Source organism: Gilvimarinus algae (assembly GCF_030518215.1).
Lineage (GTDB): Bacteria > Pseudomonadota > Gammaproteobacteria > Pseudomonadales > Cellvibrionaceae > Gilvimarinus > Gilvimarinus algae.
On the sequence record NZ_JAULRT010000047.1, the window covers coordinates 1 to 230,686 of the forward strand.

A 230,686-nucleotide genomic window follows, 5' to 3' on the forward strand; every position below is an offset into this window, starting at 1 on the left:
AGCTTTTACCGGCTCGGGCAGTTTGATGTAAGAGACGTTACCAATGGCAGCGTCTCATACTGGAGCCTAAAAGTGTAACCCATGTATATGGACACATGTGTTACCTATGTATGCGGACTATACAGGGTGTCCTCTTTTGAGTACTTTTCTGGACAAGCAGAAAAGTACTTCGCCCGCCCGGCGATAGAGGGCAAGAATTACGGGAGAGACTAATTTAAAACTGAAATAAGCTAGGAGCCAACCAAACACAGCTCCAAAAGGATGATACAGGCACATCCCTGTGCCCAAAAAGCCATTAATCCGCAGGATTAACACCCAACTCCTGATACACCTTCTCCAGCTTCTTAAGCTGCTTCTTCCCAGGCTCTCCCAACACATTGATCGCCTGACGCAACCGGGCGCGGCTCATATCCGGGCCCAGCAGGGTCATGGAGTCCATCACCGAGAAAGACGCGGTGGTGCCGGCAATGGCGATAAAGATAGGCGCCAAAAAGTCCTTGAGCTTGATATCCATCTGCCCGGCCAGTTCTTTTAGGGTGTTGAAGATGGCGTCGCGCTCCCAGGTGCGCAGGGCCTCTAGGCGCCAGAGGGCAAATTGCAGCAACTGCTTTTGCTCATCCGGCGGGAGTTTGCTCTCGGCAAAACTCGCCTCAGTGAGCGGCAGCTGGCCTGAGGCCAAAAAGGCCACCAGAGGGATAAAGTCCCCCAGGGTTTCCATGCGCTGCTGAGCGTGGGGCAGCACTTTGAGCAGGTTGTCGCGGTTGAGCAGCCATTCGCCCAGGCGGTCGGCCAGTTGCTCGGCGCTCAGGTTTTCGCGAATCCACAGGCCGTTGAGCCAACTGAGTTTTTCCACATCAAAGATGGGCCCGCCGAGGCTGACGCGGGAGATATCAAAGTGTTCCTGCATTTCGGCGAGGGTGAACTTCTCGCGCTCGTCGGGCATGGACCAGCCCATGCGACCCAGGTAGTTGAGCAGCGCTTCGGGCAGGTAACCGGCCTTTTGGTAGTAGAGAATACTGGTGGGATTTTTGCGCTTGCTGAGCTTGGATTTGTCCGGGTTGCGCAGCAACGGCAAGTGGCAAAGCACCGGCGCCTGCCAGCCAAAGTATTCGTAGAGTTTCAGGTGTTTGGGGGCGGAGTTGATCCACTCCTCGCCGCGGATCACGTGGGTGATGCCCATCAGGTGATCGTCCACCACATTGGCCAAGTGGTAGGTCGGCATGCCGTCAGCCTTGAGCAGCACCTGCATGTCCACCTGCGACCAGTCGATTTCAATTTGGCCGCGCAGCATATCGTCGATAACGCAGGCGCCCTCTTCCGGGATTTTCATGCGTACCACATAGGGCTCGCCGGCGGCCAGCTTGGCCTGCACTTCTTCCCCGGAGAGTGTTAAACCCCGGCCGTCATACTTGGGCGTTTCGCCGCGCGCCTGCTGTTCGCGGCGCATTTCGTCCAGCTCCTCGCTGGTGGCAAAGCAGTAAAAGGCGTGGCCTTTTTCAATCAGCTCGTCGGCGTATTGTTTGTAAATATCCATGCGCTCGCTCTGGCGGTAGGGGCCGTGGGGGCCGCCGACATCCGGGCCCTCATCCCACTCAAGCCCCAGCCAGCGCAGGCTGTCCAAAATGGCCTGTTCGGACTCGGCGGTGCTGCGGGTCTGGTCGGTGTCTTCAATGCGCAGCAAAAACTGGCCGCCGTGCTGACGGGCAAAGGCCAGGTTAAACAGGGCGATATAGGCGGTGCCTACGTGGGGGTCGCCGGTGGGTGACGGCGCTATGCGGGTGCGAACGGTCATAAGAGTCTCTTGTGTCAGTTCTGAAGTTGAATCAGTGATTGCCAGAGCTGATCGCCACTGATGGCGCTCAGGGTTCGGGGGCGATTTCCCCCAGTGTCTTGGTGGCGGCACAGGCGCTTGCCGCACTGCTCACACACATAGCCCGGCGCGACAATATGCGCAGAATGCGGGCCGGTGGCGCCAATTAATTTAGGGTCGGTCGGGCCATAGGCCGTCACCGTCGGCTTACCCAGCGCGGCCGATATATGGGCCAGGCCAGTGTCGTTACACACGGCGCCCTGGCTTGTGTGCAGCAAACCGGCAAGCTCAGTGAGCGTCATCCGCTCCAGTACCTTGGCGTTGGCGCGGCCCGAGGCTACAGCCAAAGCGGCGTCTTTTTCCGCCGGTGAGCCCCAGGGCAGCAGCACATCTAACCCCTGCCCGGCGGCGGCATCAATCAGCCCCTGCCAACTGGCTTTGGGCAAACATTTGGTGGGCCAGCTGGCATTGGTAACCGCCACAATATAGGGGTTATTCGTAATAGTTTGCTCGGGCCAACTAATATCCGCCAAGCCAAACTCGGGCGCGGTATTGGGCCGCTCATAACCGAGGCCAGCGGCGAACAAATCCCGCCAGCGGTCCACTGCCAGAATGTCCTGCGCCACGGCAAAGCGGCGCTGATAAAACCAGTGGGCGCCGCGCTCTCGCACCGAGTCGGCGTCCGGCCCGGCGCGCAACCCCCGCGCCAGGCGGGTAACGATCGCACTTTTAAAATTGGTTTGGGCGTCCAGCACCAGATCGTAATGGGTGCGGCGCAGCTCGCGCCAGTAGGCCTTGAGCTCGCCGGAGCGCCAGGCGGCTTTCGGGCTGCGCTTCCAGCGCCGGTGGGCGGAGACTATGGTGCGCTCTACCGCCGGGTGCCAGCGGGGCACCTCGGCAAAGGCTTCATCGACCGCCCAGTCGAAGGAGATGCCGGGAATGGCGCGCACAGCATCGCAAACGGCGGGCAGCGTTTGTACCAAATCTCCCATAGAGCTGAGTTTTACGATCAATACCTTCATGCGCGCCTTGCCCTGCTCAACAAGCGCGCCATTGTAGCGCAAAGCCCCCGGCACTTGGGGGCGGCACCGACAAAAAAGCGCCGGCAGAGCCGGCGCGGAGGGGGAAAGGGTCAGTCGGCGTAGAGCGCTTCGAGCGCGCCGGTCACGTACACCAGTGGCGCGTTCCAGTTGATGGTGACCTCGTTGGTGGAGTAGCTGCACCAATCGTCTAAATAGGCGCGCGCTTTGGCCTCGCTGCCCGCGGGGTAATTGCCGCCACAATCGCTCGGGGCATCGGTGTTCGGGCCGCCGGCGAGAAAGCCCGGCACCGGATCGACAATGCCATCGGCCTCAGACTGGCGGTGATGGATGTGCATGGGAGGGCGCTCGCCAAAGCCGGTGACATAGCTGTAGTCCGTGGGGTTGCGACCCAGGGCGTAATCCAGCAACCCCTGAGCGGCGTTGGCGTAGCTCATGTCATCGCTCAGGCGGTAGGCCTGCATCAGCATCATGGCTTTGTTGAGCGCGCCGCCGTTGCTGCCCCAGTAAAAGTCGCCGTTGGTCATGGCCACACCATAGGCCGAGGCAGTGGCCTGAGCGCGGATGTTATCGGCAAGACTCAGGATGGACGACTCGATCAGCGAGGTGTCGGCCAGCTCGGTCAGCTGGTTGCGGTGATGGGCCAGTGACATCCAGGCCAGGGCCGCGGTGTTGGACCAGCCGGGATTGCTGATGGGTACGGAGGTGGGGTTCATGGCCTGGTAATACTGGTCATCGCCGGTAGTGATATAGAGCTCGGCCGCCGCCCAGGCAAATTCGTCGCTGAAGCTGCCGTCGCCATAGGCGCCAGTGCTGACATCCGACGGCTGGTTGTAGGGGACGTTACTGTTGTTCTGTGCCCACTGCCAGGCGGACTCTGCCGCCGCCAGCATTTCATCGGCCAGGCCCGAGTAGACGGTTTCGTACTCGGCCACCACCCGGCTGGCCGTGGCCATTACCGCGGCAAAATTCAGCGTCGCCGCTGTGCCCTTTTGCACCACGTAGCGCTGGGCTGTGCCCTCGGCGGGCATTACCGCGCCGGCAAAGTTTTTGGTGGTGAGCTTGTGGTAGACACCGCCATCGGCCGGGTCCTGCATATCGAGCATCCACTCGAGATTCCACATGGCTTCATCCAGCAGATCCGGCACGGCATTGCCGCTCTCGGGTATACCGATGTCCTGGGCGGCGTAGAAGCTGCCGTAGTGCTCAAGGGCGGCCAAGAGGGTGTAGGTGGAGATACCGGAGTTGACGATGTATTTGCCAAAGTCGCCAGCGTCGTACCAGCCTTTGGGGGCGGACAGTACCGTGCCCTCGGGGCGCTCGGCACTGGCAGCCGAGGCGTGTACCAGCACATTGGTGTCCGGATGGCCGGCGGCGCGCGCCCAGGTGCCGGCGTGCTCGGGCAAGAGCTCGGTGCTGGCGCGGTTGTAGTAATAGGCTTTAAGGGCGGCGGCGTTGAGCGCCCGGTAGGGCGTCTCGCCAATGGTAAAGGGGTCGGAATCCAGCGCGCCTTGCACTCGCACCACATAGGTGCCGGGGGTTTGCAGCTGGCTGAAATCCGCCAGGGCCACGCTCTGCCCCGCCGGGGCCCAGGTGTTGTAGGCGCCTAGATCGCCGCTCATCACCTCGCTGTCAGTGGCGGTATCGATAATCGCAAAACCGCCGCTGCCGCCGGCGGGCACCACCGCCATCTTGGCCGCCTCGGGGGCAAAGCCGAGTTGGTTGACCTTGATGCGCGCCGCCGCCACCGAGCTTGAACTTTCACTGGAGCTCTCACTGGAACTGACGGAGCTTGAGCTCTCGCTGGAGGTGACCGAGCTGCTGGATGAACTGGAGCTGATAATGGGCGTATCGCTGCTGCCACCACCGCTGCTGCCGCAACCGGCGAGAATAAGGGCGCTGCACAGGGCTGTAGCCGTCAGGTTAAAAGGCTTCATGACTCTTCCTCGTTATTGTGATTTTGTCGGGAGAGTGTAACGCGATTGCGGCTTTGGCCACATCAGGCTTCGCAAAGAATGGTTAACAAGACTATAAGCGCATGGCCCCTGCGAGCACGCTGGAAAAACCGGTCAGGCGTCTTGGCGTTATAGCCCCAGGGTTTTTTTCACAAAGGGAATGGTGAGCTTGCGCTGCTCGGCCAGCGAAGCGTGGTCCAGCCGGTGCAGGTAGCAAAACAGCTGGTTCATATCCCGCGGCACCCGCTGGACGATAAAGGTGGCCACCTCCTGGTTGAGCTCGAGGCCGCGCTCGCGGGCGCGGGTGGTGAGTGCGCGGATCTTTTCCTCGTCGCTCAGCCCCTGCACCTGATAGGTGACGCCCCACTGCAGGCGCGAGCGCAAGTCCGGCAAGTTAACCTCAAGGGCGCGCGGGGTTTGCGGGGCCGCCACCAGCAGCAACCGGCCGGCATCGCGCAGGGCGTTATAGAGGTTAAACAGGGCGCGCTCCCAGTCCGGTTTGCCGGCAATGGCGTTGAGCCCGTCCAGGCAAACCATGTCCAGATGCTCCAGTCCCTCCAGCAGCGCCTCTGGGGCAAAACCGGTGACTTCGCTGAGCGGCAGGTATTGCACCGACAGATTGCGGGATTCGGCGTAGTGGCAGCTGGCCTGCAGCAAGTGGGTCAGCCCGGCGCCGGCGGCGCCCCACAAATAGACAAACTGCTCGCCGGTGCCCTCGACTTGTTGGCACAGCGCAGCCACTACCTGGGCATTGGCGGAGCCGGCCGGTGCGTAGAAGTTGTCGAAGGTGGCATCGTCTTTCAGGCTCACCCCCAGCGATAGCTGCTCGGGTGTTGAGCTCACGGCTGGGCCCCCTCCAACCGATAGCGCAAAGGCCGCAGCAGCGAGCCGCGAATTTGGTAGCGGTTCTCCGATAAGCTGACGCTCTCAGAGGCGGGCAAAAGCGTGCGATCCAGGGCCAGGGTATTTTCCAGCCGGGCGACATCGCCCTCGGTGTAGAGGTTGAGCATCAGCCCGTTGGCGCCGATGGAGTGCAGCTGCACTCGGCGTACCAAGGCCAGGGACGCCAAATAGCGCTCGGCCTTTTTGTAGTCGCCAAAGCTGTGCACGTTATCAATAAGCATGGCGATACTTGCCGCGCCCGACTCGCTGGGGCTGATACCGTAGAGCCCGGCGAAGCGATCGGCCACCGAATCGATGGCGCCACTCAAGAGCTCTTCGGCAGTGGCGCCTGCGCCATCAAAACCAAGGTCGCCCTCACTGTGCAGCAACTGCCAGTTGCCTCGCAGGCTGCCATCGGACAAGGCGCTGTATCGCAGCGTGAGTATGGCATCGGCGCGGTAGCGCTCGGAGGCGTTGCGAATGGCGCTCTCGTCCATGCGCCAGAGGCTTTCGGCGGGCATGGCCAGGTGATCTTCCAGGTCAAACAGTGGCGCCATTAACGGCAGGCCGCGCAGCTCGGCGCGCTCGCGCAGCGCCTGCCAGACTTGCTCGTCGCGCACTACTTCCAGGCCGTCGGCGGAGTTGACCACCACCCAGACCAACAGCGTCGGCCGGTTGGCGGGCCAGAAAGACAAGCCGGTAGCGCGCAACAACTGTTCAACGGAGGCGGGAGAAAATTTAAGGTGCAAGCGCGAGGCCGGGACCGGCTCGCCGTTGGGCCCTTCTAGGGTTTCATCGGTGCTGGCGTAGCTGTATTCGTAGACGTAGTCCTGCGCCCGGGCGAGCGCCTGACGGGCCTGAGGGCTTTCGGCGGCGGCTGTGTTGCCGGAGACCCGAATCAATACCCGCTCCAGGGCGTGCTTGGCTGCCGCCTCGCGCTGGGCCTGAGACTGGGATTTGACCAGCGCATCAGCGCGGTACAACTCCACCACCTGATCGGCCTGGACGGCGGTGGCCATAAGGCTCAGAGCCACCCAGATAAACACACATCGAATAATCAGCGCCACGTCTCCCAATCAACCCCAGCTGACCAAAGGCCGGCATTGTAGCAGGATTACCTGCATCGGGCATTGTGCGGGATTTTCCGGTAGAATACGCGCCTTTCAGATCAACCTGTCCGGCCGATTCCGGGCGCAATTACGGAAGCAGCGAGCGCTATGAGCGAAAACACCCCCACCTCCCTGAGCTATAAAGACGCCGGCGTTGATATCGACGCGGGCAATGCCCTGGTCGAGCGCATTAAAGGCGTGGCCAAGCGCACCCGCCGGCCAGAGGTGTTGGCCGGGCTCGGCGGCTTTGGCGCGCTGTGTGAACTGCCCGCGGGCTACCGCCAGCCGGTGCTGGTGTCGGGTACCGACGGTGTGGGCACCAAGCTGCGTCTGGCAATGGATCTCGGTAAGCACGACACCATCGGTATCGACCTGGTGGGCATGTGCGTCAATGACCTGGTGGTCGCCGGCGCCGAGCCTCTGTTTTTTCTCGACTACTACGCCACCGGCAAGCTGAACGTGGATGTCGCGGCGGATGTGGTCACGGGTATCGGTGAAGGCTGTGCCCAGGCCGGCTGCGCACTGGTGGGCGGTGAGACCGCCGAAATGCCCGGTATGTACGAGGGTGAGGACTACGACCTGGCGGGCTTTTGCGTCGGCGTGGTGGAGAAAAGCGAGATTATCGACGGTAGCAAAGTCGCCGCCGGCGATGCGCTGATTGGCCTTGCCTCCACAGGCCCCCACTCCAACGGCTACTCGCTGATTCGCAAAATCATCGAAGTCTCCGGCGCCGACCTGGCGCAAGACTGCGGCGGCGTCAGCCTGGCCGACGCGCTTATGGCGCCGACCAAAATTTACGTAAAACCCCTGCTGGAGCTGATCAAAACCCTGCCGGTCCACGCGCTGTCGCACATCACCGGTGGCGGCCTTTTGGAAAACATCCCGCGCGTATTGCCTGACAACGCCAAAGCGGTCATCGACACCGGCGCCTGGCAATTGCCGGCGGTGTTCCAGTGGCTCAAGCAAGCGGGCAACGTGCAGGCGCGCGAAATGTACCGCACCTTTAACTGCGGCCTGGGTATGATCATCGCCGTGCCCGCAGAGCGCGCCGACGAGGCGATTGCCCTGCTCAACGCCGCCGGAGAAAACGCCTTTAAAGTGGGCGAGATTGCCACTGCCGCGAGCGGCGAAGAACAAGTTGAATTAAAAGGTCTGAGTGCATGAGCGGTGCGACCCGCGTTGTCGTGTTAATTTCCGGCAGCGGCAGCAACCTTCAGGCACTGATTGACGGCCAAATCGCCGGTGAGCTGCCCATTGATATCGCCTGCGTGATCAGCAACCGCCCGGGTGTGCGCGGCCTGGAGCGCGCCGCCGAGGCCGGCATTGAAGCCCTGACTCTGGACCACAAGGGCTTTGACTCGCGCGAGGCCTTCGACAAGGCGCTGGCCGAAACCATCGACGCCCACCGACCCGACCTGGTGGTATTGGCGGGCTTTATGCGCATCCTCACTCCGGCCTTTACCAGCCGCTATCTCGGCCGCATGCTCAATATTCACCCGTCGCTGCTGCCCAAGTACCAGGGGCTGCACACCCATCAGCGGGCGCTGGATGCCGGCGACAGCGAACATGGCGTGACCGTGCATTTTGTCACCGACGAGCTCGACGGCGGCCCGGCGGCCATTCAGGCGGTGGTGCCCGTTCTGGCCGGCGACGATGCCGCGAGCCTGGCCGCCCGCGTTCAGCAGCAAGAGCACCTGATTTACCCCATGGCCGTGCGCTGGTTTGCCGAAGGCAAGCTGAGCATGCGCGAGAACAAGGCACTGCTCGATGGTGAACCTTTGCCCGCGAGCGGTTACCAAGTAAGGACACAAACAGCCCCATAAGGATTCTATGAGCCGTTTTCTACGCTACACCCTCACCGCCGCTCTGACCCTGTTTGCCGCCTCAGCTCTGGCTGAGCCGGCCGCCAAGCCAGAGCAAGAACAAGAGAAAGAGCAAACGCCGGCTGCGCGCCAGGCGCCCGAGCAGTTTAAAAACATCTACAAGGCCCGTGTCTACGGCATTGGTATTACCGTGACCCACGAGCTGACACCGACCGACAACGGCCACAAACTGCGCTTTTTTGCCGACTCTTTTGTCGCCAGCATTGAAGAGACCAGCCTGTTCGACTGGCCCACACCCGGGCAACTGCGCCCGCTCCAGTACACCTACGAGCGCACCGGGCTCGGCCGCGACCGCACCGCTAAACTCGATTTTGACTGGCAGGCCAAGCGAGTCACCAATAATGTGCAGGACAAGCCCTGGAAGATGAAAATCCACGAGGGCATTCAGGACAAGCTGAGTTTTCAGGTACAGCTGCAGCGGGATTTGGCTGCCGGCAAGACCGAGGATCTGTACTACCAGATCGCCGATGGCGGGCGCATCAAAGAGTACCGCTTTGCCAAAGTGGGGGAGGAAACCCTTGAAACCCCACTCGGCAAAGTGGACACTGTGAAAATAGAGCGCACCCGCAAAGACGACGATCGCGTCACCTACGCGTGGATGGCACCCGAATACGGCTATTTGCTGGTGCGCATGCAGCAGGAAGAAGGCGGCGACGTCTACACGATTTACATCCATGAATCCGAGATCGACGGTGAAACGATCTCGCGCTTTGAGTGATACCACTCGTTCATTTTTGACACTCACCAACCAAAGGCATTCACTATGATTATTTCCGACAACTGCGTCGCCAGTTTTCACTACACCCTGACCGATAAGGAAGGCAAGGTGCTCGACTCCTCAGAAGGTCGGGAGCCTCTGGCCTACCTGCACGGTGCCAGCAACATCATTCCAGGTCTGGAAAAAGAGCTGGCTGGCAAACAGGCCGGCGACAAGTTGCAAGTGGCGGTTCCGGCTGCCGAGGCCTACGGTGAGCGCAATGACGCCATGATGCAGGAGCTGCCGGCCAATATGTTCACCGGCGTGGACAAAATTGAAGTGGGCATGGAGTTTCACGCCCAGACCGAAAACGGCGTGCAGGTTGTCAGCGTTACCGCCGTCGACGGCGACACGGTCACTGTGGATGCCAACCACCCGCTGGCTGGCGTGGACTTGAACTTTGACGTCGAGATCACCGAGGTTCGCAGCGCCACCGAAGAAGAGCAGCAGCACGGCCACGCCCACGGCGCCGGTGGTCACGACCACTAAGGTCCAGTCCCGGAGCTGGCGCCCGCCAGCTCCGTATTCCCCCAGCAGTACACCAAGAGCACGACGGCTTTCCTGAGCCCACCGCCCGACTCATTCGCCTCCCCCTAGCCCGATTGTCCGCACTGCACGGCCGTGTTATGGTCACAAAAACCACAAGACAAGGCTCACCCATGCACCGCCTAGCCGCTCTATTGCTTTTTGCCCTGCTCTGCCCCCTACTCAGCCACGCTCAATCCGACGCCCGAGTCGTCGGCAAACAGGCGATTCAAGACCTGCTCGCGCGCGACGAGTACATGATGTACATCAGCGATCACTTTACCGGCATTCACTACGCCGAGGCCGCGGCGGGTTATGGCGCGCTCAAGTTTGCCCGCGAGGCCGACCAGCAGGCACTGACCGATGCCCTGCTTGGACGCTATCGCGAGGTGCCCGGCACTGACGGGCTGCTGGATGACGATCATGTGGACGCCAACGTCTACGGCATACTGCCCATAGAGCGCTACTTTGCCGGCGACAAGGCGGCCTTGAGCGAGGGTCTGGCCCTGGCCGATGACCAGTGGCAAGACCCGCTGCCCAGCGGCCTGACCCGCCAGGCCCGCTACTGGATAGACGATGTCTGGATGGTCGCCGCCCTGCAGGTGCAGGCCTACCGGGCCACCGGCGAGCCCCTCTATCTACACCACGCCGCCCTGCTGACCCACGACTACCTGCAAAAGCTGCAACAGGCCAACGGGCTGTTTCACCACGGCCCGGAGGCGCCCTTTTACTGGAGCCGGGGCAACGGCTGGGTGGCCGCCGGCCTTGCCGAGTTGCTGTCGGAGCTGCCCGAAACCCACCTGCTCTACCCCGCCATCGCCGAGGGTTATCAATCCATGATGGCCGCGCTGCTCAACTATCAAGCCGAGGACGGCATGTGGCGTCAGCTGATCGATGACCCCGACGCCTGGAAAGAAACCTCGGGCACAGCCATGTTTGGTTTTGCCATGTCGGTGGGCATCAAACGCGGCCTTTTACCCGCCAAGCCCTACCAGGCGGCGGTGGATCGCGCCTGGCAATCACTCGGTGGCTATATCAATGAGCAAGGCCAACTGACCGACGTCTGCGTCGGCACCGGCCAGAGCCGCGATGCTGATTACTACCTCACACGCCCGCGTACCACCGGCGACCTGCATGGCCAAGCGCCTTTGCTGTGGTTTGCCGCCGAGCGCCTCTAATCACGAAGTGACCCCTTAGGCTCAGGGCCTCCCCTGAGCTGGCCTTTGCACCTGCCCGCAGCCCTCTCCCAAGCTGCACGACGTCTTATTCTCGCTCGTTCGACTCTCACCGGCCACCAATCGTCATACATATAAATCACTTATATGGTCAAAATGACCATATAAGTGCAGAAAATCGCCTATTTATCGGTGAATTTGTATTAATTATTAATATTGTATTATTATTAGATAAATAGCCTTGATAGCGACTTTCTCGATAAAAACATAACAGGGGTACACCTATGACCATCCGGCATCTCGCCCTGGCGGCGAGCTTTCTCTCAATTGCGGCCTGTGGCGGCGGTTCTGGCGGGGATTCCAACCGAGCGTCCTCCAGTTCATCCCCCTCCAACTCGTCCTCCTCGGTTTCATCCTCGTCGAGCTCCGAGGCGCTGCAGAGTTTTGACAACCCGACGGTCGAGCCGAGCCTGATCAATTTCAACGACGTGGCCGTTCACGACCCGTCGGTGATCCGCGCCGAAGACGGCACTTTTTATGTGGTGGGTTCGCACCTGGGCTTTGCCAAAAGTGAGGATCTGGTGAGCTGGGAGCTGGTGGCCACAGACGTCAACGACGCCAACCCGCTGTTTAACACCTACGCCACGGAAATTGCCGAGGGTATCGAGTGGACCGGCGGCTATGTGGGCTCCTGGGCCTCTGACATCATTCGCCTGGACGACGGCCGCTACTACTTCTACTACAACCACTGCACTCAACCGGCCACCGGCCAGTGCGATGGCCCCCGCTCTTATCTGGGCGTGGCGGTATCGGACAATGTGGAAGGCCCCTATGTGGATCAGGGCATCTTTCTCTACTCGGGCCAGACGCCCGAGGAAATGGCCGGCGATTACGGCGTGGGCGATCTGACCGCGTTTGACGCCACCATTCACCCCAATGTGATCGATCCTACCGCCTTTTTCGATAAAGACGGCGCTCTGTGGATGGTCTACGGCTCCTACTCGGGTGGTATTTTTATTCTCGCCATGGACGAGGCCACCGGTATGCCCGAGCCCGGCCAGGGCTATGGCACTCACTTAATCGGCGGGGATCACAGCTCGATTGAGGGCAGCTTTGTGCTCTACAGCCCGGAGTCGGATTACTACTACTTGTTTGCCTCCTTTGGTGGCTATGAAGCCAACGATGGCTACAACATTCGCGTCGCCCGCTCGCGCACGCCCGATGGCCCCTACCTCGATGCCCAGGGTCAGGATGTCGCCGCCGCCCGCGGCGGTTGGGACAGCATTGCGCCCTACGGCACCAAGTTGATGGGCGGCTTTAACTTTGCCGCCTACCCCGGCAGCGATGCCGAGGCCTATGGCTACCTCGCTCCGGGGCACAACTCGGCCTACTACGACGAGCAGACCGGCAAGCACTATCTGATCACCCACACCCGCTTTCCCAACCGCGGCGAAGCACACGCCATTCGCGTGCACGAGCTGTGGATCAATGAAGACGGCTGGCTGGTGGCCTCACCCGAGCGCTATGCGCCGATTGAGGGGGAGAACATCGTCGACTATGAAGACATTGTCGGCGACTACCAGATCGTCAATCACCGCAAAGACATCAACCGCAGTGCCCACAACTCGCAATTTGCCAGCCTGCACGCCGATGGCTCCATCACCGGCGAAGTGTCCGGCCACTACACGCTCTACAGCGATAACACGCAGCGCCTTACCATCACCCTGGACGACGGCACGGTGTTTGAGGGCGTGGCCGCCTGGCAGTGGGACCCTCGTTTGCAGAGCCTGATTCCCACCTTCAGCGCCCTGTCCGGCGAGGGCGTCTCACTGTGGGGCCTGCAACTTCCAAGCAAAACCAACGATGAGATTATGGCCGCAATTGAAGCGGACCTAAGTCTGCCGCAAACCTACAAAGGCAACCAACTGAGCCTGCCGACACAGGGCGCGCGCGGCGCCGGTATCGAATGGAGCAGCAGCGACCCCACCGTGATCAGCGACAGCGGAGAGGTTATTCGACCGAATGTCGGCGAAGGCGATGCCAGTGTCGAGCTCACGGCCAGCATTACCCGCCAGGGCGTGGAGTCGCAGCGCAGCTACACCGTCAATGTGCCGGCGCGAATGACCTACAATCGCACCGCGCAATACCGCTTTGACAATGATTTGTCCGACACCCTGGGCAACCGGGCCGATGGTTTGCCGACAGCCGATCGCATTCACAATTCGGGCGCTGTGGACTACGCCGCCGGTCACGAGGGCCAGGCACTGATGCTCGACGGCACCAACGGCGTGCGCCTGCCCGATGGTCTGATCGACAACTACGAATACACCGTCTCGGCCTGGGTAAACCCGACCGTACTCACGCAGTTTTCCACGGTCTTTTTTGGCGCGATCAACGAGCAGACCGACGGGGAAGGTGGCCTTTACTCCGATCAGTGGATCAGCCTCCTGCCCCAGGGCTGGGATGGCAACACCATGCTCTGGAGCGGCAGCCAGGCCTGGGTAGACGCAACCACCGGTGAGCTGATTCCCACCAACCTCTGGACCCATTTGGCCTTTAGCGTCAACCGCGGCACCATCACCGTGATGATCAACGGTCAGGCGGCCTTCACCGGTGGCAACCTCACGGACTTTTTCACCGACAACACCGGTCTGTTCGCCCTCGGCGTCAACTACTGGGACACACCCTACAACGGCCTGATTGACGAGCTGAACATCTACGATGCCGCCCTGAGTCCGGAGGAAATCATCGCCCTGGATATCGATCAGCTGCCCGCCGCGGATCTGCTCGCTTCGGCCGAGGCGATTCTGGATTTGGGCGATGTCTCTGCCGTGCAATCGGACTTTGCGCTGCCCGCCACCGGCCCCTACGCCGCAGCGATCGAGTGGAGCAGCTCTGACCCGAGCCTGATCGCCATCAATGGCAACACGGCAGTGGTGACCCGCCCGCAGTCGGTCGATGCCGAAGTAACACTGACGGCCACACTGACGCTCGACGGCGAAACCGCCCAAAAGGCGTTTAACATCACGATCAACTCCCTGGCACCGGCTGAGCCCATCGCTCACTTTAGTTTCGACGAGCACCTGATGGATGTCACCGGCGGCTTTGGTCCGGGCAGTATCACCGGCAACCGTCTGGACAACACCGGCGGCAACATCGCCTACGCCAGCGGCAAGAGCGCCATGGCACTGAGCCTTGATGGCAGCGGCGGCGTCGCCCTGCCCAGCGGGTTGATCAGCACCAGCCGCTACAGCTTTGCGGTGTGGCTCAACCCCACGGCGCTCAACCAGTTTACCCCGACATTCTTTGGCGCCATGAGCGATGCCAGCTGGATCAGCGTCGTGCCCTTTGGTCCGGGCGCCGGCAATACTATGCTTTGGTCGGGCACCAATTGGTTTGACGGCGATACCGGCACCCAGATCGCCACCAACACCTGGACGCATTTTGCCGCGGTGGTGGACGCAGGCAATATCACCCTCTACCTCGACGGCGAAGCGGTGTTTAGCGGTACGGGCTTCCCCAACGTGTTTACCGGCAGCGACGCCGCCTTCGGCCTGGGCGTCAACTACTGGGATACGCCATACACCGGTTTGATTGATGAGCTTGTGATTTACGATGAAGCGGTCAGCGCCGAGGTAATTCAATCGCTGGCGGCTGAGTAGCCCCTGCGTGCCATTAACCCGGCCATCAAAGCGGCCGGGTTGAGGCGCGGCGCGTAAGAAAAAGGGGAGCGCTTATGCGCTCCCCTTTATGAGTAAATCAATAGGGCTTTACCTCGCCTCGACTTTTTCCTCGCCACAGCGCTTGCACTTGTAGCGCGTCACCAGCCGGCCCTGTTTGACATCGAACTGCTGCTCAGTGACCACTTCCCATTTGTGAAAGCCGCTTCGACACAGGGTTTTTCCCTTGTGTTTTTCCTTGGCGCTGGGGCGCTTAAAGGGGAGGACATTTGACATACAAGGCAGCTGACCAATAAGAATCTGAACGACAGTGTACCCCAAGACAAAGCACCCTAACTACAGTCTGTAGTTGACAACTCACGGTGGGTGCACCACCTTTTGTCTATTCATCTCGTTTGCCGTTCGGCACAGGAAGCGCCCATGCATCAACCCTCGCCCATTGAGCTGCGCCAGCGAAACCTCGACATTGCGGATTTCGATCAGCGCCAGCCGGCCCTGCACAATAAAGCCGAGTACAAGCGGCAACTCAAGCACTGGCAAAAGCGCCTACTGCGGGTACAGCAGGCTTATTACCATCTGGGCAAGCGGGCCATAGTCGTGTTCGAGGGTTGGGACTGTGCCGGCAAAGGCGGCGCCATCAGGCGGATCACGCAAAAGCTGGATCCGCGCGGCTACACCGTTTACCCCATCAGTGCACCGAGCGAGGAAGATCAGGGCAAGCACTATCTGTATCGTTTTTTCACCAAGCTGCCCAAGGCCGGTACAGTCTCCATTTTTGACCGCTCCTATTACGGCCGTGTTCTGGTTGAGCGCGTCGAAGGCTTTGCCGCACAGCACGAGTGGCAGCGCGCCTATCAGGAGATCAACGAATTCGAGCGTCTGCTCATTGACGACGATTTACGGGTGGTGAAACTGTTTATTCACATTGATAAAGACGAACAACTGCAACGTTTTATCCAGCGACTGCAGGACCCGAGCAAACGCTGGAAGCTCACTATGGACGATGTGCGCAACCGACAAAAATGGCCGGAGTATGTGACGGCCATTAATGCCATGCTGCAACACACCGATACCGTGCAGGCGCCCTGGCAGATCATCGCCGGGCACAACAAACCCTACGCGCGGGTGCAAGTGCTGAAAACCCTGGTCGAGTCATTAAGCTGCGGCGTGGACATCGAGCCACCCCCTATCGACCCTGAGGTGGTCAAACTGGCCAAGCAGAAACTGGGGATGGTCATTGAGGATTGAGTAAAACAGCAAGACCAACATGCCGGAAAACCATGCTTTCCCTATAAGGTGATGCTCTTGGCGTTCTCGCCTCTTTCGGTAACCAGCCGAACGGCTTGCCACACGTCCTCCTATCCCTTAAAAGGCTTCCTCCTCGGTTATCGCACGCGGTCTTACCACCAACCGGTTAAGCGTCAAAGCGTCAGCAAAAATCCAGTTGTCAAAATGTTTACTTGCGCGCCAAGCAGTTTTCTGGAAGGATTTAGCCGCCACAGGTTTTGAGGCTCCCTGCCAAAACCGAAAACTACAACTTAGGGATTCATCCTTTGAAATTAACTTTACCCTTGGGGCTTACCGCCCTACTCTACTGCCTAAGTGCCCCGTCACTCGCCTTTGTGCTAACGCCCGCAAATCAAGCACCAGACTTTGCAGAACCCTGGAATCCACCCTGGCCATCGGCCAATATCGCCCTCGAGCCAACAGCAAGTGTTTCAGGCGACGCAATTGGCCTTGGCGTTGAGTCCACGGATACTCCGATTCCTATAGGCGGGCGCATAGTGTTCACGCTGACAGGCGGTGCGACCTTTGCGGACACGGCTTATTCACTGGAGTCGTGGGAGGCTGGAGCTGGCAATGGCAATCTTACCTACGCTACGCTGCTCACGGGCTCGACATCCGGTGCGAGCAGCATTGAGTTTTTGATGGCCGAGCAAACCAACCCTGAGCGCGACACGATGTTTGGCTCGCCGCCTTGGCCCGCGCTCGCGGATGTACCCATTTTTTTGCTCTCTGGAAGCAGCATTGCCGGGCAGAGCATCAACGTCAACTTACCGCAGATACCGGGCCGCGATATTTCTCTCCAAGCCGAAGTGTTTGACGCCTCAGATGCGTCATTGGGCACAGCGTCTATGGTGATGTTCAGCAGTACGCTGGAAGCACCTGCACCGGCCGTAGCCCTGCCAACCAGCAGCCATCTCGGTCAGCTGATTCTGCTGGCCCTATTTAGCTGGCTTGGTGCGCGCGCCATCAGACAGCGTCACCCTTAGCAGTCCCAAGGCCCCCGAAAGGGGCCTTTTTTACAGCAACAGGCAGGTAGCTCCCGCACCGAAAGACAATGCTCACACATCAGCTGCGATTAATCGCGTATGCGCTCGTTTTAAAAGTTCGCTGGAGGCGCCCGCTACTCCTTTGCCAGCCAGCAGCCTGTGGAGTCAATTACTACTCCTCATTGGTATCGGCATTTTTGGCGCGGCGGCAATCGGTCGTCGCGAAGCATCCTAAACCTTACACGCTGAAACAAGAGCCTTGTTGCGCAAGGCTCTACGGATTCCTGCTCTTCTCCAAGTGCTGACACAATAACTGCGCGCCATCGAGTATGCGCAGCGTGTGGCGCTGGATAATATCCGGCGGGACAAAAAATAGGTTTTGTTCGCTCACCGCTTGCAGCGCCGGATAGGCGAGCCACTCGTCCAGCCACTCGGGGCGCTCCTCGCCCATGCCGCTGGCCACTATGGCATCCGGGTCGCGCGCCAACACCGATTCTATGTTGATCTTGGGCGCCAGGGCCGGCGCATCGGCAAAAATATTGCGCCCGCCGCACAGGCGAATGACGTCGCTGACCAGGTGCTCGCCGTTTAGGGTTTGCAGCGGATCATTCCACACCTGGTAGAACACGCTCACCGGTGGCGCTTGCTCGTAGTTAGCCCTCAATCGGGCCAGTCGATCCAGCCATTGGTCCACCCGCTGGTTGGCCCGAGCCGAGGTGCCGGCCAGCGCACCGAGCGTGCGTATTGCGCCAGCGATGTCCTCCATGCTACGCAGCTCATCCACGTACACGGTCAGGCCCAGACGCTCCAGCTGCCGGGCGGCTTCCTCGCCATTGCCCGAGGCCCAGCCGAGCACCAGATCGGGCTTGAGCGCCAATATGGCCTCGTAATTGACCAGCTTGTAACTACCCACCTGGGGCAACTGCGCCGCTTCGGGCGGGTAATCACTGTAACTGACCGCCGCCACCAATGTATCGCCGGCGCCGGCGGAGTAGACGTTTTCCACAATGTGAGGCGCCAGAGCGACAATGCGCTCGGCCGGTTGTTGCAGGCGGATCACTTTGCCTCGGGCGTCAGTGACCTCGATAGGCGCCGCCTGGGCAATGACACTCAGGCACACACCGAGCATTACCCACATGGCTGGTGTCAGTTTTAATCGCATAATACCTCCGTTAATCGTCGACCTTTATCCTCTGGCAGCCCCAGGCGCAACCAGGCAGGTTCAGTGTTAGCCGCGCTGTAGCACCAGCGCGAGAAAATGCCCCCGTGGCCAAGCTTGGTAAACAGTGCCTGCAGATACGGCCTGTCGCCCTGCAAAGTGACAAACAAACCACTGTTAGCGCACTCAACCGACTCAGGCACACAGTTCGCGAGTAACTGCGATAGCGCCTGCGCCGCCTCACTGATGCGCTGGCGCTGCGAGATCTGCCAGTGGCGATCCGCCAGTGCCCGCTCACCCACCCAGAGCGCCGGTGTGTTCACCGCCCAGGGGTCCATACCCGAGTGCAGCTTCGCCACCGCACTTCCCGAGCCCAGTAAAAAGCCCAAGCGCACACCCGCCAGCCCAAAAAACTTACCCACCGAGCGCAGCACATAAAGCCGCGGATTGCTTGACACCGCCGCTGCTACCGAAAGCGACGGCCAGAGATCGGCAAAGGCTTCATCCACCAGCAAAATGCCGGGCAGAGATTGGCTTAGCGCCAGCAGCTCCCGCGCCGCAACACGCTCACCGGTGGGGTTGTTGGGGTTGATCACCACCGCGTGGCAAACGCGTCCTGCCTCCGCCGCCTCTCTGAGCTCGGCTAAGCCGCGATAAAAAATCGGCGTGTGACCGCCTGCCAGCCAGTGACGCGCGTGCTCCTCGTAGCCCGGCCGCGGCAAGGCGACGCTTGCCGACTCAAGCAACGCCGGCAGGCGCGCCAGCGCAAACTGACTGCCCGGCACCGGCAGAATATGCGCAGGGTCAGCGCCATAATAGGCAGCGGCGCTGCGAATCAATCCGCTCTGATCGACCGGCAGTTGCCGCCACACCTGCGCCGGGACCTCGCCCACCGGATAGGCCCAGGGGCTGATGCCCGTGGACAAATCCTGCCAGCCACCAGTCGGTGTGCCGAAACGACGGGTGGCGTAAGCCAAGTCGCCGCCATGGGCCGGATGCTCGCCGCTGTGCGTCACAGGGAAAAGCCCTCAAGCGCCAGTGCCGCCAGGCTTAACATCAGCACTACCAGTAACACCGCGCGACGCGCCAAACGCCTGGCCAGTGTGATGTCCGCCGCCTGGGGTTCGCGCCCGGCGGTGGCCGGCTTGTCCTGCCACACGCCGTGATAGGAGGCGCCGCCACCGAGAGCAAGGCCCAGAGCGCCAGCACCGGCGGCGATCACCACCCCGGCGTTGGGGCTGCTCCAGTGCCGGGCCGAGGCGCGCCACTGCCGTGTGGCCGCGCCGGCATCGCCCGCCGCCGCAAAAGCCAGGGCGCACAAGCGCGCCGGCAAGAGATTTAATAAATCGTCCAGGCGCGCCGCGGCCCAGCCAAAGTAGCGGTAGCGCTGGGTGCGATAGCCCCACATGGCATCCAGGGTGTTGCTCAACCGGTACACCAGGACACCGGGCAAGCCGGCAATGACAAACCAGAACAGTGGGCCGACCACCGCATCGGAGGTGTTTTCCAGCAGCGACTCTATGGCCGCGCGGGCGGTGTCGGACTCACTGAGGTTGTCGCAATCGCGACTGACAATCCGCGCCACGACCTCGCGCGCCGCCGGCAGCCGTTCCGCTTGCAGGGCCTGGGCGATGGGCACCGCATGTGCATTGAGCGAGTGCCAACCCAGGGCAAAATAAAGCCCCAGCGCGCCGGTGAGCAGCGCCGCCAAGGGGTGATCGGCCAGCAGCCACCACCAGAGCATGGCGCTTGCCAGCAGCACCGGTAAGAGCAGCAGGCTCAGGGCCAGCGCCCCCCACCATAAAGCCTTGCCGCTGCCGCGATTCAGCCTCGCCTCCACCTGGCCGGCCAAACGGCCAAACCCCACCAGCGGGTGCCAGCGCCGCGGCTCGCCCAACCAGCTATCCAGAGCAAAGCCGAACCACAGGGCCGCGGCTAGGAGCACAGCGCCACCAATAAAACGAGCACCAGTACTTCGGACAGCTCCACCAGTGCCCCAAGGCAGTCACCGGTGTAACCCCCGATTTGCCCCAACCATAGGCGCCACCAAAACCAGATGAGCAGAGCCAGCGCTGCAAACACCACCGCAGCGGCCACAACGCCAAGACTGACGGCCACCAGGGCGCTGCAGATCAGTGCCACCAGCCAGAGCGCCTGCACGCTGGCCGACGCATTCGCTGGCACCGAGCCGCCGCCTCGGGCGTAATCACCGAGGGCCATAAATGGCAGTATGGCGGTGCGGCCAAGCACCGGGGCCACCACCAGGGCGAGAAGCCAGTGACCGGTTTGCCAAAGGCTCGCCAGAGCTGCGACCTTCACCAACAGCACCAGCACCAGAGACACCAACGCTACCGCGCCGCAGGCCGGGTCGTGCATGACCTCTAAAATCCGGTTGCGTCTCTCGGTCTCATCCGCGAGCTTGTGGCCGGCGTAGTAAGCGTCCATACAATCGGCAAGGCCATCGAGATGCAGCGCCCCGGTGAGCATCACCCACAGCGTCAGTGTCAGGGCCGCCGCCAGCAGCGGACCCAGCCCGGCAAACACACTGCCGGCCAGCGCCAACAATATCCCCATCACCAAACCCACCATTGGGTAGCAATAGACAGCCCGCGCCGCAATCTGGGCATCGGCGCCGTGGACATAGCGACCCACCGGCAGGCGGGTGAGAAACATCAGCGCGTAGAAAAACGCCTCGCGCCACCGCCCGATACTATGGCTGGTAAACATACTCAGACTCTTGTGGGTAGAGAACTCGGAGGTTATCGCCGTCGGTCTGCACAGAGGCGGCGAAACCGTAACCTACGGTAAGCTGCATCATGCCCGCTGGCGGCATCTGCCTGGCCATGGACAGGAGCAGCTTGATCACGCCGCCGTGGGTTATCCAGAGGATTCTATCTGCTCCGGGGATTGCCGCCGACTGCGCCAGCGCGGTTAACACCCGCGCGCGAAAGTCATGGAAAGGCTCGCCGCCGGGCGGGCCGGTTTTGTCGGGTGCCCTTGACCAGGCCAGACACAGCGCCTGTTGCTCACGCCAGACAGCCTCCACGCTCTGCCCCTCCCACTGGCCGTAACCCACTTCTTTGATGGCCGGCTCAATCTCAACGGGCACGCCCGTCTGCGCGGCCAAGGTCTCGGCAAAAGAGCGGCAGCGGACCAGTGGCGAGCTGACAATCCGCTGCCAGGGCCCTGCCAGTTGCGCCACCCCCTCGCGCATCTGCGCTCGGCCGGTAGCGGTTAACGCCACATCGATGTGACCGCGAAATATCCGCCCGCCCTCACACTCGCCATGTCGGAGCACATCAATCTGCATCGCTCACCCCCGCCTCGGTAAAGGTGGCCATGCCGTTGTGCAGTGCCAGCGCATCGCGCACAAGCCCCGCCGCCATGGCCGCACCACTGCCCTCCCCCAAACGCATACCCAGCACCAACAAAGGCTCAGCGCCCAGCTGCTCCAGCGCCAGGCGGTGACCTGCCTCGTCGGATAAGTGCGAATAAATCAACCAGGGGGATATCTCAGGCTGAATCGCCAGGGCCATGGCGGCCGCAGCTGTACTGATAAACCCGTCCACCAGCACGGGCACGCCCTGCTGGGCGCAGGCTATGTAGGCCCCCACCAGCGCGGCAATTTCAAAGCCGCCAAGCGCCTGCAACAGTGCCAGCGGCTGGCCTCGTTTAGCGCGGTGCAATTCAAGGGCCCGCTCGATCACATGGAGTTTTGTAGCCAGGGCCCGATCATCAATACCCGTGCCGCGCCCGGTGATTGCCGCCGCCGGAAGATCAAACAACGCCGCTAGGAGCGCGGCGGCGGCCGTGGTATTGCCGATACCCATCTCGCCGCCAATAAACACATCCGCGGGACCAATTTGCGCGCGCCCGGTGTTTAAGGCCAGCGCCAGTTGCGTGCGACTCATGGCCGGTGCCTGGGTAAAGTCGAGCGTCGCCGGCGCGATGGGTTGGTTTATCAGTATGGGGTGTTCGTTGATCTCGCCGACACAACCGAGATTGACCACTTTAAAGTCGGCGTTCAGTGATTGCGACAGAACACAAATGGCGGCGCCGCCTCGACAAAAGTTGGCGACCATCTGCGCCGTGACCGTTTGCGGAAATGCCGAAATCCCCTGAGCGGCGACACCGTGATCGGCGGCAAACACGCGCACAATAATCCGCTCAAGACGCGGGACAGAACTACGCTGCAAGCCGGCAAAGCGCACGGCCAGTTGTTCGAGCTGGCCGAGTGAACCGGGCGGCTTGGTAAGGTGGCGTTGACGTTCCAGCGCGCTGTGTTCCGACAGCGGATCGGGCGCTTTGACCGCGTCCGACAACCATTGCACACTCATGTAGGCGACCCTTTTAACGACAGAGGTAAACCGGCCACCACCAGGGTGACGCTGTGGCAGCGATCGGCCAGTGCCTGATGCAGCCAACCACTGGCATCGACAAACTCGCGCGACAACTCACCCAGTGGCACCACCCCTGAGCCGACCTCATTGCTGACGAATACCCACTGGCAGGGCTCAGCGGCGGCGAGGCGCCGGTCGATCTCGCTCAGCAGCCGGTCGCGCTCGCGCTCCCAACAACCGGCGTGCAGACAATTGCTGATCCAGAGGGTCAAGCAATCCACCAGCACCCAGGTATCCGCTGCGCTGAGTTGCGCCAGTGTTGATGCCAATGCCAGAGGCTCTTCGCAGCTGCGCCACACGGCCGAGCGCTCGCGTTGATGTTGCTCAATACGCGCACGCATTTCACTGTCGCCGGCCTCGGCCGTTGCCAGATACACGGGCCTGGCGCCGCGCTCACGGCACAACGCTTCAACGCGCTCCTGCGCCAAACGACTTTTACCACTGCGGGCACCGCCTAAAATCAGTTGCATTAGCACCCCACAATCACCGGCTTGCCCGTTTGCGGGTGCGGCACTATCGACACCTGCGTAGCAAACACGTCGTTGATTAATGATTCGGTGAGCACCGCCTCGGGCCGGCCGCTCGCCAGACACCGGCCATAGTTGAGCACCACCACCGTATCGCTGTAGTGGGCGGCGAGGGTCATGTCGTGCACGGTCATCAGCACCGCCACGCCGGTTGCGGCAAACGTTTTAATCGCGCGCATTAACTGATGCTGATGACCAATATCCAAACTGGTGACCGGCTCGTCCAACAGCAGTAGCCGGCCATCGGCATCTTCGGCGCGCCAGATCTGCGCCAGCACACGGGCCAGCTGCAAGCGCTGTTGCTCCCCACCGGAGAGTGTGGGATAGAGCCGCTCGGACAGGTGCGCAACATCCATAGCTTCCATGGCCTCGCGGCAGATACGCCTGTCCATTGCTGCGCCGGTGCTGTGCGGGCCGCGGGCCAGCGACACCACCTCAAAACCGGTAAAGGAAAAATCCAGCGCGTTGTGCTGGGTCAACACCGCCATTTGTCGGGCACGCCGGCGCGGCTCAATGCTTGCGACCACCTGCCCGGCGAGTTCCACCATACCGCAGTGCGGTTGCAGATCGTTGGCAATGGCGCGCAGCAAGGTAGTTTTTCCTGCGCCGTTGGGGCCAATCACAGACACTACTTGACCGCGACCCACGTTCAGGCTCACATTGTTGAGCAAGCTCGTGCCGGCCAGCGCAACGCCTACACCGGTTACCTCGAGCAAACTCATCGAATCAGCTCCCGGTGGCGCGCGAGTAGAAACACAAAAAACGGTGCACCGATCAGCGCGGTGACCAGACCCACCGGCAACTCGGTAGGCGCCATGATCGTGCGGGCAAAGGTGTCAGCGAGCAGTAATAAACTGGCGCCGCCGAGTGCGGACAAAGGCACGAGCGCGCGATGATCCGGGCCCACACACAGGCGAATCATATGGGGGACCACCAGACCGACAAATCCGATGCTGCCAGCCACCGCTACAGAGACGCCCACACCCAGTGCCACGAGAACGATCAACAGATTTTTCAAACGCTCGACATCCACCCCCAAGTGCCGTGCCTGGGACTCGCCCAATAGCAAGGTGTTGAGCCCGCGGGACACGCGCATCATGCTGATTAACAATAAAGCCAGAACCGCAAGCATCACCACCGCGCGAGCACCCGTGGCGCCATCGAGCCCGCCCATGCGCCACAGGCTCATGCGCCGCAAACTCTCGTTGTCGGCAAAATAATCCATTAGCCCGGTGAGACTGGCCGCCAGTGCGGTCACGGCAATCCCCATCAAGAGCATGGTGGCCACTGAGGTGCCATTAATGCCGGTGGCGACGCGATACACCAGCCACACGGCGACCAGCCCGCCCGCAAAGGCACCGAGAGAGACCAAAGATAAATCGCCCACTGCCCCCAGTACCCCGCCACCAAGAACAATGGCCGCACTGGCACCGACAGAGGCGCCCGCCGTCACGCCGATCAGGGAGGGGTCGGCCAGGGGGTTGCGAAACATCCCCTGCAAATAGGCGCCGCACACAGCGAGCACGGCGCCGACACCGGCAGCGAGCAACGCGCGCGGCAGGCGGATTGCACGCACGATATCGCCGCTAAACCCATCCAAGGGAGTACCGATAAGCGCGGCCAAGATATCGCCAAAGGCAATGGGTACCGCGCCCAAGGCAATGGCAGTGACCAGGCTGGCCAGCAGACACAGCGACAGTGCGGCGGCGGTAATAACCCGGGGCCGCAGGCGGCGCAGCGACGCTGTCATGTCGCCCCAAGAGAGTCGAGCCAGCGGGCATCGAGGTGTTCTTGTACCGTGTCGGCCAGTCTTTCGAGCTGGGCCTCGCGGTGCTCTGCCAGATCAAAAGCCGCAAGCGCCTGTGGCTCGCTGCCGGCCCAGATCAACAGCTGCTCGAGCGCGGCGGCCTCATCAAACAAGCCGTGAACATAGGTCGCGAGGATTTGACCATCGCCACTTAAGACCCCATCCCCGCGTTGTTCGCCCTGAGCATCGATCATAAAAGCGGCCGAGGCCAGGTCCGGCCCGCGAGACACGCCGCAGTGAATCTCGTAACCGGCAAAAGGCACCTCGGCGTCGTTGAGCCTGAGCAGGCCTTTGACATTTTTTAGCGTTTTTTCCGCATGCAGCTCGGTGGTGAAATCGCAATAGCCAAACCCCGGTGTCTTGCCCGCGGTGCCTTCAATGGCCAGCGGGTCGGCCACGCTTTTGCCCAGCATTTGCAGGCCGCCGCAAATCCCCAACAGCTTGCCGCCGTAGCGTAAATGGCGATTGAGTTTTTCTTGCCAGCCATTGGCAAGCATGTGCTCAAGGTCGCCGCGCACATTTTTGCTGCCCGGCAAAATCACCAAATCGCAAGGCGGTAAAGGGTCACTGGCCGCAACAAACTGCAAATCCACCTGTGGATGGAGCCGCAGCGGGTCGACATCCGTGTGATTACTGATGCGCGGCAACACCGGCACCACCACCGTCAAACACGTATCGCCCGTGCGCTGTCCGGTGGCAATGGCGTCTTCGGCGTCCAGATGCAAATCGTGCAGGTAGGGCAACACGCCCAGCACCGGCAAACCAGTTCGCGCTTCCAGCCAGTCCAGGCCCGATTGCAACAGCGCCAGATCGCCGCGAAAGCGATTGATGACAAAACCTGCTACCCGCGCCCGCTCGCTCGGCGCGAGCAACTCCAGCGTGCCGACTAAGTGCGCGAAGACGCCGCCGCGATCGATATCGGCGATAAGAATCACCGGGCAGTCCACCGCCTCGGCAAAACCCATGTTGGCAATGTCGTTGTCGCGCAGGTTGATTTCCGCCGGACTGCCGGCGCCTTCGACGAGCACGCAATCGTACTGGCGCTGTAACCGGGCGAAAGCGTCCAGTACCGCCTGTTTGGCCGTGGCTTTGTAAGAGTGATAATCCAGCGCCTGCATAGTGCCAATGGCTCTGCCGTGAATAATCACCTGAGCGCCGGTATCGGAGGAAGGCTTGAGGAGCACCGGATTCATATCCGTGTGGGGCTCCAGACCGCAGGCCATTGCCTGGAGCGCCTGAGCGCGGCCTATCTCCCCACCATTGGCGGTGACCGCGCTGTTCAGCGCCATATTCTGTGGTTTAAACGGTGCCACTTTTACGCCCCGGCGCTTCAACAACCGCGCGAGCGCCGCGACCAGGGTGCTTTTACCCGCATCGGAGGTCGTGCCCTGAACCATCACGCTTTTCACTGGCGCACCTAAAAATCCACGCCTTTGCGGGCTTTTATGCCCGACTTGAACGCGTGCTTGATGTCTTTGACTTCAGAGACAGTGTCCACCACTTCCTGCAGCGCGCTGCCACCACCGCGGCCGGTGACCACAACACTCTGTTCGAACGGACGGTTTTTTATCGCCTGCAGAACCTTGCCTTCATCCAGATATTTGTAGGCAATCATATAGGTGATCTCGTCGAGCACCACCAAGTCATAGCGGTCATCCGCTAACAGTTTTTCCGCCACTGCCCAGGTTTTTTCCGCCTCGCGAATGTCGCCGGTGCGATCCTGTGTATTCCAGGTAAAGCCCGTACCCATTTGGTACAGGGTGACCTGCGGACAGTGATTTTTTAAATACAGTTCTTCACCGGATAACTGCTCGCCCTTGATAAACTGGACCACGCCCACGGTGTGGTCGTAGCCCAGCGCGCGCATCACCATGCCGAAGGCAGAGCTGGACTTGCCCTTGCCATTGCCCGTTAACAGCACCGCAACGCCGCGCTCGGTATCGGCGGCTTCAATGCGCGCGTCCACTTTGGCTTTTTGCTTTTCCATTGCCTTTTTGTGGCGCTCGTTCTTGCTCTGCTCGTCGGTCATGGTATTACCTGTGATGTGAGAGTATGTTGGCTGTTAAAATGTGACCTCGACACCGGCATAACCGGCAGCACCCGCGGTGCGATAATAGGGCACTTCCTGGTAATCTTCGTCGGTGATGTTTTCACCGCGAAGGTAGACCGTCAACGCCGGGCTCAGCGCATAGCGAATGTTGGCGTCCAGCACCTGATAATCGCCAATAGCCTTGTCCGTTCGGCTGCGCGCGCCATCGGCGGTACGCAGATTCACCGAGGCTTGCAAGTCGCTGACCGGGATAAACGTCAGTCCCAGATTCGCCATATTCTCAGGCTGACGCACACGTACAGCGCCCTCGGCAGTTTGGGCATCGGTATAGGTGTAATTGGCGTTGACCACTAGCCAGTCGGCCACCGGCACATCGACTATCAACTCCACACCCTCAGAGGTGCTCTCGCCGCTGCTTTGCACGTAGCCACCGTCCCACTCGATCTCGCGCTCAATGCTCTGGTCAAAAACCACCAGTTCCAGGTGCAAACCGGAATGTGCATAGAACTCGACCCCGGCGTCCCACCCCTGACTCTCTTCGGGTTCCAACGGCGCCAGATCGGGATTGTTTTGCTGGCGATTGTAGTCGATTTCAAACAAGCTGGGCGCGCGGAACCCCGTGCCGTAGCTGGTTTTGAATTTCAGCGAGCCACCGGTGACATCAAGCACATAGGCGCCACTGACCCGGTAGGTGTCAAAATCGCCAAAGTCATCGCTGTCGTCATGGCGCACACCGGCAGTGACATACAGCCCCTCGCCGTAGTGGCCTTGATATTCGGCGTAGGCGCCCCACTGATCGCGGCTCAGCTCAAGCACCGTGTCTTCGCGTTGCTCCAGGCCATAGGCAAGAGTATGCACCTCATTGAATTTTGCGCTGCCCAGCCACTCGAGCTTTTCAATCTCGCCTTCGGTATCGTAAGAGACCGTACCGGCGGCGTAATTTTTCCGCGCCACATCTGTGTTGGAGTACGCCAGTTCGTTGCTGAAACGCTCGGTGGTGTAAGCCGCGCTGACACGGGCGTTGGTTTGCTCAAAATCGCCGATGCAGTCATTGGTCTGCACAGCGCCCCAGCACTGATCAAACTCGTTAGTGGCCTCAGTATCGCGCACGACCGCCTCAAGGCGTAAAGCGTCAGTCACATTCCAACCCACACGACCGTGCAAGGTGGTGTTTTCGTAGCCGTCATTATCTTGCTCTAACTCGGTATCCGTATGGGAATTAAAACCATCCGTCTCGGCGTAAGAGGCACCGAGAAAATAATCCAACACATCGCTGCCGCCACCCACGCTGGCGTTGTAGCGCTGGCTGTCGAAGCTGCCGCCCTCGGCGGCGAGTTTGACCTGCGGATCACCGCTGGCGCTGATGGTGGAAATGTTCAAAACGCCGCCAGCATCGGCGCCGTACATCAAGCCCTGGGGGCCGCGCAGCAGCTCTACCCGGCCCACATCGGCGCTCATAATATGCTGTAATTGAGCGCTTGCCTGGGTACCCGTGGGATCGGTAACGTCTACGCCATCGACTCGCACCATGGTGCGATAGCCCGACTCACCGCGCACGCGAATGGAAGTGGGCTTGCCCATACCGCCGGTATTGGTCACCGACACCGAGGGCATGGAGCGCAGCACATCGGCCAGAGCGGTAAAGCCGCGGGCCTTGATCTGCACCTCATCCATAACCGCTACGGAGGTAGCGACTTGACGCATGGCCTCAGGTTGGCGCGAGCTGACCACCACTATGGTTTCCAGGCTCGGCAAGAGGTCTTTTTGCGGATTATCGGTTTGCGCCATAGCGGGCGTGGCAGCGACTACGGCTGCAGCAAGAAGTGTTTTTTTCACGGTTCAACCCCTAAGAAATCAATGCTTGGGATCGAGGGAGGAATAGCAATGCGGCGCGTGGGCGCGAAAAGTCGTATTGCCAGATGGTAGCCCTCCGCTCCATCACGGTTCGGATGCAAGGCCGGTATCGGGCTGACAGCCGTTGGGGCTGATCACCGTTGCGGGGGCAGCGCCGGATTTCCGGACTTCCCGTTTAACCTACTCAGCACTGGCTTAGCCAGGCAGCAGGCACCTCGTATCGTGGCGCGCAATGTAAGGCGTGACAGGCAATTTGTCAATTTGACCGGAAAGGGTTCACGGCAGCGACCGGGAGGTTTGGTCTTAGCTGATAGGGTTTTGCTTTGCCTGACAGCCCTCCCCTTTTCCTGGTCTGTTCAAAAAGTGTAAAACCCATTGCACTCGCCGGCTCCTCTTGCTGCAATAAAGCCACATCCATTCGGGAGACGTCGTATGAGCACATTGAACACATCACGCCGGCAACTGATCAAACGTGCAGGCCTGGGCGCCGCCTTGCTGAGTACCGGAGCCGGGCAACGACTTTGGGCCAGCACCCCCAAACGCAAGCTGGGTGTGGCCCTGGTGGGTCTTGGCTACTACAGCCGCGATTTACTGGCACCCGCGCTGCAGCTCACTGAGTACTGCGAGCTCACTGGTATTGTCACCGGTAGCCCCGAAAAAATCCCGGTATGGCAGCAAAAGTACGGCATCAAGGACGCCAACGTCTACCACTACGGCAACATGCACACCATAGCCAATAACCCCGACATCGATATTATTTACATCGTTGTGCCCACCGGTCTGCACATGAAATACTCGGTCATTGCCGCCAACGCCGGTAAACATGTCTGGTGTGAAAAGCCCATGGCCATGAACGTGCAGGAGTGCCAGAACATTATCGACGCCTGCCAGAAAAACAAGGTCAAGCTCTCCATCGGCTACCGTATGCAACATGAGCCCAACACCCAGACGGTCATGCAGTACGCCAGCAGCCGTCCCTACGGTGCTATACACCGGGTAGACACCATTGCTGCCTACGCCGGCAATGGTGCACCCGCCGACAACTGGCGCATGCAGGCTCACATGGGTGGTGGCGCTCTCTACGACATGGGCGTTTACGCCATCAATGGCGCGCGCTACGCCACCGGCCTTGAGCCCCTTGCCATTACCGCCAAACGCGATTTCAGCCACCCCAGATTTACCGAAGTGGACAATACCACCAGCTTCACCCTGGAGTTTCCCGAAGGTATCGTCGCCAGCTGCAAGACCTCGGTGGTCGAATCCGGCAACCATTTAAAAGTGGACGCTGAGAATGGCTGGTATAAGCTCGACCCCATGTCGGAATACAATGGAGTGAGCGGCGTTACCAGCGACGGCAAAAAGCTGGACAAGTTTTTGGCCAATCAGCAGGCCAAGCAGATGGATGACGACGCTTTGGCGATTCTCAATAACACGCCGGTGTTGGTACCGGGCGAAGAAGGCATGCGCGATATTGCGATTGTGCGCGCAGCCATTGAATCGTCAGAAAAAGACAAACGCATTGAGCTGTAGCGTTCAACAGACGATCATTATCCGCTCTGGTTAAGCCCCAGCTCGCGCTGCAACTTTTTACTGAGCCCCAGCGAGACAATCCGGTGGGACTCGGTGAGATAGTAAGTCAGAGGTTCATCCAGCGCCGCGCCACCGCCGTACTGCTGAATCCACTTCATGCCGCGCGATGCAAGATAAGGGGCCGGCCGATAGCCTAGCTCGTCTTTTAACAGCTCATAGTGCAAATCTGACACTTTAAACGTGTAGGCTGGACCACTTGATTTCTCCCAGCCGCCAACGGCAAACACCTTGCCGCCGACTTTCCACACATGAGAACCGCCCCACTGGATAACGTGACTGGTTGCCGGCAGCGAGCCACAAAAGGCATTAAACGTGTCGTAATTCATGCGGATCTCCGACCGCCAGGGACAAGTGCACTACGCCCGCTTGTCTTTCTCTCTCTTCAAAGCCCAAGCGCAGGTAGAGGACTAAGGCCGGGTTCTGCTCGTAGACAGCGCAGGAGATAGACCCGACAGCCAGCACCCGTGCCAGCTCAAGATACCACTTAAACAAACACCCACCGATCAACCGGTTTTGATGTTCGGCGGCCACCTGAAACGTATGAATATGGAGCCTGTTCGGATGAACCTCGTAAAACGAAAAAGCAGCCAGCCCACTTTTATGCTCGACAACCGCCCCGCTTAAATCGGCAAAGAAACGGCGAAGAGCCTGTTCGTTCCACGGCTCCTTGCGTTGCTGATAGTAGCCGAGCATATTTTCCTTCATTACCACATAGACGCGATCAAGATCCGCAGATTGAACGGCGCGAACCAACAAGGTCATTCAGCCTTATCAAAAAAAGTATGGACTTTTGCCACAGGCGCGTCGCCAATAAAAAACGGCGAGGGCCTGCTTTTCGCGCCGAGAAACCCCTTGGCCATAAAGGCGAGAATCTTTGGCAAAAAGGTGCGGGGAAAGCGCATATGGGCGTCTTTGGGCATGTCACCGATGGCGTACTTGCCAAAGGCTTTTAAAGTGACCGGCCCCAAGATGTCTATTTTCTGTTGCTCACTGGCGAATTTCATCAGCTTTACCGAAACCCCGACAAAGGGCACCTTTGCCGACCTTAGGGTATTGGCCAGGGGGAGTTTGCAACAATCGCAATACCAGCGATAGATGCCTTTGTGGGTCAGCTGCACGCCGCGAATCTGCTCTTGCCCTTCGGTGATCTCCATATAGGCCGGATAGGTCTGGAACAACTCGGAGCCACCGTGCTCATCCAGAATCTTATCTTTATTCTGCAGATAGCCGGCAAATTTCTGGCAATCGCGACACAGACAGTGAACGTGAAAAAAAGAACCGGGTACAACCTTTAACCTGCCCTTAACGGTGCCGCAGGAACATTCAAGCTCGACGATTTTCACGGCGTAAACCTTTTCTGCAAGTATTGTAAGAGGCCCAGAGTACTACGCCATTGTCACTTCGGATACTTCACCGAGTACTCTTTATGGGCAAGCCGTCACTCCCGATAGAAACTCCCGGCTCCCGCTACTGAGCCCTCGTAATCCCAGGCGGGCAACCACTCGCGCCCTACCATGCCGGGCTCGTCTGGGTCGACATCGCGCAAAAGTAGGTTGATTCGTACACCGTCCCAGTGGCTGCCGTGGTCGGTGTCGAGCAGGGCATAGGGAATGGCGACTTCGGCAGTATAGCCGCTCTCGGTAGTGCGGACGAACTGGCGTATGTCATCCGGCACCTCGGGGTTGGCCCGCAGGGCAGCCTCGAAGCCTTTGGCGGGTGGCTGCAAAACCATATAGCGCTCACCGGGCACGCGGTTGTCATAGGTGGGTTTGAGCAAACGCCGGTGTTTGGCGCGCGCATCCAGAGTGATCAGCAGTGCGTCCTGACTCCAGACATTGTCGCTGGCGTTGCGTAGCAGATGATCGTCGAGCACTTTAATGGCGAGCACCAAATGATCACTCGCGCTTGCCAGGGCAAAGGCCATATCCGCATCGCTGAGCCCCTGCCAGTTCTCGACCTGGAAGTACTGGTTGTCGGCTGCCTTGAAAAACTCGACGCTTTGCCACTCATCGAGTGCTCCATCCAACTCAATGTGGGGCAGCGTGTTGATCGGGCGCTCACGGCTCACCGCCAGCGTGCGTGCGCCCTCGTACTCAATGGTCTCCTCGCCGTGTTGGTAGCGTAGCTGCCACTGCACGTTCACCGCTCCGTGATCGCCCTCGCGCGGCTCCAGACTCTTGATGGGCACGGGCAAGGTGCGAACTTCATTGGGCGGCACCGTGAGCGTTTGTGTCGCCTCGCCGGCAAACGCAAAGCCCTCATTGGCCTGAACCTTAGCGGTCAGGGTGTAGGGGATATCCGCATCGTTCACCAGACGCAGCTCGGCGGTGCCCTCGGTGAAACCGCCACGGTGCAGCAGCGCCGGCGCCGAGAGACGGCCTCTGTCGATCATCCGGTTTTGCAAATCGCGCATCTCGCCAGTGCGCACGTTTTTATCCCAGATGCCGTCCAGCATCAGGTTAGCGATAATCGGGCCCTCATCGCTCATGGTAATCCACACCACGTGATCGAACTCACCAAAGCGGGTGCCGCGCATGCTACTGATACCGCCCGTGGTGGCCAGAGTAAAATACTCACGGCCGTGACGCTGGTTTTTGACATAGCGGTGATGGTGACCGGCAAACACCGTGTACGGGCGTGTATCGAGCAGTTGCTCCACCTCGCCCCAGCGGTCGGTATCGTCGCGGTCCCACAGAGGCGCGTGCGTGAAGACCAGAGTCCATTTGGGTTTTGGATTGTCCTTTAGCACCTGCGCCAGCCAGTCAATTTGCGTTTGCGACATGGTGTGAGTGCTGCCGCCGTCGTTGGAGTTGAGCATCACAAACAGCACATCGCGATAGACAAAGTGGTAGTAGCTGGCGCCGTAGCGCTCGCGCCAGACGTCGGCCATTACCTCATTGGTGTAATCGTGATTGCCGGCAAGATAAAAAAACGGCATGTCGAGACGCTGCACCATTGCGTCGAATTCGTTCCATTCACTCTCCAACTGAGCGCGATTTTCGGTGTAACCTTCAATCAAATCGCCGACGCTGACGACAAACTCGGGTTGCAGCAAATTGAGTTTATCCACCGCCTGGGAGAAAACCCCGGGGCGCAGCCCACCGGTGCGATCGGTAACCACCGCAAACTGAAAGGCCTTTGGGTCGTTGTTGAACTGCAGATGAGTCCAGGGGTTTACCGTGGCGGCGCCATCAATCATGACGCCTTGATGATGCTCTTGTGAATGCGCCTTATCCGAGTGAGCCCACGCCGGCAGCGAGCCGGCAAACGCTAACAGGGCAGCCATACCCCACAAAAAAACCGAATGCATAGTCTTTCCCTTGCCTGATGCTTTGGCCGCAGTGTAGCCAAGGGAATGTGACAGTGTCTATCAAGCTCCGCGGCGAATCGGGCACTCACGCCGACAGCTCCTGACGATGGGTGCGAATCAAGGCCGCGGGGGTCGTGCCATAGGCGCGCTTAAAAGCGCTGACAAAATTGGAGGGATGATCGTAACCGGCGAGATACGCCGCCTCCTGCACACTCATACCGTGCAGTAACATCGCCCGGCGCGCCCGCTCAAGTCGCTGGCTGCGCACATACTCCATGACCGTGACACCGCACAAACGCTTAAAACGCCGCTGCAATGTACTGACACTCATACCGAGCTTGTGAGCAAGGCCTGCCAGGTCGCACTCGCCCTCAAGGTAGGGGGCGAGCAATTGGCGCAGCTCGGCGCCCGAGTGCGCCGGAAGATCTGGCGACACCGGCTGCCCTGCTTCAGAGGCATCCAGAATCCGCCCGATCAGCTCCACCGCCAGGGCCTCTATAGCCAGGACCGAGCAGGCGGGCGCCCGGCTCAGGGCCAGTAATCTGCGCGCCAACCGCACCTGCCCCGCATCGGCCTCCCACAGGCGCACTGAGCGCTGCAGTACCCGGCCGGCCTCCACGTCTCCGAGCCGCTCGCTCAGCCACTGGCGGGAAACACTGACGTTGACTTTGCGCACCCGACTGCCGGCGGATAAAAACCGGGTAAAGGGCTCAGCCTTCCTCAACGCCAGGGCGATGCCGGCCGGTCCCGCTTCGGCACTGCAGCGATAATGCTCAGCCCCTAGGGCAAACCCCACCTGCCCCGCCAGCAGGATATTCACGCTTAGCCCGGCCGGGCACTCGCCACTGCTGCGGCTGTCGGCCAATTCTGTGGCATCTACACAGTGCACCGAGACATCCGCGCCTATGCGGAAAAAGCGCAGGTGGCCATCCAGCAGCGGCTTTTCCGGTGCACCCTCCACCCGGTGATCCGGGCTGCATGGCAGCACCCGCCGGTGCAGGTCGGCGGCGCTCACCGACTCGGGTAGAACGCCTGTGTGCTGATCATTTCTCATAATAGCTTGACGATTTCGCAGGCTGCTTTTGGGGGATGACAACTGTATCATAAATAAAAATGATTCTCATAAAGCATTACCCCGGCAGCGCCATATTTACCCGCGCTCTCCGGGGCTTTTTTAACGGATCTTACAAGGGGACTCGGACGTGAAGATCAAGACATCCTACTGCGCGGCAGCGGTGCTGCTGGGCGCCGTAGCCAACGGTTACGCCCAGAGCGGCGAGCAGCCGGAAATCGAACAAATGGTGGTTTGGGGCACCGAGGTGCGCGCCTCTTCGGTGTATATGGACACCGCTGACATCACCATCCGCCAAGCCGATCACATCAGTGACTTGCTGCGCACCATTCCCGGTGTGGATGTGGGCGGCGCCCACTCCATGAACCAGCGCATCACCATCCGCAGCATGGATGACAAAGACCTGCGCATCAGCATCGACGGCGCCAACCAAAACACCTACATGTACCACCATATGGGCAACCTGCAGATTCACGCGGACATTCTCAAGTCCGTGGACATCGACGTGGGTACCAATTCGGTGATTAACGGCGGCCTGGGCGGCGCGGTGCGCTTTGAAACCAAAGAGGCTAAGGATCTGCTGAGCGGCAACGATCGCTTTGGCGCGCGCCTGGAAGGTACGGTCAGCGACAACTCGGGCGACAGCTACTCGGCAACCGCCTACGCGCAGCTGGGCAGCAAGGTGGACCTGCTGGCCTATTACAACCATGTGGACCGGGATAACTACGAGGTTGGCGGCGGCGAAATCAAGGACGCCAACGGCGATGTTATCCCCGGTACCGATGGCAAGGTGCGCGGGCTTAAAGGTGATCTGGACGACGCCCTGATCAAGGTCGGCATTGATTTTACCCCCAGCCAGCGCCTGGAAATCGGCTACGAGTCCTACAAGGATGAAGGCAACTACAGCTATCGCCCGGACATGGGCCTGGCCACCGACCTGGCCATTACCGAATCCCTCGGTGTGCCCCTGCTCTGGCCCACTGAATTCACCCGCGACACCTACACCCTGAACTACGACGCGAGTATCGGCAGTCACACGCAAATCAAAGCCGCCGTGTTTCGCAATGAGAGCAGCCTCTGGCGCGACGAGCTGGGCTACGCCCAAAACCCCGCCTATGAAACCTGGGCCGCCGTGGTTGAAGGCGATGCCGAAAACACCGGTGTGAACCTGCTGGCGGAAACCCTGATTGGCTCAGGCGTTACCCATACCCTCACCTACGGATTGGAAATCACCGAATACGACACGCAATACACGGCCACTTACTTAAGCGGCGCCGTAGACAGCGCCGGTGAAGAGGCCACCGACTCGGCCGTCTTTATTCAGGATCGTATTGAGCTGGGTCAGTTTGCTCTGATTCCCGGCCTGCGCTACAACGACTACGATCTCAACTCCGCCGTGGTGGACAAGCGCTACGACGATGTGACCGGCGCCCTGGCGCTGGAGTTCCAGCCCACCGACAGTCTGTTGTTCCGCCTGTCAGGCACGGAGCTGTTCAAAGGCCCGGATATCTCCGAGGTATTCGTTGGTGCCGGCTTGTTTGAAGACCCCAACCCGGAGCTTGAGGCCGAGGGGGGACGCAACGACGAATTGTCATTCGCCTACGGCGATGCCGTGCTCGGCGCCGATCAGTTCAGCGTGGGCGCGACCCTTTTCCGCACCGAGATTGAAGGCTATATCTATCAGTACGCCAGCCCGGTAATGGACAACGTGGGCGATATGGAAATCACCGGTGGCGAGGCCTATATCGGCTACGACATCGGCGGGCTGAGCGCGCTGCTGACCTACTCCGACGCCGAGAGTGAACTGGACGCCTACGCCGGCTACGAACAATTCGAGGGCGCGCGCATCGACCGCCAGCAGGGCGATACCTGGAGCTTGAACCTCGGCTATGAATTCGCGAGCATCGACCTCAAGCTACACTACGATGCTCTGCTGGTGGGGGATGTTGCCGCTGGCCCGGATCTCGATGGCGCCACCTTGGAAAACGCCAAAGACGGCTACACCGTGCACAATATCTCCCTCCAGTGGCAACCGCTCGACAGCCTGCAGCTGACCGCCGGGGTGGACAATCTGTTTGACGAGTTTTACGCGTCGCAATCCTCGCGCACAGGTACCAGCTTTCACCCGCGCTTTGGCCAGCTCTACCTAATGGACTACGAGCCGGGCCGCAACATTAAAGCGACTGTGTCCTACCGTTTCTAATTTCGCCGACAAACAGGCCCAGCCGCATTGCACGGATGCGGATGGGCCTGTAGTTTATGGCGCTTGAAAAAGTCTCTGCGAACTCAAGCCCATGACAGCCCTAGCCCGCCAATTGAGTCTCACCGATGCCGTTTTCATCGGCCTGGCCGCCATGCTCGGCGCCGGCATCTTTGCCGCCATAGCTCCGGCGCTGACGGCCGCCGGCAACTGGGTCTGGTTATCGCTGCTATTGGCGGCGGTCGTCGCCTACTGCAACGCGGTGTCATCGGCGCAACTGGCCGCCTGCCACCCCCAGGCCGGCGGTACTTACCTCTACGCACGCGAGCGCTTGCATCCGCTGGCCGGGTTTATCGCCGGGGCCTGCTTTCTCGTAGGTAAAACCGCCAGCGGTGCGGTTATGGCGCTGACCTTCGCCCACTATCTGTTGCCCGCTTATGCCAAACCGGCGGCACTGTTGGCGCTGGCGCTGCTCACGGCTCTCAATCTCCTGGGGATCGCCAAAACCGCGCTGGTCAGCCGGCTGATTGTGGTGATGGTTATCGCCGGGCTCCTCGCCATTGTCGCCCTGTGCCTGAGCGCACCGACCGCAGATTGGCGTCGGCTGCTGCCGAGCGATTCCGTCTCGCCGGCCGGCCTACTACAGGGAGCGGCCATCTGGTTTTTTGCCTTTGCCGGTTACGCGCGCCTGGCCACGCTGGCCGAAGAGGTGCGTGAACCGCGTCGCGTGTTGACCCGCGCTATCCCGCTGTCCCTGACACTGGTACTGGGGTTGTATCTGCTGGTGAGTCTAGCCGCGCTCAGTGCCGCCGGCCCGAGCGCACTGGCAGCGAGCGCCGCCCCCCTGGCCACGGCGGTCGAGGCAGCGGGCTTCGCCGCTCTGGCACCGGCAGTGCGCCTGCTCGCCGCCATCGCCTGCCTGGGCGTTCTGATTGCCTTGATCGCCGGGATCAGCAGGACATTACTCGCCATGAGCCGAAACCGGGATTTACCGGGCTTTTTCGAACATATTGAACCGCGCCGCCAGGTGCCTCGGCGCGCCGAGCTGACCGTGGCGCTGGCCATCGGCATCGCCATTACCTCTCTGGATGTCTACGAGGCCATTGGCTTTAGCGCCTTTTGCGTGCTGCTTTACTACGCCCTGACAAACGCCTCAGCTCTCAAGCTCAGCAAAACCGAGCGGGTCTGGCCCAGAGCCTTGAGCCATATCGGCCTTGTCGGCTGTCTGCTGTTGGCCTTCAGCCTGCCTGACAAGGCGCTGCTTTGGGGCGGGCTCTGCGTCAGCGCCCTGACCGTTTATTATCTGATTCGCAAAAATCGCCATGGCTACTGAGCAGGCGGGCGAGAGACAGCTGTTTATCTACGGTACGCTGCGCGAACCCAATCACCCCATGCACCGCTTTTTACGCCGCCATAGCCAGTGGCTGGGACGCGCAAGTATCAGCGCCAGGCTCTACGAGCTGGGTGACTACCCCGGGGCTATACTCGCGCCAACCGGCATTGACGCCACCGGCGCTCGGGTTTGGGGAGATGTGGTTTGCCTGAGCGATGCCGCCGGGCTTTTACAAAAGCTCGACGACTATGAGGAGTGCACCGCCGCCTATGCCGAGCCGCACGAGTATCGGCGGGAAATCACAAGGGCGAGCATGGATAACGGGAAGAGCCTAAGTTGCTGGGTCTACGCTTACCAACACAAAGTAGATGAGAGCCGCCGGATTGTATCCGGCGACTACCTAGAGCACCTGAAACTCGCTAACAACCCCCGGCGCTGATAACGATAGCGGGTTGATTGTTTACCCCGGTAGCCGAGGTGTAGGAAACGCGGCAGTTGGCATCGATGCTGCCGTTGTCATCCAAATCGTAACCGACCACCCCGTCATTGGTGGTGCCGATATCCGCCAGGTCATCACTTTGTATGCGCAGTAAGGTTTCGATGCTGGCGGTGGTGGGGTAACCATAAGCCACCGCGACGTTATTGCCACTGCCATCGCCACAGGTGGTAGAGGCCGCCTGTTCATTGCCCTCAATCACGCAGCGGGCATAAATCAGGTTGGCCGCACCGATCATAGAGCCCTGCACGCCCTGTAGTACGGCAGCGCGGGCATCGCCCTGAATGCGGACAAAGCGCGGTACGGCAATCGCGGCGAGAATGCCGATAATCGTGATCACGACGACCAATTCAATCAGAGTAAAACCTCGAACCTGTGTTTTCATTGTTCCTCCTCGCAAAGCGATTGTTATTCTATCTTAGCCGATCTTTAGCGCCCTTGCGCCTCGGCGTGAACGGTGCTCACCACTTGCTCGCAAAGGCGGTGACTGTCCAGCACGCCTTGCAGATACCCAGCATCGACGTCGCCTTGTCGCACAGTGGCCAAAAAGCTCTCCAGCATAGCAACAAAGCCGCGCTTGTGCAGGGTATCTTCCCAATCGCCAAAACCGATGGCTTCGGAGCGGTTATCCACACTGTACAAACCCTGACGCAGGTTATCCACCTGCCAGCTCTCATTGAGAGCACTGTATTCGAGCCGCTCGCGAGTGCAGCCGTTCAGGCGATTCATGGCGGCCGTAAAAGACGCTCCGCCGCGGTGCCAGGTGACCTGCACACTGCCGAGCTGCTCAGGACTTGGGCAGTAGGAACTGACGTGCAAATCAGTGGGCATCTCCCCGGCGCAGTGGCGAACAAAATCCAGCACGTGGATAAAATCATCGTAGACAAAGGTGCGGGCATCGCCGGGCAAATTGTGTCGGTGCTTTTGATAGATCACTGAAATCGGCTCGCGCTGAAGCGCCTGCTGGTACAACGGGGCATAGCGCCGGTTAAAGCCGCAAAACAGTGGGACATTTTTCTCTAAAGCCAGATTCACTAAGGCTTCGGACTCGTCCAACTGATCGCTCAGGGGCTTGTCGACGAACACGGCAATGCCGCGACGCAAAGCGGCTTCGGCAATGACGCTGTGGCTATGGGTGCTGGAATGAATCATGACCGCGTCGGGAGCATTGTCGAGCAGCTGAGAGACGTCCGTGTAGGCCTCATCAATGCGATAACGCTCAGACAATTCTCGCAGGGTTTGGCGATTGCGGGTACAGAGAATCGGGGTAATCTCGGGGTGACGGCCGACAACGGGCAAGTAGGCCTTGCGGGCAATATCGCCCAAACCGACGAGGGCTATGCGCATGAAACGGTCTCGCAAAGGGCGCTATGTTACAGCAATGACCAGAGATCGGCGACACCGGCAATCAGCGGTGCCGGCCGCGAGAGTTTGTGCTCATCTCCCAGCCGGTACTTGCCGGTTTGCACCAGTGCCGCCTGCGCACCAGCATTGAGCGCCCCCTCCACATCGCCAAACACATCGTCGCCGATCATCAGGCACTGCTCGGGTGTCAAACCGGTAGAAGCGACCACCTGCGCAAAGAACAGCGCGCTGGGTTTACCCATAATCACAGGTTCGACATCGGCCGCATAAGCCAGCGCATGAATAAATGGCCCGGCGTCCAGACTCAGCCCCTCGGTATCGCGAAAATAGCGGTTGTCGCCGATACCCAACAGCGGACAGCCGTCCATCAACAGGCGAAATGCCGTGTTCATAGTCGCGTAGTTTAGCCCGTCGCGGGCATCACCGAGTACCACGCAGTTGTAATTGGCGGCGTCTGTGCGAAACAGCGGTGCGATGGCCGGGTGCACCAGAGCATAGGGTATTTGCTGGCGCTGAGCGAGATAGGCAACAGCGGCATCGGGCGCGGTGAACAGTTCATCGGGTTTAACCTCTATGCCCAAAGCACCGAGTTTGGCGAGAATCTGTTCGCGAGACTTGGTTGCGGTGTTGGTGACAAAGCGCAGTGTCAGCCCCTGCTCGCGGGCGCGGGCGATGGTATCGACCGCGCCCGGCAGACAGGCATCGCCTTCGTAAAGAACACCGGATAAATCAAACAAAAGCGCGTGGATGCTCATGGTTTTACCTCGCTCGGGCGCGCTTGCCGGCCGCTATTGCATCATAACCGTACCCAGCATGCCCAGCATAAAACCCAGTACCGCTCCCAGTGGCGGCGTCCAGTGACGGCGCATAACCGCCTGGGGCGCGATGTCTTGGAAAATCAGATACAGAATACCGCCCGAGGCGAAGCTCATGATCACCGCGGTCAATGCTTCGCGCTCCTGCAACAAAGTATAGCCAATGACCGCAGCCAGAGGCCCAAGTAAACTGGCAACAAAAATGACGGTGAGTATTCGCCTGGGACGCAGACCGCCAGTGCGCATTTCCCGGTAGGCGTTAAAGCCTTCCGGGAAGTTTTGCAGGCCGATAAAAGCCGCCAATACCATGCCCATTTTGCGGTCCTGGGAGAAGATAGCCCCCAGGGAAATCGCCTCGGGGACGTAATCCATAAGCATGGCGAGAAACTGGGCAAAGCCGCCGCCGCGACGGGCGAGCCAGGCATCCAGCACACAGAACAACACACCACCCATACAAAAACTCAGGGCCAGCCGCCAGGGCGAGAGCTCATCCATGGCGTGCGGCGCCAAGGCAAAAGCCACAGCAGCCAAGAGAGCGCCGCCGCCGAAAGCCACAAGCGCGTGAATCAGCTCGCGCTTGGCTGTCGATTCAGCCGAGCCCTCATAACGCGCCAGCTGGGCACCGATAAAGGCGGTGACGCCGGCCGACCAGGTGATCAGAACAATTTGCCACAGCGCACTCAAAGGTGTTGCTCCACTATCGCCGACTAACGCACCGCATTGAGAAAGTGCATGTGCTTTTCGTACTGATCCAGTACATCGGCAATCACCTGCTCTTCGGTCCAACCCATAATATCGTAATCCTGACCGCCCTCTTTCAGATACACCTCGGCGCGGTAATAGCGCAGCTTGTCGCCGCGCGCTTTACTGGTGTCGCGCATAACAAAGGTTGGCGGGGTGTAGGGGCGCGCATGTACCGAATAGAAAAAATCCATTTCCTCACCGTGATTGACCGACATCCATAGCCGGTCTTTGTCGTCGCGATTGACCACCGCCTCGATGTTTTTTTGTTGTATTTCCCCCGCCACCCGCTGCAGTGCCTGCTGCACGGTGCCGTCGATAAAGGCCAGCACTTCCTCGCGATTGGGCTGGCGAATAATGCGGGACAAACGCTTCTCCCAGGGCACCGGATTGTGTGCCACCCTTGGCGCCAACATGGCATCGCGCAAACTCACCCGTTTGACAATTTCCAGCCGCAGGGCGCGCAGCAAACCCCAGCACATTAGCAACATCACCACGGTAAACGGCAGCGCACTGGCGATAGTGGCGGTCTGCAGGGCGGAGAGCCCGCCGGCCACCAAGAGCGCAGCGGCGATCACCCCTTCGGTCACCGACCAGAAAATACGCTGCCACACAGGGGTATCTTCTTCCGTGCCACCCGAGGTGAGCATGTCCACCACCAAAGAACCAGAATCCGACGAGGTCACGAAAAACGTAATCACGAGCACGGTAGCCACGATGGAGGCGATGGTTGTCAACGGCAGATATTCGAAAAACTGAAACAGTGCCACCGAGGTATCCGCCGCCACCGCATCGGCCAGCTGGGTAATGCCCTGCTCCAACACCATGTGGATTGCGGTATTGCCAAAGAAGGTCATCCACAAGAAGGTAAAACCCACAGGCACCATTAAGACGCCGACGACAAACTCGCGAATGGTGCGCCCGCGCGACACGCGGGCAATGAACATGCCGACGAAGGGCGACCAGGCAATCCACCAGCCCCAGTAAAACAAGGTCCAGCCACCTATCCAGCCCGTGGGCTCGTAAGCGTAAAGTTTGAAGGTGGTGTCAACCAGGCCTGACAAATAATGCCCGACATTCTGGACATAGGTTTGCAACAGATAGACCGTGGGCCCAGCCGCCAGCACAAACAGCAGCAACACCACAGCGAGTATCAGGTTGAGTTCGGAGACGCGGCGAATACCGCCGTCCAGCCCCAATACCACAGACACTGTGGCCAGCACGGTAATACCGGCAATCAGCGCAATCTGCACTCCGGTACCTATTTCAACGTCAAACAAATAGTTGAGCCCGGCGTTCACCTGCATAACACCAAAACCCAGAGAGGTGGCCACCCCGAAGAGTGTGCCGAGCACGGCAAAAATATCCACTGCGTGGCCAATGGGGCCGTAGATCCGCTCACCGATCAGCGGATAAAAGGCCGAGCGAATGGTCAGGGGTAACTTATGCCGAAAGGCAAAGTAAGCCAGCGACAAGGCCACCACGGCGTAGATAGCCCAGGCATGTACACCCCAATGAAAGAAGGTGATACGCATGGCCTCGCGCGCCGCCTCGGCAGTGGCGGGATCACCCACCGGCGGCGTCATGGTGTGCATGACCGGCTCGGCCACACCAAAAAACATCAGGCCTATGCCCATGCCTGCCGAAAAGAGCATGGCAAACCACGAGAGGTAACTGTAATCCGGTTCGCTGTGATCGGGCCCGAGTTTAATACGGCCGTAGTCCGACAGCGCCAGCACCACCACAAAAATCAAAAACAGGGCGACCGCCAACACATAAAACCAGCCTGCCGAATGCACCACCCAGGCCTGAATGCTGCCAAAGAGTGTCTCTGCGGTTTCCGGCATAAGTACGGCGTAGAGCACAAACAGCAAACAAAGGCCCCCGGCGCCAATAAAAACCGGCGGGTTCACTTTGATCCAGCTTGGCTGAGATGGCGTGTTCTGCATGTCACTCATGGAGCCCCCAAGTATTGCAAGTACTTAACGATTACAGATAAAAATCCAGCGAGACGTAGAGCGCTTCGAAGTCGCCCTCCCCTACTTGGCCGTTGCGGTCCACATAGCCGTCCTGGGTCAGGTACTCGATGTAAATCCAACCGGGCCCATAGTTGTAGCGCGCACCGGGCGCAAAAGCCGTCACAGTGCCCGCGCCGGAATCTCGGGTATCCGGCTCGGCGGCCGTGGCATCGAGGTAGAACGCCCAGGGCCCGAGGTTATAGCCCACTTCTACGGCCAAGCGCTGGTTTTTCACTTCGGCCGCTACGCCCGAAGAGGCCACGTAACCGGTGGGCAGGTCCCGCGACTGAGCGATGTAGGAGGCCTTGGAGTAAAAATCGCCCACTTCACCTTCGTAATAGGCGACCGCCGCCTGATGCTCGCCGGAGGTCGGCCGGTCCGGGTCACCGCTTAAATCCTGCAGTTTGCCACTTTGCACCGAGAGCCCCAGGCGGTGATTGGCGAGTGGCGCCCACTGCAGGTTACCCACCAGGGTTTGGACTTTGCGATAGGTGCTTGCACTGCCCCAGTGGCCATTGTCGTCCACGGTATCCGTGCTGGTACTGCCCCAGTCATCCGCGTGGTAATAGGCAAGATCGTAGTTGATGGCAGAGGCGGTACCGCTCCATTTGAGACCGACGTCCATTTGATCGCCGTAACCGGCGAGCAACAGATCGCCGGGCCAGAAATTAACGGTTTTCCAGCCAAAGGGAACCTGAGATTTACCTACCGTCAGCAAACCGGTATCGCCCACTTGCCAGCCAACCCAGGCTTTGTGCAGGGTGTATTCATCACCGGTGGAGTTGTTTTCCGGGTCGGTGAAACTGCCGGGGCCGGCGCGAAACTCCGCCGAGTAAAGCCAGTTGTCCTCGGCTTCACCCGCCCCGTCGAGGTAGAGAATCAAGGCTTCACCGGTGAACTCACCGCCACTGTTCTTGTTGGCTTCGTCGTCGGGCAAATACTGGTAAGTGCCCCAGACGCCGGCGGACAAGCTTGTCTCGCCATAGGCAGGCAGGGTCGCCACTAAGGCAGTGGCAACCAGCAAGCGCGAATAGAGGTTAGTAGCCATCGGCATCCCTTTCGTGGTGTGTGTTTGTGCAGCAGCCAGCGTTTAGCCGACCCTGCAGCGCGTTGACAATCGAGCTCAGCGCTCAATAGAGAGTGGTCTTACGTCCGCCTTTAGACTATAGACCATTGAGGTGACCGGTAAAGTGCAGCCAACCCCAGACATTGACGGTCGTCGCGTCTTTAATCTCACCGTTGACAATCATCTTATGCACATCGGCGAGCGGGAAAGGACGCACGATCAGGTCCTCCTCTTCGGCATCCAGCTCTCGCTCACTCTGGCGTAACTGCTGCGCCAGATAAATGTGATAGCCCTGGTTGCAAAACCCATAGGCGAGATATTGATGGGCAAGATGGGTGAGACTACCGGCTTCGAGCCCGGTCTCCTCTTTAAGCTCGCCTGCGGCGAGCTCGGCGGGGTCGGCATCCGGCCGCTGCTCCCAGGCGCCCTGAGGCATCTCCCAATAACGGCCGCCAACGGTGTAGCGATACTGTTGTACCAGATAAATCTCGCCCGCTTCAATGGCAGCAATAACGGCAAAATCCGGCTTTTCCACCACACCGTAGATGCCCTCGGCACCGCTCGGGCGCACAACGCGATCTTCGCGCACGCGCATCCAGTGATTTTTGTACACTTCTTTAGAGTCCAGCTGAATAATATCGCTCATAGATCCGGTTAATATTTGATAAGAGACTTCTGCACTATTTGACCGCATATCCCCCTGTGTCGCAAACTTTCAGCAAAACAACACTGGAGAGCCTAAAGTGACAGAACAGACCATTCGCTGGGGAATTCTCGGCGCCGGCGTTATCGCCCATCAAATGGCCGACGCCATTGCCCAGGCGCCGGGCAACCAACTGCTGGCGGTGGCTTCGCGCACGCCGGAAAAATCTAAAGCCTTTGCCCAAGTTCATGCCATCGGCGCCGAGAGCTATGAAAGCCTGCTCACACGCCGCGATATCGATGTGGTTTATATCGCCACGACTCACAACCTTCACTGCGACAACGCGCTGCTGGCGCTTGATCATCACAAACACCTGGTGATTGAAAAGCCCTTTACCGTCAACGCGCGGCAAGCCCAGGCCATTGCGGACAAAGCGCGCGAGGTAGGCTGCTTTGTTATGGAGGCCATCTGGACACGCTTTTTACCGAGCATGCAGGCGCTCAAAGAGCATCTCGCCGAGGGCGCCATTGGCGACATCAAGACCGCACACGTCACCTTTGGCGGTATTTCGCCCGAGTGCTATCGCGGCAGACTGTTTGATCCTTCACTGGCCGGTGGTGTCACGCTCGATATGGGTATTTATCCGGTGAGCATGCTCAGTTGTGTGTTGGCAGAGGTACCCGAGGTAATCGGCGCCCACTGCCTGTTCACCGACACCGGCGTCGATGAAGTCGCCAGTTTTCAGTTGCGCTTCGGCAACCGGATTCTCGCGACCGTCAACACCAGTTTTAATCTGATGCTCGGCCAGGAGATGACGCTCTTCGGCAGTGAGGGGACGATTAGCTATCGCAACTTCCAGGGCGAGGGAGAGTACAGCCTGCGCAGCATCGCAGGCGACAAATACACCGAAACCGGTAGCTTCGGCGCCGAGAATGCCGAGAACGGCTTTGTGCATCAGGTGGAGGAGGCCGCCCGCTGTCTGCGCGCCGGCCTGCTGGAAAGCCCCGTGATTCCGCTCGCCGAGTCAGTGGCCATTATGCAGGTACTGGATGCCATTCGCGCCCGGCTGCCATTGAAATACGATTTTGAGTAGCCGCTGGTCATGGCACCAGAAGCCGGCATTGGGTAAAATGCCGGCTTTTTCACCCAGCGAGCGAGATTCATGGAAACCCTGACGCTAAAGCCTATCCGCACTGTAAAAGGCGAAGTTACCCTGCCCGGCTCCAAGAGCCTGTCGAACCGGATATTGCTCCTGGCGGCCCTGGCCAAAGGTGAAACCACCATCACCAACCTGCTCGACAGTGACGATGTGCGCCATATGCTCACAGCGCTGCAGGCGCTTGGTGTGAGCTACCAGCTCTCCGGGGACAAGCGCACCTGTGTGCTCAAGGGCCTGGGCGGGGCGTTCTCGTCCGCCGAGGCGCAAACCCTGTTTCTCGGCAATGCCGGCACCGCTGTGCGCCCACTGACAGCCGCACTGGCCATGAGCGAGGGCACATTCACCATCACCGGCGAGCCGCGCATGTACGAGCGGCCCATCGGTGATCTGATCGATGCACTGCGCCAGCTGGGTGCTGACATTAGCTACAAGCAAGACGAAGGCTTCCCGCCCCTGGAGATTCAGGGTAAACCGCTTGCCGGAGGTGAGGTGTCGATTAAGGGCAATATTTCCAGCCAGTACCTCACCGCCCTGCTGATGGTGGCGCCACTGTTTAGCGGCGATACCCGCATCCGCGTCGACGGCGAGCTCGTCTCCAAACCTTATATCGACATTACCCTGGACACCATGGCCAAGTTCGGCGTAGCCGTAACCAACAATCAGTACCAATCTTTTGATATCAAAGGCGGCCAGACCTATCTGTCGCCAGGAGAGATCATGGTGGAAGGCGACGCTTCCTCTGCTTCGTATTTTCTCGCCGCAGCCGCTATAGGTAAGGGGCCGGTACGAGTGCACGGCACGGGCAGCGCCAGCATTCAGGGTGACGCCCGATTCGCCGAGGTGCTGGAGCAAATGGGCGCGAAGGTCACCTACTCCGATATGTGGATTGAAGTCGAGGGCACAGGTAAGTTAAGCGGCGTAGATGTGGACCTGAACCACATACCCGATGCGGCCATGACCATTGCCACTACGGCACTCTTTGCCAAGGGCCCCACCCGCATCCGTAACATATACAACTGGCGGGTCAAAGAGACGGACCGGTTATCGGCCATGGCGACGGAGCTGCGCAAAGTGGGCGCCACTGTTGAGGAAGGCGACGACTACATTGTGATCGAACCGCCCGCCGAGATACGCAGTGCTGCGATTGATACCTACAACGATCACCGCATGGCCATGTGTTTTTCGCTGGCCAGCTTTGGCGCGGCGGATATTGTCATCAATGACCCCAAATGTACGTCAAAGACTTTCCCCACCTACTTTGACGAATTCGCGCGCATCAGTAAGGCCTGATCGTCATTAAGCCAATCGGGCAAGCGCCGTATAACAGCAGGGGCCGCATAGCGGCCCCTCAGCTCAAAAGCGGGCGGTGAGCCCCAGCGAAAAGCCATCGCCCTGATCCATTCCATAGCGCGAACCGAAATCTGTGTAACTTGCCTCCAAGGCAATAGAGTCGGTCACGAACTTCTTCAATCGAATTTCTGCGGTTTCATCGTCACCATAGCTCGCCCCCAGACTCAGGGTGTTGTTGAAATAATAGTCCGCACCGACCTGCCAATCGTTATAGCCGTTGTCGATAAAGTAAGTCGCCTCCAGATTCAGGGCCCGATTGCCACCAAACTGCCACAGATATTTGCTGCTGACATTGGCCTCGCCTTCAAACAGCGAGCCGTAGCCGCCTTCACCAAACTCCGCCGCCAGCAACCAGCCCTCCAGCGGTGTTATCCCCACCGAGGCTGACCAGTAATCGTGATCGCTGGTGTACTGATAGGAAGTATCCTGGCCATTGACACCCAGCCGGACGTCCGAACTTCTGTCCGAATACTGATAACGACCGGCGAAGTACAACCATGATTCGGGCAGATAGTACTCAAACCCGAGGGTTGCCTGGGTATTATCGGCCGAGCTACCGTAGTGTCTGGCCCGGCAATCCGGCCCCTCGGCACAGGTATAGTCATAGCGAGAGTCAATACTGTAGGAAGCGCGCCCGAGCGCGAGCGAGATATTGCTGGCGCGCGAGAGAAAGGCGGCCTCGGCCAGAGGCCCTTGGTCGGTTGCCACGGGGCTCCAGTAATACTTACCCCAGAGGTTGTACTTATCGGCACTGCTGCTCAGACTGGATGTGCGATCCTCCTTTTGGTATTGACCCTCAACCTCCCACTGATAGGGTTCGGCAAATGCCGGAAGAGAAAAAACAGCACACGCAACCAGAGGCGCTTTGACAAAAGTGGTGCGGGCGAAAGGTGTTGTTATTCGACGCATACTATCTCCTTGATAATAAATCTCCCCAATTAACGGCCGATACATCAGCTCTTCTCGTTACAGCACGTACTTCGCGTACGTGAACGAGCCTTACGACTGGTGCAAAGATGAAAAGTTGCAGAGCCTGACAAATTAAAGGCGCCAGGTAAAACGATGGGAACCGAGTTAAAAAAAGAAACTCTCAGTGCTTGGCCCGAAAGACTAGAGCCCGCGCTCACATTAAGCGCGGGCGGTTCTTCAATCAGGAATCAGGTTTTTGGCAGGGTCACACCGCGCTGGCCCTGGTATTTACCACCGCGGTCTTTGTAGCTGGTTTCACAGACTTCATCGGACTCAAAAAACAACATCTGCGCCACGCCTTCGTTGGCGTAGATTTTTGCCGGCAGCGGAGTGGTGTTGGAAAACTCGAGAGTCACATGCCCCTCCCACTCGGGTTCGAGCGGCGTGACATTGACAATAATACCGCAGCGGGCGTAAGTGGACTTACCCAAACAGACCGTCAGCACCGAGCGGGGTATACGGAAATATTCAACGGTTCGGGCGAGCGCAAAGGAGTTGGGCGGAATAATGCAGACATCGTTTTTGACATCGACAAAACTGTTCTCATCAAAATTTTTCGGGTCTACCACCGAGGAGTAGACGTTAGTAAAAATTTTGAATTCGTCGGCGCAACGGACATCGTACCCGTAACTGGACGTGCCGTAGGAGACGATGCGCTGCTGGTGTTCATCAAATCGCACCTGACCCGGCTCAAACGGCTCGATCATGCCGTGCTCCTCCGCCATGCGGCGCATCCACTTGTCCGATTTGATACTCATTGGAACTCCCGTGAGGCGTATAAAATGTGCGCGCATAATAGCGTTTTTGGCGCTCGCGGGAAACTCTGCGCCCACAAAAAAGCCCCGGCAACCTGAGTTGCCGGGGCCGGTGTGCCTCATAGGCGAGGATTAAGAACCTGAGCAGCTGCCCTGGTTAATCCACACTTCCCACTGGCCATCGTGCTCGGTTGGCGTATCGCCACGAGTCCACCACTTGGCTTCGTAACGGGTGTTGTTGTAACGCACCTGATCGCCTTGAGTGTAAACCGCTGAAGAATCCCAGTTCGCCACACCCACACAGGTGTTGGGATCGGTCGAGCTGCTTGAGCTAGAGCTGGAAGAGCTGGAGCTGCTTGTGCTCGAGGAAGACGACGAGTTAGGTCCGCCGCTGAACATAACGTCCACACAGGCGTAGAAAGCCTCGGGGCTGTCAGAGCGCTGCCATACCGCGTAGACAACATGACGGCCACTGCGTGAAGGCAGGCTAACGGTATGCGAGGGGTAGAACTCGGCCGCTTCTGGAGGCGTTTCGGTCAGCAGTTCCAAATCATCCCAACCGAGCGGTTGCTGCGGATTGTAGCCAGGCTTGGTGATGTAGTAACGGTAGTAAGCCGTCGCGTGAGCGGCTGAGTTGTACCAGGTAAAAGTCTGGTTGCCGTTGACGGGTGTCGCTACCCAGTCATTGCGCGCCAGATCCATACCACCAAAGGTGTTCGGATCGCCACCGGAGCAGAGCTCGCCGTTGGGCACAACAGAGGTGTGGTTGCCGCCGGCATTACCCTGGCGGATACCGTTCCAGTCGTAGAACTGCTGGGTGCCACTTTCGTTTTTCGCGGCGATACACGCAGCAGAGGACAGAGTCTCCGGCCCCTCTTGCTTACAGTTCCAGATACGGCTGGCAGGTGAAGTGATAGTGCCGTGAGCGATAGCGGTGTTGGTCGCCGCAACGCTGGCCAGTGAGAAGCAACCGATCATGGTCGCTTTGAGCGCTTTTTGAGTAAACCACTGAGATTTCATCCTATTAACCCTCTTTTTGCGGATGTTTGCTTTGACAGGTACGTTTATCGCGCCTGACGTTGACAACGTTGTCCCCGAGGCGCGAAATTGCAGAAAAATGACACGCCACAACCAACCCTTTGGTCGGCTCCGGTAGAGTGTTTTTATCTGCCGGGACGGGAAAGATGAAATCACACGTGGTACTTTCTTACAATACACACGCAAAATCGGTGTTACTTAATAACGGCTAGCCCATGCACTTGTTTGTGTCAATGCGTAACATTGTCGCACCCCCTTTGGGCTTATTCCCGCCCAAAAGGGTTTTTCTGTCGCATTATTCATTTTCAATATAGCGTATTGGAATTTTAACACTGTATAAAAATTAGGATTTATTCTTATTAATTTTTTAAATCAGACAATTAAAGCGCGGCAGTTTCCACCGGAAAGTGCGACATTTGTCGCACTTTGTTGCGCAAGAGAGAGGCAGGTGGGCGATAAGCCAGCCAAAACTGCACCCCATAACAGTTCTTTTATCAGGAGAAAACCATGAATACCCTTCCCCGCTCGCTGCTTATTGTCGTCTGTTTCTGCCTGACGCTTGTGTCAGTAAAGGTGGTGGCCGAACCGCTCCGTTTAATTCTAAGGGTGGATGATATTGGCATGACCCACGCGACCAATCAGGGGCTCCGCGATCTGGCAGCGCTGGGTATACCCTTTGCCGCCTCAGTGATGTTTACCACCCCCTGGTACCAGGAAGGGGTGGAGATTCTCAAGCAAAACCCGCAAATCTCCGTTGGCGTCCACCTAACGCTTAACGCCGAGTGGCGCCACTACCGCTGGGGGCCTATCGCCGGACGCAATGAAGTGCCGAGCCTGATCAACGAAACCGGCTACTTCTACCCGTCAACGGCCGAGTTTCTGGCTCAGGACATCAAGCTCGACGAAGTGCGACTCGAGCTTGAGGCGCAAATCCAGCGGGCACTGGCAACCGACCTGGACATCGCCTATGTGGACTACCATATGCGCACCGCCCTGGCGACGCCCGAGCTCGAGCAAGTAGTGACCGAGCTGGCGCAGCAGTATCAGCTGCGTATGTCAATGCGCATGGGCGAGGCTGTAACCACCCTGTTCGATGTACCCATAGAACAAAAGCAGCAGCGGTTTTTACAGCATCTGGATTCGGAGCTGAACGCCGATAAGGTCAACGTGCTGGTTATTCATGCGGCCCGCAATCACCCGGAAATGCAGGCACTGATCGACCTGAACAATCCCATAATGAACACCGAAGACATGGAGCCACTGGTGGCCCGGCACCGGGCCACAGAACTGGAGATGCTGCTGTCACCTGAGGCGCGGCAGCGCTTTCAATCGGGCAAGATGGAGCTGATCAACTACCACCAGACGCCCAACCCGTTTAAGACTCAATAATTGTCACCGGCGCGGCCCGGCGGTTGGCCCGCCAGAGCTCTGCCGCCAGGCGGCGGGCGATGGCCAGGTATTCCTGGCTCTCGGGGCTGTCGGGGTTTGCCACCACGGAGGGCTCACCACCATCGGCCTGACGCCGGATCGCCAGCGACAGGGGCAGCGCACCCAGCAGGCGAGTCTGGTAGTCAGCGGCAATGCGCTCGCCGCCGCCAGCACCAAAGATATGCTCCTTGTGGCCACACTCGCTGCACACGTGAACCGCCATATTCTCAATCACTCCCAGTACTGGCACATTCACCTTGCGAAACATCTCGATGCCTTTTTTGGCATCCAGCAGGGCAATATCCTGTGGCGTGGTCACCACCACAGCGCCCGTGACCGGGACGCTCTGCGAGAGCGTCAGAGCGATGTCGCCGGTCCCGGGCGGCATATCTATGATCAGGTAGTCCAGCTCATCCCAGCGGGTCTGGGTCAGCAACTGTTTTAACGCACCGCTGACCATGGGGCCGCGCCATACCATCGGCGTCTGCTCGCTCACCAGATAGCCCATGGAAATGCTCTGCAGGCCATGAGCTGGAATCGGAATCATTTGTTGAGCCTTGCCCTCACCGATTACCTGCGGCCGCTTTTGACCGACACCCAGCATCTGCGGCTGACTCGGACCGTAAATATCGGCATCCAGAATGCCCACGTGCGCGCCCTCGGCGGCCAACGCCAGGGCGATATTGGCGGCAGTCGTTGACTTGCCGACGCCGCCTTTCCCCGAGGCGACGGCGATGATGTTTTTTACCCCCCGGATGGCCATGGCACTGTTGGCCGCCGGGTGTGCGTCTATCTGCCAATCGAGTACCAGGCCCACCTCGTCGATGCCCGGCAGCGCCACCAGAGCGTCGCGAACACGTCGCGCCAGTGTGTCATCGCGCCCGAGGGGGTAACCGAGGCAGAGCTCTACTTCGGCCCTGGCGCCACTCACCTCAAGCTTGCGGATTGCATCCAACTCGGCCAGTGACTGCTCGAGCGCAGGGTCCAGCACCTGTCCCAGGGCGGTGTGAACGGCGTTTATATCGACATCGGCCATAATCGTCTCTCTCATCGTGTTCTGTGTGCCCTTGGTGGGGGCTGTCGGGCGCCTTTGCAATGCCAGCCGCGCGGCAAAAGTGCACAAGAGCCAGGCAAAGCCCGCTTGCATCGGCCAGATGGGCCCTAAGCGGTTGATTAGCCATCCAAAATCGGGGCTAAAAATGCTATAGTGCCGCTCCTTTTTTCACCTGCCCGCCGGGGCCCAACGAATCTGCGCCGCCAGGGCGCCAAGACCGACAGGAACGCTATGACCACTCGCCGCAAAATCATGGTAACCAGTGCCCTTCCCTACGCCAATGGCGAGCTGCACCTGGGCCACATCATGGAGCAGATTCAAACCGACATCTGGGTGCGTTTTCAGAACCTGCGCGGCCACGAGTGCCACTACTTTTGCGCCGACGACGCCCACGGCACCGCGATTACCCTAAAAGCCGAAGAGCAGGGTATCAGCCCGGAGCAGCATATCGAAAACATGCACGCCGCCCACAAAGCGGTGTCTGAGGGCTTTTTAATCCAGCACGACAACTTCTATACCACTCACTCACCGGAAAACCGCGAGTTGTCGGAGCTCATTTACAAACGCCTGGAAGCCAATGGGCACATTGCCCGGCGCGCCATCATTCAGGCCTTTGACCCAGAAAAGCAGCTGTTTCTCGCCGATCGCTACATCAAAGGCGCCTGCCCCAAGTGCAAAACCGAAGATCAGTATGGCGACAACTGCGAAGCCTGCGGCGCCACCTACAGCCCCATGGAGTTGATTGACCCCGTTTCGGTGCTGACCGGTGCTACCCCTGTGCCCAAAGAGTCGGAACACTTCTTCTTTAAGTTGCCGGAGTTTGCCGAGTTTCTGAAAAACTGGACCCGCGCCGGCCACTTGCAGGACGAAGTGGCCAACAAAGTGGCCGAGTGGCTGGACGCCGATTTGCAGGAGTGGGATATCTCGCGCGATGCGCCCTACTTTGGCTTTGAAATTCCCGGTCACCCGGGCAAGTATTTTTACGTCTGGCTGGACGCGCCCATCGGCTATATCGCCAGCTTGAAGCATTACACCGACCAGCAGGGTCTCGATTGGGAGGAGTACTGGCGAAAAGACTCGCCGTGTGAAGTCCACCATTTTATCGGCAAAGACATTGTCAATTTCCACGCCCTCTTCTGGCCGGCCATGCTGCACTCGGCCGAGCTGCGCACCCCAACCCGGGTGAACGTCCACGGTTTTGTCACGGTCAACGGCAAGAAAATGTCGAAGTCCCGCGGCACCTTTATCAATGGCAAGACCTACCTGGAGCACTTGGACCCTGAGTACCTGCGCTACTACTTTGCCGCTAAACTCACCGCCAATGTGGACGACTTGGACCTGAACCTCGACGACTTTATTGCCCGGGTCAACTCCGACCTGGTAGGCAAGGTCGTCAACATCGCCAGCCGCACCGCCAAGTTTATCGCCAAGACCGGCGGCCAGCTGAATGACAAGCCGGTCGATAGCGAGCTCTGGAGTCGCTTTGTCAGCGCTGGCCCCTACATTGCCGAGCACTATGAGCAGCGCAACTTTGGCAAAGCCATGCGCGAGATCATGGCACTGGCCGATGCGGCCAACGAGTACATCGCCGCCGCCGAACCTTGGAAAATAGCGAAGGAACCGGGCCGCGAGCAAGAGGTGGTGGACGTCTGCTCGCTGGGCATCAATATGTTCCGGGCGCTGATGGTCTACCTCAAACCGGTACTGCCGCAACTGGCTGCCCGATCCGAGGCGTTTCTCGGGGAAACCCTGAGCTGGGCAAGCGATGTCGGCTATCGCAGCGGCGCTATCAACGCCTTTAAACCACTGCTGCAAAGAGTTGAGAGAGAACAGGTTGACGCCATGATTGAAGCGAGCAAAGAACAGGCTCCCCTCAAAGTGAGCGGCCCGCTTGCCGATGAGCCCATCGCCGATGAAATAGAATTTGGCGATTTTGCCAAGGTCGACTTGCGTGTGGCGCGCATCGCCAAAGCTGCCCATGTTGAGGGCGCCGAGAAGCTCCTCCAGCTGACCCTGGATTTGGGCGGAGAAACCCGCAATGTATTCTCCGGCATCAAGTCCGCGTATAAACCTGAAGACCTTGAGGGCCGGCTGACCGTTATGGTGGCCAATCTCAAGCCACGCAAAATGAAGTTTGGCCTCTCCGAGGGCATGGTCCTCGCCGCCGGGCCCGGCGGCTCAGAGATCTACCTGCTGGAGCCGGACACCGGCGCCGCGCCGGGGCAAAGGGTGATGTAGCGCTTATGAACGTCTGACGTTCATAAGCATATGCCCAATCAACCTAATTGAGACTCGTTTTTATATTGAACCTGTGAGGGTGCATTGGAGATAATGCGCCCTTGCGAACTGGCTGATATGTCAGCCTCTTAGAGGTGAACAGCATGACCGATTTAGCGGTTATCTTGCTCAGCACAATACTGGTGAACAATTTCGTACTGGTCCAGTTTCTGGGCCTGTGCCCGTTTATGGGCGTTTCCAACAAGCTGGAAACGGCCATCGGCATGGCCAGTGCCACCACCTTTGTGCTGACTCTCGCCTCCATTTGCAGTTATTTGGTAGCCACCTGGGTATTGCAGCCTTTGGGCCTTGAGTATATGCGTACCATCAGTTTTATTCTGGTGATTGCCGTGGTGGTACAACTGGCCAAAATGTTTATAGAAAAGACCAGCCCGCTGCTCTACCGGGTGCTGGGTGTGTTTCTGCCGCTGATCACCACCAACTGCGCCGTGCTGGGTGTCGCCCTGCAAAACACACAAAAAGCCCACACTTTTGTCGAATCCACCTTATTTGGCTTTGGCGCAGCGCTGGGTTTTTCGCTGGTGCTGATTCTGTTTTCCGCCATGCGCGAGCGCCTGGCCGTTGCCGACGTACCCACGCCCTTTAAAGGTGCCGCCATTGGCATGATTACCGCTGGCCTGATGTCGCTGGCCTTTATGGGCTTTGCCGGGTTGGTTTAAACGCTTATGTTAGACGCCATTGCACAAAACCCCATCGCCGCTGCGCTGGTTGCCCTGATCGGGCTGGCGCTGCTATTCGGCGCCTTGCTGGGTTTCGCCGCCGTCCGCTTCAAAGTGGAGGGGGATCCCATTGTCGATCAAATCGACGAGATACTGCCGCAGACTCAATGCGGCCAGTGCGGCTACCCCGGCTGTCGACCCTACGCCCAGGCCATTGCCAATGGCGATGCCATCAACAAGTGCCCACCCGGCGGTCAGACTACCATTAACGAGCTGGCCGATTTGCTCGATGTGGAAGCCCCGACGCTCGATGAAGAGCACGGCGAAGAATCCGAAGTGCAGACAGTAGCGTTTATTCGCGAAGACGAGTGCATCGGTTGCACCAAGTGCATTCAGGCCTGCCCCATGGACGCTATTTTAGGCGCGGCCAAACAAATGCACACAGTGATTGCCGATGAGTGCACCGGCTGCGACCTGTGTGTCGAGCCCTGCCCGGTGGACTGCATTGACATGATCCCGGTAGAGACCACCATTAAAGACTGGAAGTGGGAGCTGCCGGCCACCAGCCACGCCCAGGCGCAAAACCTGATCGCCACCGACCTCGGTCGGGGCCAGACGCAAAAAACCGGTGAAGCAGCCTGACGATGGAAATGATTAAAGTCTGGGAGATACCCGGCGGTGTTCACCCGCCGGAGAACAAAACCCAATCGCTGCAAGAGCCGCTGGGGCAGATCGACATCCCACCGCAGCTGATCCTGCCGCTCAGTCAGCACATAGGTGCGCCCGCTAAGCCCGTTGTCGAGATTGGCCAGGCCGTACTGGGTGGCCAGGTGATTGCCGAGGCGGACGGCGTGTTCAGCGCCAATGTGCACGCTCCCACCTCCGGCCGCATCGCCGCGATTGTCGAGCACCGGGTGCCGCACCCCTCGGGCATGAGCGATACCTGTATCATTATCGATACCGATGGCGAAGACCGCTGGGTTGAGCTCTCGCCCTGGGAGGACTACGCCAGTCGGGACAAGAGCGATATTCTCGCCCGCATTCGTGCCTGCGGTATTGCCGGGCTGGGCGGTGCAGGTTTCCCGGCGGCGGTGAAGCTCAACCCACGTGCCAATCAGACCATTGATACCTTGATTATCAATGGCACCGAATGCGAGCCCTACATCACCGCCGATGACATCCTGATGCGCGAGCGCGCCGACGACATTGTTGCCGGCACCGGTATACTCGCCAAACTCCTGAACCACCCCGCCAGGGTGGTGATTGGTGTAGAGGACAATAAGCCCGAGGCCATAGAGCAACTGCGCCGGGCCGCCGAGGGCACAGAGATTCAGGTGGTCAGCTTTCCCACCAAGTACCCCTCCGGGGGCGAGAAGCAACTGATTCAAATCCTCACCGGCCGCGAAGTGCCTTCGGGACAGATTCCAGCCACCATTGGCGTGGTCTGCCAGAATGTGGGTACCACAGCCGCCATATACCGCGCCCTGCGCCATGGCGAGCCACTGGTAAAACGCATCACCACGGTTGTCGGTGAATCCCTGGAGCGCCAGCGCAACATTGAAGTATTGCTGGGCACACCTGTGCGATACGTGCTGGAGCAGCACGGGTTTGATGAGACAAAGGCCTCACGGCTGGTCATGGGTGGGCCCATGATGGGTTTTGCCCTGCCGGACCCCTCGGTGCCGGTGATCAAAACCACCAACTGTTTGCTGGCGCCGAGCAAAAAAGAGTTGCCACCGCCCGAACCCGCGATGGCCTGCATTCGCTGCGGCATGTGCGCCGAGGCCTGCCCGGCGGAATTGCTACCGCAGCAGCTGTTCTGGTACGCCCAGAGCGAAGATCTGGAAAAGCTCGAAGCGCACAACCTGTTTGACTGCATCGAGTGCGGCGCCTGCTCCTACGTCTGCCCGAGCCACATTCCGCTGGTGCAGTATTACCGGGCCGCCAAAGGCGAAATTCGCCAGCACCGTATCGACAAAGAAAAGTCCGATCGCTCGCGCCGGCGCTTTGAATTCCGCCAGGAACGCATTGCCAAAGAAGAGGCAGAAAAAGAAGCCAAACGCCTGGCGCGCAAGCAGGCGGCCGAAGAGGCGAAGAAAAAGCTGGCAGAGCAAAAAGCCAAGCAGCCCTCGATCGTCGAGCAGGCCAAGGCCAGCGTACAGGCTCAGGCGCCGGACAGCCAGCAACAGCGCGCCAAGCTTGAGCGGCTGGTGGCCTCGGCTGAGGAGAGCCTGAAGCAGGCGCAAAAGCCCATCGACAATGCCACCGATGAGCAGCTCGAAAAGCAGGCCTCGCGCATCAAGCAGGCCGAGCTCAAAGTGACAGAAGCAAAGAAAAAGCTGGCGGCGCTCAGCGATGACAAACCGGCGAGCGGCGAAGCCGCGCATGACCCGGTGAGCGCGGCCATCGAGCGGGCCAAGGCCAAAATGACCATGAGCCCCGAGGAGAAGTTGCGCTCGAGCCTGGAGTCGCTCTATCAGCGCCTGGAAAAAGCCGAACAAAAAGTCAAAGAGGCCGAGCAAGAGGGTTCGGACAAACTCGACGCCTTAAAGCAAGGCGTGGACAAACTGAAAGACAAAATCGCCAGCACTCAGAGCGAGCTGGCCGAGATTACACCCTCGACCGTAGCCGAACCGACTCCGAAAGATCCAGCCACCTCGGACGACGCCGCCGGCGCCGCCATCGAGAAGGCCAAGGCCAAGGCGGCAGCCATGGCCAGCATGAGTGCAGAGGACAAGCTGCGCAACCAGCTCGACTCGCTCGGCGCCCGACTGGAGAAAGCCCGCGCCCGGCTGGCGCAAGCCGAACAGGACGAGGATGAAAATATTGACGCCTTTAGAACCGGCGTTAGCAAACTGGAAGAAAAGCTGAGCGCTACCCGCGAGCAGCTGGCCGAATACGAGTAAACGGATACCACCATGGCACTATTGCGCATTACCTCTCCCCATACCCACCGGGCCCTCGGTACCGGTGCGGTAATGCGCACTGTGGTGATGGCAACGCTGCCGGGGCTTGCGGTACTGACCTACTTTTTTGGTCTGGGCACACTGCACAATGTCATTCTGGCCAGCCTCTCAGCTATGGCCTTTGAAGCGGCAGTCATGGCGTTGCGCGGCCGGCCCGTTCTGTTTTACTTGAAAGACTGCAGCGCCCTCGTCACCGGTGTGCTGCTGGGCCTGGCGCTGCCGCCCTACTGCCCCTGGTGGCTGGTGGTGCTCGGCAGCGCCACCGCGATTATTCTCGCCAAGCAACTCTATGGCGGTATGGGCTTTAACCCGTTCAACCCGGCCATGGTCGCCTACGTTGTCCTACTGATTTCCTTCCCGCTGCCCATGAGCCAATGGGCGGCACCGGCGGATATCGGCGGGCAGACACCGGGGCTGGTTGAGGCGCTGCAAAAAATCTGGCTGGGCGCACCCATTGACGGCTACACCGCTGCCACTCCGCTCGATACCGTCAAGCAGAACACCAGCCTGATGCTCGACAGCCTCTACCTGCAGGACCCGGTCCTCGCTGCCGGGCAATTCGCCGGGGCCGGCTGGGAGTGGGTAAACTTGGCCTTTTTACTCGGCGGTGCCTACCTCTTGTACCGGCGTATTTTTACCTGGCACGCACCACTGGCCATGTTGGCGTCGCTCTCGCTGATGGCGATCCTGTTTTACGACGGCGGCAGCTCGACGAGCGGCGGCTCGGTGATATTTCACCTGTTCTCCGGTGCCACTATGCTAGGGGCGTTTTTTATTGTCACCGACCCGGTCAGCTCGGCGGTCAGTAATCGCGGCCGGCTGATCTATGGCGCGGCCATCGGCGTGCTTGTCTACCTCATTCGTATCTGGGGCAACTACCCGGATGCCATCGCCTTTGCCGTCCTCTTGATGAACTTCGCGGCGCCCTTTATTGACTATTACACCCTGCCCCGCACCTACGGACACAAAAAATCCCAGCGGGCCACGAAAAAGGCGGACGACTAATGCTCGGAGCATCCATCAGTAAGAACAGTTTGCTCCTGGGCGTGTTCGCGCTGGTAACGGCCGGTGTTCTCGCACTGACCAATGTGAGCACCCGCGATCGCATTGCCCAAGCTGAGCGCGCCGCCGCCGAGAAAGCACTTTATGAACTGGTGCCGGCCAGCCGGGTGGACAATGATTTGCTGCACGACACTCTCCCCACCCCGGTCAGCATGTTACCGGCGCTGGGGATCGACACGCCCGAGGCCATTCACCGGGCTCGCAACAACGGCCAGGTTATCGCCGTGATTATGCCGGCAGTGGCTCCAGACGGTTACAGCGGCGACATTCGCATTATTGTCGGAGTAAACCGCGACGGCAGTATCGCCGGTGTGCGCGCCCTGGCCCACAAAGAAACACCGGGGCTGGGCGATAAAGTGGACCTCGCCAAGAGTGACTGGATACTGGGCTTTAATGGCAAAAGCCTGGGCGAGCCGCCGGCGGAAAAATGGGCTGTAAAAAAAGATGGCGGCGTTTTTGATCAATTTACCGGCGCGACTATCACACCGCGCGCGGTAACGGCTCAGGTTAAAAGGGTCTTGCAACAGGTGGCCAAACACCGCAACCTGTTATTTGACATTCCCGCTGAGGCAGGAGAAGACAATGGCGAATAGCATCGAGTGGCAGGAACTGAGTAAAAAGGGACTTTGGAGCAATAACCCGGCACTGGTGCAGCTGCTCGGGCTCTGCCCTTTGCTCGCTGTATCCGGCTCTGTGGTAAACGCCCTGGGTTTGGGATTAGCCACCATGCTGGTGCTGACCAGCTCCAACATTGCCGTGTCGCTCATTCGCAAAACCGTCAGCGATGCCGTACGTCTGCCCGCGTTTGTGATGATTATTGCGTCGCTCACTACCTGTATTGAACTGCTGATGCAGGCCTTTACCTACGAGCTCTACACTATTCTCGGTATTTTTATTCCACTGATTGTGACCAACTGCGCCATTCTCGGCCGCGCCGACGCCTATGCCAGTAAAAATCCGGTACTGCCGGCGGCCTGGGATGGCCTGATGATGGGCCTGGGTTTTACGCTGGTGCTGCTGACTCTGGGCGCCATTCGCGAGCTGCTCGGCTCGGGCACGCTGCTGGCCAACATGCATCTCTTACTGGGTGAAGCGGCGCGTGACTGGACCATCACGGTTTTCGCCGACTACCCTGGGTTTCTCGTCGCTATTTTGCCGCCCGGGGCGTTTATCATCACCGGCTTTCTGATTGCCGCGAAAAACGTCATAGACAAACGACTGCAAGAGCGTGCCGCTGCCCGCAAGGAAAAACCCGTAAAAGGCAGCAAGCGCGTCAGAACCACCGGCAATATTGCCTGATCCACTTTTTATGCCACCGTCTTCGGTGGCACTTCCGGCTTGCGCTCCTATCACTAAGCGGCAATAATCATTGGCTACATTATCCTGTTTACACACGGGCGATAATGCCATGGACCTAAAGGAGTCACTATGCTTGATTTCAGCCAAGATGATATGAACACTCTTGTGGAGACCTATGTGATTCCCTGGGGAATCAATATTGCCATGGCCCTGGCAGTCTTTATCATCGGTCTTTTTGTTGTGGGCATACTGGTGAAGCTGCTGGGCAAGGCACTTAAACGCACCAAGCTTGATAACATCCTGATCGAATTTGTGCAGGCCATCGCCAAGGCGCTGCTGCTGATCTTTGTTATCCTCGCCGCGCTCGATCAGCTGGGCGTTGATACCACCTCGTTTATTGCCGTGCTTGGTGCCGCCGGTCTGGCCATCGGCCTGGCGCTGCAGGGCTCGCTGCAAAACTTTGCCGCCGGCTTTATGTTGCTGATGAATCGTCCCTTTACCTCGGGCGATTATGTTGAAGCCGGCGGCACCGCCGGTGTTGTCGTGACCATCGGCATTTTCACCACCATTCTCACCTCGCCGGACAACAAAGAGGTGATCGTACCCAACGGTCTGATCTACAACGACCACATTACCAACTACTCAAAGCGCCCCACGCGTCGTGTGGACATGGTCTTTGGCATCAGTTACGGCGACGACTTGCGCAAGGCCAAAGAGGTGATGCGAAAGGTGGTTGAAGCTGACGATCGTGTTCTGGCCGACCCGCCGCCCACCATCGCCGTAAACGAGTTGGCCGACAGCAGCGTTAACTTCGTCGTCCGCCCCTGGGTCAACACCGCCGATTACTGGGCTGTGAAATGGGACATTACCGAAAAAATGAAACTGGCACTGGACGAAGCGGGCATTACCATCCCCTTCCCTCAAATGGATGTCCATATGCAAAAGGTCGAGAACTGAGCTGATCCGATCTCAAAGGGCCCGCAAGGGCCCTTTTGCGTTATTCCCTGAGATTAATGGCACACGTAAAATAAGGTAAAACGCTGTGAACTGTCGCCGGTGCCCCCTACAATCAGAGCATGACCAAAATACACATTATTGATGATGACGAAACTCTGTGCGAGCTACTGGGCGGTTATCTTAGTGAGCACGGTTATGAGGTCATCACCAGTCACACAGGCCCCAAAGGTCTGGATACCGCACTCGACCACCTCCCCGATCTGATTCTTCTGGACGTGATGCTTCCGGGTATGAACGGCTTTGATCTGTTACGTCAATTGCGACTGCGCTCGCAAGTGCCCGTGCTGATGCTGACCGCTCGCGGCGATGAAATTGATCGGGTACTCGGCCTTGAGCTGGGCGCGGACGACTATGTGCCCAAGCCCTTCTCCCACCGTGAACTGGTCGCCCGCATTCAAGCGATCTTGCGCCGACTCACCCCACAACCCCAGTCGGCCGGGCAGCTGGTGCTTAAGCCCGCAAGCCTAGAAGCGAGCTTTTACGCAGAGCCCCTGGCGCTGACGGCAGCGGAGTTCCGCGTCTTATCCGTGCTCTTCGAGCGCCCGGGGGAGATCGTCGACAAAAACCAAATATGCGAACAGGCCTTCGGGCGCCGGCTGCATCAGTTTGATCGCCACATCGATATTCATATCTCCCACATTCGCAAAAAAATGGCCGATATCCACCCACAGGAAACCATCAAGACCATTCGCGGCACCGGTTACCAACTGCTGGTGCATGTGTGAACTGGCGCGCACCGTTCAGCGGTTTTGCCGGCCGGCTTTTCCTCTGGTTCTGGCTGTCCTTGACACTCTTAATGCTGGCAAACTTTTTTATTGGCCGCTACCTGGACGATCGGCAAACCCTGCATGAGCCCAGTGATCGCGACCTGAGGGCGCTCGAGCGATTGCAGCAACTGATCGGCGCCAGTGATATTGACAGCCCGGAGCAACTACAAGGCCACCGCTACGGCCAGTCTCTGGTACTGCTCGCCCCGCAAACCTTGCAACCCTTATTCGACAAACGCCTCTACTGGCGCCTGGCACCACTCGCCGAAGCCGAGGAGGTTCGAACGCTCTACCTGCGCCCGGGTCACAAAGCCATTGGTCCCTTTCAACTGCAACTAGGTCAACAAGATGTGCTCGCCATTTGGGTGATGCCACCGCGTCGGGTCGCGCCCTGGAAACAACTGTTGCACGACTCGCCCCACTGGCGCCTACTCGCTTCCATGTTATTGGTGCTGGCTCTGTCGCTGATTGTCGCACGCTGGCTCAGTCGGCCAGTGCGCCTGCTATCCCGGGCCGCCAGGCAACTGGGTGACGGTGACCTGAATGTTCGGGTCGCTCCCATCAAGGGCGAACTGGGTGAACTCGGGCGCGAATTCAATGCCATGGCAGAGAAGCTGCAGGCTTCCATAAACAGTCAACAACGTCTGTTAGCGGACGTCTCTCACGAATTGCGCTCGCCACTGACGCGCCTGAAGCTCGCCGCGGGTCTGTTATCGGAGCGCGACAGCAACACCTACACCGAGCGAATCGAAAAAGAGTGTGACACTCTGGAACACTTGATTGAGCAGGTATTGACCCTGGCGAGGCTTGAGGGCTCTGTCTACCAGGAAGACTACGAACCCACGGACATTGCCGCCCAAGTGATATCGGCACTGGAGGACTGGCGTTTTCAGCGGCCGGGTCCGGTGCTTGTGTACCACGGCCCCAAGCAGGCGCGTGCACTGGCCAATCCCCGGCTGTTGCAGCGCATTCTGGACAACCTGCTGGCGAACGCGACCCGCTACGGCACCGAGGTGCATGTGCATCTTGCTGTCGATGAAAACCGCTGGCAGCTCACACTAGAGGACAATGGACCGGGCGTGGCCGCCGATCAGCTGGACAAACTTTTCGAGCCGTTTTTTCGGGGCGACAGCGCGCGCTCGCACGGCGGCAATATCGGCTTGGGTCTCGCCATAGTCCAGGCGGCGGCACAGGCTCAGCGGATTCATATTCAGGTTCAACCATCGGCACTGGGCGGTCTTAAGTTCTCTCTGAACAGAGCCATCACATAAAAAACGGCGCCGAAGCGCCGATTATTTCACAAAGGTATACCGCAAGTGCTTCAGTGCCGGTGGGGCTTGTCACCGAAGCGGCGCTCTTTCATACGCTTGCCCATGGCTTTCAAGGTGTCTTTTTGCTCGTCGGTAAGCACTTGAGAGAGACTGTGGCGCAGCTTCATATCGGCGAGGCGCCGCTCATCATCGGCGTCCAACAGTGCGCGGGCCGCGGCTTCATCAAACTCTGCCGCTTGCATCAACGCCTCTACGGCCTCGCGCTTTTCTCGCCACAGTTCGCGTGATGGCGGATAAACCGCACGATGGTTGTCGATTAAAACCTGAATCTGGCTACGTTGTTGATCGGTAAGCTCGAGCTTTTCGGCCACGCGATCTTTCAGCAAAAACTCCGTGCCATCAAAGTGCTCACCCGGGGCTGCGCCCAGCGCGGCGAACGGCAACGCCAGCGCGGTACACAGTGTCAGCGAGGAAATCATTCGTTTCATGGGTATCTCCTGTAGTTGATTGACCTCATCGTCAGAGTACCCCGCGCCATGAAAACCACTGTTGTCCCATGTAAACTATTGAAAACTTTCCGGCTCGGCAAACCAGTAAGGAAAAAGCATTGCCAGCGGCACTGGTGTGTCGGCCACAAAGAGCTCCCCGCCGCTCAACCGGGCGCGAAGAATATACTCGGATCCCTCCTGCACGATGTAGGTATCAATGTAGTCGGCCAAAAAAAACATCAGCGGTGTGCCGGTCATGACCTTATCGGCGATACGCATTTCCATAGTGCCTTCAATCAGCCCGAGATAATCTGCCAGCGGCAAAGACGACATGTCCACCGCTTGCGCTGGCGGTGCGTAGTCAACACGGATATCCGTTTTCACATAGCCGTCGAGCATATCGGCGCCCATGGCAATATCCAGGCGAGCATCTTCGTGCAACAGCAGCTGAATTGCCTGTTTAAGCTCGGGCTCAAGGCTGGCTGTCTCCTCAGCCAGCTGCAACTTGGCAGACAATTCTCCCCAGGCGCGTATGGCTTCAAGCCGAGTCTGCGCGAGGTTGATGTCGTAGTAGATATTACTAACGGACAAGAGCCCGTCCACTTGAGCCACTTTAAAGGACACCTGTGTGTCCACCTTGCCATCCATCAGCGTCTGCGCCTGTGCATATTGCAGCTGATGCACTTGCACAGGCGCGCTCGATGCCCCCCTGAACTCAACTTGCTCGGTGCTCATCGCAATACTGGACAGGGGGATATCTCCCCCGGCAAACTGCACTTTGGCCTCACCGCTGATGGGCATCAGCCTAGCCTCGCTACCGTCACTCAGGGTTAACTCCAAGACACCCGTAGCAAAATAATGTTGGCTGTCGAGCGAGTCAAAATGCCCACTGCCCGACATCTCCACGCCAGCCACCTGCAGGCGGTTACCATCGCGAGACACATCAATATCGGGGGTTTTCCACTCATAATCGTAGCTGCCCGTGTAGCCACCTAACAGCGTCATCCGCCCCAGACCCTCAGGTAAGAGTTCTTGCAAGGCCGCTTGCTGCTGCGCATCGACAGAGGAGAGACTGTTTTCCGAGCGGGCATAAAACCAACCAAAGTGCAGCCCGTCGGCAAGAATAACCGGCCCATGTCGCATGCGAGTGGTCGATGTCAGAACCAAAGGCTCAAAAGCCGCCTGGTCGGGATCGAGATTCACCTGCAACTGAAACTGACTGGCAAAGAATCCGCGCTGATAATCGATTAACTCCAGAGTCACGCCACTGGTAGCGGAGCGATCCTGGCTGAGACGTACCTGCTCGCGAATGTAGCCCTCGCCTACCACGCCCGCGTAATAGGTAAGCCCCAAATAGGCGGCAATCAGTACCGCCAGCAGTGCCAGTTTTTTCATAGGTAGATCCTGGTTAATGTAGATTAATGCGATGCACTTGCGTCTGCGCCAGCTGGATTGGGGCTTTGAACGGGAACAAAGGCGGGAGCCGATAACCCCAGGGTTGCGTTTTTGTGCGGATGATCCAGCACGATCAAGCGCGCCGAACCCGATTGTAGCCTTGCGATAATCTCACCAAAGTACTGCTGAAACAAGGCGTCCAGTGTGCCATTATCGCGAATGATCTGCATGCCTCGCCCCAGGCGGTCCGCTAGCTCCGGCGCCTTAGCGCTAACGTGAAACACCAGCGGATGCGGATAGTAGAGCAGCAGGTCGGGTACTATCGCCAACTGCGAGCCGTATTCGCTGGAGCGCAAAACGGGCTCTGCCTCCATGATACCGAGCGCCAGCGCATCGAAGCGACCGTGAGCCAACATGCCGGGCAAGAGCGGGAAACGGCCGTTGTCGTTGACCTCAATACCGTTGTAGCGATAGATGTCGTTATCGTACCAGGCCGTGCCCTGCCCCACGGTAAAGCGCCGCAAGTCCGCCAGCTCAGTGACCTGCTCAAATCGCGCGAGTTCTGCCGCGCGCGCAATCAACAGGCGATAGCCCAACAGGCCTTGCAATAACGGTTGTTTGATCGCCAACAGCTGCCCGCTCTCAAGCAGGTCATCGACCCGATACCCAGAGGCGTAAGCGTTGACCACCTCTGCGCGCACCACCTCTTGCCGGCCGCGCAAGCTGCCCAGCGACTCGCTGATCAACACGATCTCGAAAGGTTTATCGCCCCCGGCGCTAAGCGCTGCGCGTAAGACCTCGAGCTCGTAGTCCACTCGCCCGGGTATGCCGCCCCAGTAGCGAACGTGCAGGGTATCGTCAGCGACGCTCATAGCCACACCGCTCAAACAAAGTGCCAACAGGAGCAGCCGCCGCCGGTATGTGTTATTTTTATGCATCAGGCGCCCTCCACTTATGGGGCCGGACTTTACCTCGACTCACATAATAGCCCAGAACGACTTATGAATACGACTCTACCACCGCGCCTGCTAACGGTCAGTCTTTGCTTGGCGCTCAGTGCCTGCTCCACGCTCAGCGAAGAAGAATGCCTCAACGCCGATTGGTATCTGATTGGCCTGGAAGACGGCAGCAGAGGCTACGATGTCTCACGTATCGGCAGCCACCGGGAAGCCTGCGCCAAAACCCGAGTCGTGCCCGAGATCGACGCCTATCGCCAAGGCCTGGCGGAAGGGCATGAACGCTACTGCCTGCCAGCCAACGGCTACAAAGTGGGGTTGAGCGGTGCGGAGTATCGCAATGTTTGCGGCGCTGCACAGGCCAAAGAGTTTGTCAGCAGCTACCAGCTGGGGCGAGACTTGTACCGTTTGCGCGAGACGCTGCGTGTTCTCGACCAGCAGATTTACGACAACCGCAACCTCATTGAGGAGCTTGACGAGGACACCGACTATCACGAGCAGCAGTTGATACACCACGCCTCGAGCCCTGCCGAGCGCCAGCAACACCTCGATGCCATCAAAGACAACGAGCGCGAAGCGGCAAGCCTCGCCGAAAGCATCGTCTATTCAGAGCGCGAGCGCGCTGTATTGGCCAGAGATCTGGCGGATACACAAGCGTACCACCGCGAGCTGGGATACTAGGGCCTGTTAACGCTTATTGAAAGAGGCCTTAGGGCGCAGAGCAACTGCGCCCTAAGAATTAATGGTGATGATGGTGCCCATGTTGATGGGAGCCATCGCCATGCATGTGCAAGTCCCGGTGTAGAGTGCGGGTCATTTTTTCCGTAGTGATAAAGCCCCAATTCCACTTCTCGTGATAATCGGCGAGCGGGTTCGCCGCGACGATTTCCTCTTCTTTTTTTCCATCCATAATCATTTCCGCCACCCGCTGACGCGCGTCAATCAACATGTCCCGCGAGCGCTCCACATCGCTTTCCTTTGCCAGCGGACCATGGCCAGGAACGATCACGGTATTCTCATCGGCAAGCTCGAGTACTTTCTCCTGAGCATCAAGGTAACCCTGTACCGAGCCGCCACTGTCCAGGTCGATAAACGGGAACAAGCCATTAAACAGCACATCACCGGTGTGCAGGACATTGGCCTCGGGGAAGAAAATAATGGCATCGCCGTCGGTGTGTGCGCGGGCGACGTGCATGACTTTGGCGGGCTGACCGTTGAGATAAAAACTCAATTCGTCAGAAAAAGTGATCACTGGCAGGGCAGAAGCGGGCTTTTCAGTGTTTTCCGCCATGCGCTCGCGCAACTTGTCATGACCGATAATGCGAGTACCCGTCTCAGCAAAGCTGACATTGTTGCCGGTATGATCGTCGTGCAAGTGCGTATTGATCAAAAACTCAATGTCTGTGCCAGCCACTTCCTTGATCGCAGCGCGCAGCTTACCAAGCAGCGGTGGAATGGAATCGTCAATCATGACCGTGCCGTCTTCGCCGGTACTGAGCAGAATATTACCGCCGGCAAAACCGCCCTCACCGGTAATGACGTACAGCCCCTTCGCCAGCTCTTGCGAGCGGAAGCGAATATCGCTCTGCTGCTCGGCAAGGGCGAAAGCGCTGGCGCACAGCAATAAAAACACCCAAATCTGTTTCATGTATCCTCCGTCAAGATAACTTCACAGGCATTCGTGTTAAAGGCTCTACAACTGAACCGCAATCCGATGCGTTATACGTGCTTCGGGCGGCGACGGATGCAGTCGCCGCCGAGGCTTCTTAAAACTGCTTCTTGGCTTTAATCAGTATCTGGTATTCATCAATACCGTCGCGCTCGACCAAGGGCGTTGCAATATCCAAATGCACCACATTGCCGACCCGTACCTTACTGGAACTTAAGCGCAGCCCAATACCCACATCGGCAAGCATCGTGTTGTCCATGCCATCGGGACCGTCCCAGGCCTTACCCGCCTCGACGAAAGCCACCGCACCTACCCGTACCAGGTTGAACCAGTGCCAGTCAGAATAGTAACGCCGCTCCAAGGTGGCGAGAAAACGCTTCTTGCCACGCTGATAGGAGGTGGGGTAACCGCGCATGCCGACAATACCGCCAACGGTCAACTCTTCATGCTGCAACAGGTCCTGTCCGGCATCGTAACTGACACTGCCGTACCAGCGATTTTTGTAGTTTTGCATAAAATTGTAGGCGACCTTACTGGACCAGATCGCACTGTCGTTATCGGCGGAGTCGAGATGGTCGCGACCATCTACACCGAGATTCACGGTTAGAAGGTGATGGTCCTGCACGCTGAAAATATGCTGGTAACTGCCGATGTAGCGAATCACGTCACCGTGATAAGTCGGCTCTGCCTCACCGTAACCAAGGCGAAAACCAAAAGTGATGCCCAGGGGGACGTCTTCGGTACGCTGGATTTGGTTTAAGTTGCGATAGACCGCATAGCGATCTTCCAAATACTGATACTCAAGCCAGGGGTAGCTCGCCTTACGATTTTCCGGCCAGCCCAGCTCGGTGGTGTTTTCATTGGCCGAAAAAATGTCTTCTTCAATAGTGTAACCGGCCAGGAGTCTCTGGGTGGAGTTACGATCCACGTGCAGGGTATGCCCCACATACACCTGCTGGTCCACCGTTTCATGCCGGTATTCATTGACCTCTTCACCCTTGGAGCGAATGATCTCTGACTCGGTAACATCCTGATACAAAACGCCAGCGGCCCAGGGGGTATGGCGGGAGAAAAACGGCCTTTGCAACTCGAAAATCACATTCTCGCCGTCGGAATTGTCGGCATAGGCGATGCGCGTCGCCCACCGGCTGCTGAGGATATGATCGGTACTCAGAGAGTAACGAATACCTCGACGCTCCTCGTCCTGTTCATAGCCGATGGAAAAGCTGGTACCGGTACCGAGAATATTGTCGTCACTCAGGCCAATCCCGCTCGAGGAGTCCCCGCCGCTGTGGCTGAACGAGCCCTCAATTTCAAAAGACCAGCTGTCGCGGGTGACCACCACCAGGTCCACACTGCCCTCGCAAATGCGCTCGGGCACAATAAAAGCGCCCGTAAGGTAACCGCGCCGCCGCAAGAGCCGTTCGGTTTCGTGAATTTCATCGGGGTCTAAGGTGTCACCTTCGGCAAACAAGATCTGAGTGGCGATGACATACTCTTTGGTGTTGATGTGCAGCTTGTTGAGAAATCGGTAGAGGCTGTTGTTCTCATCCGGGTTGTTCTCGTCAAACACGCCGATGCGCATGTAGCGGATATTGTTGATCACCCGCCCTTCAAGCTGATCGATATCGGAAGTGTCGAGCTTATTGCTGCCCTTAAAACGGGCCATCGCCGAGCTCTGATAGTCCACCTGATAGCAGCCCTGCTCGTCGGCAAGCCCAAGCTGCGGGAGCAATACCATGGACAACGCCAGCCATACCCATCGCAACTTAACAGTTAACACCTTGATTCCCATGCAATTACGGCTTCGCCAAACGGCTACTGCAGTCTCCCGAGCGGTTACCGGGCAGAAGAAATATCTGCCAGTTTGGCTCAAGGGTATCACGGCAGCTGACGGGGGCCATAAAAAATTGTTAAAAGCCCAGAATCCACTGCCAAGTGGGTCACACTTCAGTGGTGATGGTGGTGATGAGAAGGGTCACTCGGCTCAGAGGGGGCGCTGCTCGACGGCGCCTCTGCGCCGTGGTCATGGTGAGCGTGGCCGCCCAGAGCGCCGGAGAATGTCCAGAGCGCAAAAACCACCAGCGCGAGAGCAGCACCGCTGCGCACAAGGCGGGACCTGGCAAGTGCGGCCATGCGTTCGGCGGCCGCCGCCGTGGCAATCACAGCCGGCAGGGTGCCTAGGCCAAAGGCCAGCATAAAAGTGCCGCCAGCGAGCGCGCCGGGTCGGGTAGCGGCATAGCTAAGAGCGGTGTACACCAAGCCGCAGGGCAGCCACCCCCAGATCAAACCCAAAAACAGCGCCTGCCAGGGACCGCGCACCGGTAGTAGCCGTTGTCCTAACGGCTGCAAGGCGCGCCAGAAAGAGCGGCCTAGCGCCTCTATCCGGGTCAAACCCCGCCACCAGTCCGCCAGATAGAACGCCATCGCCAGCAAGAGTAAGGCGGCAAGAATGCGCAGCGCCGGGCCCGCACCCGCCTGGGTGAACTGGAGGCCGAGCGCGCCCACCAGTACACCGATCAGGGTGTAAGTGAGAATACGCCCGAGGTTATAGCAGCCGATAATGGCGGCTTTGCGCCCTGTCGCCTGCGGCGCGACGGCCATGGTCAAAGCGCCCATAATACCGCCACACATACCCACACAGTGGGCGCTGCTGAAAAAGCCCAGGGCGAGGGCCGTCAGGAGGCTGGCGCTATCGATCATCGGAATCGGCGCGCCGGCTCTCTGGATCGGACTTTTTTTCGGCGCCTACCGGCTCATCGTCGTCAAACAAAATACGGTGAGCCTCAGTGTCGAGGTTGTCGTACTGCCCTGAGTGAATAGCCCACATGAGCACGCGTACAGCGATGACCACAAAAATCAGCGCGATGGGAATAAGAAAAAAGAGACTGTCCACAACAACCAATTGCTCTGTTAACGAGAAAGACGCAGGGCGTTGAGCACGACCACCAGAGAGCTGCTGGTCATGCCCAGCGCCGCTGCCCATGGGGGCACCAGCCCCGCGGCCGCCAGTGGCAGAGCCAGCAGGTTGTACAGCAGCGACAGCGCGAGATTCTGGCGGATTACTGTCGCCGTTCGCCCGGCGGTTTGCAGCGCCCTGTCAAGCGGCTCTAGGCTATCGGTAAGCAGAAGCGCGTCAGCGTGGGTACGCGCCAGCTCCGAAGACCGGGCCATGGCGATGGACACGTCTGCCGCGGAGAGCACGGGCACGTCGTTAATGCCATCGCCGACCATAATGATTCTATCACCCCCGCGCTGGCGCTGGGCCAGATGCGTCAATTTGTCGTCCGGTGACGCCTGGGCCCGATACTGGTCAATATTGAGCTCGCGTGCGAGTCTGGCGACATTCTCCCGGCCGTCACCGCTGAGAAGCTCAACCGCAAGGCCCCGGGCCTGTAAGCGCTCCACCACAGATCGCGCCTCTGGTCTGATCGGATCGTCGAGGCCGATATACGCTAAAGGCCCGGTTTCATCGCCGAGCAGCAGCCAGAGGTGTTCGGCATCCGGTACAGCCCCGCCGCCACCGACAAACGCCGGGCGACCGATCCGGTAGGCAATACCCTCAACCACACCAGTGACCCCGCTGCCCGTTGTCTGCTTAAGCTCGCCCGCCCGGGCCAGCCCGCGCCAGGGCGCAAACGCATGGGCGATTGGGTGCGAGGTGCCCTCCTCCAGTGCGGCGGCGATGCCGAGCAGATCGTCTTGCCCATAACCTTCGCGCAAGACGCGCACCTGCGCCACCGACAGGCGGCCGCTGGTGAGTGTGCCTGTTTTATCGAAAATCACCCGGTTGGCGTGATTGAGTGCCTCCAGCACATGGCCGCGCGTCAACAACAGACCGCGACGGCGCAAGGCCTCGGTAGCGGCCGTCAAGGCCGTAGGCATGGCCAGCGCCAGGGCACAGGGGCAGGTCACCACCAGAACCGATAGTGCCACCCACAGTGCCCGCTCGGGCGCCAGGGCATACCAGAGCGCGAAGACCACAGAGCACACGATCAGCACGGCAGCGACGAAGTAGCGGGCGACGCGATCCGCCAGGGCAACCTGCTGCGGCTTTTCCGAGCCCGCCCGCTCGATCAGACGTTCGATGGCCGACAGGCGAGTCTCACTGCCCACAGCCGTCACTTCCACCTCCACCGGGCTATCGACATTTTCCGAGCCGGCAATGACCACTGCGCCCGGGGCTTTTTCCACCGGGCGGGACTCGCCAGTGAGCAGGGCCTCATTGACGCTAGTACTGCCTGCGAGCACCCGGCCGTCCGCGGCAAAGCTCTGACCCGCATCCACTCTGATGCGATCACCGGGGACCAGCAAACGCACAGGTACCTGCTGCCAAGCCTGCTCGTGCCAGCGCGTGGCCACCGGCGGAATCAGTTGCGCCACATTGGCCCTGCCGATGCGACTTTTCGCGCGTGAGCGCATCTCGAGGTAGCGCCCCACCAGCAGGAAAAACACAAACATGGCAATGGACTCAAAGTAGACTTCGCCCGTACCGCTCAGGGTCGCCCAGGCGCTGGCACCATAGCCGATGCCAATGGCCAGAGACACAGGCACGTCCATCACCAGTGCCCCCCCGCGCAGGCTGCGCCAGGCCGCGCGAAAGAAAGGCCAGGCACTGAACAGCACCACTGGGGTGGAAAGCAGCAGGCTGAGCCAGCGCAAAAGGTTTTGCCACTCATCCGCCGCACCCGTGTAGAGCCCGACAGCCACCATACCGGCCTGCATCATGCCAAAGCCGGCCACACCCAAGCGCGTCAAGGCCAGGCGGTTTTCCCGAGCCTCAAATTTCTCGCGCTCCTCGTCGGTCGCGGGCACCGGTCGGTAGCCAATGGCGGCAAGCTCCGCCATCAAGCGCGCCGGCGAGGTCAATGCGGGGTCGTAAACAAGCTGCGCGCGGTGGCTCGTGACATTGACCTGCACCGAGATCAGCCCCGCCACCCTGGCCATGTGCTTTTCGACCAGCCAGCTACAGGCGGCACAACTGATGCCCTGCAGCAGCAGATTTGCCTGGTGGCGGCTCTCGGCCAGAGGTACCACAAAACTTTCCTGCAGCTCGGGCAGGTCGTAGACCGCAAAGCCGGTTGCCAGGCTCTCTTGGGAAGGGCGCTCACTGAGCTGGCTGCGGTACTGGTAGAAGCGGCTGAGGCCGCCTTCGACGATGGCCCCTGCCACCGCCTGGCAGCCGGGGCAGCACATCAGCCGGCGCACTCCGTCAATTTCTAGTGGATAAACATCACCCCGCGGTAGCGGCAGACCGCAGTGGTAACAATCGTCTTGCGGAGTGTTCGGTTCACTCATTAATGCTGGACTGCGCGGCAGGCGTGGGGGCGAAGCGCCAGTGTGCGGCGCGGTCAAAATCGATCTCGCCGCGCAGGCGCCAGGGTGAGTCGCGCCGGGCAGACTCGTCGGTCCCCGGCACCAAAGTGGCATACCACATATGCTCGCGCGCTACAGTGTCGGTACGGTAGCGGTTGTCGCTTACCGGCTGCAAAATCAACTGCGCGTCCTGCTTTTCATCGAAGGGGTGATCCAGCCAGAGCGACAGCTCGGCGGGTGCGGGAATCATGGGGGAGTGCAGCACCACTTCCATTACCTGCGCGTCCGCCAGCCAGTGCAAATCGGCCGACAACTGCCAATTGGCCGCGCGGGTGTCCTGCTCCAGGCTCTGGTTGATCATGCGCCCTTCCTTGTAGTAGTTGTCCACGACCCTATCGTCGGCGTGCTTGACCGCCACGGCGACAAAGCTGAGTGAGACAATGACCACGACGATCAAAGGCGTGAGGACAAACCAGGCCCAGGGCTCGCGGTACCAGACGCTGGACTCGCTCTGTTTGATCGCTTGAGACACCATCAGTACTCCCGTTGTTGCGGCCCGATAAAGGACGATTCATGCTCGGCGGTGAGCTTCGCGTCGTCTTTCGCCGTCAGGGTAAAGGTGACGGACGTCTTTACCTCTGTCAATTCATCGCGGGCAACCGCCACGCGCACCGGTAGGGTAAACACTTCACCGGAATCCACCGTCATCGGCCGATAACCCTGCAGGCGGAAATCAAAGTCGCCGCTCACTACGAGGTCGTACTCGTGCGCCCTGCCGTCCATGTTATTGATCTTGATGGTGTAGACATTCTGCACGTCCTTGCCGCTGATGCGGTACATGCGCACGCCGCGATCGCGCAGCACTTCCATCCCGAGCGGGGTGCGGGTCGCAATGTTGTAGACAAAGACACTCACCATCACCAGCAACACCACCAGGTAGCCCACAAATCGTGGGCGCAGCACGTGGGTCTTGCCGTGTTTGATATTGTCCTCGGTGGTAAAACGGATCAACCCGCGTGGGTAGTGCATTTTGTCCATTACGGTATTGCAGGCATCCACACACAGGCCACAATCGATACACTCGGATTGAAGTCCGTCGCGAATATCAATGTCCACCGGGCAGACCTGAACGCACCAGGAGCAATCGATGCAATCGCCCAGCCCCTGGGCCTTGTAGTCTTCATCCGCCTTGCGCGGACCACGCTTTTCGCCACGCACGTAATCGTAAAACACCGTAAGTGTGTCGCGATCGTACATCACCGACTGAAAACGCGCGTAGGGGCACATGTACTTACACACTTGCTGGCGCATAAAGCCGGCGTTGATAAAGGTTGCCGCGGTAAAAAACAGCACCCAAAAAGCCGCCGCCGGGTGTACTTCAAAGGTAACCAAGCCGGTGATCAGCTCGCGCACAGGGACAAAATAGCCGACAAAGGTCAAGGCGGTGATCAAGGCGATGACCAGCCAGAACGCGTAGGTGGCTCCCTTTTTCATCAGTTTTTCTGGCCCCCAGGGGGATGCATCGAGCTTGATCCGCCGGTTTCGGTCGCCCTGGCACAGGTACTCCACCCAGATGTACATTTGGGTCCAGACCGTTTGCGGACAGGTAAAGCCGCACCAGACCCGTCCCACCAGTACGGTCACCGTAAAGAGTAAAAAGGCGCTGATAATCAGCAGCCACGCCAGGTACATACCATCGTGGGGCCAGAAGGTGGTCCAGAGAATATGAAACTTGCGCTCGGGCAAGTCAAAGAGCATAGCCGGGCGACCGTCGATCACCAGCCACGGCATCAGGATAAAGCCAGCGATCAGCGGCAGACCGGTATAGCGTCTGAGTTTTTGATAAAACCCGGTGATACGCCGGGTGTAAACCTTGTCATCCGCCTCGTAGAGGTTGATATAGCGAACGCCCTGCTCAGGGTTATCAGAAGACGGTTTTTGGCTCACACAGACACCTCGAAAACGTGGACAGTGTCTTGCGCCGGGGTACCCCGGCGCAGAGGAAGGTTACTGCTGCTCGTCCAGCGGCAGGGACAAACTGTAGACGTAGGCCGCCAACAGGTGGATACGGCTTTCCTTGAGAAGCTCTTTCTGGGCGGGCATGACACCGTTGCGCCCGTCACGCAGGGTCTGGCGAATGTCTTGCGGCTGGCCGCCGTAGAGCCAGATATCGTCGGTCAGGTTAGGCGCACCCAATGCATGGTTACCGCTGCCATCTGCGCCATGGCAGACAACGCAGTTGCGCTGAAAGTGCTCTGCGCCGGCGCTGGCCAACTCGCTGTCGTGCTCACGCCCGGACAGACTGAGCACATACTCAGTGGTCTCGGCAATGCCCTCTTCCCCGAGAATAGCGGCCCAGGGCGGCATAATGCCTTTGCGACCGTTGATCAGCGTCTGCTTGATGGTTTCGGGCTCGCCACCCCAGAGCCAGTCGTTATCCGTGAGATTGGGAAACCCGTAGTTACCGCCACCGTCGGCGCCATGACACACGGCGCAGTTGTTGGCAAACAGGCGCAGTCCCATTTTCATGGCATCCCGGTCGCGCGCGAGCTCGGCAATGGGCATGGCGTTGTATTTGCCAAACTGCTCCGAGTAGAGCGCATCGGCTTTCATCTGCTGCTTTTCCAGCTGGTTTTCCTGGGTCCAACCGGCCAGGCCTTCAAAGGCGCCAAGCCCCGGGTAGATAATCAGGTAGGCGCCGGCAAAGATAAAGGTGGCAATAAACATTTTGAACCACCAGCGCGGCAGAGGGTTGTCATACTCCTCAATGCCGTCGTAGACGTGACCTGTCGTGCGGTTCTCCGGCGTTTCGTCGTCGCGCACCGCCACCTTGCGATTGGCCAGCAAGACCCACAACACCAACACCAGGTTGATCAGGGTCAGGCCGATAATCCAAAGGCTCCAAAAAGTACTCATAATCAGTTCCGCCTTGCTACATCATCGGTCGATGGAGTGTTCTTTTCTGTTTCTTGTTTTGTGTCGCTGTCGGGCTCGTCGGCAAAGGGCAAGTTAGCAGCGTCATCGAAGCGCTTCTTGCGCTTGGGTGAGAACGCCCACCAGCAGACGCCGGCAAAAGCGATCGCAACCAGAACTGTGCTAATCGCGCCGAGCGTACCCTTATCCACTAGCGCTTCTCCTTGAGCAGGGTACCCAGCTGCTGCAAGTAGGCCACGAGCGCGTCCATTTCGGTAACACCTTTCACCTTGTCGCCAGCGCCTTCGATGTCTTCATCGGTGTAAGGTACGCCAACTTTGCGCAGACCGCGCATCTTCGCTTCGGTGTGTTTGCCATCGAGGGTGTTGTCGTACAGCCAAGGGAAGGCCGGCATATTCGACTCGGGTACCACAATGCGTGGATTGAACAAGTGCACCTTGTGCCAGTCATCCGAATAGCGGCCACCGACGCGCGCCAGATCCGGCCCGGTGCGCTTGGAGCCCCACAGGAAAGGGTGTTCGTACACCGATTCGCCAGCCACTGAGTAGTGGCCATAGCGCTCCACCTCGGCACGCAGCGGGCGCACCATCTGCGTATGACAGACGTGGCAGCCCTCGCGAATGTAAATGTCGCGGCCTTCGAGCTCAAGAGGACCGAGAGGCTTAAGCCCGGCAACAGGCTCGGTGGTCTCTTTCAGGAAAAACTGCGGAACAATCTCCACCAGGCCACCAAAGCTGATGGCGACAATCACCAACACGGTCATCAGACCAATATTTTTTTCTACGATATCGTGATTTTTCACCGATGCCCCCTTTAAACCGCTTGTGGCTCAGCGCCGGTTTGAGTTTTCTCTTCGCTCGGCGCCTGCGCTGTGCGGTAGGCGTTGTAAGCCATCAGCAACATGCCACTGAAGAAGAATGCCCCGCCGATAAACCGGACCAGGTAACCGGGGTAGCTGGCCTGAACTGCCTCGACAAAGCTGTAAGTCAAGGTGCCGTCGTCGTTAAAGGCTCGCCACATCAGGCCCTGCATAATGCCGTTGACCCACATGGAGGCGATGTAAAGCACCGTACCGATGGTCGCCAACCAGAAGTGCACGTTGATCAGCCTGACGCTGTACATCTCTTTGCGTCCGAACAGAATCGGCAGCAGGTGATACACGGCACCGATGGAAATCATCGCCACCCAGCCGAGCGCGCCCGAGTGAACGTGGCCGATGGTCCAGTCGGTATTGTGCGACAGCGCGTTGACAGTCTTGATGGACATCATGGGCCCTTCAAAGGTAGACATGCCGTAGAAAGACAGGGAGACCACCAGAAAGCGCAGGGTCGGATCAGTGCGCAGCTTATGCCAGGCGCCCGAAAGCGTCATAATGCCGTTGATCATGCCGCCCCAGGACGGCGCCAGCAGGATCAGCGACATCACCATACCCAGGCTCTGCGCCCAGTCGGGAAGCGCAGAATAATGCAGGTGGTGCGCACCGGCCCAGATATAAATGGAAATCAGCGCCCAGAAGTGAACGATAGAGAGCTGGTAGGAGTAGACCGGGCGATCGGCCTGTTTGGGCACAAAGTAGTACATCATGCCCAAAAAGCCCGCCGTGAGGAAAAAGCCCACCGCATTGTGCCCGTACCACCACTGCACCATGGCATCGGCCGCGCCGGCGTAAGCCGAGTAGGATTTCATCCAGCTCACGGGTATAGCGGCGCTGTTGACAATGTGCAGCACGGCCACCGTCAGGATAAAGCCGCCATAGAACCAGTTGGCCACGTAGATGTGCGCGGTTTTACGTTTGACGATGGTGCCAAAAAAGACAATGGCGTAAGACACCCAAACCACGGCGATCAGGATATCGATGGGCCACTCAAGCTCGGCGTATTCTTTACTGGTGGTGTACCCCAGTGGCAGGGTAATGGCGGCGAGTACAATCACCAGCTGCCAGCCCCAGAAAGTAAACGGCACCAGCCAGCCGCCAAACAGCTTGGCCTGACAGGTGCGCTGTACCACATAGTAGGAGGTCCCGAACAGGGCACAGCCGCCAAAGGCGAAAATCACTGCATTGGTGTGCAGTGGGCGCAGCCGGCCGAAATGAGTATACGGCTGGAAAATATCATTCAGCTGGGGCCAGTAAAGCTGGGCGGCGATCAATACACCGACTCCCATGCCGACTATACCCCAGACAATAGTCATGATTGCGAACTGGCGAACGACTTTGTAGTCGTACACCGGGTGGTCGCCCGCCGCAACTAGGTTACTACTCATAGGACCTTCCCTATTTCTTGGCAAAACACAATTTGTAAGGAATATTGTTATTAGAAGTGGCGCGCGAAGCACGCATCAGCCATTTGGGCGCCATTGTGCGGCACCCAGGCTGACAAAGATTTGATTTTCATCAACTATAGTACAAACGCCAGCGCCGTAAACACAGCGAGGAAATCTGGCAAACACCGACCGGCACAGGGCCAACCAGCCTTAAATCAGCGTGCGCCCTTTACCTGCGGCAATGCGCATCCGCAGAGCATTGAGCTTAATAAAGCCCTCGGCATCTTTCTGGTCATAAGCGCCGGCATCGTCTTCAAACGTTGCTACTTTTTCGTCAAACAGGCTGTCCGCTGACCGGCGGCCTACCACATGCACGCCGCCTTTGTAGAGCTTAACGCGCACTTCACCGTTCACCGGCTCCTGAGACTCGTCGATGGCCGTTTGCAGCATTTTGCGCTCCGGACTCCACCAGTAGCCGTTGTAGATCAGCTCGGCGTATTTGGGCATGAGGCTGTCTTTTAGGTGAGCGACTTCGCGGTCCAGTGTGATGGATTCAATGGCCCGGTGCGCCTTCATGATAATGGTACCCCCGGGTGTCTCGTAGCAGCCGCGGGACTTCATACCCACGTAGCGGTTTTCCACGATGTCCAGCCGACCGATACCGTTGGCACCGCCGAGCTTGTTGAGTTTTTCCAGCACGCTGGCCGGGCTCAAAGATTCGCCATCAATGGCGACGATATCGCCCTTCTCAAAGGTCAGATCCACATAGGTGGGCTGATCGGGGGCGGTCTCGGGAGAGACACTCCAGCGCCACATGTCTTCTTCAGCCTCGGTCCAGGGATCTTCCAGTACACCACCCTCGTAGGAGATGTGCAGCAGGTTGGCGTCCATGGAATAGGGCGACTTTTTCTTCTTGGAGGAGAAGTCCACCGGAATATTGTGCTGCTCGCAGTAGGCCATGAGCGTTTCACGGGAGGTAAGATCCCACTCGCGCCAGGGCGCTATCACCTGAATGCCGGGCTTGAGCGCATAGGCGCCCAGCTCAAAGCGCACCTGGTCGTTGCCTTTGCCAGTGGCGCCGTGAGAAATGGCATCGGCCCCGGTTTCATTGGCAATTTCAATCAGGCGCTTGGCAATCAGCGGACGGGCGATGGAGGTACCCAGCAGGTACTCACCTTCGTAGATGGTATTGGCACGGAACATGGGGAAAACGAAATCGCGGACAAACTCTTCGCGCAGATCGTCGATATAGATTTCTTTGACCCCCAGGGCCTTGGCCTTGGCGCGGGCGGGTTCAACTTCCTCACCCTGGCCAATGTCGGCAGTGAACGTCACCACTTCGCAGTTGTAGGTTTCCTGCAGCCACTTGACGATCACCGAGGTGTCGAGACCGCCGGAATAGGCCAGCACAACTTTGTTGATGGACGACATACTCTGCTCCTGAATTGGTTAGTCTTTCACCGATTGTAAACGCCCGATTAAGCGCGGCGAAATTGTACCCGCAAACGCGCACAATTCCCACCGCAAGGTCACCGAATTACACAGATATACAGTTCAAAGTGGCAAAGGGTAACAGTACTGTGGATAACTCTTGCGCAGGCGGCACATTGGCCGCCCGGCAGGCCTTGGGGAGCGGCCTTAGGCCACCTCTAGAGCCTGAACGTGGACACCTTGTCGTTGAGTGCCTCGGAGTACTCCTCCAAGGTCTTGGCCCGCGACTGCCCCTGCTGCGCCTCTTCCAGAGAACGCTCAGCCACCTCGGAGATGGTTTTCATGTTTTGCATCACCTCCTGTACCACATGGGACTGCTCTTCGGCGGCGGTCGCAATCTGTGTGGCCATAGCACTGATGGAGCCCACCGCCTCGTTAATGGTGGTCAACGATTTGGAGGCGTGATCGGCGTTTTCGACGCTGCCGGCGGCCAGCCCCCGGCTGTCATTCATGATGGCAACAGCACTCTGAGCGGTGTTGTGCAGCGCACTGATCATGCTCTGGATTTCCTCGGTGCTGGCGTGGGTTCGCTGGGAGAGAACGCGCACCTCGTCGGCCACCACGGCAAAACCCCGGCCCTGCTCACCGGCCCGGGCGGCCTCAATGGCGGCGTTCAGCGCCAGTAGGTTGGTCTGCTCAGCGATGCCCTGAATGGTGGCGAGAATGCCGTTAATCTCCTGTGCCCGTTCATTCAGCGAGCCGATGACCTCGCCGGCATGCTCAAGCTTGTCGGCCAGAGAGTTAATGGAATCGGTGGTGGTGTCCACTTGCTGCTTGCCCTGGCCGGCGCTGGCCACCGCCTCCTGCACGGCGTTGGCAGTATTTTCCGCGTGACGGGCAATTTCACCGGTGGCGTTAGTCATCTCGCTCATGGCGTGGCTCACCATGCCAATCTGCTCCTGCTGGTGGGTCATTTCCCGCACCGAACCGGTGGCTCGCTCCGCCGTGGCCCGCGCGTTGGCGTCCAGCTCGGCTGCCTGCATGCGGATATGCTCCACCAAGTCATGCATGTGCTCGGAGAACTGGTTAAAGCTGACCGCGAGAGAGCCCACCTCATCGTTCGAGGTTACCGGCAAGCGGCTGGTCAGGTCACCACCGCCCGAGGCAATTTCCGACAGAGCATCCGAGACTCGGTGAAGCGGCCGAAACAGGCGTCCGATCAACCAGTTGAGCGCCAGGATACTGATCACCACCAGCGCCAGGATAACCAGCATCTGTTGGCCCAAACTCGACAGTACCGGTGCGACCAGAGCATCGCGATTGAGGAGCATCACCAGCAACAAGTCGGAGTCCGGCACTGAAGTGGCAAACACCTGAGTACGCTGACCATTGACATCAATCAAGTGCAGGCTCTCGCTGGTGCCGAGCAGGGATTCGAGGTATGGGGCTGTCAGCTCGGGGGAAATGCTGGTGGTCTGGGCGTTGAGCAGGGACTGGTCAGCGTGGGTAAACACCGTGCCCTTGCGTTTGGCGATAAACAAGCTGCCCTGCCCCGGCAGCTCTATGGAACGCAGCTGCTCGACAATGGCGTCCAGCACCACGTCGGCGCCAATCACGCCGAGCATCTGGCCACCGGGACCACGCACCACACGCCCTAGCGACACCACATTTTTACCCGTGGCAGAGGCGACAGTGGGATCTTCGATCACCGTCTTGCGAGGCGTTTCCTTGGCGTGCATATACCAGTGCCAGACACGGGGATCGTTATTGTCCTCCGGCAGCACCAGCTGATTGGCGTTAATTAGCCCACCGTCCTCAAAACCAAGGAACACATTATCGACTTCTGCAGCCACTTTCACCTGGTTGAGATGGGTAATAAAATCGGCGGGGTCGGCACTGCCGGGAAAGCTCTCCAGCGCCCTGGCTTTGCTGGTGAACCAGTCGCCCACGTATTTGGAAAAAGTGCCGGAAATTCCCTTTACCTGGCTGCGGATGTTGTTTTCCATCTGCCCCATGGCGGCCGTATAGGCCAACCAGGCCACCACGCAACCAACCACAATCAACGCCACCGCGGCCGATGCACTGATCTTTTTTCTGAGGGAAAGGCGTAGACTCATGAGATCTCCCAATAGCTCGATATCGTTATTATTCGGCCACCAGCTGAGTGCCAAGGCCGTCGCTCTATATACTATATAGCGTAGTTTGGCAGATTCTCTTTAGTCTTTTTTGGCATCGGAGGCCTTTTAGTTGCCCTCCCCGCCGCCCGACCGAGCCTCGGCCAGCAGCTTCTCTGACCAACCGGCCAACTGCGCGAGCAGCTCCCGCTGGGCCTCGCTAAGCGACTCCTGCTGCGCCAAACGCGCTATTTCCTCGTCAAACTGACTTTTTATCAGGGAGGCACCGGCCTCGGGCTGAGTCAGACGCTGCAGACAAAAGACTCGCCAGCGCTCGAGTTCGCTCTGATTAAGGGTCTCGGGGAAATTGCGCGCCCGGTAACGCCAGAGCAACTCGGCCAGGCGCGGGTCGTGAAAGTCAAAGTTGCCTTCGGCCAGTGCCGCCGGGCTCGACTGACGCACTCGGCGCATCAACGCCTTATCGTGATCGTCAAAAAAGCCGTCGTAGAGCATGGTTTCCGGGTCGGTGCGCGGCGCAAACGCCGATAACTGGTAGAGCTTGGCAAGCTTCGCCCGCAGAGCGGTCGCCTCCACCAGCGTCATGGCGCTAAAACGTCGCCAGTGCTGCTCACATAGCGCGCGGTCGAGCCCCAGGCGCTGCTCGGTCTGCTCGTCCAGCATGGCCACTGGCAGCACCATGGGCGATTTGTTCAAGTGAATCTCTTTTAGCGCCAGACGCTCTACGCCCTCGGGCAAATCTGCCTTAGGAGTAAACAGCCGCCCGGCCAGCTCCTCGGCGGGCAAAGAGAACAGCTCTATGGGATCAATCGCGAGGTTGTAGGCAATTACACTGTTTTTGTTCTGCGGGTGATAAGCCAGGGGCACCACCAGCGCCGCATTGCCCTGCTGCGACGCAAACATAGAAGAGATATGCAGCACGGGCTTGAAGGCGTCAATATCGATCAAATCGGCAACAAAGCGCTTGTTGCGAAGCTTGAAGGCGTAGTCGAACAGGCGCGGTTGGCGGCGGCGAACCAGTTGAGCCAGGGCGATGGTGGCATAGACATCGGATAGGGCATCGTGCGCTGAGCCGTGCTCCAGCTGATTGGCGGCGCTGAGCGCCTCTAGCTTGAAACAGGGGCTGCCGTCTTCGTAGTTGGGCCACTCGATCCCCTCCGGCCTGAGTGCGCGGGTCATCCGCACTACATCGATCAAGTCCCAGCGGGAGTTGCCGTTTTTCCACTCGCGTTCGTAGGGATCGTAAAAATTGCGGTAGAGTCCGTAACGGGTAACTTCATCGTCAAAACGGATCGAGTTATAACCCACCGCGCAAGTGCCCGCTGTCGCCAGCTCGGTATGGATTTGCGCCATAAAATCGGCCTCACAGAGGCCTTGGCGCTGCGCGTGCTGAGGGGTCAACGAGGTCACTAAACACGCCTGGGGCTTGGGCAGAAGGTCCGGCGGCGGCTTACAGTAAATCATCAGAGGCTCGCCGATGATGTTCAGATCGGCATCGGTGCGCACACCGGCAAACTGTGAGGGTCTGTCCAGCGCCGGGACTTCTCCCCAGGTTTCGTAATCATGCCAGTAGAACGTGTGCATTCCTGTATTGGCCAAAATGACCCTCCATCAGTGTCTCAGGCAGGGCTACTGTACCATTTACCCGTTTATTTGAAATATACTTGTGCTTGCCAAACAGCAGGAGGAGTTCATGTCCGATCTAGATTATCTATTCAAACAAAATGCCGAGTGGGCTGAGAAGATCAAAGCCGAGGACCCGGAGTTTTTTGCCAAGCTGTCTCAGCAGCAGACCCCGGAATTTCTATGGATCGGCTGCTCCGACAGCCGTGTGCCTGCCAACCAGATTGTCGGCCTAATGCCCGGCGACATTTTTGTGCACCGCAATGTTGCCAATCTCGTGGTACACACCGACCTGAATTGCCTGTCGGTTATGCAGTTTGCAGTCGAAGTGCTCAAGGTCAAGCACATTATGGTCACCGGCCACTATGGTTGCGGCGGCGTCAAAGCGGCCATGCAAAATCAGCAGGTGGGCATCGTCGACTACTGGATTCGCAATATTCGCGACGTGTATTTCAATCATCAGCAAGAGCTGGAAAACATAGCAGATGAAGAGCAGCGCCTGGAGCGGCTGTGTGAATTCAACGTAATGCAGCAAGTCGCCAACGTCTCGCACACCAATATCGTGCAAAACGCCTGGCAGCGTGGGCAAGATTTAACCATTCACGGCTGGTGCTACAGCATTAAGGACGGCATTATTCGCCAACTGATGGAGCCGATAGATAGCCTTGACGAGGTAAGCAGTCGTTATCGACTGAGTTGAAAAAGCTCCGCTTTTGCGGAGCTTGATAGACATCAGAGAAACTCGCAGGCTTGCCGATAGAGAATTAAATCGTCTTCATTGGCATCCAGCAGTTTCTGGTAGACGGTATCACCCACCTCCTGCCTGATGTCTTCCAATCGCTCCGCCAGCGTTTTTTCACCGTCGCGTGAGACATTCTCCTTAACCGCCTCGAGCTGAAAATCCGCAAACCCTTCGGCGTGCAGCCAGCGCTCCAGCCGCACCAAAGACGCATCGAAGCGATCGACCACTCCGACAAAAGGCAGCTCAGCGAGTGCTTTCTCTGCACGCACCATTTCTGAGCCTACTTTAGGCGCATACATCATGGCGAGACGCTCTGTATGAAAATTACGGCACAACCGATCTCGGGGAATTGCAAGGCGGCTCTCAATGTAACCGGAGAAATTTGTGTTTCTGGCAAGAACCGCCCCAAAGTTATCCGTCCCCTGTTTACGCTCAAAGGCGTAGATAGAGGCGAGGCGATCGATGGGATGACGAATGAAAATAATGGGCAGAACTCTTACGCCAGACATTTTCGGCGGTGGAAAGCAGGCAGTATGTGAAGAAAAAACCTGCGCACTGGGCTCCTCTTTGAGCCATTCAGAGACTTTTTTCCGGTTCGCTTCCGGCGGCCCCGGAAACTCCCGGGTCACCCATTGATTTTCTGAAACATTCTTCTTCAATTGCGAATCTAGAGACGTACCCGCATTTTTAAAAAGGTGATAGTGAAAAATTATCTTGCGCATTCTTTTCCTGCTTAGTAAAAGGTGGATGCAGCCTAAGCTGTGTCCACTGCTGCACAGTGGTAAAGCGGGTGAAGATACCAGAACTCTACGATTTGAAAAGCGCAAAGGCTCTGGTTTTGGACGATATATGTGTAAAATTGTAACCGCTAACCACCGAGTCCATCGGTCTTTGCCGCCATAATAAAATCATTGCGGTGCAAACCCTTTATTTTGTGCGTCCACCAATCCACCGTCACCTTACCCCACTCGGTAACCAGTGCCGGGTGGTGTTGATAGGATTCAGCCAGCTCGCCCACTTTCTGGGTAAAAGACAGCGCCTCGGCAAAGTTTTTAAACGTGTACTGCCTAGTCAAAATCGCCACCCCGTCGTGATCTTTAACCTGCCAGCCGGGCACCTGTTGCAGATACGTTTGTATCTCTTGCTCAGACAAACGCGGTGCATCCGCGTTGCAAGCTTCACACTGTTGCTTTTGAAGTTCTGACATGCTCATTCCTCCTCAAGCGTTGCCGGGCGGCAAAATGCCGCCCGGATAAGTTAATTTACTAACACCACACCCTCTTCAATTTTGCTGCGCCAGAGTTGTGGTCCGGTTTGATGAACGGATTCACCTTTGCTGTCGACGGCAACGGTCACCGGCATTTCCTTGACATCAAATTCGTAGATCGCCTCCATACCCAGTTCAGGAAAACCCAACACCTTTGCCGATTTGATCGCTTGCGCTACCAAATAGGCGGCGCCGCCCACAGCCATCAGGTAGACAGACTCATTGTCGCGAATCGCCTCAATGGCGGTCGGGCCGCGCTCAGCCTTACCGATCATACCCAACAGACCCGTTTGCTCCAGCATAGTTCGGGTAAATTTGTCCATGCGCGTCGCTGTGGTAGGTCCAGCGGGGCCGACCACTTCATCGCGCACCGGGTCCACCGGGCCAACGTAGTAGATAAACCGGCCGGTCAGGTCCACGGGCAGGGATTCACCTTTCGCCAGCATATCCACCATTTTCTTGTGCGCGGCATCGCGGCCGGTGAGCATCTTGCCCGACAGCAGCAAGGTATCCCCCGGCTGCCATTGTTTGACCTCTTCCGCGGTAACCGTATTGAGATCCACCCGCCGCACCGAATCGGACACCTCCCAGGTAATCTCCGGCCAGTCGTCCAACGATGGCGGTGTTTGCAGTGCAGGTCCCGCCCCCTTCAGAGTAAAGTGCGCGTGGCGGGTAGCGGCGCAGTTGGGGATAATGGCCACAGCTTTGTTGGCGGCGTGGGTGGGGTAATCTTTGACCTTGACATCCAGCACAGTGGTCAGGCCGCCGAGCCCCTGAGCGCCAATCCCCAAGCGGTTAACCTTGTCATAGAGTTCCAGGCGCAGTTCTTCAGCGCGATTGTCGGCGCCTTTGGCCTGCAACTCCTGTATGTCGACAGGGTCCAGCAGGGCCTCTTTCGCCAGCAACATGGCTTTTTCAGCGGTACCGCCTATACCGATCCCCAACATGCCTGGCGGACACCAGCCTGCGCCCATCTTCGGCACCATGTCCAACACCCAGTCAACCACTGAGTCGGAGGGGTTGAGCATGGCAAATTTGGTTTTGGCTTCGCTACCACCACCCTTGGCGGCCACATGCACCTCGACGGTATTGCCCGGCACGATATTGTAGTGAATCACCGCCGGTGTATTGTCCCCGGTGTTTTTGCGGGCGCCATCGGGATCGGCCAGAATCGACGCACGCAGCACGTTATCCGGGTGATTGTAGGCCCGGCGCACGCCCTCATTGACCATGTCGGTGACACCCATGCGCGCATCCCACTGAACCTCCATGCCCACCTCGACAAACACGGTCACAATGCCTGTATCCTGACAGATTGGCCGGTGGCCCATGGCGCACATCCGGGAATTAATCAGAATCTGTGCCATGGCGTCTTTTGCCGCCGGATTGGCCTCGCGCTCGTAGGCTTGATGCACAGCCTGAATAAAATCGACGGGATGATAATAGGAAATGAACTGGAGAGCGTCGGCGACGCTCTCGATGAAATCGGCTTCTTTGATCACGGTGGTCATAGCAAAATCTCAGGGGTTTCGGATTTTGCGCGTGATTTTACACCATGGGAGAGGCGATTGCCCGCTGCGACCTCAAGGGCTGCTCGCCGAAGTGCCGAGCTGCTGTCTCAGCTGCAAAATATCCCTGTTGAGGTTGCGTCTGTAGGCATCGATAGCCGCTATGGCCTCTTCGTTGGTTTTGACGCGGCTGGCCAAATCGCGCAGTCCGGGCATTTGTTGAGTCAGGCGCTGCACATCGAGACTCAGGCTTTGCAGCTGGTCAGCGCTTGAGCGCAGTGTTTCAACCGCTTTCGTGGCCGAGCTGAGCTGCGTGCTCAACGCCTGCAGGCGCCCCTCCAGCTCGCGCTTAATGCTGGCAGCACTGGCGCGCGCCGAGGCGGCGTCTTTCTCAACAGCGCCCACCTGCTTTTTCAGCGCGGCGAGCGCATCTTCATTGGCAGTAATTTTCTTGCGGTTGGTGTCGTGCGACACCCCCCAGAGCTTACGGATTTCGGAGTCAGCCCACTCAAGCTTATCGCGAATTTCATCCACGGTTTCGCTGGACTGGTCGGAGTTGAGATCGAGACGCGCCTCCAAATCGGTAATACGGTTTTGCGCGGCAACCAGCGCTTTATTGGACTCTGTCAGCTGCCAGGCGAGATAACCCCCACCGCCGAGGCCGGCAAACGCCAGCAAAAGTGCAAGACCTGCAACCCAGCCAGAGCCACCGCCTGAAGGTGGCGGCTCGGGGGCGGAAGGGCTTGAGCGGGACCTGCCCGCTCCAGCCGATTGAGGGTCTTGACGCGGATGGTCGTCGTCCCGCTCAGGGACAATACCGGACAATGTGGGTTCTTTACGTTCCATAAACTACCTGTGCAACATCGTATGACTGGGTGTGGTTATAACAGGTATGACCGGAAAAAAGAAGGGAAGTGCGCCGCTCACGCGGGCCTGTTCAAAAACAAAAATGCCGGGCTAGGCCCGGCATTTTCGCAATTTCTGAGCATCAATCAAGCAAAGTTCTGATTGACGAAATCCCAGTTCACTAACGCCCAGAAAGCGTCCATGTACTTCGGACGGGCATTGCGGTAGTCGATGTAGTAGGCGTGCTCCCAAACATCCACGGTCAGAATTGGGGTCACCGACTCATCGGTCAGAGGCGTTTCGGCATTGCTGGTGTTTACGATGGCGACAGAGCCGTCGGCTTTTTTCACAAGCCAGGTCCAGCCAGAGCCAAAGTTGCCGATGGCAGAGTTGGTGAACTCCTCTTTGAACTTGTCAAAAGAGCCAAACGCACTGTCGATAGCTGCCGCCACAGCGCCCGTTGCTTCACCACCACCGTTGGGGCTCAAGCAATGCCAGTAGAAAGTGTGGTTCCACACCTGCGCGGCATTGTTGAACACACCACCTTTGGAGCTCTTGATGATCTCCTCCAGCGTTTTGCCTTCAAACTCAGTGCCCGGCACCATGCCGTTGAGCTTGTCGACGTAGGTCTTGTGGTGTTTGCCGTAGTGATACTCCAGGGTCTCTTCGGAAATGTGCGGCGCGAGAGCGTCTTTTGCGTAGGGCAGTTCCGGTAATTCAAAAGCCATAAAGTTCTCCTTAAAACACGGTGAAATTGATACACCGACCAAAGCCGGCTTTGTGCGGATATTGTCATCAGCAGGACTGCCCGCCGATACTTTTAATGAGGTGAGCGCCAAAGTATAGCGCCTAAATGCGAAGAAGGCACCTGCCAAGCAGGTGCCTTCTTAGGCTCGCTGGGCTTACATCATGCCGCCCATGCCACCCATACCGCCCATACCGCCCATATCGGGAGCAGAGCCGCCTTTCTCGTCAGGCTTATCCGCTACCATGGCTTCGGTGGTGATCATCAGGCCAGCCACAGAGCCGGCGGCCTGCAGCGCGGTGCGGGTCACTTTCGCCGGATCGAGAATACCCATCTCCAGCATGTCACCGTACTCACCGGTGGCCGCGTTAAAGCCAAAATTACCATCGCCTTTACGCACGGCTTCAGCCACAACAGAGGCCTCTTCACCAGCGTTGGTGACGATTTGACGCAGCGGCGATTCCATCGCGCGGCGTGCAATAGCGATACCGGCGTTTTGCTCTTCGTTGTCACCGGTCAGATCGGCAATCGCTGCTACGGCGCGCAGCAGAGCAGTACCACCGCCGGGCACAACGCCCTCTTCCACCGCCGCACGAGTTGCGTGCAATGCGTCTTCAACACGGGCTTTCTTCTCTTTCATTTCGATCTCGGTGGCAGCACCCACCTTGATCACGGCAACACCGCCGGCCAGCTTCGCCACACGCTCTTGCAGTTTTTCGCGATCGTAATCAGAAGAAGTGTCTTCGATTTGTGTGCGAATTTGCGCTACGCGGGATTCAATTTCCTTAGCGTCGCCAGCACCATCGACAATGGTGGTGTTCTCTTTGCTCATGGTAACGCGCTTGGCGGTACCCAGATGCTCAAGAGTCACACTTTCAAGATCCAGACCCACTTCTTCGCTGATGACGGTACCGCCGGTCAGCACGGCAATATCCTGCAGCATGGCTTTACGGCGATCGCCGAAGCCCGGCGCCTTACAAGCCGATACCTTAACGATACCGCGCATGTTGTTGACCACCAGAGTTGCCAGCGCTTCGCCCTCGACGTCTTCGGCCACAATGACCAGCGGCTTGCCAGATTTGGCAACGGCTTCCAGAGTCGGCAGCAGCTCGCGGATGTTGGAGATTTTCTTGTCCACCAACAAGATGTAGGGATCGTCCTGCTCAACCATCATGTTGTCTTGGTTGGTGATGAAGTAAGGCGACAGGTAACCGCGGTCAAACTGCATACCTTCCACCACATCCAGCTCATTTTCCAGGCTGGTGCCTTCTTCCACGGTAATCACGCCTTCTTTACCGACTTTGCCCATAGCCTCGGCAATGATGTCACCAATGTGTGAATCACTGTTGGCCGAAATAGTACCCACCTGGGCAATGGCTTTCGGGGTGTCACAGGGCTGAGCGATGGAGCGAATGTGCGCCACAGCAGCGGCTACCGCCTTGTCGATACCGCGCTTGAGATCCATCGGGTTCATACCGGCAGCGACAGATTTCAAACCTTCGTTGACGATTGACTGAGCCAGAACCGTCGCAGTGGTGGTACCGTCACCGGCGTCGTCAGAGGCTTTAGAGGCAACCTCTTTCACCATTTGCGCACCCATGTTCTCAAACTTGTCTTCCAGGGTAATTTCCTTGGCCACGGAAACACCGTCTTTGGTCACGGTCGGCGCGCCGAACGATTTTTCCAGAACCACATTGCGGCCCTTGGGTCCCAAAGTGGCTTTGACCGCATCGGCCAGGATGTTCACGCCTTTTGCCATACGCTGACGGGCGCTGTCACCAAATTTCACTTCTTTTGCAGACATAATTCAATTCCTTCCAATAATTCGTTCAATGACAAATGAGGGGCAGAGGCAATTAGGACAACACAGCTTTAATGTCACCTTCGCTCAAGATCACCAGCTCTTCACCGTTGACCTCGATGGTGTCACTGCCGGCGTACTTGCCAAACACCACAACATCACCCACCTTCACATCGACGGGGCGTACATCACCATTATCGAGAACGCGGCCGTTGCCCACAGCAACCACCTCACCCTGATTGGGCTTTTCCTTGGCGGAGCCCGGCAGAACGATGCCACCGGCGGTTTTTTCCTCTTCTTCCTTGCGGCGAACCACAACGCGATCGTGTAACGGACGAATATTCATGGACTGTTATCTCCAACTAGCAGGTTAATTGCTCAGTATTGTTAACTCCCCGGAGTCCCGGGACTTTGCCCCGGACCAATCAGCCCAGGGCAAAAATTCTCATTTGGCGACGCCGCCTCGGGTGCGGGCCGCCAACCTGCTCAGGAAGTGGGGATCATCCAGGGCATTTCAATAGCCCCGGGCGGAAAAAATGCAAAAAAACTTGCTCTTGGGAGGAAGATCTTGGAGATGACTATTTTTTAGACAGGCGATCCCGGTCTTTAGCGGCGTCAGCCCGCTCGTACTCGCCCTCAAAGGTATGGCCATCACTGCCACCATAGGGACCTGTGCGTCCACCGGCCACCCCCTGCACGGTGATGCGATCGCGCACCAGATTAAACAGCGCTTTGCGACAGGCAGGCACCAACAAGGCAAACCCCACCGCATCGGTGAAAAAGCCCGGGGTCAGGAGCAAAGCACCGGCAATGGCCAGCATCAGCCCTTCCACCATTTCCCGCGCAGGCATTTCCCCGGCTGCCATTCGCGAGCGGGCACGAAGCAGAGTCGCCACCCCCTGCCAGCGCAACAAGAGCACGCCAAGCGCCGCGGTAAACACCACCAGCGCCACGGTGGCCAGTACGCCGATTTCATCCCCCACCTGAATAAACAAGGCAATCTCAATCAGGGGAACGACAATAAAAAGAAGCAGGATAAACGGCATAGTTTGGGGCCTGTGTCTGGCTGGATTACGACCGCGAAGCGGTTCTCAAGTAGGCTACCACTCGTAGCTGACCCCCACCATCAGGCGGGTGTCTTCGCGCTTTTTGTCTTGCTGAGGCTGATTGTCCACGTTGTAGTCGACTTTGAGTTCTGAGTAGAGTTCCCCCGCAATCACGGTACTGACCCCGGTATTGGTGGTCAAGCGCCAGTCGCTGTCGTTTTCCAGCGAACGAATCATCTCGTTACGATGAAAAAAGGAGATCCCCAGTGGCAGCTTGTAGCGAAAGGTCGTGCCCAGCCTGCCGGCAAAGCGTTCATTGACCTGCTCAAAATCCGGCTCGGGGTTTTCCGGTATTTCATAACGCTCGTTCAGGTAAGTCAGACCGGCGGTGAGCGCAAGGGCCGTATCGCTGTTTTCCCAGAACTGATAACCGGTACCGCTACCGAAGGTGTAATAGGCCTCAACGGCACGCGACTCGTCAGCCCCAACCGAGACATCGTTGTTCCAGAACCAGCGCTCGCGGAAAAACCAGTCCACCGTATAGCGCCCCAGCCACAACTCGTCCGGGGCCTCATTGTCCGATGAGTAACTGGCGTACTCGAGCAGTCCGTTGTGGCGGAACTCGCTACGACGGTAATCGAGCTGGGTTTTCATTTTGATGTCGCGGCGGATGTCGTTACCCTCAGCGAAAAATCCCGAAAGGCTGAATTTGCCACCGTAGGTGTATTCGCCCTCAATGTGGCTCTCAAAGGGCATCATCACATCCAGCGCCGCCAGGGGCACGCTGCGCTGATCGGGGTCGCCCCCGCAGGAGTAAAACAGGTACTCTTGTTTCATTCCATCGAGCAGGCAAGGAGTAGCACTACCACTGATTTTCATGGGCATGGTGGTGCTGATGTTCTTGATCTTGCTACGGGCAATACGTACGTCGCCAAAGTTACTGGATGACCACACCAGCTTGTCACCCTCAAGCTTGACGAAATCCCCCTCAAGACGATCGCCATTGAACAGTTCGACAAAGCCCGCCTCAGCGGCCAGAGGCAAGGCGACGGCAACCGCCCACAGCAAATGTTTTACAATGCTCTTCATATCTATTCTGTATCCGGCCAGAGCAATCCATGCCCGAAAACAATCATCGCACAGCGCTTTATACCGCCCTTGCCCAGGTTCCGCCCGGACGTGTGCTTACTTATGGCCAGCTGGCGCGCCTGGCTGGCCGGCCAGGCGCGGCCCGCTGGGCAGGTAGCGTTTTGCGCCAGCTACCCGAGCACAGCCAGTTGCCCTGGCACCGGGTGCTCAATGCCGCTGGCCGGCTCTCGCTCGGGCCCGGCAGTGCCGGGCAACTGCAGCGCCAGCGCCTGCAAGACGAAGGTGTCATTTTTACCGGCGAGCGAGTCGATCTCACCATTTACGGCTGGCCGCCGCAAGCTGTATAGGACACCACCCGTTAGAGCAGGGTTCTCAATCAGGCTATTGTTCCGCCCCTTTTTTTCAAAACGCTCAGGCTTTTGACTCATCGGCGCCGCGCAGCTTGCGACCGATAAACACCAGCAGCACCAAGCCCGGAATGACCATCAGCGCCGTCAGGACAAAAAACAGCGCCCAGTTACCGTTTAAGGCATCCACTAAAAAGCCACTGCCTGAAGACAGTGACGTGCGCCCAAGGCTCCCCAAGGAGGCCAATAGCGCGTACTGCGCACCGGAGAAAGCCCGCCCGGTAAGCCAGGTGAGCAGCGAGACAAACGCTACCGTCGAAAAGGCGGCACAAAAGTTATCCACCACAATGGTGGCGAGAAACAGGCTCTCTTTCGGTCCCGCGACAGCAATCCAGGCAAACATCAGGTTGCTCGCGGCCATGGCTATACCACCTATAAACAGGCCGCGAACAATGCCGTAGCGTATGTTAATGGTGCTGCCGATCAGGGTAAAAGCTATGGTCAGCCCCCAGCCCACCAGCTTTGAGTACTGGGCGATCTGCTCATTGGAATAGCCCACCTCCCGGTAAAAGACAATGGACATGCGCCCGAGAAACGCCTCGCCAATTTTGAATAAAAACACAAAGAGTAAAATCGACAGCGCCAGGCGCCAGCCGTTGCGGCGAAAAAAGTCGGCAAAGGGCTCGACCACCGTCACCGTAAGCCATACCAGCGCCCGGCCGGTACCCGTGTTGCGCGCGTGCATCATACCGGCGTAGCGCAGCTCCGCCTCGCGCTGCAAGGCCTGGCGATCGGTGTTGGGCTCGCGTACCAACAGAGTAAATAGCATCAGCACAGCAACCACCACGGCCATCCACAGATAGACACCGGCCCAGCCAACCGTTTCGGCATTGGCAAAAGCCAGGTAACCCGGCAGGGAGTAACCCGTCCACCAGCCGACAATGCTCATGGCCGAGGCCGCGGGCACCTTGCGCTCATCGCGGCCAATAATCTCAATACGGTAGGCATCAATGGCAATGTCGTGTGTGGCGGCACTGGTCGACACCACCAGTGCCAAGACGGATAACAACAACAGGTTGTCGCTGGGGTCGGTCATGGACAACGCCAAGGTGGCGAGCAAAATCACCCCTTGCAAGGTGAAGATCCAGCCGCGGCGCAAACCCAGCCAGCGACACACCAGCGGCAGGCGCACCCGATCGAGCAGGGGCGCCCAGAGAAAGTTCACCGCATAGACGGCAAAGACCACATACAAAAGGCCCACCTGAGAGCGGGAGATACCTGCATCAGTGAGCCAACCGCTGAGGTTTGAGCCAATCAGGACAAAGGGGAAACCGGACGAGCAGCCGAGCAAAAAGATGTAGAGCAGACGCAGATCGCGATAGTTGCTGAGCGCGCCAAGCCATCGGTGTCGTTGCGAGGGTGTGGCTGTTTGTTGCTCAAGCATATTCTGCGCCGGTTCCACAAAAGCGCAACACTAGCAGAAAAGCCCGAAGAGCGCACGGCGACTCAGCCGCGACGCACCTGCAAAGTTTCGTAAAACGACGCGGCGCTGATTAGCAGCCCGCCGGCGAGTGTGGCCATGGTGGGAATACTGCCAAGCACAATCGCGGCGTAAAGCACACCATACACCGGCTGCATACAAGAGACCAAGCCCACTGTCTTGGGCCGTAAAAATCTCAGGGTGTAGCCGAGCAGCGTGTGCGCCAGAGCCGTAAAGACCACGCCCAACAACAGGAGCAGACCAATGTCCTGCGCGGCCGGCACACGGCCAAAGGACAGAATAAACGGCAGGGTCAAAAGCGCGGTAATGGCCGTTTGGTAGCCGAGGGAGCGCGCCGCTGATACCTCCCGAAACCAATGCCCGAGCAGAATATTGCGCAGGGCAAACAGCAGCGCAGAGATCAGCCCCCAGATTACCCCCTGCGTCATTTGGTTGTTGACGTCGAACTCGGGCACCAAGAAGTAGATGCCGAGCAACACCAGCAAACCACTGACAATGTCCCGCCAGTTGAGCTCAATACGATTGAAAAAGGGCTCTAAAAAGACCGTCATGACCGGGTAGGCAAAAAGCGCAATCATACCGATGGCGACACTGGAGACCTGCATGGCGTGAAAATAGGTGATCCAGTGGGCGCCGAGCAGCACGCCAAGCAACAGCATACGCAGGTAGTGACGAGGACCGGCAAGACCCAGTCCGCCTTCGCGCCAGAACACCCAAAGGGCCAGTACCACCGCCGCGATGGCGGTACGAATGCCAGTGATCTCCCAGGCTGGCAGGGCGATGGTGCGCGCGAACAGCCCAGTCGCCCCCATGACAATGACCGTAAAGTGCAGAGCGAGGATGGCCGAGGCGTGCTTATGCATACGCAGCCTAAGGGAGCACTCTAACGGGAGGGGCGACGCCCACGACCGCGTCCACCGCCACCACTGCGCCGTGCCTGCGAGCCAGAGCCCGATGAGGAGGCTCTGGGTTTGGCCGGGGCCATGGCCGGAGTGTCAGCCAACAGGGCCTCGGGCGGCTGCTCGCAACGCAGTTCGCGGCCCAGCAGCGCTTGTATCGGCTCGAGGCGAAACGCGTCGTCTTCACAGGCAAAACTGATGGAGGTGCCACTCCTTCCGGCGCGACCGGTACGCCCAATACGGTGGACATAATCCTCCGGCTCTTCGGGCAAGGTAAAGTTCACGACGTGGCTGATACCATCAATGTGAATCCCGCGACCGGCGACATCTGTTGCCACCAACACCTTGATGTCGCCCTCTTTGAACGCTCTGAGAGTAGACACGCGCTTATTCTGGGCAATTTCACCGGACAGGAGGCCGGACTTGATGCCGTGCCGATCCAGCTTATCCTGCAACCGGCGGCATTCGTCACGGCGGTTGGCAAAGACGATCATACTGTCGACGTCCTGCGTTTGAATCAGGTTATACAGCAAAGTGTATTTCTCGTCCGTGCTGGCGAGGTAGACGTGCTGCTCAACCGTGTCCGTCGCGACGCTCTCGGGTTGAATCTCCACCGTCACCGGGTTGTCGGTCCACTGCTCTACCAACCGATGAACCTCGTCGGTAAAGGTCGCGGAGAAAAACAGGGTTTGGCGGTCCTCGCGTTTGGGCGTCTGGCGCACAATCTGGCGCACCTGGGGGATGAAGCCCATGTCCAGCATACGGTCGGCTTCGTCAATCACCATCACTTCCAGCTGGTCGAGATAAACGTCTTTATTGCGGCAGAAATCCAGCAGACGGCCCGGAGTGGCCACAAGGATATCCACTAAGGTGTCGTGCAGACGACGCTGCTGCTTGGCGTAATCCATACCGCCCACCAGAGTGTGTATCTGCAGATCTGTGTATTTGCACAGCGCCTTGGCGTCCTCGGCAATCTGCATCACCAGCTCCCGGGTGGGGGCAATGACCAGCGCCCTCGCCTCGCCGGCGTAGCGCTCTTCGGTGAGATTGTGCTTCAGCAAATCGTCGATGATGGCCGTCAAAAAGGCCGCTGTTTTGCCGGTGCCGGTTTGCGCCTTACCCACCACATCGCGTCCGCGCAGGGCGTAGGGTAAGGATTGGGCCTGAATCGGAGAACAGTACTCGAATCCCAAATCGGCAATAGCGTGCATCAGATCCGTTTCCAGACCAAAATCGTGAAAACGGCTTTTGCCCTCTACTGGGGCCACGGGAAACTGGGTTATGTCCCAATTCTGGGCAGGTTTGGCGGGCTTTTTCTTGCCGCCACTGGCACTTTTGCGCGGTTTGTCTCCCTTGGGCGGCTTATTCTGGCGAGGGGACTCGGTGGCGTCTGTATGGCGGGGTTTGGACTTCTTGCGCTTACCCGCGGTGTCTGCCTTGGGCCCTGAGCCGTTTGCCGCTTTGTTGCGCGCGGGCTTGGTCGACTTTTTGGCGCCGCCGCGGGCTTCACCGTCTGCTTTGGGTTTGTCTGAATGGGGGGGCTGGGTCGGCGCTTTATTACCGCCGACCACCCGCTTGAGCAGATTTGCAATCAAAATCCAACACCTGTTGACTAAAATGTGGGCGGAGTATACACGATTCTGCCGCCCACCGTCTCATGTCAACGCCTCGGCGAGCGGAGCCGTGGCTTGATCACTGAAGGTGTAGCGAGTGCGCTGGGCCTCGCGCATCAGCAGGCGGCTGTTAGTGGCAGAATCCGGATAGTGACTGTAACCGAGCGACCACTGACCAAAGCGTTGCGCGTAGGCATGCCCCGCCATCAGCTCTCTGAGCCGCGCCGCTATGGAGGCAATTTCACTCGTGCCGGTGCGCGGCAGCAGCATCATAAAGCTGCTGCTGGTGTAGCGCGACAGCTCCTCAGTGTCGGCCACCTGCGAGGCCAGGGCACTGGCAAATGAGCGCATCAACTCCCCTGCGGCCTCTTCGCCTTCGCTGGCGACCAGCTCCCGGTACTGGGTAACATCCACATAGATCAGGGTGAACCCCTGCCCTGCCTCCTTGCGAGCCAGGCGGCTCATTACCCGCTGCTCAAAATAACTGCGGTTGCCCAGGCCGGTAGCGGCGTCGTGAAACGCGTCTTTGTGGATTTTCTGGGCATGGACCACCTGCTCGCGCCGCTCGCGCTCCGCCTGGCGAAAATCCTGGTAAGCGACGATCAGAGAGAGCAGCAAAAAGACACTGGCCACTATCGCCGTAGGTATGCCCATCCACTGACCGCTGAGCGCATTGCTCGCGGCCATTTCGGCGCCCATGGGATAGCTGGCAGCCGCCATGCCCGTGTAGTGCATGCCGCAAATGGCCGCGCCCATCACCAGAGCGGCAACCGCCTTGGTGACCAGAGCGTAGCGCTTGGGCACCACGCGCACCTGCCGGCAGATCACCAGTGCAGCGCCAGAAGCGACCACCGCAATGATCACCGAGATGGCCACAATCAGCGAGTCATACTGAATGGGAGGATCCATACGCATGGCGTACATACCACCGTAATGCATGGCGGATATGCCCGCGCCCATAATGACGGCGCTGGCTACGACACTCTTTGCCGAAGCCGTGGGTCGGGTAATCACTGTCAGCGCCAGAGCCGATGCCAGCACAGCGGGCACCCAGGAGGCAATGGTCAGCGACAGGCTGAAACTCATGGGCATTTCCATGGGCATGGTGTAGGCGCTCATGCCGACAAAGTGCATCGACCAAATGCCGGTACCGAGGCAGGCTGCCCCCGTGGCCAGCCAGAACTTGCGGGCGGGCCCGGTCATATCGAATAACTTGGTGCCGAAGTAAATCGCCGAGTAAGCGGCGATGACGGCAACGCAATAAGAGGCGAACACCAGCGTTAGGTTATAGCTACCGGACATAAGAGTAGACACTCCGTGTGTGTATTTGGGGGCGCGGGAGGATACGAACCCGTGATGACAATGGATGCATTTGGCGCGTAAATATACGTAAAGATTTACGCGCCAGACCGGCTGAGGGGCTGATTAGCCAAAAAAAGGGAGGCCGAAGCCTCCCAAACCCTCAAACAAACGAAGTTGCGTTAATGACTGATCATCCAGGGGCGCGCCGAGGGAAACACCTTGGAGCCGTCGGCGGTGTAAATCACATGGGACTGACGAATGGGCTTGTCACCGCAGCCGCAGCCCTTACCGTGGCGGTGCTCGCGTCTGGCTTTGTCCTCAGCACGGGATTCGGGCGTTGAGAACTGCGGCCGCTCCCTCGCCTGCTCGTTACGCGAGTGTGCCTGGCGGTTGGCCGGCGCCATATCCAGCAACTGGGAGGACATCATAATGACCCTCGCTGAGAGCTGCGCGCACACCGGGCAAGGGGCAGGCTCTGCGCTCTTGCTCATGGTGGCCAGATCACTGAACACCCCGTGGGTCTGGCAGCGGTAGTCGTAAACGGGCATGGTTTACTCCTTATCCGGCGACAGCGGAATATCCACACCCGCCTTCACCTGAATGGTCGGGCCCTCCGCCGTGGGATTGATATCGAATTCAAAAATGTCGTTGGGCAGCCACAAGGTGGCGCAGGCATTGGGAATATCCACCACGCCACTGATGTGACCCTGGACCGGCGCACAGCCCAAAATAGCGTAACTCTGCGCTTTGCTGTAGCCAAACTTGGTCAGGAACTCAATGGCGTTCAAACAGGCCTGACGGTAGGCGACGTGCACATCCAGATAGTGTTGCTCGCCGTACTCATCCACTGAAATGCCTTCGAAGATGATGTAATCATCGTATTTCGGCGTGATCGGGCTGGGTTTGAAAATCGGATTCTTAATACCGTACTTTTCCATGCCGCTTTTCACGAGATTCACTCGCAGATGAATCCAGCCTGCCATTTCAATGGCGCCACAAAAGGTAATTTCGCCATCGCCCTGGCTGAAATGCAGATCGCCCACACTTAGACCACCGCCTTCCACATACACCGGGAAGTAGATCTTAGAGCCACGGGACAAGTCTTTAATATCGCAGTTACCACCGTGCTCACGTGGAGGCACGGTGCGCGCACCCTCGGCGGCCGCCGTCTTGGCAGCATCGCCACTCAAGCGACCCATGTGCGCGGTGTCGGCATAGGGCAAGGTGGCCAGGGCCGGCACACGATCGGGCTCGGTATCGTAGAGCGCCTTCTCGCGCTTGTTCCAGGTATCGAGCATGTCTTTTGACGGCAGGCAGCCAATCAGCCCTGGGTGGATCAAACCGGCAAATTCAACGCCGGGAATATGGCGGGATTTGGTAAACATGCCGTTGAAATCCCAGATGGACTTTTGCGCCTCGGGGAAATGCTCAGTGAGAAAGCCGCCACCATTGTTCTTGGAGAAAAAACCGTTAAAGCCCCACTGACTCTCCTGAAAAGCGCCGATATCGAGAATATCCACCACCAGCAAATCGCCCGGCTCCGCACCCTCAACCCCCACAGGGCCTGAGAGAAAGTGCACCTGCGACAAATCGACATCGCGCACATCGTCGGCGCTGTCATCATTGGCAATCTGACCGCCGGTCCAGTCGTAGCACTCCATAATAAAATCATCACCCGGCTTGACGGTCGCCACCATGGGGATATCAGGATGCCAGCGGTTGTGGATCATATCGTTTTCATAGGGTGACTTGGATAAGTCAATTTTGACGATGGTTTCTGTCATGGCAGAAGCTCCTAGTTGGGCCGTGTATGCAGGGTTGGATGAGTGTGCTCATCCGTCTGAATTCACGCCCAGTATCGAATTGACCGCCGTCATCAACAATACGACAAATTGCCCGACACCTACGTCAAATGACGCATAGACGCAAAACACAGAAGCAAGGACTCAGGAGCTGCGAAAATTAAGAGGTAGAAGCAGACATAATAGGAGCTATGGGCGAGGCAACAAGCGCGTACCTGAGTAGAGGCAGGAAATAGGCTTCAGACTTAGGGAGTGACAAAAAAGCGAAGACGCCCACCACTCCAATCGCCTTGCACATCAGTGACGGCGCTGCCAGCGCTGGGGGTAAAAGACGACGAAAAGAGAAACTGCGCCAGCGGCGCCTCTATGGTTTCTCGCACGATGCGGCGCACCGCACGGGCCCCGTAGCGGCGATTAAAACCGCGCACGAGAAGCTGATCGCAGGCACTAACAGTTAACGTCAAGCGCAAGGATTTTTTGGACAGCCTCTGGTTCAAGTGCTGCAACTCAATCTGCAGAATTTTCTCTGCAGAGGTTACACTCAGGGGCCGAAACTCCAGAACGGCATCCAGACGGTTAAAAAATTCGGGGGCAAAAAATGATTCAACGGCTGCTCGCACAGACGACTTAGCGCCGCGACCTGTAAGCCGGCGTAAAAAAGAAGCGTTCATCGCCGCCTCACGCGAGCCCAGATTTGTGGTAAAGAAAATCAATGTATTGCGAAAATCCAAAGTTTTACCCGATCCGGTCAGCGTTAGCTTGCCCTCCTCCAGCACATTGAGCAGCGCCAGAATGACCTCATCGCTGGCTTTTTCAACCTCGTCAAAAAGCACAATCCCAGGAGTGCTGAAATCGCCTTTAATGGCCGCTTCATCGAACAGGCTCACACCCTCTTTACTGCCAACATACCCAGGCGGTGCGCCGGACAACGCGGCGGCGTAATGCGACTGTGACAAGGTGTTCATGTCGATTCGGCAGTAAGCGTCTGCCGAGCCGGTCAATACCTCCGACATCAACTTAACGCTTGAGGTCTTGCCCACACCGGTTGGCCCGGCGAGCAACGCTGACCACAAGGGTCGGGCGGGATCGGCAATATCGGCTTTGACGACGGCCAAGGCTTCGCAAAGGGACTGAGACACGGCGTCCTGCCCCACCAGGTGCTCCTGCACATAGCGACAACCGGCTTCCAGGTCAAAGCGAAACCGGCTGGGGTAGTGGCCTTTTCCAGAATCAGCAGGCCGCTCGGCCCGCTGATTCGCCGCCTGGTTGTCGGCCAAGAGGTCGTTAATAAATACCATCAAGCGGTCTTTTCTTTTTCACCCACAGGCAGGTTACCCACAGGGCAGTCGGCCACACCGATGGTGCTGCGGGTGATGGATTCGACCTGTTGCTGAGTTTTTTCGGCATCAAGAACCCAGGAGCGGTAGAAATCAAAGGGGCAATCGGCCACACCTTTATCGCCGTCTCCAGACGCGTGAATTCCGCTGTAGCCCCTGTGCAGAAGTTTGAACAAATGGTTCTGGGACTGGTCGTTCTTGCGCGCGTCACGAATCTGAGACACAGACAGCTGTGCGTACTGCACGCCCATGTCTTCCTCGCCACACTCTCCGAGCGTGCGTCCGTCAAAACCGATCACCGCCGAGTGGCCGAAGTAGGAGTAAACGCCGTCGAAGCCTGTGGCATTGGCCACCGCCACATAACAGTTGTTGGCCCAGGCCATGGTTTTCGCCATCATCACCTGCTGCTCCTTGGCCGGGTACATATACCCCTGACAGCGAATAATCAGCTCGGCCCCTTTCATGGCGCAGTCGCGCCAGATCTCGGGGTAGTTGCCATCGTCGCAAATAATCAGGCTGATGTTTAAACCCTTAGGCCCTTCGGTTACATAAGTGCGATCTCCTGGGTACCAACCCTCGATAGGGCACCAGGGTATGCATTTGCGATACTTCTGGACGATCTCGCCTTTGTTGTTGATCAACACCAGCGTATTGTAGGGGGCCTTTTTAGGATGCTCCTCGTGGCGCTCACCAGTCAGGGAAAACACACCCCAGACATTCGCCTCGCGGCAGGCGGCGGAGAAAATCTCTGTTTCCTCACCGGGAATCGTCGCCGCTGTGGCCATCATTTCGTCTCCGTCGTACATGATGCCCATAGTGCTGTACTCGGGAAACACCACCAGATCCATCCCCGGCAGGCCCTGTTTCATACCGACGATCATCTCGGCAATGTTACGGGCGTTTTTCAGGACTTCAGCCTTGGTGTGCAGGCGCGGCATTTTGTAGTTCACCACCGCCACTCCCACGGTATCCGGGGAGCTGGAAATATCACCGTGTCGCATGGCAATCTCCTTTGTTTGGGTTAGACAGAGAGGTAAGAGGCGATCTTCGCTTCATCCACGTTGGAGCGGAGTTCTTCATGGACGATCTCGCCTTTTTCAATCACTAGAATGCGATCGGCAATATCCAAGGCAAAGCTAAGCACCTGCTCGGAAACGACAATGGACAAGCCACGCTGATCGCGAATCTCCTTAAGGGTTTTTGCCATATCGCGAATGATCGATGGCTGAATGCCTTCAGTCGGCTCGTCAAGCAACAACATCTTGGGGTCGCTGGCAAGGGCCCTGGCAATGGCGAGCTGTTGCTGCTGTCCACCAGACAGGTTGCCCCCACGCCGATTGCGCATTTCCAGTAGCACGGGAAAAAGATCATAAAGGTCTTTCGGCACACTGCGCCTTTTGGTGGTGGTCAACCCTGTCTCAATGTTTTCCTTGACAGTCATGCTGGAAAAAATCATCCGCCCCTGCGGCACAAAGCCGAACCCGGACTCGACCCTCTGATAACTTTTGAAATTGGAAACTTCTTTACCCTCTAGGGTGACGCTGCCCGACTGGCTGGGTATAACGCCCATCAGAGACTTCATCAGAGTGGTTTTACCCATGCCATTGCGTCCCATAATGGCGACAATTTCATTGGGCGCAACGGAGAAATTCATGCCGTGAATAATTTCACTCTGGCCGTAGCTGACGTGGTAATTCGATACGCTTAACATCGCTTTCTCCTCAATGCCCGAGATACACTTCTATCACTTTGGGATTTTTCTTGACCTCTTCGGCTGAGCCCTCTGCCAGAATTTTACCCTGATGAAGCACAGTCACTTTATCGGCGATCTCTGCCACAAACTGCATATCGTGCTCAATCACAATCACCGAGCGGTCCTTGGTGATACGACGCAATAGCTCGGCAGTTTGCCGGCGCTCAGACACCGACATGCCCGCCACAGGTTCGTCCAGCATCAGCAATTCAGGGTCCTGAATCAGCAACATGCCAATCTCGAGCCATTGCTTCTGACCATGACTGAGAAGATCTGCCCGGGTGCCCAGAAGCTCGCTGAGAAAGATCATGTCGGCGATTTCGCTCACCCGCGTCATCACCTCCTCGTCACGCTTGAACGCCAGCGCGCCAAATACGGATCGCCCTCTCGGGAAGGAAATTTCGAGATTTTCAAAAACCGTCAAGTCACCGTAAATAGACGGGGTTTGAAATTTCCGGCCCACCCCAGCGCGAACGATTTGATGCTCCTTCATCTTGGTCAATTCTCTATTGCGAAACCGTATCGAACCCTCGGTGGCCTTGGTCCGGCCACAGATCAAATCGAGAACCGTCGTCTTACCGGCGCCGTTTGGCCCGACAATGACTCGAATCTCATTCTTATCGACGTAAAAGCTGAGATCATTCACCGCCTTGAAACCATCAAATGACACGGTTAGCCCTTCTACGGCAAGCACAAAGTCAGTATTACTGGCGCTCATGGACCACCCCCTTTGAGTTCAGATCCCCGCCGAGGCCACCGCGCCCGGCTTTTACTTTATCGATAACCCGCAGCAGCAGAGGCTCGCCGTATTTTTTGTAAAGCCCGGCCAAGCCGTTGGGGAAGGCCATGACCACAGCGATAAACAGCGCTCCCATGGCGAACAACCACAACTCGGGAAAACTTTCCGAAAAGGAAGTTTTGGCCCAATTCACCACCAAGGTGCCGTAGACCGCGCCAATGATGGACAGGCGACCACCGACCGCGCAGAAAATCACCATCTCAATGGACGGCACAATGCCCACAAAAGTGGGCGACATAAAACCAACCTGAAGGGTAAACATGGCACCACCGATGGCGGCAAAGGCAGACCCCAGGCAAAAGACAAAGATCTTGAAGTTGGATACGTCGTAGCCTGAAAAGCGTACCCGATCTTCCATTTCTCGCATGGCCACCAAAAGCCGACCCAATTTGCTTTTGCGCACAAACTGCGCGATCAGCAAGCAGACAAACAGCAGAAACACGCAGAGAAAATAGAAGAAGTACTTGGCACCATCGGTGCGAATATCCCAGCCATTGAGCGTGCGCAGATCGGTAATGCCGTTCACACCACCGGTGTAGCCTTGCTGGCCAATAATTAAAATGGTGAGAATCGCAGCCACCGCCTGGGTAATGATCGCAAAGTACACGCCACCTACCCGGCGTTTGAACATGGCTACACCGATGATGTAGGCAAATACCGAGGGCACCAGCACAATCGCAATAATGGTAAAGCCCAGACTGTGGAAGGGCTCCCAGAACCACGGCAACTCAGTGAGCTGGTTCCAGTCCATAAAATCCGGGATACCCGGTGTGGACTGAATGGCTGTGTTTTCTGGCGATGAGGCTTCCAGCTTAAGAAACATGGCCATGGCGTAGCCGCCAAGACCAAAAAACACTCCCTGCCCCAGGCTCAAAATACCGCCATACCCCCAGCACAAGACCAGCCCCAGGGCGACGAAGGCATAGGTCAAATACTTGCCGATAAGGTTGAGACGGAAAATGTCCAGGCTCAGCGGCAGTATCACCACCAAGAGCAAGGCGAGCACGCCAAAGCTGAGCAGGTCGTTTTTCGGTAGCAAAGATCGAAGACCGGTGTAAGACATGATTCGTTCCTCCTAGCGGCGCACTTTGAGTGAGAAGAGCCCCTGAGGCCGCAACATCAGGATGAAAACTACAAACAGAAGCGTGAGCACCTTGGACATGGAACCACTGAGGAAAAACTCCATGCTGGACTGAGCCTGGGAAATCGTAAACGCCGAGGCAATGGTACCCAGCAGACTCTGCGCACCGCCAAAAACCACCACCAGGAAGGTATCGACAATATACAATTGACCGGAGGTCGGACCGGTAGAACCGATCATGGTAAAGGCACTGCCGGCAACGCCCGCGATGCCGCAGCCAAGACCAAACGTCAGACGGTCCACCTTGGCTGTGTTGATACCAACGGCGCCTGCCATGGGTCGGTTTTGCACCACCGAGCGCACCTGTATACCCCAGCGCGAACGGTACATAAGAGCAGCAACAGTTACCGAAATACCAATGGCCAGGCTCATCACGAAGATGCCATTGATGGGTACTTCGATCACATCGGTCAACTGGATCGACCCCATCAACCAATCGGGCAAGGTCACCCCCACCTCGCGGGCGCCGAAAATGGTCCGGTACAGCTGCTGGAGAATCAAACTCAGCCCCCAAGTCGCTAATAAGGTGTCCAATGGACGGTGATAGAGATGGCGAATCAGGGCCCACTCCACCAGCATTCCCAGGGCCCCGGCGGCGACAAACGCCAGCGCCATGGCGATAAAAAAGTAAGAGCCGAACAATTGGGGCATATGGTCGGCAAAGATGTTGGACGTCAAATACGTAATGTACGCGCCGAGGATCATAAACTCGCCGTGCGCCATATTAATAACACCCATCTGACCAAAAATAATGGCCAACCCCAGTGCCATAAGCACAAATACCGAAAACAGGATCAGACCGGCAAAACCCTGCATGGCAAATATAGACATTAATTCAGAGGTGGAATAATCGGCGAACATCGCTCAAACCCTCGTGCTGAAAATCGTAGAATTCTTCCTGCTCATCGGTAGGCTGGCTCTTCGGAAGAAGAGCCAGCTCCGGTCTTACTGATAACCTTCGGGGAAGGGGTCCGGCTCAATCAGCTCCGGAGTTTCGTAGACGATTTCATACTGACCATCGGTCTTGGCATTGCCGATGCGAGTCTTTGACCAGAGGTGATGGTTCGGGTGAATCTTCACGTAGCCTTCAGGTGCGCTGGTCAACTCAATACCGGGCGAGGCTTCGCGAACCTTGTCGATATCAAAAGAGCCGGCTTTCTCCACCGCTGCTTTCCACAGCCAGGGGCCAAGATAGGCAGCCTGCGTCACGTCACCAATCACAATGTCATCACCCCAGCGCTCTTTAAACGCTTTGACAAAGGCTTTGTTGTTGTCATTGGTCAGACTCTGGAAGTACTTCATGGAAGCGTAGGCGCCCTCAATGTTCTCACCACCAATACCGAGAATTTCATCTTCGGTCACGGAGATGGTCAGCACCAAAGGTTTCTCTTTGGTCATGTCGATACCGGCCGCTTTCAACTGCTTGTAGAAAGCAACGTTGGAACCACCGACCACAGACGCAAAGATGACATCAGGCTTTTTCAGCTTGAATTTATTGATGATCGAGTTGAACTGCGTATGGCCGAGGGGGTAGTAATCTTCCCCAACCACTTTAAGGCCCAGCTTCTCAATGTGCTTGCGAGCGATTTTGTTGGAAGTGCGTGGCCAAATGTAGTCAGAGCCCAACAGGTAGAACGACTTGGCTCCCTTGGTTTTCACCACCCAGTCAATACCCGCCAAAATCTGTTGAGTAGCCTCTTGACCGGTGTAGATCACGTTGGGCGACTGCTCCAGCCCCTCGTAGAAGGTCGGATAGTAAAGCATACCGTTGTACTGCTCGAAAACCGGCAGTACTGCCTTGCGCGATGCAGAGGTCCAGCAGCCAAACACTGCCGCCACCTTGTCATTCACCAGTAGCTTGCGGGATTTTTCAGCAAAGGTCGGCCAATCGCTGGCACCGTCTTCCTGAATGTATTCAATTTGCCGGCCGAGTACACCGCCCATGGCGTTGATCTGTTCAATGGCGAGCTTTTCCGCCTGCACCGAGCCGGTTTCACTGATGGCCATGGTGCCAGTGACCGAGTGCAAAATGCCCACGGTGACCTTATCATCCGTCACCGCCAGGTTGGTGGTGTTCACCTCCGCCGTTGAAGGCGCGGCGTGAACCGCGGCCGACAATGCCATAGTGGCACCGGCCACGGCGCCAGCCAGAGCTTTGACCAGCACCGGCAGTTTACTCCCAAGACCGGAGGGCCTTGCGTTTCTCATCGTAGCCATGATCTTTCCTCGTGTGTGTTTGCCAGATTCAGACAGCTGTGTGTCTGTGATCCATTCTCGGGAAAGCACACCGCCGGGCCAATTCGCCAAACACACCATGGGCCTACGTCATTTGACGCATACAGCCCGGCGCGGCAAATGCGTAAGGTCAGACGCCGTACTGGTACGGCTTTTGACTAACAAAGATTGGCCTCCACATGGAAACCGGCTTCTGTGGGTCTTGCGGGTTGACGGATCGTACCGGGCGCACCAAAAACGCTCGAGATCTGAAACAGCGCACCAAATCAGACTCATGCAAGCGCGGGTTTTATGGGGAGTTGATCATCAAACATGACGGCTAAGCAGCACATCTTTCGCGTGCGGCGAAATTATAACCAGTGGGTGGCCAACCAAACGCTGGAAGATTACGCCCTGCGCTTTACCGCTAAAAGTGCCAGACGCTGGAGCGTCACAAGAGTCGCCATTACCGCGCTCGGCGCCATATCCTTTCTCGCTCTCGAAGCCATAGGCGCGACCGTGACTCTGCACTACGGTTTTGTGAACGCCATGGCCGCGATCGCCGCCGTCAGCGTGATTATTTTTCTCACTGGTATGCCCATCAGCTACTACGCGGCAAAGTATGGTGTAGATATCGATCTGCTAACGCGAGGCGCTGGGTTTGGCTATATCGGCTCGACCATTACCTCACTGATCTACGCGTCCTTCACCTTTATTTTCTTTGCCCTGGAAGCGGCCATCATGGCCATGGCGCTGGAGCTGCTCTTTGGCATCCCTCTGGCGATTGGCTATTTTATCAGCGCCGTGCTGGTCATTCCTCTGGTGGTCTACGGCATTACCTTTATCAGCCGTTTCCAGCTCTGGAGCCAACCGCTATGGCTTATTTTGCAGCTCACGCCTTTTGTGTTCATCATTTATGCCGATGCAAGCGCCGTCAAAGACTGGACGGCGTTCACCGGCTCAGCGCAAAAGGACTCGCAGCTCGACATCATGCTCTTTGGCGCCGCCTCAGCCGTGATGTTTTCTTTGATCGCCCAAATTGGTGAGCAGGTCGACTTTTTGCGGTTTATGCCCGAGCCGACACCCGCCAATAAAAAGCGCTGGTGGGCCTGCGCCATGGCCGCCGGCCCTGGTTGGATTGTGATTGGCGCCATTAAAATGCTGGCCGGTTCGTTTCTCGCGGTGCTGGCACTGAGCCACGGCATAACACCGGAGCACGCGGCCGATCCTACCCGCATGTATATGGTGGCGTTTGGCTATATTACCCAAACGCCTGCCGTCGCCCTGGCGGTCGCCGGTATTTTTGTCGTCCTCTGTCAGCTGAAAATTAATGTCACCAACGCCTATGCCGGCTCCATTGCCTGGTCCAACTTTTTTTCTCGCCTGACGCACTCTCACCCCGGCCGGGTCGTCTGGCTGGTGTTCAACGTGGGCATTGCCCTGTTGTTAATGGAGCTCGGCGTTTACCAGGCCCTGGAGCAAACCCTCGGCTTTTATGCGATCGTCGCCGTGGCCTGGCTCGGCTGTTTGGTGGCCGACCTGGTGATCAATAAACCCCTCGGCCTGTCGCCGAAACACATTGAGTTCAAGCGCTCGCATTTGTTCGACATCAACCCGGTAGGGTGCGGCGGTATGATCATCGCCGCCTTGATTGGCATGGCGTGCTACTCCGGCATTCTCGGTGATCAGGCCCGCGCCCTCACCCACTTTATTTGCCTGGCGGCGGCGCTGATCGCCGCCCCGTTAATCGCCTGGCTCACCGGTGGGCGCTACTATCTGGCGCGCGAGGTGATTGCCAGTGATGTGATCTACGACGATCCCTCGCACCGCACGGCAACCTGCTGCATTTGCGAGTTGCGGTTCGAACGCGAAGACATGAGTCATTGCCCCGCCTACGCCGGTAATATCTGCTCGCTGTGCTGCTCGCTGGACGCACGCTGCGGCGACTACTGCAAACCGGGCGCCGGTTACTGGGCCCAGGTAAAGACGTTTGGCAACCGCTTTCTGCCCGCTTGGTTGGTACCCAACATCAACTCCCGCATCGGCCACTTTCTCGGTCTGTTGACCGTCATCAACGGCTTTTCAGCACTGCTGTTGTCACTGGTGTACTTTCAGTCCGCCACTCCGGCGACGGCGGCAACGCTCTGGAAAGTGTTTTTTTTGTTGGTGATCATCACCGGTATCGTCAGCTGGCTGTTTGTGCTCGCCCACGAGAGCCGTGTGGTGGCTCAGGAAGAGACGCAGCGTCAGACCCGGCTGCTGACAGAGGAGATTCTCGCTCACGAACAGACCGACCGCGAGCTGCAGCGAGCCAAGGAAGCGGCCGAAGCCGCCAACCTTGCCAAAAGCCGCTACTTGACGGGTATCAGTCACGAGCTGCGCTCGCCGCTCAATGCTGTGCTCGGCTACGCCCAACTGCTGGAAGCAGACCCGAGCATACCGCCGGCCAGACGTGACGCTATTTCGGTGATTCGCCGCAGCGGTGAACACCTGGGAGACTTGATTGAAGGGCTGCTGGATATTTCCAAAATCGAAGCCGGGCGCCTCGATTTGCACATGGAACAGGTGCGCCTCCCCCAGCTGCTGGATCAATTGGTGTACATGTTCCGCCTTCAGGCGGAGGCCAAGGGGTTGAATTTTAACTACGTGCAAGAGACCAGCCTGCCCGAGTTTGTCAAAACCGACGAAAAGCGCCTGCGCCAGATTCTAATCAACATCTTGTCTAACGCGATTAAGTACACCGAAAAAGGTCACATACGCTTTCACGTTCGCTACCGTAGCCAAGTAGCGGAATTCACCATTACCGACACGGGCGAGGGAATTGCAAGGGAAGACGTTGAGCGGATCTTCCAGCCTTTTGAGCGGGTCAAGCGCCCCGGCAGTACCATATCGGGAACCGGCCTGGGGCTCACCATTACCCGCTTGCTGACCGACATTATGGGCGGCGATATCGCCGTGCAAAGCAACCCAGGCCAGGGCAGCCAGTTTCGCGTCGCGCTTATGCTGTCGAGCAGCAGTTCCCCGAGACCGGCTCACAAGGAAAACCGGCAAATCCACGGCTACCTCGGTCCGCGCAAAACCATTTTGGCGGTGGACGACGAGGCCAGCCACAGGCAGCTGATTGAGGCGGTGCTGACGCCGCTGGACTTTACAGTGATCACGGTCGACAACTCCCTGACCGCTCTGGATCGGGCGCGTCAAAGCAACCCGGACCTGGTCATGCTGGACATTTCCATGCCCGGCCTGTCCGGCTGGGAAATCGCCAGCCAAATGCGCGCAGGCGGCATTGATTGCCCGCTGATGATGGTCTCTGCCGACGCTCGGGAAAACCACCCCGAAGAGCCGGACCCACCACTGCACAATGCCTACATCGTCAAACCGGTACAACTCGCTGTGCTGCTGGAAAAGATCGGTCAACTGCTGAATATTCAGTGGCAGTACACACCGGCAAAAGTCATTAGCCAACCGGAAAAGCAGCGCCCAGGCATCTTTGAGCTGCCACCGGACAATGCAGTGCAGCAACTGCGCAAGCTGGCTTTGATTGGTCACAAAAGCGCGCTGGTTCAACTGCTCAACAGCTTGATGGCCGAAGAGCTATGCAGCCGCGCCTTCTACGAGCAGGCCTATGCCAAAGCCTCGAATTTTCAGTTTGAATCCCTCATCACACTGCTTCAGGACAACCGCAATGAACCCGCTCAGTAGCGAGAAACAGGTCGTACTCGTCGTTGATGACTCGATCGACAGCATTCGCATGATCAGCGACGTGCTGGAGGAGGCCGGCATGACCGTGCTGGTCGCACTCGAAGGCAGCCAGGCTGTCACCATTACCCGCAACATTACCCCCGACATTGTGCTGATGGACGCGATAATGCCCAACATGGACGGCTTTGAATGCTGCCGGGCGCTGAAAGAAAACCCCAAGCTGATCGATGTGCCGATTATTTTTATGACGGGCCTGAGCGATACCGAGCACGTGGTCATGGGTCTCAAGTGCGGCGGTGTCGACTATGTCACCAAACCCATTAACGCCTCCGAGTTGATTGCGCGTATGCAGGTTCACCTGACCAATGCGCGCATGACCAAAAGCGCGCGCCAGGCGTTGGACGCGGCCGGGCAAACGCTGTTTGCCGTCAATGCCGCCGGCGGTATTCTCTGGGCCACACCGAGGGTGCATCAGCTGCTGAGCAAGCTGATGCCTTCCGACTCGCCAAGCCTACCCCAGCTCGCCCACACCCTGCAGCGCTGGCTGGAGCATCAACCCCAGCCCGGCCATAAGCTCAGCCTAGAGCAGATGGAAGAATCACTGACCGTAGAGTTTTTGGCGCTGGTGGACAACAAAGAGTACCTGCTGCGCCTGACCGATACGCCCAATGCGGAAAACCACACGGACCTGTTACGTCAAGCCTTTAGCCTCACCAGTCGCGAGGCGGATGTGCTGCTGTGGATTGCCAACGGCAAGACCAATCGGGAAATTGGCCAGATTCTGGAAATGAGTCCGCGAACAGTGAACAAGCATCTTGAACAAATTTTCAAAAAGCTCGGAGTGGAAAACCGCACCTCCGCTGCGGCCATGGCCATTCGGGCACTGGCCGAGCGGACCTACTAGCGGGCGGGTTACCCGAGGGCTGGCCAGAATTACCGACCGACCCAGGCCTGAAAGTCAGTAACAAGCCGCTCTAGTCTCTGACGAGTATCGCTGTCGGTCAGCTCTCCGCCGGAAAATTTGTTTTGTGCGCTGGGCACGGCAAACTCCGGGGCGCAGAACACCGGGGTCAACGTACCGGCCAACACCTGCTTCATTTGTCCCTGCGCCCGTACCCCACCCATGGGGCTCATCGAGGCGCTCAGCAGCAAAGTCGGCTTGTGGGCCAATACCGATTTGTACGCCGGGCGAGATACCCAGTCGAGCGCATTTTTTAATGGTCCGGGGACGCCGTAATTGTACTCGGGCGTGGCGATGATCAGCGCATCGGCCTCGGCGATGGCGTTTTTCAGGCGCACAACAGCTTCGGGTTTGTCATCGCCGTCAATGTCCTGATTGTAAAGCGGCAGGTCACCGATCTCGGCCACTTCAGTCTCAACCGAGTCCGGCAGCAGAGCAAGCGCCGCCTTTGCCAATGACGTATTCAGTGAGTCTTTGCGCAAACTGCCGCTGATCGCGAGTACTTTCATACCATCTCCTCCATTCAACTGGTTTTCTGCGAGCCGTGATCCACGCCCCGGTGAGCACCATGGTACGGCAAAAACCATTGTTTAGACTTGCGCATACCGTAACCAAAATCGTGCATCACCAAATACAGGCAAGGCACCAACAGCAGGGTAACAAAAGTAGCAAAGAGCACACCAAAGGCCAAGGACACCGCCATGGGGATTACGATTTTTGCCTGCAAGGAGCTTTCAAACATAATCGGCAACAACCCAATAAAGGTGGTCAACGAAGTGAGTATCACCGCGCGGAACCGCCGGCGACCCGCCTGGATAACCGCATTGTGCAGGGTTTCGCCGCGCTCGCGCGCGCCATTGACAAAATCCACCAACACCAGCGAGTCGTTTACCACCACGCCAATGGCCGCGAAAATGCCAAACAGCGACAGGCTGCTGAAATCATACCCCATGATCACATGGCCCCAAATGGCGCCGATGATGCCAAACGGAATCACCGACATAATCATCAACGGCTGGGTGTAGGAGCGCAGCGGCAGCGCCAGGAGCACGTAAATCATGATCAGGATCAAAAGGATATTGACGAAAAAGCTGGTAAAGGTTTCACGCTCCTCTTTCAGGTTTCCCGACTCTTCCAGGCTCACTTGCGGGTAGCGCTGCTCAATGTCCTTAAACACCGTATCTTCCAGCGCGCCGGCCACAGTCAAAGGTTGGGTCTTGGCAAAATCCAGCGTCGCCCAGACGGTGATCGTGCGGTTGCCGTCCTCGCGGTAAATCTGGTTCACGCCGTCCACGAGGGTAATATCGGCCACTTCTTTCAACGGCACCTTGCCGCCGGTGGGCGTGTTGATCAGTACCTCATCCACGGCGCCGAGCACATTGCGTTCGGTTTCGGGGTAGCGCACCATCACGCGAATTTCCTCGCTATCGCGCACGATCCTCTGTGCCTCTATACCGTAGAGACTGGCCGAAGCCTGGTTGGCCACATCGGCGGTGGTCAGGCCCAGGCTGTATGCCACAGGTTTAAGAGAAAAGCGCGCCTCTTTGACCCCTTGCTGCTCACTGTCCTGAATTTCGTAGACCCCATCCATTTTGCCCATGGCCTCGCGAATATCCGCGGCGGCCTGGCGCAACTGTCCAAGGTCAGTGCCAATTACCCTGAAGCTCACATCGCCGTCGTTGGTGCCATCTGACATCTGCACACTGTCGATCACCGAGAGACTTTTCAGGCCACTGATCTCGGGCATTTTTTCCCGCCAGCGAGCCGACAGGTCAAAGGTATCCATGGGGCGCTGTTCGGGGTCGACGAGCTTGGCCTGAATTTCCGCCTCGGTGCGCGACTGCATGGAGACAAACAGCTTTTCGATCATCGGGCGGTCGAACTCGTTTTGGATATCGCTTTCCACCGCGTTGATCATGCTTTCGATAGCGAGCAACGCCTTCAGAGTGTCTTGCTCCGGCGTGCTGGCGTTCATCTCAATATCCACAACCGCAAAGTCGTGCGGCACCTTGGGGGTACCCACAAACTTCAAGAAGCCGGCGGCAAACATGCCCACGGTGATCAAAATAGCCGCTGTGAACAGAGCCATGATCACATAGCGATAATTCAGGGCCCACTGAAGACCGGGGGTGTACTGATTATCAATAAAGCGCTGCAGGCGATTACCGATGGCCGTCTGCAAACGGTCGATACGCCCCTTCGAGTTGGGCGAGACCGGCTTCATGTGCGCCAGGTGCGCAGGCAAAATCAGCTTGGATTCCACCAGCGAAAACAGCAGGCAGAGCACCACCACATAACCGATGGCGTGCGGGAAGGCCGAATTGGGGCCGGACTCCAACACCATGGGCATAAAGGCGGCGCAGGTGGTCAATACCCCAAAGGTGGCAGGAGTAGCCACCTTTTGCGCGCCGCGAATGACGTTGTCAATGCTCTGACCCTTTTCCTCAATTTCCGAGTGCACGCTCTCGCCGATAACAATGGCATCGTCAACCACCACCCCCAGCACCATAATAAACGCAAACAAACTCCCCACATTGATGGTCACATCCACCCAACTCATGGGCAGCAGCATCATGGCACCGAGAAAACTCACGGGCAGGCCGAGCATGACCCACATGGCGAGCTTGATGCGCAGGAACAACGCGAGAATGCCGAACACCAGCAAGCCGCCCCAGAACATGTTGCTGAGCATCATATTCAAACGGCCGTTGAGGTAGTAGGTCAAATCCACCCAGGGCGCCAAATGCACGCCGGCGGGCAAAGACTGGTTGCGCTCGGCGATATAGTCTTTAACGGTTTGGGACACATCGGTAATGCTCTGGTCCTTAGTGGCGCCGACAAAAAACGTGACAGCATTGTGGCCGTTGAGCTTGGTGTAGTTTATGCCCTCTTCAAAACCATCGTTGACGCTGGCCACATCCCCAAGAAGAATGGTGGTGCCGTCTTCCAGTGTGCGCAGTGGCAGGCGTTCAAACTCCTCACCAATGTAGGCCTGGTTTTCCACCCGCACGGAAATAAAACCGTCCTGCGCGCGGATTTGTCCGGCCGACTGATTGGTGGACCAGTTGCGCACCGCCTGGGCAATGCCCTCGAAGGTCAGGCCGTACTCATAGAGTTTGTCGCGGCTGACTTCAATGGCAATTTCATAGTTGGAGCCGCTGTAGTAGTCGACAATGCTGATGTCGGGCAGAGAGCGCAGTTCGCTGTAAATCTCCTCGCCCATGCGTTTTAAATCGAAGTTGTTCAAGTCGCCGTAGAGCGACACGTACATGACTTCCTGGCGGTACTTGACGCGACTGACCCGCGGGCGCTCCATCCCGTCCGGAAAACTGGAAATGGAGTCCACCGCGGTTTTGACTTCGTCGAGCACCTCCTGTGCATCGTACTCATCCATCACCTCAATGCTGGCACTGGCGCTGCCGCGGTTGGAACGGGTAATCAGCCGCTTGATACCTTGCACCGAGGCCAGTGCCTCCTCGAGCTTGACCGTGATGGCTTCCTCGACGTCCTGCGGCGCCGCACCGCGATAGGTAATATTGATATTGATCCAGTTGATCTCGATTTGCGGGAACATCTGCTTTTGCAGGGTGAGCGCGCTGTACAAGCCAACCAGCACAATGACCACCATCAACAAATTGGCGGCCACACTGTTGCGGGCAAACCAGGCGATAATGCCTTTGCGTGTATCGTCAACCGATTCCATTACTCTTCTCCCGCGCCGGGCTGCTCATCCGCCTCTGGCTGCGCATCGGCCCGATCAAGCACCTCGCCGCGCAGCTGCAAATCCATGCCTTCCACAGGAAACTCCAGTGAGGTGGTGATCAGCTGATCGCCGCTTTGCACACCGCCAACGATCACACTTTCACCGCCGTTGTTGCGGATCACCTCCACCTCGGTAAACGCCAGCTTGGCGTCTTTGTACAGAGCCACTTTGCCCTCTTTAACCAGATAACGCGGCACCTGCACGGCGCTGTCCAATTCAACGCCCTGAAGCTGGGCCACCACGTAGCTGCCAAAGGCCAAATCGGCGGCATCGGTATCACCGCTCGCGAGGTGATAGGGGTCGGTGACTTTTGCCACCAGATAGCGCATGCGGGTGTCGGCGTCGATCACGCCTTCGGTGCGCACAATGCTTGCCTCCCAGGTCTGCGGCTCACCGTTTTTGTCCGAGTGCAAGATCACCGGCGTGCCCACGCCGTCACCGGGCAAATATTGCAGCTCGCTGCTGGCGATGGGCAGGCGAATTTCGGCCGTGCTGACATCCAGCACCTGACCGAGCTGCGCGCCCACATTGACAAAAGTACCCAGGCTGACGCCGCGCTCGGCCACCAGCGCCGTGTAGGGCGCGACGATGCGGGTGCGGTCGAGATCCTTTTGCGCCTGCTTGAGTGCGGCGCGCGCCGCCGTGACCTGCGCTTTAGCTTGCTCCAGCTGCGGCTTGCGCAACCCCAGCGCCGGTGCGGGCCGGTCGTTGATATCTTCCCACTCGACTCTGGCCACTTCGCCTTGCGCCTGTTCGAGCTCCAGTGCTGCCTCGGCGCTGGCAAGGCTCGCCCTGGCATTTTCTACAGCCACTTCGTAGTTGGTAGGATCGATGGTCGCCAGCACCTCGCCTTTTTGCGCGATTCCACCGCGCACAAAGGCCTCGGACAGAGAAACGACTTCACCACTGACCTGGGCCACCAGATTGGTGGTGTACTTGGGAGTCACCAACCCTTGGGACTTCACAGTTAATTGCAGCGGCTGCATCTGTACTGTACTGATTTCAACCAGCGCAGAGTGCTTTTCCGGCGGCTTTTCCGGCGGGGCCCCGCGCAGCGCCATCATAAGGATCAGCACCGCGACAGCGGCCACGATAATCAGCAGTGGCATCAGCCAGCGAATGTTTCTGCCCAAAAAGCCTGGGGTTTGCATGGATGTTTCTCTCCTGTCCATTTAGGTGCGAGACGACGGCGGGTGTAAAGACACCTCCGTGCGAAATACAGTGGGCGGTCGCGCCCCATTGAGCTCGCCCGATATCATACGCTCACTGGTCGCTGACTGTTACTGCAGAGTCCAGAAATGTTCTATTTCAAGGCGCCCGCCGCAGCACTGCCCCGCATTTGTTCATACCGCGACGAGCCTTAGGCTGGCATAGACGCCGCAATGCAGAAAATAGTTGCAGTGGCACTCATTCTCGGCAACCGCTAGAGAGTAATCCGTTAATTGGCATAGCAGTTGCTCAACAAGCCTCAGGGAAGGCTGGATCATTTTGAAAGGCCGGGCCTTTGCACCAGAAGAAGGCATTTTTTACCAGTTTCCGGCCATTCACGCCACTAATACCATCTCGGAGATGTATGAGCTAGCACCATGAACGGGCAAATAAGCGCACACACTGCACCAACTGAAAACACGGAAAGCGGTGCCTATCAACGGTACTACGCTGTCTACCGCCGCCGTCAGGATGCGCTCAACCTAATCCGCCAGCTCAACCGCACCATTAAAGCTGCCCAGCGCCACCGCGGTATGAGCATGGGCTTGCTCGGCGGCAACGACCTGTTTCGCGAAGAATTTAACCAGCTGCAGATGCAGCTGGAGCGGCGCATACTGCTGCTCCAGGCCATGGCCGGAGCCAGCGATGCACTACTCACTGAACGCGATCAGCAAAATCTGAAAAGCGCCTGGGTCACCATTAGCCGCGACTGGCAGGAAGACTCGGTAATCGACAACTACGAGCTGCACTGCCACCTTATTGAACAATCGCTGGCCATGCTCGCGAGTCTTTCCCGCGAACTGGAACAGCCGATTCAGGAATTTCTCGGGGACCAAAGCAACGCCAACGAGTCGGGCAGCTATCCCAGCCGCTTCAAGCACCTTGAGGTGCTGCACTTTACCACCCGCCTGCTGCCCGCCGTGGTGGAGCAGATTGGTCGGATTCGCGCGCTCGGCACCTACGCCGCTGCCGCCGGGTTTCTCGATGCTCACCACGACAGCAAGCTGCGCTATGTTATCCAGTGCACACGGGTGAACAACGAAAAGCTGCGCCACCAGATCAAACGGCTGGAGGGCATTCTGGAGCAGGACATTGGTCTGTTGAGCCAGCTTAAGAGCTACGAGCTCAAACTGATGTTTCTTCTCAATATGGTGGAAACCGACATTCTGCACGAAGGCGCCATTCACGCCGACAGCAACCGCATCTACAACCTGGCCACGGATATCATCGACATCTACTTGTCGATTGTCGACAACGGCATCGACTTGATCAGCGAGTGGCACGACGCCGATATGGACCAGTGGCTGGTCAGCACGAAGCATTAAGCACTTAACAGTCGGCCCTACCCACTCACTCCCGCCTCGGGCACAATAGCAGGGCCTGCTGTCTTCGGGGATGCCCTATGAAACCCACTGCCCTAATGGCGCTACCCGCCATTGTTGCCGCTCAGCTATCGCTCGCCGAGAACGCCGGCGAGGTTCCCGAACACGCGCGGGCGTCTTACCAGGCCTGCTTGAGCCACATGGTGAACACGGCAGACGGCGAGATGACACTGGCCGAGCTGCGCCATACCTGCCGACAGATGCTGGCAGCCGAAGCGGGAGCAACCCGCAGCGAGGCGCGCGAGCAAGCCCAGGAAAACGCCCTGCAAACCCGGCGTGAGATGGAAGCACTGAACCGCTCCAACCGGTTTTTACTCACCCCCCACCACCGCAACTATATTCTGCCGGCGGTGTATACCGACCGGCCCAATGAAGCGCCCTTTGATGAGGCCTACGGTGAGGACGTCTCGCTGCAAAACACCGAGATTGAGTTTCAAATTAGCCTTAAGGTTCTTATCGCCCAGGACTTGTTTCACAACAACGGCAACCTCTATGTGGCCTACACCAACCATTCCTATTGGCAGGCGTACAATACGGACATCTCGCGGCCGTTTCGCGAAACCAATCACGAGCCCGAGCTGATTGTCTCGGTGGACAACGACTGGGAGCTGTTCGGCTTTCGCAATGTGATTAATCAGGTGAGCCTCGCCCACCAGTCAAACGGCCAGGCCGGCAGCCTGTCGCGCAGCTGGAACCGCATCAAGTTCACCAGCATCTTCGAGCGCGGAAACCTCGCGCTCGCCCTCACCCCCTGGTACCGACTGCCGGAAGACAGCGACAAAGACGACAACCCCGACATTGCCGATTACTACGGTCACTATGAACTGACCGGCGCCTACACACGTAATCATCACATACTGAGTTTCATGACGCGCCGACCCTTCTCAAGCCGCGGCGCCCTGGAACTCAGTTGGTCATTCCCCGTCAGCTCTACGGTGCGGGGCTTTATTCAATATTTTGATGGCTATGGCGCGAGCTTGATCGATTACAACGAAGACACACAGTCCATCGGGCTGGGTGTGGTGTTCACCGATCTGTTCTGAGCCCCGCGTTCGGCCTCACGGAGAATCGCTGTGCTACTCGCAACTCAACTGACCGCGCGCCTGTGCCGCCTCCCAGCCCTTTTAAGCCCCCTGTGCTATGCGCTGCTGACCCTGGGGCTCGCCTGCACCCTCACAGGTTGCGCCAGCCCGGACATCAGCGACTACACCGGCCGCGAGCCGGCCTTTGCCCCGGAGGAGTTTTTTCAGGGTGATCTCACCGCGCACGGGGTGGTGAAAGACCGCTCGGGCAAGGTTACCCGGCATTTTAATGCCACCATCGACGCCTCCTGGAACGACGGCGTGGGCACACTGAAAGAGCGCTTTGTCTTTGATGACGGTGAAATTCAGTGGCGCACCTGGACGCTCACCCCCACCTCTGAGACGACCTTTGATGCCACCGCCGGCGATGTGCTGGGCACAGGCCGGGGCAAAGTGGCCGGCAACGCGCTCAACCTCAACTACACTCTGGAAATTGACTACAAAGACGACAAGCTGGCGCTCGACGTTGACGACTGGATGTGGCGGGTCTCTCCAGAAGTGGTGATCAATCAGTCGATTCTGCGCAAGTGGGGCTTTAGAGTCGGCAGCATCCAACTGGTGATTGAGAAGCGCTAGGGCGGGGCGCTCGACTGGCACTTAACCCTGAGTTTGTGTATAAAGTCACAGGCGCTGAACAGACTTCAGGGAATTGCACGTTTTATGGCCTTTTCGCGATTAGTTCCACCACAGCCGCGACCAGCCCCCACCGTCTCTAAGACGGGCCGCGCGCCCTTCGCGTGCGGCGTTGCACGTTATTACCAACCTTTCTACATGGATCCACCGGGCCCTGCTCTGCCCGGGCTGGTCGCTGCCTGAGCATTCCCTGACTTGCACCTGAGCGATAACAAGACTAACGAACGCGACCCGCGCTAAGGCGGGTCCGGCAACCGGGGTGTTACCACACCATGACACTACTGAGTATTATCCTGCTGCCCATGGTGGGCGCACTACTGCCTTTTTTTACCGAGCGGTTTGGCCGCACCCTCTGCGCTTACTCGGCGGCCATTGGCCCGCTGTGCGCGCTGGGGCTGCTGATCGGCAGCGCCCCGAGCGTGTTCAACGGCATGGTGGATTACACCTACCTGCCCTGGCTGCCCGCTATCGGCTTGGACCTCAGCCTGAGGCTGGACGGCCTGGGGCTGATGTTCGCGCTGCTCATCGTCGGCATCGGCCTGTTGGTGATTCTCTACGCCCGCTATTACCTGTCCCAGCGCGACTCACTGAGCAAACTCTACGCCCTGCTGCAGCTATTTATGATGGCCATGCTAGGCATAGTGCTGTCCAACAACCTGCTCCTGCTTATTGTGTTTTGGGAAATCACCTCGCTGGTGTCCTTCCTGTTAATCGGCTACTGGTCAGGGCAGACCGATGCCCGCAAAGGCGCGCGCATGGCGCTGGCTGTCACCGGCGCGGGCGGCTTGTGCCTGCTGGCCGGCGCCCTGTTGATCGAGCGCATTGTCGGCAGCTTTGAACTGGGGGCTATTTTCGCCGCCGCCGAGCAGATCAAGGCCGACCCGAGCTACCCGGTCATTCTGGTACTGGTGCTGCTGGGCGCCTTTACCAAATCGGCCCAGTTCCCCTTCCAGTTCTGGCTGCCCCACGCCATGAGTGCCCCCACGCCGGTCTCGGCCTACCTGCACTCGGCCACCATGGTAAAAGCCGGGGTATTTCTGCTCGCGCGCATGCACCCGGCGCTGGCGGGCACCGACGGCTGGTTTTACATCGTCACTTTTACCGGCATGGCGACACTGCTGTTCGGCGCCTACAACGCCCTCTTTAAACATGACCTGAAAGGCCTTCTGGCCTATTCCACCATCAGCCACCTGGGCCTGATCACCATGCTGCTGGGCTTTGGCACACAACTGGCGGTGGTGGCGGCGATTTTCCATATCATCAACCACGCCACCTTTAAGGCCTCGCTGTTTATGGCCGCCGGGATCATCGACCATGAAACCGGCACCCGGGACATGCGCAAAATCAACGGCATGTGGAAGTACATGCCGCACACCGCGCTGCTGGCCATGGTGGCAGCCCTGGCCATGGCGGGCGTGCCGCTGCTGAACGGCTTTTTGAGCAAGGAGATGTTTTTCTCCGAGGCCCTGCACATTGAATCCATGGGCATGTTCAGCTGGATCTTCCCGTTAATGGCGACCCTCGCCGGGGTCTTCTCGGTGGCTTACTCGGTGCGCTTTATTCACGATGTGTTCTTTAACGGCGAGCCCATCGACCTGCCCAAATACCCACCCCACGAACCACCGCGCTATATGATTGTGCCGGTGGAAATTCTGGTGGCCCTGTGCCTGCTGGTGGGGATACTGCCCAACTTTACCGTGGCGCCGTTTCTCGATGCGGCGAGCCTGGCGGTACTGGGCGAGAACAAGCCCGATTACCACATCGCCATCTGGCATGGCTTTAACCTGCCCCTGATAATGAGCATTGTCGCGACCGTGGGCGGGGTGATTATGTACACCCAGCGCTCGGGCCTGTTTGCCTTTTACGAGCGCAAATTCCGCCACGATGAGAAAATTGTGTTCGAATCGCGGGTGCAACTGTCCGTGCGCGTTGCCCAACTGTTTACCGATTTTGTACAGAACAACTCGCTGCAGCGTTACATGGCCCTGTTGATCGGCGCTGCCGTGGTGGTCATCGCCTACGCCCTCTACCCCATGACGCAGTTTCAGGGCACCCTGGGCGTGTCGGACATTGAGCCTGTAAGCCTCCTGGCCGCCATCATCCTGATCGTGGGTGCGCTGGGTACGGTACTGCTGCACCACAATCGCTTTGCCGCGCTCTTGTTAATGAGTGTGGTGGGGCTGGTGGTCTCGCTGATTTTTGTGCGCTACTCAGCGCCGGACTTGGCGCTGACGCAAATTTCGGTAGAAGTGGTCACTATTGTCCTGCTGATACTGGCGCTGTATTTCCTGCCGCAAATCACACCCAACGAGTCGGGCGCCAAGCGCGTCACCCGAGATATCGCCCTGGCCGCGGCGGCCGGTATCGGCATGGGCCTGATCACCTTCGCCATGATTACCCGCCCCTATGAAACCCTGTCGGAGTTTTATGTGGCCAACAGTGTCTCCGGCGGTGGCGGTGCCAATATCGTCAATGTGATTCTGGTGGACTTCAGGGGCTTTGATACCTTCGGCGAAATCACCGTTTTGGCGGTGGCAGCGGTGGGCATTTACGCCATGCTCAATGGCTTGCACCTGCCGCTCCCCCAAGCCGATGGCGAGGGCCGCCGGTGGGACAAAGAGCCTCACCCGCCCATTTTGGCGGTGATGGCGCGGATTCTCTTGCCCCTGGCGCTGATGGTGTCGGTGTACATCTTTTTGCGCGGCCACAACGCACCGGGCGGCGGCTTTATTGCGGGCCTGGTAACCAGCGTCGCGCTGATTCTGCAGTACGTCGCCTCGGGCACCGGCTGGATGCAAGAGCGCCTCAGGTGGAAGTATCGCCGGGTGGCAGTATCCGGGGTGCTGATCGCCGCGCTCACCGGCGTGGGCAGCTGGTTCTTCGGCTATCCGTTCTTAACCTCGACCTTCAGCCATATTCACTGGCCGGTGGTGGGCGATTTTGAGCTGGCCTCGGCCATGGCCTTTGATACCGGCGTCTACGTTACCGTGGTAGGCGCCACTATGCTGATCCTGGCCCACCTGGGTAAGCTGGCGCAAACCAGCCACTCGCCGCGCCCAGCCACCAGCAAAGTTTATAAAAACACCGAAGTGACCAGAGGAGAAAACTGATGGAAGTTCTGGTAGCCGTGGTGATTGCTGTACTCACCAGCTGCGGGGTGTACCTGTTGCTGCGCGGACGCACCTTCCCCATTATTTTGGGCCTGACGCTGCTCACCTACGCCGTCAACCTGTTTATCTTTGTCTCTGGCCGTTTGAACCCAGGCCAGAGCACCATCATCGGCGTCGGCGAAGGCTATACCGACCCACTGCCCCAGGCCCTGGTGCTGACCGCGATTGTGATCAGCTTTGCCATGACCGCCTTTGTCATGGTACTGGCACTGCGCGCCCGCGCCGAACTGGGTAACGACCATGTCGATGGGCGTATCAAGGTGGAGGACGTTAAACCGTGAATCACCTGATTATCGCGCCGGTCTTACTGCCGCTACTGACCGCCATTTTACTGCTGCTCGGCACCGGCCGCCCGCTGCGGGTTCAGCGCAGCATCAGCTTTTTAAGCATCATCGCGCAACTGGGTGTGGCCACAGCGCTGCTGGCGAGCGCCGCTGGCAGCACCATTACCGTCTATGCCCTGGGCAACTGGGCGCCGCCGTTTGGCATCGTGCTGGTACTGGACCGGCTCAGTGCGCTGATGGTGTTTGTGACCGTGGTACTGGCGTTTTTCAGCCTCTGGTACGCGGTGCGCGGCAACGACAAACCCGCCGACAGCCTGCACAGTGTGCTCCACTTTTTGCTGATGGGCGTGAACGGCGCTTTTTTGACCGGCGACCTGTTCAACCTGTTTGTGTTCTTTGAAGTGCTGTTGATTTCCTCCTACACCCTGCTGCTGCACGGCGGCGGCGCGGCGCGGATTAAATCGGGCCTGCACTATGTGCTGCTCAATCTGGTGGGCTCGAGCTTGTTCCTCATTGCCGCCGCGCTCTTGTACGGGTTAACCGGCACACTGAATATGGCGGACATGGCCAACAAGGTCGCGCAAACTACGGCCGAGGAAGCCCCGCTGATGAACGCCGCCGCCCTGCTGTTGCTGGTGGTGTTTGGCCTGAAAGCGGCCATGGTGCCGCTGTATTTCTGGCTGCCGCGCGCCTATGCCTCCGCCTCGGCGCCGGTGGCGGCCATGTTCTGCATTATGACCAAAATCGGTGTCTACTCGATTATCCGCATGTACACCCTGGTGTTTGGCGATACCGGCGGCGCGGTGGCCAACCTGGCCGAGCCCTGGCTCTGGCCGCTGTCACTGATCACCCTGGGCTTTGGTGTGGCCGGTGCCTTGGCCGCGCGCGAGTTACGCTTGCAAATTGCCTACCTGGTGGTGGTATCGGTAGGCACCATGCTCGCCGGTATCGCGCTCAATACCGAGCAAGCGCTGAGTGCCACCATGTACTACCTCATTCATTCCACCTGGGTGTGCAGCGCGCTGTTTTTGCTGGCTGACATTATTGTGCGCCAGCGCGGCGCCACCTCCGACCGCATTATTACCGGTCCCGCCCTGCGCCAGCCAGTGAAACTGGGGGCGCTGTTTTTTATCGCCGCCGCCGCAGTGATTGGTATGCCGCCCCTGTCGGGCTTTATCGGTAAAGTCATGCTCATGCAAGCAGCCACCACCGACGAGCGCACCTTCTGGCTCTGGTTTATGTTGCTGGCAGCGGGCTTTGTCACCATTACCGCGCTCAGTCGCAGCGGCAGCACCATTTTCTGGCGCACCGAAAACCGCGTGGCCAAGGTCGACAAAGCCGACCGTGGCGCGCTGCTGGCGGTGATTACCATGCTGGCGCTCTCGCTGGTGTTGTCATTCGGCGGTAATGCCGTCGTCGCCTACACCGATGCGCTCGCACAACAATTGAAAAATCCAGACATTTATACCCAGGCGGTGCTCAGTCACCAAGCCATTCCGGGGGTGCATCATGAGTAGTCTTGCCGGCAAAAAACTCTTTCCCCACAAGCTGCTCAGCGCGTTTATGCTGGGCCTGTGGCTGCTAATGAACAACACCATCGCCCCCGGCCACTGGGTGCTAGGCTTTCTGCTCGCCTGGGCGATACCCTTTTTTACCCAGTCGTTCTGGCCCCAGTCCATGGTACTCAACAGGCCGCTGCTGGCGCTGCGGTTTTTGCTGCTGGTGTTGTGGGATATTCTGATTGCCAATGTGCAAGTCGCCATTTTGATTATAGGCCCGCGACAAAAATTAAGCCCCGCATTTATGCGTATTCCGCTGGATTTAAAGCAGGACTTCACCATCACCCTGCTGGCCAACACCATCTCGCTCACGCCGGGCACGGTAACGGTCGATCTGCAGATGGAAGAGGGCTACCTGCTGGTACACGGGCTCAACGTTGACGACATTGACCAGGCCATCGCGGGCATCAAGCAGCGCTACGAACAGCCGTTAAAGGAGATTTTCGAATGCTCCAATCCGTAATCCAAATCACCATGTTTATTATCGGCGTAGCGCTGGTGCTCAACCTGTGGCGTCTGTGCATCGGCCCCACCATGACCGACCGCATACTCGCGCTGGACACCATGTACATCAACTCCATCGCCATGCTGATCGTGTTCGGCATGCACGAAAAAAGCACCCTGTACTTTGAAGGCGCGTTACTGATCGCGGTCATGGGCTTTGTCGGCACCGTCGCCCTGTCCAAATACCTGCTGCGCGGCGACATTATTGAGTGAGGCAACCATGAGTTTTGCAACCGAAGTCGTTATCTCCCTGTTCCTGCTCCTCGGCGCCTGCTTCGCTTTGGTAGGCTCCCTCGGGCTCGCCCGCCTGCAGGACTTCTTTATGCGCCTGCACGGCCCCACCAAAGCCACCACCCTGGGCGTAGGCGGCATGGTCATAGGCTCTATCATCTTCTTCACCGCCGGCGAACACGAACTCAGCCTCCACGAACTACTCATCGCCCTCTTCCTCTTTATCACCGCCCCGGTCAGCGCCCACATCGTGGGTAAAGCGGCACTGCACCGACAGCTGCCCTGTGAAGTGCGAACCAAGAACGTGCCCTGGGGAAATGACGGCGGGAAAGATTCGGTGGATACTAACTGATTGGGATTGCCGGAGCAGAATACTGGACTTTGAAATTATCGGGGGTGAACACCTGTAAAGGAATAGCTAATGCAGCGGGCGCACGGAGAAGCGGGAGCTGACTTGACTACTTCTTTGCTCACCAAAGAAGTATCTCGTCTTCAGGCGAAACAAATCCGCGATGCCAGTCGAAGTACTAATAAAGAACCTTATCGATCAACAAGGTTACGCCAATACCTCTCCAAAACCTTTTCCACCCTATCCCCCACAAATACCTGCGGTTCGGAGTGCTCAAACTCATCCTCATCTTCCCAGCGTTCAATCAGTGCTTTCGCCTGCTCAAAAGCCTGAATAAACCCCTCTGCCTCAGGAAGTGCTTGCTCAAAGTACGCCCGGCCAAAATAGGTCATTGTGTCGCTGTCGCCACAACCAAAACTGGTGCGGTCGGCGCGCGCGGCGGTCATGACCAGATGATTCGGCGCCTGCAGAGGCTCGACAAAACCGCCGGAGTAGCAAGCGGACAGCATGATGATTTTGGGATTGCTCTGCAGGGGCTCAAGATACTGCGTCAGTTCTGCGGCCGTTAAGTCAATAAAGTCGTGCTCCGGCGCCTCCAATGAAAGCTCGTGCTCTGCCGAGCCGTGACTGGTGAGATACAGCAGCAGAATATCTTCGCTTTGCATGTTCTCCGACAGCCGACTCAGCGCCTTTTGCAAATTCCCCAGGGTGAACAGCGGCAGGTTCGCCATGGTACTGGGATGATTGCTCAGCGCCGCAAGATGCCCGGGCTTTGCGAACGAGCGCTCAAGGGTTTGCGCTATCGTTTGTGTTTCCAGCGAAAACACCTTTTGGGTGCCGTCGCCGGCGCCGAGCAGGACAAACAAATCCACTTCACCGGGCTGCGAGGCTTCGAGTGCGGCGAAGGCGTTTTCAAAGCGGGCGTTTTGATCAAACAGCGCCTGCTCAATGGCCAGCTTTTGCGCCCGGCGCTCCTCGGCGCTCAGGCTTTCGCCGATAAATCGGCCCCAGCGCCACTTGCCCGCCTCCAAGACCTCCCCGGTGGCGACATCGACGCGCTCTCCGTAACCGTGAAACAGTCCGGCCTTGAACTCACCGGTGTAGCGGTTTTGCTCGTCCTCCCAAATACCGGCGCCACTGAATTGCCACGCCTCGAATTCGCCGGCGTAGCGGTTACCGTCTTCACCAGTGTAAGTGCCGAGACCCGTGAGCTGGCCCTCGACGAATTCGCCAGTGTAGGCGCCCTCGGGCGAGGCGTAGATACCCTCGCCATGAAAGGCGTCATCTTTGAATTCGCCGGTGTAGGATATGCCGTCCGAGCCCTGCCACTGGCCTTTGCCGTTGAGCACGCCCTGCTCAAAGTGGCCGCGGTAAACTTCTCCGCTCTTTAGGGTCAGCTCGCCCTGGCCCTGGATCACCCCAGCGGCAAACTCGCCAAGATACACGTCGCCGTTGAGCCACTCGAGCCGCCCCTTACCGCTCATCAAACCGTCTTCCAAGGGCCCGGTGTAGCGTGAGCCATCGGGTAAGATCAGGCTGTCGGCATCCCTGGCACTGAGCTGGCCGTGGCCGCAGGCGGTCACCCACAGGGCAAGGATCAAGGTCACGAATCTCACTGTTGAGGCACTCCTGTTAACAGGCTAAAGCTTTCCAGAGCCTGCTCGGCCACATCCCGACCAGCCAGGTTGTAGCCAATGGTGGTTTTCTTGCCGCTGCGATGCACGGCCTGAAGCTTGTAGAAAGTGGTGTGCTGACGACCGCTCTGGGATGAGTAACTCTCGGCCAGCGCGAGCCCGGTGATTTCGCTGCGAGGTGTGCGACGATTGCCAAGGCTTGCACCCAAAATGCGTGTGCGTGTGATCAGAGCGTTTTGATCCAATCGCACATCCAGGCTGCGCGTGAGCAGGTAAAGACCCGCCAGGGCCATGGGAGCGCCGATCAAGGCAAACAACCAGGCCGGAAAGTCGTCACTGGGAACAGCAAAGCCAACAGCGGTAAAAATACCACCCACCAACAGCAGGATAAACTTGCCACCGATGTGTTTAAAGGCCGGGTAGTGAACGATCACCCCGCCCGGAATCTGGCGGATATTCAAAACGCTCTCGAGGGCCTGTTCGCGCTTTTGCTCGGCGGCGCTGTGCGCCGTGCTCGGCTCGCGCAGGGCTTGCGCGTTTTGCGCCGTAGCAAACACCGGAATTTCATAACTGCGATCGAAATCGGCGCCCTCGAGCTCGCAGGTCATGCTCAGCCGCCACAGATGGTAGTTGTTGTCCGGCGCCTGCGATACGGGCAGACCATCCTCGACATCAAACAAAATGCTCAAACGCGTGCCCCGGGCCGTGCGCTGCGTATGTGCAGCGCCCTCACGCTGCCAAACCAGCGACTCGCGGCGTTTGCGGTTTTTCCCTGAGCCCGAGTAGTAAATGCGCACGCACTGCAACACCACCTCAAACACCTGATCGTGACGATAAGGCAGATTCACGTCGATGGTGCCACCCACCTGACCGCCAATAGAGCCAGGATAGGGATCGAGCGTCAGGGGTGCAGGGCCAAAACGTCGCCAGGCCAGCGTCGCTTTGACGGCCCAAGCCAGCAACCCCATACCTACAGCGGGAAAGATCAGAGCAATGTAGGCGGCGTGATTACCGCCCAGGGCCTCGCCAACGGCGCCCACCGCTGCCGGTATGGCAATCGCATTCCAGAAAATCGTAATCCCCCAGGCGGCGTACATTACGACTTTGCCATCGCTGCTGATAACAGGCGCCCAGTCATTGCGAGTGAGCCAGGGTTTGACTTGCGCGTCTGCCTCGGCCACACCCGCGGCTTTATCGGGCCTCGCCAGCAGGGCGTAAGCCCAAATGCCCAAGCCGACCAGGCCGAAAACAACCACAAAGACCAACTTGAAGATTACCAGCTCACCGCGCAGTTCGCGATTGAGGACGGCCTCGGCCGGTTGCTCGGGGTTCACGTAGGCGGGCACAGGACGCGCCTTGTCTTTGGCCGCCCTCAAACGGTCGTAAAGGTTTTGCTGAAAGTCACCAATATTATCAGCGCCCGAGGCAACCCCCACTCTCTGCCCCTGATAAGGTCGCCCGGAATAGTCGTAGCGATAACGGGCGATCACTTCGTAGGTGGTAGAGCCGTCCGAGCGGTGGGATTTAAGCTCAACCTGCTCGATTTCGGCCGGCACCTCCTCCCAGCGTTGCATGGACTGCCAATCCTTGAGCTGCGGGATCACACCGAAGAGCGCAAAACCAATACCCACCGCGGCAAACGGCAAGCCAAAGAGCAACAACAACCAGCGCTCTTTGAGTTTTTGTCCCAATTGAAAACCCGGCTGCGACATCCCACTTGCCTCACTGTCAACGCGATTTGCTTTATCTGATCATCACAGGCTTGATCAAATGCCGGCGACACACCATCATGCAGAAAATTTATTGTATCGGAATCATCCTATGGCCCGCATTATAGCGATTGTGGAAGACGAAAAGGCCATCGCCGACAACTATAAAGAGGCCCTCACCCGACTGGGCTATCGGGTAGAGCATTACGCCGATCGACCCAGTGCCCAGGCGGCTTTTGCCCGCGCGCTACCGGATCTGGCGATTATCGATGTCGGCCTCGGCGACGAGGTAGAAGGCGGCTTTGAACTGTGCCGGGACTTGCGCAGCCGCGCGCCAGAACTGCCGATTGTGTTTCTCACCGCGCGCGATGACGAATTTGATGTGATCTCCGGCCTGCGCCTGGGCGCCGATGACTACCTCACCAAAGACATCAGCCAGGCCCACATGCTCGCGCGCATCAACGCGCTGTTTCGCCGTATCGATGCTTTGCGCCAGCCGGTCAATGAAGACGACACCCTAGAGCGCGGCCCACTGGCCATTAACCTGTCGCGGATGAACGTCAGCTGGCACGGCCAGCCGGTGGACCTGACGGTCACCGAGTTCTGGATACTCCACGCCCTGGCCCGTCACCCGGGCCATGTGAAAAATCGCCAGCAACTGATGGACGCCGCCAATGTGGTGCTTGATGACAACACCATCACCTCGCACATCAAACGTATCCGGCGTAAGTTCACGGCTTTGGATGCGCAGTTTGACTGCATTCAAACCGCCTACGGTATGGGTTATCGCTGGCTGGGCAGCCCGTGAAACTGCGCCGCCAGCTGGCCCTCGTCTCTCTGGTGGCCCTAATCCTGCCCTGGGCCGCGCTCCAGTCTCTGCAGGTTTTTGACGCCCTGCTGCGCGAGAGCCAGGTGGCAAGCCTTACCGCCACCGCCCGCGCTGTAGCAGCGCGCCTGGGGGCCGACGCGGATTTGCTGGAGCGCTCGGAACTGGCGGCGCAACCGGCGGCCGCCGAAAACCGCGAGCTCTACGCGCACCCCTTGCCTGCTCCACCTATCCTCGACGGCGCTGGCGATGAATGGCGCACCTTTGGCGCCGAACCTCTGAGTTTCAGTGATGGCGACACTCTAAGCATGGCGTTTCTCGCGGGCTTTGCCGCCGACAAGCTCTATCTGTTTATTTCTGTCACGGACCCCGAGCGCCGCTTTCACAACCCGGCCAGCGGCCAACTCGCCAGTGGCGATCATCTTTTGATTCACAGCGAGCGGCCTGGCCTCGGCGGTCGCTACTATGTCATTCGCACCGAGCTGCCCGGCACCATTGAGGCGGTGTACCGCGACCTGAGCGGTGCCGAGCACCCAGACTATCGCATCCAGGGCAGCTGGCGCGAATCGAAAGGCGGCTACCAGCTAGAGCTGCGCATGCCCGCTGAGTTCGCCAAAGGCCACTTTGCCGTTTCGGCCGTGAGTAAGGGCGCTGACGACTTGGCCCATGTGGGTACTATCGGCGAGCTGGCCACGCTCGCCGGCGGTGAGGACCCAGGGGTGCTGCCTTCGGCCGAGGGCCGCCTGGTTAGCCTAAGCGAGGCTCTGAATGAGGCCCTGACCATCTTTACCGCCGAGGACACGCGCCTGAGCCTCATCGACCGCCATGGGTGGCTGCGAGCGCAGACCGGCGAGCTTACCCCAGAAGCACCGCGATCTGGGGCCACGACGGCACTGGGCTACCTGCTGCCGCGCCCGCACCACCCGCAGTGGCAGAACGCCAATACCGGGCACTGGGACCCAAAGGATGTGGGCCCAAGCAGTGCCGGCGAGGCCAGCGAACGTTGGTTTAGCGACCGCGGCGACAACATCGCCGCCGTGGCAGTGCCCGTGTATGTCGGCTGGCCAGACGCTGGCGCCGTGGAGTCGCAGCGCGCCGGCAGCGTTGTGATTGAGAAGCGCTTGGCCCCCTGGCGGATGCTCGACAATCAGGCCGCACTCGAGCTCCTTACCTTTACCCTCGGCGGCGGACTCCTGCTGCTGGCCCTGCTGATCGGCTACGCCAGCTGGTTGAGCCTGCGCATTCGAAAACTCAGCCGGGCGGCTGAGCTGGCCGCCTCCGAGCGCCAAGCACCGGACAAGGCCCTGGCCAGCTGGCCGCGCTATCGACTCGAGGACGAGGTGGCAGAGCTGTCCGAGCATTACCGTCAGCTTCTGGAGCAGGTGCGAGCACATACTCACTACCTGAAAACCCTGACCGGAAAACTGTCTCACGAACTGCGCACCCCGCTCGCCGTCGTGCGCAGCTCACTGGACAACCTGCTCGCGGCCCCCGCCAGCGAATCCGGCCGCTACGCCGAGCGCGCGCGAGAAGGCTGTGAACGCCTGAGCGCTCTGGTCAGCGCCATGACCGAGGCGAGCCGGGTGGAAGCGAGTATCGCCAGCGCCGACATTGAAGAGGTGGATCTAAAGCAACTGATCAACGACATCCGCGCCGCCTACGCCGATGCCTACCCCAGCCACAGCTTTATCGCCCGCATTGAAAGCCCGGGTTCGGGGCGCTATCGGGCCCGGGTATCTCCCGAGCTGCTGGTGCAGATGCTCGACAAGCTGGTGGACAATGCGGTCAGCTACAGCCCGGTGGACAAACCCATTACTCTGGGTCTCAACCGCAGCTCGGCTGGCGATGAGCTGCCCTACTTCCAGCTGAGCGTGGCCAATGAGGGGCCGCCTCTGCCGGAGCAGCTCGAGGGACAGCTGTTTAATTCCCTGACCAGCGCCCGGGAAACGAGTAGCGGCCAGTTGCATCTGGGGCTGGGACTCTATATCGTCGACCTCATCGCCCGCTTTCACGGCGGCGCGGCTGGCGCCCGCAATGAAAGCGGCGCCGGCGTGCTCTTCTGGGTCGACCTGCCGGACAAGCCCCGGGAGATTCGGGCGACCAAGCCGACCTGAGGGTTCGCCCCCGCCGAACGGCAAAGAGTTGACAACAGCCAGCAAACCGGTAAAATGCCGCGTCTTTTATGAAGCCTGAGTCCAGCCAGCGCTTCGCGAAACAGATTTGATTTATTAATAGGAGCAACACGGTGGCAAATTCACCTCAAGCCAAAAAACGTGCACGCCAGAACGAAAAAGCTCGCAAGCACAACGCCAGCCTGCGCTCCATGGTGCGCACCTACTTGAAAAAAGTGGATGCCGCCATTGAAGCAGGTGATGCAGAGAAAGCCAAAACCGCTTACGCGGCGGCTGTACCGGTCCTCGACCGTATTGCCGACAAGGGTATTTTTCACAAAAACAAGGCCGCTCGTCACAAGAGCCGTCTGAACAGCAAGATCAAGGCGCTGGCCTCCTAATCGGAGCGCTTTGCCTAAAAAACCGGCTGAGGCCGGTTTTTTTATGCCCGAAAAACGCATTCCTCTGACGTTCGCAGAAAATTCACATCGGTGCAACACTACTTTCAAAAAGCTGACGTATAACACCCTCGACGCTAACCACAGAGGGAAAGTTATGTTGCCACGCGAACACTACCTGAAACAGCCCTTTCACGGTTTACAACAGCTGACAGACACCAGCAGCCTAACCAGCGCCCAAACCCGTCTGATCAAAAAGCACGGCGCGCTGATCACCGCCTTACTGAGTGATGAGGTGCTCAACCCCAACCTGGCGGATCTGCGCCTGGTTAAAACGCTCAGCAACAAAAGCGCACCGACCAACCCGGTGGAGCAAGCCTGGCTCAAGTACGAAGCCCTGCTGCAGGCCCAGCAGCCCAAAGCCAAGCCACTGAAAAAATCCGCCTGATCGTCAAGCCTGCGGGGGCTAAGCCCCGCGGGCGACCCTTCCCACCAACGCTGAGAAGCACGCCTCGGGGGTAGATTTTGCCCATTTTTCCGCATATGATAGCGCTACCATGCGATACCGACCGGGTGCAACGACTGTAACCCCCGGAGACCAGCCGCCGTCTCTGCGCGTCGAATCGCCACGATAACGACAAGCACGGGGGGTTTACTGTGCCGACTTCTTCTTCCGATCGCCTGGCCAAACTGAGCTGGCGCGAACGCATCGGCTACGGCTTGGGCGATGCAGGCTTTAACTTTTATTGGGCCATCATTGGCTCCTACCTGATTTTCTTTTACACCGACATTTTTGGCATCAGTGCCGCGGCTGCAGCGACCATGGTGACCATCACCAAGATCGTCGATGCCTTTACCGATCCGGCCATGGGCGCCATTGCCGACCGCACCCAGACACGCTGGGGCAAATTCCGACCCTATTTGCTGTTCGGTACCCTGCCCATGATGGGAGCCGGCCTGCTAACGATGACGACCCCCGATCTGGGCGAGGGCGGCAAGCTGATCTGGGCCTATGCCACCTACATGATCCTGATGCTCACCTATACTGTGCTCAACATGCCCTATAACTCGTTGTCCGGCGTGTTGACAGCCAATGCCCAGGAGCGCAACACACTCAACAGCACGCGCTTTTTCTTTGCCTATTTCACCGGCATTATCGTCGGCGCCGCCACACCGGATCTGGCCGAGTACTTCGGTGGCGGTGACCGCTACAGCCCCCTCGGCTGGCAAATCACCATGAGCATTTACGCGGTGATCGCCTCGGTGCTCTTTGTCGTGACGTTTGCCACCACCAAAGAGCGCATTGCGCCGCCACCCTCGCAAAAATCCGAACCGCTGAAAGATCTGAAAACCCTTTTCACCTGCAAGCCCTGGATCATTATTTTTATCCTGGCCATGGTGATTATGACCACCTTCACCCTGCGCGGCAGCTCGGCCACCTACTACTTTAAATACTTTGTCGAGCGGCCAGATTTGCTGGGGTCGTTTGTCGGCCTGCAAGTTCTGGGGCTCATGATCGGCGCCATGTCCGCCTCGACGCTGACAAGATTTATCGACAAAGTGCGCCTGCTGATGATTCTTATGGGCGTAGTCAGTGTACTCTGCGTAGCCTTTGCCTTTGTCCCTAAACCCCAGGCCCTCGGCGTGGTGGATGTCAATGACGCCGAGCGCACAGAGCTTGCCGCCAGCGACTTGCTCGCCGAACCCCACCAAAGCGGCGACAGCTACCAGTGGACCCGCTACGAAAAGGTGTTCTGGATTATCAAAAATCGCATCGCTCTGGACAACGACAGCGAGCAACTGAACCTGGAAGGCTTGGAGAATCAAACCATCAGCGTGATAAAAACCCGTGCTGATGGCTCCACGCTCGACAGCGCCAGTGTTCCCAGTGAAATTATCTGGATGTTTGTGCTCAGTATGCTGATCTCGCTGGCGTTGGGCCCTAAGGCACCGATTACCTGGGCTATGTACGCGGATGTGGCCGACTACAATGAATGGAAAACCGGCAGGCGCGCTACCGGCATGACCTTTGCCGCCACCACTTTCTCGCAAAAGCTCGGTAGCGCGGCGGGTTCGGCACTGATGTTGTCAGTATTGGCAGCGCTCGGTTACCAGGCCAACCAGGCGCAGTCCGACGCGTCTTTAGAGGGCATTGTCTATATGCAGACACTGGCCCCGGGCGCCTTCGCGTTTATTGCCATTATCGCCTTGATGTTTTACGACCTGACCGGCGAAAAGCTGGAGCAGATTCAAAAAGAGCTGGCAGAGAAAAATCCCTAATGCTTTAACGTTTTTAGGGTGACACGCGCTTTTTGAGGTTCTCTAGGTTCGACGGCGAAAGGCAGGGGCAACTCACCTCCTGCCATAGGTCACCCACGCTTGAGCGTCGCAATTTCGGTTGGGCGCTCTTTTTTTAATGAGGTCATTATGTCTTTTACTCCCGAGCTGTTTCCCTCAGACGACGGCAAGTATTTCCACCTAAAGAGCCCCACCCTGATGCCGCGCGCCTCCGGCTTTTTGTGGAACCGCAAGATGATGATTCAAATGAACTGCCGCGGCTATGCCGTCGCCCAGTTTATGCAACCAGAGCCGGCCAAATACGCCTACGCGCCCAATCTGGAAGCGAAAACCTTTATGCAACCGGAGCAGCCTTACTACGCGCACCATCCCGGACGCTTCTTTTACCTAAAAGACGAGGAAACCGGCGAGATTTTCTCCGCCCCCTACGAGCCTGTCAGAGTAAAAGCCGACGACTACACCTTCTCCCCCGGACAAAACGACATCCGCTGGCAATTACGCTTTGGCGAGCTGGAAATCGCGCTGCGCCTGAGCTTGCCGGTGGACGATGTCGTGGAGCTGTGGGAGTGCACCCTCACCAATCACGGACAAACACCGCGCGCACTTAGCCTCTACCCCTACTTCACCCCGGGCTATATGAGCTGGATGAATCAAAGCGCCGAGTACCGCAGTGATCTGGGCGCCGTGGTGGCCAGCTGTGTCACGCCCTACCAAAAATACCCGGACTATTTTAAAAACCGGCACTTTAAAGACAAGACCTACCTGCTCCACGAACGCGAACCACTCGCTTGGCAGGTGCAGCGCGAGGCGTTTGAAGGTGAAGGCGGGCTGCACAACCCGGATGCATTAACAGCAGATACCCTCGCCTGCGACGACGCGCGCTACGAAACACCCTTGGCGGCGCTGCAGTACCGCTTAACGCTGGACAAAGGCGCCAGCGAAACCTTTCGCTTTGCTTTTGGCCCGGCCAAAGACGACGAGGAGATTACCCAGATTCGCCAGCGGTATTTAAGCGAAGCCGGGTTTGAGCAGGCAAGCCTGGACTACCGCGCCTACCTTGACGGTGGCCGCGGCGTGCTGGCAATCAACACACCCGACAAAGGTCTCGATAATTTTGTGAATCACTGGCTGGCGCGCCAGGTGTTTTACCACGGCGATGTCAACCGCCTCACCACGGATCCGCAAACGCGCAACTACCTGCAAGACAATATGGGCATGAGCTACATCAAGCCCGAGGTAGCGCGCCAGGCATTCCTCCACGCCCTGAGTCAACAGGAAAGCACGGGCGCCATGCCCGATGGCATTTTGCTGCACGAAGATGCCGAGCTCAAGTACATCAACCAGGTGCCCCACACGGATCACTGCGTCTGGCTACCCGTGTGTTTAAAAGCCTATCTCGACGAAACCGGTGACTTCGAGCTCTTGCAAGAAGACATCACCGGCACGGACGGCAAAACCCTGACGCTTGCCGAGCGCATCAGTAACGCCATGCACTGGTTGCTCGGCGCACGGGACGAGCGCGGTCTGTCGTACATAGCTCAGGGCGATTGGTGCGACCCCATGAACATGGTGGGCTACAAGGGCCGCGGCGTCTCAGGCTGGCTCAGTGTCGCCACCGCCTATGCTCTAAACCTTTGGGCGGACATGGCGGAGCAAGCGGGCGAAGCACAGGTTGAGGTTTTTCGCCAAGGCGCGGCAGAGATCAACGAGGCCGTGAACCGGCATCTGTGGGACGGCGACTGGTATGGCCGAGGCATTACCGATGACAATCTGGTGTTCGGCATCCGTAAAGATCCGGAGGGCCGAATTTTTCTCAACCCGCAGAGCTGGGCCATACTTGCCGGCACCTGCTCCGATGAGCAGCGCGCACGCATGCTGCGCGCCGTGGAAGAACAACTGCACACACCCTATGGGGTCGCCATGCTGGCACCGGCCTACACCGCCATGCGAGACGATGTGGGCCGGGTGACCCAAAAGCATCCGGGGTCGGCGGAAAATGGGTCGGTCTACAATCACGCCGCTGTGTTTTACATCTACAGCCTCTACACGATTGGTGAGGCCGAGCGCGCCTTTACCCTGCTCCGGCAAATGATTCCCGGCCCAGAGGCGGAAGATTTTGCCCAGCGCGGCCAGCTGCCGGTGTATATCCCCAACTACTACCGGGGCGCCTACCATCAGTACCCACGCACCGCGGGCCGCTCCAGCCAGCTGTTCAATACCGGAACCGTGAGCTGGGTTTATCGCTCGCTGGTGGAGGGGCTGTTTGGCCTGAAAGGCGACGGCGATGCGCTGCGGGTTGAGCCTCAGTTACCGGCGCACTGGCCATCGGCGCAGATTACCAGGCGCTTTCGCGGCGCCACTTTTGAGGTGCACTATCGCCGCCTAAGCACCGCTGAAGGCGTGCGCGTGCTGCTCGATGGTGAGCCGCTGCCGGAAGCCAAAGTCGTACGGCCGCAGGCCGGCCATACCTATCAACTTGACGTACTGCTGGGTTAAACGATGCGTGTTAACCGGCCAATGTGACCGGCCGGTTAGGGGAACTGTGCGGTGCAGGGATGCGCCAAACGCTGACTCAACAGGCCCTGACGATCTATTTGGCAGGGTCCTGTGCGGTGCGGGTGGACTGACGCATACGAACCTCGTAGCCGATGTCCACCTTTTTCTCCAGCGCCGGTTTATTGTCCAGGGCGTCGAGAATCATCCGGGCCGCAGTGACACCCATTTCGTAGCGGGGAACGTGTACGCTAGTGAGCGAGGGGTTCACATAGGCTGAGGTTTCAAAATCGTTGAAACCGCAGAGCGCCAAGTCGCTGGGTATTTTGATGTTCATACGCTGGCTTTCAAACAGTGCCCCGAGGGCCAGGTCATCGTTACAGCAAAAAATGGCATCCAGGGCACCCCCCGTGGTGCTGATTAAGCTTCGGAACATTTCACCGCCCAGGGCAATCGACGAGGGCTCGGGCGTTGTGATGACGCAGCCAGGATCAAATTTGCCAGACGACTGCAGCGCTTCGGTAAACCCGGCCAGCCGCTGCTGCACACGGGTATCCATGCGCGCACCGATAAAACCGAGGCGCTCACAGCCGGTTTCCAGCAGCTTTAGGGCAACATCGCGGCCGGCGCGATAATGAGAAAAACCGACGTTCATATCCAGCGGACTGTCGAGAATTTCCATCATCTGCACCACCGGGATATTGGCTTTGAGCAACATCCGCTCGCAGGCCCGGGTTTGGTCACCCCCGGTAATGATCATCGCTTCGGGGGACTGGCTCAACAAAGTGCGAACCATTTTTTCCTCTTCCATCGGCGAGTAATGCGTGTCCACCAACAACACCTTATAGCCGTTGGCACCGGCCACATCGTAAATCCCACGCAAGACGTCATTGAACACGATGTTGGACAGTGAGGGAATGGACACGCCGATCACGCGCGAGCGAGCCGAAGCCAAAGAGCTGGCGGATTGATTGGGGATGTAGCCGAGCATGTCGATGGCTTCCTGCACCCGCTGTCTCAACTCACCGGACACCTTATCCGGGTGATTAATCACCCGTGAGACCGTAATCGCGCTGACATTCGCCACCTGGGCGACATCGGCCAAAGTGGCGCGTCTGGAAGAGGTGTTACGGTTTCGGCCGGTCATAATTGCCCCAATATATTAAAAGCGACATGGTAGCATAATGGTAAATGTTTGCGCTATCATTGTACCCCAGTGTTCAACCCAACCAGAGAGCCGCTTTATGAGTCACCCCCCCAATCAGTCGTCCCTGCGCCCGGTTTTGCTGATTGTTATGGGGGTCTCCGGTTCTGGCAAATCCTCCGTGGCCGAAGCCTTGGCGCAGCACTATCAGTACCACTATCTGGACGCCGATGATTTTCACAGTGACGAGGCCAAGGCGCAAATGGCCGCTGGTGTGCCTCTTACTGACGAAATGCGCGTGCCCTGGGTGCACAACATCTGTGCGCACCTGAAAGACTACGCACAAAAAAACGCAAGTTGTACCCTGGCGTTTTCCGGCCTGCGGCGCAGCCATAGAGACCAGCTGCGACAACTGCCGTTTACCATTGTCTTCGTCTACCTGTGTGGTACCAAGTCGCTTATTGCGGAACGCATGAGCGCCCGCGAGGGGCACTTTATGCCTGCAAGCCTGCTCGACAGCCAGTTTGCCAGCATGGAGGACAGCAGCGACGAAGCCGATGTGGTGGCTATCGATATTTCCCCAGAGCTGAGCCAGGTCATCACCAACTGCCTGCACCGTATCGAGCCATTCCTGGCCACTCGAGCGGTTGAATCATCACAGCCAGGCGTCGACTGAGAACTCATTAGGCACAGCTTTTGCGTTATAGTGACCCTTACCGACGCGTTAAGGGCCACGACATGACCACCGATTTTTTGTCTCTGGACGAGCTCAAACAAAAAATTCACGTACTGCTTCAATCCCTCTACCCAAACAGCGATCCAGAGGCCCTCACGGAAGCCTGCCTCGGCGCCATCGGCAAACGACTGAACAGCGATGTGGTCGCGCCCGAGCGGCTCTGGTCTGAGCGAGACTGCCTACTGATTACCTACGGCAACTCTGTCCGGGAGAGTGGACACAAGCCTCTCGATACCCTGCAGAATTTTCTACACGAGAACCTTCAGGGCGTATTCACGGCCGTGCACATACTGCCGTTTTTCCCACACTCATCGGACGACGGTTTCGCCGTCATTGACTACACGCAAGTGGACCCGGAACTCGGGGAATGGGACGATATCAATGCCCTCGCCCAGGATTTCAAACTGATGGCGGATTTGGTGATCAACCACGTTTCCAGCCAGAGCTTATGGTTCAGAAATTTTCAGTATGGCAAGGAGCCCGGCCGCGATTATTTTGTTGAAGCCGATCCCAACTACGACCTGTCCATGGTGGTGCGACCCCGCACCAGTCCTCTGCTGCGCAAAACCGATACAGCCGACGGGGTAAAACATGTGTGGTGCACCTTCAGTCACGACCAGGTGGATGTGGATTTTCGCAATGAAAAAGTCTTGCTTGAGTACCTCGGCATTATCGGCCGTTATCTGGACGAGGGGGCTCAGTGGATTCGCCTCGATGCTGTCGCCTTTTTGTGGAAGGAATTGGGTACCTCAAGCATTCACCTGCCGCAAACCCACGACGTGGTCAAATTGATCCGACTGCTGACCGAGTACAAAAACGCCCACGCGCTACTGATCAGCGAAACCAATGTGCCCAACCGGGAAAACCTCACCTATTTCGGCAACAGCAACGAAGCCCACATCATCTACAACTTCAGCCTGCCGCCGCTGGTGATTCACGCCCTCCTGGCCAGTGACTGCACTTACCTGAAAAGCTGGATGATGAGCATGCCACCCTCCCCCGTCGGCTGCACCTACCTCAACTTTACCGCTAGTCACGACGGTATTGGCCTGCGTCCGGCGGAGGGGCTGCTCAGCGACGATGAGCTCACACAAATGCTGCAGACGCTGGAATCTTTCGGCGGTAAGATTTCCTGGCGCACCGACGCCGATGGCAATGCCAAGGCCTATGAGGCCAATATCAGTCTGTACGACGCCTTTAAGGGCACCTACCAAGGCACCGACCGCTGGCAGGTGGAGCGGCTGATTGCCTCACAGGCCATCATGCTCGCCGTTGAGGGTATACCGGCCTTCTACTTTCACTCACTGTTTGCCACGCCCAACGATTACGACAAGCTGGAAACCACCGGTCATAACCGCTCCATCAACCGCCGTAACTGGAGCCTCAGCGACCTAAATGCCCGCATCCAGGAAGCGGGCGGCCCTGGTCAGAGAGTGTTTGATGAGCTGCGCCGCCTGATTAAAATCCGTGGCAAGCAACCTGCCTTTCATCCCAACGCGACTCAGTTTACACTGCACCTGCGCCCGGAAATTTTTGCGTTCTGGCGCCAAAGCATGCGTAGAACCCAGAGCATTTTCTGTATTTACAACCTGAGCGATCAGCAGCAAGAGCTCAATCTTGCCGACATTAATCTGATCAGCACAGAAAACTGGCAAGACTTAATCAGCGGACAAGTTATCAGCGATCTTTACGGCAAGATGGAGCTTGCTCCCTATCAATGCCTGTGGCTGACCAACTACTCTGACCCGTCCGCCTAAAAGGCTGTCGAGCCAGGCGGTGTGAGCGAAGAAAACATTCGCTTTGCCGAGGTAATATTTTAATAAAAACCTATGAACACAAGCGATTTACCTACCACCGATGTACAGTCAGTGGCGCCTTCGGCTAGACCACAAAAGGAGTTGACCGTAACGCCAGCCATGGCGCAGGTATGGGACACTTTGTTGCAGTTTGAAGCGGCGCGCTACGACGAGGCGCTCGACTACCTGCTCAGCGAGCTCTGCGGGCTCATCAATGGCACTACCGCGTTCTGGCTGGGCGCACTGAGAGTCAATACACACATGCCGGGCGATCAGCTACTTGGGTGGAGCCCCCGGGTGCTGCACCTGCTGCATACCGAGCTGAGCGACAGCAGCTTTATCAAACAGCAGTTCGCGCGCTTTAACGAGACCGAGCCCGACCCGTCAATGCTGGAGCATGTAAAGCGCGCCGGGCGCTTCAGAGCCTATCTACAAACCGATATTGTCGACGAACAGTGGTACCAAAGTGACTACTATCTAGCGAAGAAAGCGCACAATGATCTATCGGACCGGCTCTACATTGTCACCCCCCTGAACGAGGATATCGAGTGCTATATCTGTGTCGATAAGCTAGGGGAGCAACCACGCTTCACCCGCAGCGATTGCGACAACGCCGCAGCCCTTTTACGCGGGCTTGGCTGGTTCCAGCGTCAGGTGTCCCTAAGCTACGGCCTCCATATTGGCACAGCCGCCATTACAGCCACCGAGCGCCGGGTACTCCAGCTATTGCTGACTGAGAGCAGCGAGCGGCAAATCGCCGCGGCACTGAACCTCACCTACAACACCGTGCACTCCTACGTAACCACCATCTACCGGAAATTCGATGTCAAGGGCCGGGCGGGGCTGACGGCCCTCTGGTTAGGACAAGGGCTCTCGGTGCGTTAGCACAAAAGGCGAATTCGTAAATACTATGGGCACCCTGTGTCTGAGGGGTTGTCTGCGAGATACGCAAGGAAGCAAACACCAACACGGCAAAAGGCCCAGCGCGCCCCAAAGAAACCCTTTGAAGCGCAAAGGAGTGAGCAATTTTAACTATAGGCTTCGCTTTTCAGCTAGCTCCCTGCAGAAGTCCACAGCGTATTGTTGACCTCTGCGAATGACCTGAATCAGTGGGGTTAGGTCACTTGGGTTGGACCTCACATCAAAACGCGCCTGACGCAGTTCGCCCCTCAGCCCCATTTGGCGAGTAAACAGCGCTGGCATCTCGCCTGCACTTTGCAGCTCTCGATTCACCCATAGCATAGCAATCCGGCCATTACCATTGGAGAAAGGGTGCAACTCAATAATGAGATACAGGCCCACAACAGCGCGTATAATTCCCTCTGGCAGACTCTGGTAGTACTCGGCAAAGAAGCGCTTCAAAGTGCCGATCACCACAAACTGATGGGATTTATCGCCACCGGGGTCGTCGCCAATATGATTGATCAAGTGTTTAAAATGACCCGGTAAAAAACCCGTTAGGCCGTCTACAGACTTTGCGTGCCATGCCCTCAGCGTAAACTCGGCCGCTAACGGGCTACTGAAATCCCGATGGACTCTGGAAAACCTTACCCCGGTTTCATAGAGCAAGGACTCGCCATAATCATCCAGATTCTCTTCACTTTCCTGCTTTTGATCTATTGAGAGGTATTGATCAACGGTTTCTATGTAAGGGATCATAAAAAGCGCTTCAACCCTATCCCAATCTTCGGGCAGTTCGACAGTCTCAGGCGCTGGCAATAGATCGAGCGAATCAGCGCTGCGTATCATCTCAGCCAATACAGCCAACAGCTTTGAATCCTCCAATAACCAGGGCTCGCTTGCCTCGATAAGCCGCTGAACCGGCGCATTCGCAATGCCAAGTTGATGCACCTCGCGCCAAAAGCCAGCTATCCGGTCATACTCCTGGAAGGCAGCGACAAGCTCTCGATATTGCTCACTGTCCGCCTTTCCAATCGGCTTTCCTTCCAGCAGTGCTAGCTGTTCTTTCGCTTCGGGCCATTGATTCATCATCAGGTAGGTGGCGGTCAAATTCACTCTTGCTGTTACGAAGTTGGCATCAGACCGCAAGGCCTTCTTAAAGACTGCTGCCGCCTCTACTTTGAAGTTACTATACCGAAGCGCGCACCCGAACTTGTTAAGAACCAAGGGGTGATTAGAGCGAGCAGCAGCAGCGCGGTAGCTCTGCAGGGCGTCATCCTGGTAACCGTTCTGACGTAACGCATCGCCCAATAAAGTCAAGACTGCCGGGTGCTCTAAATGTATTCTTCCCGCCTCCCGAGCAGCCTCCAACGCATCTCGTTGCTGTCCCTGTTCAAGCAACGCTGTACTTAAATTGACCCAACCTTCAAGTCGCTGTGGTTGTGTTTGTGTAGCGACCTGAAACGAACGAACAGCCACTGGCCAATCCGCCCGCGCCATTGCGCTCATCCCATTTTGGACGTGGCCCAGCCACTCGCTTTCAATATTGCAGTCGTTCATGATTCAATCACCGGTTCTCTATAGTGCCTTGTCGCCAGTAGCCCTAAAGCGGGTGCAATGATTTCCCTGGCGATACGCCAATCAAGGGCTGTGGTAATTTTGATGTTGTACTCCTCACCTTCTATAGCCTGCACCGAATGCCCCTCTGCCAAAACATACTCCAGTGTCGACTGAAACGGTGCTCGTTGATGCGAGTGGAGTGCACTCAGCACCAAGTCTCGTGAAAAGGCTTGTGGGGTCTGGAATACCCCAACCTCCCTAGAGGCCAAGTACCCGGAGACATAGCCCTCCGATAAACTTGCCACAGGCACCGAGGACGGACCAAAGGCAGCCGCCGAGCCCGTCTTGCACGCCGCTGACAACACGCGCTTTAACAAATCCAGACTGGCGAATGGGCTGGCGGCATTTTGCAATAGCACATAGTCCGCAGTGCAAGCCTCCAAGAGCCTCAATACTGTTTGATACCTGTCATGCCCACCTGTAACAACGGATACGTTTGGACTCAAAAGCCGCTGAAAAATCTCTTCATAACCCGCTGGCGCCGCCACTACGACCTCATCGACAAGGCTCAAACACTTGTCGACAACGATTTCAACCAGAGATTGTCCACCGAGTTTTAACAAAGCCTTAGGGCCTTCGCCAACACGGCTTCCCATGCCAGCGGCGGGGATCAGCGCCGCGCTTTTTATGACCATGACTTTTGAATACCCAGAAGATATTGTTTTCGAAAGGCGCTATGTCTTATTAACTATGCGGTTATGTTGAAGTAGCGGTTATTCTAACGGTTTTATTGGCTTTTCGCTAAGTCCGCTTGATGAGCAGGTTCGTACGCTTGTGACTTCCCACCGCGCTCTTTACGGTCAAGGATCCCAGCGCCAGGAAGAGTCGAGCAATATCGCCCCGCTCGCTTGGGCCGCCGTTCTGCGGGGTCAAGCTGGGTGCAAAGGACGCCTTTTGACGCCCCTCCCGTGACCAATCGCTAGCGGAGCCCCCTATTCCCAGAACGTGTTGGGAAGTGTTAAACCGCCACCCAGCCTTGATCATTCAGACGCTAACCAACGTCACGTGTATCTTCCTCTACCGCTTGCAAAAGGCGCTGATAAACGTCCGGCACAGCACTCAGAACTCGCGACCAGTTGGCCATGAAGGGGCGCTCTGTAGGGTCGTTCAGAAACTGCTCTCCGGCTCGCATGATACATTTGGTGAACTGCTCAACGGTTTCTTCCTCTTTGTTGCGGTCGAGCGCCATGCCATTGATAACGGCATCGTTGTGGTAACGATCCACCAGATCCAGCGCCAACCGGTAGTAGCTGGCTTTCAGGGTACGGAAAACCTCCGGACTAAAGACCACACCTTTAATCGCAAGCTTGCGGAAAAAAGACTTGGAGATATCCGTGCTCATTTTTGACAGGCCGCCATCGGGATTGTCGGCGGACAGGTCTTGGTGTTTGTGATCGTAGGCGTCGGCAATATCCACCTGGCAGACCCGTTCATCGGAGTAGCGGCGATTGACCTCTGATAGCACGCCTATCTCCAGCCCCCAGTCGCTCGGTATACGAATAGAGCTGACCACATCCATACTCATGGAGAACTCGCCCGCCAGTGGGTAGCGGAAGCTGTCGATAAAATCGAGATAGTCATTGTGGCCACAGACTTTTTGGAGAGCCCGCACCAGAGGTGACACCAAAAGGCGGCTAACACGACCGTTTAATTTGCCACCAGCGGCGCGGTAATAGTAGCCCTTACAAAACATGTAGTTGAAAGTAGGGTGCGCAATGGGATAGAAAAGCTTGGCAACAATATCGCGCTTGTAGGTAACAATATCACAATCGTGCAAAGCCACGGCTCGGGCGCGGCCTTTTGCCAAAGCATAGCCCAGGCAGTACCAGACATTGCGCCCCTTACCCATTTGCTGAGGCGCCAGCCCCACCTCTTCCAGAATTTTGTCAACCGCTCTCAATCGAGGTCCGTCGTTCCACAGAATCGAGTGCTTTTGTGGTAAGCGGGAGAAAAACGCCTTTGCTTTTTTGTACTGTTCCTCATCGGCGCGATCCAGACCGATGATAATCTCATCGAGAAACGGCACCTTGGCCAGCTCTTCGACAATGTTATCCATCGCCGGACCTTCGAGCTCTGAATAGAGGCAAGGCAATACCAGACACATGGGCTTTTGCTGGCGCCACTGCATCAATTCTGCTTCAAGCTCTTCAATGGGTCGATCCCCCAGGTTGTGCAGGGTACCTATGCGGCCGTTTTGAAAAAAATCACTCATTGCTTTTCCTCATCCAGTTTTGACAGTGCCGCCTGCACTCCAATTTGCCAGCCCTTTGCGCCCTGAAAAGGTGCATGGATTGCTCCAGCCAGACCATCATCGTGCATGTATGTTCCATCAGGGTGCGGCATTACCACAGCTTGATCGACCGCCTTCAACATCTGCAGGTCATTGGGGCTATCACCGAGGGCGACGCTCCCCACTTTTGCCCCATCGTGGGACTCATAGATGCTCAGCAAATAGCGTACCGCATCGCCCTTGTCGCATTCGCCCATCACGTGGTAAAAACGCCCACCTTTGAGCACGCGCAATCCGTGCCTGCCCAATTGCTGGGCAAAGTCATTCATGGCCGCAGCAGAGTCGCGCCACAATAAAGGCTCCGATGCGCAGCGCTGCATGGCCTTGGCGGCGGCCCCTTCTGAAAGACCAGTGCAATCCATCACATCCTGCACAGTCATATCGGCAAAGCCCGAAAAGGCAAAATCGTCCTTCATTGTTTTCAGCAGTTGCACAATGCGCTCGCGGTTGGCGCCGCGATAATCCAGCAGGGCGCCCGCCTCTTCAACAAGCTTTTCTCTCTCCGCCGGGTAGACGTCCGCCCAGGCGGGCGGCACCACAATCACACTGCCATTCTCGCAGACGAATGGGTCGGTAATTTCGAGTTCCGCGCACAACTGGGCCATCTCGGCCCGGGTTTTACTCGAGACCAGAATCAACGGTATACGCCGCCTTCGTAGTTCCGCAATGGCGGGCAGCGCCTCGGCGTATGAGTAGTCGTCGTGATTGAGAAGGGTTCCGTCCAGATCGGTAAATACAGCAGCTGAGGGCAAACCGGCCTCCGGTTATTGGCAGTTATTGACTAAGGTGACAGTCGATCGTGGCAATTTGATGATCCTGCGCCAGCTCGAACAGCACATCCGCCCGGGCGGGCATTTCCCGCAACATCCAGCGGGTCAAGCGTTCATAGTGAGCGATAAACCGCTCAATTTTCGGCCCACTCATCAGCCGCGAGCTCGCCAGCATTTCGGGCGTCAGGGTGTCGCGCAGCTTTTGCTCTTGCAGCTGGCGCCACTCGAGCACTTGTGCAAAAGAAGGCGCTTTGAGCATGACCAGCAGATCCAGTTGAGAAAACAGCTGCTGATAGTCTGTCAGCCGCGTGTTCACGTAGCGGCGCCAGACGCCGCCCGGGTCCTCTTCTGCCTCAAGAGCGTTAACGGCCTGCTCAAGGTCGCCGAGGCGCTGGGGCCTAGCACCCACACACCAGCCCTCAAAGATAATCACATCCGGGCATCCGGTAACGGCCTCCCAGTCCTCCGGGGGGCAGCGGTCATCGACAGACTTATCAAATCGCGGGATACGGGTAATGTCTCCGGCACGAGCCTGTTGCAGCCGTTGAAAAACCTCCAGCGCCAACGGCAGGTCGTGAGTACCGGGTACGCCTCGGGTCTCGAGCAGCGGGTGAACCGCCGCCGCCAGATTCTCGCGCTGAGCGCGTGTCAGGTATAACTCGTCAATCGACATAACGCAGACGTTCAGCCCGTGGCAAGCCGCCAAGATCGCTTTAAGGATATGCGCCGCGGTCGACTTACCCGTGCCCTGAGCACCATTGACGCCCAAAATCAGACTATGTCCGCGCCCCTCGGAAACACGAGTGGCACAGTACGCTGCCAGTGGCCGGTAGACTTTACATAAAGAGTCCGCATTTTCTGGCGACAACTTGAGTTGTCGGGCGATCGCAAGCTCCAACCCTTCGGCTGGCAAAGGCGGCGCTCCTCGCTCGAGGATATGAGCGGGCCAACTGGGCGGGTAATGCTCTGACATAGCTGTGTTCTCCTTATTGTTATAAAGCAAGCACAAACTCTGCCATTAAAAGCAAATTCACGCGACAGATGCTTCGAATCTACCGGGGATTGAAGAAAACAGCAAGCGAGGTGCAGTCAGTTTCATTGAGCCCTCTGGGTATTTGGCATACACTTTCGAGTACCAGCCGAAAAGAGGTGACCACATGGAAGGCGCCCCCCTCATGATTGCGCTTGCCGGCCCCAATGGAGCGGGCAAAACCAGTTATTATTACAATGAACTGCACCTCGATTTGCCGGAATTGCCGTTTCTCAACGCCGACATCATTCAGCGCTTCGAACTGCAAAAGGAGGACATGCAAGCCTCTTACGAAGCGGCGCAAATTGCCGCCATCCGCCGCCAGGAATGCATCGCCAAGGGCACCAGTTTTATCTGGGAGTCCACCTTTTCTCACCCGAGTAAACCCGAGGTAGTGGCGGCGGCCAAGAAAGCTGGCTTTCGCACCCGGCTGATACACATCGGCGTCAGCAGCCCGGCCATATGTATCAGCCGTGTCGCACTCAGAGTAGAAGAAGGGGGGCACAATGTCCCAGAACATAAAGTGATTGAGCGCTATCACCGCAATGGCCCTTTGATCAGGCAAGCGTTAGAGCTGTGCGACGAGGCGATGGTATTTGATAATAGCGTTGACTTTGAAGAGCCCAGTTTGTGCCTGCGCTGGCAGGATGGACGCTACCACAGCGTACAACCCATACCACCCGACTGGATTCGCGAGACCTACCCCACCCATACCGAAAGCGCCTGATCAGCTGCGGGTGTTTCTCAGGTGCACCCCATACCAACCGCCAAGTAGTCTACTGTGGAGTCGGCTACCGAGCCGGGCCTGCTGGATCACTTGCCATCCTGGCGTCGGCAATTGTATAGAGCAGGTAAAGCGAACCTGCGAATAAAGGCCGGCTAACATTAGGGCCGAGAGGCATCGGGCGCGCCAGCGGCCCATACGCGGCAAACAATCGAACACCAAATCCACCCGGCAATGGGCCGCCTCGCAAATCACTGTCAGTTGCTGCCACTGAGCTTCTGACATGGCCGCAGCCGGCCCCTCCACCAGCACAACAGCCGGTTCCGGATCGGCGGCCAATAGCGCACTGAGCTCGGCTGCCAATTGCCCCTCGGATACCTCAATCAAGGCGTAATTATCCATTACGGGAAAGCAGTGGCGCTTAACACGAGCCCCCTCTGCCCCCTCCAACTCCCACCACCGAAACTGGGGCCAGTCGCTGGCCTGACTCAAGCGGTGAAAGCGCGTACTCAAGCCCGCACCGATACTGATAAACCGGCTGCATGGATACGCCTGCAACTGGGTCAGGCAACGCTCATCAAACCAGGCGCTGCGCCGCACGCGCAGCAGCTCGGCCCTGGGCCTGACCGGCGGTAAAAATCCCTGACAGCGCTCCCATAACTGCACGGCAGCCTGGTCGCGGAGGCCCAGCTCGGGCCAGCGCTGCTGGGCAATGGCATGACTGTAGACGCCGTTAACAAACTCCTGCGGCCAGACATCGCACCCATTCATAACACTGCCCCAGCGCTTCATGACTCCGCCTCAGCGTTGAGCTTCAAGGCCAGAGACAGGGCATAGCCTCTCATATAAATTTCCGGGTCACCCACAGCATCCAAAATCGGGCTGCCGTCGAGCGTCTGCACGGTCTCGTGCGCCACGGTTTGAGCCAATCGGGTCGAGCCAAAGCGCTCAGTAAGATAATCTTGCAACTGCTGTTGAAACGAGCGAGCGAAATTTATAGATCCAGACATAAGAACCTCCCTGCCGAATCTCAATTTAACGCTAATGATAATTATTATCAAATAAATCTTTACAATGACGCTTTGACTTGTCATTGCAAGAAACGAACATGGTTAGTGTTTCTCCCAGTCGGCGACCCCGTAGCGCCCGAGAATATCGGCCAGGCGGCCGTCCTCGCGCAACTGCTCCAGCCCCTCTGCCAGCAACGTAAAATAGATCGCGGCCCGATCAGCTTTCATGGCAGGGGAAAAAACAGCATAGACCGGCATAGCGCCGCCAATTTGCCCGACAGAGATAACCTGAGAGGAGACACCCATAGACTCAATCGTGTAACTAGCGACATTATTGTCCTCTACAAAAGCGAGAATACGCCCGCGCAGAAGCAATTGCGCCAGGCGCTGTTGTGGGTCGTTACCGGTGACAACGCGATTGCGCTCGGGCCGCGAATCGATAAAACGCTGCAGAAGTTCCGACCCATAGTCATAACCTTTAACCGATCCCAACGAAGTCAGACTCGCCAAGGACGACTCATCGCGAAACCGCCAGTCGCTGTCGCGCAACGTATAGAAATGAGAATATCCTTTGCCGAGATGCACCGAAGGAAAATAAAAATCGCGAACGTCTGTGCGATAGACACCGATAATGCCATCAAGCTGGCCTGTGCGGTTCATTTGAATGTTACGGGCAAAGGGCAAAAAGACCGTCTCTACCGACACCCCGGCGTTTTCAAAAATTTCGCGGAAGATATCCACCAGATACCCCTCACGCCCATCGGCAGTGGCCGGGTTACACACGTACGGGCACCAGTCACCGACGCCCATGCGCAGGTGGTCCGCCCGGGCAGAAACCGGCGTGAATGCCATGCACAAAAAAAGTATTACACCGACACCACGATGCGATAAGGCTAACAGCAACCGCCACACTCCCTGTTCAGTATTACCCGATAGACAATAGCAGATTATCATCCCAGCTGGGAGTTTTCGGAAAACGAGCTCGACATCAACACCATCGGTACTTTCGGGCGCTTCTGGACCGGCGGGCTGATTTACCACCAACCAACGGCTCGCCCCTTACGGCCAGCCATTGGGGGAGTGGGAATTTTACGACTTCTGCGTTAAAGGCGAAGCGCCAGTCAAACACAATCCCGCCACTGCCGGGCTACCCTGCTCGCCGCAAGACCCTATCGTCTTTCTTTGCGCCGATCCGAGCTTTATCAAGGACCACGGCGATGTCTTCCACGATAAAGTCTCGGCCTAGTTAACCGCGATTGTTGCATTGAGCATCTACAAAGGATCCGACATCTTCAGTGAGCACTGCGTCCAGGATAACGACTTTTCATTCAATGCCTGTTTTGATTATTTTTTTGACGCAATCCAATGACCTGGACAGCGAATGAGCATGCAACCTGCCCATTCGTTTGTCGCTCAGGGATAACCACTTTCAGAGGCGTCTTCTACCACTTCAAGTACTCGCCAGCTGTCACTGTAACGCGAGGTATTGGAAAACACGATTCTGCCCTGCCCTTTATAAAGGGCATCCTGTCGGCGAATATCGCCACCTTTGTAGTTAAAAGGAATCCAGTTTTTGCCGGTTTGATAAGCGTGCTTTGAGGTGGGTGCTCCGGCGAGATCAAACGCTTCCTGCATGCTCATGCCTTCGCGGATCACCGTAATCGGATGATACTCTTTGCCGGACGGCTCCACGCTGGCTGCCGCCGAAGGCGCTGGCTTGGCCACAGCCTCTTCTCCGGCCAGCGCCGCCAGGTCAACTGTGCCCAGAATAAAAGGCTGATCGACGGGCAGGTCATCGTCCTGGCGCTTGCGGGCATACTTTGAGAGCTTTTTGTGCGAGGCGTTTTCTTCCACTTCAGCGAGAATAGGCTGATAGCGATTGGTCTGCGCCAAAGACAGGGCATTGACCACCCAGGCCAGGGCATCGATTTCTGTGCGATCAAACGCCGATTGATAATCGCGCATCAGTACCTCGGCCGCCACATCCAGCACTCTCGGGTCGGTTTCCTTTGAGCGGTACATGCTTTTTGCCACATCGCGCACGGTAGAGGGGCCGCCCTTGGCGAGCCGCTCGATATAATTTTCCGCTACGGGTGAGAGGGGTTCTTCAGCCAACGAAAAAAAGCTGACGAAAAGGGTGATAAAGAGGGTAAAGCGTAAAGTCTGCATCCTTGTACTCCGTATTTTTGTTTTATTATCCGACTATTTGCCGATTAGCCCGACGCTCAGTATCACCGGGCCGGGCCACAAGCCAGGTCGAGGATAATACCACAGCGCTTAAAGGCGGCGGGTCAATACCATATTGTCGCGGTGAATCAGTTCTTCCTCACCCTGATACCCGAGAATCTCCCCGATTTTATAGCTGGCCTTGCCAATGATTTTTCGCGCTTCAAAGGCGTGATAATTGGACAGGCCGCGGGCGACTTCCCGCCCCTCGGCGTCGGTGCAGATCACCAGCTCGCCCCGGGTAAAATCGCCCCGCACTTCTCTCACGCCCACGGGTAACAAGCTTCTGCCCTTGCCGGTTAAAACGCTGACCGCGCCCTCGTCCAACACCAGAGTGCCCCGGGTTTGCAGGTGACCGGCGATCCAGCGCTTGCGCGCGGCCTGAGGTTGCTGGTCCGCCCAAAGATAGGTACCCAAGGCCTCGCCGCTGGCGAGCCGGGTCAGTACCGAGTCCTGCCGGCCGCCGACAATAATGGTATCGGCGCCGGAGCGCGCAGCCACCCGAGCGGCGCGCACTTTGGTGATCATGCCGCCGCGACCGAGGCTGCCCCCATCGCCCGCCATGGCGTCCAGACTGGTGTCGGCCGCAGCCATCTCACTGATCAACTCCGCCGCCGGATTACTGCGCGGGTCGGCGTTATACATGCCGCTTTGATCGGTCATGATCACCAGCAAATCCGCGTCCACCAGGTTCGCGACCAGGGCGCCGAGAGTGTCGTTATCGCCAAAGCGAATCTCGTCCGTCACCACGGTATCGTTTTCATTGACCACCGGTACCACGCCCAAATCCAGCAGCGTGGTGAGGGTCGAGCGGGCGTTGAGGTAGCGCTCGCGCGAGGACAAATCGTCATGGTCCAGCAGCACCTGCGCCGTATGCAAACCGTAGCGGGTAAACTCCGCCTCGTAATTTTGTATCAAACCCATTTGCCCGACGGCCGCAGCCGCCTGCAAGCGATGAATCTCCCGGGGGCGCTCACTCCAACCCAGCCGGGTCATGCCCGCGGCCACGGCACCGGAGGACACCAGCACCAGTTCGATGTCGCGCTTTCTCAGCTCGGCCATCTGCTCCACCCAGTGAGCGATACCGGCGTAATCCAGGCCCTTGCCGTCATTGGTTAACAGCGCGCTACCTATTTTGACCACCCAGCGCCGGGCGCGGGTAATATCCTGACGTCTTGTCATTGAGTTGCTCTTCTCCACCTGCGCCATGCTCAGGGCATGTAGACCACTTCCACGTCATCGTCGTCATCATCATCGTCGTCGCCGTCAGCCTTGTGAGCTTTGCGCGCCGCCCGATGCTGCTCGCGCAGCGATTCGATACGCTCGCGTACTTCGGCTTGCATCGCCGCTTGAAACGCCTCTTCAGCTTGCCGGGCCTCTTCGTCTTCGCGCTCGGTCAGCCAAAGCGCTTCCAGGTGACTCATCAGCGCCGAGGCCAGGGCGTCAGTGCCCAGACCGCTTGCTGCTGCAACCTGGTACACCGGCGCCTGCCAATTCAATTGCTCGGTGATACTCTGGCAAATTGCCTCGCGCTCTTCGAGGGGCAAGAGGTCGATTTTGTTGAGCACCAGCCAGCGCTCACGCTTGGCCAGATGGGGGCTGAAAGTCTCAAGTTCCCTGACGATAGCGCGCACATTGTCCACCGGGCTTGAGCCGTCCGGCGGCGCCACATCCACCACATGCAAGAGCACGCGACAACGGGTGAGGTGTTTGAGAAAGCGAATGCCGAGGCCCGCGCCTGCCGCCGCGCCCTCAATCACACCGGGGATGTCGGCGACAACAAAACTGCGATGTTCCTGCACCTTGACCACACCGAGGTTGGGCACCAGAGTGGTAAAGGGGTAATCGGCCACTTTGGGCTTGGCCGAACTCACCGAACGAATCAAGGTGCTCTTGCCGGCATTGGGCAAGCCGAGCAGCCCGACGTCAGCCAGCACTTTCATTTCCAGCTTGATATTGCGCACCTCGCCCTCACTGCCCGGCGTCGTCTGCCTGGGCGCGCGGTTGGTGCTGGACTTAAAGCGGGTGTTGCCCAGGCCGTGAAAGCCGCCCTGCGCCACTTTGAGAATCTGACCGGCCTCGGTCAGATCGCCCAGAGTCTCACCAGTGTCTTTATCAATCACTGTGGTGCCAATAGGTACAGGCAGGGTGAGGTCTTCACCGCTTTTGCCGCGGCAGTCTTTGCCACGGCCCGACTCGCCACTCTGGGCGCGAAAGCGCCGGGTATAGCGATAATCCACCAGGGTATTGAGGTTTTCATCGGCGCGCAGAAACACACTGCCGCCATCGCCGCCGTCGCCGCCATCAGGGCCGCCCTTGGCGATGAATTTTTCCCGTCGAAAACTCAGGCAGCCATTGCCGCCGCGACCGGCCTCGACCACTATGGGCGCCTCATCAACAAATTTCACGGTAATCCCCGTTCAGTTTATTCCAACCACATCAAGCCCCCATAAACGGGAGCGCTAGCGGCAGCAGCGAGCTGCCGTTCATTTACAGTTTACACCAACAAAAAAAGCCCCATCGCTGATCGACGGGGCTCTTTATTTGCCGGCTTGCGCCGAAGGCTGACAAGCAGCCTGCCGTAAGTGACTTACGCGGTTTCGATAGACACGAAACGGCGGTTTTTGTCACCTTTGGTTTCAAATTTTACTTTTCCGTCTGCTTTGGCAAACAGAGTGTGGTCTTTACCCACACCAACGTTTACACCCGGGTGAAACTGGGTGCCGCGCTGACGAACAATGATTGAGCCAGCCGAGACTGCTTCGCCACCAAAGCGCTTGACACCAAGGCGTTTACTTTCCGAATCGCGACCGTTGCGTGTACTACCGCCTGCTTTTTTGTGAGCCATGAGTAATCTCCTGCTTAACCTTTAATACCGGTGATTTTCACTTCAGTGAACCACTGACGGTGGCCCTGACGTTTCATGGAGTGCTTGCGACGACGGAATTTGATGATTTTCACCTTGTCCGCACGGCCGTGGTTTACCACCTCGGCAGTCACTTTGGCTCCGTCTACCACGGGTGCACCGATTTTTACGTCGTCACCGTTGGCGACCAGATACACCTTGTCAAATTCGATTTTCTCGCCGGTGGCGACTTCGATTTTTTCGAGCTTCAGGGTTTCACCTTCCACCACACGATGCTGCTTGCCACCGCTTTCAAAAATTGCGTACATAATTGCTCCAATGGTCTTGGACGGCACGAAGTAACGCGGCCACACCGCGTGTTTCGGGCACTTGCGCCGTATCAATAGCGTTAGGGGCGGCGATTTTAGGGCAAAGCAGGGGTCAAATCAACCGTTTTTAGGGATTATTTGCACAGTCCAACCCTTGGTATGATGCGACCTAGCCCCTATAATGCCCGGTCTTTAATTATCACCCTTAACCGCAGGGAATCACAGCCCACAATGCAAGAGCACTATCACCCCGCCGAGGTGGAATCCCAAGCCCAGAGCCATTGGGAAGAACACCAGAGTTTTGCCGTTAACGAGGACACCAGCCGCGAGAAATTCTATTGCCTGGCCATGTTCCCCTACCCCAGCGGCAAACTGCACATGGGGCACGTTCGCAACTACACCATATCTGACGTTATCGCCCGCTTTCAGCGCATGCAGGGGAAAAACGTTCTCCACCCAATGGGCTGGGACGCCTTCGGCCTGCCGGCGGAAAACGCCGCCATTAAGAACAATACAGCGCCGGCCAAATGGACCTACTCCAACGTCGAGTACATGAAAGGCCAACTCAAGCAGCTGGGCTTTGGTTTCGACTGGAGCCGCGAGCTGGCCACGTGCCGCAGCGACTACTACCGCTGGGAGCAGTGGTTCTTTACCCGGCTCTACGAAAAGGGGCTGGTGTACAAGAAAATGGCCACGGTCAACTGGGACCCGGTGGATCAGACGGTGCTTGCTAACGAGCAGGTCATTGATGGGCGCGGCTGGCGCTCCGGCGCTGTCATTGAACGCAAAGAAATTCCGCAGTGGTTCATCCGTATCACCGCCTACGCCGAAGAGCTGCTGCAGGATCTGAACAAGCTGCCCCACTGGCCCGAGCAGGTCAAGACCATGCAGCGCAACTGGATTGGCAAGAGCCGCGGCATCGAGATGCGCTTTGACCTGGCGCAGAAGCTGGGCGAGCACACGGGTTTTGAGGTCTATACCACCCGCCCGGACACTCTAATGGGTGTCAGCTATGTCAGTCTGGCCGCCGAGCACCCCATCGCCCAGCAGCTGGCCGAAGGCAACGCCGAGATCGCCGCCTTTGTCCAGGCCTGTAAAGAGCAGTCGGTGGCCGAAGCCGATATGGCCAATATGGAAAAGAAAGGCATGGATACCGGCCTCAAGGCCCTGCACCCCATTACCGGCGAAGAAGTGCCCGTTTGGATCGCCAACTACGTGCTCATGGATTACGGTTCGGGCGCTGTTATGGCCGTGCCCGCCCACGACCAGCGCGACTTTGAATTCGCACAAAAATACGAGCTTCCCATCAGTCAGGTGATCGCGCCGCAAGACGGCAGTGCCATCGATCTGGAGAAAGAGGCGTTTGTCGATCAAGGCATACTGGTCAACTCCGGCGAGTACGATGGCCTGGACTTCAAAGCCGCCTTCGACGCCATCGCCCAGACCTTAAAAGCCGCGAAAAAAGGCAAGGTGCAAACCAACTATCGTTTGCGCGATTGGGGCGTATCCCGTCAGCGCTACTGGGGTGCCCCCATCCCGATGTTCAATTTACCGGGCGGCGGTGAGATTCCCGTGCCGGCGGACAAGCTGCCGGTGTTGCTGCCGGAAGACGTGGTGATGGACGGCGTGCAGTCGCCCATTAAGGCAGACCCCGAATGGCGCAAAGCCGAAATCGACGGCAAACAGGTGGAGCGCGAGACGGACACCTTCGACACCTTTATGGAGTCCTCCTGGTACTACGCCCGTTATACCTGCCCCAATTTTGCCGACGGCATGCTGGACTCCGACGCGGCCAACTACTGGCTGCCGGTAGACCAATACGTGGGCGGTATCGAACACGCCATCTTGCACCTGCTCTATGCCCGCTTCTTTCACAAGCTGATGCGCGACGAGGGGCTGGTGGAGTGCGACGAGCCTTTTGAGCGCCTGCTGTGTCAGGGCATGGTTCTGAAAGACGGCGCGAAGATGAGTAAGTCCAAGGGCAACACCGTCGACCCGGCCGAGCTGATTGAGCAGTACGGCGCCGACACCGTGCGTCTGTTTTCCATGTTCGCCGCACCGCCGGAGCAGAGCATGGAGTGGAGCGACTCGGGCGTCGAGGGGGCTCACCGCTTTTTGCGCCGCCTGTGGAAGAGTGTGCACGGCCATCTGGCCGCCGGCACGCCGGGCAAACTCAACGCTGACGCGCTGAACGATGCCCAGCGGGACCTGCGCCGCAAAACCCACGAGACCATCGCCAAGGTCACCGACGATTACGGCCGCCGGCAAACCTTTAATACCGCCATTGCCGCCGTCATGGAGCTGATGAATGAGGTCGGCAAGCTCGCCGACAGGGCAAGCCCGGAAACCCTCGCCGTCGAACGCGAAGCGCTGGAGGCGGTCGTGCTGATGCTGGCCCCTATCGTGCCGCACATCGCCCAGGCACTCTGGTCCGCGCTTGGCTCCGGCAGCATTCCGCTGGATACCCCCTTCCCCGCGGTCGATGAGGCAGCGCTCAAGCGCTCCAGCATTGAGGTGGTAGTGCAGGTCAACGGCAAAGTCCGCGATAAGGTACAGGCGCCGATAGACGCCGAAAAAGCCGACGTCGAAGCCCTGGCCCTGGCCCAGAAAAACGTCCAGCGTTTTCTCGAAGGTGTTACCGTGCGCAAGGTCATCGTCGTGCCCAACAAACTGGTCAACATTGTTGCCAACTGATTGCGGAAACTGCCTATGAGACCTCTGCTGGCCGCCCTGCTGATCCTACTCGCCGGTTGCGGCTGGCAGTTGCGCGGCGAACTGATGCCGCCACTCGACATCAACCACCTGCGTATAGAGGCGAGCGAGGAGCACACCGAGCTGCAGCGTGAGCTTGAGCAAGCCCTGGCCCGCCAAGGCATCGCCGTGGTAGAGCCGCCCGCCGAGGCCGGGCACACACTGATACTTGGCGACGAATCCTTGACAAAGCGCACCGTCGGCGTGGGTTCGGACAGTCTGGCGGCCGCCTTTGAACTCACCCTCGAGCTCGACTATCAGCTGTACGACAGCGCGGGTACGCTGCTCGCCCCCGCCAGCACCGCTCAAGTCATTCGCTCTTTCGATGCCAGTGACCCCACCGGCCTCGAACGCGAACAGGACCTACTGGAGCGGGAAATGCGCCGCGAACTGGTGCAACAGCTGATGCGGCGCCTGTACTTTAGCCTGCGGGACGCCCCCGGGGCCAATACCGGGCGGGAACCCTAAATGGCCAAGCTGCGCCCCGACCAGCTCGGCCGCGCACTGGGCGAACGCCTGGCACCTGTGTATCTGGTCAGCGGCGATGAGCCTCTGCTGGTGCAGGAAGCCTGCGACAGCATACGGGCCGCGGCCCGCCACCAGGGTTTTGATGAGCGCGAGCTGCATCACGTTGACGCCGGCTTTGACTGGGCCCTACTGCACAACGCCGCCAGCAGCCTGTCGCTGTTTGCCAGCAAAAAAATCATCGAACTGCGCATTCCCAACGGCAAGCCCGGCGACAAAGGCGCCCGGGCCCTGGGCGAGTACGCCGCCGCGCCTTCGGAAGACAACCTGCTGCTGATCGTCACCGGCAAACTGGACGCCACCGCCACCCGCAGCAAATGGTACAAAGCCCTGGAAAGCGCAGGTGTGCACCTGCCCGTCTGGCCCATCGACCCGCCGCAGCTGCCCCGCTGGATTGGCCAGCGCCTGAAACAGGCCGGGCTGGAAACGGATTCCACCGCCATTGAGTTGCTCGCCTCGCGCATTGAGGGCAACCTGCTGGCCGCCGTGCAGGAAATCGAAAAGCTCAAGCTACTGGCGCCGGAGGGCAAGGTCGGCGCCGAGCTGATGGCCTCGGTGGTGGCCGACAGCGCGCGCTACGATGTCTTTGGCCTGGCAGACAAAGCCCTGGCCGGCGATGCCCGGGGCGCGGTGAAAAGCCTGCAGGGCCTGAAAACCGAGGGCACAGAGGCGCCGGCCATCCTCTGGGCGCTGACCCGCGACATACGTCAATTGCTGCAAGCCGCCCACCTGCTCGGCCAGGGCCGCCACCCGGACTGGACCATGAAACAGGCGGGCATCTGGACCAAGCGCCAGGGCCTGGCTGGCAACGCCCTGCGCCGGCTCAAAGCGCCACAGCTGCAACTGCTGCTGCGCCAGGCCAGCGGTATCGATCGCGCCATCAAAGGTATGCGCAACGCCGACCCCTGGGATGAGCTTCTGGATCTGGTCCTCAACCTCGCCGGCACGGCCAGCCTGAAGCCAGCCAATGTTCATCTGGGCCTCAAGCTCTGAACCCATCACTCGATAACATTCGCCTTTACAATAAAGAGAGCCACACCATGATTGACACCGCTTTCAAACGCCTGATAAAGCCGCTATCTGTAACCGGTTTCTTCCTGCTGTCGTGCCTTGCCGGTACGGTCGCACTTGCCGAACAGCCACGCTCGACTCAGCCCGTACCGCGAACCCAACAGTTCTCCTGGATGAGCCTGTCGAGCTGGTACCAGCGCCATGCGGACGATGTCGCTCTGGCCGAGCAGGGCCAGGCCCGCGTCGTCTTTCTTGGCGACTCCATCACTCAGGATTGGAACCACAAGCTCTGGGAGCAGCACTTTGCGCCTTTGGGGGCGGTCAACTTCGCCATTGGCGGCGACCTGACCCAGAACATGCTCTGGCGTTTTGACCACGGCAATGTAGAGCAACTGGACCCGCAGCTGGTGGTGCTTATGGCCGGCGTCAACAACTACCTGCACCACAAAGCCACACCCGAAGACACCTATGCCGGAGTAAAGGCGGTACTTGAGCGCGCCCTCAACGCCTACCCCAACGCCCAGGTCATACTCCAGGGCATACTCCCGTTTGGCGAGAGGCCCAACACGGCCGAGCGCGATTGGGTGATCGCCAGTAACCGACTGATCCGCACACTTGCAGAGGACCATTCACGGGTCAGCTATTACGACTTTGGCGAGCGGTTTTTGCAAAAGGACGGCCGCATCAGCAAGGAGATCATGGGCGACTACCTGCATCCCAGTGCGGCGGGCTACGCCCTCTGGCTGGACGAGCTTTTGCCGCCGGTTAAAGCGGCGCTGGAACAGGAGTAAACCATGCGCTACTGGCCTGTCATTTTGTTGCTGCTATCGGCCGTTAGCAACGGCCATGCAGAGACGCCGCCGGAGAAAACTCTGGCAGCCGACCATACCCTCATACGCTGGAGCGGCCGCGAGATCGCCGAGCAAGGCGCGGTGCGCTTTGGTTACCCAGCGGTCAGTGCCACGGTGCGCGTCTCCGGCGGCACGCTCGGCATGACCGCTCACAGCACCAAAGCGGGCAGCGTCCTCTCCGTTACCGTCGATGACGGCGAGCCCAGGCGCATACGCCTCTCTGACACCCCCGAACGTTACCCGCTGCTGCAGGATGCCAAGGGGCCGCATACCCTGCGGATCAGGCATGAGTCCGAAACCTGGCGCGGCATTGTCACGCTGGAAGGCTTTCATCTCACCGGGGGCGATTTTTTACCGCCGCCTCCGGCTCCGGAGCGCAAACTGCTGGTGATTGGCGACTCGGTCACCTGTGGCGAGGGCGTCTATACACCCCAAGAGGGCGACTGCAAAACTCACCCCAGAGAACCGGGCGCCGGCGATGCCTATGGCATGCTAATGGGCCGTGCACTCCATGCAGAAACCCAATTGGTGTGTTACGGCGGGCGGGGTCTGATTCGCAGCTGGAATGGCAGGACCGATGAGCTACAGGCGCCGCAGTTTTTCGATCTCGCCATCGCCGAACAAGGCGGTCCCGCTGCCGATCTGCAGGCATTTGTACCGGATATTATCCTCGTCTCCCTGGGCACCAACGACTTCAACCTCGGTATCGGCGCCTTGCCCGAGCAGGACACGTTTGTCGGCGCATACGTACACTTCGCCGAACGCTTACTGGCGCTTTACCCCGAAGCGATAGTCGCACTCACCGAGGGCTCCATCGTCAACGATCAGGCAGATCCGGCGCGCCCGCAAAAAACCCGACTGCGGGAGTACATTGCGCAAGCTGTCGCCGAAATCGACTCTCCGCGCCTGCATCAACTGGAATCGCCTTACTACCCGGGTGATTCATGCGACGCGCACCCCACCGGGGCCCAACATCGGGCCATGGCCAATGCATTACTGGAGCAATTGAACGGGCCTGTACAGGCAATTGAGAGGCATGACGCAAAAAAAGCTGAACCATAACGATAAATAACATTCCAAGGCTTGTATTGGCATTGCGGCTGACGCAAAGTGAATGAACCTCTGATTAATTTTCGCCAGTCCGGACATTGATCAGAGGTTCCTCAAGCTTGCATCAGGCAAAATTGCACACTAACGTTAGTGTCATTAGGAGTCAGGTAGAGTTTATGAACGACAGCAGATCGTCCAGCAACGTGCCGGTAATCATTGTGGTGCTGGTGCTTATTGCCCTTCTGGCCGGCTTTATCTACTGGTACAACACCCGGCAAACCGAACCCGAGCCGGTAACAGCCGCACCTACCGCCCCCGTGCCTGCTGTACCCGCGCCCGCACCAAAACCCGAACCGGCCCCAGAACCCGAGCCCGAGCCTCAACCTGCGCCCGAGCCCGAAGTGGTTGAACCACCGGCGCCCGAACCCATTCCAGAACCCAAAGTGGAGCTGCCACCACTGAACGAGAGCGACGACTTTGTCGCTGAGCAACTGCAAAGCGATATCCAAAAGCCCGAGCTGCTCAACCTCGTCGTCCCCGAGGAAGTGGTGCGCAAAACCGTGCGCGCGGTCATCGGCGTTTCGGAAAACCGTCTGGTCAACCAGTACCGCCCAGTGCTTTCGCCCCTGCCCACCATGGGCATCACCCAAACCGCCGGCGGTCCCGAGCCGGAATACCGGCTGACAGAAGAAAACTATCAGCGCTACAACAAGCACATCGCTCTGATGCAGTCGGTAGAGCCCGCCACCCTGGCCGCCACCTACCGCTCACTGGAACCAATGTTTGAAGAAGCCTACGCCGAGCAAGGCCTAGAAGGCAGTTTTCGCGACGCACTGCTGCAAGCGGTCGATAACCTGCTCGCCACCCCGGATGTGGAGGGCCCTTTCACCTTGAAACGCCCGGCGGTGATGTACAAATACGCCGATCCGGAACTGGAAGCCTTGCCCGAGCCACAAAAACTGATGTTGCGCATCGGCCCGGATAATCGGGAAAAGGTCGAAGCCTATCTTCGCGAGTTTAAAAGAGCGCTAGAGGCGCAATAAGCGGCAAGAAAAACCTAAAGGGCTGGATTTTTCCGGCCCTTTTTTATGCATAGCAAATGGTTTTCTGGACGGCGATGGATCATTACCTAAGCAAAGAAATCGAGGATGTGGGACGCTTGTATCTGCGCCCCATTGCTTTAAAGGATGCACCCCGAATCGCAGAGCTCGCCGGTCACCCAGAGGTGGCAAGCTGGACGTCAAACATCCCTCACCCCTATCAACTAGGGGATGCAAAGTCCTGGATCAAAAAAACCCATGCCGACCCGCTGCGTCAACCTTTCGCGATCATCACCGAGGGTAAACTCTTAGGCTGTGTTTCTTACTGGGAGAACAACGATGGAAACATGGAAATCGGTTACTGGGTCGGACGCCCCTACTGGGGCGCGGGAATTGCCTCACAAGCGCTTAAGCAACTGCTAAAATCCGAACCAGAATTAAGCGCCTCTCCACTTGTGATCGCACGAGTCATGAAGGGCAATATGGCCTCGCAAAGAGTCCTTATCAAAAATGGCTTCCGGTCCGAAAAACCCTGCTCCATTACTAAGGCAGGAAAAGAAATAGACGGGCTTGTGTTTCACCTTCGCAAATAACGCAACAGCGCAACCACCCACGACTCCATCACGGATTGATACAAATATTTTTGAAGCATTGGGATCGGGCCCTACTAATCACATAACGCTTACTGCATAAACGCATTGCAAACTGTAAGGGCTGCCCCTTGAAATTCATTTGATTATATAATGAATCTCATCGAATAACTGGTACTAATTCAGGGTAAAGGTCACTCTTTACCAAAAGGCTTCGTCAATAACACCAACTTAGGCAAGAGGGTCAGAGATCCCAGGATGGCGGCGAACATGGCCAGCGCCGTTAACAGTCCAAAGTAGATGGAGGGAATAAACTCCGACAACGCCAGTATGGAAAAGCCGACAATAATAATCACGGCGGTGTAGTACATGGCCCGGCCGATGGAGGCGTGAGAGTTGTGCATGGCCTGCACATAGTTGCCGGTGCGCGCCAGCTCGTCGCGAAAGCGATAGAGGTAATGAATGGCGTGATCCACTCCCACCCCGACGGTGATGGCGGCAATGGTGATGGTCATCATATCCAGCGGGATGCCGTAGAGGCCCATGCCTCCGAGGACCACGCTGGCCGCGAGCAGATTGGGCAGCAGCGAGATAATCGCGATGGTGAGCGAGCGGAACAGAATCAGGAACATCAACATAATGCCGAGAAATACCGCGCCGAGAGTGACAATTTGCGAGGTAAACAGACTCTGCAGCATGTTGTTGTAGAGCACCAGCATGCCGGTAAAGTGCACTTGCTCGGGCGCGAGGCCCACCTCATCGATGGCGTAGGCACGAATTTTTTCCACCAGCTCGGCGCGTTTGAGCTCAGGGCTGGTTTCCTTTACGCGCAGCGTAATGCGGGTCTGGCGGTTTTCGTCATCCAAGTAGGGCGCCACCAAAAAGCCGCGAATATCCTCCGAGAGCATATTGCGCATCACACCTAGCTCAAAGTTGTTGAGCGCGCCGCCGTTGATGTCCTGGGCCACCTGATACATGGTGTAGAGCGACTGCACCTTGCCCACTTCGGGCAGCGATTCCAGATAACGGTGCAACTGGCCCACGGTATCCAGGCCAACGGGGTTAAACCAGGCGCTTTCTATGTTGTCGGACTGCTGCTCGGCAAAAGGGTCGCCACCAAAGGGATCATCAAATTCGTCGCCCGCGGCCGACTGCTCGGCAGCAAAAGGCTCGTCAAAGCCGAAGGGGTCTTCCTCAACCTCTTCGCCACTTGCGCTGTCAGCGGCGGGCTCCGACTTAACCGCCGGCTCGGTAGGCGCATTGAGAATAATGTCCAGGCTGACGGTGCCACCCAGTTGACGATCGATCACCGACATGCCCTGGTAGATCTCGGTGTCTTCATGGAAATAGTCGATAAAGCGATTTTCCACTTCGAGCTGAGTAATGCCATAACCACTGACAGCAGCGGCCACCAGAGCAATGGCAATCACCTTGGTGCCGTGCTTCTCGGCGATACTCGAAAACCGCAAAGTGGTAGCGGCGGACTGATCACCCTTGTCTTTGGGCTCGCCTTTTTTCAGTACCATCAACGCTGCGGGCAGCAGTAAGAAAGCCAGGACCAGCGCGTAACTCAGACCAATGGTCATCATCCAGCCAAAGTCGATGACCGGGCGGATGTCGCTCACCACCAAGGAGACAAAAGCGACGATGGTGGTCAGTGCGGTATAGAGGCAGGGTTTGGCCATTTGCCGCGCGGTCGCCAGTACCAGCTCGCGCTGCTCCCACTCGGGGTGGCGCGCGTGCAACTCGCGAAAGCGCACCACCAGATGAATGGTAATGGCCAGCGTCATAATCAGCAGCAGCGCAACAAAATTGGAGGAGATCACGGTCAGGCGCCAGTCAATCCAGCTGAGCAGCCCCAGCACACTCACCACCGCCATCAGGCACACCGCCAGGGGTAAGACAACAAAGCGCAATTGGCGGAAAATCAGCGCCAGCATCAGCACAATAAACACCACGATGGCGGTGCCAAACACCACCAGGTCACTGCGGATAAACGCAATCATATCGGCGGTGATCATGCTCACACCACCGAGAAACACCTCGGCAGAGTCGTCATAATCGCTGAGGATCTGGCGCACAGTCTCCACCCGCGCGTGACTTTCGGCGGTTGCCTGGGTGCGGTAGGCGAGAAACTCGGCACTGACATCTTCCAAGCGCTGCTCTTCAGGTTCACTCAAGCCCTCGCGGTTGCGCTTGGCGCGCAGCGCATCGCGTTCGCGCACCAATTCAATGTAGCGATTATCCACCCGCAGGTTGAGCTGCAAGGCCGTGGTTTGGCCATCATCAGAGAGCAGAGTGTCACGGTAGATCGGGCTTTCGAGAAACTCCTGGCGGGCCATTTGGGGGTCGACACCGGGTGTGAGCAGTGTGCGGGTGGATTCCTGCTGCTCGGCCAGCGAGCGGATCGGGCTGTACAACAGTGGCACAGTAAGAATGGAGTTGACGCTGTTCACCCCATCGACGCTGGCCAGCTCGTCCTGCAGCTGTTTGAGGGTGTCGAGGGACTCATCGGAAAACATGGGCGCCTTGGGGGTATAGGTCACCACCAGAAAGTCGCCGCTCTGATAGCGTTTATTGATCTCGCGGAAATAGTCCAGCGACTGATCGCTTTCCAGGGTCAGCGAATCGGCCGAAGCGTCCAGCTTAAAGTTGGGCAGCCCGAGCGCCGCAATCACCGTCAGAGCCAGCAAGGCGGCGATGGTCCAGCGCGGATAACGGGTAATCAGCGCATCATAAGCAGAGGTTAAGACGTTCATGGCGAAAGGTACAGCTCCTTGTGTCGAATATCAGGCGACGAGGCGACATTATGCGCGAAGGCCCGGCAATTAGCGATCGCTGTGTCCCAGCTCGCGCTCGGGATTGACACGGTCGCGAATGCGTTGCTTGAGCACCTTGGCCTCCGGGAAACCACCGTCGCGCTGGCGCTCCCACACCAACTCGTCGCCGAGCCAGACGGCGAAGACGCCACCATCGCCCGGGTGCAAGCTGACCTCATCAAGCTCATCGGGAAAACTGCTCAAAAGCTCCTGCGCCAGCCAAGCCGCGCGCAGCATCCAGCGGCACAGGTTACAGTAGTGAATCACCACCCGTACACGGGCGGCGGGCGGTGCAGAAAAATCGTCAAAGGGCATTGGGGTTTCCTCTACAATAGAGCCTTTCAGACCTTCACTTTAGGTAACAATTCCGCTGTTCGTTTTCTGCTCAAAGCGCAGCAAAAGTGTTACTATTGGTAAATTGGCCGGGGCCTGTTCACACCTGAATGAAGAGCGCCGGTGGTGACTCAGCGCCAATAGTGTGAACAGCCTTTAGTGAGCGATCGGTAGGAATCATGCTGAAATTGCAACGCCAGGACAAGCCGCACCCACCCGTCCTGATTGTCGAAAAACTCTACAGCATCGGCAGCGCCCCGGATAACAATCTTGTGCTCATAGAGCCCAACATCGATCCCGTCCACGCCCGCCTGGTCAACGCCGAGGGCAAGATTACCCTAAAAGACAACACCAGTAGCAGCGGCTGTTTTGTCAACGGCCAGCGAGTAACACAGAAAGAGCTGCACCCAGGCGACGTGATTCGCCTCGGCTCGGCGCAATTTGAAGTTCTGCCCCTGACCCACGCCGACACCCGCCGCCAATCCAACAGGGGCAGCTGGCAGCTGATTGCCGACGGCAGCTGGCTGACCGGGCAGACCTTTACCATCCCCCGGGACCAGCGCTGCGTGATTGGCCGGGCGAGCGAATGTGACATCACCATTTCCGGCACCCACCTCTCACGCCGACATGTCGAGCTGTCGGTGGTCGGCAGTTCTCTGCGGGTACGCGACCTGGGCTCGGCCAATGGCACTTACCTCAATGATCAGCCCGTCGAGGACGATCTGGCGCACAATGGCGATCGGCTGCGAGTGGATGTGTACAGCTTTCGTATTGTCAGCCCGGGCGATGACCGGGAAAAGACCCAGGTGCGCAGCCCACTGCCGGAATTTACCAAGACCGTGGAGCGCAAAACCACCAGCGATGCCCCAAAGCGCTGGAAGACCCGCCCAACCTCCCCAGGCAACCGTATGGAGCCCACCTACCGCGAGGGACGCGGGTTCAACTTCTGGCCCTGGCTGGGTGCCTGCGCCCTGCTACTGGCCGTACTCATCTTTCTGCTGTTGCGCTGAGCATCGCTGGAGTATGTGGTAGAATCCCGCCACTTTTTAACCACTCCTTTTCAACGACTACGCGGAAACTGTGCTATGAGTTTTGACAAAGTCCCCTCCGGTAAAAACCTGCCGGATGATATGAACGTCATCATCGAAATCCCCATGAATGGCGAGCCCATCAAGTACGAAGTGGACAAAGACAGCGACGCCGTCTTCGTCGACCGTATTCTGGGCACCTCCATGCACTACCCTTGCAACTATGGCTATGTCCCCCACACCCTGTGTGGCGACGGCGACCCGGTGGACGTGCTGGTCCTGCTCAACCACGCCCTTATGCCTGGCTCAGTGATTCGCTGTCGCCCCATTGGCGTGCTGAAAATGACCGACGAATCCGGCGAAGACGCCAAAGTACTGGCCGTCCCGGTAGACAAAGTGACCCCGCTCTACACCAAGGTAAAATCTGTAGACGATGTGCCGGAAATTACCCTGAAATCCATTGAGCACTTCTTTGAGCGCTACAAGGATCTGGAAGCCGGCAAGTGGGTGAAGGTGGATGGCTGGGAAGGCGTTGAAGCCGCCCGCAAAGAAATCACCGAATCGGTCGAGCGCTACAACAAAGGCTGATTTTTTTTGCGGGTCTGCTGCGCGGCGTCAAGTCGTTAGCAGGCCCGTTAGGCCGGAGTCAGTCCTCCAGTTTCAGGCGGCTGACATCCGGCACCACAGCGGTTTTTTCCCGCTTGATCTGACCTAGATCACTGCCAACCGGTGCCAGGTCCACCGTCAGCTCCGTCACCTTCACCGCCGCCGGGCGGCTCTGCTCCTCGGGCTTGAGCAGAGGTTCTCCCACCTCCGACAACCCCCAATCCTCGATGTCCAGCTCCGGCAAGGGGAGATCGTAACGGTCCTCCGCGCGGATCAGATCCTCGCCCGCTGCGGCCAGATCAAAGTCGGGGGCAACTACTGGCACGGGCGCCGTTTTCACCTCCGCTGAGTCCAACAAGCGCTCACCGGCAGGCCGCAGACTCAGGGTGGACACATCGATATTCACGACAGGGGCTTTACTCCGCTCGGTGGGGCGCAACAAATTGCTCCCCACTGGGGCAAGCGAGAGACCGCGTACCGGCGCCGGACGCTGGGGCGCCGCTGACGGGGTCTGACTGCCGGCGGGTACCAAAGACACCTCGGCGCCCGCCTTTTGCAACACGGCCTGATACTTTTTCGCCGTCGCTTCATCCAGATTACGCTTAAGCGGTACCGGCCGGCCGATGAACAATGCGTCAATCTTGGCAGTATCAGCCTTAAACAACTGTTGCAGACGCTGCTTCACCGTATCGAGGGAGTGCCCGAGGACGATATCCCCGCGAAACACAATATCAAAGGTTTTGCCCGACTCTTCCATAACACGCTCGCTGAACTCTTGTTCGAGCTATCTTAGCACGTCTTTTCAGGGGCAAGCCCGCCGTCAGCGCCCGCCCCCATTGACTCATGCAAAAAGCTCCCCTGAAGACGACGTTTTTGTGAAAAATCGTTCTGGAAAATCACTGGAGAGCCCTCCTCATTGCTTCCATACTGAACAACCCACAGGGGCCGAACACGGAAGCGGGGTCATGCACAATGCGTAAAGCCGTCAGCCAGTTTCACGATCACTCGGCCAAACACTCGGTAAAACATCGGGTGGAGAGGGATATTGCGGCGCTCAACCGCAAAATTGTCCATCTGGAGAACGAGCCTCGCTGCAACGACCAGTTGCTGGCCGCCTACCGCATGATGCTTGAGACCCGAACGGAGGTACTCGAGTGCCTGACCCGCAGCCTGAGCCACGAGGAACACCGGCCGCACTAGAGTTTTAGTCATCCCCGAACGAGTGATTCATATCGCGGGCGGGCTCTTCGGAAGCCGCGCGCCCCACAACAATAGCAGGTACGCCCACCGCGGTGGCATGGGCGGGGACAGGCTCAAGCACCACACTGCCGGCGCCAATTTTGGCGCACTCGCCGATGTCAATATTGCCAAGGATCTTCGCCCCGGCACTGATCAACACGCCGCGGCCGATCTTGGGGTGCCTGTCCCCTTTGGCATTGCCGCTGCCTCCAAGCGTAACCGCGTGCAACATGGACACATCGTCGCCCACCACAGCCGTTTCGCCGATCACCACTCCCGTGGCGTGGTCGATCATAATGCCACTGCCCATGCGGGCCGCCGGATGAATGTCCACCCCAAAGGTTTGGGAGATACGGTTTTGCAGATAGAGCGCCAGGCAAGTGCGCCCCTGCCCCCAGAGCCAGTGGGCAAAACGGTAGGATTGCAGCGCCTGAAAACCCTTAAAGTAGAGCAGCGGCATCAAGTACTGGTTACACGCAGGATCCCGCTCGCAGTAGGCTTCAATGTCTCGACACAGCGCCAGCTCTATACGAGCATCGGCTGCAAGCGCCTGCAGAAAAACTTCCCGCATGGACATCGCCGGCAAGGCCTGACTGTCGAGCAGATTAGCCAGGTGAAAACTGACGGTATCGGCCAGTGAGTCGTGATTGAGAATGCTGGCGTGGTAAAAGCTCGCCAGCGCTGGTTCGCGGGCGGCAAGCTCTGCCGCCTCAAGGCGGATGCTATGCCAGATATCGATGGGGGTTTGCACAGGTTGCAACAAAGGCTCCTCCTTTCCGAGGCCCCATGCTCTCACATACCAAGCAATTCATCCATATGCCGGAACAGTTGTGCGCCCTCCTGCTCCAGCAGTTTTTGAGTGCGCCTGTCCACTTGCCCGGTGTCATCCGGCGGGCAGTAGCCGAATAATTTCATGCCGGCCAACCTGGCCGCGCGCGCGCCACTGGGGGAGTCTTCAATCACCACGCAATCAGCGGGCAAGACTTTCATTTTCTGCGCAGCGTACAAAAACAGATCGGGCGCGGGCTTACCCTCTGCCACGTCGGTGGCGCTAAAACGGTGGGAGGGAAAGTAATCGATCAAGCCCGCCTGGGTGAGCGACAGCCGCATTTTTTCGTGCCGGCCATTGGAGGCCACGCAAAAGGCAATGTTGCGCTCGCGCAGCGACTGCAGCAATGCTTTGACGCCGTCAATCGGTTCGACGCCGGCTTCAAACGCGCGCAGGGTTTCCGTTTGCACTTTGCTCCAAAACTCGCGAGCAAAGTCGTCCCGCTCATTCACCGGCCAGCTGCAATAGGGTTCACTATCGGCCAGAAGTGCGGCCACTTGATCGGCGCACACAGCGATAGATTTACCGCGAAACAGGGCAAAGACTTCGCTGATAGTGATATGCACCCCCAGAGGCTTGAGGCAATCGCGCAGCACCCTGGCACTGACCGTTTCTGTATCGACCAACACACCGTCGCAGTCGAAAATTACCAGCATAGCGCCCTGTGACCTCCGGAAAAGTTATCCGGCGGATCGAGAAAACCTCTGCCGGACCCGACTCAAGAAAATCGGTTCACGCAAAAACAACACAATCATTATGAACGAGTGCAGTGCGGTGGTGAGCATAAAAAAGTGTGGAATTGTAAAGTCCAACTGCCCGAGACAAATCACCGCCGCGACCGATGCGCCAATCATAAACAGGGCATTAAACACGTTATTGGCGGCAATGATCTGTGCCCGGTGCTCGGACTTTGCCTCCTGCTGCATCAACGCCTGCAAAGGAACCGAGTAGAGCCCACCGGCCACACCAAGAAGAAGGACGTCCAGAGCAATACGCCAAAATTCGGGCAGCGCCAGCAACTGGATTAACGTGTAGAGCTCCCCCTCGGCCGCGGGGGGATGGGCAGCGGCAAACCCCTGCCCGGCAAAGGCCAAATCGGCGCCAAGCAAAGCAATCAAGAGCGCACCGAGCGGCACCACCGCCGGCTCCACCAAACGCCGACTGATTTTTTCGCACAGTAGTGCCCCTGCGCAGACACCCAGTAAAAAGGCCACCAGTAAACAGGTCACCGCCGAAGCCGCGCCGGATAATACCGCGCGGGTAAAATTCGGCAATTGAGTGAGATACACCGAACCGAGAAACCAATACCAGGACAGTCCGATTACGGTCCAGAAAACCAGATGTCGCTCACGGGCATAGGCCAGGGTTCGCAGCGTTTGTTTAAACGGGTTGCGCACAAGCTCAGGCGCCAATGGCGAGGGTGGCGCCGGGGGTATGCGCCGGCTCAGGCGCCAGCCCGCCCAGGCCACTAGAAACCCACCTATTGCCACCACATACTGCCCCCCTGTGAACTGCAGCGCCAAGGTGCCCGCAATCAACCCGAGAAACACCGCGAGCGAGGTGCCCGTGTGCAAAACACCATTGGCACCCACCAATTCACGCGGCGCGACATGCTGGGGCAAAATCGCGTATTTAATGGGACTGAAACAGGCCGACTGAATACCCGTGCCAAAAATCACCAGCAGCAAGAGCGCGGAGCTGCCGAGCCAAATGGCCAGCGCACCGAGCATCATAATCACAATTTCCGCGACTTTGATGGCGCGGGCAAAAGCGGCCTTGTCCAGCCGGTCGGCGTACTGACCAGCGATGGGCGCAAACAGCAGAAACGGGATAATCAGGGCGGCGGCGACCAAGTTGTTAAGCACATCCACGCTCAACCCCCAACGCTCCACACTGCCATAAGTAAACAGCATCATCAGGGCGCTTTTATAAAAGTTGTCGTTAAAGGCGCCGCCAAACTGCGTCCAAAAAAGCGGATAAAAGCGCCTCTGCCCCAGCAGGGCAAATTGACTGTTGTTATTCTTATCGTCAGTGGTCATACGTCCCTCTTCTGTAGACAAACGAAGCGCGCATAGATGGCATCGAGGTGGTTGAGTATGGCGCTCTTAAGTTCAATGTCTGTGACAGCCAACTGATCCCCCAGCAAGTCGCGCGTCAACACCTGCTCAAAGCGTCGGGCCAGTGGACCATAACTTAAGTGCCAGGGCTCAGGCGCCACACCGCCGCGATCACAGTCGTAGGGGCGATAGAAACCCCCGCCCGCGGTTAAAGCGCTGTCCAGGTGTTGGTGCAACCGCCCAAAAACGCCGCCTTGTGCGCACTCATCGTAGGTTAAGCGGACCCGGTAGTCCGGCTCGATGGCCGCCGCATCATAGACGTCGATGTCGGTGCCCCAGTGGTGACGGGAGGCGCCGGGCAGGGCGGAAAAGCGCAAGATGGCAAACAACTGCTCGCGCTCACTCAGCCCGGACATTTCCACCGGCCGGCCGGCATCGTCGAGCACCGCCCGCTCGCCCCGCGCCTTGGCATTGAAGATCGCGAGCTGGCGATCAAAGCTGCGGTAGCCGCTGGCCACGCTGAGCACACATCCATCGGCACGGCACTTGTCGTATAAGGTGCTGAGCGGCGCCTCTATAGCTCCGTGGATCAGGCAACCGGGCGAGATTTCCACCAGGTGCGATGGGTCGAGGCCGAGCGCCTGAGCCTCGGAAATCGACTCGAAATTCATAATCGGGTCACCCCCGGATGGTTGAATGTGAGCTAGCGCAAACTTTACTCCTTGTCGACGCCTCAAGCGAGTCAAGTATTTGCAGTTACAGTACAAGTCTGTAATATAACCCGAGGCTATAAATGGATGCTAATAGTCGCATTCAAAATATAATGAACAACAAAAATGGAGCGAAGTAGGTATGGCGACCGAGCAGAGCGAATTGCTTCAGTTAAAAAACCTGGGGATGGCATCCGTAAACATCCTCCGGGCTGTTGGTATTAACAGCTATCAAGACCTCCAGAAAATCGGCGCCGTGGGCGCTTATTTGCGCATTAAAGACCGCGACATCAACGTCTCCAAAGTCATGCTCTACGCTCTGCAGGGAGCCTTGATGGACGTGCACTGGAACGACCTGCCGCCCGATCTCAAAACGCAGCTCGTCGCCGAGGCAGAAAAGTCTGCCGCCATCGATGCCTGATCGACACCAGGCTGAATCAGCGGGTCTCGACTGAGTCAACAAAGCGCCATTTACCGCTGGTTTAGCCAGATACCCTCTTGCTATAGTATGGCCTGACCCTGCCGCCCGGCAGGCAGACACCTCGGTAGCGATAAAGACAGGTAGACCATGCATCTAGCCACGCATGAAAGCGAAGCCCTTGCAGAACTGGGCGAGAAGATAACCAGCATTTCCAAAAACCTGCTTGAGGGGTTAACACCATCGGCCCCGGTTCTGACATTAACCGCCGCCACCGATCTGTTCAACTCGCGCCCTGCCTCCCAGATTTATCAGATTCTCGACGGCCAGGTCAGCTTTGAGATGGCGGGCAAGACCGTCGCCCAATTCGAGCGCGGCGACCTGATTGGTCTGACGCGTATGCTGAGCCTGCCGGCCGGCACCTTTTCCAGCAACGACCCGGTGCGCTTGCAGCCGCTTGAGCGCGACGAGCTCATCACTCACGTCTTCGGCAGCGAAAGCCTGCAAAAACTCTGGAGCTATTACCTGGTGGCTCAGCTGAGCTGGTATCAGCAGGCCCTCGCCCAGGAAATGCGTAAAGAGTTTCAACCCAGCGCGGGCTTTCTGCACTTCGCCCCGGGGGAAACCATCATTCACCAGGGCGATGAAGCGGACTTGGTCTATACGCTGCTTGAGGGCAGCGCCGATGCCATCTGCGACGGGGTCAAGGTCGGACAAATTTTCAACGACGAGATCTTTGGCGCCCTGGCGGTCTTTACCGGCCAAAAGCGCATCGCCAGCGTAGTCGCTACCAGCGACTGCACCGTGCTGACTGTGCGCAAGGAAGAGTTTATTGAGCTGGTGGAGCACCAACCGCACATCTGTATCGGCCTGATCGAGGAAATGGCGGATAAGATCAAGCAGCTCAACGGCCAGCTCCTGGCGGTGCAGGAAGCCTGACCCCACCGATTTAACGGCCCCGCCGACAGCACGCAAAAAAAATCCCGAGCACCGCTTGACAACGCTAATGATAATAATTATCGTTACATAACTGGTCGCGCACAGTCATGCGCGTCCGGGGGTCGGTCAATTTTCCTGCAAGTCAATTGTCTGATCTTCTCCTCCGGTTTTGCCCTATGGCGCAAAACCACTGGCACTTCGGTGCCTTGGCTAATCACGGTTGCTTGGGCCGCCTTCGGGCGGCCACTTTTCTTTTGGTCAGCTATTGAAAATCCATCCGCCGACGGCATATACGTCTCGATATAACGGTTTATCGAGGAGTATTACCGTGCTGCGAATTGGCCTGTTTCTATTAACTAACCTGGGTGTGCTGGTGGTCGCCAGTATTACTCTGAACCTGCTGGGTGTGGACCGTATACTGAACGAGTCCGGCACCGGGCTAGACCTGACTGCCCTGCTGATTTTCTGCGCCGTTTTTGGCTTTAGTGGCGCGTTTATTTCACTGTTTTTGTCCAAGTTCATCGCCAAGAAAACCACCGGCACGCGGATTATCAGCAACCCGCGCTCGCCCGATGAAATCTGGCTGATGCAGACAGTCGCCGATCTCGCCGAAAAAGCCGGTATCGGCATGCCCGAGGTAGGTATCTTTCCCGCCAATCAGGCCAATGCCTTTGCTACCGGCTGGAACCGTAACAACTCCCTCGTGGCCGTGAGCGCTGGCCTGCTACAACGCTTTGATCGAGAAGAAGCCCGCGCCGTACTGGCCCATGAAATAGGCCACGTGGCCAACGGCGATATGGTGACGCTGACTTTGATTCAGGGCGTGGTGAACACCTTTGTGATGTTCTTTGCCCGCATCATCGGCCACACAGTCGACAAGGTGATCTTCAAAACCGAGCGCGGTGTTGGCATTGGCTACTATGTGGTCACCATCATTGCCGAAGTGATTCTGGCGTTTTTGGCCTCCATGATTGTGATGGCGTTCTCCCGCTACCGGGAATACCGAGCCGATGCCGCCGGCGCACACCTGGCGAGCCGCGAGGGTATGATCCGCGCTTTGCAACGGCTGCAGGCTGAGACCCAGGCCGGTGCGCCCAGCCCTATGCCCAAGGGGCTTCAGGCCTTTGGTATTTCCAGCGGCTTCAGTCAGAATATGGCCCGTCTGTTTGCCAGCCATCCGCCGTTAAACGAGCGGATTGAAGCCCTGAAAAAAGCCCCATGATGCTTACAACGCTTAAACATTGCCTCTGGGCGGCAGTGGCTATCGGCCTGACGGCCGCGCCTGGAGCACTGGCTGAGGCGCCGGATTTTGCCACCGACGATGAACGCAACACCATTGAGATCTTTGAGTTTGCCAGCCCCTCGGTGGTCTATGTCAATCGCCTGCAAGTGGTGCGCGACCGGCGCTCGTTTGATCTTTTATCCATACCCAGCGGCGCCGGCACTGGCTTTGTCTGGAGCGAAGACGGCTATGTGGTCACCAACTATCACGTGGTTGAAGGCGCACAGCAGGTGTCCATCACTCTGCCGGATCAGTCCAGCTGGCCCGCCGAGGTGATCGGCCTGGCGCCCGATAAGGATCTGGCGGTACTGAAAATCGAAGCGCCCAAGGAGCAGCTAAATGCCCTGCCGTTGGGCGACTCCGACGAACTGGCCGTGGGACGCAAGGTGCTCGCCATCGGCAACCCCTTTGGTTTGGATGCCACCTTGACCACCGGGGTGGTCAGTGCCCTGGGCCGTGAGATTCAGGCGCCCAACCAGCGCAAGATTCGCAACGTGATCCAGACCGATGCGGCCATCAACCCCGGCAACTCCGGCGGCCCGCTGCTCAACTCGCGCGGCGAGCTCATTGGCGTCAATACCATGATTTACAGTCCAAGCGGTGCCAGCGCCGGTATCGGCTTTGCCATACCGGTCAATATCGTCAAGGAAATCGTGCCCCAACTGATTGAATTTGGCCGTCTCGTGCGACCGGTGTTTGGCGTGGAGTTTGCGCCGGCCTATTGGGCAAAGCGCGCCGGTGTGGATGGCGTCCCACTGCTGCACGTGGCCGCGGGCATGCCGGCGGCAAAGGCTGGCTTGCAAGGCGCAAGGCGCGGCCCTTGGGGGCGAGTGGAGCTGGGCGACATCATCATCGCGCTGGACGACCACCCCACCCGCAACTACGACGAATTTCTCACCCTGCTGGAGGCGCGCAAACCCGGCGATACACTCATTGTGCACTATGTGCGCGACGGCAAGCTCCGCCAGGCGACGGTGACCCTGGCGGCGCCGAATCTGGAGTAAGCCCTTGCAGAGCTGGCAAACCCTGTGCTTCAGCAATGAGCTGCCCGAGAGCGAGAGCCGCGGCTTTACCCTTAACGGCGAGGAGGCCTCGCCCCTGGCGGTAGTGGTGGTGCGCAAGAAGGGCCAGGTGTACGCCTACCGCAACCTGTGCCCCCACGCCTTTATCCCTCTGGAGTGGGTGCCCAACGAGTTCCTGTCCTTCGACAAAAGTCTGATCCAGTGCGCCAATCACGGTGCCCTGTTTACCATTGAAGAGGGCCTGTGCGTTTCCGGCCCCTGCTCGGGTCAATCGCTGATCCGGTTGGAGACCGAAGAGACGGGGGGAAAGATCCGCATCCGCAGCGCCTGATTTGCTCACAATCTGACGGGCAGCGCTTCACTGAGCAAAATGCGACTGTGCTCGGGCTCGATGCGCGCGCGATAGGCGAGAATTTCAACACCGGCTGCTGCCGCCTCGCGCAAATTTTGACCGTATGCCGGGTCGATAGCATCCGCCGGGCTCACCCACTCAACCCCTGTATGCTGCACACAAAACAGCAGGACCGCTCTGTGACCGGCCTGCACCGTCGCCATGAGTTCGCGCAGGTGCTTACTGCCTCGGGTGCTCACCGCATCGGGGAAAAGCCCCTCGCCCGCTGCCTCCATCAGGGTGACGTTTTTCACTTCGACATAACAGTTACCCGTCTCGCCACTGAGCAGAAAGTCAATGCGCGAATTCTCACTGCCGTAGCGAACCTCGGCTCGTATTTGCGGGTAGCCTGCTAAAGGCTCAATAACACCCGCCTCCAGAGCGGCCCGCACCAGCCCATTGGCCCTGGCGGTATTGATGCCGGCGAGATGCCCAGTCGGCGTGGTCGCCACTTCCCAGGTATGGGGATACTTGCGGGTTTTGCTGTCGCTTCGCGAGTACCAGCAGTCGCTGCCCTCGACAATGCAGTGGCGCATTGAACCCGTATTCGGGCAGTGCAGTGTCAGCGTATCGCCGTCAGCCGTTACCACGTCCGCCAAAAAGCGCTTATAACGCTTGATCAGCTGGCCCTTTTGCCATTTGCCGTCCGTCATAGAGTCAACCCTGCTAAAAAGCCGCTCATTATAGGCCGAACTGCGCAAAAAGCGCCGGATTCAGCGGCTAGTGGCGACAAAAGTGCAAAAAATGCTGGCACAGCTTTTTCGAATCTGGTAGCTTCGCTGTCCTTCCGCCGCTGTGCCCCGGCCGGGCCCGGGAGGAAGGATTGGCGAAGTGCCTTTTTATCCCAGACAGGCGCATCAGTAACCATTTATAGATCGCTGGCGGGTCACCCCCTGTCAGACTCAGGAGACCGAGAGGCGTTGCACTATGCCCAATAACTCAACTCAAGCCGAAAGTTATACGCTGAGAACCTTTTCGCCCTACAAGGAAAAAAAGGGTGAAGAGTACATGAACGAAAACCAGCTCGAGCACTTTCAGAAGCTGCTGCTGGCCTGGCGCAAAGAGTTGATGGAAGAAGTTGACCGCACCGTGAGCCATATGAAAGACGAAGCGGCTAATTTCCCTGATCCGGCCGATCGTGCCAGCCAAGAAGAGGAGTTCAGCCTTGAGCTGCGCACCCGCGATCGCGAGCGCAAGCTGATCAAGAAAATCGACAGCACGCTGGAGCTGATCGAGAACGAAGATTACGGTTACTGCGACGCCTGCGGCGTAGAAATTGGTATTCGCCGCCTGGAAGCGCGCCCCACAGCCACGCTGTGTGTGGACTGCAAAACTTTGGACGAAATTAAAGAAAAGCAGATCGGCGGCTAAGGCCCCGATCACACCCGCGCCGGGCAGAGCCCGGCTCGGCCACTCAGCGTGACTTCCTCAGCCACACTTTACACCGGCCGCTTCGCCCCCTCTCCCTCAGGCCCGCTGCACTTTGGCTCACTGGTGGCTGCCCTGGCCAGCTATTTGGATGCTCGCTCACATCAGGGGCGATGGCTGGTACGCATTGACGATATCGACCCCCCCCGGGAACAGCCCGGCGCCACCGACCTGATTCTGCAAGCGCTTGAGCAACACGGGCTGAAGTGGGATGGCGAAGTGCTGCAACAGAGCCAACGCAGCGAGGCCTACCTGGCGCTGCTGGAGCAGCTGCAAGCCGGACAACTGATTTACCCCTGCACTTGCACTCGACAGGACATCAAAGCCATGGGCGGGGTCTACAGCGGGCATTGCCGTCACGCGCCCACCGGCGCAGAGCCGTGCGCCTGGCGCCTGAAACTTTACGATTTGCCCGGCGCGCTCGCCCGCCTGCCCGACACGGTGGTCTTTGACGATTTACTGGCTGGCACGCAGCGGCAAAACTTGGCGCAGGATGTGGGCGATGCTATTGTCCGGCGCAAGGACGGGCTCTTTGGCTACCAGCTCGCGGTAGTCGCCGACGATATCTGCCAGGGCATTACCCATGTGGTGCGCGGCGCCGACCTGCTGCCGGTCACAGCGCGGCAATTTCGTTTTTTCGAGATTCTTGGCGCTGCCCCTCCCCACTACGCGCATGTGCCTGTAGTCAGCGACACCGAGGGGCGCAAACTGAGCAAGCAAAACCATGCTCCGGCCCTGAATAACCGACGCGCCGTGGAAAACCTCTGGCAGGCGCTGGTCTTTCTAAGGCAAAATCCCCCCTCAGAACTCGCTGGCGCACCGCGCGACTCGCTGCTTGACTGGGCCATTGCTCACTGGCGCCGCGAACCGCTGATCCATGCGCCCTTGACACAAAGAGCGGATCTCCTATGAACAATCAGCGCCTGGTGATATTGCTGCTGCTGATCGCCTATATCTTTTCTCCGACGCTGTTTACCTGGATCGTCAATCCGGAGGGCGCCTGGTACCGCCCCTACATTATGTGGGTGCTGGTGATCGCCATAGCCTACGCTGTGCAGGCCCGCAAGAAACCCTCATGACATTTGAATTAACTCACGTTGCCCTGCTCTGCCTGGCTTACCTGCTGCTGATTTTCGGTATCGCCACCATTACCGAACGAGGCTGGTTGCCGCGCTGGATCACCGAGCATCCGGTGACCTATATTTTGTCGCTGGGTATTTTTGCCAGCGCCTGGGCCTTTTACGGGGTTATTGATCTCGCGTTCCAATTTGGCTATGGCGCGCTGGCCTATTACCTGGGTACGGGCGCACTGTTTTTGTTTGCGCCTGTGGCGCTGGAACCGATCACCGAGCTTGCCCGGCGCCACCAGGTGCACTCGCTGGCGGACCTGCTGGTGTTCCGCTACCACAGTCACGGCATAGGCGCGCTGACGACTCTGTGCATGCTGCTCGGGATTCTGCCGCTGATGGCGCTGCAGATTCAGGCCATCGCCGACACCATGCACATTCTCACAGTGAGCCGCGACCCGGCCATTCCAGCGGTGGGTACAGGCCTGACGTTCAAGGACCTGATGGCCCTGACCTACTGCGGCATTCTCGCCTTGTTTACCATTCTTTTCGGCTCCAACCGCGAGCGCCACCGGGGTCTGATCACCGCCATGGCGTTTGAGTCGCTGCTGAAAGTCTTTGCCCTGTGCGCGGTTGGTCTCGCCGCCGTCTACGGCGTGTTTGACGGGTTCAGCGGTCTGGAGCAATGGCTCGAGCGCAACCCGGAAAACCTGGCCCTGCTGCACTCACCCATTCGCGACGGTGCCTCGCACACCCTGCTGCTGGTGTTTGTCGCCACCGCCGTTACCATGCCGCACATCTTCCACATGGGCGTGGCGGAAAACCCGATTCTGCGGAACACCCGCACGGTCACCTGGGCGTTTCCACTGTTTTTGCTGTTTCTCGCTCTGCCAATATTCCCCATTCTCTGGGCGGGGTTCGAGCTGTCAGTGCCCCTGCCCGCGCAGTACTTCACCCTGGGCGTGCCGATTCTGGCCGAGTCCCACAGCCTGACCATTCTCGCCTTTATCGGTGGGCTTTCGGCCTCCACCGGCGCCATGGTGGTCATTACCCTGGCGTTGTCCACCATGGTGATGAACCACTGGTTGCTGCCGTTCTTACGTCTGCGCCGGCGCCAGGATATCTACAGCCAGCTGCTCTGGCTGCGCCGCCTGGTCATTGCCGCGCTGTTTCTCGGCGGTTATCTGTTTTACTGGATGCTCGACAACCGCCAGAGCCTGTTCCATCTGGCACTGGTGGCGTTTATTGAAACCCTGCAGTTTCTCCCGGGCATTTTTGCCATTGTCTTCTGGATGCGCGGCAACCGCCGCGGCGTTATCGCTGGCCTCAGCGCCGGCACCCTGGTCTGGGGTATCGGCCTGTTGATTCCCATGCTCACCGGACTGGAAGAGATCGCCGTGCCCTTTGGCGATGGCTCTCTGAGTGTGGGCATGAGTCACTGGAGCGAGATCACTTTGATCTCCCTCGGGCTCAACACCTTGATTTTTATCGGTGTGTCTCTGCTCACCCGCCAGAGCGAAGATGAAACCTACAGCGCCGAGCTCTGTGCCGCAGATGAGCTCTCTCATCCAGTGCGCCAGGCACTGGATGTGCACTCGGCGGCCGAGTTCAAGACCCGCCTGGCAAAACCCCTGGGCAAGGTGACCGCCAGCCGCGAGGTGGATATCGCCCTGCGCCAGCTGGGGCTGGCCATCACCGAGCGACGCCCCTACGCCCTGCGGCGCCTGCGCGACCAGCTTGAGGCCAACCTCTCGGGGCTGATGGGGATTCATGTGGCCGGTGAAATCATGGACAACCACCTGCCCTACAAACTGGCCGAAGCGCGCGATACCGTCGATATCAACCTGATTGAAAATCGTCTGTCCCAATACCGCAGCCACCTCACCGGTATGGCCGCCGAACTCAACAACCTGCGTCTGTACCACCGCAAGACACTGCAAGAGCTGCCCATGGCGGTCTGCTCCCTGGGACGGGACAAGGAAATCCTGATGTGGAACCGGGCCATGTCCCGCCTGACACACATTTCCGCCGAGGATGTGCTCGGCTCGCACCTGGACGATTTGGCCCAACCCTGGTGCGACCTGTTGCTGAATTTCTCCGAGGGCGAAGATGAGCACCTCTATCGCCACGAAATCGCCCTGGGTGGCCGTCCACACTGGATCAGTTTGCACAAAGCGGCCATTGAAGGCCCCGTCACCGGGCGCCGGGCTCAGCAGCCGGGCTTTGCCAAAGAAGAGTACGATCAGGTCATCCTGCTTGAAGATGTGACCGAGACCCAGCTGCTCGAGCAGGAGCTGATTCACTCAGAGCGGCTCGCCTCGGTGGGCCGGCTGGCAGCCGGGGTCGCCCACGAAATTGGCAACCCCATCACCGGTATCGCCTGCCTGTGCCAGAATCTGCGCTACGAGTCGGACAACCCGGAAATTCTGGAAACGGCCGAACAGATACTGAGCCAAACCGACCGTGTCAGTCGTATCGTCCAGTCACTGGTGAGTTACTCCCACAGCGGGCAAAACAAGAAGAGCGCGTTTGAAGCCGTGGTGCTGCGCGAGTGCGCTCAGGAGGCCATTGCCCTGCTGTCGCTGCAAAAGGACAAAAACCAGGTGGTGTTTGACAACCGCATCGCCGACAACGCCATTATTGCCGGCGACCTGCAGCAGATGATTCAGGTGTTCATCAACCTTCTGTCCAATGCGCGGGATGCCAGCGAAGAGGAAGGTCGTGTTATGCTAGAAAGCCAGGAAGATGAGGACAACATCACAATCACGGTCACGGACGAGGGTGAAGGCATAGCCCCCGAGCACATTGATCAGATCCTTGAGCCGTTTTTCACCACCAAGGATCCCGGCGAGGGCACAGGGCTGGGGCTGGCCATGGTATACAGCATTGTCGACGACCACGGCGGCAGCCTGGATGTAATCAGCCCCGCCAACCCGTCGACTCAGCGCGGAGCGCAAATCGTTATCAAACTACCGCGTCACCTCAACTCGATGCTGCCGGACAATCTGGTCCGCACGCACACTGACGCAACCGACAAGGCCGATTGACGCACTATGACTAAGATTCTGGTTGTTGAAGACGAAGCCATCATCCGCACGGCGCTGCGCAAGCTACTCGAGCGCAACAAGTACGACGTCAGCGAAGCCCCCTCAGTACGTGAGGCCACCTCAAAGTTCAATCTCAGCGACTTTCAACTGATCATCAGCGATCTGCGCCTGCCCGGCGCGCCGGGCACCGACCTGATCAAGCTGGCCGGCGACGTGCCGGTGTTGATCATGACCAGCTACGCCAGTCTGCGCTCGGCGGTGGACTCCATGCGCATGGGCGCGGTCGACTATATCGCCAAACCCTTTGATCACGATGAAATGGTGGGCGCTGTGAAGCGCGTCATCGGCAAGGCCAACTCGCAAAAAGACGCCGCGCGCCCGAGCGGCGACGACAGCAAAGTCACCGGCATGATCGGCTCTTCCGAGGTGATGAAGAAGCTGTATTCGCGCATCGCCAAGGTCGCGCCCACCGACGCCACCGTCTTAGTCCACGGCGAAACCGGCACGGGTAAGGAACTGGTAGCCCGCTCTCTGCACGAGCAGAGCCGGCGGCACAAAGAATTAATGATCTCGGTAAACTGCGCGGCCATTCCGGAAACGCTGATCGAGTCCGAGCTCTTTGGCCACGAAAAAGGCGCCTTTACCGGCGCCGCCAGTACCCGCGAGGGCCTGGTGGCCGCCGCCGACGGCGGCACCCTGTTTCTCGACGAAATCGGCGAGCTGCCGCTGGAAGCCCAGGCCCGGCTGCTGCGGGTCCTGCAGGAGGGCGAAGTACGCCCGCTGGGGTCTGTGGAATCACGCAAAGTGGATGTCCGGCTGGTGGCGGCCACCCACCGCGATCTGCGCTCGCTGGCGCAGGAGGGCAAGTTTCGCGAGGATCTCTACTTCCGCATCAACGTCGTTCAGCTGGAGCTGCCGCCGCTGCGCGATCGCGGACGGGACATCCTCATACTGGCCGAGAGTCTGCTGGAGCGCTATTGCCAGCAATTCAACAAACCGGGGCTCAAGCTCTCGCCAGAAGCCATCCAGGCCATTACCACCTATACCTGGCCTGGCAACGTGCGCGAGCTGGAAAATGCCATGCAGCGGGCCGTGATTCTGTGTGAAGATGAACGCGAGATCAGCCACGACTTGTTAGCGATTGATCTCGATCTGGTGCGCCTCGACGACGAAGACAACGACAACCCCTACGCCCAAGCGGCCGCCAACGCCGTCAGAAGCCAGCCCAGGCACAAAGACCCCAATGAGGACCTGTCTTTGGAGGACTACTTCCAGCGCTTCGTGCTGGAGCACCAGGACACCATGAGTGAGACCGAGCTGGCAAAGAAACTCGGGGTCAGCCGCAAGTGCCTCTGGGAGCGCCGCCAGCGTTTTGGTATCCCCCGGCGCAAGTCCACCGTCAAGTAACACGCCTACCCTTGGGCCGCTTCCTGCGGCCCTGAAAACCCCGTTGAGTCACAGCTCAACCGCCAACCCCATCACACCCATACCGGCAACAGTAACGGCATTTTGCCGCTTTTGCGCTCTGGGGCGCCAAAACGTTACCCACGGCCACAGGCCTGTTACCCGGCCAATTTGTTACCCCTTTTGGCCCAACGTAACAATTAGCCCGAAAGACTGTAACCGTTAGAAATAACAAAATCGAATATAGGGTTTTACGAAAATACTAACCCTTTGAAATTATTACAATTTACGCTTTTGGCACGCCGAGTGCTTTATACCGCGGGCATAACAACAACAAACAATAAAAACCGACAACACAATAACAACAACAAACAATAAGAAACTGAAGCTTTCTAATAACAACAACAAACAATTAAAAAACGTATAAGTTCAATAATAACAACAACAAACAATAAGAAACTGAAACACAAGAACAACAACAAACAATAATAACGACGAATACAATAACAATAAGGCGATAATAAAAAGACAAAGCGGAACGACTGACTAGGCACCGAAAGGATTGCAAGTGATTTTGGATTGGGCACGGACGCAACGCCCTGTTTCGACAAGGCCATTAATTGTGCCGCCCATCCTGCGGGAAAGCCTCGGCTTTCCCGTTTTGCTTTCCGGCCCTCTAACTTGCTGAATTACCCCAACTTTCACCTCTCCGGTGGCCGTGCTAAACTCTGCCTTTTACGGCGTTGCTCGCACTCCCAGGCAGGCTTTACCCTCAAACGACAGAATGCTCTATGCTAAAACGGCTGTTTAAACTGATATCCCCCCGAAGCAACGCCGCCGGCCCTCCTCAACCGATTATCATTCCCCGCGATCAGCACAATGTGTCCCGCCAATTGATCAGCCAGGCGGCCATCCGGGTAATGAAGCAACTCAACCAGCACGGCTACGAGGCCTATCTAGTGGGCGGCGGGGTGCGCGATCTGCTGCTCGGCGGCCATCCCAAAGACTTTGACGTGGCCACCAATGCCAAACCAGAGCAAATCAAGGGGCTGTTTCGCAGCGCCCGCATCGTCGGCAGGCGCTTTCGCATTGTGCATGTGCGTTTTGGCCGCGAGGTGATAGAGGTCACGACCTTCCGCGGTCATCACGATGCGGCGCGCAACGAGCACGGCATGGTGCTCAGGGACAACGTCTACGGCAATGTGCACTCGGACGCTGTGCGCCGTGACTTTACCGTCAATGCGCTCTATTACTCGCTCGACGGGTTTGCCGTACACGATTACACCGGCGGCATCCACGATCTTGAAAAGCGCGTGCTGCGCATTATCGGCGACCCGGCAACCCGCTATCAGGAAGACCCCGTCAGAATGCTGCGGGCAGTGCGCTTCGCCGCCAAGCTGGGGTTTACCATCGAGAGCAAAACCCAGGCCCCCATACCCGAACTGGCGCCGCTGCTGGCCAATATTCCCCCGGCGCGGCTGTTTGAAGAAGTTCTGAAGCTTTTTCTCGCGGGCTCGGCCACCGCCACTTTCCACCTGCTGAGAGAACAGGGCCTGTTTGGGCAACTGTTCCCCGGCACAGAAGCGCAGCTCGCTGCGGGCGACACCGTTGCCCTGGCGCTGGTCGAGCAGTGCATGTGCAACACCGACAAGCGCATTCGCGCCGGCAAATCGGTGACTCCCGCATTTATTTTTGCCGCCCTGCTCTGGCCCGTACAGCAGGCGCGCCTGATACAGCTGAGCGGCAACATGCCTCAGGGCCAGGCCTTTGCCGAAGCCGCCAGTCAAGCGGTGGGGCAGCAATTGGCTCGCACCTCAATCCCCAAGCGTTTTTTGATCCCCATGCGGGAGATCTGGGATATGCAGCACCGCCTGAGTCTTCGAAGCGGTGGGCGCGCCTTTAAAATGCTTGAGCACCCGCGCTTTCGCGCAGCCTACGATTTTACCCTGCTGCGCGAAGACGCCGGTGAGCCGCTCGATGGCCTCGGCAACTGGTGGACCCAGTTCCAGGCGGCCGACGAGAGCGAAAGGGAACGCATGGTCAGCGCCATCAAAGCGCCCGGTAAAGGCCGCAAGCGCCGTAGCCCCCGCAAAAAGGCTCCGGCAAAGCGGAACAGCGAGTGAGCACAGGGGTTTTTTGCTACATTGGCCTTGGCAGCAACCTCAACCAGCCCGTCGACCAGCTTCGCCGGGCCGTCTCGGCCCTTGAACAACTGCCGCAGTCGCAACTGATCAATGTCTCGTCTTTCTACCGGTCGAGCCCGGTGGGCCCCCAGGATCAACCGGACTTCATCAACGCCGTGGCCTGCCTGCACACCCAACTACCGGCTGCGGCCCTGCTCGAGCAACTGCAAACCATAGAAAAGGCTCATCATCGTGAGCGACTGGTCCATTGGGGGCCTCGCACCCTCGATCTCGACCTCTTACTCTACGGTGAGAGCACCATCAACAGCGAGCGCCTGACCGTCCCACATCCCCACATGAAAGAGCGCGCCTTTGTCTTGGTGCCCCTGGCCGATATTGCCCCGGGACTGCGGTTGCCCGATGGCGAGTCGGTCACACTGCTGGCCGCCCAGTGCGACCGGCAAGGGCTGGCCGTCACCGAGCGCGATGGTTAGAATTGACCCAGCCAACAGAGGAGTGCGGTGTGGCCGATTTGTTTGAAAAGCTGTCTTTAGACCTCAATGGCGTTGAACTGCCTCGCTACATCGCCATTGAAGGGCCTATCGGCGTGGGGAAAACCACGCTCAGCCGCAACCTGGCGCGCCTTTTCAACTACGATCTGTTGCTTGAGCAACCGGAGGAAAACCCATTCCTCGAACGCTTTTATCTCGACCCCAAATCTGTCGCCTTGCAGACCCAGCTGTTTTTCCTGTTTCAGCGGGCCGGGCAAATACAGCAACTGCGCCAGGACGATTTGTTTCGCCAGGCACGTGTTGCCGATTTTATGATTGAAAAAGACCAGCTGTTTGCCCAGGTCACCCTCGACGATGACGAACTGGCCATCTACCAGCAGGTCTATGAAAAGCTCACGCTCGACGCTCCCAAGCCCGATCTGGTCATTTACCTGCAGGCGCCGCTGGACGTGCTGCAAGCGCGCGTTCGGCAAAGGGGTATTGCCTATGAGCAATCCATCAGTGACGACTACCTGAAAGTGCTGAACGAAGCCTACACGGCATTTTTCCACTACTACGACGCAGCGCCGCTGCTGATCGTCAACGCCCAGGATCTGAACCTGGCGGACAATCGCGATCACTTCAAGCAATTGGTTGAGTATATCGTCACCATTAAAAGCGGACGCCACTACTACAACCCCACACCGGTTCTGTAACCGGGGAGTTCACCCATGCCCTATGTACAAGCAGACAACACCGGCGGTCTGGAGAAGAAAGTCACCATACAGACCCTGCGGCGGATGCGCGGCCAGGAAAAATTTGTCGTGGTATCACTCTACGATGCCCCCATGGCAGCCATGGCGCAGAAGTGTTCGGTAGAGGTGGTGCTGATCGGCGACTCACTGGGAATGACCGTATTGGGATACGACAGCGTCATCCCCGTGACCATGGAGCAAATGATCTATCACGTTGAGGCCGTCGCCCGTGGCAATGACAAATCGCTGATTATTGGCGACCTTCCCTTTATGACTTACGCCACTCCCGAGCAGGCCATGATCAACGCCACCCGGATCATGCAGGCGGGCGCCCACATGGTCAAAATTGAAGGCGGCCTATGGCTCACCGACACCATCCGCATGTTATCGGACAGAGGGATACCCGTGTGCGCTCACATCGGCCTGACACCGCAGTCCATGCATAAATTTGGTGGCTTTCGGGTGCAGGGTCGCGATGCCGAGCGCGCCGCTACTTTGCTGGACGATACCCGCGCACTCAACGATGCCGGTGCCGACCTGCTGCTTGTGGAGTGCGTACCCGCTGAGCTCGGCGAGCAAATCACTCAGGCGTCGGCGGTGCCGGTTATCGGTATCGGCGCCGGCGCTGAAACCGATGCCCAGGTGCTGGTGATCAACGACATTCTCGGCCTGACGCCCCAACCACCGAAGTTTTCCAAAAACTTTCTCGAGCAGGCTGGCGACATCCCGGGGGCACTGAAATGCTATCGTGACGACGTCAAGACCGGACGGTTTCCCGGCCCGGAGCATCAATTTAGCTAGAGCCTGTTAACTCTGCCTGCTAAACGCGCACCAACCTTTTTAACGACTTCGCTTGCGGCGCCTGAGGGTAGTGCTTGAGGATGTAGGCAGCCACCGCCCGGGCTTTCTCCGGCTCGCCCAGAGGGCCCGCCAGGGCTTTGGCGAGCAAGGTATAGGCAGTGGCAACACTCTGATCCGGCGCTACCCGCTTATGCAGATTGGCCAGCAATTTCACCAACAGGCGATACTCTTTGGCCTTGCCGAGCGCTTCAGCCGCCGCCGCGGCGACGGCTGCGCTGGCGATGCGGTAATCGCTTTGGCGTTCACTGGTTTGCCTGAGCAGGGCAACCGCCTCACCCTGCCGCCCCGCCTCTAGTAGAAGACCCGCCAGATAATCCGTGTGCCGGGCAATCGCCTGCTCGTCCTGGGTGTTGAGCAGTAGGCGTTGATAATGACGATGCAGATCGAGGTCGTCGCGGCAAATGTCTAGCAAGCTGCGCATCTGCTCGCGCGCTCTGACGTAGTCACCGGTTTTTTCCAGCACAATAACAGCGCCAAGGCTTCTGGCTCGCTGGAACGCAGGTTCATCCAGCGACTTTTCCTCGCTAGCCATATCGACAATACCGATGGCATCGCGGTACTGGTAGAGCGCATAGCCCATAAGCGCGTGAATCACCATGGAGAAATAAATACCGGCGCCGACGGCTACCGCAAAATGGTAAGAGGTGTCCAGCGCGGGTATCAGCCAGTGCTCAAGCGCCACCGGCCCAAGGCCAATCACAGCTGTCAGTATCCACAGCGCAATATAGGGTCCAAACCCCATGGCACCGATCAAATTGATGATATCCAGCGGGTTTGCCGCTCTGAGACAATTTTTTTCCAGTGCCAGAATCATAATACTGGCTGGCAGGGCCGCTGCCACCAGTGCGCCGACACCCAGCGCGACACGCACATCGGCGAGGATTGCGGCGGCGACAATCGCGGCCGCAAACAGCGCGTAGATCACCACCATCTGCAAAAACAACCAGTGAGGATCGGGCTTTGCCAGAGTGATCAGGCCCGGCGGCCAGCGTCGCCCCTGCGCCCGGTCGGCGAGCAGGGAGACGTAGTATTTCACCAGAATAATCGAAAATATCAGGGCATAGGAAATGGCGAGTAGGCCATTGCCGAGAGCGAAAATACCGCCAACCCCTACCAGCATAACCAAGAGCGCATTGATATGAAGGGGGTAGATAAACAGATAGGGAAGCACTTGCCAGAAAGGCAGCTGCAGGCGCGGATCGTCTGCGGGGATCAGTGGTGAGTGGCAGAGGATACACACCGGACCTGCTCGGCCCCACATGGCATTGGTGCCATCGGGAATGCACTGCTCACTGTATTTCGTGTCGCAGTGATCGCAGTACCAGGCGGCTTTGGCGCCTTTGACAAAATCGCACGCGGTTCGCGCCATAGTCCCTTGTACACGCCGAAAAAGAATAGTGGTCGGAGCGAGAGGATTCGAACCTCCGACCCCCTCGTCCCGAACGAGGTGCGCTACCAGGCTGCGCTACGCTCCGACTGTCAGACTAGAGGCCGCCGCAGCCGGCGACTCTGCTCTGAAAGAGCGCGCGATTATAGCGCATGGGCAATTTTATTGTAAACGGCGCACAGGCGATTCTTACCTCACCCGGCCGCGCGGCATAAAAAAACCGACGCCTTGGGGGAAGCGTCGGTAAAGAAGACCATTCTAGGAGTAACTTAAAGGAAAGATCCTATCGACCCGGAGGTCGCCCGGAGGCCGATTCAGGGAGTTGTTCTCAACCTCCGGTACCTTAAGTATTGCCCACAAGCGCCAAACTTCCACCCCCAAGCCTGTAGACCTTAAATCAATTGGAGATAGCGACGAGGGTATGCAGATGATATGGCTATATATTGAACATTCTCCCACTTAATGCCTGACCAATAATCGTAAAAAGGGTCGCCAAAGGAAAACCTCGGCCTGACCAGGATTGAATTCCGAGCCAATCACGCGACCTAGAACCACCAAAACAAATGAATATTGCGACAAAATGGAGCAAAAATAGCAATTAGTCCGCAGTTTACCGCCAACCGGCTTTACAAAAATTAAAAATGAACATAAATTGCCTTACCAAACAGGCCATACCAATAATAAGCCTGTCAGCCGGCACTCTGGATTGCCGGGCGCATTGCCACACACTCCCATGAAGGGCAGAAGTACTTCGCTCCGGCACAGCGGATAACCAACAGGACGTGCCGGTTCGCAGAGCAACCTTCATCTGATCCGCCAGCAATCAAACGGTATTGATGCGATTGGTCGGTATGGTTCATACCAGCGGTAACTGATTGCGACATTCATTTATAACGTTAACAACGGTAATGTCCAATGAAACTATCTATAGCAAAACTACTGCCCACCGGCGCCCTGACGCTGGCCATGACGGCAGTGCACGGTTATGCAGTAGCGGGCCCTGTGGGCTATGCAACACTGAACGGCGGCACCACTGGCGGCGCCGGCGGCGAGGTGGTCTACGCCACCTCAGGCACACAGATACACGCGGCGCTTTGCAACCGCCCGGCAAGCGACACCCCCATCATCATTCACGTGGAAGGCACCATTAACCACGGCAACACCAGCAAGGTATCCGGGGACAGTTGCAACACCGCTGACGACAAAATTGAAATCAAAGACGTCAGCAATATCTCAATCATAGGTGTGGGCAATGGCGCACTGTTTGACGAACTGGGTATTCATTTGCGCGGTGCATCGAACATTATTTTGCAAAACCTGCATGTGCGCAATGTGAAAAAATCTGGCTCACCCACCTCCAACGGCGGCGATGCCATTGGCATGGAGAGCAATGTCTACAACGTCTGGGCCGACCACCTGACGCTGGAGGCCTCCGGCGGCGAGAGCGCCGGCTACGACGCCCTGTTCGATATGAAAGCCGAAACCAAATACGTCACCCTGTCCTACAGCATTCTGCGTAACTCGGGTCGCGGCGGCTTGGTAGGATCGAGCGACGGCGACACCAACAACGGGCCGGTGACCTTTCACCACAACCTCTACGAAAACATCGACTCGCGCACGCCACTGCTGCGCGGTGCGACAGCGCACGCTTTCAACAACTACTACCGGGGTATCAGCAAATCCGGCATGAACCCGCGCATTGGTGGGCGGATGAAAGCCGAGCACAATTACTTTGAGGATTCCAAAGACCCGTTGGGCACCTTTTACACCAATGACATGGGCTACTGGGAAGTGAGCGGCAACATCTGGTCAAACATCACCTGGACGGCAGACGACGATGACAACCACCCTGCCGGCCCCAACCCGGTATCGACCACCTCGATCAATATTCCCTACAGTTACAGCCTGGACGATGCCACTTGCGTGCCACAGATTGTTCTGGCGGCCGCCGGTGCCAACACCGGCCTTGCGCAGTCAAACGGCAGCTGCCAGGTGTCCAGCAGCTCAAGCTCTTCCAGCGAGTCATCTTCGAGCAGTTCCAGCTCATCGGCGCAGAGTTCCTCAAGCTCCAGTGAGCCGACAGAGCCCGGCGAGCTCGGTAATAACCTGGCCATCGGCGCCGGCTCCGACGGATCTAGCAAAGGCGATGGCAGCTACGGCAGCGTGCGCGATGGCAACCTGTCCTCCTACTGGCAGCCCTCGGGCAGCAGTGGCGAGCGCATTTCCATCAAGTGGGGCACTGCCACCACCATCAACACTGTGATTATTCGCGAATTGAATGGGGCCACTGGCGCCTGGCGGCTCGAAGACAACAGCACCGGTGAGATTCTGGCATCCGGCAATGGTCTGGGCGGTGAAGCCGTTATCAGCTTCGATGAGATCACCACCGACAAGGTCAACTTGCTGATCGACAGCGCCAGCAGCGCGCCGCAAATTGGCGAATTCGAGGTCTATAATGCCTCCGGCCCGATCGCCAGCTCATCATCCAGTGACGCCTCCAGCAGCTCCTCAGTGCCCAGCTCTTCCAGCAGCTCCTCAAGCTCTGGGGCCAGCGAGACGCTAGTGCTGGAGGAGAACGATGGCTTCTGCGACCTAGAGGGCACCATCGACAACAACCACGCCGGCTATGGCGGCAACGGCTTTGCCAATACCGACAACACCGCCGGCAGCGGTATCAACTGGTCGGTCACTGTGCCGACAGCCGGTGAGTACCAGCTCGCCTGGCGCTATGCCAACGCCAGCGCTAACCGCCCGGCGGATGTGCGGGTCAACGACTCAGTGCAAGCCAGCCTGGACATGAACGGCACCGGTGGCTGGAGCAGCTGGAACGACTCGCAGAGCGTTTCCGTCTACCTTGAAGCGGGCTACAATACCCTGCGCCTGCAAGCGACCAGCAACGCGGGCCTTGCCAATATCGACAGCCTCAGCGTCAGCGGGCTGGCACCGACAGCGGGCGATTGCGCCGGTGGTAGCAGCTCCTCCAGCAGTGTCAGCAGCGCGTCGAGCAGCTCCTCCGAGCAATCGTCCAGCGCCAGCAGCGAGCCGCTCGTGCTCGGCAGCAACCTGGCACTGGGCACGGGCGCCGACGGTAGCAGCAAAGGCAATGGCACCAGCTACGGCAATGTGCAGGACGGCAACGCCAGCTCTTACTGGCAACCCTCGTCCGCGAGCAATGAGCGCATTTCGGTCAAAGGCCTGTCCGGCAGTTTCAATACCGTGATTATTCGCGAGCTGAACAGCGCCACCACCAGCTGGTCGCTGGTCAATAACGACAACGGTAACGTGCTCGCCTCAGGTGCCGGTTTGGGCAGCGAAACTCTCATCGGCGGCTTCGGCTCCATCAGTGCCGACAAGCTCAACCTGGTGATTCACTCGGCGAACAGCGCACCGCAGATTGCCGAGTTTGAAGTCTATAACGCCAGCGGTTCGGTAAGCAGCTCTTCAAGCTCCGATGCCAGCTCCAGCGACGCCAGCTCATCCAGCAGAGACAATGGCTCAGGGAGCAGCAGCTCTTCGTCCCAGGGCACAAGCTCCAGCAGTTCGTCTTCCAGCGACAACGGCTCCAGCTCATCGAGTTCATCCATTGATTACTCGGGCCCAATCAGCGATGACTGCATCGACCTGGTGAACGACCCATACGTCAACTGGCGCGATACGTCACTGCAAACCGACCAGGAAATTGTCGAGTGTTTGTCGCAGACACTGGGCCGCGCTGTCGGCTACGGGGAAAACGCCCTGGGCGGTTACGACCCGAATGGCAACAGCACACTCACCATAATCAGCAAAGGCGGCTCGAGTTCCGTTGAGCAGCAGCTGCTTGATGCCATTACCGGTGACGAGCACAACTGGATCGTCTTCGACAAGTTTGACTTTGCCGGTGAAACGGAAATTTCCATGCACCGTTTGCACTGCGCCAACCCGGATGTGCTGAGCGCGATTGGCGGCACCGAGGCGCAATGTATCGACTACCACCAGTGGTGTGATGACAAGGGCATTTCAGCGGGCAGCTGTGCGGCTGAGTTTTACAACGACCGGCTGAACGACAAAGACCTGCCGATCCGCAACGTCAAGGTCGGCTCCAATAAGACCATCGATGGGCGCATGAGCAATGGCTACTTCCGTTTTAACGGCTTTGCCATTGGCAGCGACAGTTCCGGGCAACCAGTGCAGACCGCTGAAAGTGTGATCCTGACGCATCTGGATTTTCGCGGCGCCGGTCACACCGAAGACCACGGACTGGACCCGGATATGATTCGCAACACCGGTGCCTCGCACGACATCTGGATTCACAAAAACACCTTCGACACCACCGGTGATGCGGCCTTTGATGTGAAAGTCGGCGCTTACGACATCACCATTTCATTCAACAAGCTGATCAACGTCAAGCGCGCCGCGCTGCACGGTTCCAGTGACAGCCGTACCATCAACGAGCAGATCACCACCACCATGCATCACAACGCCTTTGTCACCACCGATGATCAGTACAACTCTTTGGGCAATACCCTGCGCCGTGTGCCATTGATTCGACGGGGCACCTCGCACATGTTTGAAAACTTCTTTATGAACTACCGCAAGGACATCTTGAGTGTCCGGGTCGGCGCGACCGTTCTGTGGGAAGACAACATGGTGCTGATGAACCGTATTCATCAGGAAAAAGACGATGTCTATCAAGCCCTGGCGGAGCGCGGTGAAGAGCTGGCGCGTGATGTGGACGGCGGCAACTTCCGGGCGGAAAACACTCGGGTGTGGTTCTCCGACGCGTCCTGCAATCTGGACCCGGCCCTGGAGTACACCATTACCGATACCTCCGGCAGCGTGCCCGATTTAACGCAGGATTACTCCCAGGCCTCGCGTGATACCATCGCCGAGAACTTCCTTGGCGCTGGGCAGGCGCTGGCGGACTATGTCAGTGCCACCGCCGGCAAACACGGTCAGCGGCCTTTCACCTCGCCGCTCGGTTACGAGCCCTGGTACGTGCTCGGTCTGGGTCAGGTGGCCTGCCAGTAAACGCAAAACCTCTCACTGTCTCCCGACATGAGTTAGCCGGCCTCAGGGCCGGCTTTTTTATAGCGCTATATCCACCCACACCAGTCGGTGATCCGAGCTGGTGGCGCGACCCTTTACCAGATCCGCCAAGGGGTCCTCCTGCGCCGGCCAAAAAACACCCGCTTCCCCCACCACCAAATCACTGGACGGCAACACATAATCGGCGCGCATTCCCCAGGCGGCGGTGTGCCAGGGCGCATGGGGATTATCCGGCCGCATTTCGCGGGCGCCGACACTGGTTGGCGCCGGGTCTGTCACGGCGGGACTTTCCAGCAAGGCGGCAATGGCGTCCCGGCGCCCGTCCCCTTCCACCGTTGATGCGTTTAAATCCCCGAGCACCACAAAACTCGCCCCTTCAGCCAGTGAGCCGTAACGCCCTGTGTCGTCATACAGGTAGTCGGCGCGGCCGGAAATATAGTCGACCCAGAGGCGAATCTCATCGTGATTGCGACGGCCGTTACGATCTTCCGGCCCGTCAAATACCGGTGGCGTCGGGTGGCTGGCGAGCAGATGCAAGGTTTTTTCCCCAACCCTCACGGGAATATCCCAGTGCGACTTGGACGACAGGCGCAACAGCTCCCAGTACTCGGGCGGGTAGTAGGACTTACCGGAGGGCAGTACCGGCTTAAGCGCACCGGGCATATCCTTCCATTTAAAGGTTTGAAAACGGCGCACTTGCGAAGTATCAATCGGGTAGCGGCTCAGCAGCACCATACCGTACTGGCCCGGATAGTAACCAAAGCCATAGGTATCATTGGGGTGGCGGATCTTGCCATCGCCGTCGAGATCGCCGGGAAAGAGCTCACCGGTGTTGACCGGGGCGGTATAGACGTAGGGATAGTACAGCGGTTCTTCACCGCCCTCGCTTTGCAAAAATAACCGCTGAAACTGCTCGATGGTTTTGTAGGGTTCGCGGGTATAGTCAAACTCGTTCAGCAAAATAATATCTGGCCTTACATGGCGAATAATCCGGGCAATGCTCTGAATTTGCGGCTGCCCGGTTTTGGCCAGCGCTTGTGGCAGCAGCTCAGCGCTCAGGAGGCGGGTATCGCTTTGGTAATTGCGCCCTTCCATGCTGACATTAAAGGTGGCGATCCGGATGCTGGTCATTGTTTCACTGTTTATCGCTTTGTTATTCACACTCACACTCGCCGAGCCTCGCGTCCGGTCATTCGCGCACCCCATCAGCACCATCGGCAAGAGACACAAACCTAACAACCACCCAGCCAACGAAGAGCTTTGCCCATTCACACCCAGCACCTCACCGAAAAAAGGGCACAGGGTAGCGGCTCCTTGTGACGCCTCAATGACGATTTTCTGTCATTTTTCTGTCAGCAATTCGTCACGTTTTGGTCACCTAAGTTTCGCATAGATTGGTTAGATTCGACGGGCCAAGACGCAAACAACTCTAATAATTTCTCCAATCTACGGCTGCCCAAACGCCACTGATGTCTTCCTTGGAAAGCGTCAGGAGGTGTCGTGCGCCATTTTTTGCGGTTTGGCCCAATGACCATGGAGCAACCTAACGGGAATACAATGCCATGAAAAAGCAGTTTACCAAACAGACTCTGACACTTGCGGTTGCCGCAGCGATGGGGGCGGCGCTACCGGCTTTCGCACAGCAAACCACCTCGGCAATCCAGGGGGTAGTGACCGACGCCAGTGGCAATCCGCTGGAAAACGCACAGATTGTCATCACTCACGAACCGTCCAACAGCATCAGCGAATTCACCGCGGCGCAATCCGGCCACTTTAACGCACGCGGCCTGCGCGTCGGCGGCCCCTATACCGTGACCGTGACCTCCGATGCCGGCACCCGCACCGTGCAGGATCTCTACCTGACACTCGGTGATGCCTACCAGCTTGAAGTGATTGTCGGCCAAGTTCAAACCGAAGAAATTCTGGTAGTGGGCAACCTGCAAGAACAAAATTACGCCGCCGTCGGTCCCAACACCACCTTTAGTCTGCACGACCTGCAGACCGCCCCGGCCATTGATCGCGACCTGAAAGATGTGGTGCGCCTGGACCCGCGCATTTACATCGACGAGGCCTTTGTCGATGCCATCCAGTGTGCCGGCGCCAACCCGCGCTTTAACAGTTTGACCGTTGACGGCGTACGCATGAACGACAACTTTGGTCTCAATAACAACGGCTACCCGACCGAGCGCATGCCCTTCTCTTATGATGCCATTGAGCAGGTAGCGGTAGAGCTGGCGCCCTTTGATGTGCAATACGGTGGTTTCAGCGCCTGTAACATCAACGCCGTCACCAAATCCGGCAGCAACGAGTTTCACGGTGCCGTGTTCTTTGATTACACCGACGACTCTATGAGCGGCGACTCTCTGGAGGGCACTCCCATCGACGTTGCCCCCTATGACGAGCAGCGCTACGGCTTCAGCCTCGGCGGCCCGATTGTCAAAGACAAGCTCTTTTTCTTTGCCGCTTACGAAAAGCTCGAAGGCGTCGATACCTTTGACCGCGGCACGGCCGATGCCAATGTCGCCACACCGGTTGAAGGCGTCAGCGCCGCGCAAATGGCGGAGATTGAACGCATAGCCAACGAAGTCTACAACTACTCACCAGGTGGCCTGCCCTCCAGCCTGCCGGTAGAGGACGAAAAACTGCTGGTCAAGGTGGACTGGAATATCACCAATTCACAGCGCGCCTCCTTTACCTACAACTACAACGATGGTTTCTCCATTGCCCAATCCGATGGCGATTCCAATGAGCTGGAGTTTTCCAACCACTACTACGAGCGCGGCGCCGAACTGACCTCCTACGTCGGCCAGCTGTTCTCCGACTGGAGCGATAACTTCTCCACCGAAGTCAAAATCGGCTACCAGGAATTGGACAACCGTCAGTTGTCACTGGGCGGCACTGACTTTGGTGAAGTGCAGATCAGCACCAGCAACGACCACGACAACGACGGCAATGCGTCGCGGGCTACGGTTTACCTGGGCTCGGATGACTCGCGTCACGCCAACAAACTCACTTACGAAAACCTGAACCTAAAATTTGCCGGGACCTATCGCCTGGACAACCAGACCTTCTTGTTCGGTTACGAGCGCGAAACCTTTGATGTTTTCAACATGTTTATTCAGGAAGCCGAGGGCGAGTACCGCTTTAGCTCCATTGAAAACTTCGAGGCAGGCATTCCCAGCGTTATCATCTACGAAAATGCCGCCGGCACTAACGTAAAAGACGACGCGGCCGCCTCTTTCGAGTACGCCATCAACACCCTCTACCTGCAGGATGAGATTTTCCTCCAGGGCGGCGACCTGAAAATTGTGGCCGGCCTGCGCTATGACTGGTATGAAAGTGACGATGTCCCCACGCAGAACTACGACATCCTCGCCGCCTACAACATCGATAACCGCCACAACCTGGATGAGGCAGACCTGTTGCAACCGCGCCTGGGCTTTAACTGGAACATCACCGACGCGTTTGAAATCCACGGTGGTATCGGGCTCTACTCGGGCGGCAACCCGAATGTGTGGATCTCCAACAACTACTCCAACGATGGCGTGACCCAAATTGAAGTCTCCGACAGAACCGGCACCTCGATTCTCGATATGGACTTCAACGGCGAAGGCCGCCCCATCTATGACATCCCCCAGCATCTCTTCGATGCCGTGGCCAATAACGAAGGCAGCAACGGCGGTGTCAACTTGATGGACCCGGACTTTGAAATCCCCTCGGCCTGGAAATACGCTTTGGGAACCAGCTATGAGTTTGATGGCAACCTGGTGGTTTCGGCCGACCTGCTCTACACCCAGTTTGAAGACTCCGCGATCATCTCCGACATCTCGCGCGTTCAAACCGGCACGGCCTTTGACGGTCGCCCGATTTACGGCAGCATCGACGGTCGCAGCCAGGACTTTATGCTCACCAACGTCAAGGACGATGCCGGCGAGGCCATTACCCTGTCCATGGGCGTGAGCAAGTTCTGGGACTTTGGTCTTGAAACCGCCTTGGGCTATGCCTACTCGGATGCCGAAGACGTCAATCCCATGACCAGCTCGGTGGCCTTTTCCAACTACACCAACCTGGCGACGGCTGATCCGGAAAACCCCGGCACCGCCACCTCCAACTACAACATCCCGCACCGCTTCACTACCAAAATCGCCTACGAGCACGCCTTCTTTGGCGACTACAAAACGCGCATCACCCTGTTCGGCTCAGCAAACGAAGGTCGCCCCTACAGCTACACCATGAGCGACGGTTTTGTCTTTGGCGACTCCACCGGCTTCGTTGAGCGCCATCTGCTCTACGTCCCCACCGGCGTTGACGATCCGAACGTTGTCTGGGGTACCAATGAAGACGGCGAAGCCTTCGACACCGACGCCTTCTTCGCGTTTGTCGATGCCGAAGGTCTGGAGCGCGGCCAGGTCATGGAGCGCAACGAACTGAACAGCGACTGGTGGGTGAAGTTTGACCTGAAAGTTGAGCAGCAACTCCCCGGCCTGATGGAAGGTCACAACACCTCCTTGTTCTTCATGATCGAAAACCTTGGCAACCTGCTGAACGACGATTGGGGCGTGCAGTACGAAGCCAGCTTCCCCCGCGCTCAGGCTGCGGTCGACAATGGTATGGACGATCAGGGTCGTTACGTCTATAACGAATTCCTCGACCCCGCCGGCCCTACACGTGTCGGCCGCTCGTCGCTGTGGGAATTGCGTCTCGGTGTGCGTTACGAGTTCTAAGCACACCACAACGCTTAGCGAAACAAGCAGCCTTCGGGCTGCTTTTTTATGACTCTTTACCGCGCCACAGCAAATAGACCGCTGGCAGCACCACCAACGTCAATATCAGCGTACTCAGGGTTCCACCGATCATAGGCGCGGCAATGCGCTGCATGATCTGCGAGCCAGAGCCGGCACCGAACATAATCGGCAGCAGCCCGGCAAACAAGGTGGCCGCCGTCATCACGATGGGTCGCAGGCGCAAAAGCGCGCCCTCCTTGACGGCCTCCAGAAGCTCGCCGCGCGACAAGACGTCATCGCTATGGCTGCGTTTTTGCCGGTACGCAAGCTCCAGATACACCAGCATCAGCACACCGATTTCCACGGCAACCCCTGCCAAAGCAATAAACCCCATAGCAACGGCTACCGACCAGTAATAGCCCAGCAGGCTCATGAGCGCGATGCCCCCCACCAGTGAAAACGGCAGGGTCACGAGGATAATTGCCACCGGCATAAACTGGCGAAAATTCAGATACAGCAAAAACACAATAACCACCAAAGTCACAGGCACCACCAGCGTGAGCCGCTGCGCCGCCCGCTGCATGGACTCGTACTGGCCTCCCCAGCTGAGTGAATAACCGGCGGGCAATTCCAGCGAGCGTGCCACGGCCGCCTGGGCCCTTTCAACATAGCGGCCAATATCGCCCTGGGTATCCACATACACCCAGCCATTGAGCCTGGCGTTTTCACTTTTGATCATCGGCGGGCCATCTTCCACTATTACCTGTGCGATGTCGCCGAGCGCCAGGGTGACACCGGTGGGAGTGACAATCGGTAGGTTGGCGATGGCCTCGGGCGAGTCCCGGTAATGCTGCGGAAATCGCAGGCTCACCGGGTAGCGCGCCTCGCCCTGCACCGTTTGGGTCAGGGTTTCGCCACCAATGGCCGTGCGAACCAGCTCCTGCACATCGGCAATGTTCAAACCATAACGCGCTGCCGCCTGGCGCTGAATATCAATGGTGATATAGCGCCCACCCGAGACGCGCTCAGCGTAGGCGGATTCGGTGCCGGGCACCTCGCGAAGTATCGTCTCAAGCTCTGCACCAAGGCGCTGAATCACCGCCAGCTCCGGCCCGGCAATCTTGATGCCCACCGGCGTTTTCAATCCGGTGGAGAGCATATCAATACGGGTTTTAATGGGCATGACCCAAGCGTTGGTCAGGCCAGGGAAATCAATCAGCCGATTAAGCTCGGCCTTGATACCCGCCATATCCATGCCCGCACGCCACTGACTTTTAGGTTTGAACTGAATAACCGTTTCAATCATGGTCAAAGGCGCCGGATCGGTGGCGGTATCCGCGCGACCAATTTTGCCAAACACCGTCTCTACCTCGGGCAGGGTTTTGATCAGCCGGTCCGTTTGCTGCAGCAGCTGTCGGGCCTCGCCGACAGAGAGCCCGGCGTAGGTCGTGGGCATATACATCAAGTCGCCCTCATCGAGGGGCGGCATAAATTCACTGCCCAATTGCGTGGCCGGATACACGCCCGCCAGCATCACCAGCAAAGCCGAGAACACTGTGGCTTTAGGATAGCGCAAGGCTGCACTCAGCACCGGGCGGTAGAGGCCGACCAGCATGCGACTGACCGGGTTGCTCCGCTCGGTTCGAATGCGGCCGCGCACACAATAGCCCAGCAGCACAGGTACCAGAGTCACCGCTAGCCCAGCGGCGCTGGCCATGGCGTAGGTTTTGGTGTACGCCAGTGGGCTGAAAAGCTTGCCCTCCTGCGCGCCGAGGGCAAACACCGGCAGAAAACTCACGGTAATAATCAACAGCGAAAAAAACAGCGCCGGACCGACTTCCGCCGCCGACTGGGCGACGATTTCCCAGCGCCGCGCCTTGCTCAAGCTCTTGTGGTCTTGTCCCTGCAAGTGCCTGTGCAGATTTTCAATCATCACCACTGCGCCATCGACCATAGCGCCAATGGCAATAGCAACACCACCGAGCGACATAATATTCGCGTTGATGCCCTGCAGATTCATAATCACAAAAGCGCCCAGAATCCCCAAAGGCAAACTGACCAATACCACCAGTGCCGAGCGCAGATGAAAGAGAAAAACCGCGCACACCAGCACTACCACCAACAGCTCTTCACCGAGCTTTTGGTAGAGATTTTTCACCGCCGAGAAGATCAAACCCGAACGATCGTAGGTGGTCACCACCTCCACGCCATCCGGCAAACTGTTGCTTAAGTATCGCAGCCGCTCTTTAACACGCTCGATCACTGCGGCGGCATTTTCACCGCTGCGCATCACCACAATGCCGCCGACCACTTCGCCCTCACCGTTGAGCTCGGCAATCCCCCGGCGCATGGTCGGCCTCAGGCTGACCTCGGCGATATCGCCGAGGGTGAGCGCCGTGCCCTGCTCGCTCACCCCGAGAGGGACAGCGCGCAAATCGTCGAGCGATTCGATGTAGCCGGTGGTGCGCACCATGTATTCGGCCTCGGCCATTTCAATCACCGAGGCACCGGTTTCGCCGTTGGCACGGCGAATGGCCGTGGCCACTTGCGCCAGCGGAATCGCGTAGGCACGCAGCATCTCCGGTTGCACTTCCACCTGGTACTGGCGGTCCATGCCGCCAACCGTCGCCACCTCTGACACACCGGCGACCGACTGCAATTCGTATTTTAAAAACCAGTTTTGCAAACGCGTCAGCGCCTCAATGTCGTGCTGACCCGTGCGGTCGATTAGCGCATAGTTAAACACCCAGCCAACGCCCGTGGCATCCGGTCCCAATTCTGGACTGGCCGTTTCCGGCAACTGACCACTCACCTGATTGAGATATTCCAGCACGCGCGAGCGGGCCCAGTAGAGATCCGTGTCCTCTTCAAATAACACATAGACAAAGGAGTCACCAAAAAACGAAAACCCGCGCACGGTTTTCGCGCCCGGCACCGCCAGCATGGCGGTGGTCAGCGGGTAGGTCACCTGATCTTGCACCACCTGGGGCGCCTGCCCCGGGTAGCGGGTTTTGACGATGACCTGTACATCGGACAAGTCCGGAATGGCATCCACCGGCGTTTGCTTTAACGAGAAAAGACCGAGCACCAGCAAGAGTGTGCTGGCCAAGAGCACCAGCGGGCGGTTATGAACCGACCAATGAATCAAAGCGCGAATCATGGGTTAGTCTCCCCGGCCGGTTCGTGCTGAGCGTGGTCGTGTTCATGGGGCATGTCGTGCGCGCCGTGTGATGCTCCATCTGACACACCGCCATGCCCCATTGAATGATGGCTGTGGTTCTGTGGCGCCGTAGAGCCGCGCTCATTGTTTGCAGGCTGACTCAGACGCTCCAGTTCCACATGCACGCTGGATTCCGAGTCGATCAGAAACTGGGCGTTGGTCACCACCCGGTCGCCCTCGTTCAGGCCCTCAAGCACCTGGGTAAAACCCTGGGCGCGCACACCGGTGCGAATCACCGTTGAGCGGAACACACCGGGCTCGAGCTGCCTGACAACACGCTCGCCTTGACCCGTTCTGATCACGGCCGTGTCGGGAACCGTCAACATGTCGGTATCGCTGTCGGTTTCAATGCGGATTTGCACCAGCATGTTGGGCTGCAATTGCTGCCGATCATTGGCGATCACAATGCGCGCACGGGTAGTGCGATTGTCCGGGTTGAGCACCGAGTAGAGGTAGTCAATTTCACCGCGCCATTGCTCCCCGGGGTAGGCTTTAGCGCTCACGCTGACGCTCTGCCCCTTGCGCAACCAACCAGCCTGTTTTTCAAACACCTCGGCAATCACCCAGACGTCTTCCAGCGGCCCCACCGACAAGGTGTTTTGCTCAACAGAGACAAAACTGCCATTGGCCACGCTCAATTCGGCCACCACGCCAGAACCGTGGGCGTAGTAGGCAATGTCTGTTTTGACTTGGCGGCTCTTTTCGATGTCGGCAATTTCCCGCTCGGGCACGCCCTGGGCGACCAGTTTGGCGCGCGAGGCGCGAATCAAACTGCGATTACTGCTGGCCAGTGCCTGCAGAAATTCCTGCTGGGTATTGCGAATATCCGGCGAATAGAAATCAAAAAGTTTCTGGCCCTCGGTGACGGGGTCCCCCACCGCATTCACCGAAAGATTGGAAATCCAGCCGCTGGCACGCAAATGAAAGTGCGTCAGGGTTTGCTGGTTAAAGCTGACAAAACCCACCGCATCAATCGAAGGGCTCAACGGCCTACGGGTCACAGGCGCGGTGCTCACCCCCAGGTGCTGCTCCACGGCGGGCGAGATGCGCACATCGGCCTCGTTATCGCTGGCGCTGTCGGCATAGACCGGCACCAGATCCATCCCCATGGGGGATTTGCCCGGTTGGTCCCGGCGAAAGGACGCGTCCATAGGCGCTACCCAGTAAAGTGGTTCGCGCTCACTGCCCGCCTCTGAAGGCGCTTTTGATTGCTCTGCCGGCTTGCCCGTAAAAGTCATTCCAGCCCAAAGGCCCATACCAGCGGCGAGAACCACTGACAAAATCGTTTTGTAATGCATAGTACCTGCTCACAGAAAATGAAACCTTGCCCGTATTACGGGCGCACTTGTCCTGTGTCAGGCGAGAATGGGTGGGCGATAGACGGGCGCCGAGTGATCGGGGAGAACTTGGCGCGCCAGCCAAACGCTGTTGGCGGCGCGACGGAAGGGAAACAATTGCTGGGTGCTGGGCACAACCGCAAAAGCGCCACAGACGCCGGGGCAGCAACACTGCCCCTCGCAGTGCATGGCATCATCGGCTGGATGATGCTCGCTCGCGGACATTTCATGGCACTCGGGCATGGGCTGATCCGGCACGCCAAGAGGCGCAGCCGAGCTTATCAGCCCCTGCCCCAGCAATACCAAAATCACCAATACCCGAAATATCATCGCCGCTGCGTTCTGCTCTGCGTTTTCCTGTGAATCCAGTGAGTATGCATCAATGACCGCTAGCGCGCCACCTGCGCCAGCACAGTCTCCAGTGCCCGCGTCAGTGAGGCATCACTGCCACTGTAGCGCAGGCCCTGGCGGGCAAACTGTTCGGACTGAGCCGGCACAGCCAACCGCCAGTAGCTCTGCGCCAACAGCAGATAGGCACGGGCACTGCGCCGATCAATGCGAAGGGCTCGCTCGGCGCTGGCGATAGCGTGTTGATAGTCCCCATCGCCGTAGTAACGCTCCGCCTGGCCCAGCAATGCGTTAACCGCCGAATCGCTGTTGCCCCCCGGTGGTGGCGCCGGCTTTGCAGGTTCTGGCTGGCTGAGGCGCCAGCCGCTGTTGTCCTCGGCCGGCGTTTCGGTTTGCTCTGGCGCGCCAGCGGGGCGGGTATCCAGCACACCGCCACGGCTTTCTCCGGCATCGCTCACAGGTGCGCCGGGCTGGCTGGCGCAACCAGCCAACAAAACCATAGTGAAAAGAGTGCCGCCCGCTAAACCGTTTCTAGCTATCATCAATTCCAAAACCTCTGCCACCAACTGCCCTGGCGCTCGCGGCGCTCGAGCCGGCAGGGCACCGACTCGGCAGGCAAATAATCACTGTGTAAGGGCACCCAGATGGCACCCTCACAACCCTCGGCACTTAAAAGCCCTGTGTGCCGGTCAACCCAATCGAACACGGTGCTCTCGGGCGGCGTGATGTTCACGCCCCGGGTGGGCAGCTGTGTCATTAAATCCGCCCAGACCTTAAGGGCGCCGCCACTGCCGGTCAAGGGTGTCTCGGCGTTGTCGTCACGCCCGACCCAGCTCACCGCCAGATGCTCGCCACTGAAGCCCGCAAACCAGCTGTCGCGCTGATCGTTGGTCGTACCGGTTTTACCCGCGAGTGGCAAATCGGCCGGAAAGCGGTGGTATACCTGCCGCCCGGTACCCTCGCGCAGCACCGCCTGCATGGCGTACTGCAAGGCAAACACGCCCTCGGCGCTGAAGCGCTGCTCAATCTGCAGCGGATAGCGCTTGAGCGGCTCGCCGGTAGCCGTAAGCACGTCGCGAATAGCGCGCAGTGGGGTGTAGGTGCCCTCTGCCGCCAGGGTGTGATACACCCCGGCCACCGCCATAGGAGACATATCGATAGCCCCCAGGGTCATGGCCGGCACGGGCGGGATATAGCCATCAAAGCCGGCGCGCTCAAGGGTGTGAGCCACCTGCCGCAAACCGAGCTGCATCCCAAGGCGGGCCGTGGCCTGATTATAGGATTGCACCAGCGCTTCAAGCAGTGGTACTTGGCCATGGCTCTGGCGGGAATAGTTCTGCGGCTGCCACAGTTTGCCATCGTCGCTCTGCACCGTGACCGGCTCGTCGGACACCTGAGTGCCCAGGTGATAATTGGCCGGCTGCTCCAGGGCGGTGAGGAACACCAGAGGTTTCATCAGTGAGCCGACCGGCCGCTTGGCGTCCAGCGCCCGATTAAAACCGGCGTAGCGCGGGTTACGATCCCCCACCAGTGCCAGCACCTCGCCCGCGCCCACGGAGGTCACCACCATGGCAGCCTGCAGATTCTCGGTTTTGTAGCCTGCTTCCAGCTCGCTCAGGCGCGTGGCAACGGCCTCCTCCGCCTGGCGCTGCACCATGGGCGACAAGGTGGTGAAGATGCGCAGGCCTTCGCTGCGCAGATCCTCTTCGCGATAGTCCCTCGCCAGCTGGCGCTTAACCAGATCGACAAACGCCGGATAGGTGGTCTGGGCGTTTTGGCCGGGTTCCACCACCCCGAGAGGGGCAGCCTGGGCGCGCTTGAGTTCGGCGCTGTCGATCAGGCCATCGCGGTGCATCACACTAAGCACCAGGTTGCGCCGTTTGGTCGCCCGCTCGGGGTTGCGCCAGGGATTGTAATAAGAGGCACCTTTGACCAGCCCCACCAACAGCGCCACCTGCTGGGTATTGAGCTCGGAGACCGGCTGGCGAAAATAATACTGTGAGGCCAAGGCAAACCCGTGAATGGCCCGCACGCCACTCTGGCCGAGAAACACCTCGTTGATGTAGGTTTCGAGGATTTCCGATTTGCTGAAGTGCAATTCCAGCAAAATCGACATCACCGCCTCCTGCGCCTTGCGGGTCAGGCTGCGCTCGTGGGTGAGGTAGAAATTTTTCACCAGCTGCTGGGTAAGAGTACTGCCGCCCTGGACCACATCACCCGAGCGCAAGTTGACCCAGGCGGCCCGGGCAATGGCGGTGGGGGATACCCCGTAGTGATCGAGAAACTGCTTATCCTCCACGGCCAGCAGTGTCTCGCCCAGCAGCGGCGGCAGGTCTTTGAGCTGCACCAGCAGCCGATCTTCTTTTTGTGTGGGATAGATGCCGCCAATTTGCTCCGGCTCCAGACGCACCAGCGGCAGAGGTTTGTCGTCGCTGGTAAGGCTGACCACCCCTGTAGGCCCCAGAACCACATCAAACAACAAGGCCTTGTCGCGACCGTCCCAGAACTCAAAGCCACGGCTGTAGATACGGTAGCGGGTGTAGCCGCCGGCGGTGTGGCGGCTGAAAAAGCCCGGACGGGTCACCGAGGCCACCGGCCGGTAGCTGAGCGCATCCAGCTCCCGCTCCAGCAGATTGGGCGTCAGGCTCAGGCCCTCGTATAGCTCCAGCGGCCGGGCGTAGACCCGCGCCGGCAGGGCCCACTTCTTGCCGTCGAACTTCGCACGGACAATCACATCCAGGTACACCACCCACAGGCCGGCGGCGATCACCGCCGCCAGCAGACCGTAGAGAAAGAGGATTTTCGCCAGCGAGCGGGCGTGGGTTTTCCTGGCAGGCGCTTTTTTGCGGGAGCGGCGGCGCGGTGCGGGCGTACGGCGTTTGGTCATAGTGGCTCAGTTGGGCTTCGCGCTTTGATAAGGGCGCGCTTATTTTGCATAATGTGCGGCTGATTACAATCGCACAACGTGAACTGTCCGACATCCCGGTCCTATTCGCGTTCACCTCGAGGCTCACTATGACCCAGCAATACCACATCTACGGCATCGGCGCGGCGCTGGTGGATACTGAAATCACCGTCACTGACGCGGACCTGGCCAGCATGGGTGTGGACAAAGGGGTCATGACTCTGGTGGATGAAGCCCGCCAGAGCGAGCTGATTGCCTATCTACAAGATCATCTGGTGGCCTCCCAGCGCGCCAGCGGCGGCTCGGGTGCCAACACCATTATTGCCGCCGGCTACTTCGGCTGTCACAACTTTTACTCGTGCAAAGTGGCCGATGACGACAACGGCCACTTTTATCTCAAGGACATTGAGGACGCCGGCGTCAGCTATCCCAGACACATCGGCACCAGTGCCGGTATTACCGGCAAATGCCTGGTGATGATTACCCCCGATGCCGAGCGCACCATGAACACCTTTCTCGGTATCAGCGAGACCGTCTCCACCGCCGAGCTGGATGAAGCGGCCATTGCGGCTTCGCAGTGGGCGTATATTGAGGGCTATCTGGTCAGCTCAGACACGGGCCGCGCCGCCGCCATTGCCCTGCGCGAGATGGCGCAAAGCCGCAACACCCGAGTGGCACTGAGTCTGTCGGACCCGGCTATGGTGCGCTTTTTTAAAGACGGGCTGGCAGAGATGATTGGCCCGGGCGTCGACCTGCTGTTCTGCAATCGCGATGAAGCGCTCGGCTACACCGACAGCGAAACACTGAACGACGCCATAGAGGCACTCAAAGCAATTGCCAAGACCTTCGCCATCACCTGCGGCGCCGAGGGCTCCTATGTGTTCGACGGCGAATCGGTCACTCAGATTCCCACCCAAAAAGCCAAAGCCATAGACACCAACGGTGCCGGTGACATGTATGCTGGTGCCTTTCTCTACGCGCTGAGCCGAGGCGAGAGCCTGATCCGCGCCGGTGAGTTTGCCAATATGGCGGCGACCCAGGTGGTCACCCAATATGGTCCTCGTCTGCGCGCCGAACAGCATCAGCAGGTCAAGGAAGCCTTCTTTGGTCAGGCAAAGGCCCAGTCGAACTGATCATCCATTGTTCTGATCAGAGACTGCGAAAATCTTCCAGCCGCTCTTCTAGCTCCGGGTGGGTCGATAGATAGCCCATCCAGCTGCTGTCCGTGTCTTCGCCCTGCTCCGCGGCGAGTGTTTCGCACAGCGCCAAGTGCTCCTTGTCAGAGAGCTGCTCGTAGCTGACATCCTCTTGCTCATCAATCAGGTAACGACAGCGCATGGTCTCGCCCAGGCGTTGCATAACATCCACAAATGCCTGACGATCAATACCGGCGCGATCGAGGTACTCGGCAGAAAACGCATCGGCCTCGGATTCGTGACCGCGTGAATAGGCCAGCGTGGTTGCCAACACCGGTAAACCAATCAGCAAATCGCCCATGGCGCTGCCATCACCCACCAAGGTGACGTAGACAAAACCGATAACGGCGTTTTGAATCACCGCCCGCAAACTGTGGCGCAGCGCGACATGGCCAATTTCATGAGCCAGTATCGCGCCGCGTTCGTCCGCACTCTTCGACAGCTCGATCATCTGGTCGGTAAAAATAATCGTGCCATCGGGCAGAGCAAAGGCATTGGCGCCTATCTGCTCGCTGCCTTTGCGAAACTCCACTTTCAGCGGCAGCTCGGGAAACTGCGCCAGCACGGGGGCAAACTCCTCCCGCACCTGGTTGCGGGTTTGCTCGGGCAACTCGCTCGGCGAGAAATGCATACGATCGAGCAGGCCCAGGGTTTCCTTGGACACTCTGTCCAGGGTGTCTTGTGGCAGGCTAAACGCGATCACCCGGGCCGTGGCGGGCACGCCATAGAGGGCACCGGCCCAGGCCAGACCCACCAATAACACCGCCGAGCAAACCACCAGCCCTAGGTGCGACTCCAGCTTGTGCAACACGCCCCTCCAGCGTCCCGGCTGCCACTGGCGCTGTAGCTGATCCACGGCCGCATTGTCGGTGGTTTCAAAGGCGGCCCCACTGGCAAAGCGAACAAACCGCGCGCTGTTGCCAAGGCGCGATGACAGGCTCACCGCGCTGGCGTGCGCTTCGCCCAACAAGGAGTGCGCGGCTTGATCGCGCACCTCAAGCTGGCCGTCGTGGGCCACCGCCAGAGTTGCCTCGGTGGACTTTGAGCTTTTGCCGTCGTACCAGCGGCCATGAATCTGCACAGGCGCCTCCGGTTAAAAGCCGATTTCAATATCGAAAAGATCACCCACAGATTCAGCCAGGGCATTGACCTTGTCGCGCTCATCCGCCACCAACTCATCCATATCACCGACAAACACCGCCTGGGTGTAGGTGGCTTTAAACTGGGCCGTGCGCACCTTGGCCCAGGGAATAAACAACCCGAGGGTAATCAGCGTCATTAAGGTGTTGCTCACCAACAGCCAAGTGTAATCTTTCAAATCCCAGTTTGCACTCAGCGCATGATCTTTTAAGGTGATGGCGTTGTAGTTGACGTTGGCCAAGGCCACAACAAAGTAGGCAAAGGCAAAAAAGTAGGCGATCAGTGTCAGTCCCATCGCCACAAAGGGATGGACCAAACCGCCGAGAATGGCCGCGATACCACCCACGACAATATAGATCCCCAAGGTCAGCAGGAAGACTTTGTAGTACTCACCCACGGTAGCGGAAAACGCAAAGTCCGTGGTGCCATAGCCATGGCGACGATAAATGAATTTTTTCTGCTGATAGTAGGCGTAGGGGAAGAGCACGCCGAGTGTAATCAATCCCAAAAAAGGCCAGAGCAAATAGGCCATAGCCGCTTCCCCGACGCGACCGCGAAACGAAAAGGGCACATTGCGATAGCTTGAGTAGCGGGCGTTAAAGCGCAGGGATTTACAGATAACCCAGGGCAGAAAAAACGCCAGCAACAGTGCCATGATCAAGCCGCCGACCAGACTGACTTCACCCACCACGGTGTAGACCACCAAAAACACAAACGCGATGATGCGTCCGATAAGAATCTTGACCGGGTCGGCCGTGTAGGAAAAACTCACATCGTCCAGGTAAGTATTGCCGTAGAAGTACTGCTGGTTGCGCACCTTGGCCCAAGCCGAGTAGATGCCCAGGGTCACAATAGAAAGGACGATGTTGACGATCCAGATTTTAAAATATTCAAAACCATTGCCGGTAAACACAAAGGGCACCTCACGCGGCTCGCCGGCAGCGGCCGAGGAGACGGGCGGTGCCTGGGGCGCTTCGCCTCCCCCAGCGTCGGTGGCACCGGGCGGTGGTGCAAACGCCGAGGTATCCAGCGCCGGTTTGGGCTCTTCGAGCATGTCGCAGGCAACACCGACTTTGGACAGGCGATCCAGGTACTGCTGAGCCTGCTCCTTTGATAAACCGGTTTTTAACACACGCCTGGGTTTGGCAAAAATCGCTTCGACTTTGTCGGCGGGTAAATTAAACAACTTGGCAAATCCCGCCTGCGCTTGCACATCCACAACACCGGGCAAGGCCCCCAGCAATACAATTTTATAAGTGGTTTGATTATTATCCATCGTCCCTATTCCACGTTCTCTTGTTATTGATCTCTTTGCGCGCACACCGGGCACTCGGGGTCCTTCGGCAGACGCATTTCTCGCCACTGCCCTCTGAAAGCATCGTAAAACTGCACCCGACCCGCCAGGGTTTCACCCAATCCAGTCAGCAACTTTATCGTTTCAAGGGCCTGAACGGAACCAATGATGCCCACCAAGGGGGCGAGCACACCACTGGTTGCACAACTGAGCTGTTCATCGCGCTGCTCCTGGTACAGACAGCGATAGCAGGGGCTCGCCGCCTGCCGCGGATCAAACACGGCCACCTGCCCTTCCAGAGCGATAGCGGCGCCGGAAACCAGCGGAATACCGGCCGCCACGCAGGCGGCGTTGAGAGCGAAGCGAGTGGTAAAATTATCCGAGCAATCCACGGCCACCTGCACGCCGTCCAGCGCCCGGGTCAGCGCCTTGGTGTCCAGGCGCTTGGCGAGCAAGGTAACCCTGACATCCGGGTTCAACTGCGCCAACGCCTCGCGCGCCGATTCGGCCTTGCCCTTGCCGATGGCGTCTGTGCGGTGAATGATCTGCCGCTGCAGATTGGATAACTCCACCACATCGTCATCGGCGAGGATCAGCTCGCCCACTCCGGCGGCGGCCAGATACATGGCCACCGGCGCGCCCAACCCGCCGAGGCCGAGCACCAATACCTTCGATGACAACAGTGCCTGCTGCCCTTCAATGTCCACACCGCCCAGCATAATTTGGCGGGAATAGCGCAGCAGTTGTTCGTCGCTAAGATCAGCCATGAGGCCAGGCTCCACAGGTGATTCGCTCATGGCCGGCGAGGTCCAGGTGAGTGCGAACGGCCTCATAACCCAGCCGGCTCAGCAGATCCCGCACCGCCTGCCCTTGCTGCCAGCCGTGTTCCATTAACAACCAGGCGCCGGGATTCAAAAAACCGCGGGCCCGCTCGGCAATCGCGCGCAGATCATCGAGCCCGGCGCCTCCGGCCACCAGCGCCGACGTGGGCTCGAAACGTACATCACCCTGTGCCAGGTGCGCATCATCGGCATCAATGTATGGCGGATTGCTGACAATCAAATCAAAACCTGGCTCGCCCTCAAGGGCGGCAAACCAGTCACTCTGAAGGACGGTGATTCCCAGCTGCAAGCGCCGGGCGTTTTCGCGTGCCAGCGCCACCGCCTCTGCCACCCGGTCCACGGCCAGCACTGTCCAGCGCGGTTTTTCTTTCGCCAGCGCCAGCGCAATGGCGCCGGTGCCGGTGCCAAGGTCGAGGGCACGGGCCTCGGCCGGCAGCGCCAGAGCCAGCGCCTGCTCCACCAGCAATTCAGTATCGGCGCGGGGTATCAGGGTGTGCCGCGCCGTCTTCAGCGGCAGTGACCAGAACTCCTGCTCACCCACCAGGTAGGCGATGGGCTCGCCCCTCTCGCGGGCCGCCATTAACGCCTCAAAGTGCTCTTGCTCGGCACCGGCCAGGGTCGCCTCGGGCCAGGTGTAGAGATAGCTGCGGGATTTGCCCAGAACCCAGGCCAGCAGCACTTCTGTGTCCAGCCGGGCACTGTCGCTGACGTCATTCAGTCGCGCTGCCTGTCTGAGCGCCTCGGCGACTGTCAGCATCAATCGGCCAGTGCCGCCAATTGGTCGGCTTGGTATTCGTGGGTCAGCGGTCCCACCACTTCATCCAGCGCGCCCTGCATGACTTCGTCCAACTTGTAGAGCGTGAGGTTAATGCGGTGATCAGTCACCCGGCCCTGGGGAAAGTTGTAGGTGCGAATGCGCTCGGAGCGATCACCGCTGCCCACCAGCAAACGCCGCTCTTCCGCCTTGGAGGCGGCGGCCGTTTCTTCCTGAGCACTTTTCAGTTTGGCGGCCAAAAGGCTCATGGCTCGCGCACGGTTTTTGTGCTGGGAGCGTTCGTCCTGGCACTCCACTACGATGCCGGTGGGCAGGTGCGTGATGCGAATGGCCGAGTCGGTTTTATTGACGTGCTGACCACCGGCGCCCGAGGCGCGAAAGGTATCCACGCGAATGTCGCCCTTATTGATGTTCACCTCTTCGAGTTCGTCCGCCTCGGGCATCACTGCCACGGTGCAGGCCGAGGTGTGAATCCGCCCCTGGGACTCGGTTTCAGGCACACGCTGCACCCGGTGGGCGCCAGATTCAAATTTAAGACTGGCGTAGACATTGGTGCCGCTGACCCGGGTAATCACTTCTTTAAAACCACCGTGCTCGCCAGGGTTTTCACTGAGCACTTCAATGCGCCAACCGCGCTGCTCGCAATAACGCGAGTACATACGCAGTAGGTCACCGGAAAAAATCGCCGCTTCGTCGCCACCGGTACCGGCGCGAATTTCGAGAAACACATTTTTATCGTCATTGGGATCTTTGGGCAGCAGCAGCGTCTGCAACTCCACTTCCAGCTCCGCCTTGCGCGCCTCGCCGGTGTCGATTTCCTCGCGCGCCATCTCGCGCAGCTCCGCGTCGCCCTCATCCAGCATGGAGTGGGCCTCCTGCAGGTCATCCAGCACTGTGCGGTAGGCGTTGTAGGTGGCCATCACCGGCTCAAGCTCAGCGTACTCCTTGGACAGCTCGCGAAACTTATCCTGATCGGTAATGATGTCACCATCCGATAAAAGCGCACTGACTTCTTCGCTGCGCTCGCTGAGTTTGTCCAGTTTTTCCAGAATTGACGCTTTCATTCAGTCTCGCTGTTATCAATGTCGTTTTGGGTAATGGCAAAAAGTTCGTGGGCCAGGCGCACCGTATCATACTGGCCATTGGCGCTCGCCTCGCGCAGGGCCGTGGTGGGGGCGTGAAGCAGCTTGTTGGTGAGGTTGCGGGCCAGCTGGCCGGCGACTTTTTCCGCATCCACCCCCGAGCGCAATAGTTTGATGGCCTTTTGCAGCTCCTGCGCGCGCAGCTCATCGGCTTTTTTCCGATAGGCCTTGATGGTATCCACCGCATCCAGCGCGCGCTGCTCGCGCCGATAGGCCTCCACCCCCAGCTCGATAATATCCAGGGCGCGACTGGCAGCCTCTTCGCGCCCCTTGCGGTTCTGATCAATCACCGCCTGCAGATCGTCCACCGTGTAGAGGTAGACATCGTCCAGCTCGCCCACCTGCTCCTCAATATCCCGCGGGACGGCAATATCCAGCATAAACATGGGCTTGTGCTTGCGCTTTTTCAGCGCTTTTTCCACCGCGCCCTTGCCCAGTAGCGGCAGCTGACTGGCGGTGGATGAGATCACAATATCGGCGCGGTGCAAACACTCGGGGATCTGCGACAACAGCACCGCCTCGCCGTCGTGTTCACTGGCCAAGGCCTGCGCCCGATCCAGCGTCCGGTTGGCGACCATCAGGTGGCGCACGCCTTGCTCCTTTAAATGACGAGCCACCAGTTCAATGGTTTCTCCTGCGCCGATGAGCAAAGCCGTGTCCTGTTTTAAATCCGAGAAAATCTGCTGCGCCAGGGTGACCGCCGTATAGGCCACGGACACCGGGTTCTGGCCAATGGCGGTCTTGCTACGCACTTGCTTGGCAACCCCGAAAACCTGCTGAAACGCCGCGTGCAGGCAGGCACCCACGGCGCCGGCCTCACGCGCCTGCGAGTAGGCGGACTTCATCTGCCCGAGAATCTGAGGCTCACCCAGCACCAGCGAGTCCAGCCCGCCGGCCACTTTCATCATATGGCGCAGAGCGTCGTCGCCCTGCCACAGATAGTGACAGCGCTGCAGCTCATCGGCGCTGATGGCGGTGTGCTCGACCAGCCACTGCAGCAGCAACTGGCTATCGCCATCGCACTCGGCGTAGACCTCGGTGCGGTTGCAGGTGGAGAGGATCGCCACTTCGCGGGCACCGGCGCGGCGAATAGCCTCCGCCAGCGCCGGGGTGATGGCCTCGGGCGCAAAGGCAACCCGCTCTCGAATATGGAGAGGAGCGGTTGTATGATTGATGCCAAACGCCAATAATGTCATGCAATGAACAGTCGGTGCCGATGATAAGGGGCGTCATTGTCCAGCTAGCAACGCCCGCTGACAAGAGGCATTTTACACACCTGCCGCCCCCTGTAATGGCTTCAGGTGTCGCAGATACAGAGTTTGGGAAGGTCAAATGAAAGCAGTATCCATGGTGGCATCGGCGCTGATCGTCGCCGGACTTTTCGGCTGTGCGACGCAGCCACCCGAGCCCCCCAAAGAGCCGGTCGCCACTGCGCCGGTCGAACCAGAGCCACCGACACCCCTACCGCCGCGCGCCTTTACCAGTGACACTCTCTATGCGCTGCTCAGCGCTGAAATCGCCGGCAGCCGCGGCCGTTTTGATGTGGCACTGGCCAATTACCTGCAGCAGGCGCAGCAAACCGGCGACCCCCAGGTGGCCGAGCGCGCCTACATGATTGCCCGCTACCTTGGCGATGAGGATGCTGCACTGCGCTCCGCCGGCATCTGGGCCCAGGCCGATCGGGAAAACCAGGACGCGCAGGCGGCCGCCATTCTCACCCTGATTGAAGCCGACCGCTTACTGGAGGCCTTCGAGGCCACCAAAGGCGCCAACACCCGCGATAATGGTGCCCTTTTGCAAAGCATCGCCGCCAACGCCCAGCAGGTGACCGATACCCAACGCGAGCTGCTGCTGGAGCAATACCAGCAACTGCGCAAGAGTGACCCGGACAATGCCTCGCTGATGATTGGCACCGGCCTGCTACTGCAGCAACAAGGCCGCGCTGAAGAGGCCCTGGCATTGGCCGAACAGGCGATGGCCAAGGCACCGGACAACACCCACGCCCTGGTGCTCACCACCGGCCTGCTGCACCAGCTCGAGCGCAACGACGAGGCGCTGGCGTTGATGGAACAGCGCCTGGCCGCCGAGCCCGGCAACACCAGAGCCCGCTTGCAATACGCGAGACTCCTGAGCTTTTCCGATCTGGAGGCGGCCCAGGAGCAGTTTCAGCAACTGGCCAGGGGCAACCCGCGCGACCCCGACTTGCAGAGAGCTCTGGCTCTGATCGCCGAGGAGCGCGGCGATACCGAGACCGCTGAGCGCGCTTATTACGCCCTGTTGGAGCTGGATCAAAACACCAGCGCTGCACATTTTTATCTCGGCCGGCTCGCCCAGGAGCGCGGCGACATCGGCGAGGCTCTCAAGCACTACCAGGAGGTAGAGCCTGGCGATGAGTTTGCCAGCGCCAATGCCCGTATCTTTGCCCTCTATCTGGCCGAAGGCAATACTGCCAGCGCCGACAACCACTACCGGCGCCTGCTGCCTTTGCTGCCCGAACCCGAACAAGTGCAGCTGACGCTGGTGTACAACCAGCAACTGCAAAACAGTGATTTGTTAGAGCAGGCTCTCACGTTGCTCAACGACGCGCTGGCCCGAGCGCCGGAAAACAGCACCTACCTCTACGCCCGTAGCATGGTGCACGATCTGCTCGGCCAACATGAACAAGCCGAAAACGACCTGCGCACCCTGCTGCAGTACGATCCGGCCAACGCCAGCGCCCTGAATGCGCTCGGCTACATACTCACAGAGAACACCGACCGCTACGCCGAAGCTTACGAGTACATCAAGCACGCCCTGGAGCTCCAGCCGAACGACCCGGCCACCATCGACAGCATGGGCTGGGTGCAGTACCACCTGGGCAACCTGGATATCGCCCTGCGCTATTTGCGCCGCGCCATGGAGCTCTACCCGGACCACGAAATTGCCGCCCATCTCGGCGAGGTGCTGTGGGTCTCAGGCATGACCGAAGACGCCCGCGACATTTGGCGTCAGGGGTTGGCACTGCAGCCGGACAGCCAATACATACTCGAGACGCTCGAAAGACTGCAGATCGACGCCGAGGGCCTCACCGCAACACCGGCTGATCAATGACGAACTCGCGAAACCTTGTGTGGCGCACACTCGTAGGCCTTAGCCTGGCGGTACTCGCAAGCTGTGCGCGACTTCCCACCCAGACGCCGGAATCGGCACTGGACCGCGCCGCCCACGAGCAGGCGCTGAGAGCCCTGGAGCACTGGCGCCTCGGCGCTAAAATCGGCGTGCGCCTGCCCGGCGACAGCGGCTCGGCCCGCCTGAGCTGGGAGCAAGACGGCGAGCGCTACCGGCTGTCCCTGTCGGGTCCACTCGGCCAGGGACGCATTGACATCGACGGCGACCCCACCGGTGTTACCCTCACCGAAGCAGGCGAGCCTCCCCTGGAGGCCGCCTCAGCGGAGCAGTTGATTTTCGACAGCACTGGCTGGGAGCTGCCGGTCACGGCGCTGCGCTCCTGGGTGCTGGGCCTGACAGAACCCGGCGCACCCGTCGCACAGCTGGAGGTCGGCCCGCTCGGGCTCACCCGCAGCTTTCAGCAAGAGGGCTGGCAGCTGCGCTACGACCGCTACCGCCAGGTTGAATCGCTCTATTTGCCGGGGCTGGTCGTCGCGAGGCGCCCGCTCACCGACGGCAGCGAGATTCGCCTGACCTTGGCGGTACACGAGTGGAGCCTGGAACGTGACTGATTTGAGCCTGGCCGCCCCGGCCAAACTCAACCTGTTTTTACACATTACGGGCCGACGCAGCGACGGCTACCACGAGCTGCAAACGCTTTTTCAGCTAATCGATTACGCAGACCAGCTGCACTTCACGGCGCGCCGCGACGGCGAGATTGTATTGCACACCGCCTTTGCCGGCGTTGCCCACGAAGACAATCTGATCGTGCGCGCGGCCCGCCTGCTGCAGCGCCGGGCGGGCGATGTACCCGGAGCGGATATTCGCATCGACAAGCGCCTGCCCATGGGCGGCGGCATAGGCGGCGGCAGCAGCAACGCCGCCACCACGCTCATCGGCCTCAACCGGCTTTGGCAACTGGGGCTTAAGCGCGGCGAACTGATGCAACTGGCAACACCGCTCGGCGCTGACATACCGGTGTTTATTGGCGGGCAAACCGCTTGGGCCGAGGGCATTGGCGAGCGCCTGACGCCCATCGAAACGCCGCGCCTGTGGTACCTGATTCTCGCCCCCAAATGCCACGTCAGCACCGCAACAATTTTTTCACACAAAGATTTGACAAGAGACACACGCCCCATTAAAGTAGCGGCCTTCTCGCAGGGGGGTGGTCAAAATGACTGTGAACCTCTGGTCAGAGCGCTTTATCCCGAAGTTGATAACGCACTGATTTGGTTGAGAAATTTCTCACCACATGCGAGAATGTCAGGAACAGGAGCGTGCGTATTCGCACCCTTTGACAGCGAAAGCGAAGCGCACAATGCACTGGCCCAAGCGCCACCGGAATTGCCCGGTTTTGTCGCCAAAGGCATCAGCCATTCGCCACTGTTTGATCTGGGTTCTGACTGAGTAACTACTGGGGCGTAGCCAAGCGGTAAGGCAGCGGGTTTTGATCCCGTCATGCGAAGGTTCGAATCCTTCCGCCCCAGCCATATTTTCCTCGGTACCCATTGGCGGCGCAACTCTAGCGCCCTTGCTAGAGCCTGAAGACTAAACTCCCTGACTTCACTCTGGCACTGATGCCGGGATAACATCACAGCACTGTACCCTGGGTACAGTGCTTTTGTTTTATCTGCCTCCAGGCCGGTAAAATAAGCAGGCAAAAAACATTGGACAACGAAAGGGTACCTGACGTGACGGACTTGATGGTCTTTACCGGCAATGCCAACCCCGCTCTGGCGCAGAAGATCGTCGACCAGCTGGGAATGAGTCTTGGCGATGTTTCCGTCTCCCAGTTCAGCGATGGCGAAGTCGCCGTCGAGCTCAACGTCAATGTCCGTGGTCGGGATGTGTTTGTGGTGCAGCCGACCTGTGCGCCCACCAACGACAACCTGATTGAGCTGATCGTTATGGTGGATGCCCTGCGCCGCGCCTCGGCCGGCCGCATTACCGCCGTGGTGCCCTACTTTGGCTACGCCCGTCAGGACAGACGTGTTCGCTCGGCGCGGGTGCCCATCACCGCCAAGGTGGTAGCAGACATGATGGTGGGTGCCGGCATTGACCGACTGCTGACCGTCGATCTGCACGCGGAGCAGATTCAGGGCTTTTTCGATGTGCCGGTAGACAACGTCTACGGCTCACCGGTGCTGCTCGAAGATATCGAGCGGCAACAATTTGAAAATCTGGTGGTGGTATCACCGGATATCGGCGGTGTGGTTCGCGCCCGCGCGGTGGCCAAACAGTTGGGTGTGGACCTGGCGATTATTGACAAACGCCGCCCCAGCGCCAACGTCGCCGAGGTTATGAATATTATCGGTGAGATCGAGAATCGCACCTGCCTGCTGGTGGATGACATGGTCGATACCGCAGGGACCCTGTGCAACGCCGCCCAGGCACTGAAAAATCAGGGCGCCACCCGTGTCGTCGCCTACGCGACTCACCCGGTACTCTCGGGCAAGGCCATTGATAACCTCAATGCCTCAGTGCTGGATGAGCTGGTGGTGACCGACTCGATCCCCCTGCGCCCGAGCGCGCAGCAGTGTGATCGCGTGCGGGTTCTGACCCTGTCAAAAATGCTGGCTGAGGCGGTGCGCCGCCTGAGCAACGAAGAATCTCTGAGCGCGATGTTCCGCTAGTCGGTTCGCTCGGATGTACAGCCGCCCTGTGCGGCATACTGCAACCCCCGCAGAGTTCTGGTCGCGGACCTGCGTGGAATCAACTGAGGAAGTTCACAATGAGTGAAGATTTTGTATTGAATGCCACCAGTCGTGGCGACAAGGGGAAAGGTGCGAGCCGCCGCCTGCGTCGTAACGACGGCCAGGTTCCGGCGATTGTCTACGGCGGTAAGAAAAACCCCGCCAGCATCAGTCTCAGCCACAAAGACCTGGTTAAACAACTGGAAAACGAAGCGTTTTACTCGCACATCATCTCTCTGGTGATTGACGATAAAGCCGAAGACGTGATCCTCAAAGACCTGCAGCGCCACCCGGCCAAGCCGCAGATCGTTCACGCCGACTTTATGCGCGTTTCCAAAACCAAGAAACTCAACACCAGTGTACCGCTGCACTTCTTGAACGAAGACACCTGTAAAGGCGTTAAGCTGCAAGGCGGCAAGATCGTACATAATATGGTGCAACTGGAAATCACCTGTCTGCCAGGCGATCTGCCCGAGTTTATCGAAGTGGATCTGGCCGAGGTGGAAGTGGGTCAAGTACTGCACATCTCCGACCTGAAGCTGCCTAAGGGCGTGACCTCTGTCGAGCTGTCGCACGGTGCTGACCACGACCAACCAGTGGTTGCCGTCAACAAGCCCAAAGGCGTGTCTGACGACGCTGACGAAGACGCCGAAGGCGAAGCCGACAGCGAGTAAGCCCCTACCGGAGCCCGGCGTTATGGACACACCGGTTGAGCTGATTGTGGGCCTGGGTAACCCCGGGCCCGACTATCATCGCACTCGACATAACGCTGGCGCCGATCTGGTGTTCGAACTGGCTCGCCAGGCGGGCACCAGCCTCTCCCCCGACAAAAAATTCTTTGGCGAAGCTGCGCGTATTGCGCTGGGTAATCGCACCGTACATCTGCTCTACCCGACCACCTTTATGAACCGCAGCGGCAAAGCCATAGCCGCTATGGCGCAGTTCTATAAAATCGCCCCTGAGGCCATCCTCGTTGCCCACGACGAGCTCGACCTGGAACCCGGTGTAGCCCGCCTGAAAATCGGTGGTGGACACGGTGGACACAACGGCCTGCGCGACACCATCAGCGCCTTGGGGAACAACAAAAACTTTGGCCGCATCCGCATCGGTATTGGCCACCCGGGGCACGCCTCACAAGTCACCGGCCACGTACTCAAGCGCGCCGGCACTGACGAGCAAACCTTAATTGATGCCGCTATCGACCGGGCTATCGATGTGCTGCCACTGATCGCCAAGGGCGAGTGGAACAAAGCCATGCATCAGCTGCACACAAAATAGGCAACTGCCACCCTCTCTACACTTTCTTACACTTTACACCCTTTGGTTTTGCTAGGCTCTTTCGCCAATAATCACAACCGCAGAGAACCACTATGACTTTGTCTCGTAACGCTGTTGCAGGGATTGCACTGACCATGCTGGCACTGACGCCCGCACACGCCACCACCGTACAGTTTCAAACCGTGATGGGCGACTTTGAAGTTAACCTGTTCGACAAGAAAACACCGGAGACGGTCGCTAACTTTCTGGAGTATGTTGAATCTGGAGCCTACGAAGATACCTTTATACAACGCTCCGTCCCCAACTTTGTCGTCCAGGGCGGAGGGTTTAGCTTCGATTTGGAGGAAGACACGGTAAAAGCTATTCCTGCAAACGATCCTGTCACCAACGAACCTGTCTACTCCAATCAGCGGGGCACGATTGCAATGGCAAAGTTGGGAGGCAAACCCAACAGCGCGACAAATCAGTGGTTTTTCAATCTAGCCGACAACAGTAAGAACCTGGATTCTCAGAATCAGGGGTTTACTGTGTTTGGTCAGGTAACGGGAAATGGTATGGCTATTGTGGATGCCATTGCAAAGTTGAAATTTGGAAATTTCTCGGGAGATGATTTTTTGGGTGATTTCCCGCTTGAAAACATGCCAATACGTAACTACTCGCAAGAAGACTACGACGATAAGCTCGCAGTCACCGAGGATCACATTGTCCTTATACAAAACATCGTCGTTCTCGATGCCAGCCCCGACACCGCGGACGGCTTAAGCCCCAAACTCACCACCAAAAGCAACTCCGGCGGCGACGGCGGTAACAGTGGTGGTGGCGGCGGTGGCGGTGGCAGCTTCGGGCTGTTTGGACTGCTGGCGCTTGCCGGCGCATCCCTGTTCAAGCTGAAACGCCGAGTTACAGCCCGCGTATAAACGGCAGTATCGATAGCGCAAGAATGGCCGCCACCCCCACAAGCCCCAAACACACTTTCAGGGGGTGGCGCTTTAACTGGTGGCCAAAGCCGGTCTCGCCTCTGGCCGCCATAGCCCGATAACACTCCCTCGAGTCACGGGAGAACTCGCGCTGATAGGCCGCCAACAGGCTTGTCGCCTCGTCCAGCTCTTCCTTATGGACCAGCCACAGCCCATCCACACCCAGTCGCCAGCGCCCGGCTTCGGTCGTATAATTGGCAATTCCCGCCTCATCCAGGCGCACGATCATGCCATCGACTTCCTCGGCGCTGGCGCCACCGGTTTTCATCAGCAAGACGGCCACTAGCGCAAAGACTCCAGCAGTTTAATTTCATCGTGCAGCTCAGGGCCGACCAGCGCTTTTTGCTGGGAGTGTTTGTCCAGCAAGACAATGCGCGCAACGCCTGTGGTCACCACCCGCTGCTGTTCGGCGCTCAAAATTTCGTACTCCTGAGAAAACCCGTACTCGTGCAATTCGGTAATCGTACAGCCGACGGTAATATGGTCCGGATAGCGTAGCGGGCGTAAAAAACGGCAACTGGTATCGGCCAACACCGGCAAAATACGGCTCAAGTCAAAGACGCCGCGCCCGGCGACATGGCGCATGTAGGCGATCCGGGCCGACTCAAAATAACGCAGGTAAACGGCGTTGTTCACATGGCCAAAGGCATCCATTTCACCCCACTGGACATCGATGTCAATCGTCACGGGAAAGTTGCGGATAAAATCATCGCGATCGGTCACAAGCAATCTCCTCTGACAAGGCTTCTTCGCCATTTTAGACGCTATCGGCTATGATGAGTAGCCACACTCCCCGTCAACAGGATGATGTATGCACGATACCGCCCTGGCGATTGCGGTCATAGGTATCACCGCGCTGCTGTGTCAGTGGGGTGCCTGGAAGGCCCGCCTGCCCGCCATTCTTTTTCTTCTGATCGCCGGTCTCCTGCTGGGCCCCGTCACCGGCCTACTATCGCCCGACGAGCTGTTTGGCGATTTGCTGTTTCCACTGGTCTCTTTGGCCGTGGCCGTCATCCTCTTCGAGGGCAGCCTGACCCTCAATTTTAAAGAGCTGGGCAATATTTCTACCGTGGTACGACGCATGATCACGGTGGCAGCACCGGTCACCTGGCTGATTGTGGCCATAGCGACGCATTTTCTGTTCAATCTGAGCTGGGAGTTGTCGATTCTTTTTGGCGCACTGATGGTGGTGACCGGACCCACGGTGGTCACCCCGCTGCTGCGCACCGTACGCCCCTCGGAGCGGGTCGCTAACATTTTGCGCTGGGAAGGCATTGTTATCGACCCCATAGGTGCACTTTTGGTGGTGGTGGTTTTTGAATTCATAGTGACCCAAACCCAGGGCGAAGCCTTCAGCCACAGCCTGCTGTTATTTCTCGAAATTATTATTGTGGGGCTGGCCATCGGTGCCGCCGCCGGCTTCGCTTTAGGAAAAATCCTTATCCGTCGGCGCCTGCCGGAATATCTACAAAACCTGGCCACCTTGAGCCTGCTGTTCATGGTGTTTACCTTTTGTAATCACCTGGCTCACGAATCCGGGCTGCTCGGGGTTACCGTCATGGGCATGTGGCTTGGCAATATGCGCGGCGTGCACATTCACAACATCCTTCACTTCAAAGAAAATCTCACCATACTGTTTATCTCAGGGCTTTTTATTATTCTCGCCGCAAGACTGCCCATGGATCAGCTGCTGAGTATAGTGGCGCTGGCGCCTTTGCTGCTGTTACTGGTGATTCAGTTTGTCGCGCGGCCGATTGCCGTTGCCCTGGCGACACTGGGCTCAACGATCAAGTTTCGCGAGCGGATTTTGCTCAGCTGGATTGCCCCGCGCGGCATAGTCGCTGCGGCCGTGTCGGCGCTGTTCGCGCTGCGTCTGGCCGAGCAGGGTTATCCCGGCGCCGAGATGCTGGTACCACTGACCTTTGCCGTGATCTTGGGCACGGTCATTTTTCAAAGTGCCACTTCGCGTCCGCTCGCCAAACTCTTGGGTATTGTCGAGCCGGAGCCCCGGGGCGTGCTAATCCTTGGGGCCAACTCTGTCGCCCGCGCCATGGGCAAGGCACTGCAGCAGCAAGAACTGCCAGTACTGCTGAGCGATTCCAACTGGGAAAACATTCGCGCGGCGCGCATGGCGGGGCTGAAGACTTTTTATGGCAACCCGGTGTCCGAGTTTGCCAGCCAGCGGCTGGAGTTGACCGGCATTGGCAATTTGCTGGCCTTGTCACCGCTGCGTGAATTGAATGTGATTGCGGGTATGCACTTTCGCAATGAATTTGGCATTCACCGGACTTTTACCGTGCGCACCAGCGCTGACTCCAATCAGTCGGAAAAGCATCAGGTATCCACCCAGCTCAAGGGCACGCCGCTGTTTCAGGAAGGTATTACCTACGCCAAGCTGGCGAGTCTGATTCACTCAGGCGCCGAGATCAAAGCCACACGGCTGACGGAGGAATTTTCTTTCGAACACTTCCGCCGCCAGGATCCGGAGGCCATTGTGCTCTTTGGTATCAACGAGCGGGGCAAACTCAAGCCCTATCTCGCTGACGAGGCCTTTAAGCCCGCTACCGGCTGGGTCATTCTCAGCTTGATTCGCTCGGCGCGGGTGCCGCAGTCGGGGAACAATCCCAACGCCCTGGCCGAGCAGTAGCTCAGCAGGCCTCGGGTACCACCGCGATCGGACCGCCCTGAATCTGTCGCGGGGAGGTGCCCGAGCAATCGGCCAGATAGCGGCTGATGGCCTCAGTCAGGGTCGCCCCGCCACCGGGTATGCCCTGGTTGCCAAACAGACGGTTAAACTCCAGCAGGTAGGGATGGCTGCCCACCATGGCGATATCAAAACCCGCATGATCCACCCCCAACCGCTGGGCCACCTGCAGCGCCAGCTGCACCGCCTGAAAGGGTACAGGCGAGTGATCGACAATACCGCCACGAGCCACATTATTGTAAAAGCCCTGCTCCGATTGGTGGCGCCAATAGGCCGCAACCGACTGCTGGCCAACGACAATGACGCGGATATCGCGATCGATCGGCAAATACTCCTGCGCGTAAATCACATCCGTCAAACCCCGGTAGCGGTTATAGTCCGCGCGGTTTTCCACCAGCCAAACGCCCTCTCCCATGCTGGCTTTGGGCAGCTTGACGACAAAGGGTAAATCCATACTCTGCCAGACTCGCTCGGCCTCGGTATCAGTGTTGGCGGTGATCAGAGTAACGGGAGTATGTCCCGGTGCGACCATTTCAAAGGCGCGGGTCATCTCAATTTTATTGTGTCCAATCAGATAACTCGGCAGGCTGGGAAAAATCCGACAACCAAGCCCATAGACCAGTGCGTTGATCTGCCAGTATTCGGGGAACAGTACCCAGTCGGCCTGAGTCAATAAATCACGATGCTGCAGATAGAGCTCTGGCTTGATAAACCGGGCGTTGGCCAGGCCGAGGGTGCGAAACGCGTTGAATGAGATCATTCTTTAACCATCTCAAAAAAAGCGGATATTACCGCAAGCGCGCCACTACGCAAGCATTTTTACCAAAGGCGGCTTGCCATCGCTGGCGGGGCTTCGCTATGCTCGGGACACACCACCGACGAGGATGTCTCCATGGGCAATGAGCAAGGCCAAAGATTCGCGCCAGGCGCTCGCATAGAAAGCGCGCTGCGCCAGCTTGATCGCTGGCTCTGGCAGGTAGAGACGGCCCACCGCTCCCCTCTGCACCAGCGCTTTTGGCACCTCTCGCGGGTGCTGGTGGCGGTGATGCGCGATGTTTTTCGCGGCTATATTACCCTGCACGCCATGAGTCTCGTCTACACTACCTTACTCTCGCTGGTGCCCTTTCTCGCCCTGAGCTTTTCGGTTCTCAAAGGCTTTGGCGTCCACAATCAGCTCGAACCTGTACTACAGAACGTTCTGGCCGCGCCGCTCGGTGAGCGCGGCCCCATCGTGGTAGAGAATATCCTGAGCTTTGTCGACAACATTAAGGTCGGCGTGCTCGGCTCGGTGGGGCTCGGGCTATTGATCTATACGGTGATTTCGCTGATTCAGAAAATCGAGCGCTCGTTTAACGAGATCTGGCGGGTCAGTGAGAGCCGCTCGCTGGCACAGCGTTTTAGCAGTTATCTGAGCATTATCATGATCGGGCCGCTGCTGGTGTTTTCCGCGATGGGCGCCACGGCGGCGCTGATCAACAGCGATGCCGTACAACAGGCCATCACCTTCGCCCCGCTCGGGTGGCTGTACAACTTTCTCAGCCGACTCACGCCCTACCTGATCATCATTGGCCTGTTTACCTTTTTGTATACGTTTATACCCAACACCCGGGTGAAGCTGCGTCACGCGTTTCTCGGCGGTCTGGTGGCCGGCTTTATCTGGCAGACATCGATCTTTGGTTTTACCCTCTTTGTCTCCAACTCCACCAACTACACGGCCATCTACTCCGGGTTCGCGGTGGGGATCTTACTGCTGATCTGGCTCTATTTAGCCTGGCTGATTTTGCTGATCGGCGCCTCAGTGGCTTTTTATTCGCAGCACGCGCAGCAAATTACCCGCTCGCGGGTCAATCCGCCGGCAGCCAGAATCGACGAGATGAGTGGCCTCGCCCTTATGCACCGGGTTGCCAGTCAGTTTGATCAGAGCGGCGGCGGTGTTTCCATCGCCAAACTGGAGTCCACGTTGTCGGTAGGGCCGGAGATTGTCCAGCGGCTGATCAACAAACTGCTCAAGTACAAGCTGGTTGCACTGAGCGGGCCCGACGCCAACGAACTGGTGCCGGCGCGCTCGCTCGATCACATCACGGTGAAAGAGCTGGTGCACATCGTTCGTCAGGAGGAAACCGCCCTACCCTCATCGCTGCAGGGCCATCAGGCCATCAACCATTTGATGGGTGAACTTGAAGGCGCCATGGACAAGGCCATGGGCGAAATGACCCTGGCCGAATGGGTAAGGCACACCCCACCCGTCACAGCAAAGAAGACAGAAGGCGGCTAAAGCCCGGAGCGGCTTAAATCACTCACCAATGACCGCAAACAGTTTGCGCGCCAGCTCGGTATTGTCCTGCTGCCCGGCAAAAGCCTGCGCGCCCGCTCCGAGCGCCATAACGGCTACATCCCCGCCAGTGTGACCCGAGGTGGTCCAGCCGGTCGCGCTGGCCCTGTCAATCTGCGCTAAGACCTGAGCGCGCAAGGCGGTAATGGCGGTATTTTTCACAGCCTCAGTCTCGGCACTGTGCACTTCATCCAGGCGACGGGAAAAACGCTCTTTGGTCTCATTGGTCAGCTCAATACCCGTGATCGACTGCCAGGTGGCGTACCACGGCTTTTGCGCCACCAGAGCGGCCGCCAGGGTGTTCGCCGAGGCTTTAATACCGCGGACAACTTCGGCACGCCAAACGTATTCGCCCTCGGCGCCCATGGTCAGGCCCCCGGTGCTGTGATCGGCCGTGACCACCACCAGGGTCTGCGGATGTTGGCCGACATAGTCTTCTATTGCCTGCAGGGCTACCTCGGCGTCGGCCATTTCCCGCATGGCACAGGCAATGTCATTGGCGTGACCACACCAGTCTATCTGGCTGGCCTCCACCAGCAAGAAAAAGGGTTTGTCCGCCTCCAATAGCTCGAGCGCCTTGCGAGTCAGCACGCGCAACCGGTCCGCCGGGGGCTCGTCGATGGCGAAAGGCAGGCCGCGATCGGCCAGCAGCGCCAGCGCTGGTGCTCGCGTTAACGTGTCCAGGCCGGCAAAGTCCCCCGCGTATTGATAACCGAGCGCTTTAAATTCGTCCACCAGGTGGCGATCGTCGCGCTCGAAATACTGCTTACCACCGCCCAGCAGGATATCCACCCAGGGCTTGCCCTGATAGCGCCGCTCCAGATACTGATCGGCAATCTCATCGTACTTTTGCCGGCTGTCGATGTGGGCGGCAAAGCTGGCCGGTGTAGCGTGGTTGATCTGGCTAGTGGCCACCATAGCGGTTTGATAGCCGCGTTTTTTAGCTCGCTCGAGCAGTGTCTCCACCTCCCTGCCCTGACTGTCCACCCCGATGGCGCCGTTGTAGGTTTTGATCCCCGCGGCCAGCGCGGTGGCACTGGCTGCGGAGTCTGTCACCTGGGTCACATCGTCAGGGTGTGTGCTCGCCGTACCCACCAGATACCGATCAAACCAGGTGCTTTCCAGTGCCGCAGTCGTTGGGTCGTCCTGAAAATGACGATAAGCTGTCAGGTACTCCATGCCCATACCATCGCCAATCACATAGATAATACTGGTGGGCTTGTTTTGCGCGGTCACATGCAGCGCGCACAACATCAGGTAACAGGCAAGGACAACTCTCATGATCACTCCGGGGGTAGATTGCTCGGCTGGGTTTGGGAACGTATAGTGAAACGCTTGCTCACAGCTATGAAATCCTACCTCACAACAATGACAAAATACTAACAGCCATGACGCAAATGCCACCGAGCGCTAATCCCAAAGCGCAGATTCAATGTGTCCACATTGGTAAAGAACAGCAGCCAGTGCTGATCATCGACGATTTCTTAACCGCGCCCGAAGCGCTGATCGAACGCGCCTGTGAGCTTGACTTCGCCCCAGAGCAAAAGCTCTACCCTGGGCTCAGGGCCGAGGCACCGAGAGCCTACACCGATGCCATGGAGGCCATGCTGCCGCCCTTGTTGGCGCGCCATTTCGGTACGCGCGCGGGGGATATCACCCGGGTGGAATCGAGTTTCTCTCTGGTAACCCAGGCGCCGCACACCCTCTCACCCCTGCAGCGCCTGCCGCACTTTGACTCGCGTAACCGCCGTGAGCTGGCCAGCATCTACTTTTTGTGCAACCAGTCGTCACAGCGCTATGGCGGCACAGCGTTTTACCGCCATCGCCACACCGGCTATGAGGCCATCGACGACGGCAGGTTTCCGCGCTACGCGCAATCGGTGGAACAGCACATTCAGGCGAGCGGCCTGCCCGCGGCAGACTATATTCGCGGTGACACGCCGCTGTTTGAGCAAATTGCGGCCTTTCCCGCCCGCTACAACCGCCTGCTAGTGTACCGCTGCACCAGCCTGCACTCTGGTCTGATCGACGAGTCCTTTGATTTTTCCACCGATCCGCGCCGCGCGCGCCTGTCCATCAATACTTTTTTGGTGAATTAGCCCGGCGCAGCGCATTGCGCTACAATCGCCGGGCCCACATAACAATAACCCGGGAGTGTCCTATGAGTTTTGCATCGCAAGACGCCGCGCGTGCCTATTGGCGAGCGAACCTTCGCTGTTTGTTTGTTCTTCTAAGCATCTGGTTTGCCGTCTCCTACGGCGCCGGCATTTTATTCGTCGATGAACTGAACGCTATCCGCCTGGGTGGCTTCAAGCTCGGTTTCTGGTTTGCCCAACAGGGCTCCATCTACACCTTTGTGGTGCTGATTTTCGTCTACGTACGCAAAATGAATCAGCTGGACCGCAAATTCGATGTCGAGGAGCGCTGAGCCATGGATGTACAAATCCTGACATTTATCATTGTCGGCCTGACCTTTGCCCTCTACATCGGCATTGCCATTTGGGCGCGCGCGGCCAGCACCAGTGAGTTTTACGTCGCCGGCGGTCATGTCCCCCCCCTGGCCAACGGTATGGCCACCGCCGCCGACTGGATGAGCGCAGCCTCTTTTATCTCCATGGCCGGCCTGATTTCGTTTATGGGTTACGACGGCAGTGTCTACCTAATGGGTTGGACCGGCGGCTATGTGCTGCTGGCGCTGTGTCTCGCACCCTATTTGCGCAAGTTCGGCAAATTCACCGTGCCGGACTTTATCGGTGACCGCTACTACTCGCAAACCGCGCGCACTGTGGCGGTAATCTGCGCTATTTTCGTGTCCTTTACCTATGTCGCTGGGCAGATGCGCGGCGTGGGTGTGGTGTTTTCCCGCTTCTTAGAGGTGGACATTACCCTCGGCATTTTTATCGGCATGGGCATTGTATTTTTCTACGCGGTGCTCGGCGGCATGAAGGGCATTACCTACACTCAGGTCGCCCAGTACTGTGTACTGATTTTTGCCTTTATGGTACCGGCCTTTTTTCTCAGTATGATGATGACCGGCTCACCCATTCCACAAATTGGTATGGGCAGCACGCTCGCCGACGGCTCGGGGCAATTTTTGCTGGACCGCCTGGACGGGTTGAGCGAGTCACTGGGTTTTAACGCCTACACCGAGGGCAAGAAATCCACAATTGACGTTTTTTGCATTACCGCCGCCCTGATGGTGGGCACCGCGGGTTTGCCCCACGTCATTGTGCGCTTTTTTACCGTGCCC

205 protein-coding genes, 2 tRNA genes and 1 riboswitch (1 of these 208 cut by a window edge) are annotated in these 230,686 nt (G+C 58.3%); of the genes, 89 read left to right on the forward strand and 118 right to left on the reverse strand.

The window, feature by feature from the left end:
- Positions 1 to 295: 295 nt before the first annotated feature.
- The 5 genes from gltX to QWI16_RS06360 all read right to left on the reverse strand — a co-directional run bounded on the left by gltX (position 296) and on the right by QWI16_RS06360 (position 6,754).
- Complete coding sequence (gltX, locus tag QWI16_RS06340) at positions 296 to 1,792, reverse strand: glutamate--tRNA ligase (RefSeq protein ID WP_302711944.1); 1,497 nt, start codon at positions 1,790 to 1,792, stop codon at positions 296 to 298.
- A gap of 14 nt (positions 1,793 to 1,806) precedes the next feature.
- On the reverse strand, positions 1,807 to 2,832 hold the full coding sequence (waaC, locus tag QWI16_RS06345) for a lipopolysaccharide heptosyltransferase I (protein ID WP_302711945.1): 1,026 nt from the start codon (positions 2,830 to 2,832) through the stop codon (positions 1,807 to 1,809).
- 110 nt (positions 2,833 to 2,942) lie between these two features.
- On the reverse strand, positions 2,943 to 4,787 hold the full coding sequence (locus tag QWI16_RS06350; RefSeq protein ID WP_302711946.1) for a glycoside hydrolase family 9 protein: 1,845 nt from the start codon (positions 4,785 to 4,787) through the stop codon (positions 2,943 to 2,945).
- A 147-nt stretch (positions 4,788 to 4,934) separates the two neighbouring features.
- On the reverse strand, positions 4,935 to 5,648 hold the full coding sequence (hda, locus tag QWI16_RS06355) for a DnaA regulatory inactivator Hda (protein ID WP_302711947.1): 714 nt from the start codon (positions 5,646 to 5,648) through the stop codon (positions 4,935 to 4,937).
- Entirely contained in the window at positions 5,645 to 6,754 is a 1,110-nt protein-coding gene (locus QWI16_RS06360) for a DUF2066 domain-containing protein (RefSeq protein WP_302711948.1), read from the reverse strand. The genes hda and QWI16_RS06360 overlap by 4 nt, the downstream gene beginning before the upstream one ends.
- Positions 6,755 to 6,904: 150 nt before the next feature.
- Between QWI16_RS06360 and purM the strand changes: the two genes are divergently transcribed.
- The 6 genes from purM to QWI16_RS06390 all read left to right on the forward strand — a co-directional run bounded on the left by purM (position 6,905) and on the right by QWI16_RS06390 (position 14,798).
- The gene (gene purM / locus QWI16_RS06365) at positions 6,905 to 7,960 is read left to right on the forward strand and encodes a phosphoribosylformylglycinamidine cyclo-ligase (RefSeq protein WP_302711949.1); all 1,056 of its coding nucleotides are present in this window, start codon (positions 6,905 to 6,907) and stop codon (positions 7,958 to 7,960) included.
- Positions 7,957 to 8,619 carry a phosphoribosylglycinamide formyltransferase gene (gene purN / locus QWI16_RS06370; RefSeq protein ID WP_302711950.1) on the forward strand — a complete coding sequence of 221 codons (663 nt, stop codon included), beginning with the start codon at positions 7,957 to 7,959 and terminating at the stop codon, positions 8,617 to 8,619. Before purM ends, purN begins: the two co-directional genes overlap by 4 nt.
- Before the next feature lie 7 nt (positions 8,620 to 8,626).
- A complete protein-coding gene (locus QWI16_RS06375; protein WP_302711951.1) occupies positions 8,627 to 9,397 on the forward strand; it encodes a DUF3108 domain-containing protein in 771 nt (256 codons plus the stop codon).
- Between the two features lie 45 nt (positions 9,398 to 9,442).
- Entirely contained in the window at positions 9,443 to 9,925 is a 483-nt protein-coding gene (locus QWI16_RS06380; RefSeq protein ID WP_302711952.1) for an FKBP-type peptidyl-prolyl cis-trans isomerase, read from the forward strand.
- Between the two features lie 170 nt (positions 9,926 to 10,095).
- Positions 10,096 to 11,139, forward strand: a complete 1,044-nt coding sequence (locus QWI16_RS06385) for a glycoside hydrolase family 88/105 protein (RefSeq protein WP_302711953.1) — start codon at positions 10,096 to 10,098, stop codon at positions 11,137 to 11,139.
- 281 nt (positions 11,140 to 11,420) lie between these two features.
- Positions 11,421 to 14,798 carry a LamG-like jellyroll fold domain-containing protein gene (locus QWI16_RS06390; protein ID WP_302711954.1) on the forward strand — a complete coding sequence of 1,126 codons (3,378 nt, stop codon included), beginning with the start codon at positions 11,421 to 11,423 and terminating at the stop codon, positions 14,796 to 14,798.
- Positions 14,799 to 14,906: 108 nt separating this feature from the next.
- On the opposite strand, the gene QWI16_RS06395 is transcribed toward QWI16_RS06390, so the two are convergent.
- Positions 14,907 to 15,092, reverse strand: a complete 186-nt coding sequence (locus QWI16_RS06395; protein ID WP_302711955.1) for a hypothetical protein — start codon at positions 15,090 to 15,092, stop codon at positions 14,907 to 14,909.
- Between the two features lie 144 nt (positions 15,093 to 15,236).
- Here QWI16_RS06395 and QWI16_RS06400 point away from each other — a divergent pair, with 144 nt between their 5' ends.
- Together QWI16_RS06400 and QWI16_RS06405 are read left to right on the forward strand one after the other, a co-directional pair.
- Complete coding sequence (locus QWI16_RS06400; protein ID WP_302711956.1) at positions 15,237 to 16,064, forward strand: polyphosphate kinase 2 family protein; 828 nt, start codon at positions 15,237 to 15,239, stop codon at positions 16,062 to 16,064.
- 305 nt (positions 16,065 to 16,369) lie between these two features.
- Positions 16,370 to 17,089 carry a hypothetical protein gene (locus QWI16_RS06405; protein WP_302711957.1) on the forward strand — a complete coding sequence of 240 codons (720 nt, stop codon included), beginning with the start codon at positions 16,370 to 16,372 and terminating at the stop codon, positions 17,087 to 17,089.
- Positions 17,090 to 17,363: 274 nt separating this feature from the next.
- Here QWI16_RS06405 and QWI16_RS06410 read toward each other — a convergent pair whose 3' ends face one another.
- From QWI16_RS06410 to QWI16_RS06465, 12 genes are read right to left on the reverse strand one after another with little or no spacing between them, the layout of a single operon-like run.
- Positions 17,364 to 18,251, reverse strand: a complete 888-nt coding sequence (locus QWI16_RS06410; RefSeq protein ID WP_302711958.1) for a cobalamin-binding protein — start codon at positions 18,249 to 18,251, stop codon at positions 17,364 to 17,366.
- Positions 18,242 to 19,264: a threonine-phosphate decarboxylase CobD gene (cobD, locus tag QWI16_RS06415; RefSeq protein ID WP_302711959.1), complete on the reverse strand. Its 1,023-nt coding sequence runs from the start codon at positions 19,262 to 19,264 to the stop codon at positions 18,242 to 18,244. Before cobD ends, QWI16_RS06410 begins: the two co-directional genes overlap by 10 nt.
- Positions 19,261 to 20,193 (reverse strand): adenosylcobinamide-phosphate synthase CbiB, encoded by a 933-nt coding sequence (gene cbiB, locus QWI16_RS06420; protein ID WP_302711960.1) that lies wholly within the window; start codon positions 20,191 to 20,193, stop codon positions 19,261 to 19,263. The genes cobD and cbiB overlap by 4 nt, the downstream gene beginning before the upstream one ends.
- Entirely contained in the window at positions 20,184 to 20,975 is a 792-nt protein-coding gene (locus tag QWI16_RS06425; protein WP_302711961.1) for an adenosylcobinamide-GDP ribazoletransferase, read from the reverse strand. Before QWI16_RS06425 ends, cbiB begins: the two co-directional genes overlap by 10 nt.
- Positions 20,959 to 21,558 carry a histidine phosphatase family protein gene (locus tag QWI16_RS06430; protein ID WP_302711962.1) on the reverse strand — a complete coding sequence of 200 codons (600 nt, stop codon included), beginning with the start codon at positions 21,556 to 21,558 and terminating at the stop codon, positions 20,959 to 20,961. The genes QWI16_RS06425 and QWI16_RS06430 overlap by 17 nt, the downstream gene beginning before the upstream one ends.
- Positions 21,548 to 22,585, reverse strand: coding sequence for a nicotinate-nucleotide--dimethylbenzimidazole phosphoribosyltransferase (gene cobT, locus QWI16_RS06435; protein ID WP_302711963.1), 1,038 nt, complete (start codon positions 22,583 to 22,585; stop codon positions 21,548 to 21,550). The genes QWI16_RS06430 and cobT overlap by 11 nt, the downstream gene beginning before the upstream one ends.
- Complete coding sequence (gene cobU, locus QWI16_RS06440) at positions 22,582 to 23,118, reverse strand: bifunctional adenosylcobinamide kinase/adenosylcobinamide-phosphate guanylyltransferase (protein WP_302711964.1); 537 nt, start codon at positions 23,116 to 23,118, stop codon at positions 22,582 to 22,584. Before cobU ends, cobT begins: the two co-directional genes overlap by 4 nt.
- Positions 23,118 to 23,897 (reverse strand): heme ABC transporter ATP-binding protein, encoded by a 780-nt coding sequence (locus QWI16_RS06445; RefSeq protein WP_302711965.1) that lies wholly within the window; start codon positions 23,895 to 23,897, stop codon positions 23,118 to 23,120. Before QWI16_RS06445 ends, cobU begins: the two co-directional genes overlap by 1 nt.
- On the reverse strand, positions 23,894 to 24,925 hold the full coding sequence (locus QWI16_RS06450) for a FecCD family ABC transporter permease (RefSeq protein ID WP_302711966.1): 1,032 nt from the start codon (positions 24,923 to 24,925) through the stop codon (positions 23,894 to 23,896). The genes QWI16_RS06445 and QWI16_RS06450 overlap by 4 nt, the downstream gene beginning before the upstream one ends.
- Positions 24,922 to 26,391, reverse strand: a complete 1,470-nt coding sequence (locus QWI16_RS06455; RefSeq protein ID WP_368045284.1) for a cobyric acid synthase — start codon at positions 26,389 to 26,391, stop codon at positions 24,922 to 24,924. The genes QWI16_RS06450 and QWI16_RS06455 overlap by 4 nt, the downstream gene beginning before the upstream one ends.
- An 8-nt stretch (positions 26,392 to 26,399) precedes the next feature.
- Positions 26,400 to 27,011: a cob(I)yrinic acid a,c-diamide adenosyltransferase gene (gene cobO, locus QWI16_RS06460; protein WP_302711967.1), complete on the reverse strand. Its 612-nt coding sequence runs from the start codon at positions 27,009 to 27,011 to the stop codon at positions 26,400 to 26,402.
- Positions 27,012 to 27,044: 33 nt separating this feature from the next.
- Complete coding sequence (locus QWI16_RS06465; RefSeq protein ID WP_302711968.1) at positions 27,045 to 28,868, reverse strand: TonB-dependent receptor plug domain-containing protein; 1,824 nt, start codon at positions 28,866 to 28,868, stop codon at positions 27,045 to 27,047.
- 102 nt (positions 28,869 to 28,970) lie between these two features.
- Positions 28,971 to 29,119, reverse strand: a riboswitch (cobalamin riboswitch).
- Positions 29,120 to 29,318: 199 nt separating this feature from the next.
- On the opposite strand from QWI16_RS06465, the gene QWI16_RS06470 reads away from it, so the two are divergent.
- Complete coding sequence (locus QWI16_RS06470; protein ID WP_302711969.1) at positions 29,319 to 30,416, forward strand: Gfo/Idh/MocA family protein; 1,098 nt, start codon at positions 29,319 to 29,321, stop codon at positions 30,414 to 30,416.
- A gap of 17 nt (positions 30,417 to 30,433) precedes the next feature.
- Here the strand turns inward: QWI16_RS06470 and QWI16_RS06475 are convergent, their stop codons facing one another.
- The 5 genes from QWI16_RS06475 to QWI16_RS06495 form a co-directional block, all read right to left on the reverse strand.
- The gene (locus QWI16_RS06475; RefSeq protein WP_302711970.1) at positions 30,434 to 30,802 is read right to left on the reverse strand and encodes an MmcQ/YjbR family DNA-binding protein; all 369 of its coding nucleotides are present in this window, start codon (positions 30,800 to 30,802) and stop codon (positions 30,434 to 30,436) included.
- Positions 30,783 to 31,238, reverse strand: a complete 456-nt coding sequence (locus tag QWI16_RS06480; protein WP_302711971.1) for a GNAT family N-acetyltransferase — start codon at positions 31,236 to 31,238, stop codon at positions 30,783 to 30,785. The genes QWI16_RS06475 and QWI16_RS06480 overlap by 20 nt, the downstream gene beginning before the upstream one ends.
- Positions 31,235 to 31,819 (reverse strand): DUF6151 family protein, encoded by a 585-nt coding sequence (locus QWI16_RS06485; RefSeq protein ID WP_302711972.1) that lies wholly within the window; start codon positions 31,817 to 31,819, stop codon positions 31,235 to 31,237. The genes QWI16_RS06480 and QWI16_RS06485 overlap by 4 nt, the downstream gene beginning before the upstream one ends.
- A gap of 95 nt (positions 31,820 to 31,914) precedes the next feature.
- Positions 31,915 to 33,786, reverse strand: a complete 1,872-nt coding sequence (locus tag QWI16_RS06490; protein ID WP_302711973.1) for a metallophosphoesterase — start codon at positions 33,784 to 33,786, stop codon at positions 31,915 to 31,917.
- An 85-nt stretch (positions 33,787 to 33,871) separates the two neighbouring features.
- A complete protein-coding gene (locus QWI16_RS06495; RefSeq protein ID WP_302711975.1) occupies positions 33,872 to 34,840 on the reverse strand; it encodes a helix-turn-helix transcriptional regulator in 969 nt (322 codons plus the stop codon).
- 148 nt (positions 34,841 to 34,988) lie between these two features.
- Between QWI16_RS06495 and QWI16_RS06500 the strand changes: the two genes are divergently transcribed.
- The 3 genes from QWI16_RS06500 (at position 34,989) to QWI16_RS06510 (ending at position 38,830) form a co-directional block, all read left to right on the forward strand.
- Positions 34,989 to 37,061 (forward strand): TonB-dependent receptor domain-containing protein, encoded by a 2,073-nt coding sequence (locus tag QWI16_RS06500; RefSeq protein ID WP_302711976.1) that lies wholly within the window; start codon positions 34,989 to 34,991, stop codon positions 37,059 to 37,061.
- A 91-nt stretch (positions 37,062 to 37,152) separates the two neighbouring features.
- Entirely contained in the window at positions 37,153 to 38,391 is a 1,239-nt protein-coding gene (locus QWI16_RS06505) for an APC family permease (RefSeq protein ID WP_302711977.1), read from the forward strand.
- On the forward strand, positions 38,381 to 38,830 hold the full coding sequence (locus QWI16_RS06510; protein WP_302711978.1) for a gamma-glutamylcyclotransferase family protein: 450 nt from the start codon (positions 38,381 to 38,383) through the stop codon (positions 38,828 to 38,830). Before QWI16_RS06505 ends, QWI16_RS06510 begins: the two co-directional genes overlap by 11 nt.
- Here QWI16_RS06510 and QWI16_RS06515 read toward each other — a convergent pair.
- From QWI16_RS06515 to QWI16_RS06545, 7 genes are all read right to left on the reverse strand, one after another.
- Positions 38,811 to 39,272 carry a type II secretion system protein gene (locus tag QWI16_RS06515; RefSeq protein ID WP_302711979.1) on the reverse strand — a complete coding sequence of 154 codons (462 nt, stop codon included), beginning with the start codon at positions 39,270 to 39,272 and terminating at the stop codon, positions 38,811 to 38,813. The genes QWI16_RS06510 and QWI16_RS06515 overlap by 20 nt on opposite strands.
- Positions 39,273 to 39,316: 44 nt before the next feature.
- Positions 39,317 to 40,234 carry a Gfo/Idh/MocA family protein gene (locus QWI16_RS06520; RefSeq protein ID WP_302711980.1) on the reverse strand — a complete coding sequence of 306 codons (918 nt, stop codon included), beginning with the start codon at positions 40,232 to 40,234 and terminating at the stop codon, positions 39,317 to 39,319.
- Positions 40,235 to 40,260: 26 nt separating this feature from the next.
- Positions 40,261 to 41,007: a TIGR01458 family HAD-type hydrolase gene (locus QWI16_RS06525; protein ID WP_302711981.1), complete on the reverse strand. Its 747-nt coding sequence runs from the start codon at positions 41,005 to 41,007 to the stop codon at positions 40,261 to 40,263.
- 33 nt (positions 41,008 to 41,040) lie between these two features.
- On the reverse strand, positions 41,041 to 41,751 hold the full coding sequence (locus QWI16_RS06530) for a ZIP family metal transporter (RefSeq protein ID WP_302711982.1): 711 nt from the start codon (positions 41,749 to 41,751) through the stop codon (positions 41,041 to 41,043).
- 23 nt (positions 41,752 to 41,774) lie between these two features.
- Entirely contained in the window at positions 41,775 to 43,766 is a 1,992-nt protein-coding gene (locus QWI16_RS06535; protein ID WP_302711983.1) for a BCCT family transporter, read from the reverse strand.
- Positions 43,767 to 43,797: 31 nt separating this feature from the next.
- A complete protein-coding gene (locus QWI16_RS06540; protein WP_302711984.1) occupies positions 43,798 to 44,874 on the reverse strand; it encodes a porin in 1,077 nt (358 codons plus the stop codon).
- 115 nt (positions 44,875 to 44,989) lie between these two features.
- The gene (locus QWI16_RS06545) at positions 44,990 to 45,538 is read right to left on the reverse strand and encodes an NUDIX domain-containing protein (protein WP_302711985.1); all 549 of its coding nucleotides are present in this window, start codon (positions 45,536 to 45,538) and stop codon (positions 44,990 to 44,992) included.
- Positions 45,539 to 45,635: 97 nt separating this feature from the next.
- On the opposite strand from QWI16_RS06545, the gene QWI16_RS06550 reads away from it, so the two are divergent.
- Both QWI16_RS06550 and aroA read left to right on the forward strand, forming a co-directional pair.
- Positions 45,636 to 46,628 (forward strand): Gfo/Idh/MocA family protein, encoded by a 993-nt coding sequence (locus QWI16_RS06550; RefSeq protein ID WP_302711986.1) that lies wholly within the window; start codon positions 45,636 to 45,638, stop codon positions 46,626 to 46,628.
- 69 nt (positions 46,629 to 46,697) lie between these two features.
- A complete protein-coding gene (gene aroA / locus QWI16_RS06555) occupies positions 46,698 to 47,984 on the forward strand; it encodes a 3-phosphoshikimate 1-carboxyvinyltransferase (RefSeq protein WP_302711987.1) in 1,287 nt (428 codons plus the stop codon).
- 63 nt (positions 47,985 to 48,047) lie between these two features.
- On the opposite strand, the gene QWI16_RS06560 is transcribed toward aroA, so the two are convergent.
- The 3 genes from QWI16_RS06560 to QWI16_RS06570 form a co-directional block, all read right to left on the reverse strand.
- Positions 48,048 to 48,953 carry a putative porin gene (locus QWI16_RS06560; RefSeq protein WP_302711988.1) on the reverse strand — a complete coding sequence of 302 codons (906 nt, stop codon included), beginning with the start codon at positions 48,951 to 48,953 and terminating at the stop codon, positions 48,048 to 48,050.
- A 248-nt stretch (positions 48,954 to 49,201) separates the two neighbouring features.
- The gene (gene dcd, locus QWI16_RS06565; RefSeq protein WP_302711989.1) at positions 49,202 to 49,771 is read right to left on the reverse strand and encodes a dCTP deaminase; all 570 of its coding nucleotides are present in this window, start codon (positions 49,769 to 49,771) and stop codon (positions 49,202 to 49,204) included.
- Positions 49,772 to 49,900: 129 nt separating this feature from the next.
- Positions 49,901 to 50,788 carry a lytic polysaccharide monooxygenase auxiliary activity family 9 protein gene (locus QWI16_RS06570; protein WP_302711990.1) on the reverse strand — a complete coding sequence of 296 codons (888 nt, stop codon included), beginning with the start codon at positions 50,786 to 50,788 and terminating at the stop codon, positions 49,901 to 49,903.
- A 525-nt stretch (positions 50,789 to 51,313) separates the two neighbouring features.
- Between QWI16_RS06570 and QWI16_RS06575 the strand changes: the two genes are divergently transcribed.
- Complete coding sequence (locus QWI16_RS06575) at positions 51,314 to 52,195, forward strand: ChbG/HpnK family deacetylase (RefSeq protein WP_302711991.1); 882 nt, start codon at positions 51,314 to 51,316, stop codon at positions 52,193 to 52,195.
- On the opposite strand, the gene apbC is transcribed toward QWI16_RS06575, so the two are convergent.
- Positions 52,182 to 53,285, reverse strand: coding sequence for an iron-sulfur cluster carrier protein ApbC (gene apbC / locus QWI16_RS06580; RefSeq protein WP_302711992.1), 1,104 nt, complete (start codon positions 53,283 to 53,285; stop codon positions 52,182 to 52,184). The genes QWI16_RS06575 and apbC overlap by 14 nt on opposite strands.
- 234 nt (positions 53,286 to 53,519) lie before the next feature.
- On the opposite strand from apbC, the gene metG reads away from it, so the two are divergent.
- The 10 genes from metG to QWI16_RS06630 all read left to right on the forward strand — a co-directional run bounded on the left by metG (position 53,520) and on the right by QWI16_RS06630 (position 64,627).
- Positions 53,520 to 55,526, forward strand: coding sequence for a methionine--tRNA ligase (gene metG / locus QWI16_RS06585; RefSeq protein ID WP_302711994.1), 2,007 nt, complete (start codon positions 53,520 to 53,522; stop codon positions 55,524 to 55,526).
- Between the two features lie 143 nt (positions 55,527 to 55,669).
- Positions 55,670 to 56,245 (forward strand): electron transport complex subunit RsxA, encoded by a 576-nt coding sequence (gene rsxA / locus QWI16_RS06590; protein ID WP_302711995.1) that lies wholly within the window; start codon positions 55,670 to 55,672, stop codon positions 56,243 to 56,245.
- A 6-nt stretch (positions 56,246 to 56,251) separates the two neighbouring features.
- Entirely contained in the window at positions 56,252 to 56,887 is a 636-nt protein-coding gene (gene rsxB, locus QWI16_RS06595) for an electron transport complex subunit RsxB (RefSeq protein WP_302711996.1), read from the forward strand.
- Positions 56,888 to 56,889: 2 nt separating this feature from the next.
- Positions 56,890 to 59,151 (forward strand): electron transport complex subunit RsxC, encoded by a 2,262-nt coding sequence (rsxC, locus tag QWI16_RS06600; RefSeq protein WP_302711997.1) that lies wholly within the window; start codon positions 56,890 to 56,892, stop codon positions 59,149 to 59,151.
- 12 nt (positions 59,152 to 59,163) lie between these two features.
- The gene (gene rsxD / locus QWI16_RS06605) at positions 59,164 to 60,216 is read left to right on the forward strand and encodes an electron transport complex subunit RsxD (protein ID WP_302711998.1); all 1,053 of its coding nucleotides are present in this window, start codon (positions 59,164 to 59,166) and stop codon (positions 60,214 to 60,216) included.
- Positions 60,216 to 60,866 (forward strand): electron transport complex subunit RsxG, encoded by a 651-nt coding sequence (gene rsxG / locus QWI16_RS06610; protein WP_302711999.1) that lies wholly within the window; start codon positions 60,216 to 60,218, stop codon positions 60,864 to 60,866. The genes rsxD and rsxG overlap by 1 nt, the downstream gene beginning before the upstream one ends.
- On the forward strand, positions 60,856 to 61,572 hold the full coding sequence (locus QWI16_RS06615; RefSeq protein WP_302712000.1) for an electron transport complex subunit E: 717 nt from the start codon (positions 60,856 to 60,858) through the stop codon (positions 61,570 to 61,572). The genes rsxG and QWI16_RS06615 overlap by 11 nt, the downstream gene beginning before the upstream one ends.
- A 129-nt stretch (positions 61,573 to 61,701) precedes the next feature.
- Positions 61,702 to 62,529, forward strand: a complete 828-nt coding sequence (locus QWI16_RS06620; RefSeq protein ID WP_302712001.1) for a mechanosensitive ion channel family protein — start codon at positions 61,702 to 61,704, stop codon at positions 62,527 to 62,529.
- Between the two features lie 119 nt (positions 62,530 to 62,648).
- The gene (locus tag QWI16_RS06625) at positions 62,649 to 63,314 is read left to right on the forward strand and encodes a response regulator transcription factor (RefSeq protein ID WP_302712002.1); all 666 of its coding nucleotides are present in this window, start codon (positions 62,649 to 62,651) and stop codon (positions 63,312 to 63,314) included.
- On the forward strand, positions 63,311 to 64,627 hold the full coding sequence (locus QWI16_RS06630; protein ID WP_302712003.1) for an ATP-binding protein: 1,317 nt from the start codon (positions 63,311 to 63,313) through the stop codon (positions 64,625 to 64,627). Before QWI16_RS06625 ends, QWI16_RS06630 begins: the two co-directional genes overlap by 4 nt.
- 50 nt (positions 64,628 to 64,677) lie before the next feature.
- On the opposite strand, the gene QWI16_RS06635 is transcribed toward QWI16_RS06630, so the two are convergent.
- From QWI16_RS06635 to QWI16_RS06645, 3 genes are all read right to left on the reverse strand, one after another.
- Positions 64,678 to 65,115, reverse strand: coding sequence for a Spy/CpxP family protein refolding chaperone (locus tag QWI16_RS06635; protein ID WP_302712004.1), 438 nt, complete (start codon positions 65,113 to 65,115; stop codon positions 64,678 to 64,680).
- 75 nt (positions 65,116 to 65,190) lie between these two features.
- Positions 65,191 to 66,510, reverse strand: a complete 1,320-nt coding sequence (locus tag QWI16_RS06640; RefSeq protein ID WP_302712005.1) for a DUF945 family protein — start codon at positions 66,508 to 66,510, stop codon at positions 65,191 to 65,193.
- A gap of 23 nt (positions 66,511 to 66,533) precedes the next feature.
- Entirely contained in the window at positions 66,534 to 67,448 is a 915-nt protein-coding gene (locus QWI16_RS06645) for a transporter substrate-binding domain-containing protein (protein ID WP_302712006.1), read from the reverse strand.
- Positions 67,449 to 67,511: 63 nt separating this feature from the next.
- Between QWI16_RS06645 and QWI16_RS06650 the strand changes: the two genes are divergently transcribed.
- The gene (locus QWI16_RS06650) at positions 67,512 to 68,147 is read left to right on the forward strand and encodes a DUF2799 domain-containing protein (protein ID WP_302712007.1); all 636 of its coding nucleotides are present in this window, start codon (positions 67,512 to 67,514) and stop codon (positions 68,145 to 68,147) included.
- A 58-nt stretch (positions 68,148 to 68,205) separates the two neighbouring features.
- Here QWI16_RS06650 and QWI16_RS06655 read toward each other — a convergent pair whose 3' ends face one another.
- From QWI16_RS06655 to sbcB, 14 genes are all read right to left on the reverse strand, one after another.
- The gene (locus QWI16_RS06655) at positions 68,206 to 69,114 is read right to left on the reverse strand and encodes an MBL fold metallo-hydrolase (protein WP_302712008.1); all 909 of its coding nucleotides are present in this window, start codon (positions 69,112 to 69,114) and stop codon (positions 68,206 to 68,208) included.
- A 118-nt stretch (positions 69,115 to 69,232) separates the two neighbouring features.
- The gene (locus tag QWI16_RS06660; protein ID WP_302712009.1) at positions 69,233 to 70,918 is read right to left on the reverse strand and encodes a BamA/TamA family outer membrane protein; all 1,686 of its coding nucleotides are present in this window, start codon (positions 70,916 to 70,918) and stop codon (positions 69,233 to 69,235) included.
- Between the two features lie 167 nt (positions 70,919 to 71,085).
- Positions 71,086 to 71,838, reverse strand: coding sequence for a sulfite exporter TauE/SafE family protein (locus tag QWI16_RS06665; RefSeq protein ID WP_302712010.1), 753 nt, complete (start codon positions 71,836 to 71,838; stop codon positions 71,086 to 71,088).
- The gene (gene ccoS, locus QWI16_RS06670; RefSeq protein ID WP_302712011.1) at positions 71,828 to 72,031 is read right to left on the reverse strand and encodes a cbb3-type cytochrome oxidase assembly protein CcoS; all 204 of its coding nucleotides are present in this window, start codon (positions 72,029 to 72,031) and stop codon (positions 71,828 to 71,830) included. The genes QWI16_RS06665 and ccoS overlap by 11 nt, the downstream gene beginning before the upstream one ends.
- 17 nt (positions 72,032 to 72,048) lie before the next feature.
- Complete coding sequence (locus QWI16_RS06675; RefSeq protein WP_302712012.1) at positions 72,049 to 74,433, reverse strand: heavy metal translocating P-type ATPase; 2,385 nt, start codon at positions 74,431 to 74,433, stop codon at positions 72,049 to 72,051.
- Positions 74,426 to 74,986, reverse strand: a complete 561-nt coding sequence (locus tag QWI16_RS06680; RefSeq protein WP_302712013.1) for a FixH family protein — start codon at positions 74,984 to 74,986, stop codon at positions 74,426 to 74,428. Before QWI16_RS06680 ends, QWI16_RS06675 begins: the two co-directional genes overlap by 8 nt.
- Positions 74,986 to 76,398, reverse strand: a complete 1,413-nt coding sequence (ccoG, locus tag QWI16_RS06685) for a cytochrome c oxidase accessory protein CcoG (protein ID WP_302712014.1) — start codon at positions 76,396 to 76,398, stop codon at positions 74,986 to 74,988. The genes QWI16_RS06680 and ccoG overlap by 1 nt, the downstream gene beginning before the upstream one ends.
- 60 nt (positions 76,399 to 76,458) lie before the next feature.
- Positions 76,459 to 77,367: a cytochrome-c oxidase, cbb3-type subunit III gene (ccoP, locus tag QWI16_RS06690; RefSeq protein ID WP_302712015.1), complete on the reverse strand. Its 909-nt coding sequence runs from the start codon at positions 77,365 to 77,367 to the stop codon at positions 76,459 to 76,461.
- 2 nt (positions 77,368 to 77,369) lie between these two features.
- Positions 77,370 to 77,576: a cbb3-type cytochrome oxidase subunit 3 gene (locus tag QWI16_RS06695; RefSeq protein WP_302712016.1), complete on the reverse strand. Its 207-nt coding sequence runs from the start codon at positions 77,574 to 77,576 to the stop codon at positions 77,370 to 77,372.
- Positions 77,576 to 78,187, reverse strand: a complete 612-nt coding sequence (ccoO, locus tag QWI16_RS06700; protein WP_302712017.1) for a cytochrome-c oxidase, cbb3-type subunit II — start codon at positions 78,185 to 78,187, stop codon at positions 77,576 to 77,578. Before ccoO ends, QWI16_RS06695 begins: the two co-directional genes overlap by 1 nt.
- An 11-nt stretch (positions 78,188 to 78,198) precedes the next feature.
- A complete protein-coding gene (ccoN, locus tag QWI16_RS06705) occupies positions 78,199 to 79,647 on the reverse strand; it encodes a cytochrome-c oxidase, cbb3-type subunit I (protein ID WP_302712018.1) in 1,449 nt (482 codons plus the stop codon).
- A 210-nt stretch (positions 79,648 to 79,857) separates the two neighbouring features.
- Positions 79,858 to 81,078 carry an argininosuccinate synthase gene (locus QWI16_RS06710; protein ID WP_302712019.1) on the reverse strand — a complete coding sequence of 407 codons (1,221 nt, stop codon included), beginning with the start codon at positions 81,076 to 81,078 and terminating at the stop codon, positions 79,858 to 79,860.
- Between the two features lie 218 nt (positions 81,079 to 81,296).
- On the reverse strand, positions 81,297 to 83,195 hold the full coding sequence (locus QWI16_RS06715; RefSeq protein WP_302712020.1) for a methyl-accepting chemotaxis protein: 1,899 nt from the start codon (positions 83,193 to 83,195) through the stop codon (positions 81,297 to 81,299).
- A 126-nt stretch (positions 83,196 to 83,321) separates the two neighbouring features.
- Positions 83,322 to 84,794 (reverse strand): exodeoxyribonuclease I, encoded by a 1,473-nt coding sequence (sbcB, locus tag QWI16_RS06720; protein WP_302712162.1) that lies wholly within the window; start codon positions 84,792 to 84,794, stop codon positions 83,322 to 83,324.
- 109 nt (positions 84,795 to 84,903) lie between these two features.
- Here sbcB and can point away from each other — a divergent pair, with 109 nt between their 5' ends.
- Positions 84,904 to 85,533 carry a carbonate dehydratase gene (gene can / locus QWI16_RS06725; RefSeq protein ID WP_302712021.1) on the forward strand — a complete coding sequence of 210 codons (630 nt, stop codon included), beginning with the start codon at positions 84,904 to 84,906 and terminating at the stop codon, positions 85,531 to 85,533.
- 32 nt (positions 85,534 to 85,565) lie between these two features.
- On the opposite strand, the gene QWI16_RS06730 is transcribed toward can, so the two are convergent.
- The 9 genes from QWI16_RS06730 to QWI16_RS06770 form a co-directional block, all read right to left on the reverse strand.
- Positions 85,566 to 86,297, reverse strand: coding sequence for a sulfotransferase family 2 domain-containing protein (locus QWI16_RS06730; protein ID WP_302712022.1), 732 nt, complete (start codon positions 86,295 to 86,297; stop codon positions 85,566 to 85,568).
- 146 nt (positions 86,298 to 86,443) lie between these two features.
- Positions 86,444 to 86,782: a 4a-hydroxytetrahydrobiopterin dehydratase gene (locus QWI16_RS06735; RefSeq protein WP_302712023.1), complete on the reverse strand. Its 339-nt coding sequence runs from the start codon at positions 86,780 to 86,782 to the stop codon at positions 86,444 to 86,446.
- A 50-nt stretch (positions 86,783 to 86,832) separates the two neighbouring features.
- The gene (locus QWI16_RS06740) at positions 86,833 to 88,353 is read right to left on the reverse strand and encodes a fumarate hydratase (RefSeq protein ID WP_302712024.1); all 1,521 of its coding nucleotides are present in this window, start codon (positions 88,351 to 88,353) and stop codon (positions 86,833 to 86,835) included.
- 72 nt (positions 88,354 to 88,425) lie between these two features.
- The gene (locus QWI16_RS06745; RefSeq protein ID WP_302712025.1) at positions 88,426 to 89,196 is read right to left on the reverse strand and encodes a hypothetical protein; all 771 of its coding nucleotides are present in this window, start codon (positions 89,194 to 89,196) and stop codon (positions 88,426 to 88,428) included.
- A 146-nt stretch (positions 89,197 to 89,342) separates the two neighbouring features.
- A complete protein-coding gene (gene sodB, locus QWI16_RS06750) occupies positions 89,343 to 89,924 on the reverse strand; it encodes a superoxide dismutase [Fe] (RefSeq protein WP_302712026.1) in 582 nt (193 codons plus the stop codon).
- A gap of 174 nt (positions 89,925 to 90,098) precedes the next feature.
- Positions 90,099 to 91,745, reverse strand: coding sequence for a chaperonin GroEL (groL, locus tag QWI16_RS06755; protein WP_302712027.1), 1,647 nt, complete (start codon positions 91,743 to 91,745; stop codon positions 90,099 to 90,101).
- Between the two features lie 52 nt (positions 91,746 to 91,797).
- A complete protein-coding gene (gene groES, locus QWI16_RS06760; protein ID WP_302712028.1) occupies positions 91,798 to 92,088 on the reverse strand; it encodes a co-chaperone GroES in 291 nt (96 codons plus the stop codon).
- A gap of 232 nt (positions 92,089 to 92,320) precedes the next feature.
- On the reverse strand, positions 92,321 to 92,788 hold the full coding sequence (locus QWI16_RS06765; protein ID WP_302712029.1) for an FxsA family protein: 468 nt from the start codon (positions 92,786 to 92,788) through the stop codon (positions 92,321 to 92,323).
- 54 nt (positions 92,789 to 92,842) lie between these two features.
- The gene (locus tag QWI16_RS06770) at positions 92,843 to 93,877 is read right to left on the reverse strand and encodes a DUF481 domain-containing protein (RefSeq protein ID WP_302712030.1); all 1,035 of its coding nucleotides are present in this window, start codon (positions 93,875 to 93,877) and stop codon (positions 92,843 to 92,845) included.
- 29 nt (positions 93,878 to 93,906) lie between these two features.
- On the opposite strand from QWI16_RS06770, the gene QWI16_RS06775 reads away from it, so the two are divergent.
- Positions 93,907 to 94,224 (forward strand): MGMT family protein, encoded by a 318-nt coding sequence (locus QWI16_RS06775; protein ID WP_302712031.1) that lies wholly within the window; start codon positions 93,907 to 93,909, stop codon positions 94,222 to 94,224.
- A gap of 64 nt (positions 94,225 to 94,288) precedes the next feature.
- Here the strand turns inward: QWI16_RS06775 and QWI16_RS06780 are convergent, their stop codons facing one another.
- The 13 genes from QWI16_RS06780 to urtA form a co-directional block, all read right to left on the reverse strand.
- On the reverse strand, positions 94,289 to 95,668 hold the full coding sequence (locus tag QWI16_RS06780; protein ID WP_302712032.1) for an AmpG family muropeptide MFS transporter: 1,380 nt from the start codon (positions 95,666 to 95,668) through the stop codon (positions 94,289 to 94,291).
- Between the two features lie 62 nt (positions 95,669 to 95,730).
- Positions 95,731 to 96,588: a DMT family transporter gene (locus tag QWI16_RS06785; protein ID WP_302712033.1), complete on the reverse strand. Its 858-nt coding sequence runs from the start codon at positions 96,586 to 96,588 to the stop codon at positions 95,731 to 95,733.
- A 20-nt stretch (positions 96,589 to 96,608) separates the two neighbouring features.
- Complete coding sequence (gene rhlB, locus QWI16_RS06790; RefSeq protein WP_370659918.1) at positions 96,609 to 98,219, reverse strand: ATP-dependent RNA helicase RhlB; 1,611 nt, start codon at positions 98,217 to 98,219, stop codon at positions 96,609 to 96,611.
- A gap of 60 nt (positions 98,220 to 98,279) precedes the next feature.
- Positions 98,280 to 99,539, reverse strand: coding sequence for an MHYT domain-containing protein (locus QWI16_RS06795; protein WP_302712034.1), 1,260 nt, complete (start codon positions 99,537 to 99,539; stop codon positions 98,280 to 98,282).
- Between the two features lie 179 nt (positions 99,540 to 99,718).
- A complete protein-coding gene (locus QWI16_RS06800; protein ID WP_302712035.1) occupies positions 99,719 to 100,087 on the reverse strand; it encodes a zinc ribbon domain-containing protein in 369 nt (122 codons plus the stop codon).
- A gap of 3 nt (positions 100,088 to 100,090) precedes the next feature.
- A complete protein-coding gene (gene fmdA / locus QWI16_RS06805; RefSeq protein ID WP_302712036.1) occupies positions 100,091 to 101,323 on the reverse strand; it encodes a formamidase in 1,233 nt (410 codons plus the stop codon).
- Positions 101,324 to 101,586: 263 nt separating this feature from the next.
- A complete protein-coding gene (locus QWI16_RS06810) occupies positions 101,587 to 102,639 on the reverse strand; it encodes an AAA family ATPase (RefSeq protein WP_302712164.1) in 1,053 nt (350 codons plus the stop codon).
- Positions 102,639 to 103,679, reverse strand: coding sequence for an aliphatic amidase (locus QWI16_RS06815; RefSeq protein WP_302712037.1), 1,041 nt, complete (start codon positions 103,677 to 103,679; stop codon positions 102,639 to 102,641). The genes QWI16_RS06810 and QWI16_RS06815 overlap by 1 nt, the downstream gene beginning before the upstream one ends.
- 20 nt (positions 103,680 to 103,699) lie before the next feature.
- Positions 103,700 to 104,389 carry an urea ABC transporter ATP-binding subunit UrtE gene (urtE, locus tag QWI16_RS06820; RefSeq protein ID WP_302712038.1) on the reverse strand — a complete coding sequence of 230 codons (690 nt, stop codon included), beginning with the start codon at positions 104,387 to 104,389 and terminating at the stop codon, positions 103,700 to 103,702.
- Positions 104,390 to 104,399: 10 nt separating this feature from the next.
- Positions 104,400 to 105,149, reverse strand: a complete 750-nt coding sequence (gene urtD / locus QWI16_RS06825) for an urea ABC transporter ATP-binding protein UrtD (RefSeq protein ID WP_302712039.1) — start codon at positions 105,147 to 105,149, stop codon at positions 104,400 to 104,402.
- The gene (urtC, locus tag QWI16_RS06830) at positions 105,136 to 106,293 is read right to left on the reverse strand and encodes an urea ABC transporter permease subunit UrtC (RefSeq protein WP_302712040.1); all 1,158 of its coding nucleotides are present in this window, start codon (positions 106,291 to 106,293) and stop codon (positions 105,136 to 105,138) included. The genes urtD and urtC overlap by 14 nt, the downstream gene beginning before the upstream one ends.
- Before the next feature lie 12 nt (positions 106,294 to 106,305).
- The gene (urtB, locus tag QWI16_RS06835; RefSeq protein ID WP_302712041.1) at positions 106,306 to 107,232 is read right to left on the reverse strand and encodes an urea ABC transporter permease subunit UrtB; all 927 of its coding nucleotides are present in this window, start codon (positions 107,230 to 107,232) and stop codon (positions 106,306 to 106,308) included.
- Positions 107,233 to 107,316: 84 nt separating this feature from the next.
- Positions 107,317 to 108,495, reverse strand: coding sequence for an urea ABC transporter substrate-binding protein (gene urtA / locus QWI16_RS06840; protein WP_302712165.1), 1,179 nt, complete (start codon positions 108,493 to 108,495; stop codon positions 107,317 to 107,319).
- A 423-nt stretch (positions 108,496 to 108,918) separates the two neighbouring features.
- On the opposite strand from urtA, the gene QWI16_RS06845 reads away from it, so the two are divergent.
- Together QWI16_RS06845 and QWI16_RS06850 are read left to right on the forward strand one after the other, a co-directional pair.
- Positions 108,919 to 112,287, forward strand: a complete 3,369-nt coding sequence (locus QWI16_RS06845) for a hybrid sensor histidine kinase/response regulator (RefSeq protein WP_302712042.1) — start codon at positions 108,919 to 108,921, stop codon at positions 112,285 to 112,287.
- On the forward strand, positions 112,271 to 113,191 hold the full coding sequence (locus QWI16_RS06850; protein WP_302712043.1) for a response regulator transcription factor: 921 nt from the start codon (positions 112,271 to 112,273) through the stop codon (positions 113,189 to 113,191). The genes QWI16_RS06845 and QWI16_RS06850 overlap by 17 nt, the downstream gene beginning before the upstream one ends.
- Before the next feature lie 29 nt (positions 113,192 to 113,220).
- Here the strand turns inward: QWI16_RS06850 and QWI16_RS06855 are convergent, their stop codons facing one another.
- Genes QWI16_RS06855 through QWI16_RS06865 form a run of 3 tightly spaced genes read right to left on the reverse strand, consistent with a single transcriptional unit; the run spans position 113,221 to position 118,162 of the window.
- Complete coding sequence (locus tag QWI16_RS06855; RefSeq protein WP_302712044.1) at positions 113,221 to 113,757, reverse strand: NADPH-dependent FMN reductase; 537 nt, start codon at positions 113,755 to 113,757, stop codon at positions 113,221 to 113,223.
- Between the two features lie 14 nt (positions 113,758 to 113,771).
- Entirely contained in the window at positions 113,772 to 116,951 is a 3,180-nt protein-coding gene (locus QWI16_RS06860) for an efflux RND transporter permease subunit (protein ID WP_302712045.1), read from the reverse strand.
- Positions 116,951 to 118,162 (reverse strand): efflux RND transporter periplasmic adaptor subunit, encoded by a 1,212-nt coding sequence (locus tag QWI16_RS06865; protein WP_302712046.1) that lies wholly within the window; start codon positions 118,160 to 118,162, stop codon positions 116,951 to 116,953. The genes QWI16_RS06860 and QWI16_RS06865 overlap by 1 nt, the downstream gene beginning before the upstream one ends.
- A gap of 435 nt (positions 118,163 to 118,597) precedes the next feature.
- Between QWI16_RS06865 and QWI16_RS06870 the strand changes: the two genes are divergently transcribed.
- The 9 genes from QWI16_RS06870 to QWI16_RS06910 all read left to right on the forward strand — a co-directional run bounded on the left by QWI16_RS06870 (position 118,598) and on the right by QWI16_RS06910 (position 127,417).
- Positions 118,598 to 119,545 (forward strand): hypothetical protein, encoded by a 948-nt coding sequence (locus tag QWI16_RS06870; protein WP_302712047.1) that lies wholly within the window; start codon positions 118,598 to 118,600, stop codon positions 119,543 to 119,545.
- Positions 119,546 to 119,622: 77 nt separating this feature from the next.
- Positions 119,623 to 120,645, forward strand: a complete 1,023-nt coding sequence (locus QWI16_RS06875) for a phospholipase A (RefSeq protein WP_302712048.1) — start codon at positions 119,623 to 119,625, stop codon at positions 120,643 to 120,645.
- Between the two features lie 30 nt (positions 120,646 to 120,675).
- Positions 120,676 to 121,260: a DUF3833 domain-containing protein gene (locus QWI16_RS06880; RefSeq protein WP_370659919.1), complete on the forward strand. Its 585-nt coding sequence runs from the start codon at positions 120,676 to 120,678 to the stop codon at positions 121,258 to 121,260.
- A 329-nt stretch (positions 121,261 to 121,589) separates the two neighbouring features.
- Entirely contained in the window at positions 121,590 to 124,427 is a 2,838-nt protein-coding gene (locus QWI16_RS06885; protein ID WP_302712049.1) for a monovalent cation/H+ antiporter subunit A, read from the forward strand.
- Positions 124,427 to 124,768, forward strand: a complete 342-nt coding sequence (locus QWI16_RS06890; RefSeq protein WP_302712050.1) for a Na+/H+ antiporter subunit C — start codon at positions 124,427 to 124,429, stop codon at positions 124,766 to 124,768. Before QWI16_RS06885 ends, QWI16_RS06890 begins: the two co-directional genes overlap by 1 nt.
- Positions 124,765 to 126,288, forward strand: a complete 1,524-nt coding sequence (locus tag QWI16_RS06895) for a monovalent cation/H+ antiporter subunit D (RefSeq protein WP_302712051.1) — start codon at positions 124,765 to 124,767, stop codon at positions 126,286 to 126,288. The genes QWI16_RS06890 and QWI16_RS06895 overlap by 4 nt, the downstream gene beginning before the upstream one ends.
- The gene (locus tag QWI16_RS06900; RefSeq protein ID WP_302712052.1) at positions 126,281 to 126,793 is read left to right on the forward strand and encodes a Na+/H+ antiporter subunit E; all 513 of its coding nucleotides are present in this window, start codon (positions 126,281 to 126,283) and stop codon (positions 126,791 to 126,793) included. The genes QWI16_RS06895 and QWI16_RS06900 overlap by 8 nt, the downstream gene beginning before the upstream one ends.
- A complete protein-coding gene (locus tag QWI16_RS06905; RefSeq protein ID WP_302712053.1) occupies positions 126,778 to 127,047 on the forward strand; it encodes a K+/H+ antiporter subunit F in 270 nt (89 codons plus the stop codon). Before QWI16_RS06900 ends, QWI16_RS06905 begins: the two co-directional genes overlap by 16 nt.
- Before the next feature lie 7 nt (positions 127,048 to 127,054).
- Positions 127,055 to 127,417 carry a Na+/H+ antiporter subunit G gene (locus QWI16_RS06910; RefSeq protein WP_302712054.1) on the forward strand — a complete coding sequence of 121 codons (363 nt, stop codon included), beginning with the start codon at positions 127,055 to 127,057 and terminating at the stop codon, positions 127,415 to 127,417.
- A 188-nt stretch (positions 127,418 to 127,605) separates the two neighbouring features.
- Here QWI16_RS06910 and QWI16_RS06915 read toward each other — a convergent pair whose 3' ends face one another.
- Both QWI16_RS06915 and QWI16_RS06920 read right to left on the reverse strand, forming a co-directional pair.
- Positions 127,606 to 129,030 carry a C13 family peptidase gene (locus QWI16_RS06915; protein WP_302712055.1) on the reverse strand — a complete coding sequence of 475 codons (1,425 nt, stop codon included), beginning with the start codon at positions 129,028 to 129,030 and terminating at the stop codon, positions 127,606 to 127,608.
- Positions 129,027 to 130,760 carry a DUF3592 domain-containing protein gene (locus QWI16_RS06920; RefSeq protein WP_302712056.1) on the reverse strand — a complete coding sequence of 578 codons (1,734 nt, stop codon included), beginning with the start codon at positions 130,758 to 130,760 and terminating at the stop codon, positions 129,027 to 129,029. The genes QWI16_RS06915 and QWI16_RS06920 overlap by 4 nt, the downstream gene beginning before the upstream one ends.
- A gap of 109 nt (positions 130,761 to 130,869) precedes the next feature.
- On the opposite strand from QWI16_RS06920, the gene pdsR reads away from it, so the two are divergent.
- The 6 genes from pdsR (at position 130,870) to QWI16_RS06950 (ending at position 138,886) form a co-directional block, all read left to right on the forward strand.
- On the forward strand, positions 130,870 to 131,565 hold the full coding sequence (gene pdsR, locus QWI16_RS06925) for a proteobacterial dedicated sortase system response regulator (RefSeq protein ID WP_302712057.1): 696 nt from the start codon (positions 130,870 to 130,872) through the stop codon (positions 131,563 to 131,565).
- The gene (locus QWI16_RS06930; protein ID WP_302712058.1) at positions 131,562 to 133,697 is read left to right on the forward strand and encodes an ATP-binding protein; all 2,136 of its coding nucleotides are present in this window, start codon (positions 131,562 to 131,564) and stop codon (positions 133,695 to 133,697) included. The genes pdsR and QWI16_RS06930 overlap by 4 nt, the downstream gene beginning before the upstream one ends.
- A 131-nt stretch (positions 133,698 to 133,828) precedes the next feature.
- On the forward strand, positions 133,829 to 134,095 hold the full coding sequence (rpsT, locus tag QWI16_RS06935) for a 30S ribosomal protein S20 (protein ID WP_302712059.1): 267 nt from the start codon (positions 133,829 to 133,831) through the stop codon (positions 134,093 to 134,095).
- Between the two features lie 154 nt (positions 134,096 to 134,249).
- On the forward strand, positions 134,250 to 134,540 hold the full coding sequence (gene maoP / locus QWI16_RS06940; protein WP_302712060.1) for a DUF413 domain-containing protein: 291 nt from the start codon (positions 134,250 to 134,252) through the stop codon (positions 134,538 to 134,540).
- Positions 134,541 to 134,749: 209 nt separating this feature from the next.
- On the forward strand, positions 134,750 to 136,372 hold the full coding sequence (locus QWI16_RS06945; protein WP_302712061.1) for an MFS transporter: 1,623 nt from the start codon (positions 134,750 to 134,752) through the stop codon (positions 136,370 to 136,372).
- Between the two features lie 147 nt (positions 136,373 to 136,519).
- The gene (locus QWI16_RS06950; protein WP_302712062.1) at positions 136,520 to 138,886 is read left to right on the forward strand and encodes a GH36-type glycosyl hydrolase domain-containing protein; all 2,367 of its coding nucleotides are present in this window, start codon (positions 136,520 to 136,522) and stop codon (positions 138,884 to 138,886) included.
- A gap of 94 nt (positions 138,887 to 138,980) precedes the next feature.
- Here QWI16_RS06950 and gntR read toward each other — a convergent pair whose 3' ends face one another.
- On the reverse strand, positions 138,981 to 140,030 hold the full coding sequence (gene gntR / locus QWI16_RS06955; RefSeq protein ID WP_302712063.1) for an HTH-type transcriptional regulator GntR: 1,050 nt from the start codon (positions 140,028 to 140,030) through the stop codon (positions 138,981 to 138,983).
- A 97-nt stretch (positions 140,031 to 140,127) separates the two neighbouring features.
- Here gntR and QWI16_RS06960 point away from each other — a divergent pair, with 97 nt between their 5' ends.
- The 3 genes from QWI16_RS06960 to QWI16_RS06970 all read left to right on the forward strand — a co-directional run bounded on the left by QWI16_RS06960 (position 140,128) and on the right by QWI16_RS06970 (position 143,444).
- On the forward strand, positions 140,128 to 140,703 hold the full coding sequence (locus QWI16_RS06960; RefSeq protein WP_302712064.1) for a gluconokinase: 576 nt from the start codon (positions 140,128 to 140,130) through the stop codon (positions 140,701 to 140,703).
- A gap of 62 nt (positions 140,704 to 140,765) precedes the next feature.
- Positions 140,766 to 142,520 (forward strand): alpha-amylase family glycosyl hydrolase, encoded by a 1,755-nt coding sequence (locus tag QWI16_RS06965; RefSeq protein ID WP_302712065.1) that lies wholly within the window; start codon positions 140,766 to 140,768, stop codon positions 142,518 to 142,520.
- Positions 142,521 to 142,592: 72 nt separating this feature from the next.
- Positions 142,593 to 143,444 (forward strand): response regulator transcription factor, encoded by an 852-nt coding sequence (locus tag QWI16_RS06970; protein WP_302712066.1) that lies wholly within the window; start codon positions 142,593 to 142,595, stop codon positions 143,442 to 143,444.
- Between the two features lie 147 nt (positions 143,445 to 143,591).
- Here QWI16_RS06970 and QWI16_RS06975 read toward each other — a convergent pair whose 3' ends face one another.
- From QWI16_RS06975 to QWI16_RS06995, 5 genes are all read right to left on the reverse strand, one after another.
- Positions 143,592 to 145,019 carry a Fic family protein gene (locus QWI16_RS06975; protein ID WP_302712067.1) on the reverse strand — a complete coding sequence of 476 codons (1,428 nt, stop codon included), beginning with the start codon at positions 145,017 to 145,019 and terminating at the stop codon, positions 143,592 to 143,594.
- Positions 145,016 to 145,714 carry an IspD/TarI family cytidylyltransferase gene (locus QWI16_RS06980; protein WP_302712068.1) on the reverse strand — a complete coding sequence of 233 codons (699 nt, stop codon included), beginning with the start codon at positions 145,712 to 145,714 and terminating at the stop codon, positions 145,016 to 145,018. Before QWI16_RS06980 ends, QWI16_RS06975 begins: the two co-directional genes overlap by 4 nt.
- A gap of 356 nt (positions 145,715 to 146,070) precedes the next feature.
- Positions 146,071 to 147,291, reverse strand: a complete 1,221-nt coding sequence (locus QWI16_RS06985; protein ID WP_302712069.1) for a glycosyltransferase family protein — start codon at positions 147,289 to 147,291, stop codon at positions 146,071 to 146,073.
- The gene (locus tag QWI16_RS06990; protein WP_302712070.1) at positions 147,288 to 148,121 is read right to left on the reverse strand and encodes an HAD-IIB family hydrolase; all 834 of its coding nucleotides are present in this window, start codon (positions 148,119 to 148,121) and stop codon (positions 147,288 to 147,290) included. The genes QWI16_RS06985 and QWI16_RS06990 overlap by 4 nt, the downstream gene beginning before the upstream one ends.
- A gap of 22 nt (positions 148,122 to 148,143) precedes the next feature.
- On the reverse strand, positions 148,144 to 149,112 hold the full coding sequence (locus QWI16_RS06995; protein ID WP_302712071.1) for a phosphoribulokinase: 969 nt from the start codon (positions 149,110 to 149,112) through the stop codon (positions 148,144 to 148,146).
- A gap of 184 nt (positions 149,113 to 149,296) precedes the next feature.
- On the opposite strand from QWI16_RS06995, the gene QWI16_RS07000 reads away from it, so the two are divergent.
- Positions 149,297 to 149,896 (forward strand): ATPase, encoded by a 600-nt coding sequence (locus tag QWI16_RS07000; protein WP_302712072.1) that lies wholly within the window; start codon positions 149,297 to 149,299, stop codon positions 149,894 to 149,896.
- Here the strand turns inward: QWI16_RS07000 and QWI16_RS07005 are convergent, their stop codons facing one another.
- From QWI16_RS07005 to rplU, 8 genes are all read right to left on the reverse strand, one after another.
- Positions 149,897 to 150,685, reverse strand: a complete 789-nt coding sequence (locus tag QWI16_RS07005; RefSeq protein WP_302712073.1) for a hypothetical protein — start codon at positions 150,683 to 150,685, stop codon at positions 149,897 to 149,899. It lies immediately after the preceding gene.
- The gene (locus QWI16_RS07010; protein WP_302712074.1) at positions 150,682 to 150,903 is read right to left on the reverse strand and encodes a hypothetical protein; all 222 of its coding nucleotides are present in this window, start codon (positions 150,901 to 150,903) and stop codon (positions 150,682 to 150,684) included. The genes QWI16_RS07005 and QWI16_RS07010 overlap by 4 nt, the downstream gene beginning before the upstream one ends.
- A 102-nt stretch (positions 150,904 to 151,005) precedes the next feature.
- A complete protein-coding gene (locus QWI16_RS07015) occupies positions 151,006 to 151,755 on the reverse strand; it encodes a substrate-binding periplasmic protein (protein ID WP_302712075.1) in 750 nt (249 codons plus the stop codon).
- Between the two features lie 561 nt (positions 151,756 to 152,316).
- Positions 152,317 to 153,072, reverse strand: a complete 756-nt coding sequence (locus tag QWI16_RS07020) for a hypothetical protein (RefSeq protein WP_302712076.1) — start codon at positions 153,070 to 153,072, stop codon at positions 152,317 to 152,319.
- A 108-nt stretch (positions 153,073 to 153,180) separates the two neighbouring features.
- The gene (gene proB / locus QWI16_RS07025) at positions 153,181 to 154,311 is read right to left on the reverse strand and encodes a glutamate 5-kinase (RefSeq protein WP_302712077.1); all 1,131 of its coding nucleotides are present in this window, start codon (positions 154,309 to 154,311) and stop codon (positions 153,181 to 153,183) included.
- A gap of 29 nt (positions 154,312 to 154,340) precedes the next feature.
- The gene (gene cgtA / locus QWI16_RS07030) at positions 154,341 to 155,537 is read right to left on the reverse strand and encodes an Obg family GTPase CgtA (protein WP_302712078.1); all 1,197 of its coding nucleotides are present in this window, start codon (positions 155,535 to 155,537) and stop codon (positions 154,341 to 154,343) included.
- A gap of 182 nt (positions 155,538 to 155,719) precedes the next feature.
- Entirely contained in the window at positions 155,720 to 155,977 is a 258-nt protein-coding gene (rpmA, locus tag QWI16_RS07035; protein WP_302712079.1) for a 50S ribosomal protein L27, read from the reverse strand.
- 14 nt (positions 155,978 to 155,991) lie between these two features.
- Entirely contained in the window at positions 155,992 to 156,303 is a 312-nt protein-coding gene (gene rplU, locus QWI16_RS07040; RefSeq protein ID WP_302712080.1) for a 50S ribosomal protein L21, read from the reverse strand.
- Between the two features lie 231 nt (positions 156,304 to 156,534).
- Between rplU and leuS the strand changes: the two genes are divergently transcribed.
- The 7 genes from leuS (at position 156,535) to QWI16_RS07075 (ending at position 164,124) form a co-directional block, all read left to right on the forward strand.
- Positions 156,535 to 158,997 (forward strand): leucine--tRNA ligase, encoded by a 2,463-nt coding sequence (gene leuS, locus QWI16_RS07045; protein ID WP_302712081.1) that lies wholly within the window; start codon positions 156,535 to 156,537, stop codon positions 158,995 to 158,997.
- Positions 158,998 to 159,012: 15 nt separating this feature from the next.
- Entirely contained in the window at positions 159,013 to 159,522 is a 510-nt protein-coding gene (locus tag QWI16_RS07050) for an LPS-assembly lipoprotein LptE (protein WP_302712082.1), read from the forward strand.
- Positions 159,523 to 160,572 (forward strand): DNA polymerase III subunit delta, encoded by a 1,050-nt coding sequence (gene holA / locus QWI16_RS07055; RefSeq protein ID WP_302712083.1) that lies wholly within the window; start codon positions 159,523 to 159,525, stop codon positions 160,570 to 160,572.
- 47 nt (positions 160,573 to 160,619) lie between these two features.
- Positions 160,620 to 161,381 carry a GDSL-type esterase/lipase family protein gene (locus QWI16_RS07060; protein ID WP_302712084.1) on the forward strand — a complete coding sequence of 254 codons (762 nt, stop codon included), beginning with the start codon at positions 160,620 to 160,622 and terminating at the stop codon, positions 161,379 to 161,381.
- A 3-nt stretch (positions 161,382 to 161,384) separates the two neighbouring features.
- A complete protein-coding gene (locus tag QWI16_RS07065) occupies positions 161,385 to 162,503 on the forward strand; it encodes an SGNH/GDSL hydrolase family protein (RefSeq protein ID WP_302712085.1) in 1,119 nt (372 codons plus the stop codon).
- 164 nt (positions 162,504 to 162,667) lie between these two features.
- Positions 162,668 to 163,534, forward strand: coding sequence for a DUF3014 domain-containing protein (locus QWI16_RS07070; protein ID WP_302712086.1), 867 nt, complete (start codon positions 162,668 to 162,670; stop codon positions 163,532 to 163,534).
- 56 nt (positions 163,535 to 163,590) lie between these two features.
- Positions 163,591 to 164,124: a GNAT family N-acetyltransferase gene (locus QWI16_RS07075; RefSeq protein ID WP_302712087.1), complete on the forward strand. Its 534-nt coding sequence runs from the start codon at positions 163,591 to 163,593 to the stop codon at positions 164,122 to 164,124.
- A 191-nt stretch (positions 164,125 to 164,315) separates the two neighbouring features.
- Here the strand turns inward: QWI16_RS07075 and QWI16_RS07080 are convergent, their stop codons facing one another.
- Together QWI16_RS07080 and QWI16_RS07085 are read right to left on the reverse strand one after the other, a co-directional pair.
- A complete protein-coding gene (locus QWI16_RS07080) occupies positions 164,316 to 166,880 on the reverse strand; it encodes an efflux RND transporter permease subunit (protein WP_302712088.1) in 2,565 nt (854 codons plus the stop codon).
- Positions 166,881 to 166,949: 69 nt separating this feature from the next.
- Complete coding sequence (locus tag QWI16_RS07085) at positions 166,950 to 167,255, reverse strand: Rdx family protein (protein WP_302712089.1); 306 nt, start codon at positions 167,253 to 167,255, stop codon at positions 166,950 to 166,952.
- A 197-nt stretch (positions 167,256 to 167,452) separates the two neighbouring features.
- Between QWI16_RS07085 and QWI16_RS07090 the strand changes: the two genes are divergently transcribed.
- Both QWI16_RS07090 and ppa read left to right on the forward strand, forming a co-directional pair.
- Positions 167,453 to 168,283, forward strand: a complete 831-nt coding sequence (locus tag QWI16_RS07090) for an FHA domain-containing protein (RefSeq protein WP_302712090.1) — start codon at positions 167,453 to 167,455, stop codon at positions 168,281 to 168,283.
- A 75-nt stretch (positions 168,284 to 168,358) separates the two neighbouring features.
- Positions 168,359 to 168,889: an inorganic diphosphatase gene (gene ppa / locus QWI16_RS07095; RefSeq protein WP_302712091.1), complete on the forward strand. Its 531-nt coding sequence runs from the start codon at positions 168,359 to 168,361 to the stop codon at positions 168,887 to 168,889.
- Positions 168,890 to 168,947: 58 nt separating this feature from the next.
- Here the strand turns inward: ppa and QWI16_RS07100 are convergent, their stop codons facing one another.
- On the reverse strand, positions 168,948 to 169,664 hold the full coding sequence (locus QWI16_RS07100; RefSeq protein WP_302712092.1) for a hypothetical protein: 717 nt from the start codon (positions 169,662 to 169,664) through the stop codon (positions 168,948 to 168,950).
- Positions 169,665 to 169,879: 215 nt separating this feature from the next.
- Between QWI16_RS07100 and QWI16_RS07105 the strand changes: the two genes are divergently transcribed.
- The gene (locus QWI16_RS07105; protein ID WP_302712093.1) at positions 169,880 to 170,107 is read left to right on the forward strand and encodes a hypothetical protein; all 228 of its coding nucleotides are present in this window, start codon (positions 169,880 to 169,882) and stop codon (positions 170,105 to 170,107) included.
- 4 nt (positions 170,108 to 170,111) lie between these two features.
- On the opposite strand, the gene cysE is transcribed toward QWI16_RS07105, so the two are convergent.
- The 4 genes from cysE to QWI16_RS07125 are packed head-to-tail and all read right to left on the reverse strand — an operon-like array spanning position 170,112 to position 173,703.
- Positions 170,112 to 170,909 carry a serine O-acetyltransferase gene (gene cysE, locus QWI16_RS07110; RefSeq protein ID WP_370659920.1) on the reverse strand — a complete coding sequence of 266 codons (798 nt, stop codon included), beginning with the start codon at positions 170,907 to 170,909 and terminating at the stop codon, positions 170,112 to 170,114.
- 29 nt (positions 170,910 to 170,938) lie between these two features.
- Positions 170,939 to 171,631 (reverse strand): HAD family hydrolase, encoded by a 693-nt coding sequence (locus tag QWI16_RS07115; RefSeq protein WP_302712094.1) that lies wholly within the window; start codon positions 171,629 to 171,631, stop codon positions 170,939 to 170,941.
- 24 nt (positions 171,632 to 171,655) lie between these two features.
- A complete protein-coding gene (locus tag QWI16_RS07120; protein WP_302712095.1) occupies positions 171,656 to 173,014 on the reverse strand; it encodes an MFS transporter in 1,359 nt (452 codons plus the stop codon).
- Positions 173,011 to 173,703 (reverse strand): M15 family metallopeptidase, encoded by a 693-nt coding sequence (locus tag QWI16_RS07125; protein WP_302712097.1) that lies wholly within the window; start codon positions 173,701 to 173,703, stop codon positions 173,011 to 173,013. Before QWI16_RS07125 ends, QWI16_RS07120 begins: the two co-directional genes overlap by 4 nt.
- A 181-nt stretch (positions 173,704 to 173,884) precedes the next feature.
- Between QWI16_RS07125 and QWI16_RS07130 the strand changes: the two genes are divergently transcribed.
- The 5 genes from QWI16_RS07130 to QWI16_RS07150 all read left to right on the forward strand — a co-directional run bounded on the left by QWI16_RS07130 (position 173,885) and on the right by QWI16_RS07150 (position 177,734).
- Entirely contained in the window at positions 173,885 to 174,163 is a 279-nt protein-coding gene (locus QWI16_RS07130; protein WP_302712098.1) for a TfoX/Sxy family protein, read from the forward strand.
- A 147-nt stretch (positions 174,164 to 174,310) separates the two neighbouring features.
- On the forward strand, positions 174,311 to 175,099 hold the full coding sequence (locus QWI16_RS07135; RefSeq protein WP_302712099.1) for a cyclic nucleotide-binding domain-containing protein: 789 nt from the start codon (positions 174,311 to 174,313) through the stop codon (positions 175,097 to 175,099).
- Positions 175,100 to 175,427: 328 nt separating this feature from the next.
- Positions 175,428 to 176,321: a protease HtpX gene (gene htpX, locus QWI16_RS07140; protein WP_302712100.1), complete on the forward strand. Its 894-nt coding sequence runs from the start codon at positions 175,428 to 175,430 to the stop codon at positions 176,319 to 176,321.
- Positions 176,318 to 177,385 (forward strand): S1C family serine protease, encoded by a 1,068-nt coding sequence (locus tag QWI16_RS07145; protein ID WP_302712101.1) that lies wholly within the window; start codon positions 176,318 to 176,320, stop codon positions 177,383 to 177,385. The genes htpX and QWI16_RS07145 overlap by 4 nt, the downstream gene beginning before the upstream one ends.
- A gap of 4 nt (positions 177,386 to 177,389) precedes the next feature.
- Positions 177,390 to 177,734, forward strand: coding sequence for a Rieske (2Fe-2S) protein (locus QWI16_RS07150; RefSeq protein ID WP_302712102.1), 345 nt, complete (start codon positions 177,390 to 177,392; stop codon positions 177,732 to 177,734).
- A gap of 5 nt (positions 177,735 to 177,739) precedes the next feature.
- Here QWI16_RS07150 and sfsA read toward each other — a convergent pair whose 3' ends face one another.
- Complete coding sequence (gene sfsA / locus QWI16_RS07155; protein ID WP_302712103.1) at positions 177,740 to 178,447, reverse strand: DNA/RNA nuclease SfsA; 708 nt, start codon at positions 178,445 to 178,447, stop codon at positions 177,740 to 177,742.
- 274 nt (positions 178,448 to 178,721) lie between these two features.
- On the opposite strand from sfsA, the gene dksA reads away from it, so the two are divergent.
- The 9 genes from dksA to panB all read left to right on the forward strand — a co-directional run bounded on the left by dksA (position 178,722) and on the right by panB (position 188,910).
- Positions 178,722 to 179,165: an RNA polymerase-binding protein DksA gene (dksA, locus tag QWI16_RS07160; RefSeq protein ID WP_302712104.1), complete on the forward strand. Its 444-nt coding sequence runs from the start codon at positions 178,722 to 178,724 to the stop codon at positions 179,163 to 179,165.
- Between the two features lie 48 nt (positions 179,166 to 179,213).
- On the forward strand, positions 179,214 to 180,134 hold the full coding sequence (gluQRS, locus tag QWI16_RS07165) for a tRNA glutamyl-Q(34) synthetase GluQRS (RefSeq protein ID WP_302712105.1): 921 nt from the start codon (positions 179,214 to 179,216) through the stop codon (positions 180,132 to 180,134).
- Complete coding sequence (locus QWI16_RS07170) at positions 180,131 to 180,301, forward strand: hypothetical protein (protein WP_302712107.1); 171 nt, start codon at positions 180,131 to 180,133, stop codon at positions 180,299 to 180,301. Before gluQRS ends, QWI16_RS07170 begins: the two co-directional genes overlap by 4 nt.
- Positions 180,298 to 183,336: an ATP-binding protein gene (locus tag QWI16_RS07175; protein WP_302712108.1), complete on the forward strand. Its 3,039-nt coding sequence runs from the start codon at positions 180,298 to 180,300 to the stop codon at positions 183,334 to 183,336. The genes QWI16_RS07170 and QWI16_RS07175 overlap by 4 nt, the downstream gene beginning before the upstream one ends.
- A 6-nt stretch (positions 183,337 to 183,342) precedes the next feature.
- On the forward strand, positions 183,343 to 184,743 hold the full coding sequence (locus QWI16_RS07180) for a sigma-54-dependent transcriptional regulator (protein ID WP_302712109.1): 1,401 nt from the start codon (positions 183,343 to 183,345) through the stop codon (positions 184,741 to 184,743).
- 788 nt (positions 184,744 to 185,531) lie between these two features.
- Complete coding sequence (pcnB, locus tag QWI16_RS07185; protein WP_302712111.1) at positions 185,532 to 186,863, forward strand: polynucleotide adenylyltransferase PcnB; 1,332 nt, start codon at positions 185,532 to 185,534, stop codon at positions 186,861 to 186,863.
- Complete coding sequence (gene folK, locus QWI16_RS07190; protein ID WP_302712112.1) at positions 186,860 to 187,357, forward strand: 2-amino-4-hydroxy-6-hydroxymethyldihydropteridine diphosphokinase; 498 nt, start codon at positions 186,860 to 186,862, stop codon at positions 187,355 to 187,357. The genes pcnB and folK overlap by 4 nt, the downstream gene beginning before the upstream one ends.
- 29 nt (positions 187,358 to 187,386) lie before the next feature.
- Positions 187,387 to 188,070 carry a deoxynucleoside kinase gene (locus tag QWI16_RS07195; RefSeq protein WP_302712113.1) on the forward strand — a complete coding sequence of 228 codons (684 nt, stop codon included), beginning with the start codon at positions 187,387 to 187,389 and terminating at the stop codon, positions 188,068 to 188,070.
- 15 nt (positions 188,071 to 188,085) lie between these two features.
- Positions 188,086 to 188,910 (forward strand): 3-methyl-2-oxobutanoate hydroxymethyltransferase, encoded by an 825-nt coding sequence (gene panB, locus QWI16_RS07200; protein ID WP_302712114.1) that lies wholly within the window; start codon positions 188,086 to 188,088, stop codon positions 188,908 to 188,910.
- A 19-nt stretch (positions 188,911 to 188,929) separates the two neighbouring features.
- On the opposite strand, the gene QWI16_RS07205 is transcribed toward panB, so the two are convergent.
- Together QWI16_RS07205 and QWI16_RS07210 are read right to left on the reverse strand one after the other, a co-directional pair.
- Positions 188,930 to 190,339, reverse strand: coding sequence for a hypothetical protein (locus QWI16_RS07205; protein ID WP_302712115.1), 1,410 nt, complete (start codon positions 190,337 to 190,339; stop codon positions 188,930 to 188,932).
- A gap of 29 nt (positions 190,340 to 190,368) precedes the next feature.
- Positions 190,369 to 190,445: transfer RNA gene (locus QWI16_RS07210), tRNA-Pro, on the reverse strand.
- Between the two features lie 827 nt (positions 190,446 to 191,272).
- Here QWI16_RS07210 and QWI16_RS07215 point away from each other — a divergent pair.
- The gene (locus tag QWI16_RS07215) at positions 191,273 to 195,364 is read left to right on the forward strand and encodes a pectate lyase family protein (RefSeq protein ID WP_370659922.1); all 4,092 of its coding nucleotides are present in this window, start codon (positions 191,273 to 191,275) and stop codon (positions 195,362 to 195,364) included.
- A gap of 57 nt (positions 195,365 to 195,421) precedes the next feature.
- Here QWI16_RS07215 and QWI16_RS07220 read toward each other — a convergent pair whose 3' ends face one another.
- A complete protein-coding gene (locus QWI16_RS07220) occupies positions 195,422 to 196,513 on the reverse strand; it encodes an endonuclease/exonuclease/phosphatase family protein (protein ID WP_302712116.1) in 1,092 nt (363 codons plus the stop codon).
- Positions 196,514 to 196,944: 431 nt separating this feature from the next.
- Between QWI16_RS07220 and QWI16_RS07225 the strand changes: the two genes are divergently transcribed.
- Complete coding sequence (locus QWI16_RS07225) at positions 196,945 to 200,106, forward strand: TonB-dependent receptor (RefSeq protein WP_302712117.1); 3,162 nt, start codon at positions 196,945 to 196,947, stop codon at positions 200,104 to 200,106.
- A gap of 46 nt (positions 200,107 to 200,152) precedes the next feature.
- Here the strand turns inward: QWI16_RS07225 and QWI16_RS07230 are convergent, their stop codons facing one another.
- From QWI16_RS07230 to mrcB, 5 genes are read right to left on the reverse strand one after another with little or no spacing between them, the layout of a single operon-like run.
- Entirely contained in the window at positions 200,153 to 203,266 is a 3,114-nt protein-coding gene (locus QWI16_RS07230) for an efflux RND transporter permease subunit (RefSeq protein ID WP_302712118.1), read from the reverse strand.
- Complete coding sequence (locus tag QWI16_RS07235; protein WP_302712119.1) at positions 203,263 to 204,624, reverse strand: efflux RND transporter periplasmic adaptor subunit; 1,362 nt, start codon at positions 204,622 to 204,624, stop codon at positions 203,263 to 203,265. Before QWI16_RS07235 ends, QWI16_RS07230 begins: the two co-directional genes overlap by 4 nt.
- Positions 204,625 to 204,681: 57 nt before the next feature.
- Entirely contained in the window at positions 204,682 to 204,993 is a 312-nt protein-coding gene (locus QWI16_RS07240) for a hypothetical protein (protein WP_302712120.1), read from the reverse strand.
- Positions 204,994 to 205,052: 59 nt separating this feature from the next.
- Complete coding sequence (locus QWI16_RS07245; RefSeq protein WP_302712121.1) at positions 205,053 to 205,553, reverse strand: tetratricopeptide repeat protein; 501 nt, start codon at positions 205,551 to 205,553, stop codon at positions 205,053 to 205,055.
- The gene (mrcB, locus tag QWI16_RS07250; protein WP_302712122.1) at positions 205,553 to 207,898 is read right to left on the reverse strand and encodes a penicillin-binding protein 1B; all 2,346 of its coding nucleotides are present in this window, start codon (positions 207,896 to 207,898) and stop codon (positions 205,553 to 205,555) included. Before mrcB ends, QWI16_RS07245 begins: the two co-directional genes overlap by 1 nt.
- A 128-nt stretch (positions 207,899 to 208,026) precedes the next feature.
- On the opposite strand from mrcB, the gene QWI16_RS07255 reads away from it, so the two are divergent.
- Positions 208,027 to 209,049: an adenosine kinase gene (locus tag QWI16_RS07255; protein WP_302712123.1), complete on the forward strand. Its 1,023-nt coding sequence runs from the start codon at positions 208,027 to 208,029 to the stop codon at positions 209,047 to 209,049.
- 16 nt (positions 209,050 to 209,065) lie between these two features.
- Here QWI16_RS07255 and QWI16_RS07260 read toward each other — a convergent pair whose 3' ends face one another.
- Genes QWI16_RS07260 through hemA form a run of 6 tightly spaced genes read right to left on the reverse strand, consistent with a single transcriptional unit; the run spans position 209,066 to position 215,501 of the window.
- Positions 209,066 to 210,193, reverse strand: coding sequence for a M48 family metallopeptidase (locus tag QWI16_RS07260; protein ID WP_302712124.1), 1,128 nt, complete (start codon positions 210,191 to 210,193; stop codon positions 209,066 to 209,068).
- 12 nt (positions 210,194 to 210,205) lie between these two features.
- Complete coding sequence (locus QWI16_RS07265) at positions 210,206 to 211,528, reverse strand: YjgN family protein (RefSeq protein WP_302712125.1); 1,323 nt, start codon at positions 211,526 to 211,528, stop codon at positions 210,206 to 210,208.
- Between the two features lie 23 nt (positions 211,529 to 211,551).
- Entirely contained in the window at positions 211,552 to 212,313 is a 762-nt protein-coding gene (locus QWI16_RS07270) for a HesA/MoeB/ThiF family protein (protein WP_302712126.1), read from the reverse strand.
- Positions 212,306 to 213,145 (reverse strand): peptide chain release factor N(5)-glutamine methyltransferase, encoded by an 840-nt coding sequence (gene prmC / locus QWI16_RS07275; RefSeq protein WP_302712127.1) that lies wholly within the window; start codon positions 213,143 to 213,145, stop codon positions 212,306 to 212,308. Before prmC ends, QWI16_RS07270 begins: the two co-directional genes overlap by 8 nt.
- On the reverse strand, positions 213,145 to 214,227 hold the full coding sequence (gene prfA / locus QWI16_RS07280; RefSeq protein WP_302712128.1) for a peptide chain release factor 1: 1,083 nt from the start codon (positions 214,225 to 214,227) through the stop codon (positions 213,145 to 213,147). The genes prmC and prfA overlap by 1 nt, the downstream gene beginning before the upstream one ends.
- Positions 214,224 to 215,501, reverse strand: a complete 1,278-nt coding sequence (hemA, locus tag QWI16_RS07285) for a glutamyl-tRNA reductase (protein WP_302712129.1) — start codon at positions 215,499 to 215,501, stop codon at positions 214,224 to 214,226. The genes prfA and hemA overlap by 4 nt, the downstream gene beginning before the upstream one ends.
- Before the next feature lie 136 nt (positions 215,502 to 215,637).
- Between hemA and QWI16_RS07290 the strand changes: the two genes are divergently transcribed.
- The 8 genes from QWI16_RS07290 (at position 215,638) to QWI16_RS07325 (ending at position 222,340) form a co-directional block, all read left to right on the forward strand.
- Positions 215,638 to 217,395, forward strand: coding sequence for a tetratricopeptide repeat protein (locus QWI16_RS07290; RefSeq protein ID WP_302712130.1), 1,758 nt, complete (start codon positions 215,638 to 215,640; stop codon positions 217,393 to 217,395).
- Positions 217,396 to 217,412: 17 nt separating this feature from the next.
- Positions 217,413 to 218,024 (forward strand): lipoprotein insertase outer membrane protein LolB, encoded by a 612-nt coding sequence (gene lolB, locus QWI16_RS07295; RefSeq protein WP_302712131.1) that lies wholly within the window; start codon positions 217,413 to 217,415, stop codon positions 218,022 to 218,024.
- Positions 218,017 to 218,859, forward strand: coding sequence for a 4-(cytidine 5'-diphospho)-2-C-methyl-D-erythritol kinase (gene ispE, locus QWI16_RS07300; RefSeq protein WP_302712132.1), 843 nt, complete (start codon positions 218,017 to 218,019; stop codon positions 218,857 to 218,859). The genes lolB and ispE overlap by 8 nt, the downstream gene beginning before the upstream one ends.
- A gap of 8 nt (positions 218,860 to 218,867) precedes the next feature.
- A tRNA-Gln gene (locus QWI16_RS07305) sits at positions 218,868 to 218,942 on the forward strand.
- 213 nt (positions 218,943 to 219,155) lie between these two features.
- The gene (locus QWI16_RS07310; protein WP_441294556.1) at positions 219,156 to 220,085 is read left to right on the forward strand and encodes a ribose-phosphate pyrophosphokinase; all 930 of its coding nucleotides are present in this window, start codon (positions 219,156 to 219,158) and stop codon (positions 220,083 to 220,085) included.
- Positions 220,086 to 220,183: 98 nt separating this feature from the next.
- Complete coding sequence (locus QWI16_RS07315) at positions 220,184 to 220,819, forward strand: 50S ribosomal protein L25/general stress protein Ctc (RefSeq protein WP_302712133.1); 636 nt, start codon at positions 220,184 to 220,186, stop codon at positions 220,817 to 220,819.
- A gap of 22 nt (positions 220,820 to 220,841) precedes the next feature.
- Entirely contained in the window at positions 220,842 to 221,423 is a 582-nt protein-coding gene (gene pth / locus QWI16_RS07320) for an aminoacyl-tRNA hydrolase (protein WP_302712134.1), read from the forward strand.
- 92 nt (positions 221,424 to 221,515) lie between these two features.
- Positions 221,516 to 222,340 carry a peptidylprolyl isomerase gene (locus QWI16_RS07325; RefSeq protein ID WP_302712135.1) on the forward strand — a complete coding sequence of 275 codons (825 nt, stop codon included), beginning with the start codon at positions 221,516 to 221,518 and terminating at the stop codon, positions 222,338 to 222,340.
- Here the strand turns inward: QWI16_RS07325 and QWI16_RS07330 are convergent.
- Together QWI16_RS07330 and QWI16_RS07335 are read right to left on the reverse strand one after the other, a co-directional pair.
- Positions 222,324 to 222,683 carry a DUF6164 family protein gene (locus tag QWI16_RS07330; protein WP_302712136.1) on the reverse strand — a complete coding sequence of 120 codons (360 nt, stop codon included), beginning with the start codon at positions 222,681 to 222,683 and terminating at the stop codon, positions 222,324 to 222,326. The genes QWI16_RS07325 and QWI16_RS07330 overlap by 17 nt on opposite strands.
- Positions 222,683 to 223,123, reverse strand: coding sequence for an acyl-CoA thioesterase (locus QWI16_RS07335; protein WP_302712137.1), 441 nt, complete (start codon positions 223,121 to 223,123; stop codon positions 222,683 to 222,685). The genes QWI16_RS07330 and QWI16_RS07335 overlap by 1 nt, the downstream gene beginning before the upstream one ends.
- 88 nt (positions 223,124 to 223,211) lie before the next feature.
- On the opposite strand from QWI16_RS07335, the gene QWI16_RS07340 reads away from it, so the two are divergent.
- Entirely contained in the window at positions 223,212 to 225,047 is a 1,836-nt protein-coding gene (locus QWI16_RS07340; protein WP_302712138.1) for a cation:proton antiporter, read from the forward strand.
- 1 nt (position 225,048) lies between these two features.
- Here QWI16_RS07340 and QWI16_RS07345 read toward each other — a convergent pair whose 3' ends face one another.
- Positions 225,049 to 225,864, reverse strand: coding sequence for an ATP-grasp domain-containing protein (locus tag QWI16_RS07345; protein ID WP_302712139.1), 816 nt, complete (start codon positions 225,862 to 225,864; stop codon positions 225,049 to 225,051).
- 132 nt (positions 225,865 to 225,996) lie between these two features.
- On the opposite strand from QWI16_RS07345, the gene QWI16_RS07350 reads away from it, so the two are divergent.
- Positions 225,997 to 227,379 (forward strand): YihY/virulence factor BrkB family protein, encoded by a 1,383-nt coding sequence (locus QWI16_RS07350; protein ID WP_302712140.1) that lies wholly within the window; start codon positions 225,997 to 225,999, stop codon positions 227,377 to 227,379.
- 18 nt (positions 227,380 to 227,397) lie between these two features.
- On the opposite strand, the gene QWI16_RS07355 is transcribed toward QWI16_RS07350, so the two are convergent.
- A complete protein-coding gene (locus QWI16_RS07355; RefSeq protein WP_302712141.1) occupies positions 227,398 to 228,717 on the reverse strand; it encodes an alkaline phosphatase in 1,320 nt (439 codons plus the stop codon).
- A gap of 107 nt (positions 228,718 to 228,824) precedes the next feature.
- Here QWI16_RS07355 and QWI16_RS07360 point away from each other — a divergent pair, with 107 nt between their 5' ends.
- The 3 genes from QWI16_RS07360 to QWI16_RS07370 form a co-directional block, all read left to right on the forward strand.
- Positions 228,825 to 229,535: a DUF6445 family protein gene (locus QWI16_RS07360; protein ID WP_302712142.1), complete on the forward strand. Its 711-nt coding sequence runs from the start codon at positions 228,825 to 228,827 to the stop codon at positions 229,533 to 229,535.
- A 62-nt stretch (positions 229,536 to 229,597) separates the two neighbouring features.
- Positions 229,598 to 229,864: a DUF4212 domain-containing protein gene (locus QWI16_RS07365; protein WP_302712143.1), complete on the forward strand. Its 267-nt coding sequence runs from the start codon at positions 229,598 to 229,600 to the stop codon at positions 229,862 to 229,864.
- 3 nt (positions 229,865 to 229,867) lie between these two features.
- Positions 229,868 to 230,686 carry the 5' portion of a sodium:solute symporter family protein gene (locus QWI16_RS07370; RefSeq protein WP_302712144.1) on the forward strand. Its footprint extends 885 nt past the window's final position, so 819 of the gene's 1,704 nt are visible here — the first part of the coding sequence; it begins with the start codon at positions 229,868 to 229,870; the stop codon falls past the right edge of the window.

Bases quoted from the DNA above. Each gene is read 5' to 3' on its own strand.
- QWI16_RS06815 (WP_302712037.1), bottom strand. From the start codon at position 103,679: ATGCGACACGGTGATATTTCCAGCTCCCCGGATACCGTGGGAGTGGCG.
- QWI16_RS06350 (WP_302711946.1), bottom strand. From the start codon at position 4,787: ATGAAGCCTTTTAACCTGACGGCTACAGCCCTGTGCAGCGCCCTTATT.
- QWI16_RS06735 (WP_302712023.1), bottom strand. From the start codon at position 86,782: ATGTCAGAACTTCAAAAGCAACAGTGTGAAGCTTGCAACGCGGATGCA.
- QWI16_RS06570 (WP_302711990.1), bottom strand. From the start codon at position 50,788: ATGAAATCTCAGTGGTTTACTCAAAAAGCGCTCAAAGCGACCATGATC.
- QWI16_RS06800 (WP_302712035.1), bottom strand. From the start codon at position 100,087: ATGCCCGTTTACGACTACCGCTGCCAGACCCACGGGGTGTTCAGTGAT.
- cobU (WP_302711964.1), bottom strand. From the start codon at position 23,118: ATGCAACTGATTTTAGGCGGTGCCCGCAGTGGTAAAAGTCGTTTGGCG.
- QWI16_RS06785 (WP_302712033.1), bottom strand. From the start codon at position 96,588: ATGCATAAGCACGCCTCGGCCATCCTCGCTCTGCACTTTACGGTCATT.
- dcd (WP_302711989.1), bottom strand. From the start codon at position 49,771: ATGAGTATCAAATCGGACAAGTGGATGCGCCGCATGGCGGAGGAGCAC.
- waaC (WP_302711945.1), bottom strand. From the start codon at position 2,832: ATGAAGGTATTGATCGTAAAACTCAGCTCTATGGGAGATTTGGTACAA.
- dksA (WP_302712104.1), top strand. From the start codon at position 178,722: ATGCCCAATAACTCAACTCAAGCCGAAAGTTATACGCTGAGAACCTTT.
- QWI16_RS07170 (WP_302712107.1), top strand. From the start codon at position 180,131: ATGAACAATCAGCGCCTGGTGATATTGCTGCTGCTGATCGCCTATATC.
- QWI16_RS07130 (WP_302712098.1), top strand. From the start codon at position 173,885: ATGGCGACCGAGCAGAGCGAATTGCTTCAGTTAAAAAACCTGGGGATG.
- QWI16_RS06905 (WP_302712053.1), top strand. From the start codon at position 126,778: ATGCTCCAATCCGTAATCCAAATCACCATGTTTATTATCGGCGTAGCG.
- urtC (WP_302712040.1), bottom strand. From the start codon at position 106,293: ATGTCTTACACCGGTCTTCGATCTTTGCTACCGAAAAACGACCTGCTC.
- QWI16_RS06635 (WP_302712004.1), bottom strand. From the start codon at position 65,115: ATGAAACGAATGATTTCCTCGCTGACACTGTGTACCGCGCTGGCGTTG.
- gltX (WP_302711944.1), bottom strand. From the start codon at position 1,792: ATGACCGTTCGCACCCGCATAGCGCCGTCACCCACCGGCGACCCCCAC.
- urtD (WP_302712039.1), bottom strand. From the start codon at position 105,149: ATGAGCGCCAGTAATACTGACTTTGTGCTTGCCGTAGAAGGGCTAACC.
- QWI16_RS07115 (WP_302712094.1), bottom strand. From the start codon at position 171,631: ATGCTGGTAATTTTCGACTGCGACGGTGTGTTGGTCGATACAGAAACG.
- prfA (WP_302712128.1), bottom strand. From the start codon at position 214,227: ATGAAAGCGTCAATTCTGGAAAAACTGGACAAACTCAGCGAGCGCAGC.
- QWI16_RS06645 (WP_302712006.1), bottom strand. From the start codon at position 67,448: ATGCATAAAAATAACACATACCGGCGGCGGCTGCTCCTGTTGGCACTT.
- rpmA (WP_302712079.1), bottom strand. From the start codon at position 155,977: ATGGCTCACAAAAAAGCAGGCGGTAGTACACGCAACGGTCGCGATTCG.
- QWI16_RS06380 (WP_302711952.1), top strand. From the start codon at position 9,443: ATGATTATTTCCGACAACTGCGTCGCCAGTTTTCACTACACCCTGACC.
- QWI16_RS06765 (WP_302712029.1), bottom strand. From the start codon at position 92,788: ATGCCGTTTATCCTGCTTCTTTTTATTGTCGTTCCCCTGATTGAGATT.
- sfsA (WP_302712103.1), bottom strand. From the start codon at position 178,447: ATGACGGACGGCAAATGGCAAAAGGGCCAGCTGATCAAGCGTTATAAG.
- QWI16_RS07175 (WP_302712108.1), top strand. From the start codon at position 180,298: ATGACATTTGAATTAACTCACGTTGCCCTGCTCTGCCTGGCTTACCTG.
- QWI16_RS06445 (WP_302711965.1), bottom strand. From the start codon at position 23,897: ATGAGTTTGCTCGAGGTAACCGGTGTAGGCGTTGCGCTGGCCGGCACG.
- QWI16_RS06520 (WP_302711980.1), bottom strand. From the start codon at position 40,234: ATGCGCATAGCCCTCGTCGGTTTGGGCGATATTGCCCGCAAGGCCTAC.
- pth (WP_302712134.1), top strand. From the start codon at position 220,842: ATGGACACACCGGTTGAGCTGATTGTGGGCCTGGGTAACCCCGGGCCC.
- QWI16_RS06675 (WP_302712012.1), bottom strand. From the start codon at position 74,433: ATGAGTGAACCGAACACTCCGCAAGACGATTGTTACCACTGCGGTCTG.
- fmdA (WP_302712036.1), bottom strand. From the start codon at position 101,323: ATGACAGAAACCATCGTCAAAATTGACTTATCCAAGTCACCCTATGAA.
- QWI16_RS07265 (WP_302712125.1), bottom strand. From the start codon at position 211,528: ATGGATAATAATCAAACCACTTATAAAATTGTATTGCTGGGGGCCTTG.
- QWI16_RS07090 (WP_302712090.1), top strand. From the start codon at position 167,453: ATGCTGAAATTGCAACGCCAGGACAAGCCGCACCCACCCGTCCTGATT.
- QWI16_RS06775 (WP_302712031.1), top strand. From the start codon at position 93,907: ATGCCCGAAAACAATCATCGCACAGCGCTTTATACCGCCCTTGCCCAG.
- maoP (WP_302712060.1), top strand. From the start codon at position 134,250: ATGTTGCCACGCGAACACTACCTGAAACAGCCCTTTCACGGTTTACAA.
- urtE (WP_302712038.1), bottom strand. From the start codon at position 104,389: ATGTTAAGCGTATCGAATTACCACGTCAGCTACGGCCAGAGTGAAATT.
- QWI16_RS06860 (WP_302712045.1), bottom strand. From the start codon at position 116,951: ATGGAATCGGTTGACGATACACGCAAAGGCATTATCGCCTGGTTTGCC.
- QWI16_RS07325 (WP_302712135.1), top strand. From the start codon at position 221,516: ATGACTTTGTCTCGTAACGCTGTTGCAGGGATTGCACTGACCATGCTG.
- QWI16_RS06995 (WP_302712071.1), bottom strand. From the start codon at position 149,112: ATGTCAGAGCATTACCCGCCCAGTTGGCCCGCTCATATCCTCGAGCGA.
- panB (WP_302712114.1), top strand. From the start codon at position 188,086: ATGCCCTATGTACAAGCAGACAACACCGGCGGTCTGGAGAAGAAAGTC.
- QWI16_RS07180 (WP_302712109.1), top strand. From the start codon at position 183,343: ATGACTAAGATTCTGGTTGTTGAAGACGAAGCCATCATCCGCACGGCG.
- QWI16_RS07120 (WP_302712095.1), bottom strand. From the start codon at position 173,014: ATGACCACTGACGATAAGAATAACAACAGTCAATTTGCCCTGCTGGGG.
- urtB (WP_302712041.1), bottom strand. From the start codon at position 107,232: ATGTTCGCCGATTATTCCACCTCTGAATTAATGTCTATATTTGCCATG.
- QWI16_RS06885 (WP_302712049.1), top strand. From the start codon at position 121,590: ATGACACTACTGAGTATTATCCTGCTGCCCATGGTGGGCGCACTACTG.
- QWI16_RS07360 (WP_302712142.1), top strand. From the start codon at position 228,825: ATGACGCAAATGCCACCGAGCGCTAATCCCAAAGCGCAGATTCAATGT.
- QWI16_RS06665 (WP_302712010.1), bottom strand. From the start codon at position 71,838: ATGATCGATAGCGCCAGCCTCCTGACGGCCCTCGCCCTGGGCTTTTTC.
- QWI16_RS06745 (WP_302712025.1), bottom strand. From the start codon at position 89,196: ATGGAACGTAAAGAACCCACATTGTCCGGTATTGTCCCTGAGCGGGAC.
- rsxD (WP_302711998.1), top strand. From the start codon at position 59,164: ATGGCACTATTGCGCATTACCTCTCCCCATACCCACCGGGCCCTCGGT.
- cobO (WP_302711967.1), bottom strand. From the start codon at position 27,011: ATGACCGACGAGCAGAGCAAGAACGAGCGCCACAAAAAGGCAATGGAA.
- QWI16_RS07290 (WP_302712130.1), top strand. From the start codon at position 215,638: ATGAAAGCAGTATCCATGGTGGCATCGGCGCTGATCGTCGCCGGACTT.
- QWI16_RS06650 (WP_302712007.1), top strand. From the start codon at position 67,512: ATGAATACGACTCTACCACCGCGCCTGCTAACGGTCAGTCTTTGCTTG.
- QWI16_RS07245 (WP_302712121.1), bottom strand. From the start codon at position 205,553: ATGATAGCTAGAAACGGTTTAGCGGGCGGCACTCTTTTCACTATGGTT.
- QWI16_RS06985 (WP_302712069.1), bottom strand. From the start codon at position 147,291: ATGAGTGATTTTTTTCAAAACGGCCGCATAGGTACCCTGCACAACCTG.
- groL (WP_302712027.1), bottom strand. From the start codon at position 91,745: ATGTCTGCAAAAGAAGTGAAATTTGGTGACAGCGCCCGTCAGCGTATG.
- QWI16_RS06740 (WP_302712024.1), bottom strand. From the start codon at position 88,353: ATGACCACCGTGATCAAAGAAGCCGATTTCATCGAGAGCGTCGCCGAC.
- purN (WP_302711950.1), top strand. From the start codon at position 7,957: ATGAGCGGTGCGACCCGCGTTGTCGTGTTAATTTCCGGCAGCGGCAGC.
- QWI16_RS06425 (WP_302711961.1), bottom strand. From the start codon at position 20,975: ATGTTTACCAGCCATAGTATCGGGCGGTGGCGCGAGGCGTTTTTCTAC.
- QWI16_RS07060 (WP_302712084.1), top strand. From the start codon at position 160,620: ATGATTGACACCGCTTTCAAACGCCTGATAAAGCCGCTATCTGTAACC.
- QWI16_RS07125 (WP_302712097.1), bottom strand. From the start codon at position 173,703: ATGAATTTCGAGTCGATTTCCGAGGCTCAGGCGCTCGGCCTCGACCCA.
- QWI16_RS06855 (WP_302712044.1), bottom strand. From the start codon at position 113,757: ATGAAAGTACTCGCGATCAGCGGCAGTTTGCGCAAAGACTCACTGAAT.
- QWI16_RS07015 (WP_302712075.1), bottom strand. From the start codon at position 151,755: ATGGCATTCACGCCGGTTTCTGCCCGGGCGGACCACCTGCGCATGGGC.
- QWI16_RS06395 (WP_302711955.1), bottom strand. From the start codon at position 15,092: ATGTCAAATGTCCTCCCCTTTAAGCGCCCCAGCGCCAAGGAAAAACAC.
- QWI16_RS07350 (WP_302712140.1), top strand. From the start codon at position 225,997: ATGGGCAATGAGCAAGGCCAAAGATTCGCGCCAGGCGCTCGCATAGAA.
- gntR (WP_302712063.1), bottom strand. From the start codon at position 140,030: ATGACCGGCCGAAACCGTAACACCTCTTCCAGACGCGCCACTTTGGCC.
- rsxA (WP_302711995.1), top strand. From the start codon at position 55,670: ATGACCGATTTAGCGGTTATCTTGCTCAGCACAATACTGGTGAACAAT.
- QWI16_RS06450 (WP_302711966.1), bottom strand. From the start codon at position 24,925: ATGACAGCGTCGCTGCGCCGCCTGCGGCCCCGGGTTATTACCGCCGCC.
- can (WP_302712021.1), top strand. From the start codon at position 84,904: ATGTCCGATCTAGATTATCTATTCAAACAAAATGCCGAGTGGGCTGAG.
- QWI16_RS07135 (WP_302712099.1), top strand. From the start codon at position 174,311: ATGCATCTAGCCACGCATGAAAGCGAAGCCCTTGCAGAACTGGGCGAG.
- QWI16_RS06510 (WP_302711978.1), top strand. From the start codon at position 38,381: ATGGCTACTGAGCAGGCGGGCGAGAGACAGCTGTTTATCTACGGTACG.
- aroA (WP_302711987.1), top strand. From the start codon at position 46,698: ATGGAAACCCTGACGCTAAAGCCTATCCGCACTGTAAAAGGCGAAGTT.
- holA (WP_302712083.1), top strand. From the start codon at position 159,523: ATGGCCAAGCTGCGCCCCGACCAGCTCGGCCGCGCACTGGGCGAACGC.
- QWI16_RS06385 (WP_302711953.1), top strand. From the start codon at position 10,096: ATGCACCGCCTAGCCGCTCTATTGCTTTTTGCCCTGCTCTGCCCCCTA.
- purM (WP_302711949.1), top strand. From the start codon at position 6,905: ATGAGCGAAAACACCCCCACCTCCCTGAGCTATAAAGACGCCGGCGTT.
- sodB (WP_302712026.1), bottom strand. From the start codon at position 89,924: ATGGCTTTTGAATTACCGGAACTGCCCTACGCAAAAGACGCTCTCGCG.
- rsxC (WP_302711997.1), top strand. From the start codon at position 56,890: ATGGAAATGATTAAAGTCTGGGAGATACCCGGCGGTGTTCACCCGCCG.
- ccoN (WP_302712018.1), bottom strand. From the start codon at position 79,647: ATGAGTAGTAACCTAGTTGCGGCGGGCGACCACCCGGTGTACGACTAC.
- rplU (WP_302712080.1), bottom strand. From the start codon at position 156,303: ATGTACGCAATTTTTGAAAGCGGTGGCAAGCAGCATCGTGTGGTGGAA.
- QWI16_RS06560 (WP_302711988.1), bottom strand. From the start codon at position 48,953: ATGCGTCGAATAACAACACCTTTCGCCCGCACCACTTTTGTCAAAGCG.
- QWI16_RS07220 (WP_302712116.1), bottom strand. From the start codon at position 196,513: ATGACCAGCATCCGGATCGCCACCTTTAATGTCAGCATGGAAGGGCGC.
- QWI16_RS06870 (WP_302712047.1), top strand. From the start codon at position 118,598: ATGAACGGGCAAATAAGCGCACACACTGCACCAACTGAAAACACGGAA.
- QWI16_RS07345 (WP_302712139.1), bottom strand. From the start codon at position 225,864: ATGATCTCATTCAACGCGTTTCGCACCCTCGGCCTGGCCAACGCCCGG.
- QWI16_RS06505 (WP_302711977.1), top strand. From the start codon at position 37,153: ATGACAGCCCTAGCCCGCCAATTGAGTCTCACCGATGCCGTTTTCATC.
- QWI16_RS06950 (WP_302712062.1), top strand. From the start codon at position 136,520: ATGTCTTTTACTCCCGAGCTGTTTCCCTCAGACGACGGCAAGTATTTC.
- QWI16_RS07205 (WP_302712115.1), bottom strand. From the start codon at position 190,339: ATGGCGCGAACCGCGTGCGATTTTGTCAAAGGCGCCAAAGCCGCCTGG.
- QWI16_RS06980 (WP_302712068.1), bottom strand. From the start codon at position 145,714: ATGGTCATAAAAAGCGCGGCGCTGATCCCCGCCGCTGGCATGGGAAGC.
- QWI16_RS06640 (WP_302712005.1), bottom strand. From the start codon at position 66,510: ATGAAAAAACTGGCACTGCTGGCGGTACTGATTGCCGCCTATTTGGGG.
- QWI16_RS06535 (WP_302711983.1), bottom strand. From the start codon at position 43,766: ATGAGTGACATGCAGAACACGCCATCTCAGCCAAGCTGGATCAAAGTG.
- QWI16_RS07315 (WP_302712133.1), top strand. From the start codon at position 220,184: ATGAGTGAAGATTTTGTATTGAATGCCACCAGTCGTGGCGACAAGGGG.
- QWI16_RS07145 (WP_302712101.1), top strand. From the start codon at position 176,318: ATGATGCTTACAACGCTTAAACATTGCCTCTGGGCGGCAGTGGCTATC.
- pcnB (WP_302712111.1), top strand. From the start codon at position 185,532: ATGCTAAAACGGCTGTTTAAACTGATATCCCCCCGAAGCAACGCCGCC.
- QWI16_RS06960 (WP_302712064.1), top strand. From the start codon at position 140,128: ATGAGTCACCCCCCCAATCAGTCGTCCCTGCGCCCGGTTTTGCTGATT.
- QWI16_RS06920 (WP_302712056.1), bottom strand. From the start codon at position 130,760: ATGTCGCAGCCGGGTTTTCAATTGGGACAAAAACTCAAAGAGCGCTGG.
- QWI16_RS07310 (WP_441294556.1), top strand. From the start codon at position 219,156: ATGGTCTTTACCGGCAATGCCAACCCCGCTCTGGCGCAGAAGATCGTC.
- QWI16_RS06875 (WP_302712048.1), top strand. From the start codon at position 119,623: ATGAAACCCACTGCCCTAATGGCGCTACCCGCCATTGTTGCCGCTCAG.
- QWI16_RS06910 (WP_302712054.1), top strand. From the start codon at position 127,055: ATGAGTTTTGCAACCGAAGTCGTTATCTCCCTGTTCCTGCTCCTCGGC.
- QWI16_RS06480 (WP_302711971.1), bottom strand. From the start codon at position 31,238: ATGACCTTGTTGGTTCGCGCCGTTCAATCTGCGGATCTTGATCGCGTC.
- QWI16_RS06545 (WP_302711985.1), bottom strand. From the start codon at position 45,538: ATGAGCGATATTATTCAGCTGGACTCTAAAGAAGTGTACAAAAATCAC.
- prmC (WP_302712127.1), bottom strand. From the start codon at position 213,145: ATGCTGACAGTCGCCGAGGCGCTCAGACAGGCAGCGCGACTGAATGAC.
- QWI16_RS06845 (WP_302712042.1), top strand. From the start codon at position 108,919: ATGACGGCTAAGCAGCACATCTTTCGCGTGCGGCGAAATTATAACCAG.
- apbC (WP_302711992.1), bottom strand. From the start codon at position 53,285: ATGAGAGAGACGATTATGGCCGATGTCGATATAAACGCCGTTCACACC.
- QWI16_RS07005 (WP_302712073.1), bottom strand. From the start codon at position 150,685: ATGAAGCGCTGGGGCAGTGTTATGAATGGGTGCGATGTCTGGCCGCAG.
- rsxG (WP_302711999.1), top strand. From the start codon at position 60,216: ATGCTCGGAGCATCCATCAGTAAGAACAGTTTGCTCCTGGGCGTGTTC.
- groES (WP_302712028.1), bottom strand. From the start codon at position 92,088: ATGAATATTCGTCCGTTACACGATCGCGTTGTGGTTCGCCGCAAGGAA.
- QWI16_RS07340 (WP_302712138.1), top strand. From the start codon at position 223,212: ATGCACGATACCGCCCTGGCGATTGCGGTCATAGGTATCACCGCGCTG.
- QWI16_RS06795 (WP_302712034.1), bottom strand. From the start codon at position 99,539: ATGTCCGGTAGCTATAACCTAACGCTGGTGTTCGCCTCTTATTGCGTT.
- QWI16_RS06410 (WP_302711958.1), bottom strand. From the start codon at position 18,251: ATGCGATTAAAACTGACACCAGCCATGTGGGTAATGCTCGGTGTGTGC.
- QWI16_RS07230 (WP_302712118.1), bottom strand. From the start codon at position 203,266: ATGATTCGCGCTTTGATTCATTGGTCGGTTCATAACCGCCCGCTGGTG.
- QWI16_RS07215 (WP_370659922.1), top strand. From the start codon at position 191,273: ATGAAACTATCTATAGCAAAACTACTGCCCACCGGCGCCCTGACGCTG.
- QWI16_RS06900 (WP_302712052.1), top strand. From the start codon at position 126,281: ATGAGTAGTCTTGCCGGCAAAAAACTCTTTCCCCACAAGCTGCTCAGC.
- QWI16_RS07355 (WP_302712141.1), bottom strand. From the start codon at position 228,717: ATGAGAGTTGTCCTTGCCTGTTACCTGATGTTGTGCGCGCTGCATGTG.
- QWI16_RS06625 (WP_302712002.1), top strand. From the start codon at position 62,649: ATGACCAAAATACACATTATTGATGATGACGAAACTCTGTGCGAGCTA.
- QWI16_RS07270 (WP_302712126.1), bottom strand. From the start codon at position 212,313: ATGGCTGATCTTAGCGACGAACAACTGCTGCGCTATTCCCGCCAAATT.
- QWI16_RS06715 (WP_302712020.1), bottom strand. From the start codon at position 83,195: ATGAGTCTACGCCTTTCCCTCAGAAAAAAGATCAGTGCATCGGCCGCG.
- QWI16_RS07020 (WP_302712076.1), bottom strand. From the start codon at position 153,072: ATGCAGACTTTACGCTTTACCCTCTTTATCACCCTTTTCGTCAGCTTT.
- QWI16_RS06575 (WP_302711991.1), top strand. From the start codon at position 51,314: ATGAATACCCTTCCCCGCTCGCTGCTTATTGTCGTCTGTTTCTGCCTG.
- QWI16_RS06515 (WP_302711979.1), bottom strand. From the start codon at position 39,272: ATGAAAACACAGGTTCGAGGTTTTACTCTGATTGAATTGGTCGTCGTG.
- QWI16_RS06730 (WP_302712022.1), bottom strand. From the start codon at position 86,297: ATGCGCAAGATAATTTTTCACTATCACCTTTTTAAAAATGCGGGTACG.
- QWI16_RS07065 (WP_302712085.1), top strand. From the start codon at position 161,385: ATGCGCTACTGGCCTGTCATTTTGTTGCTGCTATCGGCCGTTAGCAAC.
- QWI16_RS06475 (WP_302711970.1), bottom strand. From the start codon at position 30,802: ATGAATTACGACACGTTTAATGCCTTTTGTGGCTCGCTGCCGGCAACC.
- QWI16_RS07240 (WP_302712120.1), bottom strand. From the start codon at position 204,993: ATGATATTTCGGGTATTGGTGATTTTGGTATTGCTGGGGCAGGGGCTG.
- QWI16_RS06770 (WP_302712030.1), bottom strand. From the start codon at position 93,877: ATGAAGAGCATTGTAAAACATTTGCTGTGGGCGGTTGCCGTCGCCTTG.
- QWI16_RS06710 (WP_302712019.1), bottom strand. From the start codon at position 81,078: ATGTCGTCCATCAACAAAGTTGTGCTGGCCTATTCCGGCGGTCTCGAC.
- proB (WP_302712077.1), bottom strand. From the start codon at position 154,311: ATGACAAGACGTCAGGATATTACCCGCGCCCGGCGCTGGGTGGTCAAA.
- QWI16_RS06525 (WP_302711981.1), bottom strand. From the start codon at position 41,007: ATGAGCATCCACGCGCTTTTGTTTGATTTATCCGGTGTTCTTTACGAA.
- hemA (WP_302712129.1), bottom strand. From the start codon at position 215,501: ATGACATTATTGGCGTTTGGCATCAATCATACAACCGCTCCTCTCCAT.
- QWI16_RS06890 (WP_302712050.1), top strand. From the start codon at position 124,427: ATGGAAGTTCTGGTAGCCGTGGTGATTGCTGTACTCACCAGCTGCGGG.
- QWI16_RS06470 (WP_302711969.1), top strand. From the start codon at position 29,319: ATGAGCACATTGAACACATCACGCCGGCAACTGATCAAACGTGCAGGC.
- QWI16_RS06400 (WP_302711956.1), top strand. From the start codon at position 15,237: ATGCATCAACCCTCGCCCATTGAGCTGCGCCAGCGAAACCTCGACATT.
- QWI16_RS06810 (WP_302712164.1), bottom strand. From the start codon at position 102,639: ATGGTATTTATTAACGACCTCTTGGCCGACAACCAGGCGGCGAATCAG.
- QWI16_RS07255 (WP_302712123.1), top strand. From the start codon at position 208,027: ATGACCCAGCAATACCACATCTACGGCATCGGCGCGGCGCTGGTGGAT.
- QWI16_RS07365 (WP_302712143.1), top strand. From the start codon at position 229,598: ATGAGTTTTGCATCGCAAGACGCCGCGCGTGCCTATTGGCGAGCGAAC.
- QWI16_RS06375 (WP_302711951.1), top strand. From the start codon at position 8,627: ATGAGCCGTTTTCTACGCTACACCCTCACCGCCGCTCTGACCCTGTTT.
- mrcB (WP_302712122.1), bottom strand. From the start codon at position 207,898: ATGACCAAACGCCGTACGCCCGCACCGCGCCGCCGCTCCCGCAAAAAA.
- QWI16_RS06490 (WP_302711973.1), bottom strand. From the start codon at position 33,786: ATGCATTCGGTTTTTTTGTGGGGTATGGCTGCCCTGTTAGCGTTTGCC.
- QWI16_RS07010 (WP_302712074.1), bottom strand. From the start codon at position 150,903: ATGTCTGGATCTATAAATTTCGCTCGCTCGTTTCAACAGCAGTTGCAA.
- ppa (WP_302712091.1), top strand. From the start codon at position 168,359: ATGAGTTTTGACAAAGTCCCCTCCGGTAAAAACCTGCCGGATGATATG.
- QWI16_RS06655 (WP_302712008.1), bottom strand. From the start codon at position 69,114: ATGAAACAGATTTGGGTGTTTTTATTGCTGTGCGCCAGCGCTTTCGCC.
- QWI16_RS07080 (WP_302712088.1), bottom strand. From the start codon at position 166,880: ATGAACGTCTTAACCTCTGCTTATGATGCGCTGATTACCCGTTATCCG.
- QWI16_RS06680 (WP_302712013.1), bottom strand. From the start codon at position 74,986: ATGGTGTCTCAAGCGATCAAACAGAGCGAGTCCAGCGTCTGGTACCGC.
- QWI16_RS06495 (WP_302711975.1), bottom strand. From the start codon at position 34,840: ATGAGAAATGATCAGCACACAGGCGTTCTACCCGAGTCGGTGAGCGCC.
- QWI16_RS06390 (WP_302711954.1), top strand. From the start codon at position 11,421: ATGACCATCCGGCATCTCGCCCTGGCGGCGAGCTTTCTCTCAATTGCG.
- QWI16_RS06780 (WP_302712032.1), bottom strand. From the start codon at position 95,668: ATGCTTGAGCAACAAACAGCCACACCCTCGCAACGACACCGATGGCTT.
- QWI16_RS07100 (WP_302712092.1), bottom strand. From the start codon at position 169,664: ATGGAAGAGTCGGGCAAAACCTTTGATATTGTGTTTCGCGGGGATATC.
- QWI16_RS06540 (WP_302711984.1), bottom strand. From the start codon at position 44,874: ATGGCTACTAACCTCTATTCGCGCTTGCTGGTTGCCACTGCCTTAGTG.
- QWI16_RS06975 (WP_302712067.1), bottom strand. From the start codon at position 145,019: ATGAACGACTGCAATATTGAAAGCGAGTGGCTGGGCCACGTCCAAAAT.
- QWI16_RS07050 (WP_302712082.1), top strand. From the start codon at position 159,013: ATGAGACCTCTGCTGGCCGCCCTGCTGATCCTACTCGCCGGTTGCGGC.
- QWI16_RS07000 (WP_302712072.1), top strand. From the start codon at position 149,297: ATGGAAGGCGCCCCCCTCATGATTGCGCTTGCCGGCCCCAATGGAGCG.
- sbcB (WP_302712162.1), bottom strand. From the start codon at position 84,794: ATGCACACGTTCTACTGGCATGATTACGAAACCTGGGGAGAAGTCCCG.
- cobT (WP_302711963.1), bottom strand. From the start codon at position 22,585: ATGAGTGTGCAATGGTTGTCGGACGCGGTCAAAGCGCCCGATCCGCTG.
- QWI16_RS07075 (WP_302712087.1), top strand. From the start codon at position 163,591: ATGGTTTTCTGGACGGCGATGGATCATTACCTAAGCAAAGAAATCGAG.
- QWI16_RS07085 (WP_302712089.1), bottom strand. From the start codon at position 167,255: ATGCCCTTTGACGATTTTTCTGCACCGCCCGCCGCCCGTGTACGGGTG.
- QWI16_RS06970 (WP_302712066.1), top strand. From the start codon at position 142,593: ATGAACACAAGCGATTTACCTACCACCGATGTACAGTCAGTGGCGCCT.
- pdsR (WP_302712057.1), top strand. From the start codon at position 130,870: ATGGCCCGCATTATAGCGATTGTGGAAGACGAAAAGGCCATCGCCGAC.
- QWI16_RS06430 (WP_302711962.1), bottom strand. From the start codon at position 21,558: ATGCAGATTGATGTGCTCCGACATGGCGAGTGTGAGGGCGGGCGGATA.
- QWI16_RS06965 (WP_302712065.1), top strand. From the start codon at position 140,766: ATGACCACCGATTTTTTGTCTCTGGACGAGCTCAAACAAAAAATTCAC.
- QWI16_RS06865 (WP_302712046.1), bottom strand. From the start codon at position 118,162: ATGCAAACCCCAGGCTTTTTGGGCAGAAACATTCGCTGGCTGATGCCA.
- QWI16_RS07105 (WP_302712093.1), top strand. From the start codon at position 169,880: ATGCGTAAAGCCGTCAGCCAGTTTCACGATCACTCGGCCAAACACTCG.
- QWI16_RS06850 (WP_302712043.1), top strand. From the start codon at position 112,271: ATGAACCCGCTCAGTAGCGAGAAACAGGTCGTACTCGTCGTTGATGAC.
- urtA (WP_302712165.1), bottom strand. From the start codon at position 108,495: ATGGCATTGTCGGCCGCGGTTCACGCCGCGCCTTCAACGGCGGAGGTG.
- metG (WP_302711994.1), top strand. From the start codon at position 53,520: ATGACCACTCGCCGCAAAATCATGGTAACCAGTGCCCTTCCCTACGCC.
- ccoP (WP_302712015.1), bottom strand. From the start codon at position 77,367: ATGAGTACTTTTTGGAGCCTTTGGATTATCGGCCTGACCCTGATCAAC.
- rsxB (WP_302711996.1), top strand. From the start codon at position 56,252: ATGTTAGACGCCATTGCACAAAACCCCATCGCCGCTGCGCTGGTTGCC.
- QWI16_RS07235 (WP_302712119.1), bottom strand. From the start codon at position 204,624: ATGCATTACAAAACGATTTTGTCAGTGGTTCTCGCCGCTGGTATGGGC.
- leuS (WP_302712081.1), top strand. From the start codon at position 156,535: ATGCAAGAGCACTATCACCCCGCCGAGGTGGAATCCCAAGCCCAGAGC.
- QWI16_RS06620 (WP_302712001.1), top strand. From the start codon at position 61,702: ATGCTTGATTTCAGCCAAGATGATATGAACACTCTTGTGGAGACCTAT.
- QWI16_RS06615 (WP_302712000.1), top strand. From the start codon at position 60,856: ATGGCGAATAGCATCGAGTGGCAGGAACTGAGTAAAAAGGGACTTTGG.
- QWI16_RS07070 (WP_302712086.1), top strand. From the start codon at position 162,668: ATGAACGACAGCAGATCGTCCAGCAACGTGCCGGTAATCATTGTGGTG.
- QWI16_RS07225 (WP_302712117.1), top strand. From the start codon at position 196,945: ATGAAAAAGCAGTTTACCAAACAGACTCTGACACTTGCGGTTGCCGCA.